Origin of the sequence: Aliikangiella maris, assembly GCF_040719265.1 — a bacterium.
In the GTDB taxonomy this organism is placed as follows: domain Bacteria; phylum Pseudomonadota; class Gammaproteobacteria; order Enterobacterales; family Kangiellaceae; genus Aliikangiella; species Aliikangiella maris.
In genome coordinates this window covers 1-201,010 of sequence record NZ_JBFDAH010000009.1, presented here as the reverse complement: position 1 = coordinate 201,010, position 201,010 = coordinate 1, and the positions used below count along the sequence as shown (strand labels likewise).

The 201,010-nt window shown below is 38.1% G+C and carries 171 protein-coding genes, 1 other RNA gene and 3 pseudogenes; 60 read left to right on the top strand and 115 right to left on the bottom strand.

The features are described 5' to 3' along the window. Nucleotides 1-197: 197 nt before the first annotated feature. From ABVT42_RS10945 to ABVT42_RS10930, 4 genes are all read right to left on the bottom strand, one after another. Complete coding sequence (locus ABVT42_RS10945) at nucleotides 198-398, bottom strand: transposase (protein ID WP_353897884.1); 201 nt, start codon at nucleotides 396-398, stop codon at nucleotides 198-200. Then, entirely contained in the window at nucleotides 382-903 is a 522-nt protein-coding gene (locus tag ABVT42_RS10940) for a transposase (protein ID WP_353897883.1), read from the bottom strand. Before ABVT42_RS10940 ends, ABVT42_RS10945 begins: the two co-directional genes overlap by 17 nt. 304 nt (nucleotides 904-1,207) lie before the next feature. Next, nucleotides 1,208-3,151 carry a protein-disulfide reductase DsbD gene (gene dsbD, locus ABVT42_RS10935; protein WP_353897882.1) on the bottom strand — a complete coding sequence of 648 codons (1,944 nt, stop codon included), beginning with the start codon at nucleotides 3,149-3,151 and terminating at the stop codon, nucleotides 1,208-1,210. Between the two features lie 207 nt (nucleotides 3,152-3,358). After that, complete coding sequence (locus tag ABVT42_RS10930; RefSeq protein WP_353897881.1) at nucleotides 3,359-5,167, bottom strand: response regulator; 1,809 nt, start codon at nucleotides 5,165-5,167, stop codon at nucleotides 3,359-3,361. A 322-nt stretch (nucleotides 5,168-5,489) separates the two neighbouring features. On the opposite strand from ABVT42_RS10930, the gene ABVT42_RS10925 reads away from it, so the two are divergent. Further along, complete coding sequence (locus tag ABVT42_RS10925) at nucleotides 5,490-6,008, top strand: FxsA family protein (RefSeq protein WP_353897880.1); 519 nt, start codon at nucleotides 5,490-5,492, stop codon at nucleotides 6,006-6,008. Nucleotides 6,009-6,110: 102 nt separating this feature from the next. After that, nucleotides 6,111-10,583, top strand: coding sequence for an EAL domain-containing protein (locus ABVT42_RS10920; protein WP_353897879.1), 4,473 nt, complete (start codon nucleotides 6,111-6,113; stop codon nucleotides 10,581-10,583). Nucleotides 10,584-10,643: 60 nt separating this feature from the next. On the opposite strand, the gene ABVT42_RS10915 is transcribed toward ABVT42_RS10920, so the two are convergent. Further along, nucleotides 10,644-13,778, bottom strand: a complete 3,135-nt coding sequence (locus ABVT42_RS10915) for a DEAD/DEAH box helicase (RefSeq protein ID WP_353897878.1) — start codon at nucleotides 13,776-13,778, stop codon at nucleotides 10,644-10,646. A 349-nt stretch (nucleotides 13,779-14,127) separates the two neighbouring features. Here ABVT42_RS10915 and groES point away from each other — a divergent pair, with 349 nt between their 5' ends. Both groES and groL read left to right on the top strand, forming a co-directional pair. Next, complete coding sequence (gene groES / locus ABVT42_RS10910) at nucleotides 14,128-14,415, top strand: co-chaperone GroES (protein ID WP_353897877.1); 288 nt, start codon at nucleotides 14,128-14,130, stop codon at nucleotides 14,413-14,415. Between the two features lie 45 nt (nucleotides 14,416-14,460). Next, nucleotides 14,461-16,107 (top strand): chaperonin GroEL, encoded by a 1,647-nt coding sequence (gene groL, locus ABVT42_RS10905; protein WP_367023784.1) that lies wholly within the window; start codon nucleotides 14,461-14,463, stop codon nucleotides 16,105-16,107. A gap of 154 nt (nucleotides 16,108-16,261) precedes the next feature. Here groL and ABVT42_RS10900 read toward each other — a convergent pair whose 3' ends face one another. The 10 genes and pseudogenes from ABVT42_RS10900 to ABVT42_RS10855 form a co-directional block, all read right to left on the bottom strand. Further along, the gene (locus tag ABVT42_RS10900; protein WP_353897876.1) at nucleotides 16,262-17,827 is read right to left on the bottom strand and encodes a hypothetical protein; all 1,566 of its coding nucleotides are present in this window, start codon (nucleotides 17,825-17,827) and stop codon (nucleotides 16,262-16,264) included. A gap of 101 nt (nucleotides 17,828-17,928) precedes the next feature. Further along, nucleotides 17,929-18,962: pseudogene (locus ABVT42_RS10895) on the bottom strand (IS3 family transposase). A gap of 196 nt (nucleotides 18,963-19,158) precedes the next feature. Further along, nucleotides 19,159-19,746, bottom strand: a complete 588-nt coding sequence (locus ABVT42_RS10890; RefSeq protein WP_353896675.1) for an HAD-IB family hydrolase — start codon at nucleotides 19,744-19,746, stop codon at nucleotides 19,159-19,161. 12 nt (nucleotides 19,747-19,758) lie between these two features. After that, complete coding sequence (locus ABVT42_RS10885) at nucleotides 19,759-20,943, bottom strand: hypothetical protein (protein WP_353896676.1); 1,185 nt, start codon at nucleotides 20,941-20,943, stop codon at nucleotides 19,759-19,761. After that, nucleotides 20,940-21,671, bottom strand: a complete 732-nt coding sequence (locus ABVT42_RS10880; protein ID WP_353896677.1) for an SDR family oxidoreductase — start codon at nucleotides 21,669-21,671, stop codon at nucleotides 20,940-20,942. Before ABVT42_RS10880 ends, ABVT42_RS10885 begins: the two co-directional genes overlap by 4 nt. An 11-nt stretch (nucleotides 21,672-21,682) precedes the next feature. Then, nucleotides 21,683-22,978, bottom strand: a complete 1,296-nt coding sequence (locus tag ABVT42_RS10875; protein ID WP_353896678.1) for an FAD-binding oxidoreductase — start codon at nucleotides 22,976-22,978, stop codon at nucleotides 21,683-21,685. Next, a complete protein-coding gene (locus ABVT42_RS10870; RefSeq protein ID WP_353896679.1) occupies nucleotides 22,975-23,397 on the bottom strand; it encodes a GtrA family protein in 423 nt (140 codons plus the stop codon). Before ABVT42_RS10870 ends, ABVT42_RS10875 begins: the two co-directional genes overlap by 4 nt. Beyond that, nucleotides 23,382-23,681: a UbiA prenyltransferase family protein gene (locus tag ABVT42_RS10865; RefSeq protein WP_353896680.1), complete on the bottom strand. Its 300-nt coding sequence runs from the start codon at nucleotides 23,679-23,681 to the stop codon at nucleotides 23,382-23,384. Before ABVT42_RS10865 ends, ABVT42_RS10870 begins: the two co-directional genes overlap by 16 nt. Next, nucleotides 23,656-24,252: a UbiA prenyltransferase family protein gene (locus ABVT42_RS10860; protein ID WP_353896681.1), complete on the bottom strand. Its 597-nt coding sequence runs from the start codon at nucleotides 24,250-24,252 to the stop codon at nucleotides 23,656-23,658. The genes ABVT42_RS10865 and ABVT42_RS10860 overlap by 26 nt, the downstream gene beginning before the upstream one ends. Nucleotides 24,253-24,707: 455 nt before the next feature. Further along, entirely contained in the window at nucleotides 24,708-26,855 is a 2,148-nt protein-coding gene (locus tag ABVT42_RS10855; RefSeq protein WP_353896682.1) for a hypothetical protein, read from the bottom strand. A 305-nt stretch (nucleotides 26,856-27,160) separates the two neighbouring features. Here ABVT42_RS10855 and ABVT42_RS10850 point away from each other — a divergent pair, with 305 nt between their 5' ends. Continuing rightward, nucleotides 27,161-27,760 (top strand): DUF938 domain-containing protein, encoded by a 600-nt coding sequence (locus ABVT42_RS10850; RefSeq protein WP_353896683.1) that lies wholly within the window; start codon nucleotides 27,161-27,163, stop codon nucleotides 27,758-27,760. Between the two features lie 15 nt (nucleotides 27,761-27,775). Here ABVT42_RS10850 and ABVT42_RS10845 read toward each other — a convergent pair whose 3' ends face one another. Both ABVT42_RS10845 and ABVT42_RS10840 read right to left on the bottom strand, forming a co-directional pair. Next, nucleotides 27,776-28,600: a divergent polysaccharide deacetylase family protein gene (locus tag ABVT42_RS10845; RefSeq protein WP_353896684.1), complete on the bottom strand. Its 825-nt coding sequence runs from the start codon at nucleotides 28,598-28,600 to the stop codon at nucleotides 27,776-27,778. A 21-nt stretch (nucleotides 28,601-28,621) separates the two neighbouring features. Beyond that, nucleotides 28,622-29,791: a S41 family peptidase gene (locus ABVT42_RS10840; protein WP_367023782.1), complete on the bottom strand. Its 1,170-nt coding sequence runs from the start codon at nucleotides 29,789-29,791 to the stop codon at nucleotides 28,622-28,624. A gap of 132 nt (nucleotides 29,792-29,923) precedes the next feature. Here ABVT42_RS10840 and ABVT42_RS10835 point away from each other — a divergent pair, with 132 nt between their 5' ends. The 3 genes from ABVT42_RS10835 to ABVT42_RS10825 all read left to right on the top strand — a co-directional run bounded on the left by ABVT42_RS10835 (nucleotide 29,924) and on the right by ABVT42_RS10825 (nucleotide 33,107). After that, nucleotides 29,924-32,452 (top strand): intermembrane phospholipid transport protein YdbH family protein, encoded by a 2,529-nt coding sequence (locus tag ABVT42_RS10835; protein ID WP_353896685.1) that lies wholly within the window; start codon nucleotides 29,924-29,926, stop codon nucleotides 32,450-32,452. A 126-nt stretch (nucleotides 32,453-32,578) separates the two neighbouring features. Next, the gene (locus ABVT42_RS10830; protein WP_353896686.1) at nucleotides 32,579-32,758 is read left to right on the top strand and encodes a YnbE family lipoprotein; all 180 of its coding nucleotides are present in this window, start codon (nucleotides 32,579-32,581) and stop codon (nucleotides 32,756-32,758) included. A 19-nt stretch (nucleotides 32,759-32,777) separates the two neighbouring features. Further along, nucleotides 32,778-33,107, top strand: coding sequence for a YdbL family probable chaperone protein (locus ABVT42_RS10825; protein WP_353896687.1), 330 nt, complete (start codon nucleotides 32,778-32,780; stop codon nucleotides 33,105-33,107). Nucleotides 33,108-33,179: 72 nt separating this feature from the next. Here the strand turns inward: ABVT42_RS10825 and ABVT42_RS10820 are convergent, their stop codons facing one another. Next, the gene (locus ABVT42_RS10820; RefSeq protein ID WP_353896688.1) at nucleotides 33,180-33,779 is read right to left on the bottom strand and encodes a glutathione S-transferase family protein; all 600 of its coding nucleotides are present in this window, start codon (nucleotides 33,777-33,779) and stop codon (nucleotides 33,180-33,182) included. Between the two features lie 61 nt (nucleotides 33,780-33,840). Here ABVT42_RS10820 and ABVT42_RS10815 point away from each other — a divergent pair, with 61 nt between their 5' ends. Beyond that, nucleotides 33,841-34,347 (top strand): hypothetical protein, encoded by a 507-nt coding sequence (locus ABVT42_RS10815; RefSeq protein WP_353896689.1) that lies wholly within the window; start codon nucleotides 33,841-33,843, stop codon nucleotides 34,345-34,347. A 59-nt stretch (nucleotides 34,348-34,406) separates the two neighbouring features. After that, nucleotides 34,407-35,588, top strand: coding sequence for a CaiB/BaiF CoA transferase family protein (locus tag ABVT42_RS10810; protein WP_353896690.1), 1,182 nt, complete (start codon nucleotides 34,407-34,409; stop codon nucleotides 35,586-35,588). Between the two features lie 70 nt (nucleotides 35,589-35,658). Here ABVT42_RS10810 and hppD read toward each other — a convergent pair whose 3' ends face one another. Both hppD and ABVT42_RS10800 read right to left on the bottom strand, forming a co-directional pair. Next, a complete protein-coding gene (gene hppD / locus ABVT42_RS10805; RefSeq protein WP_353896691.1) occupies nucleotides 35,659-36,702 on the bottom strand; it encodes a 4-hydroxyphenylpyruvate dioxygenase in 1,044 nt (347 codons plus the stop codon). Between the two features lie 16 nt (nucleotides 36,703-36,718). After that, nucleotides 36,719-37,879, bottom strand: coding sequence for a homogentisate 1,2-dioxygenase (locus ABVT42_RS10800; protein WP_353896692.1), 1,161 nt, complete (start codon nucleotides 37,877-37,879; stop codon nucleotides 36,719-36,721). Between the two features lie 394 nt (nucleotides 37,880-38,273). Here ABVT42_RS10800 and ftsY point away from each other — a divergent pair, with 394 nt between their 5' ends. From ftsY to ABVT42_RS10775, 5 genes are all read left to right on the top strand, one after another. After that, nucleotides 38,274-39,515, top strand: a complete 1,242-nt coding sequence (gene ftsY, locus ABVT42_RS10795) for a signal recognition particle-docking protein FtsY (protein WP_353896693.1) — start codon at nucleotides 38,274-38,276, stop codon at nucleotides 39,513-39,515. Nucleotides 39,516-39,539: 24 nt separating this feature from the next. Further along, a complete protein-coding gene (ftsE, locus tag ABVT42_RS10790; protein WP_353896694.1) occupies nucleotides 39,540-40,235 on the top strand; it encodes a cell division ATP-binding protein FtsE in 696 nt (231 codons plus the stop codon). Continuing rightward, nucleotides 40,228-41,202, top strand: a complete 975-nt coding sequence (gene ftsX / locus ABVT42_RS10785) for a permease-like cell division protein FtsX (RefSeq protein ID WP_353896695.1) — start codon at nucleotides 40,228-40,230, stop codon at nucleotides 41,200-41,202. The genes ftsE and ftsX overlap by 8 nt, the downstream gene beginning before the upstream one ends. Before the next feature lie 324 nt (nucleotides 41,203-41,526). Further along, a complete protein-coding gene (rpoH, locus tag ABVT42_RS10780) occupies nucleotides 41,527-42,375 on the top strand; it encodes an RNA polymerase sigma factor RpoH (RefSeq protein WP_353896696.1) in 849 nt (282 codons plus the stop codon). A 226-nt stretch (nucleotides 42,376-42,601) separates the two neighbouring features. Then, the gene (locus tag ABVT42_RS10775; RefSeq protein WP_353896697.1) at nucleotides 42,602-43,447 is read left to right on the top strand and encodes a substrate-binding periplasmic protein; all 846 of its coding nucleotides are present in this window, start codon (nucleotides 42,602-42,604) and stop codon (nucleotides 43,445-43,447) included. A gap of 36 nt (nucleotides 43,448-43,483) precedes the next feature. On the opposite strand, the gene ABVT42_RS10770 is transcribed toward ABVT42_RS10775, so the two are convergent. From ABVT42_RS10770 to trxA, 4 genes are all read right to left on the bottom strand, one after another. Further along, nucleotides 43,484-44,209: an FAD-binding oxidoreductase gene (locus tag ABVT42_RS10770; RefSeq protein WP_353896698.1), complete on the bottom strand. Its 726-nt coding sequence runs from the start codon at nucleotides 44,207-44,209 to the stop codon at nucleotides 43,484-43,486. Further along, nucleotides 44,206-45,684, bottom strand: a complete 1,479-nt coding sequence (ubiD, locus tag ABVT42_RS10765) for a 4-hydroxy-3-polyprenylbenzoate decarboxylase (protein ID WP_353896699.1) — start codon at nucleotides 45,682-45,684, stop codon at nucleotides 44,206-44,208. The genes ABVT42_RS10770 and ubiD overlap by 4 nt, the downstream gene beginning before the upstream one ends. Nucleotides 45,685-45,695: 11 nt before the next feature. Continuing rightward, nucleotides 45,696-46,955, bottom strand: a complete 1,260-nt coding sequence (gene rho, locus ABVT42_RS10760) for a transcription termination factor Rho (RefSeq protein ID WP_353896700.1) — start codon at nucleotides 46,953-46,955, stop codon at nucleotides 45,696-45,698. A 412-nt stretch (nucleotides 46,956-47,367) separates the two neighbouring features. Next, nucleotides 47,368-47,694 (bottom strand): thioredoxin TrxA, encoded by a 327-nt coding sequence (gene trxA, locus ABVT42_RS10755; protein WP_353896701.1) that lies wholly within the window; start codon nucleotides 47,692-47,694, stop codon nucleotides 47,368-47,370. 167 nt (nucleotides 47,695-47,861) lie between these two features. Between trxA and rhlB the strand changes: the two genes are divergently transcribed. From rhlB to ABVT42_RS10725, 6 genes are read left to right on the top strand one after another with little or no spacing between them, the layout of a single operon-like run. Further along, a complete protein-coding gene (gene rhlB / locus ABVT42_RS10750) occupies nucleotides 47,862-49,208 on the top strand; it encodes an ATP-dependent RNA helicase RhlB (RefSeq protein WP_353896702.1) in 1,347 nt (448 codons plus the stop codon). Nucleotides 49,209-49,254: 46 nt separating this feature from the next. Beyond that, nucleotides 49,255-49,500: a sulfurtransferase TusA gene (tusA, locus tag ABVT42_RS10745; RefSeq protein WP_353896703.1), complete on the top strand. Its 246-nt coding sequence runs from the start codon at nucleotides 49,255-49,257 to the stop codon at nucleotides 49,498-49,500. A gap of 1 nt (nucleotide 49,501) precedes the next feature. Then, entirely contained in the window at nucleotides 49,502-50,047 is a 546-nt protein-coding gene (locus ABVT42_RS10740) for a DUF1285 domain-containing protein (RefSeq protein WP_353896704.1), read from the top strand. A gap of 25 nt (nucleotides 50,048-50,072) precedes the next feature. Beyond that, a complete protein-coding gene (locus ABVT42_RS10735) occupies nucleotides 50,073-50,303 on the top strand; it encodes a hypothetical protein (protein ID WP_353896705.1) in 231 nt (76 codons plus the stop codon). A gap of 3 nt (nucleotides 50,304-50,306) precedes the next feature. After that, a complete protein-coding gene (locus ABVT42_RS10730; RefSeq protein ID WP_353896706.1) occupies nucleotides 50,307-51,974 on the top strand; it encodes a formate--tetrahydrofolate ligase in 1,668 nt (555 codons plus the stop codon). A gap of 45 nt (nucleotides 51,975-52,019) precedes the next feature. Then, nucleotides 52,020-52,625 (top strand): DNA-3-methyladenine glycosylase family protein, encoded by a 606-nt coding sequence (locus ABVT42_RS10725; RefSeq protein WP_353896707.1) that lies wholly within the window; start codon nucleotides 52,020-52,022, stop codon nucleotides 52,623-52,625. On the opposite strand, the gene ABVT42_RS10720 is transcribed toward ABVT42_RS10725, so the two are convergent. Then, complete coding sequence (locus tag ABVT42_RS10720) at nucleotides 52,605-53,189, bottom strand: alpha/beta fold hydrolase (RefSeq protein WP_353896708.1); 585 nt, start codon at nucleotides 53,187-53,189, stop codon at nucleotides 52,605-52,607. The genes ABVT42_RS10725 and ABVT42_RS10720 overlap by 21 nt on opposite strands. A gap of 284 nt (nucleotides 53,190-53,473) precedes the next feature. Between ABVT42_RS10720 and ABVT42_RS10715 the strand changes: the two genes are divergently transcribed. After that, on the top strand, nucleotides 53,474-55,069 hold the full coding sequence (locus ABVT42_RS10715) for a serine hydrolase (RefSeq protein ID WP_353896709.1): 1,596 nt from the start codon (nucleotides 53,474-53,476) through the stop codon (nucleotides 55,067-55,069). 151 nt (nucleotides 55,070-55,220) lie between these two features. On the opposite strand, the gene ABVT42_RS10710 is transcribed toward ABVT42_RS10715, so the two are convergent. The 10 genes from ABVT42_RS10710 to ABVT42_RS10665 all read right to left on the bottom strand — a co-directional run bounded on the left by ABVT42_RS10710 (nucleotide 55,221) and on the right by ABVT42_RS10665 (nucleotide 71,773). Next, nucleotides 55,221-56,777, bottom strand: a complete 1,557-nt coding sequence (locus ABVT42_RS10710) for a M17 family metallopeptidase (RefSeq protein ID WP_353896710.1) — start codon at nucleotides 56,775-56,777, stop codon at nucleotides 55,221-55,223. 438 nt (nucleotides 56,778-57,215) lie between these two features. After that, nucleotides 57,216-60,278 (bottom strand): efflux RND transporter permease subunit, encoded by a 3,063-nt coding sequence (locus ABVT42_RS10705; protein ID WP_353896711.1) that lies wholly within the window; start codon nucleotides 60,276-60,278, stop codon nucleotides 57,216-57,218. 41 nt (nucleotides 60,279-60,319) lie between these two features. Beyond that, nucleotides 60,320-61,390 (bottom strand): efflux RND transporter periplasmic adaptor subunit, encoded by a 1,071-nt coding sequence (locus tag ABVT42_RS10700; RefSeq protein WP_353896712.1) that lies wholly within the window; start codon nucleotides 61,388-61,390, stop codon nucleotides 60,320-60,322. A gap of 207 nt (nucleotides 61,391-61,597) precedes the next feature. Then, nucleotides 61,598-62,074: a DUF6491 family protein gene (locus ABVT42_RS10695; protein WP_353896713.1), complete on the bottom strand. Its 477-nt coding sequence runs from the start codon at nucleotides 62,072-62,074 to the stop codon at nucleotides 61,598-61,600. 203 nt (nucleotides 62,075-62,277) lie between these two features. Continuing rightward, a complete protein-coding gene (locus ABVT42_RS10690; protein WP_353896714.1) occupies nucleotides 62,278-62,757 on the bottom strand; it encodes a peroxiredoxin in 480 nt (159 codons plus the stop codon). Between the two features lie 84 nt (nucleotides 62,758-62,841). Continuing rightward, nucleotides 62,842-63,123 (bottom strand): polyhydroxyalkanoic acid system family protein, encoded by a 282-nt coding sequence (locus tag ABVT42_RS10685; RefSeq protein ID WP_353896715.1) that lies wholly within the window; start codon nucleotides 63,121-63,123, stop codon nucleotides 62,842-62,844. A gap of 9 nt (nucleotides 63,124-63,132) precedes the next feature. Continuing rightward, entirely contained in the window at nucleotides 63,133-68,463 is a 5,331-nt protein-coding gene (locus tag ABVT42_RS10680; RefSeq protein ID WP_353896716.1) for a DNA repair ATPase, read from the bottom strand. 96 nt (nucleotides 68,464-68,559) lie between these two features. Further along, entirely contained in the window at nucleotides 68,560-70,530 is a 1,971-nt protein-coding gene (locus ABVT42_RS10675; protein ID WP_353896717.1) for a flotillin family protein, read from the bottom strand. A 27-nt stretch (nucleotides 70,531-70,557) separates the two neighbouring features. Beyond that, a complete protein-coding gene (locus ABVT42_RS10670; protein ID WP_353896718.1) occupies nucleotides 70,558-71,202 on the bottom strand; it encodes a hypothetical protein in 645 nt (214 codons plus the stop codon). A 28-nt stretch (nucleotides 71,203-71,230) separates the two neighbouring features. Further along, nucleotides 71,231-71,773, bottom strand: a complete 543-nt coding sequence (locus ABVT42_RS10665; protein ID WP_353896719.1) for a rhomboid family intramembrane serine protease — start codon at nucleotides 71,771-71,773, stop codon at nucleotides 71,231-71,233. A gap of 452 nt (nucleotides 71,774-72,225) precedes the next feature. Here ABVT42_RS10665 and ABVT42_RS10660 point away from each other — a divergent pair, with 452 nt between their 5' ends. Next, nucleotides 72,226-73,206: an MBL fold metallo-hydrolase gene (locus ABVT42_RS10660; RefSeq protein WP_353896720.1), complete on the top strand. Its 981-nt coding sequence runs from the start codon at nucleotides 72,226-72,228 to the stop codon at nucleotides 73,204-73,206. A 144-nt stretch (nucleotides 73,207-73,350) separates the two neighbouring features. Here ABVT42_RS10660 and ABVT42_RS10655 read toward each other — a convergent pair whose 3' ends face one another. The 6 genes from ABVT42_RS10655 to ABVT42_RS10630 all read right to left on the bottom strand — a co-directional run bounded on the left by ABVT42_RS10655 (nucleotide 73,351) and on the right by ABVT42_RS10630 (nucleotide 80,278). After that, nucleotides 73,351-73,845, bottom strand: coding sequence for a pilin (locus ABVT42_RS10655; protein WP_353896721.1), 495 nt, complete (start codon nucleotides 73,843-73,845; stop codon nucleotides 73,351-73,353). Next, entirely contained in the window at nucleotides 73,842-74,816 is a 975-nt protein-coding gene (locus ABVT42_RS10650; protein WP_353896722.1) for a type II secretion system F family protein, read from the bottom strand. Before ABVT42_RS10650 ends, ABVT42_RS10655 begins: the two co-directional genes overlap by 4 nt. Nucleotides 74,817-75,049: 233 nt before the next feature. After that, the gene (gene gcvP, locus ABVT42_RS10645) at nucleotides 75,050-77,923 is read right to left on the bottom strand and encodes an aminomethyl-transferring glycine dehydrogenase (protein WP_353896723.1); all 2,874 of its coding nucleotides are present in this window, start codon (nucleotides 77,921-77,923) and stop codon (nucleotides 75,050-75,052) included. A gap of 122 nt (nucleotides 77,924-78,045) precedes the next feature. After that, entirely contained in the window at nucleotides 78,046-78,432 is a 387-nt protein-coding gene (gene gcvH, locus ABVT42_RS10640; protein WP_353896724.1) for a glycine cleavage system protein GcvH, read from the bottom strand. Nucleotides 78,433-78,535: 103 nt separating this feature from the next. Beyond that, complete coding sequence (gcvT, locus tag ABVT42_RS10635; RefSeq protein ID WP_353896725.1) at nucleotides 78,536-79,621, bottom strand: glycine cleavage system aminomethyltransferase GcvT; 1,086 nt, start codon at nucleotides 79,619-79,621, stop codon at nucleotides 78,536-78,538. Nucleotides 79,622-79,861: 240 nt separating this feature from the next. Then, on the bottom strand, nucleotides 79,862-80,278 hold the full coding sequence (locus ABVT42_RS10630; protein WP_353896726.1) for a VOC family protein: 417 nt from the start codon (nucleotides 80,276-80,278) through the stop codon (nucleotides 79,862-79,864). Nucleotides 80,279-80,425: 147 nt separating this feature from the next. Here ABVT42_RS10630 and ABVT42_RS10625 point away from each other — a divergent pair, with 147 nt between their 5' ends. Continuing rightward, nucleotides 80,426-81,286: an MBL fold metallo-hydrolase gene (locus tag ABVT42_RS10625; RefSeq protein WP_353896727.1), complete on the top strand. Its 861-nt coding sequence runs from the start codon at nucleotides 80,426-80,428 to the stop codon at nucleotides 81,284-81,286. On the opposite strand, the gene ABVT42_RS10620 is transcribed toward ABVT42_RS10625, so the two are convergent. Then, a complete protein-coding gene (locus ABVT42_RS10620; protein WP_353896728.1) occupies nucleotides 81,287-81,751 on the bottom strand; it encodes a hypothetical protein in 465 nt (154 codons plus the stop codon). It abuts the gene before it with no gap. A 454-nt stretch (nucleotides 81,752-82,205) separates the two neighbouring features. Between ABVT42_RS10620 and ABVT42_RS10615 the strand changes: the two genes are divergently transcribed. Further along, nucleotides 82,206-82,430 carry a hypothetical protein gene (locus tag ABVT42_RS10615; RefSeq protein ID WP_353896729.1) on the top strand — a complete coding sequence of 75 codons (225 nt, stop codon included), beginning with the start codon at nucleotides 82,206-82,208 and terminating at the stop codon, nucleotides 82,428-82,430. 64 nt (nucleotides 82,431-82,494) lie between these two features. Here the strand turns inward: ABVT42_RS10615 and ABVT42_RS10610 are convergent, their stop codons facing one another. The 6 genes from ABVT42_RS10610 to ABVT42_RS10585 all read right to left on the bottom strand — a co-directional run bounded on the left by ABVT42_RS10610 (nucleotide 82,495) and on the right by ABVT42_RS10585 (nucleotide 89,590). After that, nucleotides 82,495-82,872 carry a hypothetical protein gene (locus ABVT42_RS10610; protein ID WP_353896730.1) on the bottom strand — a complete coding sequence of 126 codons (378 nt, stop codon included), beginning with the start codon at nucleotides 82,870-82,872 and terminating at the stop codon, nucleotides 82,495-82,497. A gap of 89 nt (nucleotides 82,873-82,961) precedes the next feature. Next, complete coding sequence (locus ABVT42_RS10605) at nucleotides 82,962-84,938, bottom strand: adenylate/guanylate cyclase domain-containing protein (RefSeq protein WP_353896731.1); 1,977 nt, start codon at nucleotides 84,936-84,938, stop codon at nucleotides 82,962-82,964. A gap of 155 nt (nucleotides 84,939-85,093) precedes the next feature. Then, a complete protein-coding gene (locus tag ABVT42_RS10600; protein WP_353896732.1) occupies nucleotides 85,094-86,344 on the bottom strand; it encodes a UbiH/UbiF/VisC/COQ6 family ubiquinone biosynthesis hydroxylase in 1,251 nt (416 codons plus the stop codon). Continuing rightward, nucleotides 86,344-87,594 (bottom strand): 2-octaprenyl-6-methoxyphenyl hydroxylase, encoded by a 1,251-nt coding sequence (gene ubiH / locus ABVT42_RS10595; RefSeq protein ID WP_353896733.1) that lies wholly within the window; start codon nucleotides 87,592-87,594, stop codon nucleotides 86,344-86,346. Before ubiH ends, ABVT42_RS10600 begins: the two co-directional genes overlap by 1 nt. Nucleotides 87,595-87,609: 15 nt before the next feature. After that, a complete protein-coding gene (pepP, locus tag ABVT42_RS10590; protein ID WP_353896734.1) occupies nucleotides 87,610-88,926 on the bottom strand; it encodes a Xaa-Pro aminopeptidase in 1,317 nt (438 codons plus the stop codon). Nucleotides 88,927-89,023: 97 nt separating this feature from the next. Beyond that, nucleotides 89,024-89,590, bottom strand: coding sequence for a UPF0149 family protein (locus ABVT42_RS10585; RefSeq protein WP_353896735.1), 567 nt, complete (start codon nucleotides 89,588-89,590; stop codon nucleotides 89,024-89,026). A gap of 162 nt (nucleotides 89,591-89,752) precedes the next feature. Here ABVT42_RS10585 and ABVT42_RS10580 point away from each other — a divergent pair, with 162 nt between their 5' ends. From ABVT42_RS10580 to ABVT42_RS10565, 4 genes are all read left to right on the top strand, one after another. Next, on the top strand, nucleotides 89,753-89,932 hold the full coding sequence (locus ABVT42_RS10580) for a DUF904 domain-containing protein (RefSeq protein ID WP_353896736.1): 180 nt from the start codon (nucleotides 89,753-89,755) through the stop codon (nucleotides 89,930-89,932). 3 nt (nucleotides 89,933-89,935) lie between these two features. After that, a complete protein-coding gene (locus ABVT42_RS10575; protein WP_353896737.1) occupies nucleotides 89,936-90,250 on the top strand; it encodes a cell division protein ZapA in 315 nt (104 codons plus the stop codon). An 8-nt stretch (nucleotides 90,251-90,258) separates the two neighbouring features. After that, nucleotides 90,259-90,442, top strand: a non-coding RNA gene (gene ssrS / locus ABVT42_RS10570) — 6S RNA. 193 nt (nucleotides 90,443-90,635) lie between these two features. Further along, the gene (locus ABVT42_RS10565) at nucleotides 90,636-91,286 is read left to right on the top strand and encodes a 5-formyltetrahydrofolate cyclo-ligase (RefSeq protein ID WP_353896738.1); all 651 of its coding nucleotides are present in this window, start codon (nucleotides 90,636-90,638) and stop codon (nucleotides 91,284-91,286) included. Nucleotides 91,287-91,355: 69 nt separating this feature from the next. On the opposite strand, the gene ABVT42_RS10560 is transcribed toward ABVT42_RS10565, so the two are convergent. Further along, the gene (locus ABVT42_RS10560; RefSeq protein WP_353896739.1) at nucleotides 91,356-91,481 is read right to left on the bottom strand and encodes a hypothetical protein; all 126 of its coding nucleotides are present in this window, start codon (nucleotides 91,479-91,481) and stop codon (nucleotides 91,356-91,358) included. Between the two features lie 437 nt (nucleotides 91,482-91,918). On the opposite strand from ABVT42_RS10560, the gene rpiA reads away from it, so the two are divergent. Next, nucleotides 91,919-92,572, top strand: a complete 654-nt coding sequence (gene rpiA / locus ABVT42_RS10555) for a ribose-5-phosphate isomerase RpiA (protein WP_353896740.1) — start codon at nucleotides 91,919-91,921, stop codon at nucleotides 92,570-92,572. A 38-nt stretch (nucleotides 92,573-92,610) separates the two neighbouring features. Here rpiA and dapB read toward each other — a convergent pair whose 3' ends face one another. From dapB to ABVT42_RS10535, 4 genes are read right to left on the bottom strand one after another with little or no spacing between them, the layout of a single operon-like run. Beyond that, a complete protein-coding gene (gene dapB, locus ABVT42_RS10550) occupies nucleotides 92,611-93,399 on the bottom strand; it encodes a 4-hydroxy-tetrahydrodipicolinate reductase (RefSeq protein ID WP_353896741.1) in 789 nt (262 codons plus the stop codon). A gap of 3 nt (nucleotides 93,400-93,402) precedes the next feature. Beyond that, complete coding sequence (locus tag ABVT42_RS10545; RefSeq protein ID WP_353896742.1) at nucleotides 93,403-94,455, bottom strand: 2-oxoacid:ferredoxin oxidoreductase subunit beta; 1,053 nt, start codon at nucleotides 94,453-94,455, stop codon at nucleotides 93,403-93,405. Then, nucleotides 94,452-96,308: a 2-oxoacid:acceptor oxidoreductase subunit alpha gene (locus tag ABVT42_RS10540; RefSeq protein WP_353896743.1), complete on the bottom strand. Its 1,857-nt coding sequence runs from the start codon at nucleotides 96,306-96,308 to the stop codon at nucleotides 94,452-94,454. The genes ABVT42_RS10545 and ABVT42_RS10540 overlap by 4 nt, the downstream gene beginning before the upstream one ends. After that, nucleotides 96,308-98,083 carry an FAD-dependent oxidoreductase gene (locus ABVT42_RS10535; RefSeq protein WP_353896744.1) on the bottom strand — a complete coding sequence of 592 codons (1,776 nt, stop codon included), beginning with the start codon at nucleotides 98,081-98,083 and terminating at the stop codon, nucleotides 96,308-96,310. Before ABVT42_RS10535 ends, ABVT42_RS10540 begins: the two co-directional genes overlap by 1 nt. Before the next feature lie 414 nt (nucleotides 98,084-98,497). Here ABVT42_RS10535 and ABVT42_RS10530 point away from each other — a divergent pair, with 414 nt between their 5' ends. Together ABVT42_RS10530 and ABVT42_RS10525 are read left to right on the top strand one after the other, a co-directional pair. Continuing rightward, nucleotides 98,498-99,748 carry an MFS transporter gene (locus ABVT42_RS10530; protein WP_353896745.1) on the top strand — a complete coding sequence of 417 codons (1,251 nt, stop codon included), beginning with the start codon at nucleotides 98,498-98,500 and terminating at the stop codon, nucleotides 99,746-99,748. 8 nt (nucleotides 99,749-99,756) lie between these two features. Next, complete coding sequence (locus ABVT42_RS10525) at nucleotides 99,757-100,392, top strand: helix-turn-helix transcriptional regulator (RefSeq protein ID WP_353896746.1); 636 nt, start codon at nucleotides 99,757-99,759, stop codon at nucleotides 100,390-100,392. A gap of 1 nt (nucleotide 100,393) precedes the next feature. On the opposite strand, the gene ABVT42_RS10520 is transcribed toward ABVT42_RS10525, so the two are convergent. The 3 genes from ABVT42_RS10520 to rpe form a co-directional block, all read right to left on the bottom strand. Beyond that, entirely contained in the window at nucleotides 100,394-100,798 is a 405-nt protein-coding gene (locus ABVT42_RS10520; protein ID WP_353896747.1) for a MarR family winged helix-turn-helix transcriptional regulator, read from the bottom strand. A gap of 96 nt (nucleotides 100,799-100,894) precedes the next feature. Continuing rightward, on the bottom strand, nucleotides 100,895-101,497 hold the full coding sequence (locus ABVT42_RS10515) for an anthranilate synthase component II (protein ID WP_353896748.1): 603 nt from the start codon (nucleotides 101,495-101,497) through the stop codon (nucleotides 100,895-100,897). A gap of 171 nt (nucleotides 101,498-101,668) precedes the next feature. After that, nucleotides 101,669-102,346, bottom strand: coding sequence for a ribulose-phosphate 3-epimerase (rpe, locus tag ABVT42_RS10510; RefSeq protein ID WP_353896749.1), 678 nt, complete (start codon nucleotides 102,344-102,346; stop codon nucleotides 101,669-101,671). A 373-nt stretch (nucleotides 102,347-102,719) separates the two neighbouring features. Between rpe and ABVT42_RS10505 the strand changes: the two genes are divergently transcribed. The 5 genes from ABVT42_RS10505 (at nucleotide 102,720) to rsgA (ending at nucleotide 110,137) form a co-directional block, all read left to right on the top strand. Beyond that, a complete protein-coding gene (locus ABVT42_RS10505; protein ID WP_353896750.1) occupies nucleotides 102,720-103,352 on the top strand; it encodes a zinc metalloprotease in 633 nt (210 codons plus the stop codon). 95 nt (nucleotides 103,353-103,447) lie between these two features. Then, complete coding sequence (locus ABVT42_RS10500; RefSeq protein WP_353896751.1) at nucleotides 103,448-103,963, top strand: HvfX family Cu-binding RiPP maturation protein; 516 nt, start codon at nucleotides 103,448-103,450, stop codon at nucleotides 103,961-103,963. Nucleotides 103,964-104,543: 580 nt separating this feature from the next. Then, nucleotides 104,544-107,363, top strand: a complete 2,820-nt coding sequence (locus ABVT42_RS10495; protein WP_353896752.1) for a 2-oxoglutarate dehydrogenase E1 component — start codon at nucleotides 104,544-104,546, stop codon at nucleotides 107,361-107,363. Nucleotides 107,364-107,432: 69 nt separating this feature from the next. Next, on the top strand, nucleotides 107,433-108,647 hold the full coding sequence (odhB, locus tag ABVT42_RS10490) for a 2-oxoglutarate dehydrogenase complex dihydrolipoyllysine-residue succinyltransferase (RefSeq protein WP_353896753.1): 1,215 nt from the start codon (nucleotides 107,433-107,435) through the stop codon (nucleotides 108,645-108,647). A 449-nt stretch (nucleotides 108,648-109,096) separates the two neighbouring features. After that, the gene (gene rsgA / locus ABVT42_RS10485; protein ID WP_353896754.1) at nucleotides 109,097-110,137 is read left to right on the top strand and encodes a ribosome small subunit-dependent GTPase A; all 1,041 of its coding nucleotides are present in this window, start codon (nucleotides 109,097-109,099) and stop codon (nucleotides 110,135-110,137) included. A gap of 47 nt (nucleotides 110,138-110,184) precedes the next feature. On the opposite strand, the gene ABVT42_RS10480 is transcribed toward rsgA, so the two are convergent. The 3 genes from ABVT42_RS10480 to ABVT42_RS10470 are packed head-to-tail and all read right to left on the bottom strand — an operon-like array spanning nucleotide 110,185 to nucleotide 112,095. Beyond that, nucleotides 110,185-110,583, bottom strand: a complete 399-nt coding sequence (locus ABVT42_RS10480; RefSeq protein ID WP_353896755.1) for a VOC family protein — start codon at nucleotides 110,581-110,583, stop codon at nucleotides 110,185-110,187. Nucleotides 110,584-110,635: 52 nt separating this feature from the next. Further along, the gene (locus ABVT42_RS10475) at nucleotides 110,636-111,448 is read right to left on the bottom strand and encodes a DUF6597 domain-containing transcriptional factor (protein WP_353896756.1); all 813 of its coding nucleotides are present in this window, start codon (nucleotides 111,446-111,448) and stop codon (nucleotides 110,636-110,638) included. A gap of 29 nt (nucleotides 111,449-111,477) precedes the next feature. Then, complete coding sequence (locus ABVT42_RS10470; protein ID WP_353896757.1) at nucleotides 111,478-112,095, bottom strand: pyridoxamine 5'-phosphate oxidase family protein; 618 nt, start codon at nucleotides 112,093-112,095, stop codon at nucleotides 111,478-111,480. A gap of 222 nt (nucleotides 112,096-112,317) precedes the next feature. Here ABVT42_RS10470 and ABVT42_RS10465 point away from each other — a divergent pair, with 222 nt between their 5' ends. Together ABVT42_RS10465 and ABVT42_RS10460 are read left to right on the top strand one after the other, a co-directional pair. Next, a complete protein-coding gene (locus tag ABVT42_RS10465; protein WP_353896758.1) occupies nucleotides 112,318-112,686 on the top strand; it encodes a hypothetical protein in 369 nt (122 codons plus the stop codon). Between the two features lie 221 nt (nucleotides 112,687-112,907). Beyond that, complete coding sequence (locus ABVT42_RS10460; RefSeq protein ID WP_353896759.1) at nucleotides 112,908-113,711, top strand: hypothetical protein; 804 nt, start codon at nucleotides 112,908-112,910, stop codon at nucleotides 113,709-113,711. A gap of 74 nt (nucleotides 113,712-113,785) precedes the next feature. On the opposite strand, the gene ABVT42_RS10455 is transcribed toward ABVT42_RS10460, so the two are convergent. From ABVT42_RS10455 to ABVT42_RS10440, 4 genes are all read right to left on the bottom strand, one after another. Then, a complete protein-coding gene (locus tag ABVT42_RS10455; RefSeq protein WP_353896760.1) occupies nucleotides 113,786-115,459 on the bottom strand; it encodes a methyl-accepting chemotaxis protein in 1,674 nt (557 codons plus the stop codon). Between the two features lie 300 nt (nucleotides 115,460-115,759). Then, a complete protein-coding gene (locus ABVT42_RS10450; protein ID WP_353896761.1) occupies nucleotides 115,760-117,532 on the bottom strand; it encodes a pre-peptidase C-terminal domain-containing protein in 1,773 nt (590 codons plus the stop codon). 342 nt (nucleotides 117,533-117,874) lie between these two features. Continuing rightward, entirely contained in the window at nucleotides 117,875-118,408 is a 534-nt protein-coding gene (locus ABVT42_RS10445; RefSeq protein WP_353896762.1) for a response regulator transcription factor, read from the bottom strand. Beyond that, on the bottom strand, nucleotides 118,405-119,712 hold the full coding sequence (locus tag ABVT42_RS10440) for an ATP-binding protein (RefSeq protein ID WP_353896763.1): 1,308 nt from the start codon (nucleotides 119,710-119,712) through the stop codon (nucleotides 118,405-118,407). Before ABVT42_RS10440 ends, ABVT42_RS10445 begins: the two co-directional genes overlap by 4 nt. 675 nt (nucleotides 119,713-120,387) lie before the next feature. Between ABVT42_RS10440 and ABVT42_RS10435 the strand changes: the two are divergent. Both ABVT42_RS10435 and ABVT42_RS10430 read left to right on the top strand, forming a co-directional pair. Then, a pseudogene (locus ABVT42_RS10435) lies at nucleotides 120,388-121,366 on the top strand (IS3 family transposase); the annotation flags it as partial. 564 nt (nucleotides 121,367-121,930) lie between these two features. Further along, a complete protein-coding gene (locus ABVT42_RS10430; protein WP_353897029.1) occupies nucleotides 121,931-122,428 on the top strand; it encodes an acyl-CoA thioesterase in 498 nt (165 codons plus the stop codon). Between the two features lie 105 nt (nucleotides 122,429-122,533). Here ABVT42_RS10430 and ABVT42_RS10425 read toward each other — a convergent pair whose 3' ends face one another. From ABVT42_RS10425 to def, 7 genes are all read right to left on the bottom strand, one after another. Next, on the bottom strand, nucleotides 122,534-122,725 hold the full coding sequence (locus ABVT42_RS10425) for a DUF1289 domain-containing protein (RefSeq protein WP_353897030.1): 192 nt from the start codon (nucleotides 122,723-122,725) through the stop codon (nucleotides 122,534-122,536). Nucleotides 122,726-122,948: 223 nt separating this feature from the next. Further along, entirely contained in the window at nucleotides 122,949-124,229 is a 1,281-nt protein-coding gene (locus ABVT42_RS10420; protein WP_353897031.1) for a hypothetical protein, read from the bottom strand. Between the two features lie 93 nt (nucleotides 124,230-124,322). Then, nucleotides 124,323-125,771 (bottom strand): TrkH family potassium uptake protein, encoded by a 1,449-nt coding sequence (locus tag ABVT42_RS10415; RefSeq protein ID WP_353897032.1) that lies wholly within the window; start codon nucleotides 125,769-125,771, stop codon nucleotides 124,323-124,325. A 28-nt stretch (nucleotides 125,772-125,799) separates the two neighbouring features. Next, on the bottom strand, nucleotides 125,800-127,173 hold the full coding sequence (gene trkA, locus ABVT42_RS10410) for a Trk system potassium transporter TrkA (protein ID WP_353897033.1): 1,374 nt from the start codon (nucleotides 127,171-127,173) through the stop codon (nucleotides 125,800-125,802). 121 nt (nucleotides 127,174-127,294) lie between these two features. Next, the gene (rsmB, locus tag ABVT42_RS10405; protein ID WP_353897034.1) at nucleotides 127,295-128,626 is read right to left on the bottom strand and encodes a 16S rRNA (cytosine(967)-C(5))-methyltransferase RsmB; all 1,332 of its coding nucleotides are present in this window, start codon (nucleotides 128,624-128,626) and stop codon (nucleotides 127,295-127,297) included. A 56-nt stretch (nucleotides 128,627-128,682) separates the two neighbouring features. After that, entirely contained in the window at nucleotides 128,683-129,651 is a 969-nt protein-coding gene (gene fmt, locus ABVT42_RS10400) for a methionyl-tRNA formyltransferase (protein WP_353897035.1), read from the bottom strand. A gap of 100 nt (nucleotides 129,652-129,751) precedes the next feature. Continuing rightward, the gene (gene def, locus ABVT42_RS10395) at nucleotides 129,752-130,258 is read right to left on the bottom strand and encodes a peptide deformylase (RefSeq protein ID WP_353897036.1); all 507 of its coding nucleotides are present in this window, start codon (nucleotides 130,256-130,258) and stop codon (nucleotides 129,752-129,754) included. Between the two features lie 177 nt (nucleotides 130,259-130,435). Between def and ABVT42_RS10390 the strand changes: the two genes are divergently transcribed. The 3 genes from ABVT42_RS10390 (at nucleotide 130,436) to ABVT42_RS10380 (ending at nucleotide 133,391) form a co-directional block, all read left to right on the top strand. Further along, entirely contained in the window at nucleotides 130,436-131,533 is a 1,098-nt protein-coding gene (locus ABVT42_RS10390; RefSeq protein WP_353897037.1) for a LysM peptidoglycan-binding domain-containing protein, read from the top strand. Between the two features lie 130 nt (nucleotides 131,534-131,663). After that, nucleotides 131,664-132,899: a DNA-processing protein DprA gene (dprA, locus tag ABVT42_RS10385; protein ID WP_353897038.1), complete on the top strand. Its 1,236-nt coding sequence runs from the start codon at nucleotides 131,664-131,666 to the stop codon at nucleotides 132,897-132,899. A gap of 24 nt (nucleotides 132,900-132,923) precedes the next feature. Then, complete coding sequence (locus tag ABVT42_RS10380; protein ID WP_353897039.1) at nucleotides 132,924-133,391, top strand: Smg family protein; 468 nt, start codon at nucleotides 132,924-132,926, stop codon at nucleotides 133,389-133,391. 93 nt (nucleotides 133,392-133,484) lie between these two features. On the opposite strand, the gene ABVT42_RS10375 is transcribed toward ABVT42_RS10380, so the two are convergent. The 7 genes from ABVT42_RS10375 to glmU form a co-directional block, all read right to left on the bottom strand. After that, the gene (locus tag ABVT42_RS10375; protein ID WP_353897040.1) at nucleotides 133,485-134,393 is read right to left on the bottom strand and encodes a lysophospholipid acyltransferase family protein; all 909 of its coding nucleotides are present in this window, start codon (nucleotides 134,391-134,393) and stop codon (nucleotides 133,485-133,487) included. A 135-nt stretch (nucleotides 134,394-134,528) separates the two neighbouring features. Next, a complete protein-coding gene (locus ABVT42_RS10370) occupies nucleotides 134,529-134,867 on the bottom strand; it encodes an antibiotic biosynthesis monooxygenase family protein (protein WP_353897041.1) in 339 nt (112 codons plus the stop codon). 240 nt (nucleotides 134,868-135,107) lie between these two features. Then, entirely contained in the window at nucleotides 135,108-136,133 is a 1,026-nt protein-coding gene (locus ABVT42_RS10365) for a DUF2157 domain-containing protein (protein ID WP_353897042.1), read from the bottom strand. A gap of 196 nt (nucleotides 136,134-136,329) precedes the next feature. Then, entirely contained in the window at nucleotides 136,330-137,160 is an 831-nt protein-coding gene (locus tag ABVT42_RS10360; protein ID WP_353897043.1) for a DUF2884 family protein, read from the bottom strand. 341 nt (nucleotides 137,161-137,501) lie between these two features. Beyond that, on the bottom strand, nucleotides 137,502-138,149 hold the full coding sequence (locus ABVT42_RS10355; RefSeq protein WP_353897044.1) for a thiol:disulfide interchange protein DsbA/DsbL: 648 nt from the start codon (nucleotides 138,147-138,149) through the stop codon (nucleotides 137,502-137,504). A gap of 49 nt (nucleotides 138,150-138,198) precedes the next feature. Next, nucleotides 138,199-140,031, bottom strand: a complete 1,833-nt coding sequence (gene glmS / locus ABVT42_RS10350; RefSeq protein ID WP_353897045.1) for a glutamine--fructose-6-phosphate transaminase (isomerizing) — start codon at nucleotides 140,029-140,031, stop codon at nucleotides 138,199-138,201. 19 nt (nucleotides 140,032-140,050) lie between these two features. Continuing rightward, entirely contained in the window at nucleotides 140,051-141,427 is a 1,377-nt protein-coding gene (gene glmU / locus ABVT42_RS10345; RefSeq protein WP_353897046.1) for a bifunctional UDP-N-acetylglucosamine diphosphorylase/glucosamine-1-phosphate N-acetyltransferase GlmU, read from the bottom strand. Nucleotides 141,428-141,608: 181 nt separating this feature from the next. Here glmU and ABVT42_RS10340 point away from each other — a divergent pair, with 181 nt between their 5' ends. Then, nucleotides 141,609-142,694: a sensor histidine kinase gene (locus ABVT42_RS10340; protein WP_353897047.1), complete on the top strand. Its 1,086-nt coding sequence runs from the start codon at nucleotides 141,609-141,611 to the stop codon at nucleotides 142,692-142,694. A gap of 6 nt (nucleotides 142,695-142,700) precedes the next feature. Continuing rightward, nucleotides 142,701-143,474: a LytR/AlgR family response regulator transcription factor gene (locus ABVT42_RS10335; protein WP_353897048.1), complete on the top strand. Its 774-nt coding sequence runs from the start codon at nucleotides 142,701-142,703 to the stop codon at nucleotides 143,472-143,474. A 125-nt stretch (nucleotides 143,475-143,599) separates the two neighbouring features. On the opposite strand, the gene ABVT42_RS10330 is transcribed toward ABVT42_RS10335, so the two are convergent. After that, a complete protein-coding gene (locus ABVT42_RS10330; protein ID WP_353897049.1) occupies nucleotides 143,600-146,515 on the bottom strand; it encodes a TonB-dependent receptor domain-containing protein in 2,916 nt (971 codons plus the stop codon). Nucleotides 146,516-147,127: 612 nt separating this feature from the next. Between ABVT42_RS10330 and ABVT42_RS10325 the strand changes: the two genes are divergently transcribed. Next, nucleotides 147,128-147,985: a hypothetical protein gene (locus tag ABVT42_RS10325; RefSeq protein ID WP_353897050.1), complete on the top strand. Its 858-nt coding sequence runs from the start codon at nucleotides 147,128-147,130 to the stop codon at nucleotides 147,983-147,985. Nucleotides 147,986-148,169: 184 nt separating this feature from the next. On the opposite strand, the gene ABVT42_RS10320 is transcribed toward ABVT42_RS10325, so the two are convergent. The 6 genes from ABVT42_RS10320 to ABVT42_RS10295 are packed head-to-tail and all read right to left on the bottom strand — an operon-like array spanning nucleotide 148,170 to nucleotide 153,399. Beyond that, nucleotides 148,170-148,829, bottom strand: a complete 660-nt coding sequence (locus tag ABVT42_RS10320) for a hypothetical protein (protein ID WP_353897051.1) — start codon at nucleotides 148,827-148,829, stop codon at nucleotides 148,170-148,172. Nucleotides 148,830-148,844: 15 nt separating this feature from the next. Next, nucleotides 148,845-149,441, bottom strand: a complete 597-nt coding sequence (locus ABVT42_RS10315; protein WP_353897052.1) for an HD domain-containing protein — start codon at nucleotides 149,439-149,441, stop codon at nucleotides 148,845-148,847. 31 nt (nucleotides 149,442-149,472) lie between these two features. Next, complete coding sequence (locus ABVT42_RS10310; RefSeq protein WP_353897053.1) at nucleotides 149,473-150,768, bottom strand: NnrS family protein; 1,296 nt, start codon at nucleotides 150,766-150,768, stop codon at nucleotides 149,473-149,475. Continuing rightward, nucleotides 150,755-151,519, bottom strand: a complete 765-nt coding sequence (locus ABVT42_RS10305) for an ABC transporter ATP-binding protein (protein WP_353897054.1) — start codon at nucleotides 151,517-151,519, stop codon at nucleotides 150,755-150,757. The genes ABVT42_RS10310 and ABVT42_RS10305 overlap by 14 nt, the downstream gene beginning before the upstream one ends. Before the next feature lie 15 nt (nucleotides 151,520-151,534). After that, nucleotides 151,535-152,317: an ABC transporter permease gene (locus ABVT42_RS10300; protein ID WP_353897055.1), complete on the bottom strand. Its 783-nt coding sequence runs from the start codon at nucleotides 152,315-152,317 to the stop codon at nucleotides 151,535-151,537. Beyond that, on the bottom strand, nucleotides 152,314-153,399 hold the full coding sequence (locus ABVT42_RS10295; protein WP_353897056.1) for an ABC transporter substrate-binding protein: 1,086 nt from the start codon (nucleotides 153,397-153,399) through the stop codon (nucleotides 152,314-152,316). The genes ABVT42_RS10300 and ABVT42_RS10295 overlap by 4 nt, the downstream gene beginning before the upstream one ends. Nucleotides 153,400-154,109: 710 nt before the next feature. Here ABVT42_RS10295 and ABVT42_RS10290 point away from each other — a divergent pair. Continuing rightward, nucleotides 154,110-154,586, top strand: a complete 477-nt coding sequence (locus tag ABVT42_RS10290) for a GNAT family N-acetyltransferase (RefSeq protein WP_353897057.1) — start codon at nucleotides 154,110-154,112, stop codon at nucleotides 154,584-154,586. A gap of 99 nt (nucleotides 154,587-154,685) precedes the next feature. Here ABVT42_RS10290 and ABVT42_RS10285 read toward each other — a convergent pair whose 3' ends face one another. The 4 genes from ABVT42_RS10285 to ABVT42_RS10270 all read right to left on the bottom strand — a co-directional run bounded on the left by ABVT42_RS10285 (nucleotide 154,686) and on the right by ABVT42_RS10270 (nucleotide 159,560). After that, nucleotides 154,686-155,267 carry a heme-binding beta-barrel domain-containing protein gene (locus tag ABVT42_RS10285; RefSeq protein WP_353897058.1) on the bottom strand — a complete coding sequence of 194 codons (582 nt, stop codon included), beginning with the start codon at nucleotides 155,265-155,267 and terminating at the stop codon, nucleotides 154,686-154,688. A gap of 163 nt (nucleotides 155,268-155,430) precedes the next feature. Then, the gene (locus ABVT42_RS10280) at nucleotides 155,431-156,312 is read right to left on the bottom strand and encodes an HvfC/BufC N-terminal domain-containing protein (RefSeq protein ID WP_353897059.1); all 882 of its coding nucleotides are present in this window, start codon (nucleotides 156,310-156,312) and stop codon (nucleotides 155,431-155,433) included. A 115-nt stretch (nucleotides 156,313-156,427) separates the two neighbouring features. After that, entirely contained in the window at nucleotides 156,428-157,366 is a 939-nt protein-coding gene (gene bufB / locus ABVT42_RS10275) for an MNIO family bufferin maturase (RefSeq protein ID WP_353897060.1), read from the bottom strand. Between the two features lie 76 nt (nucleotides 157,367-157,442). Further along, nucleotides 157,443-159,560: a ferritin-like domain-containing protein gene (locus ABVT42_RS10270; RefSeq protein ID WP_353897061.1), complete on the bottom strand. Its 2,118-nt coding sequence runs from the start codon at nucleotides 159,558-159,560 to the stop codon at nucleotides 157,443-157,445. 510 nt (nucleotides 159,561-160,070) lie between these two features. Between ABVT42_RS10270 and ABVT42_RS10265 the strand changes: the two genes are divergently transcribed. The 3 genes from ABVT42_RS10265 to ABVT42_RS10255 all read left to right on the top strand — a co-directional run bounded on the left by ABVT42_RS10265 (nucleotide 160,071) and on the right by ABVT42_RS10255 (nucleotide 163,936). Beyond that, on the top strand, nucleotides 160,071-161,009 hold the full coding sequence (locus ABVT42_RS10265) for an SPFH domain-containing protein (RefSeq protein WP_417281480.1): 939 nt from the start codon (nucleotides 160,071-160,073) through the stop codon (nucleotides 161,007-161,009). Between the two features lie 63 nt (nucleotides 161,010-161,072). Next, entirely contained in the window at nucleotides 161,073-161,543 is a 471-nt protein-coding gene (locus ABVT42_RS10260; protein ID WP_353897063.1) for an NfeD family protein, read from the top strand. Nucleotides 161,544-161,842: 299 nt separating this feature from the next. Then, nucleotides 161,843-163,936: a S8 family peptidase gene (locus tag ABVT42_RS10255; RefSeq protein ID WP_353897064.1), complete on the top strand. Its 2,094-nt coding sequence runs from the start codon at nucleotides 161,843-161,845 to the stop codon at nucleotides 163,934-163,936. 185 nt (nucleotides 163,937-164,121) lie between these two features. Here the strand turns inward: ABVT42_RS10255 and ABVT42_RS10250 are convergent, their stop codons facing one another. From ABVT42_RS10250 to pepN, 6 genes are all read right to left on the bottom strand, one after another. Beyond that, a complete protein-coding gene (locus ABVT42_RS10250; RefSeq protein ID WP_353897065.1) occupies nucleotides 164,122-164,658 on the bottom strand; it encodes a methyltransferase family protein in 537 nt (178 codons plus the stop codon). Between the two features lie 145 nt (nucleotides 164,659-164,803). Then, entirely contained in the window at nucleotides 164,804-165,727 is a 924-nt protein-coding gene (locus ABVT42_RS10245) for a glutaminase (RefSeq protein ID WP_353897066.1), read from the bottom strand. 111 nt (nucleotides 165,728-165,838) lie between these two features. Further along, entirely contained in the window at nucleotides 165,839-166,003 is a 165-nt protein-coding gene (locus ABVT42_RS10240) for a DUF3012 domain-containing protein (protein WP_353897067.1), read from the bottom strand. A gap of 619 nt (nucleotides 166,004-166,622) precedes the next feature. Next, nucleotides 166,623-166,958 (bottom strand): winged helix-turn-helix domain-containing protein, encoded by a 336-nt coding sequence (locus ABVT42_RS10235; protein WP_353897068.1) that lies wholly within the window; start codon nucleotides 166,956-166,958, stop codon nucleotides 166,623-166,625. 45 nt (nucleotides 166,959-167,003) lie between these two features. Continuing rightward, nucleotides 167,004-167,954 carry an MBL fold metallo-hydrolase gene (locus tag ABVT42_RS10230; RefSeq protein ID WP_353897069.1) on the bottom strand — a complete coding sequence of 317 codons (951 nt, stop codon included), beginning with the start codon at nucleotides 167,952-167,954 and terminating at the stop codon, nucleotides 167,004-167,006. Between the two features lie 143 nt (nucleotides 167,955-168,097). After that, nucleotides 168,098-170,812 (bottom strand): aminopeptidase N, encoded by a 2,715-nt coding sequence (pepN, locus tag ABVT42_RS10225; protein WP_353897070.1) that lies wholly within the window; start codon nucleotides 170,810-170,812, stop codon nucleotides 168,098-168,100. Between the two features lie 243 nt (nucleotides 170,813-171,055). On the opposite strand from pepN, the gene ABVT42_RS10220 reads away from it, so the two are divergent. After that, entirely contained in the window at nucleotides 171,056-171,646 is a 591-nt protein-coding gene (locus ABVT42_RS10220) for a hypothetical protein (RefSeq protein WP_353897071.1), read from the top strand. Between the two features lie 32 nt (nucleotides 171,647-171,678). On the opposite strand, the gene ABVT42_RS10215 is transcribed toward ABVT42_RS10220, so the two are convergent. The 10 genes from ABVT42_RS10215 to ABVT42_RS10170 form a co-directional block, all read right to left on the bottom strand. Next, nucleotides 171,679-171,888, bottom strand: coding sequence for a hypothetical protein (locus ABVT42_RS10215; protein ID WP_353897072.1), 210 nt, complete (start codon nucleotides 171,886-171,888; stop codon nucleotides 171,679-171,681). 265 nt (nucleotides 171,889-172,153) lie between these two features. Further along, nucleotides 172,154-172,579, bottom strand: a complete 426-nt coding sequence (locus ABVT42_RS10210; RefSeq protein ID WP_367023755.1) for a F0F1 ATP synthase subunit epsilon — start codon at nucleotides 172,577-172,579, stop codon at nucleotides 172,154-172,156. 31 nt (nucleotides 172,580-172,610) lie between these two features. Beyond that, nucleotides 172,611-173,987 (bottom strand): F0F1 ATP synthase subunit beta, encoded by a 1,377-nt coding sequence (gene atpD, locus ABVT42_RS10205; RefSeq protein WP_353897074.1) that lies wholly within the window; start codon nucleotides 173,985-173,987, stop codon nucleotides 172,611-172,613. A gap of 73 nt (nucleotides 173,988-174,060) precedes the next feature. Further along, on the bottom strand, nucleotides 174,061-174,921 hold the full coding sequence (gene atpG, locus ABVT42_RS10200) for a F0F1 ATP synthase subunit gamma (RefSeq protein ID WP_353897075.1): 861 nt from the start codon (nucleotides 174,919-174,921) through the stop codon (nucleotides 174,061-174,063). 93 nt (nucleotides 174,922-175,014) lie between these two features. Beyond that, entirely contained in the window at nucleotides 175,015-176,556 is a 1,542-nt protein-coding gene (gene atpA / locus ABVT42_RS10195; RefSeq protein ID WP_353897097.1) for a F0F1 ATP synthase subunit alpha, read from the bottom strand. A gap of 18 nt (nucleotides 176,557-176,574) precedes the next feature. Then, a complete protein-coding gene (locus ABVT42_RS10190) occupies nucleotides 176,575-177,111 on the bottom strand; it encodes a F0F1 ATP synthase subunit delta (RefSeq protein ID WP_353897076.1) in 537 nt (178 codons plus the stop codon). Between the two features lie 18 nt (nucleotides 177,112-177,129). Further along, complete coding sequence (locus ABVT42_RS10185; protein ID WP_353897077.1) at nucleotides 177,130-177,600, bottom strand: F0F1 ATP synthase subunit B; 471 nt, start codon at nucleotides 177,598-177,600, stop codon at nucleotides 177,130-177,132. A gap of 44 nt (nucleotides 177,601-177,644) precedes the next feature. Further along, nucleotides 177,645-177,911, bottom strand: a complete 267-nt coding sequence (gene atpE, locus ABVT42_RS10180; protein WP_353897078.1) for a F0F1 ATP synthase subunit C — start codon at nucleotides 177,909-177,911, stop codon at nucleotides 177,645-177,647. Nucleotides 177,912-177,971: 60 nt separating this feature from the next. Continuing rightward, complete coding sequence (gene atpB / locus ABVT42_RS10175; RefSeq protein WP_353897079.1) at nucleotides 177,972-178,790, bottom strand: F0F1 ATP synthase subunit A; 819 nt, start codon at nucleotides 178,788-178,790, stop codon at nucleotides 177,972-177,974. 19 nt (nucleotides 178,791-178,809) lie between these two features. Beyond that, nucleotides 178,810-179,190, bottom strand: a complete 381-nt coding sequence (locus ABVT42_RS10170) for an ATP synthase subunit I (protein ID WP_353897080.1) — start codon at nucleotides 179,188-179,190, stop codon at nucleotides 178,810-178,812. A 279-nt stretch (nucleotides 179,191-179,469) separates the two neighbouring features. Between ABVT42_RS10170 and ABVT42_RS10165 the strand changes: the two genes are divergently transcribed. After that, nucleotides 179,470-180,552, top strand: a complete 1,083-nt coding sequence (locus ABVT42_RS10165; RefSeq protein ID WP_353897081.1) for an alpha/beta fold hydrolase — start codon at nucleotides 179,470-179,472, stop codon at nucleotides 180,550-180,552. 146 nt (nucleotides 180,553-180,698) lie between these two features. Here ABVT42_RS10165 and ABVT42_RS10160 read toward each other — a convergent pair whose 3' ends face one another. From ABVT42_RS10160 to mnmG, 6 genes are all read right to left on the bottom strand, one after another. Continuing rightward, on the bottom strand, nucleotides 180,699-180,857 hold the full coding sequence (locus ABVT42_RS10160; protein WP_353897082.1) for a hypothetical protein: 159 nt from the start codon (nucleotides 180,855-180,857) through the stop codon (nucleotides 180,699-180,701). Nucleotides 180,858-181,008: 151 nt separating this feature from the next. After that, nucleotides 181,009-182,106 (bottom strand): FAD-binding oxidoreductase, encoded by a 1,098-nt coding sequence (locus ABVT42_RS10155; RefSeq protein WP_353897083.1) that lies wholly within the window; start codon nucleotides 182,104-182,106, stop codon nucleotides 181,009-181,011. A gap of 86 nt (nucleotides 182,107-182,192) precedes the next feature. Further along, on the bottom strand, nucleotides 182,193-183,071 hold the full coding sequence (locus ABVT42_RS10150; RefSeq protein ID WP_465251064.1) for a ParB/RepB/Spo0J family partition protein: 879 nt from the start codon (nucleotides 183,069-183,071) through the stop codon (nucleotides 182,193-182,195). Between the two features lie 42 nt (nucleotides 183,072-183,113). Continuing rightward, nucleotides 183,114-183,908, bottom strand: coding sequence for a ParA family protein (locus ABVT42_RS10145; RefSeq protein ID WP_353897084.1), 795 nt, complete (start codon nucleotides 183,906-183,908; stop codon nucleotides 183,114-183,116). A 238-nt stretch (nucleotides 183,909-184,146) separates the two neighbouring features. Next, nucleotides 184,147-184,779, bottom strand: a complete 633-nt coding sequence (rsmG, locus tag ABVT42_RS10140; protein WP_353897085.1) for a 16S rRNA (guanine(527)-N(7))-methyltransferase RsmG — start codon at nucleotides 184,777-184,779, stop codon at nucleotides 184,147-184,149. Nucleotides 184,780-184,786: 7 nt separating this feature from the next. Beyond that, nucleotides 184,787-186,679 carry a tRNA uridine-5-carboxymethylaminomethyl(34) synthesis enzyme MnmG gene (gene mnmG / locus ABVT42_RS10135; RefSeq protein WP_353897086.1) on the bottom strand — a complete coding sequence of 631 codons (1,893 nt, stop codon included), beginning with the start codon at nucleotides 186,677-186,679 and terminating at the stop codon, nucleotides 184,787-184,789. 262 nt (nucleotides 186,680-186,941) lie between these two features. On the opposite strand from mnmG, the gene ABVT42_RS10130 reads away from it, so the two are divergent. Continuing rightward, entirely contained in the window at nucleotides 186,942-188,183 is a 1,242-nt protein-coding gene (locus ABVT42_RS10130) for a hypothetical protein (protein ID WP_353897087.1), read from the top strand. Between the two features lie 15 nt (nucleotides 188,184-188,198). Here ABVT42_RS10130 and mnmE read toward each other — a convergent pair whose 3' ends face one another. From mnmE to rpmH, 5 genes are all read right to left on the bottom strand, one after another. After that, a complete protein-coding gene (mnmE, locus tag ABVT42_RS10125) occupies nucleotides 188,199-189,578 on the bottom strand; it encodes a tRNA uridine-5-carboxymethylaminomethyl(34) synthesis GTPase MnmE (RefSeq protein WP_353897088.1) in 1,380 nt (459 codons plus the stop codon). A gap of 6 nt (nucleotides 189,579-189,584) precedes the next feature. Next, on the bottom strand, nucleotides 189,585-191,309 hold the full coding sequence (yidC, locus tag ABVT42_RS10120; protein WP_353897089.1) for a membrane protein insertase YidC: 1,725 nt from the start codon (nucleotides 191,307-191,309) through the stop codon (nucleotides 189,585-189,587). Between the two features lie 21 nt (nucleotides 191,310-191,330). Beyond that, complete coding sequence (yidD, locus tag ABVT42_RS10115; protein ID WP_353897090.1) at nucleotides 191,331-191,567, bottom strand: membrane protein insertion efficiency factor YidD; 237 nt, start codon at nucleotides 191,565-191,567, stop codon at nucleotides 191,331-191,333. Beyond that, nucleotides 191,558-191,917 (bottom strand): ribonuclease P protein component, encoded by a 360-nt coding sequence (rnpA, locus tag ABVT42_RS10110; protein ID WP_353897091.1) that lies wholly within the window; start codon nucleotides 191,915-191,917, stop codon nucleotides 191,558-191,560. The genes yidD and rnpA overlap by 10 nt, the downstream gene beginning before the upstream one ends. Before the next feature lie 69 nt (nucleotides 191,918-191,986). Continuing rightward, nucleotides 191,987-192,121, bottom strand: a complete 135-nt coding sequence (rpmH, locus tag ABVT42_RS10105; RefSeq protein WP_353897092.1) for a 50S ribosomal protein L34 — start codon at nucleotides 192,119-192,121, stop codon at nucleotides 191,987-191,989. Nucleotides 192,122-192,941: 820 nt separating this feature from the next. On the opposite strand from rpmH, the gene dnaA reads away from it, so the two are divergent. From dnaA to ABVT42_RS10075, 6 genes and pseudogenes are all read left to right on the top strand, one after another. Further along, complete coding sequence (gene dnaA, locus ABVT42_RS10100) at nucleotides 192,942-194,297, top strand: chromosomal replication initiator protein DnaA (protein ID WP_353897093.1); 1,356 nt, start codon at nucleotides 192,942-192,944, stop codon at nucleotides 194,295-194,297. A gap of 30 nt (nucleotides 194,298-194,327) precedes the next feature. Further along, nucleotides 194,328-195,434, top strand: coding sequence for a DNA polymerase III subunit beta (dnaN, locus tag ABVT42_RS10095; protein WP_353897094.1), 1,107 nt, complete (start codon nucleotides 194,328-194,330; stop codon nucleotides 195,432-195,434). 25 nt (nucleotides 195,435-195,459) lie between these two features. Then, the gene (recF, locus tag ABVT42_RS10090; RefSeq protein WP_353897095.1) at nucleotides 195,460-196,557 is read left to right on the top strand and encodes a DNA replication/repair protein RecF; all 1,098 of its coding nucleotides are present in this window, start codon (nucleotides 195,460-195,462) and stop codon (nucleotides 196,555-196,557) included. 50 nt (nucleotides 196,558-196,607) lie between these two features. After that, nucleotides 196,608-199,040, top strand: a complete 2,433-nt coding sequence (gene gyrB / locus ABVT42_RS10085; RefSeq protein ID WP_353897096.1) for a DNA topoisomerase (ATP-hydrolyzing) subunit B — start codon at nucleotides 196,608-196,610, stop codon at nucleotides 199,038-199,040. A 655-nt stretch (nucleotides 199,041-199,695) separates the two neighbouring features. Continuing rightward, a pseudogene (locus tag ABVT42_RS10080) lies at nucleotides 199,696-200,380 on the top strand (IS5 family transposase); the annotation flags it as partial. A gap of 9 nt (nucleotides 200,381-200,389) precedes the next feature. After that, a complete protein-coding gene (locus ABVT42_RS10075; protein ID WP_367023785.1) occupies nucleotides 200,390-200,872 on the top strand; it encodes a helix-turn-helix domain-containing protein in 483 nt (160 codons plus the stop codon). Nucleotides 200,873-201,010: the final 138 nt, after the last annotated feature.

The window sequence follows — 201,010 nt, the reverse complement described above, 5'->3', positions numbered from 1 at the left end:
TCGACCAGGAAGTGATGGCGTATTTTAACATTTCTGGTCGAAAAGTGAGTTATTAATTAGAGATTTTTTATTAAATTTCAGAGTGTTAAGCTGTTTTTCAGGGACGACTATGTAGGTGATTGACTGTAAAGTGACTGTCTTTAATTGGCCGGTCTTTAATTGGCTGAACAAATTAAGAGGAAGCTATTATAGCTGGATCAGTTTATTTTGTCATAAAGAGTTTGTTGTTGAAATAGCTCATCAACGGAGCAGTGTTTCTTTCGCCTGATGGCTTTAGCTTGTGCCCATTTCTTTTCAAGAGGATTTAAATCAGGACTATAAGGTGGTAGCCACTGTAAAATACATCCTCTTTTTTCAATAGCCTGACAAATGTCTTTACGTTTATGAAAACGTCGCATTGTCCATCACAATCACCGCATCAGTTGGCACCTTGGGTAATAAATCCTGAGTTATCCTGGCATGAAAAACATCGGTATTAATACTTCCGGTAAATAAACTCAAGGTAACAAATGTGTTTCTGATAATTGCACCAATCGTATTAACACGACCTTTAGCATACCAATTGTGAATACCGTAGCAGCGTTTACCTTTATCCGCATAACCATGAGTACGCGGTGCGGATTGGCTAAAACCACTTTCATCCAAATAAACAATAGGCTTACCAGCTTGTTCATATTGCTTAAGTTGTTGCTGGAATAGCGTACGCTTAGTTTCATCTGCTTTAGGGTGTGATAGCGTTTTTTTATAGCTTTTGTTCAGTCGTTTTAAGGCATCGTGAATAGTGGGTTGTGATACACCAAAACGCTTAGCATGTTCCCATTGATAGTCATCGGGAAAGTCCTCAACATCTTTTTTCAATGTCTCCAGGCAAAACTTTATACTCGGCCTGTTTTTTTCGCACAAGGCTCAACTTTTTTATTCCAACGAAGCAGGCTTCGTATTGAAATATCAAAATGTGAGCTAGTTTCCTCAAAAGTTAAGGCGTGTTTCTTTTTATAAGCCAGAACATGTCGGCAAAATTCGGTTGGATAAGTCATTTGGTTATTATGCCACTATAAACCTATTTAGCTATATTAGAGCACAAACCAAAGGATATCAGTATATATCTTTTTATCATTTTATATACTCTTTCGAATTGAAAAAGCATCTGAACATTATTTGAATAATTATTTCGACAAAAACCAATATAAACTATTTATTGGACTCTCTACTTAAAAGCAGCATTAATTCTTTGTACAAAAACATCAGCTTTTTCAAATCCGATGGCGCGCAGGCGAGGCTCTTCTTGTCCTTGTTTATCGAAAAAGAGAATACTTGGTAATCCGCGAACATCATAATGTGCCATTAAAGCTTTATCGGCCGCATCATTGGCAGTAACATCAGCTTGAATTAGCACACTGTTTTTAAGCGCAACTTCAACACGAGGATCGGGAAAAGTTTTTTCGGCAAATTCATAACAGGCGGTACAGCTTTCTGCAAAGAAATCCAGCATGACTGATTGGCCTTGGGCATTTGCATTTTTAATTTGCATCTGAACATCTTCGATCGTTTTTACGGATATAAATCGATCATGAATACTGCTAGAAGCTGTTGCATTTAAATGGGTAGTTGCACTATTACTTGATAAGCCTGCCACATTAATATTTTCTAGTGGTGCTAATAAACGTCCATTACCTAGTGATGCACCGATAATTAATATGATGCCATAGATGAATAAAACTAAGCCGATTCCTTTCCAGAATTTTTGTATATTGGTTGTTACCGCGCTCAATGCGCCAAGATAAATCGAAGAGACTATGAGTAAAATTGACCAGGCGAGTAAATATATAGGCCCAGGGATGAGATGCTTAGAAATATAGAGTGCCATACCTAACATTCCAACACCAAATGCTGCTTTTACTGCGTTCATCCACTGGCCACTTTTGGGTAATAATTTATGTCCACCGACCCCAACCAGTAAAAGTGGAATGCCCATACCAACGGCTAAAGAATAAAGCGCAACACCGCCAATCACAGAATCACCGGTTTGGGTAATGTAAATTAACACTCCAGCTAAAGGAACAGTGACACAAGGTGAAACAACTAGAGCCGACAAAAATCCCATTACACCAGCGCCCCAATATGAGCCGCCTTTTTGGCTGTTAGATATTTGATTCAATTTATTTTGCAGGCTGCTCGGTAATTGCAATTCGTAAAAACCAAACATTGAAAACGATAATAAAACAAAAATAAATGCTGCCACCAAAATAAAAATGGGTTGTTGTAAAGTATTGCTTAATGAGCCACCGAGCATACCGACAATAATCCCCATTATTGCATAGGGAATTGCCATTGATTGTGTATAGACCAGCGACAAGGAAAATGAGCGCTGGGTAGTTGCATCTTTACCCTGTCCAACAATAATACTTGATAAAATAGGAACCATGGGTAAAACACATGGTGTAAAAGCTAAACCGATACCTAACAAAATAAAATAAAAAATAATTTCAATTAAGCTTTTATCGGTTAAAAAATTAACTACTTTTTCTTGTTCAGGAACAAAGACTTCGTCATTTTCAGAATTTAAAGTGTTTTTTTTTACTAAGACCGATTGACTGTTTGCTTGCTCAACTTTTGTTTGATTAACTGCAGCGGTAGTGACACCTTTTTCAACCTTGGGCACGATATTAGCCGCAAACAGCTTCAGCTGCTTTTCTTCTGGTGGATAACATAGACCGGCTTCAGCACACCCTTGAAAGGTGATATTAAAGTCAAATTCATTTTGATGCGCTTTAAATGGAATGCTGATTTCGACATGCCGATAATAAACTTCAACATTTCCTAAATATTCATCGACTTTTTTCTTACCTGCGGGAATATAGGCTTCACCTAATGTTGCCCCGTTTGCCGAAAAAGCGAACCGACTACGATACATATAGTACTCTTGTGCAATGGTAAAACGCGCTATAATTTCATTATCGATAATTTCAGTATCGAGCTTAAATGCATCGTCAACTTTTAAGAAATCTGACTGTGCCGCAAATAATTGTGACAAATCAGCTTCTTCGGCTTGAAGTGAGGTAAACGGACTACTAAAAAAGCTCAACAGCATTAAAAATAGTGCCAATATAGAAGGATTTGCAGCTTTTTGTGGATTAACAGGCTTCATCATATTAATTCTTGTCAGTTTGATTAAACAGTATTTACGTCAGTTAACAGGCTTAAATAAAACAGATTAAAATTTAAGCTTCAATACTCAGCCAGATGATAGCATCATTCATCTTGCAATGAGCATTATTTTGACGTCATTCGACAGGGTTTGTTGCAAATTAACTAAATTTTTTCTTATAACATCTTTTTTATACAACTTTTCTATGACTTAATTCGTATGAATCTGGTCACCGCCATTAGCCATGGCAGTATGCAAATTGTTGCGCGCCAATTCAAACCATCGATGAGCATCCCAATCAATTGATAAGACTGCAAGCCCTATACTGATCGTCAGTTTTTGCTGCTCATCGTGCCAGTGGAAAGGTAATTCGGCAAAGTGTAACCGAACTTCATCCATAATACTTTTCCAATCTGCTGGCGAACCCGTCGAAAGTATCACTCCCAATTGACCAGTTTCGAGATGACCAATAATATCGGTTTTTCTAAGCCGCTTTTTTAATAGTAACGCTAATTGCGATACGCCAATGTTGATTGCGGAGTAATTCGCGGCTTTAATTAATTCATCCGCACCATCAAGTTGAATAACGGCCAAAGCAATATTTCGACCATTGCGTGAAGTACGTGCAGACTCTATTGAAATATTTCTTTTAAACTCAGCACTGTAAGGTAATCCAGTATCTGGATTAACACCAATTTGTGGATTAAGCAAACGAAAGCGTTTGGTATATAGCCCGGCTAAAAACATCAGCTGCTCTTTGTCCACAGGCTTTACAATAAATGACGTACCGCCGGCTAATAACGCCTGATTTTGCTTACTGTTGCTTTCTTCCGCTGACAAAAAAATAATCGGCAGGTAAGTGAATCGGGGAATTTGTCGAATAATACGCGTCAGCTCAATTCCCGAGCAGGTTGGCATTTGCATGTCCATTAATATAGTTTCGGGCTCAAATCCTCTGAGTGCATCAAACAATACGGTGGGATCTGTGACGATTCTTACGTCGAAATGCCCTTTAGACAGCACTTTTTCGTAAAAACGTGCCTGCGCTTTTGAGTCTTCCATAATTAATACACGATAAGGCGTATCTTCTTGAGTTTCGGTCTGTTGCTCAATTTGTTCTAATAATCCCGAAATGGAAACAGGCTCAACTAAAAATCCGGTACCGCCACTGCGCAGTCCACGTAATCGCTCTTGTTGATTATCTCTTTCAGCAGTAAATATGAGAGGCATACGAACCTGCTCAACCTCATCGTCACTTAACTGCTCGTTGGTGTCGGCTAAATTGAGTGAAGCAATAATCACACTTCCGGGGTCCTCTATCGCCCACTGCTTTGCGGTGCCCAATGACTCGGTAAATTTGACATCAACGCCAAGCGACTCGAACTGCTGTTGTATCAAATGAAATCGCTGTGGGTCAGCATCAGCAAAAATTACGGTATTTTTTTCGAGCAAAACCCTATGTTCACTCAGAATAGACATAGATGTCTGTCGCTTTGAAGATTCACCGATTGTGCTGTCTTTTTCTGTATCAGAGGTCTCGGTAACGGTCTTATCTGGACTTTCTGTCTGGTCGGATTCGGCCGATTCTTGTTTAGTTTGTTGGTTAGTAGAGTCAGCGGAATTATCTGTTTGTTCAACAGGCAGATTTCCAGGCTGCATCACTTTTTGTTTATCATGCAATGATGCTTTTTCAGGTCTTACACCGAGTTCAAGCTTTTCAGAGTGTTCTTGTAGCTTTATTGACAAACGCTTTAACAATGGGCGCTGAGTTTCGAGTGCTTCATCACTTAGTGACAACTGGCTTAATAACTGATTTAGCAGCTTGGCAGTATTGTCATATTGATGAGCCAGACAGGATTCACGAGTTTTATTTACCTGTGAAAGCAACGCCTTAACTCTCAATGGCTCAATTTTTTGAGTTAACATATCATTTAGCAAGCGTGAAAACTGACGTAGCTTTACTGGGGTTCGGCGTAAAAACTGTTGACTGACTTCACTCGTTATTTGACTGTCTGACATTGGATATTATTTTTCGCTGCGATTACTAATTACTTTATCAATTATAGGTAGGAATGAAAGCTTTAATCATAAAAACTGCCAACACAGTCGGCAAATTTATCTTAAATTCCCAATATTTACCAATTATTGTGTGAATAATAGCATAGTTAAAAATCAACTCGGTCAGGTTAAAATCTAGCCCTAAGGTACGATGATATGAACCAACCTTGAATTTTGTGCATATGGTATTATTTAATGTTAAAGGATTATGATTTAATTACTATTAATTTATCAGATACTGTTCAATCAATAAACCAGACACAATGAACCTAAAGGATATCCATTGAAGATACTGCTTATCGTTTTTATTATTGTCCCGATAATTGAAATTGGCGTTTTTATCCAGGTTGGCGATCTGCTGGGTCTAGCCCCCACCTTGATTATCATTTTGTTTACTGCCGTTTTAGGTGTCCACCTACTCAAACAACAAGGCTTAAAAACCTGGTTTGAAATTCAAAATAAATTAACACAGGGTCAGATACCAGCTCAAGAAATGGCGTCCGCAGCACAACTACTTTTTGCTGGCGGGCTATTATTAACCCCCGGATTTGTTACCGATGCAATCGGTTTTTTACTCATGATTCCCATGGTTAGAATTGCAGTAAGTCATTATTTGTACAACAGATGGTCACAAAGAATCGTTTCTGGAGAAAGCCACCAGGCTCATTTTAGTACTCAATATACAGTTTTCACAAAACAAACACCAAGCCATACATCAAAAAAATCTAATATTCAAGAATCATCCTCTAATCGTACCATTGAGGGCGAGTTTGAAGAAAAGAAAAGCGACTCAACTGATTAGCGATAAGGACCCAACAACCTGGTGTTTAGTTGCTATAATTTAACTAATTATAATTCCTTGATTTTTTTGTGGCCGATGCGGGTAAATCTCAAGCATATATTGATGCTTTTTCTATTTGTTACTTGTAGCAAATTATTCGCCTATACCACTGTTAATCTAACCCAAATTGATACTGATCAAGGGTTAAACCAGAGCGAAATTATTGGCTTGATGCAAGATAGCCAAGGCTATATCTGGATTAATACCCTGCAAGGCATTAACCGATTTGATGGTTATCGCGTAACCAATATTCCCAGTCCTGACAATATTCTGACAAATCACTATATTGAAATGGCATTTGAAGATTCTTTTGGGTTAATCTGGCTAGGTGTGGCACCCGAAAATAATTACTACCTTGATAAAGAAAAAAACCAGTTGATCCCGGTGAAACTTATTGCGCCCGATGATTATAAACTGGAATTTGCCATGTTTAATCGTGCGGTCGAAGATGAACACAGTAATATCTGGTTCGCCACCTATCAGGAAATTTTTTATTTCGATCGACAGTCCAATACTTTTCACTTTATTTTGCCCTTAAATTCATTGTTTAAAAATGAGAATTATGAGCACTCAATTCGGCATTTACTCTTAGTCGAAGATTATTTGCTGATTGCAACTTCAAATGAACTTTTTGCACTGAATTTGCAAAATAATAAAACCCATAGAGTTTTGCATACTGATCAGGAACCACAACACAAAGATCAGATAAACGTCAAATATTTGCATAAAAATCAGCATGGAAAAATACTTGTTGGTACCGTTGCTGGATTATATGAAATCGATCCCAAAGCCATCACAATGGCTGATAACGAACAATATTCGGGCAGAAAAATAGTTTCTGACTTAAATATTTGGAAAATCATTGAAAAAAATGATTTTTATTATTTAGCAACAGATCAAGGCTTATATAAACTTTTTAAAAATGGACAACTGGAATTTATTTTTAAATATTCGGATACAAAGTTTAATACCAGTGACGATGATATCGTTGCAATGATTGAAGATAATGAGGGAAATCTGTGGTTTGGCTCTAAGTCTGATGGGGTATTTAAATGGCGTCCCAATGATGCAATCAGTGCTTATTACTGGACAGGTAATCAGAGTGGCTACCAATTAACAAACGATGTCGTTTTTTCAATCACTCGAACGAATAAAGATACGATTTGGATTGGTACTCAGAATGGTTTAAATAAAGTCGACGAAAATACTGGTCAGGTAACCCAGCTATTATTTAACAAAGACGAAAAAGCAACTTATAGTGATAGTACTATTTTTTCCATGGTAAAAAATCAAAATGAGCTTTGGTTAAACACTGCCTATGGAATTCGTGTATTTGATTCTCAATCATTAAAAGAAGTAAATAAAGTTTTTCCAGAAGAATTAAAAACGTTATTTAAAAAGCCCATCTATAGTATCTATTTTATCAACCAAGAAACGCTGGTACTTTTTAATGATACAGGTATGTATCTTTATAATATTCATATCCAAAAACTAAATTTGGTTGAATCGACTGAAACCAAAGGAGATATAAGAGCTGAATTATTTGATGTTTTCTCAACAGCTACTGGAAAACGAAATACTTATTTTTTGGCAGGTGTTGATCGACTAGTCAAGTATTCATTTGATACGGGCCTGATAACACCATTTCATTCACTATCACAAAACAAAAGCTCTATGACAGGGCCTGCTGATCTATATCGTGATGGCAACAAACTTTGGGTAACTTACTCAAACTTTGGTATTTTTGTGCTTGATGCAGAAACCGGAAAAGAAATTAAATTTTTCAGCGAAGAAGAACTTGGTGTAAACACAGCGATGGATATCTTTCCTGACAAGCACGGAAATCTTTGGTTTACCGCGAACAATGGATTATTGAGAATTAATAAGCTAAATTATCAAGCACGCTTATTTAACAGTAAGGATGGCTTTGCTACCAGTGAATTTAATGGAAAAACCAAACTAGTGCTTGATGAAGATAATGTTTTTCTCGGAAGTGTCAAAGGTGCGGTAAGATTTTCACCAAATAAATTGATCAACCGCAAGTCTAGAAAAATATCGACACATATTACGGGGGTTTCACTAATTACCAAACCCATCGATTACCTTTATTCCGGCTTCGATAATCATAAAATAACCATGGCGCATGATGATTTTGGGTTAAAACTGGAGTTTTCTGCACTACTATTTGACAAGCCAAAACAAGTAAAATATAAATACTGGATAGAAGGCGTTTCTTCTATTCAACCGACAACACTGGAAGAAAGTGAGCTTTTTTTAGCTTCATTTAACCCCGGTAAAGCCGTTATTAATATTAGTGCTATTGATTATGAAACGGGCGAAGAATCACCGCCGACACAACTAACAATTCTTACTAAACCTGCTCCCTGGCTTTCTACGACAGCTTATTTAACTTATTTATTGATCATTACGATTATTGCATCAATTTATTTTCATCGATTACGCATTAGAAATCGCGCACGCGAGATTGCACACCAAAAATTAAAACATAGTGAAGAGCGCCTTAATTTAGCTTTACAAGGTAGCAACAGTGGTTTGTGGGATTGGCATGCAGATGACAACTCGATTTACGAGCCGCGTCTTGCTCATAAGAACAATGAAATTATTCCATTTAATGATCGCATGGGAGCAATTCATCCAGAAGACAGAGAAGAATTTAAGGAAGCTTGGGAAACATTTCTCGCACAAGGAAAAGCCGTATTTAATCACGTATATCGTATGAAAAATAATTCTGACAATTGGATCTGGTATCGTGATATGGCAACAGTCTCTAAACGAAATATTAAAAATCGAGCCATTCGTGTTACTGGTACCTATACAAATATTACCAAAAGCAAACGCGATAGAGATAGAATGCGTCTTTATTCTAAAGCCTTTGAAAATACTCGTGATATTGTTTTTGTATTAGATGAGTATCGGAATTTAATTGCAGCTAATCAGTCCTTTTATAAAAAAACCAATAAAACAGTGAATGAAACCATTGGTAATAAGGTCGATTTTATTATTGATAATAATGGCAGTGACAAACTTATTGATAAGATTTTTAAAAATATTGAAGCGGGCTCACACTGGGAAAGTGAAGGCAACTTGATTCTGAAAAATTATCGCGAAATTCCAGTCATCATTAATGCTTCAAGTTTTACTATTGGTTTTCGACAAGAAAACTACGTGTTTGCATTAACCGATATTAGTAAACAAAAAGCCGCCGAAGCAGAATTACGAAAATTGGCCAACTACGATTTATTAACCGGTTTACCTAATCGCACACTGTTACTCGATCGGGTAAAACATGCCATTGATCATTGTCGCAGAAAAAACAAATCTATTGCGATTTTATTTGTTGATCTTGATCGATTTAAACGAATTAACGATACACTGGGCCATGATATTGGTGATTTATTACTTTCAAAAGTTGCCCGTATATTATTTAGAGCTGTTCGCGAAGATGACACCGTTGCTCGAATCGGTGGAGATGAATTCGTCATTGTACTTGAAGATCTTCAAGATCTCAGCGCTATCAGTCATGTGGCACAAGATGTCATTGAAAAAATGAAAGAACCCATTCGGTTAAATGAAAATCAGATTGCTATTTCACCCAGTATTGGTATTTCGATTTATCCCAATGATGGCGAAAATCCTGAGCAATTATTAAAACATGCAGATATTGCTATGTATCATGCCAAAAAAGCGGGCAGAAATAATTTTCAATTTTATGAAATCACTATGAACCTGACTGCTCATAACCGATTGATGCTGGAAAATAAACTCAGAGAAGGTTTGTTGAACGATGAGTTTTACCTGGTCTACCAACCACAGTACGATATACTAACCGGGCAAATAAAAGGCATGGAAGGCCTAGCACGTTGGCGAACTGCTTCAGGTGAGGAAATACCACCGACTGAATTTATTCCTTTAGCTGAAGAGCTAGGACTAATAATTACCATGTCGGAAAAACTTTTAACTCAAGCGCTTTCTAATTTATCTGCCTGGCATGAAAGTGGGCTACATATTGGTATGGCCCTGAATTTATCAGCCAGACATTTACATCATTACGAGCTAATTCACTTTCTTGATGAGCTTTTGGTAAGATACCCTATCAACCCAAATTTATTAGAGTTTGAATTAACCGAAAGTGTTTTAATGGAAGACACTAGTCGTGTGCAATCATTATTTGAAAAACTTGCTCAAAAAGGAATTGAGCTGGCGCTCGATGATTTTGGTACAGGCTACTCTTCTTTGCGCTACTTAAGTCAGCTACCTATTAAAAAGCTGAAAATTGATCGTAGTTTTGTTTCAAAAGTCGGTGAAAGCAGTAATGATGAAGCAATTATTCGTACAATAATTTCACTCGCAAAATCACTCAAGCTTAAGACGGTTGCCGAAGGCATTGAAACTAAGGAACAGTTAGAATTTTTACGCAACGCGGGTGCTCAGGTTGGCCAAGGCTATTATTATTCAAAACCGCTTTCATTATTCGAAATTGAAATGCTAATTCGTCAGGAAATTATTTATAATTAATCGTTTTTTCAAACAGTTTAAAATAATTGGCTGAGTTATTTAACGTAATAATCAAGGCGCTTAATTTTCTAACGGTGCTAATAGCGTTTGCCAGTTTGCTTGATTAAAGATGTCTTGTGTCGCTTGATTACGATAAATGTGTTCGGCTAATTGAGACTTCTTTTGTTGCATCATATAGATTTTTTCTTCAACTGTACCACGGCTGATTAATTTATAAATAAATACTGGTTTATTTTGGCCAATACGATGCGCCCTATCACTCGCTTGATTTTCTGCTGCGGGATTCCACCAGGGATCGACATGAATAACAGTATCGGCTTGCGTTAAGTTAAGTCCGGCACCGCCTGCTTTTAAACTGATTAGAAATACTGGAATTTTACCTTGTTGAAAGCGGTCAACAATTTCCCCTCTATTTTGCGTTTTACCGGTCAAAGTCAAATACTCAATACTTAACTCATCTAATAGTTCAGCGATTAAATCTAGCATGCTGGTAAACGATGAAAAAATCAGAATTTTTTGATTATTTTCGATCATCTCGGGCACTTTTAGCGAAAGCCACTTAAGTTTTGCAGAATGTTTCCAGTGTTTTTGGCTTTGTCCCAAATGAATTAATGCAGGGTGACAGCAAATTTGTCTGAGTCTTAATAAAGCCTGACCAATTAAAATTTTATTTTTACTTAACCCAGAATTAGCCAATGCAGTTTGCACCTCTTCAAGCATACTCATTCGAATCGTTTCATACAAATCTGTTTGATTATCTGTTAAACCAATATACTCATCAATAATTGTTTTATCCGGCAAGTCGGCGGCAACTTTTGTTTTAGTTCGTCTCAACATGAATGGACCTATTCGCTGTGCCAGAATTTTTTGACGAATTAAATCATTATCTTTTTCGATAGGTTGTCGAAAAAGCTTTTTAAATTGGGATTCTTTTCCTAAAAATCCTGGCATCAAAAAATTAAATAATGACCAAAGTTCACCCAAGTGATTTTCCAGCGGAGTTCCAGTTAAACAAAGACGATAGGTTGCGCGCATATGATATACAACTCTGGCAATTTTGCTGCGTGAGTTTTTAATGGTTTGCGCTTCATCTAAAATTAAATAGTACAAATCTAGTTGGTTAAGTTGTTCAAAATCTCTCAGTAATACGCCATAACTGGTGATGATAATATCAGTATTGTGTAATTCGTCATGCAGGCTTTTACGTTTTACTCCTGACCAGACTAAAACGTTGAGCTCAGGTGTAAAGCGCTTTATTTCGGTTTGCCAATTACCGAGTAGACTCGTTGGCGCAACAATTAAAACAGGCTTTTGAAATCGCTCTTGATTTTTTTCTATTTGCAAGTGTGCAAGTGTTTGAATGGTTTTACCAAGTCCCATATCATCAGCAAGAACCCCCCCCAGACTTTCCTGACGCAGAAATTGTAGCCAACTGACACCATCCAGTTGATAGTCTCTGAGTTTAGCCTTAAGATTTTGCGGTGATTGAACTTTTTTCAAACATTTAATTGATTGCAGTTTTAATGCTTTTTCTTTCAGCCACTGTGCATCGACCCACTCTGAATCCGTACCGAGAGTTTGTTCTAACAAGTTAATTCTTGAGTATTGATTCAGTGAAAGCTTCAGCCGTTGATTGATATTAAGTGGCGATTTTTCAGATAATTCAATTAAATTATTAATAATATTTTGCAAACGGTCGGTGGCAATTTTTATTTTTGTACCATCATCAAGTTGAATGATGCAATCTTTAATAAACTCGCTGACAACCCACTGTTCCTGATCGAGCATTTTTACAATATAGGGTAATATGTTAATCGATTGTCCATTAACACTTACCCCAACTTCAAGCTCAAACCAGTTTGGTTGTTCCGATTGCTCGGCCAAGGTCACTTTAGTATACCAATCATCCACTCGCTTTTGATTTAGCTCGAAATTATCATCAAATCTAATTCGCCATCCTTCACACTGTAATCCACGAAACAGCACAAACCAATGAGATAAGTCACCTTCTAAATATCGATCGACTAAGTTAAAGTGTTGACTAACGGGCCTTTCAAAATGACTGGCGATACCTGGAATGCCATCAACCTGATGGACAAAAGCAGCTATTTTTTCTAAGCAGATTGCCTGTTGCGGTTGATTAATTGAGAGGCCACTATCGAGTATTTCCTGTAAACCAATAAGCTGCTCATCAACCTGAAAGGCAATCTGTGCAAAATGCAGTTGTATAATAGTATTGTCTTGAAATGAAGCATGATACCAGGGTAAATAGGTTTGCTCGCTAGATATGGTTAAAACAGGGCTGATTGTTTCAGCTTTGAGTAGAAGTTCTATCAAGGGGGCATTGTAGCCTTTCTGCTGGTCAAAGTATAAAATTTTGCTTTTGGCTTTATCCAGACTGACGTTAGGGGTAATTTCGAGCTTCTCACTGTTTTTGTGTGTGGTCTTTTCCCAAAGTAATGAGTGCCTATGGCAACTACGCCAAAAACAGCGAGTAGAAAGAATGATTTTTTTTAACAGTGCCTCACAATCAGGAAAAACTAAACGAAGTTGATTTGAATTAATCACCATCTCGCTATGTTGTTTAATTAATCGTCCAATTTCAACTAGTATTTCCTGATCTGTAAGACTGACAAACTTAGGAAGTTTAGCCTTTTCCATTAATGACCAATCCAGTTCTGCTTTACGCTTAAACTCATTTTGAGTGGTTAAATAGGCTTTATGGATTGATACACTAAATCCACTGTTATCATGATCGAGCAGGTAAACAACCCGATGCCTTGCCATATTAGGAAATGGGTCACAAACCTGGCGTTTACACCAGCGTTTTAAATAGTGATATTCTGATTGATAATTTTCTGTCGATTTGACAGGCGGTGGTAAACGCTCAAGCCGAACCTTGCTCTCAATAGCAAGAGCAGCGGCATGTCGACAGACAGACTCTTCTTTTTTAGCCGCATCACAGCTACAGTTGACGGTCTGGCGCACATCTTTAATTGGCCACATTAATTGAGTTTTGACTGGCCGCCCCATATCGAAAAAGATTCCTCTGATTAAATCTTCATCTTGTCGGTATTGCCAATCCATCAACGCATCGTCAAGCAGCACCTGGATCCCTTCGAACAGCCTTATTTTATCGAAGTGTTGGCTGAGGTGATCTACCGGGCCTTTGTATATTAAGGGTCGAACGAGCAATGGTTTTCCCTGAATCGATAAACATAACTCAAACTTGATCCAAAATCTTATCAAGATTAGTTAACAAGAGATACCGTAATTAAAACAAAATTGATGACAAATTAACGAATTATCCTGATATCCAATCTGGATTATTAAAAATCACACAGTTGCTGGATAAACAATAGCCATTTCGATTATCCCTTGTAAATGTGCCGATTTTCATATCACCTAACCAAAAAGTCTCCCAATGAATAAAAAAATTTGAAAATTAGCACTCTCAAGGGTTGAGTGCTAAAAATTCGCCCCCATATAGTCCGGCGAATAAATTTACAATTAATATTGATTCATTCATTTAGGAGAACAATCAATGAGCATACGTCCTTTACATGATCGCGTTTTAGTAAAACGCCTGGAAGATGAAACAACAACAGCTGGCGGTATCGTTATTCCTGATAATGCGAAGGAAAAACCAAGCCGTGGTGAAATTCTGGCGGTTGGTAATGGTAAACACTTAGACAATGGTGAAACTCGCTCTCTTGATGTCAAGGTTGGCGATAAAGTTTTATTTGGTAAATATGCTGGCAACGAAGTGAAAGTTGACGGTGAAGAATTATTAGTGATGCGCGAAGACGACATCATGGGAATCATAGAGTAAGTAACCACTTACAATAGAACTTAATTTTGATAGAGGATACAAATAATGGCTAAAGATGTAAGATTTGGTGATGACGCTCGCTCACAAATGGTTACTGGTGTTAACATTTTAGCAAATGCAGTAAAAGTAACTCTTGGTCCTAAAGGCCGTAACGTTGTTTTAGAAAAATCGTTTGGTGCACCAACCGTAACTAAAGACGGTGTTTCTGTTGCTAAAGAAATCGAATTAGAGAATAAATTCGAAAACATGGGTGCTCAAATGGTAAAAGAAGTTGCTTCGCAAACTTCTGATGTTGCAGGAGACGGAACAACAACTGCTACTGTACTTTCACAAGCTATTTTAAATGAAGGCTTAAAATCAGTTGCTGCTGGCATGAACCCAATGGATCTGAAACGTGGTATTGACCAAGCAGTTAAAGTAATCGTTAGTGAGCTGAAAGCATTATCAGTTCCTTGTGAAGACAGCAAAGCGATTGCGCAAGTTGGTACAATTTCTGCCAACTCTGATGCAGATGTTGGCGAAATTATCGCAACAGCTATGGAAAAAGTGGGTAAAGAAGGCGTTATTACTGTTGAAGAAGGTTCAGGCTTAGAAAACGAACTCGACGTTGTTGAAGGCATGCAGTTTGACCGTGGTTATTTATCACCTTATTTCATTAACAACCAAGAAAGTATGTCAGTTGAACTAGAATCACCTTATATTCTGGTTGTTGACAAGAAAATTTCAAACATCCGTGACTTGCTTCCAGTACTCGAAGCAGTTGCAAAAGCCAGCAAGCCACTATTAATTATTGCTGAAGACGTTGAAGGCGAAGCATTAGCAACTCTGGTTGTTAACAATATGCGCGGTATCGTAAAAGTTGCAGCTGTTAAAGCACCTGGATTCGGCGATCGTCGTAAAGCCATGTTAGAAGATATCGCAATCTTAACTGGCGCAACTGTCATTTCAGAAGAAGTGGGTCTAAGCTTGGAAGGTGCAACTATCGAAAGCCTAGGTACAGCCAAGAAAATTTCTATTACTAAAGAAAATACAACCATTATCGATGGTGCTGGCGCAGCTGGTAACATTGAAAGCCGTGTTGAGCAAATTCGTCGTCAAATCGAAGAAACTTCTTCAGATTATGACCGTGAAAAGCTACAAGAGCGTGTTGCTAAACTAGCTGGCGGTGTTGCCGTTATCAAAGTTGGCGCTGCGACCGAAGTTGAAATGAAAGAGAAAAAAGCCCGCGTAGAAGATGCATTACACGCAACTCGTGCAGCGGTTGAAGAAGGTGTTGTACCTGGTGGTGGTGTTGCGCTAGTTCGTGCAGCAGCTAAAGTTGGCTCTTTAACTGGCGCCAATGATGACCAAACGGCTGGTATCCATATTTTATTAAGAGCTATCAATGCTCCATTACGTCAAATTGTTAACAATGCAGGTGAAGAAGCTTCTGTTGTTTTAAACAATGTTGCAAATGGTGAAGGTAACTATGGTTACAATGCAGCAAACGGCGAATACGGAGATATGCTGGAAATGGGTATCCTTGATCCAACTAAAGTAACACGCAGTGCATTACAGCACGCTGCATCAGTTTCAGGTTTAATGATTACAACTGAAGCCATGGTAGCTGAGTTACCAAAAGAAGACTCTGCGCCAGATATGGGTGGCATGGGCGGAATGGGTGGTATGGGCGGAATGCCTGGAATGATGTAAATATCATTCTCCACAAAAAACATTCAAAAGGCGTTCAATGAACGCCTTTTCTTTTAGCTTTAATTTGAAAAAATGACATCTTCTCGATGTCATATATTTAATCGTAAGCGTCTAACTAAAGCTGTGAAGTTCTATTAAAAGAAAGCATATAAAATTAGTTACTCATTTCTGAGAATTGAAAATATACCTCATTAGGTAAAGTTTTAGTAAAAAGAACTATTTTCTCTAATATCCCTTGGTATGATTCTTGGTTAGTCACATAAAAAGAAACTTCACTGTAAGCTGGAGTAATTTTTTTCTTACCTAAGTGCAGCTCTCCTATTTTAATCCATTCTGAAGGGATATCATTAAACCATTCATCATAGATCATGACTAAATTAACATTTGCAGTATTAATTAGATCTTGCTTCCAATTTAAGTAATCTGGATTCAATCGAGAATTCAATGCTTTGAGCGACCCTAAGCCCCATAAGTCTAAGACATAGTTATTATTATTGTAGGATACATATCCTAGATCATTTACAGCGATTGGTTTATTATAAAAATCTACCGCAAATCTATGCATTTGATATTGTTGTTCATAAATATTATTTGAAGCTATATGAATAGTAGATAGTCCATAGATGTATGGCGCACCTACTGCCATAAATATACCGCCGACAAAAATCAATACCTTAAATAAAGTTAAATCTAATCTATTTAACTTTGATATCTCTTTAGCTATTAAAGGTAAAAACAGATAAATGTTGACTGTAATTTCAAATGCTAAAATGTATATTTCATACCGATTGTACCAACCGTAACGCCCTGCAATAAAATGCAGAAGAACAGCAATTAATGCTACTAGCGCTAATTTCTTTTTCTTAATATCTTTAAACCAACATAAATATGATAGAATACTTAAAGCTCCAATAAACAAAATCGTACCTTGGCGATTATTTATTGATGCTTCTAGATTAGAAAAAATATGAGTCCATGCTCCTCCACTTTGTACTATGGGTGACTTTGCCACTACTGAGCTTGGAAAAGCATCTAATCCCAAAGATATGAGAAAAACAGAAAAGCTTCCTATAAATAAAACTGTAAGAAGTAAAGTAATATTCGCTATATTAAATCGCCTACACATTACGAGATAAATAATGGCTGCTAGAGAAATTGCCATACATTCATAGCGTATTAGTGGTGCAACAACTATTGCAGCTAACCACCAAAACTTGACTTCATTTTTTTCAATTTCAATCAATAAACCATAAATAATCAAAAGAACTATTAAAAGTTGTAGAGAATGCTCCATACCTGTAAATACCAAACCCACCATATTAGTTGCAAGTATGAAAGAAATAATAATTATTGAAAAAAAAATGCTTCGAATATAATCATATTTAATATAGACGGTTAAATTTAGAATTTTCGAAAAAATATAAACACTAAATAGCGTAGAGCAAAGATTTATAACAAGCACCCCATAGGGAGTCGATGATAAAGGTGTAATAATAAATGGCCATAAAATACTTGAAGAAGGAGCAGAAAATTCATTGACATTAATACCATAATGTCCGAGCTTAATATTTTCTGCTAATGCCATATGTATATAGGGGTCATCTAACGTAAAGACAAATAAGCCATCATTTAAAACCAAAATATTAATAATTATTGTTAACATCAAACATAATAAAAAAACTATACTAACTAATAGTGGGTAGTTTATTTTTCCATTCATAATATTTTTAAAAACTCCTAATATTACCTATATAGGATATACTCCACTACTTAATATTATGCAGCGGTTATTGATCTTGATCCATTTTCACGGACACTTTGTTAAGCAACGGCTTCAAACTCTGCAGGCGATCGATAGCCTAGTGTTGAGTGAAGTCGTTGCCGATTATAGAACACTTCGATGTAATCAAAAATGCTCTGCTTAGCTTTTTCTCGAGTTCGATAACGCTCATGGTACACCAACTCATTTTAATGCGTGATAAAAACTTTCCATTACCGCATTATCATAACAGTCACCTTTAGCACTCATCGAGCATCGAATACCATTTTCCGTAAGAACCGACTGATAGTCTTCACTGGCATATTGCATACCTCTATCCGAATGATGAATTAAGTTCGGCTGTGGTTGACGAGCTTTAATCGCCATTTTCAGTGCATCAAGAACAAGCTTTGTTTGCATGCGTTCAGACATCGACCAACCTATGATTTTTCGTGAGTGCAAATCAATCACCGTTGCTAGATAAAGCCATCCTTCATCGGTCCATATATAAGTAATATCGGCTACCCAAGCAATATCAGCTCGAATAGGTGAAAACTGACGTGCTAATAAATTGGGAGCAACAGGCTTGTTATGCCGACTGTTCGTGGTGGCTTTAAAGCGCCGTTTACTTTTAGCTCTTAACCCTAACTCTCGCATGATGCGAGCAACTCGTTTACGACTCAAAGAGATACCCTCCCTTTTGAGTTGTGCATGAATACGTGGCGAGACACGCTTAGCATCTGACACAATCGGCTAACCGAATGAAAGAGTCGTTGTTTTTCAATAAACGCATACTTCACTTCGGCTCGTTAGCAAAGAATGCTGTCGGCTTTTTTAATATGTTCCGTTCTTCTCGCAAACGAGCATTTTCCAGTTCTAGTTGCTTAATCTTGATTTGCTCTGGTGTTAGCGAACTGTCTTTTTCCACTGTGTCGGATAATGGCTCAGCATACTTTTTACGCCAGTTATAAAGCATGGTTGAGGCAATATCTAGCTCTCTTGCTATTTGCTCCATTGTTTTATCAGAACTATTGGCAAGCTTCACCGCTTCTATTTTGAATTCTTTAGTAAAATTTCTTCTTTGTTTCTTTGACATATAAACACCTATTCGGATATTTTATCCAATTAAATAAGGTGTCTGTCAAATAAGGGCAAGATCATATCTCCTAATACAAAAAAAAGCATTTTTTTTCAAAATTATTTTTACAATTTTAACACAAGTTAAATTTAAGTCTCATATTGCTTAAGCATTAACTCAAGTGGCCTGAAATTATAAGATGATAAAAATCAGATTATTGAAAAGGCTTAAAGTAAGCGTTGTTAGCTAATTCAAGCATTTCTTTATCTCCTCGACTATCGCCATAAGCATAAATCTCATCGAACATAGAAAGATTATACTTTTCTCTAATACGATTAACTTTTTCAATTCCATGGCAATTCCTAGTTTTAAATCTTCCGGTTATTTTATTATTCTTAACTTCTAATTTTGTACCAATTAAATCAATATTATTTTTTTTGCACCACTGTTTCAACCAACACTCTATAGATGCTGTTACGACAACCACTTTATGACCTTGCTGTTGATGCCAGACAATAGTTTCAATTGCCTTCTTTTTAACAATATTTTCAATTCTATTTTTAGAATAGTTATCTGAAATATTTTTAAATCTATTTCTCTCATACCCTGCAAAAAAGTAAGAAATCAGTTTTTCTTTTGCAGTATGGTTAGAAATCATCTTCAGCTTAAAAGCAATAAATATAGGAGTTAATAGCATTATGCCATAATAGTATTTTCGATTACCCACTGAAAACTTAATAAAGTCAAACAAGGTATCTCTTGAAGTTATAGTTCCATCGAAGTCAAAAAGGGCAATTTTCATTACAATATAGTTTTATTTAAATAAATTAAACTTTACAGCTTGATGCTTTTTCCAATATAGAAAACACATAATAAGAAAAAAAGTATAAATCAAAGGTAAGTATATTCGAACGACTCTTATATAAGAAATATGTAAGATATACTCCAAAAATATAAGTAGCATGCCAAATAGAAACAGAATGGCTAAAGAAGATTTAAAGGTAAATAAATCAAAGTATCTCCCTATAGTGAATGCAATTCCTAATCCCGCCGAAGAAATGATCCAAAAATCATAAATTTTCATGCGTGGATTCAATAATGTTATTACAATTAAAGCCATAAAAAAAAGTATTTTTTGCAAATCTATAGCACAATAAATATGCTTAGATATAAGCCGATATATATACAAAGCAAGAATAGATATTGATATAACGAAGATCACATGAAAGAGTAATGCATAATATTTATCGAAAAAATATCCAAAAATGAAGTAAGGCGCATATCCTACATCGCGTCCAGCACGCTCTGAATCACCAATAGCTTGAGCATGTAATGAAAAAATAAAGTCATCATATAATTCAGGGGTAAATACCATTTGAGAAAGAAAAACAATAGTAAAAACAACTATAGTCAACAACGAAAAGAAAAAGTATTGTTTTTTATTGTCAGTCCAAATAGTAAAACCTAAAATCAAATAGGCTAATAGGTAGGGTTTAACTATAGACGCTATTAATATAACCATCAAAAAATAAAACAAGCTTCTTTTAGTTTGACAAGAAGCAATACCAATAATCAAAAAGTGTAAAAATAAGGTTAAATTTCCTGTCATAATAGAGTGAATAAAAAATTCATTCACAAAAGCTCCTGCTGACATAATTGAAAAAACAAATAGCTCTTTAGTTAATTTATTATTAAGCAGGAAGAGCAATACGCCACCATAAAAAAGCAATAAAAACAATGAGAGATTTGATCCAAAAAATGAAAAAAAAACTAAAACATAAGGAGAGTATACAAACCTTAACTCATTAAACTCACTATAAGCTGTTACACCAGATAAAAATGCACTAATTGCAGTTGAGTATAGTTCAAGATCCCAAAAGTAATTTTTCCTAAAAAAAACTAAAGTTATCAGAGAAAACAAAACTCCAGCTATAAATAAAATATTTTTTATTTTATCTAAATTAGGGTAAGATATCCCATTAAAATTTCCTTCATTCATATATCCATCCCCTTAAATCTCCACTCTGGTATTATTTTTATTGCAAGCATTATCCATTTCCAAAACCACTTTATATAAATTATATTTTTCTTTTTTTGTTGTGCATTATAAATATCTTTTGCCACTTCTTCAGGTTGTGCAGTTAGCTTTTTTGGTAAATCCATATTCTTTGTCATTTGTGTATCGACAAAACCAGGTTTAACCGTTAAAACATGAACATTAGAATCATATAATGCGTTTCTAAGTCCAGAAAGATAAGTACTAAAAGCAGCTTTGGCAGAACCATAAATATAATTGCTTTTTCTCCCCCTATCTCCGGCGACGGAACTGATTCCTATTATAAAACCATCACCTCTTTCTTTAAAATCATTCGCAATAATATTTAATAAGCTAACTATACCAGTATAATTTGTATTGATAATTTCTAATGACTGACTAAAATCTTTAATGGCAATATTCTGTTCCCCCAAATATCCAACCGCACATATGACACCAACAGGCTTTTCAACTAAAGAGCTATAAAAGTTAAAGTGACTATCAAACTTTAAAATATCCAACTCAATGAATTTTACACTCTGTTGTGTTCTTACATTAATATCGTTGGCAAAACCTTTTAAATTATCTGCATTTCTAGCTGCCAAATACAAATCATATCCTTGCTTTGCATACTCTCTAGCAATTGCTTTAGCAATATCACTACGGGCACCAATAATTAATACATAACTCATTTAAAATACCTTCAAATCCCTAATCGTTCTGATTGCAATGACTGAAAAACTTTATCCATCTGATTTTTTTTTCTAAATGTTCTAAATTTATCGACTAAAGGATAACCCTGTTCAAAATTTTCCTTTGTTATTCTCGCATCCTTAGCAAGATAAACTCTACCTTCATATTTTTTGAGTATTTCATCCAACTCATTAAGAAAGTGCCAAATACCTTTATCTATTTTAAAGTCTAAAGCTAAACTATAACCTTCCATTGGAAATGAAAGATAATTACCATTGGCTTTACCATAAAGTTTTAATACAGCTAAAAAAGAACCTCTTTTAGAATTTGATATTTTTGACAAAATCTCAGTTAACCCATCAAAACTTTTTTCTTTTGGTAGAATACATTGGTATTGAACAAATCCATTTTTTCCATAAATACGATTCCAATACTTTATTGCATCTAGTGGGTAAAAAAATGAGTCAATATCAACAACTTTATTACTTACTCTTCCTTTTGTTTTTTTATAATAAAACCAATTAAACAAACTCATACTTATTTTATTTAAGATAAAGCTAGGAAAATTTAAAGGGACTGAGACTTTTTCTTTGGGAATATATTGTAATTTATCATCACATCCAAATTCGCCCAATTTCAATAGAGAACGACCAATATTTTCTTTTTTAGCAAAACAATCAATCCAAGCAACGGAATAAGACGAAGAGCGGTATTTTTCAAACGATTCAAATGTTTCTTTTAAGTTTTTATTTTTAATTGTTGTTTGATTAATAAATTGCGATTTAATTTTTTTAAGATATATTTTCGCGTTGACAATTACACCGGTTAACCCCATTCCACCGCAAGTTGCGTGAAACAATTCGGCATGCTGCGTTTTAGAGCAAGTAACAATAGTGCCACCAGCAAGCACTATATCAAACTCTTTCACACATTCACTAAAGCAACCCATTATATGATGATTTTTACCATGCACATCAGATGCAATTGCACCACCAACTGTAATCAACTTAGTACCGGGAGTAACTTTTAAAAACCACCCTCTAGGAACAAAATGCTCTAATATTTCGCATAGTAAGACACCAGATTCAACATGCAATAGACCGCTTTCTTCATTAAAACTTTTAAAATAGTCGTGTGGACGCATATTTAAAACCAAATGATTAAGCGCACTATCACCATAGCTACGACCATTACCATACGGAATAAATGTTTTTTTCACATTGAAAATTTCTGCTAAATTTTTCCACGAATATGTAACAGCTTTAATTTTTAAATTTGGATATTGCCCCCAGCTGGTAAAGTTCATACTTCCATCTCTTTTTGCACAATAAAAACATACTTTCTATCTAAAAAATACTTAATGATGTATCCGATACTTAAACCAATAATAGCACCAAGATATTTTGCATTTGGGTAGGAAAAAATTAAATCAAATGCAACTTCAGTCCCCCAAAATATACCAGTCGTAATTATCCCCATAATTGAATAAAGGATAAATTTTTTAACTTCATCAGCTTTTCCAGAGGGATGATGATAAAAAATATATTTTTTATCTAATATGTATTTTGCTATTAACCCAGTTAATGTGCCGACAAACATAGCAATATAAAGTGAGCCAAAACCCATATATAATTTAAAACTGAGATATTGAAATAGCAGGTTAATTAGAATTGCTATTATAGCAAAAAAAATATATTTGATAGGAAGCATCAATAAATAATCCATGCAAATGAAGCAATCCATCCGACAAGAATTATCTGGATAAAAATATCATGTAGAATAACTTTGGTAGGAGAGCCGCTCTCTCTGTTAACGAAAGTAATTTTCATATAGCGCAATATACCAACAATTACAAAAAACGAAGTAAGATATAAATATTCACTGTTTTCACGATTTATAAGCTCACTGGATGTTGTATAGTTGATATAAGAGACAATGACTACAGCACTCATTACCATCATTGCGCCATCAAGAAAAGGCAGGTTATAGCCATCCATAACCTTTCGCATTTTTTTTTCCCGATTCTAAATAGATAACAACATCATCGCGGCGCTTTGCCAAGGCCAAAAATAGCGCTAATAAAAATGTCATAATAACAATCCACATCGATAGATGGGTATCAGTTACGGTTGCGCCTACAAATAATCTTAAAATAAAACCGATTGCTATTGTAGAAACATCAGCTATTGGAATGTGCTTAAGATAAAAGGTATAAGCGATATTTATCAAAATATACATAAGAAAAATATAGGCTACTTTCACAGTAGTGACAGCAGCTAAACCAACACCTGCACATAATAAACCAGTCATAATTACGATGGCTAATTGTTTAGATACTTGACCCGATGCTAATGGACGATACCTCTTTTTAGGGTGGTGTTTATCTTCTTCAATATCATGATAATCATTAAAAATATAGATTGCGCTAGCGACCAAACAAAACGCAATAAATGCGCTGAATGTATCAATTAATAAAGAAAAATCTGTAATTTTTAATCCAAAAAATAATGGTAGAAATATAAAAAAATTTTTTACATATTGATGTGGTCGTATTAGATGTAAAACAGATGAAACATTCATTTTTTTCACTATTATATAATAATGTCTTTTCTGACAGTCTATTGGTTACTTTATTGTAATAAAGCGAGTAATCAATAAATATTACTTATTATTTTACTTCAATTAAACGTTAAATCATCCACAAAACAAGGTTTGTTGTTAATTTACTTATACTCATCTAATTCCTTAATACTACTGTTTGCAGCTCTCCACAAATATTAAGTAAGTTAATTGAACGATCAATTTTTACATAGGGAGTGATTCTACCTTTAAAACTAAAAGATTCACAATAGACTACCGTGATAACATTTGATTATTCTTTGTATTAATGAAACATAAAGGCAAACGCCTATTTAGGTATCTATATGTCTTTTAAATACAGCCATTACTTTATGAGATTTTTTTTAAAATTTTAAGTGACCTTCGAAAAAAGAGAACATTCAAAAGGCGTTCAATGAACGCCTTTTCTTTTAGCTTTAATTTGAAAAAATAACACCTTCCCGAGTATTGTAATCGATGATATAAAGTGCGTGTAAATATTTATCCAATACATAAATCTTTTCACCTTCGGTATCCACTTCGATTGCTCGTGCTTCGATAAATAAAGTGCTATCAAAGTCTTCAGAAGTTGAAGCATTATATGGAATAGCCACCACACGAGAAGACTCTCCAACCATGAAGATCTGATTATGTGTGCTATCAATTGCTAAATCAGAATAAGGTTTATCGGTTTCACCAAAATGCTCAACACTGTTGTCTGATAAGTGAACTATTGTGTATGCGACTCCAGCGAAACCGGTTACCAATAGTTCATTTTTAGTCGGATTAAATACAATATCTTGCGAATCTCCCCATACTTGTTGATTCTGATCCTTGGCGATGAGTACTTGCTCACCATTTGATAAATTCACTTCAACAATCGATTGATTTTTATGATCGACAATATAGGCAATATTATTAGTAAAGTCGTAATCTGCCCCCGAGGGATGACTTAACAGGCTTTGTACGTTTGCCCCATCATAAATGATTTCGCGCATTCCAGAAGATAAATCAACGGCTATAATCGCTCGGCGACCACTATCTAATATCATCACGCGGTTGTTCATTTTATCAAGCTCAATGTCTTCGGGCGTGTTTAACATGGCGCCCTGCCCTGCATTATGAATATCAGATATCAGTATTTTTTGGCCTGTTAGTAATGAAACCGCCAAAATCCCTTGTTGTTGGTCAATCACTAAAGCGCGTTGATTAGCATCATCAATCACAAAATCAGCAGGCGCAATGAATGCTATATCATTTTGAGGAATCTTAATACTTTTAACATTAGTTCGAACGCCAGAAACAAGGTTTACAATAGATAAACCTTCCTGACTTTGATCGCTTAATAAAACTTTATTATCAGTAGAAATATTTGATAATGCTTGAGGTTTAGATGGTTGATTCCCAAAGAATTCTTCATTTGAAGAAATCACACTAATAGAGAGATCTGTTAATTTAACAGCAAGCAGATCGCCGGAACTTTTTTCAGTTAAAATCAGACGATTATGATTTGCATCAAATTGTAAGTCACTAATAAAACTTCTGTTAACTGCACTTGGTTTCTTTATATCTTCAATTATTCTATCAGCTGAATTTGTAGTTAAATTCACAGCAACCAAATGGCTTTGCTCAGGATTAAACTGAAATTCACTTAAATATAATGTATTTAAAGCTGATTGATAAGCAAACCCGGTAATTGTACCAATATTGAGTGATGTTGCCGCCATATCAAATATAAGGCTTCGCTGTCCCGAAGCTAAATCAGTCGCATAAATTTTTCCGCTAATAACATCTACAACAAACAAGCGATTATTCACTGAATCCAATATGAAATCTTCAAAGAAGGTAAAGTTATATTCGCTATTATTAACATTTGGCAAAAGCTGTAGTTCAGCAGTTTGCAGATTGATCTCTACAAAATTATTGTAGGTAAAAACAATGGCGCTATTATCTTGAGCATTAATTGCAATATCAATGGGGCTGTTCAACCTCGATATATCTTGCAAAACAGTCTGACGCTTACCATTAACCAAATCAATAGAATAAAGGGCATTGTTGTCTTTACTTACAGCATACGCCACTTGTTGAGCCGTATCATAAGCCAGCGCATCTATTGGACCAAATAAGGGCGAGTTAGTTACACTGATTATTGTAGAGTCAATGTTACCAGCATAGTCGCTGACTTCAATCTGGAGTTGATTGTGGCCTTCACTCAAATCAACACTAGTCGACCAATTTAAAAACTCATTTTCGCTTGATGCAACTTGCCCATTCACAACCACTTGTTTTACTTTGATATTGTCATTGGCTGTTCCTACAACTTGTAAATTAAAGCGATCCGTTAAAGTTTCGGCGGGAGGAAAGGTAACACTTACGGTTGGTTTGATAATATCAGTGTTTACTGGATCAGTTGGATTATCAGAACTTGTAGGATCTGAGCTACCGCCACCACAAGCCATTGTCATTAATAGCGCTAAAAACACACAAAATGGTGTAATCAGACTGAAGTAATTGGTTGAATTATTCAAGTATATTTTATCAATCTGTTCTTTTTTAATTAAAAATGTTACTTTTCGACGCCACATCTAGGGGAGCTCCAACCAATAGATTTTAGTTTAAAGAAATAGGTTTTAATTAAGACAATTAGCTATCATGTTTAGTTTTGGTTAAAAAATATGTATTAAAAATGAATATAAATTGTTAATACAAGTATACATTTTAACTGTGTTTATTTGCCTCAGCAGTCGATTAACTTATTTGAGATTTAAAGTCATATGGTATCATGCATTTATTTGGTTTTGAGTTTAATTTTTAAAATGGATGTCAGCTTCCCTATTCAATCAGTCCTCATCCTATTACAATGAATTAAACCAAATTAATGCCTAATATTATGATTGATAAACCATATTCGGAAGCTTGTGTTCGCAATCAGCAGCCAATTTTAGCGGTTATTCAACCCTTTTTGACACATAAAACACATGTTTTGGAAATTGGTAGCGGCACTGGGCAACATGCTGTCTATTTTAGCCAACAATTACCACATTTAACGTGGCAAACCAGTGATCAAAAGCAGTATCATTCAGGCATTCGCGCTTGGCTTTCAGAAGCAAAGCAAAGTAATCTGCTAGACCCACTTGAGTTAGATGTCACACAACAAGCACATTGGCCAAATAAGACCTATGATGCTGTTTATTCTGCAAACACCGCACATATTATGCCTTGGCGGGCTGTTGAGCAGTTTATTCCAGGAGTTGGCAAGCTACTTGAAAAAGACGGTGTATTTCTATTGTATGGTCCATTCAAATATAATGGTGAATTCACCAGTCAAAGCAACCAGCGATTTGACGTCAGTTTAAAAGCACAAAAATCAAGCATGGGCATACGAGACTTTGAAGCAATTTTGCAATTAGCAAACCAGGCGGGACTTGCACTGATTAAAGATTATTCCATGCCAGCGAATAATCAGCTACTGGTGTTTAAAGCGAGTTAATTTTAATCCGTAAACCTAGTGGTAAGCACCATGTGCCCCAATACTCAGATTAATTAATTTTTGCCAATGACTTTGTTGAATTAATTGGCCCACACTCACAAACTCAAAATCAGTTTGTAATTGTGTTAAATTTTCGATTAAATATCGTGAAGTTTCAGGATATGGATGGCAAATTGCAACAACATGGCCTTTTTTAATTGCAATTTTTTGCATCAATTCAAACTGTTCTTCAATACTGGGGGCAACGCCCTGGTGATCTAAAAATAGGTCTCGTCCAATATTCGCAATCCCCATTTGTTCAGCAACATCCTGTGCTATCGATACTTGAGATGTTTTAGAATCAAGAAAATACCAGCCAAACTGTTTGGCACTTTCCATCACCCATTGCATTTTTTGCTGATTTTGAGTTAACAGACTACCCATATGGTTATTAAATCCTACCAAATTAGGTACTGAGTCAGCACTCTCTGAAATAGTCGACTGCATTTCTCCTTTTGCCATATTGTTATAAATAGCTCCAGGACCAAGTAAATCAGGTCTGGAGAGTGCTTCCATAGGTAAGTGCATAATTACCTCATGCCCCTGTTTTTTTGCATAATCAGCAATTAAATCGGCATGGGGCGTATGCGGTAAGATGGCTGCGGTTAATTTAACCGGTAAAGACAGCATCTTTTTGGCAATCACTGAGTTATCACCTAAGTCATCGATAACAATAGAAATTTTTGGTTTTGCTTTGGGTAAATAAACAGAGGCAACTACTTCAGTCGGTGTCAAATTCGATTCGGCCAGGCAAACCGGAGCAAAACAAATAAACCATAACCATAAGACTGATTGACGCAAATTAAACCTCATTTAACCAAGTTAGTTTTGCAACAGATTATAGGCCTGTAACAATTGCGGATCATCCAATAGACTCACATTATAAGTATTTTTTTGTCGCGTTTTACTAAACCTAATATCAGGTGTGATACCCGTATCTTGTATTTTTGTTCCATGTGGTGAAAAGTACTCAGCCGTAGTAATTTTCATTCCAGCCTCTTCATTTAAACCAAAAACAGTTTGAATCGTACCTTTTCCATAGGATTTCTCACCAAAAATCGTCGCTTTTTGATGGTCTTTAAGGGCAATAGCAAAGATTTCGCTGGCTGAGGCAGATCCTTGGTTAAGAATGACGAGTAGCTTTATATTGGCATAAGGCGCCGCTTTATGGGCATAAAAAACTTCATTTGAATCTTCAGTTCGTCCCTCAGACACCAGTAATTTTCCCTGTGAAATGAATAAGTCAGACAGTTCAACCGCGGCCTCTAATACTCCACCCGGATTATCTCTTAAATCAATAATAAGCTTTTTTAATGGCGCTGATTTTTCCAGATTCTTCATGGCATCTATAAATTCTTGCACACTGTGCAAGGTAAATTGAGACAACTGAATATACCCTGTTTGATTAGGTAAAAGGTTACTGTAAACACTCTCCAGCAAAATAATCTCTCGCTTAAGTTGCATATCTTTAGGTTGAGAAAATCCCGTACCAGTTACACGCATTTCGATAGCGGAACCTACTTCTCCTTTAAACTGGGATGCCGCCTCCTCTACTGACACATATCGAATACTTTTACCATTGATATGCGTTATAATATCGCCAATTTTCAGTTCGGCATTTGCCGCTGGACTATTGGCTATAACTTCAATGATTTCTAACCCAAATTCACTATCCTTAAACCTTAAACCAACACCGGCATACTCACCATCATTGTCTTGATTAAATTCTGTAAATTCTTCAGGGGGCAAATATCTAGAATGATTATCCAGACTGTTAACCATTCCTCTAATCGCAGCTCTTATTAAGGTTGTGTCATCGACATCCTTTACATAAGATGATTTAATATGATAGTAAGCTTCTGTCAAAGCACGCAGTTCATTCAACGGAATTTCAGACTGCTCTAGTTTAACTGCACCAGCATTTGACACAAACAAAAAACTGCCGACTAACCAAAGGCAAGGAATAAAAAACTTTATCCTGATTAAATACATCTAAATGGCTCAAATAATGGAAAATAAGTTTAATATAACGAAGCTGTCTTTAATCAACAATCAATTTTTCAATATTCACTCAATAAAAATGCCATTCATCATTTCGGACTATTCATTAAGGAATATAAAACGTTGTCTGCATTAAAGCGATTGTTAACAATCTGTATCGTCATAGGCCTATTAATGACGCTATTGTTTGCCAGTTTTCCTTGGTGGTCCACTTATTTTATACAAAAATCAATCCCTCAAGGTTGGCATATTCAACAATTATCAGTAGATTATTTGTCACGCGACGGATTTTCAATAAAAAAACTTATTATCGAAAATCAATCCACTACCCTTGATTTTGAAAATATTACAGCAAACTATGGATTTAAAAAAGTTGGTATCAAAACCTTAAAAGTAAGATTGGTTGATTTACCAGAAAAACCCGCACTTTTATTTCAATTACCAGATTTAAAGTCACTCGCGCATATGACAAAAATTGAAGATAAAGTCATTACTCTCAATCAGCTAATATTAATTAAAGATAAACTTGAAATTTTTTCATCCCAAATCGCTATTCAACAGTCAGAACCTAATCAATTAGTTGTCATGGGGAATCTGCAACATGAACCGCTCAGTAGCATTTCTGATTATTTGATTACAATCAACTATCAGCCACAAAATCAAGATAAGATAAGCTTACAACTTGATATTCAGCTAAATCAGCTTCCTCTTGCAAGTTATAATCAATATCAAAATTTATCTCAAGCAAACGCTGAGCTGATACTTTACCCTACACTACTAAAAAAAATGTTTATCCAAAAAATTCAGACACTCAACCTACCAATACTTATTCAAGATTTAACAAACCCCATCACGGCAAAATTAGAACAAAAATCTTGGTCTCTGGCACCAACCATCACGCTAAACTTTGCCGACAATTTACTTATACATAAAACGCTCAACGAAATAGCAACTCAACTCAAATTACACGCTGATTTAAATCAAACACCTCTGATTTTTAATGGACAAGTAAATGCTTCTTCGAAGCAATTGAATTGGATAAAAAACAAAACACTTCAACCTAAAATCAATCTTGAATTTTTAATAAAACAACAAGAAAAAAGCTGGCTGATCGAAAAATTATCGGGAAAAATAACTTCAAAAAAGAGTGTAATTGCTCACCAAGACACTCAATTAGATATAACAAAACCACAAGTAGCTTTTAAATTAAAACCATTTGAGCTTAACTTCAATTCTTCGGCTAATGTTAGAGGCAGTCTAACTATTAAAAGTGAAGAGAGCCACTTGCAAATTGGACAAAACAAGTTAATTGCAAAACGTCTAAGCACAGACTTATCATTTGACACCCCTATCGATTTTTTAAAATTCCCTCAAGAACAGTTTTCACTGATTAATCATAAAGCTAGATTTTCAGGCAGCATACAATTACCAGAATTCGATTTAGATATTCATGAAAAAGGTAAAATTATCAGCACCAAAAGTAATAGCTTGGCATTAAAAATTAATCTATTGAACCCCCTTCTAACCACAGGAAAAATCGAGAGCTTATTAAGACTCAATCAAATTAAAACACCATTAATAGATACCAGAAAAATCACGATAGATACCGCGACATTAGAAACAAAGACACAACTAAAAAGCAATGCTTACTTAACCAAAGGGACTATTACTATTGATAACAAGCAAACTTTAGAGTTTAATAATACCTTATCTCGTAGTGTTGAGTTGCAATCTATGACAACTCAACAGATAACATTGTCACATGAATTCATTAACACTTTGTTAAAGCAACTTAAGCCTAAATTAAAGTCGAACCTGTCTATAAACCAAGGTACACTTGATTTTTCTAGTAATTTTTCCGAGGACCTTCAAGCGCTTTCGAGCAAACTTACCGGAGAAGAGTTATCAGTACAAATAGATAAGAATAAACTTGAAAAAATTAATATCAATATTGAGCTAACTAACGACTTGAAATTTCAAAACTTTACGACTTATACAAAGGCTCAAATTAAAAGTTTACGCTTAGCTAGCCAATTATTAATTGAAAACATCCAATTTAATTCGTTTTTTAACAACCAGACCTTAAAAGTTGACAACCTGTCAATGCAACTTTTCTCGGGCCAATTAAACAGTCAGCCCATTAATTTCATTGACCAAAAACTCAACCCTTTTACTGTCAATATACAATCACTGGATTTAGCCGAGTTGATTAACTTTCTTGAGATTGAAGGACTAAGCGCCAGTGGAAAAATCAATATTGACATCCCTATTAAACAACAAAAAAATGCACTAATGATAGAAAAAGCACAATTTTTTAGTTTATCAAATGGCAAAATTAAATATCAAAAACCAGGACTTGAAAAGTCGTCTAATATCGCAATCCAAGCATTGAGTAACTTTCAGTATAAACAACTAGATGGTACTATCGATTACAATGATCTGTCAGGCGATTACTTGATCAAACTACATTTAGTCGGAGCAAACCCAGAGTTATATAATGGCTATCCCATTGACTTTACTTTGAATCTAAAGGGACAAATGAGTGGCATTTTTAAATCAATTTTTTTAACCGGTAGTTTTGAAGAAGCAATTATGCAACAAGTAAAAACGGGCAACTACCAAACGGGTAGCGAAGAGTATAAACAACCGTAATAAGTCATAATTTCTATAACATAATATTATTATTTATGGAAAAATGTGGTTTATTGAATTAGTTCAGCTAAAATTCAGATTACTTTATCTAAAATGGCAGTAATAACCAATATGAGGACACTTTATATGCTCAAGATTTGTGGGATAATTATCGCCAGTATTGGCATAATTGCCTGTAACCCTACCGTCAGGCTCGAATCCGAAAAACCCATTCACATTATTGCGGATGTCACTATCAAGCATGAAATTAAAATTAAAGTTGAAAAAGATGTCGAGCAGGTTTTAGCCAGCGGCGACTTATTTTAAGATATTCTGGGAGTCTATCATGAAAAACGCAATTCAATGGTTATTTGCAATAATGGTTCTTTTTAGTACGCAGGTTTTTGCCATTAATTTAACTGATGCTAAAAAACAAGGACTGATTGGCGAGCAATATAATGGCTATCTTGGTATAGTCGCCAAATCAAATACCGAAGTCACTGAACTGGTTCAGTCAACCAATGAAAAACGTAAAGAAAAGTACGAAGAAATCGCAAAAAAACGTGGAATCAGTTTAAAAGAAGTTGAAATATTGGCTGGTGATAAAGCGATTGAAATGACTTTATCAGGAAACTACATTAAATTACAAAACGGTTCTTGGCAGAAAAAATCTTGAATTAATTTTGCAATTGAATTTATTTTTAAAGGCGGTGTTATTCCGCCTTTTTAATTTGTCGGACAGCTAACTTTATCCAATTAATGGATTTTCTTGGAAGCACTTACGTTGGCTTTGTTCTGCAAAAAACTCAGCTAATTCACCCCAATGTTGACGCCACTGAATATCACTATGACGGAAGTCAAGGTAAGCTAAACAGCTCAATATATTAATATGCAAAATGCTAAAATCTTCGGGTAAAAGTGACAAACGTTGTTCAATATCAATAAGAGTTCTCTCAATCGCTTGATTATAACGCTCCCACCAAAAAGCTGATTTTAATCCTTCATTTTCTCTGACCTGCTCAATTCTTCGTGCCACACAGGTGTCGATTAAACCAGAACAAACGGAATAAAAAGTTTTCAACCGCCAATCAGCATATATTGGGTTAAATAACGTCCCTCCCGTAAAATTTGCATCCAAATAATCGCAAATCACTTCGCTATCTAATATAACTTCACCCGAATCAACTAGACAAGGAACCTTTCCCAAAGGACTCACAGCAAGGAAATCAGAGACATTATCAAAAGGATGAACTTCTTTTAATTCGACATTGCTTTCAATGCCAACTTCAGAAATAACCATTCTGACACAATTGGCATAAGGCGAAGATTTTGTATAATAAAGTTGCACAATAGCTTCCTGAATCAATAAAATTTATACTTATTGCTGCCACATTGTAGTCAGAGTACCGATGAAAGCACAAGAGAAAAAAATTATCGATAATCCCTATCAAGCGCCTGAGTCTCATATTGACCCGTCTGCAGCTGATGAGGAATACACAGGCAAGTTATACAGCATTGCCGCTATCTCAATTGCAACAATTTTTGGTTCATTTCTAGCGGCAGGTATTCTTTTACAAAGTAATTTTAATAAGTTCAAACAATCGACAGCCGCCTTTATCACCATTATATTTACCACAGTGGCAACGATTGTATTTTTATTTACAAGTCTATTTGTTGAACAACCATCACTATTGCTTTATTTTTTCTATAATTTTCTAGCAGCAGTACTCATACTCCCCATCAGTTATATATTTCAAGGTGAAAAATTACTTGCGCATGAACAGGCTAACTATCCTGTTCATTCATTGTTCAAAGCGATTTTAATTGGTATTGCCTGCTTTTTCGCTATGGGATTAATGCTTTCCTTGGCAGTATTGCTGCTTTTTATTATACCAATTGACTTAATTTTTAATTAACACCTTTGATCATTAAGGTATTAAGATATGACGACCTTAATTGAAACAGTGGCGTGCTAATGGCTGGACCTCTAACCCATATTCAAGTTTTAGATTTGAGCAGAATTTTAGCTGGCCCTTGGGCAACCCAATTTTTGGCAGATCTGGGTGCCAACGTTATCAAAGTGGAACGCCCTAATGTTGGTGATGATACCCGCCAATGGGGTCCGCCATTTGTTGAATCTTTAGATCATTCCCAAGCAGCCCTGTCGGCATATTATCTTTCTGCTAATCGGGGTAAACGCTCTCTTGAAGTTGACTTATCATCAACCGAAGGGCAACAACTCATTTATCAACTAGTGAAAAAATCTGATGTGATTGTCGAGAACTTCAAAGCTGGTACATTAAAAAAATTGGGGCTGTCTTATAACGATTTAAAACAGCACAATCCACAGATTGTATATTGTTCGATCACGGGATTTGGTCAAGATGGGCCGCGTCACGAGCAAGCAGCTTATGACTTTATGATTCAGGCAATGAGTGGCTTAATGAGTATTACAGGGGAACCCGAGAGCCAAAAAGGCGTGCCGCAAAAAGTCGGCATTCCGATTGTTGACTTGATGACAGGCATGTACGCTTCTAGTGCGATTCTTGCTGCACTCAATCACCGCGAAAGAACAGGTCAAGGCGAATATATTGATATTGCCATGTTAGATGTTATGGTCAGCACTTTAGCTAACCGCAAAATGAGTTACCTGACCTCAGGTCAAATACCTCAGCGAACCGGTAATCGACATCCCAATATTCAACCACAAGATGTATTTGCCTGTCAGGATGGTTATATTGCTATAGTTGTTGGCAACGACCAGCAGTTTTTGAAATTATGTGATGTCATCAAACAGCCAGCGCTTAAGTCAAATCCACATTTTCAAAGTAATGAGCTTAGGGTTTCTCATGCCGAACAGCTAGTTAATATTGTTGCAGCGGCATTTGCACAAGCCGATAAGTCCTATTGGCTGGACCGGCTGAATTTGGCAGGTATACCCTGTAGCCCGATTAACCGCATCGATGAAATACTTAATGATCCACAAATCAAGCATCGTGATCTGGTATCTTATATTGAACATCCTCAGTTTGGTAATATCCCTCAAATGAAAAATCCGATTAAGTTTCATAACGCAACACTAGACTCGGTTTCAAGTCCACCACTTTTAGGTGAGTTCAATACAGAAATTGCTCAATGGTTAAAGCAATCATCTTAAAAAATTAATTAAAGATACAAAAAAGGAGGCTTTGCCTCCTTTTTCATTATGTTATGGATCTCAGCTAAAACTAGATTACACCACGCTTTTCCTGATCACGTTCAATCGACTCAAATAGAGCTTGGAAATTACCCTCACCAAAACCGCGATCATTTTCACGCTGAATCATTTCGATGAAAATTGGACCAAATAAGTTCTTGGTAAATATTTGTAGTAAATAAGTATTTTCAGCCTGACTGTCTACCAAGATCTGGTGATTTCTAATTTTTTCACGATCTTCTTTTACCCAAGGAACTCGTTTAAAAATAGTTTCATAGTATTCAGGGATAATGTCCAGAGTTTCAATGTATGAACCTTTAAGTGCATCACAAGATGCAACCAAATCACGTGTTCTAAATGCCAGATGCTGAACACCTGGACCATTATAAATATCTAGATACTCATCTATCTGATTATTGTTATCATCTTTCCCTTCGTTAATAGGAATACAGAAAGTACCACACGGACTTTGCAGCGCATAAGATAACAATGCAGTTTTAACCCCTTTAATATCAAAATAACGAATTTCATCAAAACCGAACACTTGTTTATAAAAGTTTGACCATGTCTCCATAGTACCTTTGTAAACATTATTAGTCAGATGATCGATTTCGATAAATCCTTTATCTTCTTGTACAATAGGATCAGCTAAATCTTCAAAATCCGTTGCCCAAATTGAATTATCACCGTCGTGCTTATCAATGAAATAAATTAAGCTGTCACCAATCCCGTAAATAGCAGGGTAGGGGAAGTCAGTTTCTTCCGCAGGTTTCGCTCCACGTTTAACAGCTTCAGCCTTCGCAAATTCGGCATCATCCACTTTCCAGCCCATCGATGAAATTGCAGGACCATGCGCCTTGGTAAACTCAGCAGAAAAACCTTTTTTTTCAGCGTTTAGCAAAAAGTGAATGTCATTTTGCTTATAGTAAACAATATCTTTACCTTTGTACTTTTTAATTTTTGAAAAGCCGAAATCCATAAATACATCATGCATAAAGGTTGTATCGGCCGAACAAAATTCGGTAAATGAAATTCCACGTAATTTCAGTGGATTTTCCACTTGATGTTCAGTCATTATTTTCTCCAGTCACTTAATCTTCTAACCAACTTTGGTTGTAATCTTTTTCCATACAATCGCGAAAGTGATTAGTCATATTGAGCGGATTAAAGGTGTCAACCATTACCGCATACTCATAGGTTTCTTTTTTACCAATCGACTCTTCAGTTTTACCGGGTTGTGGACCATGTGGTACACCCTTTTTGTGTAAGGTCATCGAGCCAGATTCAATACCAGTACGGCTCATGAAATTACCATGAACGTAATATAAAACTTCTTCACTATCGATATTGGTGTGGTAATAAGGTGCAGGAATTGACTCTGGATGAAAATCATAGAGTCTTGGCACAAAATTACAGACAACAAAATTGTTTGCTGTAAACACTAAGTGGTCACTAGGCGGCAAATGAATTTTGCCAACTTTGGGCGCGTAGTCGTCAATATTAAATGCCCATGGATAGCACGCACCGTCCCATCCAACCAAATCATATGGGTGCCATTCGAAAACGCTGCGTTGATATCGGTCACCGTACTTAATCACCAGTTCAAACTCACCTTTTTCAATAGTGGGTGCTTGCAATTCTGGTGTACGAATATCTCGCTCACAATAAGGTGCACTTTCAAGAAGCTGTCCGGTAGGTGTACGGAAGTGCTTAGGAATATTCACCATTGTCGGTGATTCAATGACAAACAAACGCACCTCATCATAGCTATCAAACTTTAGTTGATAGGTAGTCCCTTTAGGGATAACCAGATAATCCCATTTTTTAATTTCCAGGTTACCGTATTCCGAGGTGAGGGTGCCGCTCCCTTCATGAATAAAAACAATTTCATCTGCATAGGCATTTCGATAAAATTGTCCCGTATCTTCGGTGACCTTCGCTGTGTACATTGCAACATCGTTATTAAATACCTGCATTCGTCTCGCAGAGTAAAAATTACCGTGGCTTTCAATTCGTTGCGTATGAACTTTATAATTTTGAAGTAATGTATCTTGCCAAACTTGACCGTGATCAACTTCGTAAGGCTCAACTCGTAGTACCTTAGTTGGCATACTGTGATGATACTTATTCGAATACATATTCGAAAAACCATGAGTGGAAAACAATTCCTCACGATATAGTTCCCCGTCATCACGATAAAAAGTGATATGTCTTTTAGGGGGAATCTTCCCTTGTTTGATATAAAAAGGCACAGTTAAGTCCTCAGTATTTGATGGATGACCGATTACTACAAGGATAACGAGTAGCCCCTACGTAAAAAAGGATAATCTTTTTAAGCTTACAATCAAAAAAATAGATTAATTTGTTGAGATATACCGAATACCTTGAAATGATTCGATTATTACCAATGAATTAAAAACTTTGTGGTTTTACAAACAGTTAAATCAGCGGTAAGTTTTTTTTAGTTTGCTATAAAAATCCCTGAATCAGCCAAAACTCAATCAAAGTGTCTTTTTATTTAGAAAGGATGGGGACAAATCAGCCGAAAACGGCGAAACCGAGTATTCGACGGAAAGCCAACTCGAACATTTTGAAAAATGATGATAGCATAGCCTCAGTTTATATTTGAATGAATAAGAGAATTGAATGTCCGACAAATCCTCGGAGAAAAAAGGCCTGTTTAGCTGGTTTGGCAGTAAGAAAAAATCTCAAAAACAGGATAAAAAACAATCAGATAATCGAGAACAGACAGAAGAAGCTTCCACTCAGTCAATCAAAGAATCCGATGATCTGACACACAATCAAGCGGTCGACCAAATTCTTGATAGCCAGCATTCAGAAATTCAGACAGAATCATCTGAAGTATCACAACCATCTAGTGAAACACCGTTAACTCAAACAGAAGATGCACTAGACACTAAAGCAGAAAATCCTCCGGCAATTTCACAGCCGCAGGAAAAACCAACTAAACAATCGCTTTTTCAACGCCTAAAGGCCGGACTTTCAAAAACGCGTTCTCAATTTTCTAAAGGACTGGCCAATCTCCTGTTAGGCCAAAAAGAAATTGACGAAGATATTCTGGAAGAAGTTGAAACCTTATTATTGATGGCCGATGTCGGAGTCGATGCCACAACCAGAATTATTGAAGATTTAACTGAAAAATCCGACCGTAAAGAGCTAAAAGATACTCAAGCTTTAATGAATCGTTTAAAAGAAATGCTTTTAGCGGTTATATCACCTGTAGAGCAACCACTGCATATTCCTCAACAGCCTAACCCATTTGTTATTTTGGTAGTCGGTGTTAATGGTGTTGGTAAAACCACTACTATTGGCAAAATGGCACATCGCTTTCTAGCCGAAGGTAAAAGCGTTATGTTAGCAGCGGGGGATACTTTTCGAGCCGCAGCGGTCGAGCAGCTCAAAACTTGGGGTGAGCGAAATAATGTTCCTGTAGTTGCACAGCATACCGGTGCCGATAGCGCTTCAGTTATATATGATGCGGTTGCAGCTGCAAAGGCACGAAATGTCGATGTGGTTATTGCTGATACCGCCGGTCGCTTACATAACAAAAGTAATCTGATGGAAGAACTCACTAAGGTAAAACGCGTGATGCAAAAAGTTGATGCACAAGCACCTCACGAAATCATGCTCGTTGTTGATGCCTGTACGGGCCAAAATGCACTGGTTCAAGCAGTTGAGTTCAATAAAGCGGTCAACCTCAATAGTGTCACCATTACCAAGCTCGATGGCACCGCCAAGGGTGGTGTTGTATTTGCTTTAGCAGATAAATTAAAACTTCCCATTCGTTTTATTGGTGTCGGTGAAACCAAGCAAGATTTGCGCACCTTTAAGGCACAAGACTATATTGATGCATTATTTGACCAATAATAAAAAGAATAACTGAGGCTAGCCATGATCGAGTTTGCGCAGGTTTGTAAGCGTTACCCCAACGGCCAGGAAGCATTAAAACAAGTAAGCTTTGAACTGGCCGATGGTGAAATGGCGTTTCTTACCGGACACTCTGGCGCAGGAAAAAGTACGCTACTCAAACTCATTTGTTTAATGGAGCGCGCAACATCGGGTCAGGTTATTATTAATGGTCGTAATTTTAATCGTATCAGCCGCCGTAAAATACCAACTGTGAGACGAGATATTGGCATGATCTTTCAAGATCACCGCTTACTATTTGATCGCAGTGTTTTTGATAATGTCGCGCTTCCGTTATTAATTGCAGGCTATCCACACCGTGAAATAGGCCGTCGTGTGAGAGCGGCCCTGGATAAAGTCGGCTTGTTGTCTAAAGAAAAACATTCCCCCATTATACTATCTGGAGGTGAGCAGCAACGTGTCGGTATTGCACGAGCCGTTGTTAATAAACCACCTTTATTGCTTGCAGATGAGCCAACCGGTAATCTTGACCCCGATCTTTCTGCAGAAATCATGCACTTATTTGAGCAGTTTAATCAGGTCGGCGTCAGTTTATTAATTGCATCGCATGACTTAAGCTTAATTGCTCGAATGCATTACCGAACTTTAGTCATGAAAGAAGGACAACTCGTACAAGATCAAGAAGTTGCCAATCATAGCGAGGTATCAGTCCATGAGTAGCGAACAGCTCACTGGTGCCAGTCTTTCGCGCGGCGCAACCCTTTCCACCAAGCTGAAAATGCTTACTCGCTTGCATAAAGTCGAAGCGATAAGGGGTGTTCAAGATATTTTTAAGACGCCAATATCCAGTTTAATGACCATTCTGGTTATAGCCATTGCACTGGCTTTACCTGCGGGTCTGCAAATATTGCTGGATAATGGTAAAACCCTGTCGAAAAGCTGGGATGGTGCCAGTCGAATTTCGCTTTACTTAAAAACTGACCTCAAACCAAAATCAATTAACGATCTGGCAAGCGAATTGCGACAACTAAGTAGTGTCCAATCTATTCAGGTTATTACTCAGGAGCAAGCACTTGCTGACTTTAAAGAGCGCTCAGGTTTTGCTGATGCCCTACTTGAACTAGATAGCAATCCGCTGCCACCCGTTCTGATAATTCAGCCCAAATCGACTCATACTTCGCCACAAGCTTCTGAATTAATGTTGGCTGAATTTAAAGCACACCCTGAAGTTGAGCTGGCGCAACTGGATCTCGACTGGGTAAGAAAACTCTATGCATTGCTACAACTGGCAGAAAAAGCAGCAACGGCACTTGGAATTGCCTTGGCGCTGGCCGTTTTATTGATTGTTGGCAATACCATTCGTTTGTCAGTACAAAATCGCCGCGAAGAAATCGAAGTGGTTAAGCTAGTTGGCGCAACCGATGCCTTTATTCGCCGACCATTTTTATATACCGGTTTTTGGTATGGACTCTTCGCGGGTATATGTTGTTGGCTTATATTGAGTATTTCTCTACTTTGGCTGAAAGAACCTGTTGCAAATCTGGCAGGACTCTATCAAAGCCAATATCAGATTGCGGGGCTTAGCCTGCAGCAAAGCTGTAAACTGATCGGTATCAGCTGTCTTCTTGGATTAATGGGATCATGGCTAAGTGTAGGGCGACACATTCGCCAAATAGAACCAAGATAATTGCATTGAAACATTTGTATACATATTTACCCTGTCAAATATCGTATTCGTCCCCATATTAGTCCAAGCACACAATTTACCAATAGCGTGTAACAAATTGTAAAATAAGGAAACTTTTCTAAAAAGTAGCACTCTAAACGGACAGGTGCTAAAACATTAGCACTCTCAGCACAAGAGTGCTACACTAAATGCCAGCTGGGCAGTAAACCCTACTGATATATCAAATCAGTCAGGTTAACCCGCTTGGAAAAATAGCACTTAAAATAATCAAGTCGTTATTTTATTAATATTTTCAGGGATTTAAATAAAACGAGGTTTTAAACAATGAGTAAAGCTTTAGCAACAGTGGCGATGTCTGTACCTCAAGGCAATATCGATGCCTATGTTACAGCCATTCACTCTGTACCAGTACTAACACCTGAAGAAGAATACAATTTGGCAACCCGCTATAAAGATGAAGGCGATTTGGCTGCTGTTCGAGAATTGATTCTTTCTCACCTTCGTTTTGTTGTACATATTGCCAGAAGCTATAGTGGCTACGGGCTATCCCAAGCCGATCTCATCCAGGAAGGCAATGTTGGCCTGATGAAAGCAGTTAAGCGATTTGACCCAGAAATAGGTGTCCGTTTAATCTCGTTTGCTGTTCACTGGATCAAAGCTGAAATCCATGAGTTTGTATTGAGAAACTGGCGAATAGTCAAAGTGGCAACCACTAAAGCGCAGCGTAAATTATTCTTTAATTTAAGAAGTGCCAAAAAAACCCTTAACTGGCTAAATAATGATGAAGTCAAAGCAGTCGCGGATGACTTAGGAGTATCAGAAATAGAAGTTCGCCGCATGGAAAGTCGTTTAAATTCACGTGATACCGCTTTTGATTTACCCAATGATGCCGATGAAGAGAGTACCTTCGCTCCAGCGGCTTATCTGGAAGCTCCTGAGAGCGATCCAGCACAAACACTTGAGCAACAGGATTGGGAATCTCATCATCAAAAGCGTTTATTTAATGCCATCCAAACTTTAGATGAACGTAGCCAGGAAATTCTTGCTGCTCGCTGGTTGAATGATGAAAAGGCTACACTACAAGAGTTAGCTGAAAAGTATCAGGTTTCAGCAGAACGCATTCGTCAACTTGAAAAAAATGCAATGAACAAGATTAAAGCCTGTATGAGTTAATAATTTTGTTTTGATTTAAAGAGTCCAGAAGGCGTCATATCGACGCCTTTTTTATTTGAGATTTTCTAATCACATCCTCACTCTAATTATCCATTCACTTTGCTCCTCTGATAACCTCGCCTAAAATTGTTGAATTTTTCTGGCAAACAGCCGTGTTAAAAGGATAGAGCTCAACTACACTTAAATTATAAAAGCTGGCACACTTTATAGTAAAAAGGAGCGCTGAATGAAAATCTTGTCTAAGTTCGGTCTTTTAAGTTGCATGGTCTTTTTACTCGTCAATTGCAGCGAGCCGTCAAATACTGAAAATACGCCCCCCCAAGAAGTAACAACGCCACCAATGGCTAATCAGCCGCCACCTAAACCTGAGAATCAATGTCAATTAACGATGGGGTGGGATCCATGGGAACCTTATCAATATTTAACTCCGGAAGATCAGGTACGCGGATTAGAAATTGATTTAGTCAAAGCAATGGCTACAATAGCAGGCTGCGAACTTACATTCGTTCAGAAAAACTGGATGAACTTATTAGATGATGTTCGCAATGGTAATATTGATCTATTAGGCGGGGCATCAAAAACGTCAGCTCGAGAAAAGTTTGCATTTTTTTCAGATTATTACCGACAGGAATCTTTTGTACTTTATGTTCGTAAGAATGAAGCGAACAAATACACACAAAGCAAACTCACTGATATTTTAACTGGAGAATTTAAACTTGGAGTCACCGAAAATTATATCTACGGTGAAATGGTTACTAATCTGCAAGATAGCGAGCCATTTAAAGATAAATTTGTCAGTGTGCCCACCTCAGAAGTTAACTTCTATAACCTTATACAAAATCAGATAGATGGATTTTTAGAAGATCCATTTGTTGCCGGTTACACCATCAAACGGAAAGGTCTGCAAGGACAAATTGAAGCTCACCCCATCAAAATTCATAGTGGCGATGTTGCACTGATGTTTAGTAAAAAAAGCGTTAAGCCTGAAACAGTAGTTGCATTTAATCGGGCACTCCATCAACTGCAACAAAGTGGAGATTATCAAAAAATATTGGATAAATATCGCTTTTAATTTTCGGTAAAAAAGCCGGGGAAAGCAATCCCTGGCTTAATCTATTTCACCCATTTCACGTTTAATATCCAGCATATCGCCGAAAATTTTGTGCTTTAATGCGCCAGCTAATAATAAGTCATGATAAACACTCAAAACCATGTTCGCTGAACCACCCAAGTAAAAATCGCACTGAGAAATTTTATCGCCAAGTTTTTTTATGGCGACCTGATGAGGAAAACCAACATCACCTTGCCAGTTTTCTTCAGCTATATCGATAACTGGATAAAACTTAAAATTGGGATGTTGCTTCTCCCAATCGGTTGCCAATGGACAAACATAGAGTTCAGCAGAAGTTTGTGCACCCAAAAACAGTGAAAATTGGCGCATAATTTTGTTGGCAAAGGCACTTTCCAAAATACTTTTCATTGGCGACATTCCTGTGCCACCAGCAATAATAACAACATCATCATTACTGTCATTTAAAACACACTTTCCACTCGGGCCAGATACCTGAAACTGTTTACTACTTTGAAAAAGTTCAAGCATTTGTGAGGCAAGACTATCTTCATGAGTAATTCGAATATGTAATTCAATAAAAGTTTTTTCTTCGGGCGAACTGGCAATTGAAAGAGGCACTTGCATACCGTCAGGCATACTCAAAAATAAATACTGCCCCCCAGTAAACGGAAAAATATCTTCGGTAACAGGAGAAAGACGAACACAATATATCTGGGGACTCAGAGAAATTATTTCGCGTGTTATACAATCAATTTTTTTCATAAATTCAATTCATCCCAAATACTATCAATATATTGTTTCACATCCTCACTCATGGCAATGGCATTTCCCCACTCTCTTTGAGTTTCACCAGGCCATTTATTTGTCGCATCAATGCCCATTTTAGAACCTAAACCAGAAACAGGCGAGGCAAAATCCAGATAATCAATTGGTGTATGATCAACCAACAAAGTATCGCGTGTCGGATCCACGCGCGTGGTTAACGCCCAAATCACATCCTTCCAATCACGCGCATTGATATCATCATCAGTTACTATTACAAACTTGGTATACATAAACTGACGCAAGAAACTCCATACTCCCATCATCACGCGTTTAGCATGACCAGGGTATTGTTTTTTCATAGTCACCACAGCCAATCGGTAAGAACAACCTTCGGGCGGCAAATAAAAATCAACGATTTCAGGAAACTGTTTCTGAAGTAATGGAATAAATACTTCATTTAATGCAACACCAAGAATCGCCGGCTCATCAGGCGGCCTTCCGGTATAAGTAGAATGATAAATCGGTGATTGCCGATGAGTAATTTTTTCAACCGTAAAAACCGGAAATTCCTCAACTTCATTATAGTAGCCCGTATGATCACCATAAGGACCTTCTGGCGCAGTTTCTCCGGGATAAATAAACCCTTCCAACACAAATTCGGCACTCGCTGGAACTTGCAGATCATTTAAAAGACTTTTAACAACGCGTGTTTTTTCGCCTCGCAATAATCCTGCAAACGCATATTCCGATAACGAATCCGGGACAGGTGTGACGGCCCCCAAAATAGTCGCGGGATCAGCCCCCAACGCCACACTGACAGGAAAAGGTTCGCCAGGATGTGCACTTTGCCATTCTTTAAAATCTAGTGCTCCACCACGGTGAGATAACCAGCGCATGATTAGTTTGTTTTTGCCAATGACCTGCTGTCGATATATGCCGAGATTTTGTCGAGTCTGATGGGGTCCACGGGTAATCACTAATCCCCATGTAATCAATGGCGCAACATCACCTGGCCAACAGGTTTGAATAGGAATTTGCCCTAAATCAACGGAATCTTTTTCAATAACAACTTGCTGGCAATCTGCGGACCTTACAACCTTTGGATGCATATTCAAAACCTGCTTGAATATAGGTGCTTTACTCCATGCATCTTTTAATCCTGCGGGCGGATCAGGCTCTTTTAAAAATGCCAGCAATTTACCGACATCACGTAACATGGCAACATCTTTACAACCCATTGCAGCGGCAACCCGTCGGGTTGATCCAAACAGATTTGCCAGCACAGGCGTATCGAAACCTTTTGGATTTTCAAATAGTAAAGCAGGGCCGTCAGCTTGCAATACGCGATCAGCAATTTCGGTCATTTCCAAAACAGGATCAACCGGATATTGAATTCTTTTTAAGTCGCCCTGCTGTTCAAGATAATCAAGAAAGTCTCTAAGATCTTTATAGTGAACGGTTGGTGAATACATTTCCCTGCAAACTACTTACGCTTCATTGAATCAAAGAACTCATCGTTAGTTTTAGTCAGAGCCAATTTATCAACTAAAAACTCCATCGCTTCAATTTCTTGCATTGGATGGATAATTTTACGCAAAATCCACATTTTTTGCAGTTCATCAGGTGTGGTGAGTAAATCTTCTTTCCGTGTACCAGAGCGGTTAAAGTTTATAGCAGGAAAAACACGCTTTTCAGCAATTTTTCGGTCAAGATGAAGTTCCATATTACCAGTTCCCTTAAATTCTTCATAAATGACTTCATCCATTTTAGAACCAGTATCAACCAGTGCAGTTGCAATAATGGTCAAACTACCACCTTCTTCAATGTTTCTGGCAGCACCAAAAAAGCGTTTTGGTCGTTGCAGCGCATTGGCATCAACACCACCAGTTAAGACTTTGCCAGATGAAGGTATTACCGTATTGTACGCTCGAGCTAAACGAGTAATTGAGTCGAGTAAAATAACAACATCTTTTTTATGTTCGACCAATCGTTTGGCTTTTTCAATAACCATTTCAGCAACTTGAACGTGACGGCTGGCAGGCTCATCAAATGTTGAAGCAACTACTTCACCGCGTACGGAGCGCTCCATCTCAGTGACTTCTTCAGGCCGTTCATCAATCAATAATACAATCAAAACACACTCGGGATAATTCGCAGTAATTGATTGTGCAATATTTTGCATCATCATCGTTTTACCAGCTTTGGGTGGCGAAACAACTAAAGCACGTTGTCCTTTACCTATCGGCGATGCCAAATCAATGACTCTAGCAGTAATATCTTCACTCGATCCATTGCCGCGTTGCATGATCATACGTTCATCGGGATGTAGCGGTGTTAAGTTTTCAAAGAGAATTTTATTTTTGGCATTTTCAGGGCTATCAAAATTGATTTCATTTATTTTTAACAGCGCAAAATATCTCTCACCATGTTTCGGGGGACGAATTTTTCCGGAAATAGTATCACCGGTACGCAAACTAAATCGTCTGATTTGACTGGGAGAAACGTAAATATCGTCAGGACCAGCCAAATAGGAAGAACCGGCATTTCTCAAAAAACCAAAACCATCAGGTAAAATTTCTAAAACACCATCACCAAAAATATCTTCGCCGCTTTTTGCGTGATTTTTTAGAATGGCAAAAATAATATCTTGCTTACGCATACGTGCTGCATCATCGAGTCCGGCTTCTTTAGCCATTTCGCTCAGTTTGGTCGCAGACAATTGTTTAATTTCGGTTAGGTTCATAAAATTACTTTTTATTAAAGAATGGGGTTATGGATTTAGGATTGCGTGTAAACTCTTGTTATTAAAAATCAACGCTTATTTAACCTGTATACTAGAAATCACACATTCAAAAATCAGAATGGATTGCAAAAAATACGATTTAGCTTGAATGAAAAGCAATTTAACTTTATTCACTTAACTTTAATGTTTTTTACTGATTACAGAAGAATGATGACTAGTTCTTTAGAATTTTCATTTTTTGGTCAGGAGACCTTGAAATGAGCTGTCTAGTGAAAAGTAGCACTAAAATAATTGATTGTCCAATTTTTTAGCTATTTCGAATGATATTCGATTATTTTTGTTAAGTCGACAACTTTTAACAGAGTGTTCAGCACAAAAAAACACCAAACACTCTAACATTTAATTGCTGATTCTAAATATTGCTATCTAAAAATGCAGCTAATTGAGATTTGCTGATAGCGCCAACTTGTTGCGCTTCTACTGAACCATTTTTAATCAAAATCAAAGTGGGAATTCCACGAACACCATATTGAGGTGCAGTAGCTTGATTCTCATCAATATTTAACTGCGCAATTTTTACTTTACCATCATATTCATCAGCCAACTCATCCAAAATCGGCGCTATCATCTTACAAGGACCGCACCACTCAGCCCAAAAGTCCACCAAAACAGGCATATCCGATTTTAAGACTTCATCTTCAAAACTAGCATCAGTTAATTGAACAATCTTGTCGTTCATGAAATTTATTCTCCTACAAAACACTATTCGCCCGCATGCCGAGTATGATGATATGATGCGGTATTGATTAAAATGCAACGAAACGAGTCTATTCTGCTATCTGTTGATTCAAGTTGCAACTAGAGATCTCAAAAAAGCATTTAAAATTATTAGGATACTTCGCTTATATGGTTACTCATCTATCAAAAACCACTTTTAAAAACATAGGGTTACACCCGAAACTTCTTAAAGCACTTAAAGTGCTGGGTTACCAGTACGCGACCCCAATTCAGGCACAGGCATTACCGCTGTTACTAAATGCACAAGATGTTGCTGGGCAAGCACAAACCGGCACAGGAAAAACCAATGCTTTTCTGCTCGCTATACTCGACGAACTGCTGACATTACCAGAAGTTGAAGATCGTCAGCCAAACGAGCCAAGGGCTATCATTATTGCGCCAACGCGAGAACTGGTTATTCAAATCTTTGAAGATGCTAAGCAACTGGCAAAGTTTACTGACTTAAAAATGTGTGTTGCCTTTGGCGGCGCCGACTATGACAAACAACGTGAAGAAATAGAAGCTGGCTGCGATGTGTTGATTGGTACCGTTGGTCGCCTTATCGATTATTTTAAACAAGATATTTTTAATTTCTATGCACTTGACTGTGTAGTACTTGATGAAGCTGATCGGATGTTTGACTTGGGCTTTATTAACGATATTCGTTATTTATTTCGTAAAATGCCAAAACCAACAGAACGCTTGAATATGCTGTTTTCAGCCACCCTGTCGCATCGGGTTAAAGAATTAGCTTACGAGCATATGAATCACCCGCAGCATATTCATGTTGAAGCAGAACAAGTGACAGCTGATCGTGTTACTCAAGTATTATATTATCCTGCCAACCACGAAAAGTTACCATTACTGATAGGTCTGATTCAAAAACATCAACCACAAAAAGCGATGATATTCACCAACACCCGCAGACAGGCAGAGCAGGTATGGCTGAGTTTAAGAGGCAATGATATTAAAGCAGGCTTGCTTACAGGGGATGTTCCACAGCGTAAACGCATTCGCCTGTTAGATGAATTAAAAACCGGCAAAATTCAGATGCTGATTGCCACAGATGTTGCTGCAAGGGGATTACATATTGACGGAGTTACCCATGTTTTTAACTTCGATCTACCAGAAGATGCGGAAGACTATGTTCATCGTATTGGCCGGACTGCTCGCGCCGGCGCGGAAGGTGATGCAATATCATTTGCCGGTGAAGATAACGCCTTTAATCTTCCCGCCATTGAAAGCTATATTGAACATACCATCCAAACCGCCGATGTAACACCAGAACTCTTGGTGGACATAAAACCACCAATGAAAGCAGAACCTAAAAAGTTTAAGCAAAACAACAATCGCTCTCAAGGCCGAAGCAAACACCACCGCTCAAATCAAGGGGGGTCGAATCAGGGATATTCAAATCAGCAAAATTCGAATCGATCGGATTTAAGTCAGTCTACCTCTTCTGATGGCAATGAATAAGTTGATTCTTTGATAAACAAGAAACCTGGTCAATCAAAAAAAGAAAATGTCATTTAAAAGCAATACAAAAATATCGCTTGATACATTGGGGCTGAAATGCCCCGAACCCATTATGATGATCCGCAAGTCGATGCGAAAAATTGATACAGGCGATATACTTCATATTGTGGCAGATGATCCTGCAACCAAAAGAGATATTCCCAGCTTTTGTGAGTTTATGGATCATCAATTGCTCGAAGCACAAACGGACAGCTCTCCCTTTCACTATTGGATTAAAAAAGGCGAAGCCTGATATGTCGACAACCGAGTCACTTATCAAAGCGATTGGCGATAACCCATTGCCACCAGTCGACCAGTGGAATCCACAACTTTGTGGTGAAATCGATCTCATCATTAAAGCTGATGGCACTTGGTTGTATCAAGGTACACCATTTACACGTCACAAAATGATTTTACTGTTTTCACGCGTATTAAAAAAAGAAGGTCATCAATATTTTCTGGTTACTCCGGTAGAAAAAGTTGCCATAAAAGTTGAATGGATGCCGTTTACTATTATCGACTTTGAAATCATTCAGCAAGCTAAACCGGTATATCGTTTTTTTGATAACTGTGAAAATAGCGTCACTTTAACTGAACAGACACAAATAAACTTTAGCCATTATCAGTCTCAACAACTTCCCATCATACAAATACGAAAAAACCTTTTCGCCAGTTTTAGCCGCAGTTGTTACTACAACTTACTGCAAACAGCATCGATTGAACAGCAAAATGACACGCATCAAGTTTGCATTCAATCAAACAATTTAAACTTTTGCTTAGGTGAGTTTTCTGAAAGATAAAGAGAAGGAAAAAGAGTAGTCATCAATGCGATCCATTAATCTGAAATTCAAAAAAATTCCCAAACTGGCGCTATGCTTTTATTTTGTCGGATTTTTAATATTGATTGTTGCAATGATTTTATTACGCAATCCCCCTCAATATCTTTCTTCAACAACCCTGCAACAGTTGTTTATTGGTGGCGCATTAATTGTGACATTAGGTTCTGTAATTAATACCTTCTATCAATTTAAATCTAAAGAAAAGAATAAGGAATAAGTGATGCTGACTGATACCGAGATCGTGAAACAAGCTACAACACAACCTATCACTGACATAGCCGACAAACTCGGTATACAAGATAAATATTTAATGCCCTATGGGCGAGATATTACCAAAGTTAACATTGATGCATTGCTCGAACCGAACAACCGACCCAATAGCCAGTTAATCCTTGTATCGGCAACAACACCAACTCCAGCAGGCGAAGGCAAAACCACAACCACAATTGGCCTCGGTCAGGCATTTTCTAAATTAGGTGATTCTGTATGCCTAGCCTTGCGCGAACCATCTCTCGGGCCTTGTCTGGGCATGAAAGGGGGCGCAACAGGCGGTGGTTATTCTCAAGTGCTTCCCGTTGATCGCATAAACTTACACTTTACCGGTGATTTTCATGCCATTACCGCAGCGAATAATTTAATTTCAGCCGCAGTAGATAACCATATTTTTCATGGTAATGCCCTCAATATCGATCCACGCCAAATCGTATGGCGCAGAGTGATGGATATGAATGATCGTAGTCTTAGACAAATAGTGCTCGGGCTTGGCGGAAAAATGCAGGGAATCCCCCGTGAAGGGGGTTTTGATATTACCGCGGCATCAGAAGTCATGGCGATTGTCTGTTTAGCGCGCAGCTTTAATGATCTACAACGGCGTTTGAATAACACGCTAATAGGATATAGCTACTCTGGTGAAGCCATTTTTGTGCGCTCGCTAGGAATTACAGGCGCACTGTTAGCACTACTGCGCGATGCGCTCCATCCCAATCTGGTACAAACCCTCGAAGGTACACCTGCATTTATTCATGGCGGTCCATTTGCCAATATTGCCCATGGTTGTAATAGTATTCTGGCCACCCAAATGGCGATGCACCATGCCGAATGGGCCATTACTGAAGCGGGGTTTGGTTTTGATTTAGGTGCAGAGAAATTCTTCGATATCAAATGTCGAATGGCTCAACTTGATCCGGCAGCTGTGGTACTAGTAACCACCGTCAGAGCCTTAAAAATGCATGGCGGTATGGATAAGAACCAACTTACCACGGTAAATACTGAATTTGTACGCAAGGGCTTGGAAAATCTGGATAAACACATCGAAAATGTAACAACATTCAATAAAGTGCCAGTTGTGGCTTTAAATCGCTTTCATGATGACAGCGATGCAGAGATTGCCATCATCCGCCAACATGTTGAACAAAAAGGGTTCTTATTTGCACAAAGCGATCACTTTACTCAAGGTGGTGCTGGCGCAATTGAACTGGCAGAAAAAGTTAAACTAGCGGCTCAAGATTCGAAACCGTTTAAACCGCTATACCAACTGGAAGAAAGTGTCGTAGATAAAATAAGAACGGTGTGCAAAGCCATGTACGGGGCTAAAGATGTCGCTTTTACCAAAGAAGCAGAAAAAGATTTACACCATGTCGAAGCGCTAAAATTGACGCAACTCCCCATTTGTATTGCCAAAGCTCCCAGTTCATTATCAGATGATCCGCTGCTGCATGGTCGCCCCAAAGATTTTCAGGTGACCGTGAGAAATATTCAGGTCAATGCCGGTGCAGGTTTTTTGGTGGTGTTAACTGGAAATATCATGCGTATGCCAGGTCTGCCAAAAGACCCCGCCGCCAACAAAATTGAATTACTGGAAAATGGTGAAATCATAGGCATCAGCTAGCAATAAGAGCCTCAAGAAATGATATCTTCAACGTGAGCAATACGCATGAAAATGACGCCCTATGCACTAAACAAAGCTCGCAAAGCCCTGTTGGCTTGCGAGTTTCTTGGACCTACCGTCAAACAACATGGCAAGTGTTTAATTAAGCTTAATGATGTTGATCCGTTTGATACATTAATTGTATCAATCATTTCACAACAACTATCAGTTAAAGCTGCCGATACTATCGAGCAGCGGGTCAGAGCCTTAGTTGGCAAACGGTTTGTTCCAGGAAAATTATTAAACTATGCCCACCAGCAATTGCGCGACTGTGGATTATCCAATCGAAAAGTGGAATATATTCAGGGAATCGCCCAAGCAGTAAAATCTCGCCAATTGAATTTTAAAGCACTAGAAAATGCCAGCGATCAAGAGGTCATCGAACAATTAACCGCGCTAAGAGGGGTTGGTCAATGGACGGCAGAAATGTTCATGATATTTTCACTCCACCGAATGGATATTTTTTCTCCCTTAGATGTTGGTTTACAACGAGGCATGAAAATTCTATTTGGCGATCAAGCAGAAAACTTAAGTGCTATGGAAACACTTGCCGAACGTTGGCAACCCTATCGGAGTGTAGCCAGTTGGTATCTATGGCGAATCGTTGATTAATTCTGTCAGTATATGTTGTTTCACCGCGCGATTAAAAATAATTGAAAAATGTGACCATGCGTTAACTTTTTGATTGTTAGCAATTGACCAAATACTGCTATTGCTAGGTAAAATGGATAAATCAAACGGAGTCCAGTATGAATACACTTTCACTTTTTTTAATATCGACTGATTGGCGGCAAGTTGACTGAGAAAGTCACTCCCTGGACGAAGCTGTCGAACCCCTTTTGAAGGATAGGGAAGGTAAGCCCAATAACTCCCATGATGCGGACCAGCAATAGAGAAAAAATGAGTCACTCGATGGTATCCACCCAAATTTTGCAAATAATAACGAGCAACAACAGCCCCCATACTAAATCCAATTAAGCAAAATTTTTCATCACCAGGTACAAAAGATTGAATTTTGTCGGCCAGTTGCTCAGCGGTATAGTCGATACCATAACGTCCATCACATGGGCGAAGACTTGGTGAAAAACAGTTAAAACCGGCTTGTTTTAGATATTTTTTCAACCAGAAAAAAATCGCACCCCGATTAAATATGCCATGCACAAGAACGATTTTCACAATATCCTCAATTATTGCAGCGAAAAAGTGGTCGACTTAATCATCATAATTTTTATGTCGCTTGATTTTAATAATAATAACGATTTAGTTTTTCTGTATGTCGAGTTCAGACAACAAGACTCAGAGATGATATAAAACAATAACAAAACACTGATAAAACCTTTAATTATTGATAAATTATCATATTTTGACTAATTTTATTTTACAATTGGTAACAACAATTAAAGCAATTTTTATTACGACACTACTTTATATTGATTAGCTCGCCAGGGTGGACCAGTTCAATGAAAAAAAATCACATTATCAAGTATCCATTTATTTCACTATTAGCGCTTTTATTTTTGTTACCACTGAGCCTTTTAACACAGGCACTTGACCAGCAGCAACTCAGCAATCTTGATCAATTAGTCAACAGTGCACTCAAACAAACCGGCGTACCTGGGGTCAGTATTGCAATTGTTCAAGACAACCAAATTATTTTGACCAAAGGTTACGGTACCAAAGAAATTAACAAAAATAAGCCTGTCGATGAAAATACACTTTTTGCCATTGCTTCAAACTCAAAAGCATTTACCGCCACAGCGATGGGAATTCTTGTAGATCGCAATCAAGTTAGCTGGGATGATCGTGTAAAAAAATACTTACCTTATTTTGAGTTATACGATCCTTACGCCAGCGATCATATGAACATGATAGACATATTGGCACATCGATTAGGTTATAAGCATTTTAGTGGCGACTTACTTTGGTACGACACACAATACAAACCAGAAGAAATTATTAGACGTTTTAAATATGTTAAACCAGATTTTCAATTTCGCTCAAACTTTGGTTATTCCAATATTGGGTACATTACAGCCGGAGAAGTCATCGCTCAAATTTCAGGTATGAGTTGGCGAAAATTTATTGAAAAAGAAATATTTAAACCGCTAGGAATGAAAAACTCTTATACCAGTTATCAGTCAATTAGAAAAAAAACCAAGGTCGCTTCTCCACATTACGAGGCACTGGATAATCAAGGTAATGTCATTTTTCAACCACTAGATTGGCATCATAATGATGCAATCGATGCCGCAGGTTCAATTGTTACTTCTGCAAAAGATATTACCCACTGGATGCAATTACAACTGAATCGTGGCAGCTATAAAGGAAAAAATATTTTCAGTAAAGCTGTGTCTGATAAATTATGGACAGCGGTTAATGCCGTGAGTATCCCGCCTAAAACGGAACAGTCACCCAATCATTTAATGGCCTATGGACTTGGCTTTTTTGTTAATGATCATCACGGAAAATTAATGGTTACTCACAGTGGCAGCGTAGAAGGCATGACTTCGCGTATCGCTCTTATTCCCGAAGATAATTTAGGGGTTGCAGTTTTTACAAATAGTACCGCTCCTTTAGCAACACAATTAGCACATCAAATTATTGCAATAACACAAAAAAACCAGGTAAAAAGTGAGAGCGAGCCGTTCGACTCGGCAAAACTGGCTGCTAATAATAAGCGTAACTTTAAAGATAAAATTGCAGCACGAGCTTCAGCACTTGGGCCTATAACTAAAAATACTCAGCCAGCTTACTCGTTAGCCGATTATGCCGGCACCTATCGCAGTAAGATGTATGGCGATATTCTGGTCGAACTGAAAAATGATCAACTCACAATGAAAATGTTGCCCTCTCCAATGCTCACTGCACAGCTATCTCATCGTCACTACGATGTATTTACGATTCACTGGGATAATGGCAGAGCCTGGATCAATGAGGGAACTGCACATTTTGTCAGTAACTCGAAAGGACAAATAACCGAATTAAAACTCAATGTCCCTAATGACGATATCTGGTTTGATGAACCGCACTTTTATCGAGTTGCGCCTAACCCATAACAGTACCGTTCAATATTGGAGAGGAATACCTGGCTTAAAAATTCAATTAAAGCTAATTACATATTAAAAAGCGCAGATAAGGTTGGATGAAACCCCTGCGCTTTTTAATTTAACTTCTTAGGCTTAGGCCGCAATAAATGCCGCTAAATATTTACCCGAGTAAATAACGTGCAGCTAATGCAGCAACAGGTGCCGCCGTAGGCTTACCATGTTGCCAATCACTTCCTTCAACACCACTGCCAGCAATATCAATATGTGTATAAGCAATCGGTTGCTCAGACTGACTACCATGCTTGTCCAAACCTGACGATAATGCTAAAAATGCCATTGGAAATTGGTGACCTCGGGCGACACTCACTGATGGTCCATTATTTGAAGACAACACATCATCAGCTTTACTGCGTGGCTGAATCATCTTCCAATCTTCGCGTCGAGAGCGGCCTATTTCAATACAGTCGCCCCACGATTCCCCAGCTTGTTCCAGCTTATCAGCCATTTGCTGATCTCTTGCGGGTCCATTTTCAATTAAAATTGTATAGGGTCCGGCTGCAAGTGACGCATGACCAGTTAAAGTGGCAATGGTCATCAGTTCTGGCGCCGTTTCATTTTTAGCCATTTCACGACCATGTGATAATAAATCAGCCATAACCAGACGACCCTCTGCATCAGTATTGCCAATCCTCACTCGAACACCAGAGTGAGCCAGAATGATTTCGTCTGCAACATAGCTATCAGGGCCGATGCTGTTGCGAACAACACCTAAGGTCGCTCGAACCTTCAAACCCTTAGGTTTTAATTCAGCCAAAGTTTTCATAAAACCTGCAACAGCCGCAGCTCCCCCTTTATCACGACTCATGCCAGCCATGTGACCACCAATTTTTACATCGGCACCACCGGTATCATAAGTCACGGCTTTGCCCACAAGGATCAAAGTTTTTTCAATCGGGCCTTCACCAACATAGTCCATATGAACAACTCTTGGCTGATGCCGTGTCACAGCTTGAGAAGCGCGTGCAACAGCGCCCAGCAATGGAAATTCTTTTTCAATCGTCGCGCGGTCATCAATAATTTCTACCGCAACCGATGTGCCAGTCATCGCCTGTTGGCAATACTCAGCAAATCCGGCTGGTGCAAACCTTTCAGGTTCGGTACCTGCTAAATCACGCGCTAACCTTTTCCCAGCTTCAACTGCAGATAAAAAGTCCAGATTAATTTGATCATTTACATCAACGAGGGTAATTGATTCAATCGTTTCAACTTCGTTTTCACCCAAAAACTCACGCGCTTCAAGTGGCTGCCATAATGCCTGACAAGCGCCCAGATAACTGACTTCGCAAGCATTTGCGAAGGCTTCTCTTGCAGGTACACCTTCAACTAAAATAATTGGATTTTTGGCCCCCGCATCTCTGGCCAAAATGATTCCTTTGGCGGCAGCGTCACCAAAATTGCGTACATCATCATAATCACGATCAATTGGGCCGCTTGTTGAATGTATTAGCCGGCCACCAGCTAGTTCTGGAGCATGAATTAATACAGGCTGCTCTCCAATACGTTGATCGATAGTCAATGCCTTTGATATTGCTTCGTCAATTAAGGGGCTAGTAGTACAATTTTTTTGACTGGTCACTAAAATAATACAATCATTATTTTTATTATGCGCCGCAAGCTGATTAACATCGGTTAATCGGGAAATCTTTGGAAATGCCATGCTTTCTCCTGATAATTTTTGGGCAGAAATGAATTGAAACTGAATTAGTCTATGTGTAGATATGTCGGTTAGTCTGAATTAAATCCTGATTGGATTCAATTAAAACGCAAATTTGATCAAAAGATTGAATGTATCAAAAACACAGCGCTGAATATTACTCTAGCAAAACAATCCGGCAAGATTCGCGCTCTACAGGCTTATCCCGCTTACACTAAATTTATATTAGCCCACCTAAACTTTAATTGGTTAGTGGATGGATTAGTTGAATGCGCTGTTTACCTTAATAATCAACATATAGGCTAAGTGTTATTACCTCGTTACATAGGGGCAGGCGTATCAAAATACAATCCCTTATTGATAATGTTTGGTTATTATACTTACCATTAGCCTATGCTATCCGGTTATATCACAGTCTTCACATTCACACTTTCACATTAATTACCGATTATGTTTAACACCAAATAATAATGCATAAAGCACCGGAACAACGCCCAAGGTGAGCAGGGTAGAAAACAGCAATCCACCAATAATTGAAAGAGCCATGGGTTCCCACATTTCACCTCCCCCCAGATACAGAGGAACCAAACCGAAAACCGTTGTTGCTGTCGTTAACAAAATAGGGCGCATACGCCTTTTAGCCGCTTCAATAATTGCATCTATCGGATTATCAGGATTAGCCTCTCGCTCAATTTTTATACGCTCTAATAAAACGATAGCATTATTAATCACGATACCAGCTAAAGAAATTATTCCCAATAAAGTCATAAACCCAAAAAATGACTGGCCAACTAACAAACCTACCGTCACGCCGATTAGTCCTAATGGAATGGTTACCAAAACAATAATAGACTGTCGAATTGAGTTAAATTGTGCCACTAAAAGCAGCACAATAATTAAAACAGCCACAGGCAACTTTTCAACAATTGAACGATTCGCCTTACCTGATGATTCAGCCTCACCACCAAGCTCAAAGCGGTAGCCAGGTGCCCATTGAGACTGCTGTTTCTTTAACCAAGGTAATAATTGTTCAAATGCTTCATTCGCCGTAACATCATTTTCCAACTGAGCACCAACCGTCACCGTTTTAAGTCGATCACGCCGCATAATGTTGGCAGCTTCCCATACCATTTCGATATCTGCGACCTGCTTAAGCGGAACAGCAATACCTGTGGCTTGAGAGTAAACAGCCAGCGCCTCAAGTTTACCAATATCTTGTCGATCTGCCGCAGTTGAGCGCATCATAATCGGAATTACATCGTCATTTTCACGATATTGTGTTAACTCTAGTCCCGATAAACCTGTTTGTAATGAAATCGCTATATCTTTACTTGATATGCCTGCTCGCTTAGCACGCGCTTGATTGATTTTTACTTTCAACTTTTTGATTGGTAATCCCCAGTTGTCACTAATTGATTTTAAACCATCAATCTGTGTAAACTGCTGTTTAATTAAATCAACATACTCAAATAATATTCGGCTGTCTTTTCCGCTAACACGAACTTCAACAGGGTTAGCAATCGCGGCTCCGTTTTCAATTTTTCTTAACTTGACCAGCAAGTCTGGAAAATGATTAAACGTATATTGATCTAATTTTGAGATCATCTTATCAATAACCTCAAAAGAGGAGGTATTAATAATCATTAATGCATAATTTGCACTAAACGGCTTAGGGTTATGTGTTAATAAAAATCTTGGACCACCCGAGCCAGTATAACTTATCCATGTTGTCACACCGGTATTACGTGACGAACCAACGGCTAATTCTTTTTCGATAAAAGCTTCTATCTCCTTAACCACCCCATCCATCGCATCAATATGTGTGCCTAATGGCAGCTCAAGTTCAACCTTAAAATAAGGTCTATCCGAAGGTGGAAAAAACAGTTTTGGTACACGGTTTAACCCCATCATGGCAATCACTAAAATAACCAGAGTGCTCGACAGCGTTAGTCCGCGATAGGCTAAAAACTTATCGAGTATTTGATGATAAATTCGATAAATTCCCTGATTAAAATGCTGTCGTTGCTTTTTTATTTTCATAAAGTAAACACACAGCATAGGAATAATTGTCATCGATAAAATCCAGGAACATAACAAAGTAATTGTTACAACTTTGAATAAAGAAGCCGTATATTCACCGGTTGTGGATTCAGCTAAGAAGATTGGCAAAAATGCTGCCGCTGTTGTTAATGATGAAGTGAGTAATGGCACTTTCAATTCATTGGCTGAATCGACTGCTGCAGCAATTGGTTTTTTGCCATTTTCCATGTCAACCATAATACTTTCTGACATGACGATACCATTATCTACCAGCATGCCTAATGCGATTATAAGCGCCGCTAATGAAATCTGATCAATACCAATATCAAAAAATGACATCACCAGAATTGCAAAAATCATACTGGCAGGAATTAAAACAGCAACAATTAAGCCGGTTCTTAAGCCAAGAAAAAAAAGCATCACCAAAGTAACCACAGCAATCGCCTGCAACAGATTACTGATAAAATTATCAACTTTTTGTTCAACTTCTTTTGGTAAATAAGATACCAGATGAAAATCAACACCAATTGGATAAATACGATAAAATTCATTTATGGCCTGAGTAACCTGTTCGCCCAAGTGAATATTGTTACCCCCTTTTCGCATCGAGATAGCTATCGACATTGCTCGTTCACCAGATACGCTCACTTTGGTTTTCGCCGGATCAACATATCCGCGAGAAATTTGTGCAATATCTTCTAAATATAAAACCTGATCACTACCGGGTAAATTAATCACCGTCTTTTTTATTTCTTCGACGGATTCAAAGTTTCCAGTTGGCTCCAGTGCAATTTGCTCATCATCAATATTGATTGTACCACCAGGATTGACAATATTTCGGCTGGTTAATTGTTCGCTTAATTGGCTAGGTGACAAGCCTAACTCAGACAAATGAGAATTATTATATTCAATAAAGATGCGCTCTTCCTGAATACCAAAAATATCAACTTTAGCTGCTTCATCAAGCCGAAGCAGGTCGTCTTTAATCTGTTCGGCTAAGTTTTCCAATTCACCATAAGTATAACCTTCGGCAGTAACACCAATCACAATACCAAAAACATCGCCAAACTCATCATTAACAATCGGCGATTGCGCATCAGCGGGTAACTCACTCGTTGCAGCCTCTATTTTTCTGCGCAAGTTATCCCAAATCGGGCGCATGACTTTGTAGCTTTCTTTAATATTAACACTAATAATCGAAACGCCAGTTCGAGACTCACTATTAACATAGTCGAGCTCAGGAATTTCCTGGATAACTTTTTCCAGTTTATCTGTTACCAATTGCTCAACACGCTCGGGACTTGCGCCAGGGAAATAAGTAATCACCTGAGCAGTACGTATAATGAAACCAGGATCGTAATCTTTCGGCATATTTTGATAAGCCCAAAGACCAAAAAAAGTAATGACTAATAGTAAAGTCCATGAAGTTCGATTATTAACAATTGCAGCGCGAGTAATATTCACCATCAGCTCCTGACGTAGCGACTTTTCAATGTAATTTATTTTTATAATTTAACTAACTGTCCATTTGTTACTTTACTCATACCCGCAGTCAGCAAACTGTCACCGTTATCAACACCACTAAAGATTTCAAGACCAAATGGCGTAATTTCACCAATTGAAACGGGCTTGCGCTGAATTTTTCCTTTGTTATTTTCAACTGGAACAACGATGAAAACATAATGCCCTTGCTTATCCTTTAATACTGTACTGGGTGGCAAATAGAATATTTCAGGTTGCTTTTTATCAAGTATACGTCGTCCCATTACCCTTGCCGTCATTCCGGGCAAAATGGTATACGCCGTTGGTGCAGGCATTGTATAGGTCACTTCATAAGTTTTTGTGACTTCATCAGCTTGAGTAGAAATTTCTTTAAAGGTTAATGGAAACTCAATATCATCGATTGCATCAAACACCGCAATTGCTGTAGGACGCTCGCTTTGTTTTTTTACATTAATCATTATACTTTCTGGTACATCAATTTTTAAATTAAGGTACGATAGATCATGAAGCGCAATAATTGGTTGTGTTACCGTCACCTCTTCAAAATTTTCAACATATTTTTTAGCAACCACTCCTTCAAATGAAGCTTTTAGTCGAGTATAAGCTAAATTATTTTCAGCAGTTTCCAGCTTAGCTTTTGCTGAATTAAATTGCGCTTTCAAAAGATCATAATCAGACTGTGAAATATGATTGGTTTTCAGTAAGTCTTTGGCACGATTAAAATCTGAACTTGCTTTATGATAAGTCGACTTTGCTTCATCAAGTTGAATAAGGATATCTTTATCATCAAGCCTTGCGATAACTTGTCCAGTTTTAACTCTATCGCCTTGCTTAACAGGTAACTCGATTAACTCACCAGATATCTTAAACGACAGATCGGCTTTTTTTGAAGCATCAACAACCGCTGTAAACTCATGTAACGGATTGACCGATGTCGCATGGATCTGCATTGTTCTTACTGGCCTGAGGATGACTTCCTTAATTTCTGTTTTTTGTTGCTGATTACAGCTGATAAGTAATGTTGCCAAAATCAATGTTAAGAATATTTGACTTTGCAGTTTAGAATTAAACATCGTTAACTCCGGCAGTGGTTAATATGAGCAATGAGGAACTTAATAAATTTTTTAATGATTTATCAATTAAGAATTAATATTAATCACTAAGCAGTTTTGCATGATATTTTGTATAAAATAAATGAAAGGGTGCACGAATGAATCATCATGTACCAATAGACCCAAAGTATAACAAAGCCCTATTATTATGGCATCGATTTATACAAGTTATCTTTGGTTTTGTGAAGTTTTCTCTATTTGAGGGGCTTTATGGCTGTTTGAATCATCTTTACCAAAAGCAAATAAAGCCTGTGCTTGTTCTTTTGATAAGCGATAAATCGATTCAATATAGCACTTTTGATGCGGATATTCTGGAATATAGATAGCATCAAATTTTGATTCAAGTGAACCAGGAGACGAATGGTGTACTGCAATAGCATGAGAAAATTTTAGCTCAACACAAGGAAACTTCAATTCAATTAAATAAGGCCGATGTGGTGAAGTATCTAAAATTAGATAGTTTTCATTTAATGCACGCCACCCGTGTAATCTAAATAGTGTTATCCGTGAAATTTTTTCTAACTTTTGCTCATCAATAAATGGTTGATAATCAATTGTTTGCTTATTTTTATTAATTGCAGTACACCCGGAACCCAGCACTAAAAAAATGACAAGTAAAATGCCACTAAAAAAAGATGAGTTCATTGTTGTACCTCATTTTAATTTTAACCAATAGCAAAAGCATTGATTGATCAGTCGTATTGAAATTATAATAATTCAATAGTCAGTATTCCTTTCAATCAATGCGAGCAAGAGATTAATCCACAATAATTGCTGTAGCCATGTTGTGAAATTGGCTACACTTGAATTTCTAACTGGAATAATTAGACAATTATTATCGAAAAAAGTTACAGTTTTTCTAAAATATATTCCGCTTTAGAAACTTCAAACTGTTTAGGCTGTTCAACAAAACACTGCTTAACTGCGCCATCTTCAATAATCATCGCAAACCGTTGACAACGCAATCCCATCCCAAATGTTGAAGCATCGAGCTGTAATCCAAGTTGTTCAGTAAAATCTGCACTACCATCGGCAAGCATAATAATTTTGTGAGCGTCACTGGCATCAGCCCATGCTTTCATAACAAACGCATCGTTAACCGACATACAAACAATCTTATCAACACCTTTTGCTTTAATGGCTTCGAACAGATCAACATACTCGGGTAAATGTGCTTGAGAGCAAGTAGGAGTAAACGCACCTGGTACGCCAAACAAGACTGCTTTGCCGGTGGCAAATAAGGTTTCGGTATTGGTTTCGAGTATTTCACCATCTGATACAGCTTTGATACTCACCTGGGGGATTTTATCACCAATTTGGATTGTCATAGATTGACCTCTGATCGATTATTTAGAATTTGTCTCAGACGCAATTATAGCTGATCTTGATACAAGGCCAAAATGACTCCAAATTCAATGCATCAAATTTTGCTCAATTGCTTGAGTTACTTTTGACTCAATGGCATTGCGCAATACGCGCCACATCATTCCCAAACGCATGGTGAATACTAACTGCTGGGAATTAAATTCAATATCACCATTAATTCCTTTACCTCTAAACAGCATACATGTACTGTCTTCCCACTCATATTTAATGGCAAATTCTTCGCCGATTTGCTCCGCCATTTGTTCAATTCTATTTTTGAGTTGTATAATGGTAAGCTGATGGTTTTTCTCAATTTTTATTACTGACATAATACGTATCTAGTTATTATTGGTTGGTTCATCACTTTTCTCTTGGAAACTCTCCTCAGAGAGATTATCTGCATGTTTTTTAGGTGACCGTCTATCAGTAATAAATGCTAACCTTTCATTTATTTCATTCATTTTACGATGGGTTTTTAGATCCAGATCAAGTTTGCCATCCATAATTCGAATTAATGGCATCAGCGTCGATTCAAGAACCAGCTTAATATTATCTCTATCGGCCAGACTCGTCTGCATGGTTTTGTCTAGCTTTGACTGAGCATTCTCACTAAACTGATTGGCAGTTGCCATTTTGCTAACCTGTAGCGCAATATCTTTTAAAATCGTATTGAGTTCTTTTTGTAAGGTGTTTGTTGTTTGAGATAGCTCTTCATCATTTGACACTGTATGCGGCACCGTAAGAGTCGATTCAAATCGCTTCAGCCCATTTACCAAATCAGCAAGTTGTGCAACAATTTTATTACCCACATCAGCATCATCCCCGCCCATAGCTCTATTGCGCATGAAGTCATCTTTGATTTGCTGCCAACGTTGTTTTTGGCCATCATTTAAGCATCCTCTCAACTCGGCAAGCTTTAATAAGTTTGACTCTGTTCCCTTTGTTAATAGTTGCGCTTCACCTTGATAATGATCATTAATTAAACGTTCAACTTCTTCATCGATCATAATGGCTGAGACTTTCTCAGCCATCTTATTCATATTACGATAAGAACCTTGTAGTTTAAACACCGGTTCTGTACGGTATTTATCATCTTGCGCACTGGCTGCGATATAAGCCTGATTAACTCGCCAAACTGTTTGCTGAATTTTTTGTAAGCGTTCTAATACTGCAACAATCTCTTTCACCTCAGCACCACTATATTGATGCACCAGCTCTGTTGTTGGAATATTTTTTCCTTGAGACATGTCGATAAAGCGATAAACATCGCTCATATCTCGAGTTGCCAATGGCGCAAGAATACGATTTGATGTTAAGGCATTTTCAATATAACTTAAGGTGAACACCGCTTCTTTACCACTAAGTACATCACCCAGATTATAAATATCTGCTCGGTTAGCCAACATATCTGGAATTTGGAATGACTCGCCCGATTCGGTATAAGGATTGCCAGCCATAACAACACAAAACTTCTTACCACGCATATCGTAGGTTTTGGCTTGGTTTTTCCATACACCTTCAATGCGTCGTGTACCATCACAAAGTGAAATAAATTTTTGTAAAAACTCACTATTCGTATGCTGAATATCATCCAGATAAAGCATAACATTATTTCCCATTTCAAGCGCCAGATTAAGCTTTTCCAATTCTTGACGGCAAGCACTGTTGTCTGCTTGTTGAGGATCGATAGAGGTAACATGATGCCCAATAACCGGACAATTAATTTTCATAAAAATTAATCCTAATCGTTCAGCAACATATTCCATTAGCGTGGTTTTTCCATAGCCCGGTGGAGAAATCATCAACAATAACCCCATTAAATCTGACCGCTTATTGTCGCCAACTGTTCCCATTTGTTTAGCAAGGTTATCACCAATAATTGGCAGATAAACATCATTAATCAAACGGTTTCTCACAAATGAAGATAATGGTTTTGGTTTAAACTCTGACAGTCGTAATGCCTGTTTTTGTTCTTCAATGACTGTTTGTCTAACCTGTAAATATTGGTTGAATCCTGGAATCACTTGTTCTAAATGAAGCTGATTTAATGTTAGGAATTGATCGAGCTGAATAAACAGTTGTTGATTATTAATTTTTGGATGAGTTCCTAATAATCCTTCGATTTTCATTTGGATATCTATTTCATTTTCGGTACGCGAAACTCTTTGTTCAGCATTGAGTATGGCAACCGCTTCTCCAATATAATTTTTATATTGCTCCTTTTTATTCGCCTTAATAAATGCACTTAACCAAGATTCTGAAAGTTGCCAGCGACGGCCCACTTGACCAGTTAAATGCTTCAATGATTGCTGGTAACTGTGCCAAACATCCTGGCTTTGTAGATGCGATTTAAATTCATCAACTAATCTAAGTGCATATTTGCTGGTTGCAAAAGCAACGGTTTCTTGAGCTAATTCGTCTATTAGATAGCGACAGATATTAATACATTCAGATGATGAAACAACCAACCCATGCTGACTAAAAAATTTACTCATATGCTGATTAACTTCATCTACTAGTAAATCTACCGCATGATAATTAGTAAAGACCTGAACCATTTGTATAGCATTCATTGCTTGCTCTGGCCAAAGTTTTAGTGCCGCCTGATTCTGTTGATTTGCCCAAAATATTATTGCCATTCCTCGTACTTTAGGCGCATATTTAAGCACGCCAGCCAAATCATAAACCGGTATGAGAGTTTTTAATATCAACATGGCATCATGGTCATGAATGCCTTTCTCATAACCTTCACGAAATCTGGGAGTCGCATAAGTACTGACGATATCTGACAATTGCTTTTCATCATGAATCGCTAATAGCAACTCACTCCACTTAAGATCATCCTGATTTTTTTCAGCCGTCTTTAAAATACTGTAAGCTAAATACTCGCTTCGGTATAGATTCTCAGTTTCTGAGGGCAATGACAATGACCAGTATTCTTGAAGTTTTTGCAAGCGCTCATCATTAAGAATTTCAAAATAGTCAGTTCCCGTCAAACGCACTGCAAGTTGCTCACCTTGAGGCAAAATAGTCAGATCTAACTCCTGAGTATTCACAGAAAATTTATGTGTGGGCCCTAACTTTATCACTTGACCACCAGACTCAAATAAATCCTGTTTATCTCGCAATGAACGAATTGCCTGTTGATTAATGGCTTTAATTTTGGCGTTTAAATCTTCGGCTTTAACACTATCATCCAGTTCTTGAATTTGCCCAATAATCTGCTTTACTTTGCTAACCAGCCCATCAGATGCAAAAAATGTATTTAATTCGTCTTGATCATTAAAGCGCTTTATTCTGCGCTCAATGCTTTGTAAAATTCTTTCACCCGCCTGTGCTAACGACTGTACTTTTCTTTGTCGTGCTTCTAATAAACTTTGTTTATGTTCTTCAAACGATTCAAAAATTTCTTCGCGCTTAACAATAATGTCACTGATAAAATCATCATACTCGCTAAATTCGCCTTCAAGCTCTTCTAACTGTACCAACAAACGAGATAACTGTTCATCGCATCTTTCAGGAGTACTCGCCAGTCCTAACGCATTATGAATCGACTGATTGAGCAGCTTAATTCGAGCTGCAAACTGGGCAGTTGCCTCTGCACTACCCATTGACTTACGTTGATGTGATAGCTGTGCTTTTTGCTGATTTAATTTGGCATAAAGCGTCGATACTTCGTCAACAATTTGAGTTTGTACCGTTGCATCTTCAATTTTGAGGGTTGCTAAAATTTCAGAAATTAAATCTAATCCATTGGCGATGTTCTCAATAGCTTCGATAAAAGGTGCTAATTCAGCATTTGTTTTTGCTTTTTGGCTTTCATTTTTGTTTTTTTCGAGCGCTTTATAATAGCTGACAAGTGCATCTTTCGACGCTAAAAATTTAACTGTGTGCTGACTGACTTCCTGTTCTACTTTTTGAATTTCTTTATCCAGAGAGTCAACACTTTCAATATCGATATAACGATAATCTCGAATAGTCAGCAAATGTCCGCGATGATGGCGAATATTACTCAACGATTCAACATAGTCTTGTGGTGAATGCCAGCTTTGAGGCTCAATATGACGAATAATCTCTTTTTGTGACGCTTGAGCTTCAACAAGCGCTTTTTCTGACTGTTGTTTAATACTGACAACTTTTTCATATTCATCAATTACATTTTCAGCGGTATGGCCAATTTCTTTGGTTAATTGTGCAATCGCTTTAAGCTCTGGTGAGTCGAGCCAAAAATAAGCATCAAATATTTTGTCACATTGTTCGCTAAGTCGATGATAGTGATCGGCAGAAACATCCTCTTCCATTACACTTTTGGCAATCGCATAAAGCTCTGAAATGCCACGAACTAATTCAGCATTGCCTATTTTGCCGTAAAAACTTTGGGAAACAGGCTGATTACTAGCAAAAACTTCAGAAAAATAAGGCGTCTGCCAGATTTGAATTGGGTGAATGCGACTAGGCTCCTGTTCCGCATAAAAAATTAACATTTTGCCATCTTCATAAAAGCCAAAGCCATGGCCAAACAATGGATTTTGTAATGACTTATTAATTAGATTATAAGGATACAGTGCAATAATATTGGATTCGGGTTGATAAAAAATGAATAAGACATCTTCACCGTTAGGTGAACGTATTGACCGCTTGAAGACCAAACCCTCGATATTATCTTCGAAGGTTTTATATTCTCCAGTTGAGAGACAATATCCACCGGGAAAAATGATGCCATGACTTTCAGGTAATTGTACGCAAGCATCACCAATAGCATCAATACGGTAAATTGATTTTGTTTGCCGATTAAAAACTAAATAACGATAAATATCTTCCATGTAAGGTTTTATTTTGAGTAGAATAATCGGATTTAAATCAGCATAGTAGAATTCAGCATCATCCAGCGCTTGATTCTTTTCTTCTACGGGCTCGGAATAGATACCCAATCCAACATTGGTGTTATTTTCAATTTTAACAGTAATATCACCACGTAACGAATCAACAAAAAGCGTATCGAGAATATTAATATGTGGATTGCGTCCCTCAACAACATCTTCTCGCGTACAAGCAGTCCATTCAAAACTGTGACTGGCAGGCAGCTGAATATCTCGTTCGCCACGATTATCAATGTACTCAATTCGATTTCCATCAGCAGAAACTTCCCAACGAAAGACTCGTATATCGGAAAGTTTTTTACCAATTTGAAAAGAAGCGAGGAGTTTATTTTCTTTAAAAACAAGCTGAGATAAAACGGTATCTTTATAATAGCTATACAGCTCATTAAATTCTGATTGAAACCTTTGATCAGCAAGAAAAGATTGGTCGAGAGGAATATTTTTCAATTCAAACTCGCCATTATTTTCGTTTAATTCATATAAGGAAAAAACATCTTCAACTTTTGTTTCTTTTTTTAATCCTAGAAAAACATTGTAGCCAAATAAAATATGATTCCCAACAATAACCAAATCTTTTGCTTGACAATTATTTTCAGTACGTAAACGCAAACGACTCATCACCGACATATCGGTTGAACCAAATTCGGCCTGTCGAGATTGATTGAGTTTTTCAATGAGCTGCTGGTAGCTTTTTCCTTGTTCTATTAACCGCTGGCGAATAACTTCATAGGCACCACCTTCAGCTACCGCTTGCTCAATTATTGAAGAGTTTTGATTTTCTTGCGCCACAATGTTTTCCCTGTATAACCGATTGCCGTTGACTTATGTATTAATAATGTATGGGTATCCATTTGACTAAACAGATACCCCTTCGCGACCCCAGTTTTAGGATTCACTTTTTTCTACGTTAGAAATTTGTTTTGGCTCACTTGCTCCACCAAGTAGTTTTTCCATCAAAGCTTGAACGATTGGACTTTTTTCCATAAAGCCATTAATGGCATTTCCAGCACCCATACCCTTTGCCAGTTTATCGAAGTAATCACCCTGACCACCAACAATATCTATGTTAGCATTTTTTAATGCGGCCGCTAGCACCTGCGCTTGGTCGGCTGAAATTTGTTTGTTTGCATCAATGGATGCCAGAACTTCTTTTAACTGATATTCCAGATTCATTCGGAACTCTTCAAACTCGCGCGATTCTTTATTCATATCATTCATCGCCGCAAATTTCTCAATTAATGCGCTGGCCTCTGCTTTACCTTTTTCTAACAGTATTTGCGCTTGACTCAATCCTATTTCTTTTTCTGCAATCGCTTCTGCTCGACCTAATTGTTCCTTTCCTCGAGCCTCAGCAACCAATTTTTCTTCCATTACTTTGGCTTGAGCAAGTCCTTCTTTTTGCATGGCTTCTGCTTTTACTTCAGTTACGCGCGCTTCAACTAACCCTTCTTTTTCGGTAGCATCGGCTTTAGCCAACATCACTTTAGCCTGGGCTAAACCATTGGCGGCTTGAGTTGCTTGTGTACCTTCTGCAACTTTTTTCTCTGCTTCAGCTTTTTTAGAAGCCGCTTCTAATTCAGCTTGAGCCAACAAATTAATTTCTCGGGCTTTAAATTGAGCTTTTTGCTCTTCGGCTTCTGCTTGTTTAACGGTATGAACTAAATCTTCCTGAGCGGAGGCTTCAGCCGCTAGTATTTTAACCTGTTTGAGACGATCGGCTTCAGATACCTGCTGTACTTCTTTAATTCGCTCTTCTTCTTCTGCAACTTTTTTATCAACAGCAATACGCTCGCTAATGGTTTGCGCAATAATTTTCTTCTCTTCTTCGAGCGCTTTGTCTTTATCGATAATAGAAAGTTCTACTTCACGTTGCCGGTTGACAGACTCCATTTCTTGCGCTTTGATGACTTTTTCTTTTTCAATAACAACAGCACGTTCACGATTTTTTTCAGCCACTTCAACCTGGCGTAATCTAACTTGCTCTCTTATTTCAATTTGCTCTTCGGTTTCTATTCTTGCCTGTTCAGATTTGAGTCTTTCTTCTTCCTGAACTTTTTTGGTTTCCGCTTCTTCTCTTGCGCGCACCGTTTCAATTTCCCGTTTTTGGCGAGACTCGGCATCTACCTGTTGACGTTCCAGCGCGAGTAGCGCTTCTTGGGTTTCAACATTTTTCTTGGTGATTGCCAATGTTTCATCTTTTTCAAGTCGATTTGTCTCAATATTTTGCTGCGCGGTGATTTCAGTTATTTTTCTGATCCCTTCTGAATCGAGAATATTTGTTGGATCAAGGCGCGCTTTGGGTGTTTGCTCTAAATAATCAATAGCAACATCTTCGAGAACATAGCCATTAAGGTCATCACCAATTACTTCAATGATTTTTTCACGGAACAAAATTCGATTTTCAAATAAATCGAGAAAAGCCATTTTTTTACCAACAGTTTTTAAGGCTTCTGAAAACTTGGCATTAAATAGTTCATTAACCGCTTCTTTATCTGATGCACGATCGACACCGATAGCCTTGGCGACACGTAAGACATCATCTTGCGTTTCATTCACTCGGAGATAAAAGGCGACTGTAATATCTGCACGCAAGTTATCTTTACAGATCAATCCATCACTTGCACGTCGATCAATTTCCAGCGTGATTAATGAAATTTTCATTACTTCCATTTTATGAATTACTGGTAACACCATACCACCGGTAAAATGCACTTTAGGTTTTGATGACATATCATTCACGATTAATGCATAGCCCTGTGGTACTTTTTTATAAAAAGCACTAAACATAATGGCTAACGCAAAAATACCAAGCAGAATAACGCCACCCCATACTGCGACAGGTATTAATAGTTCCATGAGTTTATCTCCTATTTTTTTAAATGTTTAAAATGATGAATTAAATTCTTTTTGGGAAACAATTTGATAAGTATTCTTTAATGGTTCATGTTCGACTATGACCGCAGTTTCGCCTTGTGAAAAAGTTGTATGGCTATCGCTTCGAACTTTAATAATCAAGCTAGCACCATTTATCGAACATTCCGCTTCACCAAACTTATCATCAACTCGACTTGAGCGAATTCGACAATGCTTACCAATCAATGAAGTGGTCGCGTTCTGATAAACTCGGCGAAACATTCTACGAAGTGGCCGAATCAATATAGCTGTGACAGGTAACGATAATAGAAAGCTTAATATTCCAATAATTACTTTAACAATAATTTCTATTAGTCCAAGTATACCCGTAAGTTCTGGGATATATAAAGTTGCAAAATAGCAGATAAACCATGCATTAAGAACTAACATAGTTAACACAAATGTTACAGGAACACCAGTCAGCCCTAATGTAGTCAATAGCCCTGCAACACCACCAACTTGACTGACGTCTACCTCTAAATCGATATCAATTTCCAAAGCATCGATATCAAATAATCCAAACATAACCAGAAACCAAAAACCAATTACCGCAATAAGGGCAGTCGTATAAATGGCCGTTGGGAAACTGGTAATATTGATTAAGAATGCGTCCATCAAGAATCTCCTATAAATATCTTATTTTTTAAACGCGCTTATGCCAAAACCAGGCACTGATGATACCTGCTAAGAATCCAAAGATATGCCCCTCAAAACTCACATGCTGCCTAAAGTCCAGTAAACTATACACAATACCACCATAAAAAAAGATAGTCACCATAGCAACAACAATATTGACGAGATTTCGTTTAAAGAATGCACTGCTGATTAAATACCCCCAATACCCCATGACTAGCCCAGAAGCACCGGCATGAATACCTGGGCGAGCAAACATCCAGACCATTAAACCCGCAAGAATCATTATAGAAATCGTCACCTGTTTCGCTTGCTTAAGGGTACTGACAAAAAATCCCATCACCAATAACGGTATTGAATTGGAAATTAAATGCGTTAAATTCCAATGCAAGAAGTGCATAGTAAAAATTCCGGGGAGGCTTTCCAGATTTCGGGGGACAAGTGCATACTGATTAAACTGGCGTCCAATTACAATATTGATTACTTCCAACAGCCACATAATGGCAACCAGAAATAAAATAAACTGATAGTTTTTAGTGATAACATTACTCACGATAGTTCTATATTCTCTGATAAATAATTTAGGTTGCAATTTTGCATCATACCGCAAAGCTTTATTAAAAATATAAATATTTACTAGAATTATTTTGGTTAATTTGGGGAATTCAATAATTTAGCCTTACTGCTTTTTGTTATTGGTTAGAGAACTATTTCTGCGGCAGATATCAATAGCTTTCTCTCAAACACTTATCAGAGACCCGATTGACCTATTTTCAGTAAGCAACATAAACTGTCGATTATTGTTCTATCGGATTATTGCTCTACCAAATTTTAGTTCTACCAGACTTTAATGACTTAACGATTGAGCTGGATGAAAATTCATTAAATATTGATTCGCTTTAATTATGTTCTAATTAATCAGGAAGGTATTAAATCTAATAGAAAAAATATTGCTTCCACTTGTTGTATTAAACCGAGAATGCTACCTTTCAAGCGGTACTAATAATGACAAATAATGAGGATAATGAGATGAAATTGACCACCAAGATAACACTGGCAGGTTGTCTGATAGCCAGTTCACTTAGCTGCATCGCAGAAGAAAAGAAAGACACACGATCCTTTAAAACAACTCAGGTTGCTCCGGGTTTGTACATGATTGCGGGTGTTGGTGGGTTTACCGGCGGTAATATAGGTTTATCAACCGGCGTCGATGGTGTGGTTATGATCGATGATTCAATGCCACCACTGTTAGGTCGGATGAAGGATGCTATCAGTAGCATCACCCCTAAACCTGTTGATTTTTTAATCAATACACATGTTCATGGTGACCATACGGGTAACAATGAAGCCATGGGGAAAAGCGGCACTCGAATTGTTGCTCACGAAAACTTGCGATTGCGCATGGTAAACAAAGGCGTCATGACTTCAAACGGTGATGTACCTGCACCTAAAGCAGCTCTACCTGTCATTACATTCTCGCACTCAATGAACTTTCACTTAAATGACCAAGATGCCAAGATTTTTCATGTCTCCGAAGCACATACTGATGGCGATGCGGTAATTTATTTTAAACAAGCCAATGTTATTCATACAGGCGATACAATGTTTAGCAACATGTTTCCATTTATTGATTTTAATAATGGTGGCAGCCTGGATGGTTATATTGAAGCTCAAAAAACCATTTATAAGTTGGCAAATGATAAAACCAAAATCATTCCTGGTCATGGTGAATTAGCCACCAAAGCCGACTTGAAAAACTCGATAGAGATGCTCAAAGAAAGTAAAAAGATAATCGCAGAGCTAGTGGCAAAAGGAAAATCAGAAGAGGAAATAGTCGCATTAAATCCACTTGCTAAATTCCATGATAAATGGAACTGGGGATTTATTACCACTGAAAAAATGACTCGACAAGTTTATAAAGGAATAAAAGCATCTGGTAAGAAAAAACACAAGCATCATAAAAAAGAGAAAGATCATTCACATTAATAAGAGTTAACGATTTTTCATTGGATTTTTATATACAGCAAAATAATTGATTTTTTATTTTGCTGTATACCACTTCATGTATTTTCCTCACTTACGCCATAAAAACATAAGCTTTACAGTAGACTATGTGCTCAAATAATAGAATTAGTGACGACAAATTGATGGTAGATAATTATTTGGAATTGTCGTCATATTTTCACCGCTGACAGTCATTCCTTCAACAACTGAACTCCCTCCGCATAACCAAGCAACGGGTGAAAGAATATTTTCTTTAACATATTGCGGTCTTATTGTTAGCACTTTGTCTGAGAGTTGTTGATTAATTTTGTTGCCAAAAGTGACATGGATTGCACCATCAATAATCTTTATGCTTTTCACATAATTACCAATAAAATACTTCGCTTCAGGTACACCTGCTTCTGCATTGTTTTTAGGGAACATACCGCGTTCCAAATAAAACTCATTAATTCGCGGTTTCAAAAAATTTGTCATTGATATACCTTCTGTTACTTGGGTTCTCAATATATAATCCTGATAACCGGGTATGGCAAAACTGGCTAGGATTGCAATAATTGTAATAACTACCATCAATTCAATTAGTGTAAATCCTTTGTCTATCGTCAGCGAGTTATTTATCATATGCTATCTCCTAATTGAAAAATGGGTAAGTAGCTTGAAATAACAATTAATGAAAACAATAAACTAATGAAGAGCATAATTACTGCGATTAATCGATAGATATAGTTTTCAATAATTTTTTGGCTCATCGAATCAAAATTTTCTATTTGGTAGCTAATTTCGCCAGTTAATTGACCGACATTTTCTGAAATATTTAACTGGTAGAGTAATTTTTCACGATCTAAGCCAACATTATTAAAATTTCCTGGCAATAAGTGTAAACATTCGGTTAATTTTAATTGTGCTTTGGAAGCTTCTCTCAAGTGACTTAACCAGAAAATAAAATCTATGCGGAAAAAGAGGTGTCTTATGTATGGTATTTTCTGTAAAAAGCATATTCTTTTCGAGTTTGAACTCATAAGCTGTTTCATCGTCAGATAATTTATAGAAAATAATAATAAGGTCGCAAAAAACAAATAGAACAACATGAGAACACTTGGAGAAATTAAGGCTTTATTCCATTCAAACCAATAATGGGTAATTTCTGGTAAAGGTATATTAGCATCTACATAAAACTGCTGAAATTTAGGTAGTACCCTACTGGTAATTAATTTATTCGCTAACATTGCCAATAAAACTAAGAAGATAGAGTAAGTTATACTGGCAGTAATTTTTTTCTTTACTCGATTCAATAAATTTTCGACAATACTATGAGTACTTAAGACATCAAAAAAATGTGTATTTTTTACTTGTTGTCTTTTTTCTTTGTCCTTAATAATGGCGACAACTTTTTTATCAAGATTAATTATTCCAAAATTATTCAGCGTTTCTATATAGCTTTGACTTTTCTTAAAATCCTGTTTAATTTTTTGCTTGATTGCTTTGTCACTAATAATTTCCAAAACTTGGTGAAAAGTCTCAACTGAAAGATTATCATTTTGAACTAGATATTTAAGGTGACGCCTGATAAAAGACATTTCATGATCGTTCATTTAAAAAGCACCATTGATTTTAAATTAATATTTACTAAAACATTAAGTAATTGATAGCAAATATTAGTACATCATATCATTTTGCAAAACGTTTTATTTAAATCCCAGCTGAACTCACTATTTTATTTAGTTCTGAATATTCTTAATCGCTCAGTAAAACCTTTTTAACAGCATATAAAAAAGGCAAACTCACCAAGTCTGCCTTTTTAATCGAACAATATTACTATTATTATCTACTCATACTCTTCAGGAGAAGGACAAGCACACATTAAGTTTCTATCACCATAAACATCATCGATACGATTAACTGTTGGCCAAAACTTACTGTTTTCTTGACCATCAACCGGATAAGCGCCTTCTTTAATGGTATAAGGTTTATTCCAGTTTAAAATATCATATTGCGTATGTGGTGCATTGGTTAATGGATTATTATCAGCCTGCCACTCACCATTTTTTACTTTCTCAACTTCTTGTTTTATCGAAATCATCGCATTCGCAAAACGTTCAATCTCAGTAAATGACTCACTTTCAGTTGGCTCGATCATCAATGTACCTGCCACAGGGAAAGACATAGTTGGTGCATGGAAACCATAGTCCATTAAACGCTTGGCAATATCAACTTCAGTAATGCCAGTTTCAGCCTTAATAGGGCGTAAATCAACAATACACTCATGCGCAACTTTATTGTTACGCCCAGTATATAAAATCGGATAATGCTCACTCAAACGAGCCGTTAAATAATTTGCATTAAGCAGCGCCATTTTCGTCGAGTGTGCCAAACCTTCACGACCTAGCATCGCAATATACATCCATGAAACGGGTAGTACACCAGCGCTCCCATAGGGTGCTGCAGATACCGCGCCATTACCTTCGGTAGTTGTTGTTAATTTTCTAACACTATGATTAGGTAAAAATGGAATTAAATGCTTTTTAACACCAATTGGACCAACACCAGGTCCACCACCACCGTGCGGTATTGCAAAAGTTTTATGCAAGTTCAAGTGTGAAACATCAGATCCCATCAGTCCAGGCGAAGTAATACCCACCTGAGCATTCATGTTTGCACCATCCATATAAACTTGGCCACCATGCTCATGAATCAGATCACAAATATCTTTAATTGACTCTTCGTATACACCATGAGTTGATGGATAGGTGATCATTAAACACGATAAATTATCTGATACCTGTTCAGCCTTGGCTTTCAAATCTTCAAAATCAACATTGCCTTGTTCATCACACTTAACAATAACAACTTTCATGTTTGCCATTTGTGCGCTAGCAGGGTTAGTACCATGTGCTGAGCTTGGAATTAAGCACACATTACGGTGGGCTTGGTTCAAGCTCTCATGATATTTCCGAATCGCTAAAAGTCCTGCATATTCACCTTGAGCCCCAGAATTCGGTTGAACAGTAACAGCATCATAACCGGTTATTTCTGCCAACCACGCTTCCAGCTCCTCAATCATTTTTTGATAACCCAGCGTTTGCTCTGCTGGAGCAAAAGGATGGATCGAACCAAACTCTTTCCAGGTAACCGGGATCATTTCTGATGTGGCATTCAATTTCATCGTACAGCTACCCAATGCGATCATGGCATGAGTTAAAGACAAATCTTTATTTTCAAGCTGTTTTAAGAATCTCAACATCTCGGTTTCTGAATGATGCGTATTAAATATTGGATGCTGCAAAATTGCTGTATCACGAATTAATTTTGCAGGAATAATCGATTCAGCCTGGACTTTTTGATCTAAGGCAGCAAAATCCAATGTACTTGAATCACCACTAATCACTTGATAAAGTTTTTGTACATCTTCATTCGTTGTTGCTTCATCAAGACTTAATCCGAATTGACCATTGGCATCAACGCGTAGGTTGATTTTTTCCTGTGCCGCACGCGCCAGAATCTCTTCGCTATTGCTTAATTTAAACGTCAACGTGTCAAAGTAACTGTCGTTAACAGCTTCGATACCTTTGCTAAGTAATGCCGCTGCTAAAATGCCGGTTTGACGGTGAATACGTTCTGCGATTAATTTTAATCCTTCAGGCCCGTGATAGACCGCATAGAAAGCGACAATATTAGCCAACAAAACTTGAGCTGTACAAATATTAGAGGTCGCTTTTTCACGGCGAATATGTTGTTCGCGTGTCTGCATAGCCATACGAAAAGCCTGGCGATTGTTGCTATCAATTGACACCCCAATAATTCTGCCTGGCATAGCGCGTTTATATGCTTCTTTAATTGCGAAATAAGCAGCATGTGGACCACCAAAACCGATTGGTACACCAAAACGCTGAGATGAACCAAACACAATATCTGCACCCATTTCACCTGGAGATTTGAGTAATACCAAACTCATAATATCAGCTGCAACGGCAACAATTGCTTTATTGTCTTGCAAACCTTTGATAATCGACTCAAGATCTGCAACCGCGCCAGTACTGTCGGTATACTGAATTAAAGCGCCAAAGACATCATGTTCAGTCGCTTGACTAGCATCACCTAAAATAATTTCAAACCCATAATGCTCTGCCCGGGTTTTAATCACGTCAATGGTTTGCGGGAATGCATTTTGATCAACAAAAAACTGGTTGGATTTTTTATTTTTAGAAACCCGTTTGGCCATGGCCATTGCTTCAGCGGCCGCAGTAGCTTCATCCAGTAATGATGCACTGGCAAGCTCTAGACCGGTTAGGTCAATGGTCATTTGCTGGAAGGTTAATATGGCTTCCAAGCGACCTTGCGCAATTTCGGGTTGATAAGGTGTATAAGCAGTATACCAGCCTGGATTTTCCAAAACATTACGTAAAATAACGGTTGGCGTTTTAGGTGTGTAGTAACCCATACCAATAAATGAACGAAACAGTTTATTTTCAGAAGCATACCGACCAATGTCATTCAGTGCGGCTTGCTCGCTTCTGGCACTGGGTATGTTTACTTCTTCAGCTAAACGGATTTTATTGGGGACTGTCTGTTCAAGCAGTTCATCAAGCGAAGAGACGCCTAGATACTCAAGCATCCGTTCTGTTTCTTTAGCATCCGGGCCGACATGACGCTGGATAAATTCCTGATTGTTTAATAATTCGTTTAGACTCTGTTTCATCATCTATCTCTAAATAAATTACGGTTTACCACCGAAGATTGTCGCAAAAAAATGGAAAAAGCCCCGGCTACCGCCGAGGCCAGCTCTATTTTCATTTACTACCGAAATACGGATAAGGTTAATACTTAATCTTCAATTTCGTTTTGATAAGCTTCTGCATCCATCAAATTGTCTAACTCTGAAGGCTCAGAAGGCTTCATTTTGAACATCCAGCCATCATCATAAGGAGAGGAATTTACTGTTTCAGGCGCATCTTCCAGCGCTTCGTTAACCTCAATGATGGTGCCAGAAAGGGGAGCATAGATATCTGAAGCAGCTTTAACCGATTCAACAACAGCAATTTCATCTTCAATTGCTACTTCGCTATCAATTTCTGGTAGCTCTACATATACCACATCACCCAATAATTCTTGAGCGTGATCAGTAATACCAACAACCACTGTGCCGTCATCTTCTTCACGGATCCACTCGTGAGAGCTGACATATTTTAAATCACTTGGGACATTGCTCATTATTATTTCCTCAACCTTATATAATCGATAATTCTACTTAATTCTGGTCTATTTAATTCTAATTTATTTAGCCAGAGCTAATCCTGGCCAAATTTTGGGCATTTTACACTAAAGGTTCGCCTTTGCGAACAAAACACGGCTTAACCACTTTAGCCGGAATCAATTTACCACGTATTTCCAGCATAACTTCCTCGCCAGTCGCTTTCGGTACGCGGGCCATACCAATACTTTTCTTCAATGTAGGCGACATGGTTCCACTGGTTGTTTCACCTTCACCAATCCCGTCTACAATCACTTTCATGTGTGAACGAATCACACCTTTACCTTCGAGTACCAATCCAACCAGTTTATTTTTAACGCCTGCTTGTTTTTCAGCAAGTAAAGCTTTCCTGCCAATAAAATCTCGATCTTCGGGTTCCCAGGTAATTGTCCATCCCATATTGGCTTCTAATGGAGAAACGCTATCATCCATATCATTACCATAAAGATTCATACCTGCTTCTAGACGTAAGGTATCGCGAGCCCCCAAACCACAAGGTTTAACACCGACTTTAATCAGTTGATTCCAAAATTCAGTAACTGACGCTAAAGGAACCATAATCTCATAGCCATCTTCTCCGGTGTAACCTGTTCGAGCAATGAAGAAGCCTTCGCTATCCGCTGCAACAAACACAGCTAAATCTTTAACCGCCTGCTGTTGAGCCGCCGAAAGCACCTGATTGGTTTTTTCGATCGCATTTGGCCCTTGAACAGCCAACATGGCAAAATCGTTATTTTCAGTAATAGTCACAGCAAACTCTGCTGCTTGCTTTTCCATCCAGGCCAGATCTTTTTCACGTGTAGAGGCATTAACAACAACGCGGTATTCAGTATCACTCAGGTAGTAAACAATTAAATCATCAACAACCCCACCTTCTTCATTTAACATACCGCTATACAGTGCTTTTCCACTAACCGTTAATTTGGCAACATCATTTGCCAGCAGGCGTCTTAAATAAGCTTTTGCATCATCACCACAGACATCTACAATGGTCATATGAGATACATCAAACATACCCGCATCTTGACGAACGGCGTGATGTTCATCGACTTGCGAACCATAATGTAACGGCATATCCCAGCCACCAAAATCAACTATCTTAGCGCCTGACTGGATATGGCAGTCATAAAAAGGTGTTTGTTTACCCATGTTTTCATATTCCTAAGTGTAAATAGACGGCGAATTATACAGCGCAATAAAGCTGATTAGAATAAAAGGAACTACACTTTTTGTTATAACATCTATACCAGCCAGTTTAGTTATACCAATCGGAAATTTCGATTGTTTTTTAGCTTTTTTTGTCGCTTGAAATGCCGCTAAAAATTGAGTATTAAATATAATATTATGTTATTTCAATTAGTTAACGCGCTAAGTAAAACTTATATAAATTTACCAGCTTCCTGAATTTTCCATATTTTTCCAAGGCGAGCAAGGTTTTAGGGCTTCTCCCTGTTGCAGTAACTCGATTGAAATTCCATTTGGATCTTTCACGAATGCCATGTATCCGTCTCTGGGAGGACGATTGATTTTAATTCCCATCCCCATTAAATGTTCACAAGTGGCATAAATATCCTTTACCGCAAATGCCAGATGACCAAACTGATCTCCACTAGAATAGTCGCGCGCCTCCCAATTATGAGTCAATTCAATCATTGGCGAATTTTCAGATTCACCAACAAAGTAAAGTGTAAATTTACCTTGTGGTACTTTTTTTTCACGAATTAATTTAAGACCCAAGCCTTTTATATAAAAATCAAGTGATGCTTCGGGGCAAGCAGTTCTTATCATGGCATGCAGAAAATTCATTGTTGGCTTCCTAGTATCTTTGATTTAGCACAAAAAAATGAATTCATATTATATGCTAAACTGAGACAATGATTGAGTAAAACCAGCCAGACTTAATCAGCGTAAAACACTAAATTGTTATTCAATTGATTTAAACAGGATCAAACCGTGCCTACTCAAATCGAATCTTTTTTTCATCAAGAAACGAGCTCTTTCACTTATCTGGTTTATGATATTTCGAGTAAAGAAGCCGTTCTGATAGACCCAGTTGCCGACTTTGATTTATTTTCTGGAAAAATATCATATCAGAGCGCAGAGATGATTTTTTCGCAAATTGAGGCCCAACAGCTCAAGCTCAAATGGATTCTAGAAACTCATGCTCACGCCGATCACATTACTGCCAGCCAATGGTTTAAAGCAAAAACGAACGCATTAATATTAATCGGCGCACGTATTACCACGGTCCAACAAACGTTTAACCAATTATTTAACTTAACCAGTATACATGCTGCAACAGCGGAAGATTTTGATCAATTGCTGGCTGACAAACAAGTGATTACCATTGGCAATACCCCTATCAAATGTATTTACACACCGGGTCATACCCCCTCATGCTCTACCTACTTGATTGATAATCACGCATTTGTTGGTGACACCTTATTCATGCCCGATTATGGTACAGCAAGATGCGATTTTCCAGGCGGTGATGCAGGAACACTATATGACTCAATCAAGACAATTTTCGCTTTACCAGAAGAAACACATTTATATATGTGTCATGACTATCAACCCGGAGATCGAGAATTACTCTGGCAAACAACCGTCAAAGAACAAAAAATACATAATATTCACATCGGCAACAATCGAACACGCAGCGACTTTATCAATTTACGTCAGGAACGGGATAAGCAGCTAAAAGTTCCCAAGCTATTATTATCAGCATTACAAATTAATATTCGTGCTGGAAAATTACCTATAGCAGAGAACAATAATCACCAATACTTAAAAATTCCAATCAACCAAATTTAATTAGTCCGCTAGTACTTCCGTTACTTCTGCTGGTTGTTCATTGGTGCGTAATAATAATGAAATAATAATCAATAAGCTCATTTTGACCAGATCGAGTACACCATAAAGTATATGTAAATAACCACTTGGCCTCGGCTGGCCCGATACCACATTATTCAAGTCAACATCGAGCGGCGGTAAGATAACAAGCTTTTGTACTAATAAACTAACCGCTAATAAGCCCATACAAATAAAGGCTGATTTGTTCAAATGACTCAATGCAGTCAATAATAATATCCCAAATACTCCAAACTCAACCCAAGTGAAGTTTTGAAAGGTAACTTGCCCAATTAATAAAAGTGCATCTAAACCAACCCCTTCTGCTGTAAATTTTATTGGGGCAGCGTAAAAAGAAACACCAATAATCAATCCAATCCAGATGGCCGCGATCATCGATGCAATCTCTCTCAATGCATGGTTAAACATTGCTATTAAACCTCGTTTTGGCTTTGTAAATTTTTTAGAGTTGTCAGATATTTTTTCCACATTAATGGTGTATTTTTAAAAAATATATAACCTAACGCGTTTTTATCTTGGTAAAGCTGTTAAACAAGAAACGCTACGGAAAATTAGGAATAAATAAGTTTGACAATGCTTGTTCATTTAAAGGGTATAGTGGAAGCAGTCTAACGAAAAGCATCTGTCCCGAGAAGCTTTTTCGTGTTAAATCATCCTATTAGCCTAAAAATCTCTATAAATAATAATTATCGCCCTATTTTTATGCTGTTATTCGCCTCGATAATCTCTCATTTAATTCATTTTCAAAACTAATTTTTTTTATCTTTACTGCAAAAATATATTGTTTGTGAACAAAAAACGATAGTGCTACTTTACTTTCAGTCAATTTTAATTGCCGTCAATCAATCTGGAGACAAACTAAATGAAAGTAATGAGTTTTTTAATAGTGGCACTTTTTTCATTAAATGCGTTAGCTATTAATGAACCCAAAGATGCACCTAAAGATGTGTTAGACGAAGCTATTGAGCTTTGCAAACGCTATGCATCAGAAGACCAAATTAACCCCGAAGAATTAGAAGTCTATTTGTTAGACTGTGTTAATTCTGAACTGGAAACTCAAGGATATAAACCAGTAGAAAAAATATAATATTGTTACTTACTATAAAGTAATCTGATATTTTCCCACAATTAGATTATTGTGGGTTTTTAATTTAATCCAACAAATACAACTTATCTGTATTGATACTCAGCGTATCCCAAACGATTGATTCCAAAATATTATTCGGCGGAATATTATACCCCAGACTACGAAAGTGGTCTGCATGGGTTTGTGGTATTTCAATACCTGAGCTTCCATCATGTCCCGTACCATTAAAATTAACTGAATAAAGCTCTTTTCCTTTTCCTCCAAGTTTTGCATAAATATGAGAGTGCTTTAAAGTCATCGTATTGGTATTAGCCGCATCTTGTCGATAAGAATTTTTTGTCCCAGGAATTGGCTTATAAACTTCATATTCAAAAAGCTGAATTTTCTGTAAATTTTGCTCATCTAAAAGTTGTTGTTTTAAATATTGTTTAAATGATTTCACCTAATTTTTCCTTATACCTTGTGTTTTCAATTAAATCGAAAATTGCTCTTAATAACTTGACGGTTATTTAAGAATAATGAATAAAGTGATTAAATTCGACCTTTCTCACAGCATTCGATGAGTGCGAACAAAGACATATCGTCTGGACTTTTTTCAATTATTTTTTGATACATCATAATCGCAGAAATCGCATCACCATTTTTATAGATATTCCATGCCAGTCGCATCTTGTATTGATTTGATTGTTTTTCTTTTTGGGTACTTAGCGGATCATTATCGAAGACTTCATATAACGTCACCTGCTTATATTTTCCCTGAATCCGACAGGTTGCAATAAATCGAATTTGAAAGTCATTCAAATTTTGTAATCGCTTGCGCGTTTCTTCGGTAATTAAAATTCGAGTCTTAAAGACTTTGGTCATCGATTCAACTCGAGCTGCCGCATTCACCGTGTCAGAGATTACCGTCGCATCCATTCTAGAATGTGTACCGACCGTTCCTAACATCATTTTTCCTGAATGCAAACCTAACCCAACCTCTATAATAGGTAATTTTTTCTGGCGTAATATTTGGTTGTATTCTTCAAGAGCTTCAAGCATTTCAATCGCGGCTTTGAGCGCATCATCTGCACCATTAGGAAACAACGCCATAATTCCATCGCCTAAATATTTATCAATAATGCCACCTCGTCGATTAATAACCGGGGCAATTAATTTTAGATAACGATTGATAAACAAAAAGTTGGCTTGTGGTGACATAGTTTCGGATAAAGTAGTGAAACCACGAATATCACAAAATAAAACCGTCATGTCTCTTTCGCAGCAATCACCAAGTGATATATCTGTAACACCTGATTCGCTAAGCTGTTTAAGCAGCTGGTGGGGCACGAAGCGGCTGTACGCTTTATTTGTTTTAATCAGTGCTTGGCGACTTGTGTGGACATGATAAATCATTAAATTAAACTGCTGTGCGATAAACCTGAAACTACCAAACCCTTTTGCTGACAGCTTAAAATTAAAATCATTTTTAATAAGTTTATCAATTGCTATAGATAGTCGCTCTAGTGGCTTTGTTATTTTTCTTGCAAAGAAAATAGAAGCCAGCATTAGTAAAACAGTTATTAGCGTAAAACCAAAAACAATCAAATCAAGCAACTCATTCAGTAACTCTTGCATATACTGTTGCTGTATTTCACAAATTAAATAGCCTTGAACTGGCAAGCTTTCTTTTCCATTTTTTAAAGGCACAGATAAATTCAAGTTACTTTTATCGGCAACAACACCATTAAAAAAAGGAATTTGATTAAATATTTGACTGCTATAACTAAGGAGTGGTTCTTTTGAGAAATAATAATCGCCAGGTAAATTAAGTTTTTCACCTAATGTAATATAGCGTATTTTCGCTGGTATATTTTCAGTTAGTGCCAAACTGAAGAAATGGCTGTTTTTACTATGCTCGTTAAATTTTAGTTGTTGATAGTGGCAAGCCAAAACAGAGAAGTCAGGGCAAATAAACTGCAATTTATCATTAATAAAAATTTTTAATTGGCGCGCATTTAATACACTATATATCACGTATTTTTTCTTATTATCCGTAAAAGTAAGTGCCTGAGAAAAACGCTTATCATGAAAAAGCTGTATACCTTGTGATGCATTTATTGCTAAATAAAAGTTGAATGAAGGGGTATTAATTTGAATTAAGTTTTTTTCTGCAACTTGATTATCGATCGCATAAACCAGTTTTTTATTGGCTGAAAGTTGATTCACCGAAAACAAGTGATATTGATTGGCTTTTGCTTGTGAAAACACACCAAATAAATTTGCCAAACTTTTGTAACTTTGCTGATCGACCGATTTTTCATTAGTTATTAACTGGTGTTGTTCGACATCAACAATACGAGCGAGCGAGGAGAGTAGTTCGAATTTATCTTGTGCAAGGTGGTTCAATAAATAGTTTTGCGCTTGTCGATAGATAATCCCGCCGCCGACAATAAAAATAATTCCAACCAATAACAAAAACCAGCTAATCACATAAGTTCTAAACTGTCGGCCGGTGGTTATTTTCAATGTAACGCCCTGACTTTATTATTGATTATAAAATATATATGCATTGAATTTACTAATTCCCTAATTAAAGCATAGCATAATCCATTATTTAAACCGTGCTAAAATAGCCATCTTTTACCATTTTGATCGAGTAATAATACTCCAGATAACTGCCTTCAAATACCCATGGCATGTGAAATAAACTGTTGTTTTACCAGTTCTAACTGATTCATTTGTGTTAACAGACTATTTCTCAGTAAGACAACAGGCATTTGATTGCTGCCAAATAACCACTTAAAGCCGCTCATTGAAGCTTGCATCAAATAATTTTGTTGTTTTCTGATACGCTCAAATGCCCTTAGGTTTGCAATATTTGTGAAATCTCTTCCTGCACTGAGTTGCGCTTTAATTTGTTGACTCAGACTCAATGCATCTTGTAAACCCAGATTAACTCCCTGACCAGCCAAAGGATGAATAGTGTGTGCGGCATCACCAATTAATGCACAGCGCCGAGTCAAATAAGTTTCACTATGCTGACTAATCAATGGAAAATTTTGAATCGGAGAAATGATTTCAAGTTGTCCTAGTCGAGATTCAAAAAATGACGCCAATTTTTCAGCAAACGCTGAGGCAGTTAAATTTTTAAGTTTCAACGCATTTGCCTGAACGGTATCAATAGACCAGACAATGGAGCAAAGTTTTTCATCTGGCAAAGGTAAAAATGCCACAGGCCCAAATTCTGTAAAGCGCTGCCAAGCAGTATTTTGATGAGGAAGCTCACACTGAACATTCACAACATAAGCAGATTGTTCATAAGGTTGGCTGCTGTTACCAATGATCAATTGCTGCCGCACTAACGAATTAGCGCCATCTGCACCAATTAAAAAGCGACACTTGATCTGCTCACCATTAGCTAAAGCAACCGTGACCGACTCATTGTTAGTCGATGCAGCCAAATTTATGATTTGATCGATTGAATGATTGGTTAGTAAAGTCACATTAGAAGTATTCATTAAGCGTTGATAAAGTGCGGCTCTCAACACTCGATTTTCGACAATTGTCCCTAAAAAAGCACGCCCCAATTTGGCTGCATCAAACTCGATTTTTCCTTGTCCGAGGGCATCCCATACAAACATTTTTTCATAATTTGCTAGACGACACGATGGAATTTTTTGCCATACATCGAAAGAAGACAAAAATGCCTGATTGGCGGGATTAATTGCGCTGACGCGGATATCATAATCGTTTGCTGCAACTTGTTGCTCAGTTAATAAAGATGGCTGGTCAACCGATGAAAAATCTTGTCGTTCTAATACACCAATCTTAAGTGAGCTGTCACATAAGCTTGCAGCCATAGCAAGACCCACCATTCCGCCACCAACAATCAGAACATCATAGTCTGTACGTGTCATATCATTACGTGTCATTAGTCAGTCAATCCGTTATCAATATTTATCACAGGGTTTGCCAATCCTCTGGCCAAACGCGATGAATGCCCGGAATACCCAGTCGCAGCGTTCACTAGCTGCTGTTTCGCAAAAGGCAATAGATTAATCAGTCCTAGCGCTTTGCTTCGCAGTAAGCTAACCGGCAACCAATCATTACTGAAAAGCTTAACTAATCCATCTGTCGCCCCAACTGTCAATTGCCAGTCTGATGCCCGAAGCATTTGATATTGCTGCATGAATTGTGGGTCACCAAGAGAAAACTCATTACTTTTTGCTTGTAAGATTAAATCATTAGCAACAGCAACATCCCTTAACCCTAAATTGAATCCTTGACCCGCAATTGGGTGTAAGGTGTGAGCAGCGTTACCTAACATTAATACTCGACCTCGTGAAAAAGCCTTTGTTTGGTGCAAGGCTAATGGATAACTATAACGCTCACTGACTTTAAGAATTTGTCCTAGCCGATAACCAAATTCTTGTTGTAAATCGGCCATAAAATCTTCATCATTTTTTGCCATAATCGACTCTGCATGCGTAGAATCATGGCACCAAACCAGGCTCATTTGATTATTTTGTAAAGGCAATAATGCTAGTGGTCCCTGGGGTGTAAATCGTTCAAACGCACAGTTTCGATGCGGCTTTTGGGTCTTAATATTGGCAATCACGGCGGTTTGCGCATATGGTTTTCGCGCAACATCGATTCCGCATAATTGAGCAATTTTTGAGAAAGTTCCATCGGCAGCGATGAGTAATGATGTTTGTAATATTCCGCTTTGACCAGAAATCTCAAACGAAAGTGTACACTTACTTTCATGTTGATTAATGGATACGGGGGTTGCGGGACAGAATAATGAAATATTGGATTTCTTTGCAACCTGTCGCCAAAGAATTGGGCCCACCGCATCGAGTGGAATAACCGCGCCAAACTGATCTAAATTATGTGCTTTTGCATCCAACCGGGTGAACTGACACTGACCTTGATCAGACACATGAATATGCTCAATAGGTTGCGCAAGACCACGAATCAACGGCCACGCGCCGAGCGATTTAAAAATACGGATAGAAGATGCAGAAAGAGCAATTGCCCGTTGATCGAAACCAGGAGTATGGCACGATTTAGGCTCAACCGCTTCAATCAAGCCAATAGACAGATTATGCTGGGCGAAGCATAGCGCTGCGGTTAACCCCGCCATGCCACCACCAACAATTACAATGTCAAAAGATTGCATTCAGTTTCAATCAAATTACGATGCTTTTGCCATTAGAGCTTCAATTTCATCGGGATCTTTAGGCACAGATTTAGTCAGCACTTTATTCCCCTTAGTCGTAATAACAATATCATCTTCAATTCGAATACCAATACCCCACCATTTCTCATCCAAGCCTTTGGTATTTGGTGCAAAATACAAGCCAGGCTCGATAGTTAACACCATACCTTCTTCGAGAATTCGTGGCTCTCGATCTTGTAGATAATCGCCAACATCATGTACATCAAGACCAAGCCAGTGACCCGTTTTGTGCATATAAAAAGGCTTATAGGCTTCTTGTTCGATTAAATCTTCAAGTTTGCCGTGTAAAATCCCCATTTTAATCAAGCCTCGCGTCAACTCCTTAACTGCGGCATCGTGTGGAGCAGACCACGGGTTCCCCGGTTTAGCCTCTCGAATTGCTTTAACATTAGCTTTTAATACCCACTCATAAGCTTCTCGCTGCTCGGCCGAAAATTGTCCATTTACCGGAAATGTTCGACTAATATCAGCGGCATACCCGTCCAACTCTGCGCCAGCATCAATAAGTAAGAGATCGCCATCTTGCATTTCTGCATTATTTTCAACGTAATGCAAAATACACGCATTTTCACCTGATGCAACGATAGAAGAGTAAGCTTCCCAGCGTGCCCCCTGATTAGCAAACTGATACTTTAATTCAGACTCGATTCGTAATTCGTTCATACCCGGTTTACAAATCTGCATTGCAGCAATATGGGCATTTGCACTAATTTCTGCCGCTTTTTGCATGACTTTGATTTCAGCCTTGCTTTTGATAAGCCGCATATCATGTAAAATATGGCTTAAATCAATAATTTCACCTGGCGGTGTCGCCCCTTTTTTCACTTGAGCACGCAAGGTATTTACCCATCCCATAATATGATTATCGAAATCGGGATGATTTCCAAATTCGTAGTAAATTCTTTCTCGCCCTTCCATTAAACCAGGCAAAATGTCGTCAATATCTTCAATTGGAAAGGCATCATTACAGCCAAATTGCTTTTTTGCGCCTTTAGGCCCGTAACGACGACCGTGCCAAGTTTCCATCATCGGGTCTTTCTCTCGACAAAAAATAACATATTCGCCATGCTCTCGACCCGGCAATAAAACGACAACTGATTCTGGTTCTGGAAATCCAGTCAAATATTGGAAGTCACTATCTTGCCTAAAGTTAAAATTAGTATCACGACTGCGCACTGCTTCGCTGGCAGAGGGTAATATAGCAATTGAATTGTTTCCCATTAGATCCATTAGCTCGCGTCGACGGCGAGCGTATTCTGCTCTTGATATCATAAGTTAATTTTTATTTTTTCAGTTAAATAATTAGGTTAGCGATGATTAATTTATTATAAAAAAATATGCGGACTATTTAACCACGCCCGTTAAAACCCTAATGTAAAGTCGTATTAGGTTCAATAGTTTGTGTTTGATTTTTTAAAACCATTTCCCAGTGAATAATTTGAGTTGCAACTTTAATATGCTCAATCAGGGTAAATAACGCTTCGCGGGTTTCTTCATCATCTTTAGCTTCAAGAGCCAGATTAGAAATATCGGCTAAATCAATTAATGACTCTTTGACTTCATCATTTTCAATTGACTGTTCAGACGACTCAAGCCCAAACCCTAACAAAAATCCCTGACACCACTCAGTCAATGCTTCCAAAATATCAATAGGCGGATAACCGTCATCAGGCAACAGCATTGGCGTCAGCTCATCATGTTTTAACATCATTTGTGCCGTCCAACTGAACATCTGTTTTAGTGCATTAAGTGCGGAGCTTGAAAAAGTATGACTTTGATTAGTCATATCCTCGAGTGTTTTTACCCAGTTGGTTGCATCCGGGCTATAGCCGCCAGCAAACATTCCACAGAATATCGCCTGTATCTGAGTAGCGCTGGTTTCGCACTCTTCATCAGCCAATATGCTTTCGATTTCTTCATAGTCGGGTTCTAGCATCGTCTTTTACCTGAATCTAGATTATATGCGCATTTTAACCGAGCAAATCCGTTGGGATTGCTTTCTATTGCGCTATTTTATTGACAATTTTAACCATTATACCATTGACCGCGAGAGTGTTGCGCTCTATATTGAAATCATTCTTAAAAACAATAGTTTGCTATGGATAACTCAAATCTTTCACAACTTGAGAGCAGTATCACCAAATTGCTCGCCGCCCACCAAGCACTCATCAAAGAAAATCGCCAGTTACGCTTGGATAGAGATAATTTGATTGAGAAAAACAAGCTGGCCAGTGAAAAGATTGAAGCCATGATAAGCAAACTAAAGAGTAAAGGTTAGGGCATGGCAGAAATCAAACCGGTTACCGTCCATATTATGGGTAATGAATATCATGTTTCCAGCCCCGCCGATCAAGTGGAACAATTAGAAGCCGCCGCACGCGACCTCGACAAGCGAATGCGCACCATCAAATCTGGTGGCCGAATAGTCGGAACAGATAGAATCGCCGTTATGGCGGCACTTAATCTCACTTATGAGTTTCAACAAAGCCACGCAGAAGAAGCGCCAATGAGTGAAGAATTTGATAGCCGAATTAAAAAATTAAAGGATCAAGTAGAATCTGCACTAGCATCCGGTGCGCAAATGGAGTTAACATAGCTTTCAGCCACCGCCTGTTTTGTTCGCCAAGCTGTTGGAGTCCTTGAGCCGATAAACTATATCTCCGGGAGTTCTTGTTAATCAATGGTGTGCAAGTCCGGCACGCATCGGAAAGCCTGATTTGGTTACGGAATTCCCCCCTGAACCTTCGGGTTCATGGGCGAGATCAGCAAACGGCAAAATGGGTGGTGACTTTATATTAATCAGTCTTTTTTAGTAATTAGGTATCTTTTAGCCTTTACACTTATTAGAGGCAAATTAATAAATAGCAAATACTAAGCATGAATAAAGTGAGTTGAAAGTACTAGTTTCAGTTTCTCTTCACATGACTCACTTACCGCACCCAGTTCAATATCTCGAGTTGAATAACAAAGTTAAAAGACTTATGAAGTACGCCGATCCTTGTGTTGAACATGCCAAAAAGGCCATTCGTCAAGAAATCAGACAGCGCCGAAATCTAATTACGTCAGAACAATCTCGAAAATCCGGAAAAGCGGCATTAAAACACCTTTTGGCTCATCCTACCTATTTTAATGCCAAGCATATTGCTTGCTTTTTATCATTTGATGGTGAAATCAGTACCCAGGCCATTATTGAGCAGTTAATTATTGACAAAACACGTTGCTATTTGCCCAAACTTAAACCAATGAAACCTAATCGTTTATGGTTCCTTCCCTATACTCATGAGACCAAACTAATCCCCAACAAACTTAAAATTCCAGAAGTTGACCTAGCTGTAAACCATGCAATCAGGATTTCTCAGTTGGATATTATCTTAATGCCACTTGTTGCATTTGACATCAAAGGGAACCGTTTAGGAATGGGGGGAGGTTATTATGATGCAACTTTGGCACATTTAGTGGGTGCAAAGGAAAAACCATTATGCTTTGGACTAGCTTTCGAAGAACAAAAGGTTGATTCAATTCCATCACAACCTTGGGACTACCCACTCGATGGTATTTTTACACAAAAGGATTTTTATTCGTTTGAAAAAAACACTGATAGCACCACAACAGCATTTGTGGCGCATAAATAGAACTTACCAACTAGATATAAGACAGTGGCTTTTCATTAAATTACAACTGAAAGCTCATTGTTTGAGATCTTAGCGTGAAGTAATTTGAGTTGGAATTTCTGTTTTTGCAGCATTAACACCACTAAAACTGGAAACTACCATACCAATGCCCAATAAAGCGGCTAAAATAACTAATATATCTGGTTTACGTTTCATTTGGTCTCCAATTCGCTCAAAAGCAATTTTTATTTTTATTCAGGAGTCCTTTACTTCTCTCAATTAACCAAGCTTAAATACATTTAACATTGCACTAAAAAAATGATTAGTTGATTTGACTAAATCTTATCGGCTAAAGCATAACAAACTTACTGGAAAAGATTTAAAGGTCCGTTTTACAATATCTCACTTAAAAAAAGCAGTTTTTAAAAGCGGATATTAAAAATACTCTTGTTCTTAGTCGAGATCAAGCGTTTAAAGATGAAATTTGTGTTAAATCGACACAGTTCACATTTTGTTCAGTAAAACAGCATTTGTTAATCAAAATAAAGGCGGTATAATGCGCCGCCAATTAACATTGATTAACGCGAAAAAATAATTAATTAAATATTAATTTGCGTTAAATTAATCAACTTCCCAACAACCGGACCAACTTTATGGATCAGCAACAATTAAAAATTGAAGCCGCAAAGACTGCTTTAAAATATATTCAGGATGACGAAATAATTGGTATCGGCACCGGTTCAACAGTAAACTGTTTTATTGATTTGCTTGAGCCATATAAAAATCGAATCAAAGCAGCAGTATCGAGCTCAGAAGTTTCTACTCAACGTTTAAAATCGATTGGCATTGAAGTAATCGATTTAAATGACGCAGACTCAGTGCCCGTTTATATTGATGGTGCAGACGAATCGAATACATCTCTTGAGCTGATCAAAGGTGGAGGTGGTGCGTTAACACGCGAAAAAATCATTGCCGCAGTCGCAGAAAAATTTGTTTGTATTGCCGATGAGTCCAAGTATGTTGAAACGCTTGGACAATTTCCCTTACCTGTTGAAGTTTTACCAATGGCTCGCAGCCATGTCGCTAGAGAAATTGTTAAACTGGGTGGTAATCCAGTATATCGCGCAGGTTTCACTACGGATAATAACAATGTGATTCTGGACATTCATAGTCTGGAAATCAATCAGGCCAAAGCACTTGAATCAAAAATTAATCAAATTGTCGGTGTGGTTGCCAATGGACTATTTGCACACCGACCTGCTGATCACTTAATTCTAGCCACTAAAAATGGTATCAAAGAATACTGAGTTAAACGACTTTATTTGATAGCAGAATCGGCAGATATTTAATTATCTGCCAAATAATCTTGCATCGTATAAAAGCCGGCAGGTTTATCTGCCAACCAAATGGCGGCGGAAACAGCGCCTTCAGCAAAGCAATGTCGGTTTAATGCTTTGTGTTCGATATTGATAATTTCATTATCTAGGGCAAACATAATTTTATGCTCACCAATAATTTCACCAGCCCGAATCACTGACATACCAATTTCACCTTTTTCGCGTGAACGTTTTTCAAATCGACTATCAGTGACTTTCAAATCATCAAAGTTTTCCCCCATCGCTTCAGCAATAGCTTCACCCATACGAATGGCAGTGCCAGATGGAGCATCCAACTTATGCTTGTGATGTGACTCAATGATTTCAATATCTGCTTTTTTACCCAGCATTCTCGCCGCACTGGCTAACAAAACCAGTACCGAATTAACGCCAATACTCGTATTAGGCGCAAGTAACAACGGGATCTCATTGGCAGCTTGAGTAATTTGTTCAATCTGCTGTTTATTAAAGCCGGTTGTTCCAATCAGCGCTGGCGTTTTGGTTTGTCGAGCGATAGTCAGTAAGTTTAAAGTAGCTTCGGGCAAACTGAAATCGATAACGACCTGACTGTTAGCTAAACCGGTATTTATATCACTGGTATAACTAATATCAGTAAAACCAACCTGACGCCCGAGTAAACGGTGGTTTGGTCGACAAAATGCCGCAACCAATTCAGCGTCTTTATTAACAACGGTTTGGTTAATAACTTGTTGCCCCATCTTTCCTGATGAGGCATTAATAGCAACTTTGGTTTTCATTGATTACCTTAAACTTTGGTTAAAAGCTTCAAGTGCTGCACTTCCCGGACACAAATCAGACTCATTTAACTGATTTAATGGTGTATCCGAAGTATTAATAATCTCGTGAGTACTCTTTGAATCGGTATTTAAGTGTAGCAATCCAGTCAAAACCTGCTCATTTTGTTTGGCTTCTTCCAAAGCTGTCAGTACTGATTCCCGGCAGTGAATATCGAGATTTTCATTTTGGCGTCTTAGCTGTATAACCGTACCATCGTGCATGGTGATATTTTCTTTATCACTTCCCGGCGATTGTACGGTAATTTCTTGCTCTAACGGCACCAAATCAACCTTACCCGTCGCTTCTTTGTGATCTCTCACCCAATCATAACTCTTAGTCGAGCCATCATTGTTATTGAACGTCACGCAAGGAGAAATACAATCAATGAGGGCAAATCCATTATGTTTTATTGCGCCTTTAATTAAAGGCACCAGTTGATCCTTATCACCAGAAAAGCTTCTAGCAACATATCCCGATCCTAATGAAATGGCGAGTTCACATAAATCCATTGGTTCATACATATTTGGTACGCCCTTGCGACTGGCGCTGCCCAGATCAGCAGTTGCTGAGTCCTGGCCTTTAGTCAGCCCGTAGACACCGTTATTCATCACAATATATAGCATATTGACATTTCGGCGCACCAGATGCATAAATTGTCCCATCCCTATCGACGCGGTATCACCGTCACCTGAAACACCAATATAAATCAAGTCTTTATTAGCCATATTGGCGCCAGTCGTTACTGAAGGCATCCGTCCGTGAACTGAATTAAAGCCATGTGAATTAGCCAGAAAATAAGCAGGGGTTTTTGATGAACAACCAATGCCCGACATTTTGGCAATACGATGTGGCTCTAATGCCAGTTCAAAACAGGCATTAATAATGGAATTACTAATCGAATCATGCCCGCAACCAGCACATAGTGTCGACAGCGCCCCTTCATAATTTGCCTGAGTATAACCCAGCGCATTCGTCGGTGATTGGGGATGACGAAACGTAGACTTTAAATAACTCATGCGACCTCCTCTTTACCACTGTTTGCAGTAGTAAATGGGCTTACTTGTTCACCATTTAACATTTTTTCAATTTTTCTTTTAATTCGTCTCGCCCGTATAGGCATACCATCAATATTGAGTATTGATTTAAGCTTTTCAGTGCCGATATTAAATTCATTAATAATCAAAGTACGCATTTGAGCATCTCGATTTTGCTCGATCAAAAAGATGGTATCGTGTTGATCGATAAATTCCTTTATATCGTTGTGAAATGGAAAAGATTTAATGCGACAGGTATTCAACTTGATACCTTCTTCTTCTAAACCATCAATCGCTTCATAAGTGGCATGCGTGCTGGTTCCAAAAAAGATAGCACCGACTTTTGATGACTTATCACGAAACTTGATTTGTGGTTTTGGTGCATATTCTTTAGCCGTTTCCCATTTTAGCACCAGACGTTGCATGTTTTCTTCGTACTTACCGCTGTCCTCAGTGTAAGCAGCAAATTCGTCATGCGATGAACCACGAGTAAAATAAGATCCTTTAGTTGGATGCGTGCCGGGATAAGTACGATAACCTATCCCATCACCATCAACATCTTTATAACGCCCCCAACGGGTTTGCATATTATCCAGATCGTCGGCGGTAAGTACCTTTCCTCGGTCATAACAGCGCGAATCATCCCATACCAATGGTCGCGACATATGATCATTCATCCCCAAATCAAGATCGGAGAGAATGATTATCGGCGTTTGCAGGCGATCAGCCAAATCAAATGCTTGAGCAGTCATTTCAAAACATTCAGCGGGGTCGCAAGGTAATAGCAATACATGTTTGGTATCACCGTGAGATGCGTAAGCTGCTGAAATAATATCAGATTGTTGCGTTCTGGTTGGCATACCTGTACTTGGACCGCTACGCTGCACATCAATTAAAACGACCGGAATTTCGGCAAAATAGGCAAGCCCCAAAAACTCACTCATCAATGATAAGCCAGGACCCGATGTTGCGGTAAAGCCGCGAGCACCATTCCAGTTTGCACCAATCGCCATACCAATGGCAGCTAATTCGTCTTCTGCCTGTAAGATGGCAAATTTGTGTTTACCGGTATTTTCTTCAACTCGGAATTTTTTTGAATATTTTTCAAAAGCCTCAACAACTGAGGTAGAAGGCGTTATTGGATACCAACCGACAACCGTTGCACCGCCATATACAGCACCCAAACCTGTGGCGCTATTTCCATCAATCATAATTGAATCGCCAACATTATCGCGACGCTGCACACTAATTCCACAGACGCCTTCAAAATGTGTTTTGGCATAATTAAATCCCAATTCTAATGCACCAATATTAGGTGCAATCAATTTTTGCTTTTTAGCAAACTGATCTTCCACCATTTGGGTCAATACTTGAAACTCCATATCAAATAAGTAGGCCAGCGCACCAACATAGATAATATTTTTGAACAATTGACGTTGCCGCGGATTGGCATAATTATCAATGGTCATTTGGGTTAGCGGAATGCCAATTTCAATAATATCGTCACGTTGATATTCTCTTGGCAGCGCTTTAGTTGAGTCATACAAAAAGTATCCACCAGGCACTAGGGAATAATAATCCTGTTTCATTGTTTGACCATTAATAGCAACAACAAAATCAACGTCACCACGCGCACCTAAGTGGCCTTTTTCGGTAACTCGGACTTCAAACCAGGTTGGTAGCCCTTGTATGTTAGACGGAAAAATATTTTTTGGGCTAACTGGTACACCCATTCGAAATACCGCTTTCGAAAACATATTATTTGCACTGGCTGAACCAGTACCATTTACATTTGCAAAGCGAATTACAAAATCATTTATCGCTTCTATGCGCATTATTGCCCCGCCTTAGTTACTGAATATGAAAATTTTTGCATGTCCCAGGCCGAAGTTGGACAACGCTCGGCACACAGTCCACAATGAAGGCAGACATTCTCGTCTTTAACCATGACTCGAGTGGTTTTTAATTCACCTGAAACATATAAATCTTGATCAAGGACATCTGAAGGTACTAGCAATCTGGCGCGAAGGTCATCTTCTTCACCATTATCGATAAAATTAATACAACTGGTCGGACAAACATCAGTACAAGCATCACACTCGATACAAAGATCATCGGTAAATACGGTTTGAACATCACAGTTTAAGCAGCGCATCGCTTCTTGATAGGCCAATTCTTCATCGTAGCCCATTTCAACTTCGACTTTAAGATTCTTGATGGCCGTTTCTTTATCGATATGAGGCACCTGAAAGCGCTCATCGTGGGCAATATGATTGTCATAAGTCCACTCGTGGAAGCCCATTTTTTGTGAGACCAGATTAACATATGGATCAAGCCGTTCAGTCACATCCTGACCATGGCAGAACTTGTCAATTGATACCGCAGCCTGATGGCCTTGCGCTACAGCAGTAATAATATTTTTGGGGCCAAACGCCGCATCACCACCAAAGAAGACTTTCTCATTGGTTGATTGATAGGTCAGTTCACTGACAACAGGCATATCCCAGTCACCAAACTTAATACCAATATCTCGTTCTATCCAAGGAAAAGCATTGTCTTGTCCTATTGCAATGAGTACTTCATCCGCTTCCATAAACACCAAGTCTTCACCAGTTGGCACTAGCGAGCGTTTACCATTATCGTCATACTCAGCACGGACTTTTTCGAACTTCATCCCCACCAGTTTGCCATTTTCAATGACAAACTCTTTAGGTGTATGATTTTCATAAATTGGAATGTCCTCACGAATAGCGTCTTCAATTTCCCATGAAGATGCTTTCATATCTGTTTTTGGACTACGTACAACAACACGTACATCATCGCCACCTAGTCGGCGCGCGGTTCGGCAACAATCCATAGCCGTGTTACCGCCACCCAGTACGATAACTTTTTTGCCTATTTTTTCAACGTGCTCAAAGGCAACACTTTCCAGCCAGTTAATTCCAATATGGATATTTGCGTCTCCTTCTTCACGCCCTGGCAACTTACCCAGATCGCGTCCTCGAGGTGCACCGGAACCAACAAAGATTGCATCATAATCCTTATTCAGTAATTCTTTTAAGCTACTGACATAGTGCTTAAAGTGAGCAACGATACCCATATCCAAAATATAATTGACTTCTTCGTTGAGTACTTCGATAGGTAAACGGAATGCTGGTATCTGACTGCGCATAAATCCGCCACCAATATCCTGCTCATCAAATAGCTCAATGGTATAACCCAATGGCGCCAAATCACGAGCAACAGTCAACGACGCAGGGCCAGCACCAATAAGCGCTATCTTTTTGCCATTTTTTTCAGGTGGAATTTGTGGCAAACGCTCTTTAATATCGTTTTTGTTATCCGCAGCAACCCGCTTTAATCGGCAAATCGCCACGGGCTTTTCTTCAACCCTTGCGCGACGACATGCGGGCTCACAGGGCCTGTCACACACTCGGCCTAAAATTCCAGGGAATACATTTGACTCCCAGTTAACCATGTAGGCATCACTGTATCGGCCTGCGGCAACTAACCGAATATATTCAGGAACCGGAGTGTGAGCCGGACATGCATATTGGCAGTCAACGACCTTATGAAAATATTCAGGATCTTTAATATTTGTTGGCTTCACTCTAAGTCCCCATCGATATATTGTGAAGTTAACAGTGTCGAATTTTTTCGGACACTACATTTGAGCTGTTTTGAACAAGCTGTTTCTATTTATTTTATTACTAAATAAGTCGTGATACCGCAAGAAATATCATCAAATATTTAAAAAAAAATCGGATGAGGATTATACTGTTTTTTGAACATTTGTACCGATTTTTTGTTTAAAAAAAGAGCGGACATTATTTTAAATTCTATTAAATTATATTTGATTCCAATTGATCACCCCAAAGCCACTCAAATCATACATTTTTTCCAAGTAATTTTGAGTATAGTCAAGGCTAATTCGAACCATATTTTAAGTCTATTAGCTGATAGAAAAACGTTCATTTAATATATAAAGTATTAACTTTATATTTAAAGATGTGGTCATCACCTTTTGAATGCCTTAAAAGCTCGTTTAATTCTTGCAACAATCATGCTGGTTTCTCTTTTGGGAACCGCGGGTATCGCACTACCTTACCCATTATTATCGCCGTATTTTGCTGCGGATAATTCTGAAAATATTATCCAGTTTTGGTCGCTCGACCCCAAAATTTTACTCGGACTAACTTTAGCCTCATATCCATTAGGGATATTAATTGGCAGTAATATCATTGGTTCGTTATCTGATCGATATGGACGTAAGCCGATTTTAATTTATTCATTAAGTGGCAGTATTTTAGGCTACATGCTGACAGCAATCACATTTGAACATGAGTTATTTTTAGGATTTATTTTTGCGCGATTTGTTACGGGCTTTTGCGAAGGCAACATGGCGATTGCTCGAGCGATTGCCGTCGAACTGGAACCTTATATCGAAAGAGGCAGAGCACTTTCTTTATTGTATTCAACTATTTACGGCGGCTGGTTAATAGGACCTCTGTGCGGAGGTTATCTTGCGCCTTATGGAATTGACTTCGCCTTTTATGTTGCCAGTTTAGCCGTTGCAGCGTCTTTGTTAATGGTGATTTTTATTTTGCCTGGACAACCTGCACAAAAGCCAGCTCAATCAAGTCTATGGCAAGAAATTATATCCAATCATTCAGCAACGCTACTCGCCAATCGCGAAATCCGCCGTTTTTTCATTTACTACTTGGTATTTACACTGGGTATTAATGCTTTTTATGAATTCTATCCTTTGTGGCTGGTTGAATCCCATCAATTTTCCAGTCAAGAAATTGCCTGGGCGACGGTTGGCATTACTAGTTTAATGATCTTGCTGAGTGCAACAATCGCCAATAAAATCCCTGAAGTCCTTGGTGAAAAAACCGCCTTGTTAGTCGGCAATCTTCTCTTTGGTGGGCTTATTTTATTAACTACCTTGATGCACAACCAATGGATCTACATCACATTATCATTAACTGGCGCAGTCATTGCGGTGATCAATCTGGTTTTTCCTGCTATGTTGTCCCGATATTTTGGTCATTTGGGACAAGGAAAGGTAATGGGATTACAAGTTAGCTTTTTTTGTTTTAGTAATGTACTGATAGCATTAATTGGCAGTATCGTATCATTAATCAGTGCAACAACAACAATGTGGCTGGCAGCCTCACTGATTATTTTGTCAGTGTTTTTATTTAATCCGCCTAAATCATTAGAAATTTCAGCAGGTGACCAACCAATTGACCCTTCAATCATAAAGGAATAGTTATTAGTATGCCAAAAGCGAGTAACTTTCAAATCAATGTCAGCCAGCAAAAACTGCTGCACCTGATTAAAACTCATGGACAAATGAGTGCCACTGACATTGCTAAAAAGTTAAAAATGACATCTATGGGCGCGCGACAACATATGGAGCAACTGGAAGAGCAACACTATTTAACACACCATTTTATTACTCAAGGAAAAGGGCGCCCAAAGAAGGTTTGGCAATTAACAGAAAAAGCAGAAGCACTCTTTCCAGACGGCCACTCAGCACTAATTGTTAACTTACTCGACCACATGCAAGATCAATTGGGTGACAAAGCAATGGATAAAATCATCAAGGCACGCGAAAAGGATATTCTTAATCGATATCTGCAAGAAATCTCACCAATTACAGATTTAAAAAGTAAAGCGAAAAAACTTGCTGATTTAAGAACCAAAGAAGGTTACATGGCTGAGGTCATTGAACAAGAAGGGCGACTATTATTGGTGGAAAATCACTGTCCGATTTGTGCAGCAGCCATGCGTTGTCGACAATTTTGCCAATCAGAGCTGGCTATTTTTAAAGCTGTGCTTGAATGTAAAGTGACTCGTATTGAGTATATTCTAGAGGGCGCCAGGCGCTGTGCCTATCAACTCGATGCCTGATTTACTCCGGTTTAATCAGTGCGTTGATTTTTTCAAGCATTTCAACCATTAGCTGCTGCTCTGTTGCATTCAGGTTAATAAGCTTTTGCTCCCAAAACTGATTATTTTCAGTTTCCATGACAGCCAACTGCTGAACACCTTTTTGTGTTGGTACGATGAGACGTTGCCTAGCATCGTCTTTGGATTGTGCACGAATAACTAAACCTTGATTCTGCAATTCATCCACCAATTTTGACATGGTTGGCATACTGACTTGTTGCATCTGGCATAATTTTCTCAAGGTAATCGGATTATGTTGCTTAATGATTCTTAAAGCTTCCAATCGAGCGTGAGGATAAGGTGCCGTTTGCGACAAAATATTTAAATAGCGATTTAGCCGAAATAAGCTTGCCGTGAAATGAGACATAGATTGCGACACCAGAAATAATTTAATGCTCAGATGTCAACGCAGTTTAACGACGGCCTAATTTTAGTCAAGAGTATCTGCTTAACTTAATGAAGATTAATGCATCAAAAATTTTTCAAGCATTGTCAAGCCATACTCAGATAAAACCGACTCTGGATGAAATTGGACACCTTCAATCGGCAACGTCTTATGGCGTATTCCCATAATATACTCGAGCTGTCCGGTACTGTTTTCGGTCCAGGCAGTTATTTGCAGACAATCGGGTAAATTGGTTTCATCTAGTACTAATGAATGATAACGCGTAACTCGAAAACCTTGAGGTAGTCCATTAAAAATGCCTTGATTATTGTGCAAAATGGCAGAAGTTTTTCCATGCATGACCTGCTTTGCTCTAATCACTTTGCCACCAAAAACCTGGCCGATTGCTTGATGTCCAAGGCAAACGCCCAAGATAGGATATCGATTTTGGAATTTTTCAATTATAGATAGCGATAACCCAGCCTCTGAGGGTGTTTTCGGGCCGGGCGAAATCACAATGTGTGAAGGCCCGATTTGTGAAACTTCATCGAGTGACAATTCATCATTACGCTTAACCACAACTTGCGCATTCAATTGTTGCAAATAGTGCACCAGGTTAAAGGTAAACGAATCATAATTGTCGACCATTAAAATCCGCTTATGTGGTGTGGGGTATTTCATTATTGACTGGCTATATTGACTTTAAAGAGAAAAACTTCAACTCATTAATTCTATTAGATTAATTAAAGCTCATCGTCGAGCGGTAAAAATCAGGCTGACATTACCAACTATTTGTTGATCACTTAGTCTATATTATGCTGTTACCGCACGATGCAGGCTTACTTAACCGAATCAGCTCTGTGTCGCTTGAACAATATTGGCTTTCATTGCTTGAATGGTCGCAGCATAATCCTCAGTATTAAAAATCGCTGAACCAGCGACAAACGTATCGGCACCTGCGGCTGAAATTTCACCAATATTATCCGTTTTAACACCACCATCAACTTCAAGTCGAATATCAAAACCACTTTGATCAATCAATGCTCTTACCTGACGAAGCTTTTCAAGTGTATGTGGAATAAAGGATTGACCACCAAATCCAGGATTAACTGACATCAGCAAAATCACATCCAATTTGTCCATCACATGCTCAAGATGATGCAAGCTAGTGGCAGGATTTAATACTAATCCTGCTTGGCAACCCGAATCTTTGATTAATTGCAAACTTCGATCAACATGCTCACTAGCTTCTGGATGAAAAGTGATTATAGATGCGCCTGCTTTGGCAAAGTCAGGAATAATGCGATCAACCGGCTTAACCATCAAGTGCACATCAATTGGCGCGGTAATACCGTAGTCACGTAACGCCTGACATACCATGGGACCAATTGTCAGATTGGGTACGTAATGATTATCCATAACATCAAAGTGCACCCAATCCGCACCAGCTTGAATGACATTAGTGACTTCTTCCCCCAATCGGGCAAAGTCAGCAGATAAAATTGAAGGAGCGATAACAGTTGATTGCATGGAATTTATCTCAAAATCTGTAATATGCTGACAATTTTATAAGAATGAGTTAGATGTTGCATCGTTTTTTCCATACTACACCTGCGCATTTCGCGAAAAATCAATGAGGTTTACCGCAAAATAATTATTTTTTGCAGCAAAAATAGCACCATTTAACCGCACAAACCTGAATAATGCCAAAGCTCTACACATTCAAAGCATCAATTGTGATGTATAATTCGAGCTAATTATTGTTTTGTTTATCGGGGAGATTTTAACATCACCCGCGACTTTAGCTAATAACCATTAAATCACTGTGTTTTATCGAATATTCATCGTTATATTACTATTTACTCACCACACTGTGTTTAGTGCAGTTTTAGTAAAATCAAAAATGTGGCCGAAAAACAGCACCTTAAATGTTGTTTTTATTGATGGCACCACAGAGCAAAAAGCTGTAGTAAAACGATATGCGCCGTTGTGGACGGAGAACTCAAGTTTACAGCTTGCCTTTTTCGACAGTCTTGCACACGCCCCCAAGTACAGTCATATTCGCATTAGTTTTCAATCTCATACGGGTTCGATTTTAGGTAATCATGGCGATCTGGTCGATCAGGCGCCCACTTTGCAACTGGCAGAGCTTAACCGGCTTAGCTTGGAATCTGAACGCGCAAAACGCTTGATTTTACATGAATTTGGTCACGCACTTGGCTTTGAACACGAATTTAGAAACCCATTATGGCCCTATCAATACTCACCAATAGAAAAACAAATCAGTGAGTGCACACCTCGGCTACAAGCGATAGGATTCAATGCTCAAGATGCGACAATAAGGTGTCGTGAAATTAATCAGATGCTAGAACCCGAATTAATTAATGCGACAATTTTTGATGAATTTTCAATCATGAATTACCCTTTAACCATTCCTATCAATCGTCAACAAAATAAAACGATTAAAGCAACCAGCCAACTTTCGATACTTGATAAATTGGCAATGGAGCGCTGGTACGGAAAAAAGACGCAATAATCAAATTGTTATGGAATTATCCTTGCGGCTGAAACATTTATCCAACTGAAACATCTGTATAGACAGATAATTGATTCACTTGAGGTAATTTTAATATGATCAACTGGCTGTCATTTTGGCAAAACATAACCCGAACTCTTGAAAATTTGGGAGATTGGGGGGCATTGTTATTTTTAAGGCTCATATTAGCTTGGGAATTTTATGAAGCAGGTATCACTAAACTTAATGGAGAAAACTGGTTTGACAATATTCAGCAGAATTTTCCTTTTCCATTTAACTCAATCTCAACAGATGTCAGCTGGTTTTTAGCAACTTGGGTAGAGATTCTTGGCGGCATTGGATTGGCTTTAGGCTTACTCACTCGTTTTTGGTCTCTAAGCTTAATGGTGTTAACTGTTATCGCTATTTTAGGTGTTCATTGGCCCGAACAATGGCAAGGTTTAGATGAATTATTTAAAGGATATGCCATTTCAGATAAGGGGTTTGGTAACTACAAATTGCCATTAATTTTTTTAGTCATGCTGATACCCTTACTTTTAAAAGGGTCGGGTAAATTATCAGCAGATTATGTTTTCTATCGGTTGCTGAAACTGAACAAATCCCCGCAATAAAATTCAATGATTCCGCAGAGTTAATTTTTAAATTTTATTCCGTTCCAAGTTGAAGCAGTCTGAAACAATCACAGACCTCAGACTGCCGATAATTCTTTTGCAATTCATCTAATTATTTTTGTTTAATTTGCTGCCCCGACACTTTTAAAAATCATTATTCCCCGTAAACATTCAAATAAATAACGCTCGTTCCGTTAATTGATAGTCATCATGAAAAATTTCAGGGGATTTATACCATTTATTGTTGGATCTTCATCGATTAACCAGTTAGGATCGCGAAAAACTGGTGTGTATCGAGACGCCATTGTTGTTCTAAAATAAATAATTTAATAAAACATGATGTTAACCAATAAAAATCTGAAAACAGCAACCCTAAAATTTAAAAATAAAATTTATATCATAACCCGCATTTTATTCTAAATTTACGAATTTTGATGAATTTTAAAACGATTTTCGAGCTTTTTCACAAATGCTGCCTACAATAGTAAAAATAAACGGATCTTTTGCTGATAAGCCACGGAAACTGCCAAAATTTTAATAATACTCAGACTACTAACAGAAAAAAATCCAGAGAAAAAAAATGCAAGAAAAGTACATTGATCGGATGCAAAGAACCAGCCATCTTTCTGGTGGCAGTGTCTCTTACGTAGAGGAACTCTATGAACAGTATCTCGAATCAAAAGAGTCAGTCTCTGAAGAATGGCGTGACTATTTTGATTCATTAGTTAATGGTTCCGCTACAACCGACCAAGATATCTCACACCAGCAAATTAAACAGCAGTTCTTTGAACTGGCCCAAAAGAAAAAAGTTTCCGGTACGGTTTCTCTGGAACATGAAACTAAGCAGGTTGGGGTATTGGAATTAATCGAATCCTATCGAGTCAGAGGCCATCAAAAAGCCAGTCTTGATCCATTAGGGTTAATGGAGCGTCGTCAGGTTGCTGATTTAAAATTATCTCATCATGGCTTGTCAGATCTTGATTTATCAACCCAGTTTCAAACACAGACACTGTATTTCGGTAAAGAAACCGCCACGTTAAAAGAAATTATCGACGGTTTAAACAAAACTTATTGCTCTTCAATTGGTGCTGAATTTATGCATATTGTGAGCAGTCGTGAGAAAAAATGGTTTCAGCAACGTCTGGAGTCCGTTCAATCTCATCCTGCTTATGACAAAGAAACTAAAATGGGATTGTTTGATCGACTCATGGCCGCGGAAAGCCTTGAAAAATATCTTGGCGCAAAATATCCAGGAGCTAAGCGCTTTGGCCTGGAAGGTGGTGAAAGTCTCATTCCAATTGTCGATCAGCTTATTCAAAAAGCCGGAATGTATGAGTCTAAAGAAGTCGTTATTGGGATGGCTCACCGAGGTCGATTAAATGTTCTGGTAAACATATTAGGTAAAAAAACCGGTATTTTAATGGCTGAGTTCGAAGGAACAGCGGAGCATGGGCTCGGTTCAGGCGATGTGAAATACCACCAAGGCTATTCATCGAATGTAATGACGCCAGGTGGTGAAGTTCATTTGGCCATGGCTTTTAACCCCAGCCATCTGGAAATTGTCTCTCCAGTTGTTCAGGGTTCGGTTCGCGCACGTCAAAACAAGCGTAAAGATAAAACCGGTGACACTGTTATGCCAATTATCATTCATGGTGACGCGGCATTTTCTGGGCAGGGCGTTGTCATGGAAACCCTACAGATGTCTCAAACCAGAGCCTACAAAACAGGCGGTACGGTTCATATAATTGTTAATAATCAGGTGGGATTTACCACCAGCCGCAAAGATGATGCCCGTTCGACAGAATACTGTACCGATGTAGCAAAAGTCGTTGAGGCACCTATTTTACATGTCAATGCTGACGATCCTGAAGCCGTGTTGTTTGTCAGCCAGTTAGCAGCGGATTATCGCTATAAATTTAAAAAAGACATCGTCATTGATTTAGTGTGTTATCGCCGACGGGGCCATAATGAGGCCGACGAACCCTCGGGTACGCAACCTTTGATGTATAACATTATTAAAAAATTACCGAGTGTATTTTCTCAATATAGCAGTCAATTAATTGAGGAAAATCATACCAATACTGCCGAAGTTAACCAGCATATCGAAGCCTATCGTGCCAAACTGGATAAAGGTGAAAGTGTGGTAAAAACGCTGGTCGATAACCCCGACAAAGCACTGTTTTTCGATTGGACGCCTCACTTAGGTCATACTTGGCATTCCGATGGTGATACCACTTATGATAAACAAGAACTGGTAAAAATGGCCCATGAGTTTTGCTCAGTTCCTGAAGGATTCGCTCTGCAACGCCAAGTTAAAAAGGTCATCGATGATCGACTCAAAATGGCCAACGAAGAAATCGCGGTTAACTGGGGATTTGCCGAAACATTAGCTTATGCATCCATTTTGAGACAAGGTCACGCGGTACGACTTACAGGCCAGGATGTTGGGCGCGGCACTTTTTCGCATCGTCATGCGGCACTTCATGATCAAAAAACCGGGGAAACCTATATTCCACTGCAACATTTAAGCAATATTGAAAAGACATTCAAAATCTACGACTCTTTTCTGTCTGAATTAGCGGTACTTGCATTTGAATATGGTTATGCAACCACCAATCCATCAACAATGGTTATCTGGGAGGCCCAATTTGGTGACTTCGCAAATGGCGCGCAAATTGTGATTGATCAATTTATTACCAGTGGTGAACACAAATGGGGGCGTTTGTGTGGTTTAACACTATTATTACCACATGGATACGAAGGGCAAGGACCAGAGCACTCTTCAGCCCGACTCGAACGTTTTTTACAACTCAGTGCAGAGGAAAATATTCAGGTCTGTGTACCAACCACACCGGCACAGATTTTCCATTTGCTGCGTCGTCAAATTATTCGCCCTTTACGTCGTCCACTTGTGGTAATGTCTCCCAAAAGTTTACTTCGCCATAAAGAAGCAGTCTCATCAATGGATGATTTGGCCAATGGTCGATTCCATAACGTTATTCCAGAAATAGAATCAATTAAACCAGAAAAAGTCACTCGCCTCATTTTATGTAGTGGACGGGTTTATTACGATTTACTCGAAAATCGTCGCGCATCTGGTGCTGAACACATTGCAATTGTCAGAATTGAGCAACTTTATCCCTTCCCTGAGGATGATTTATATAATGCAATCAAGCAGTATAAAAATCTGGAAACTGTTGTCTGGTGTCAGGAAGAACCGAAAAATCAGGGAGCATGGTTTAGTACACGACATCATTTAAAAGATGCGGTTACACGACATATTAAAAAGTTAAAAGTACATTTTGCAGGTCGAGAAGCGTCTGCGGCTCCTGCAGCTGGTTATATTGCACTGCACGTAAAACAGTTAAAAGAGTTTATCGATCAGGCAATTAATGGCTGATAATCAAGAATTCGTTTATTGTATTTAAAATTGTAAAAATTAAAAAATTTAGACCCTAAAGGAACCAATATGGCTACCGAACTCAAAGCCCCTACATTTCCCGAATCTGTGGCAGACGGCACTGTGGTTACCTGGCATAAACAGCCAGGTGAATCTTTCCAGCGTGAAGAAGTGATCGTTGAAATTGAAACTGACAAAGTTGTGTTTGAAGTTAATGCACCAGCCGATGGCGTATTAAAGAAAATAACCAAAGACGAAGGGGATACCGTTCTTTCTGGTGGAACAATTGGTGAATATGAAGCAGGCGCAGTAAGCTCAGAGCCAACAGAGTCAGCTTCAAGTGATGAGTCAGAAGAATCAGGTCATAGTGATTCAAATGATTCAGCAGTCAGTCCCGCTATTCGTAAATTACTCAATGAGTATGAAATTGATGCAGCACTGATCAAAGGTTCAGGTAAAAATGGTCGTATCGTTAAAGAAGATGTGATGGCTTATATCGAAAACCGTTCAGCACCTAAACCTGCGCCAGCACAACCAACAACCTCACAATCGCCTGCAACTCAGTCTCCTGCAACGTTAGGCGAGCGCTTTGAGCGACGTGAACCAATGTCACGCTTACGTGCCAAAATAGCCTCTCGTCTGGTTGAAGCGCAGCATAATATGGCCATGTTAACTACTTTTAACGAAATTAACATGAAGCCAATCATGGACTTACGTAAAAAGTATAAAGATGACTTTGAAAAGCGTCACAATGTACGACTGGGCTTCATGTCATTTTTTGTACGCGCATCAGTTGAAGCACTAAAGCGCTTTCCTGCGGTTAATGCGTCGATTGATGGTACCGATATTATCTATCACAGCTATCAGGATGTTGGGGTTGCAGTCTCATCACCGAGAGGTCTTGTTGTACCCGTATTACGTAATGTCGACAACATGAGTCTGGCCGAAATCGAAAGTGGCATCCGCGAATATGGCGAAAAAGCCGGTAGTGGCAAATTAGCAATGGATGACATGTTAGGTGGTACTTTTACCGTATCTAACGGCGGTGTTTTTGGCTCATTAATGTCAACACCTATTGTTAACCCGCCACAAACGGCTATTTTAGGTATGCACAAGATCCAGGAACGACCAATGGCAGTTAATGGACAAGTCGTTATTTTGCCAATGATGTACTTGGCATTATCATATGACCATCGTTTAATTGATGGTAAAGAAGCCGTTGGTTTTCTAGTGACAATCAAAGAGCTACTAGAAGAACCAGAGCGCCTACTATTAGGCCTATAGTTAGTTAAGCCATCTTTGTAACTAACTAATATAAAACGGTTATCTGCCGCATTTTGCTAATCTGTATAAGGTACAGATTGGTGAATGCGGCTTTTTATTATCTCTCCGAATAGACCTAACAAAATAGACTACCATCGTGCTAACAGCTATGCTAAATTTAGCCGTTAATCAATTAAGTAGCGAGGTATTTTGATGATTGTTGTGAACCTGTCCAACTGGGCAGTGGCAAAACAGTGTAACCGTCATCAGTTTAATCACCGATAACCTGTCAGATTAGTAAACACTGACTGTTATTTATTGGTTAAATTTTTATCATTTATAACCAACCTGGCTAATAAAGTTTCAGTTGCTATTGGTTTTAAATTACCTGTCACCACTGAACCCGGTATTTCATTCAAGGCACTAGCCTATTCAATAAAATACATAACGCAATGCGTTAAGGGTTTATTATGCTAAATCATCAATTTTTAACATCACTTGGCTGGAATCCATTTTTTCAACAGCAGCTTTCGTTACATGAATGGGAACACTACTTGCCTGCGCGTGTGACTCAACAACACAAAAACAGTCTAAAAGTTGAAACATCAGAAGGTGAAATCAACCTGCCAATCATGCCGTCAATGCCAGCAATTACGGTGGGCGATTGGCTGTTAATCGATACACAAAGTGCCTTTCTACGATTATTAGAGCGCCAAAATTGTTTTAAACGCAAGGCTGCTGGTGTGCAAAGTGCTGAGCAATTAATCGCTGCCAATATTGATACGGCATTTATTGTGTGTTCACTCAATCATGATTTTAACCTTAATCGAATTGAACGCTATCTCAGTTTAATTCATGAAACGCAGGCCGAAGCAGTGGTCGTTTTAACGAAAAAGGACTGTGTCGATGAGTATACCGGACAACTCGAACAAGTGAGACAACTGGCACCCAATATCAATGTGGTCGCCATCAACGGGCTAAAGCCAGACTGTATTGATTTGCTGTCTCCGTGGGTACGCACAGGAAAAACGATTGTTATGTTGGGCTCTTCTGGCAGTGGTAAATCAACCTTAAGCAATCAATTATTAAAACAACCAATTCAGCAAACAGCGGGGATTCGCGAACAAGATTCAAAAGGGCGGCATATCACCACGAGCCGTTCATTGTTTTTACTTCCGGACGGCGGTTTATTGATAGATACGCCTGGAATGCGTGAATTACAGTTATTTGATTGTGAAAACGGCGTTTCGGCAACATTTGCCGATATTACTGAATTGGCATTGCTATGCCGGTTCAGTGACTGTCAGCACCAACAAGAACCAGGTTGTGCCGTGAAAAAAGCGATTGATTCTGGAGAACTAGAGGCTCGGCGATTAAAAAGCTACCAGAAACTTCACCGCGAACAACAGCATAATCACGCAGACTTAGCAGAGAAAAGGGCAAAAGACAAACAACTAACTCAGTTTTATGCTAAAACCCAGCGTGATGCGAGAAAAAATAAGCGAGGATAAATTATCCTCGCAACTATCATTTAGGAATTAACACCTTAATGTCGTAATTATGCTTGTGCAGCATCCAGGTGCTGCACAATATCAATATTGACACCAGCCGGATCAGTCACCATAAAGTGAACCTGCCCCCAAACTTCATGTTTTAATGACATGGCAATTGTTAAGTTTAATTGCTGTGCTTGCTCGAATGCCGCTGTGGCATCTTTCACTTCAAAAGAAATGACATAGCCTTCTGGCACCATAGCTTTACGCAAAAATTCTGGTTGAGACTCTAAGTCGGGCATCAAAAAACCAAGCTGAATATTGCCGTCTGCTGAAACCATATGTAAATAGAATTCTGTATCAAAAAAAACAGTATTAAACCCGAATAGCGTTTCATAAAATTGTTTTACACGGGCCAATGCCGTTGTTGTCACAACAGGAAAAGCTGTCTGGATAGCAATCATTATTTGTACCTCTTTTAAACTTTAGTTAACAAGTCAGCAATAGAATGCCAGCTTATTTAATATCGTTATTGTACAAAACGGACAAATTCATAATGGCTGTAGGCGTAAGCCCAGATAACAGTTTAAACTCTTTGATGAAATGTGACTGATCATAATAATAAGTCATCCAATTCGTAGCATTGTGACAAGAATTCATAACCCTTAACGTTTGCTGAAATCGAATAACCCTGGCAAAATCTCGAGGAGAAACCCCCAGATAAAGTTGACTCAAACGCCTGAGTTGTCGAGATGAAAGACCAAATTCGGCACATTGTCGATTTGATAAGCTCACTCTGGAAGAAATATTTTGCTGACAATAACCCATATAGCGCACCAAACGCTTATCAAACTGATTCTGACACATTTTCATTAGCAATATTCCGGATAGGCGCTCACAAATGTCATCAAAAGTATTTGCCTTACCAATATTATCCTGCAATTGTGCTAATAGATCAGACCTTACCAATTCATTAGCCAGCAAACCATTTTCATGATTTCCCCAGCTTCCTACAGGCTCCCGAATCAAGCCATGTTGACCAAGCAGTCGAAATCGAATGCCTAAATACGTACAAGGTCCATGCAAATCAAACACGATCGATGACATAAAAGGCGCAATTAAATATGAGTATTCGGGACAATTGACGTTAGTTATCCAGTCGACACAATTATCGGGCAGGCTTCGATAACAATAATTACCTTCTGGCACATCAAGTAACCAAAAGTGTTCGATCCATTGATTAAGTGGCGCGCTTACGGGATATAGCCGATAAGCATTAGTTAAAGAAACCCTCCCCTGAGTGGTAATGTAATCAAAATTAGTAGTCATAAACAATCAAGTAAAATCACCGAAAGACATCAGTAAATTGTTTTCTTCAAATGTTCAGGATACTCGTCATCATAAGCAGCCCCATCAAACTTAATCCCATGTCGTTCTGCAAAATATTTCACCATATCACCAGCAGAAGGTAATTCGTTTCGTTCACCATAAGTCGTTGCATCCCAAATTTTTGAGCGAGCAATTGCTTTTTGACATTGGAAAAAAACTCTATCAACTTTAATCTTCAATACGCTACTGGCTGGCTTACCCTGCATTGAAAATAACTGACAGAGTTCCTTATCGATCAATATTTCAGCTCGCCCACTGACTCGAATAGATTCACCCACATTCGGTACTAAAAAAATAACGCCGACTTTGGGGTTAGCGATAATATTTCGATAAGAATCTAATCGATTATTACCACGCCGATCAGGTATTAATAAATGTTTTTCATCCAGCACTTTAACAAATCCTGCTGGATCGCCTTTGGGAGAGCAATCAACACCTTTTTCACCATAAGTCGCTAAAATCAAAAAAGGGGATGCTTCAATAAACTGCTGGTAATGGGTGCTGATATAATCAATTTCTTTCCAATAAGCCCGCTCAACAGCTTTGCCATATACTGATTCCAATTGCTCAATTGAGGTGATTTTCATAAGACAATAACCCTAGCGTTATCGGGAATTTGATTCAGATTAACGTGTTCAACAAAATGATGCAAACACTTCGCGATGCAAAACTAAGATTTCAATGTTGTACTAAATCTCTTGATTTTGATGAATAAAAGATGATTCACGCATAACATTAAAAATTCAATGGATATATTCAATCAAACATTTGCTAAGCTTGCATTATCAATGGCTTCTTGAGCAACATTCATGTCAGACTCGAATATCACAAAAATGTCACCAAATCAGTTAGCCAGTCTCCAAAACTGGATTCAGTTTTTTGCAAATATTCACCAAGCCCACATCGTCGAACTGGATATCATGCTACTGCTTATTGGTGCAGATGACGGTGCATATCTCACTCTGATTCATACGGCTGGAGGCAAAAATGTTGAATATCGATTAAATACCGAAAGCAAACGAAAGCCGCTTGCTGCTTTAATTCATTGGCTAGATAACTTTGGCTATCAAATCGAATCGTTGATTGAACTGATTAAACAACTCGAATATACCTCTTATGAGGATATGCAAGTAGCTCGCTATCGCGGAATGGAGATCTGGAAAAAAGAAAGCATCTAACTCAGTCAGCAAATACCCAGTTTGTTTCAAACCAAAGCAGAGTGTTTTGCTAACAGGGTGCCAGTGATGATGCCTACCTCCCAAATAAATCAAATTTATTTAGCCACAACTGTATTAATCCCTTTATAAAGCACACGATGAGATTGCTGTTAACTATTTAAAAAATCAATGAATATTGATTTAAATTTATTAAAAATGCTTTATTATTTGTGAAAATAATTATGTCAATCATTCAATCGGGAAATTTAACCTTGCAACAATTAAAAAAACTTCAATCGCTTAATTTTAAACATGCCCCGACTGAAACCATTTGTTTTAATGATGGACAATTAAGGTTTAGATCACCAATAACATCAGATTCCACACTCTATAAATCTATTTTACCCAGCGAGCTAACAGCACAAGATGATTCATTTGATGGTGGATTCCAGGTTGTTTACCAAAATTGCTGGCACTTTAAACCCTGGATTGGTTATTGGAAATTTCCTGGCTATATGATTTTATCCATTTCCAGTTGGCAACATCCTCAAACCAATGGTCAGCTATCCAGCCACATCCTACTACAAAAAGCACAATCCAAATTTGAGCAAATTGCCAGCCTTGCGGAAGATGGTTTAACAACAGCTTTTAACTTTAAGAAGTCAGGTTTATTTTGCCGACTTACTATTCCATCTTCAGAAGATGATTATCAGGCTTTTCAGCATAACAATCTGATTTGGCTTTATGGCAAACAAACCAATGATACTTACACCGAACAAAGTTTTTATTATGCCGCGATTAATCCACAACAAATCATTCGAATTAGGTTTGAACGTATTTTAATGATTGGTAAAAAAAGGCCAGAGTTTCATCAATGTAATCTTGAACACGTCTGGGAACAAGCAGAAAAATCTTTTATGAAACATTGTCATTTTCAGTCTGAAAACTTTTCACTCGCCAAACAACAAGCGTTATGGAAAAACTACCAAGGCACAATACACAAAAAAGGCGCAACACAAAAATCAGCATCGCATCATTTAGATTAAACAATTAAACATACAAAATCTTCAATGAAGCGCTTCAATATTTATAATGTCTGCATCTGATATTTACAATAACATTACAGTTTAAAGCGTTTTAGTTCGGTTGTCAGATTGGTTGTATTTTGCTGTACCACACTTAATAATTCGGCAATGTCACTAATTTCATTCATAGAATCATTTGCTAAGGTTCTTAACGCCACAATATTTCGATCCATTTCATTTGATGTGGTACTTTGTTGCTCCATTGCCGCAGCGATACTTTCTACCGCTTGCGAAACAATATTCTCCAGTTTCATCGCATCATGTAAATGTACATTTACTTCTTCAATGATCAACTGGGTATCTGCCGCTTTTTCACAACCTTTTGTCACACGCAGTTCAGCTTTACCCGCCATTGATTGCAGATTTTCAACGGTACTTTGAATTTCACTAATTGATTCTTGTGTACGATGTGCCAGCGCTCGAACCTCATCAGCAACAACCGCAAAACCACGTCCTTGCTCTCCGGCTCTGGCCGCTTCAATTGCCGCATTGAGTGCGAGCAAATTGGTCTGTTCGGCAATCGATTTAATTACATCCAACACCACGCCAATCTGATCGCTTTGTGAACGTAACTCTGAAATCACACCACCAATATTTATCATTTCGCTATTGAGTTGCTGAACATGTGTTACTGTAGATTGCATTTGATTGGTCGACTCGCGCAATTGGCGATCCGTTTCTTTAGTATTATGCGCCGCTTGCTCGGTATTTTCGCATATTTCTTTAATGCTACAGCTCACCTCATTAATGGCCGTTGCAATCATATCAGACTGTTCCTGCTGGGCTTTAATTTTACTAATAATATTTTGAGTTTTTGCCTGCACATTATCGTTTGATGATTCGACGCCACTGGCAGCATGAATAACTTTTCTTACAATATTACGGAATGACGATAAAAAAGAATTAAAATTACCGGCCATTTTTCCCATCTCATCATCACCGCCAACTTTTATCTGCGTAGTTAAATCACCTTCACCATCGGCAAGTTCACTAATAACCTTGTTTAATGCGGCAGTTCTCTGTAAAACCATATTATTAAACAGGAAATAGAGCATCAAAATTATTGCCAGCGTTATTACTACGGTTCCCGTTACTATCACCACACGTGACTGCGATGAAATCTGATAGACATCATTTATTGGCTTAATGACTTCTAATACTCCTCGCACTTGTCCAAGCTGCCAATCTGTTTTTGGTGTCCCCGGGTAAGCATTATGACAGTCTACGCAAGCTTGCGACTGCATGGTATCGGCAACAGCAACACGAATGTACGGCTGCCCATTCATTTCTACCTCTTCAATATAAGTCTGTTTGGGATTTGCGGAAAGATTTTTCCAGGCCTTTTTCTGAAAGGCATCAAGCCGGCGATCAACTCGATTTGGAAACGGAAAAGGACTATATAATTTTATTTCTGTGCCTTTATCCATCAGTATTTCACTTAAGTCTTGAATTAATGTCGCAGGCAATGGGATCGCATTTTGATCGGTTTTGTGATTAAAGTGGGGTTTCATTCCAAAGGCTTTAGCTTTACTCACAACATTATTTGTGTAGTAACTGCGTAGAACCTTAAACTGAGTTACTAATTTTTTAGCATCTTCTTTTTTTGCATCAACCATTGATGCTTCGGATAGACTTGGCAAAAAAATAGCAATTGAAAAAGCAAGTAACGTCAGGAGTAACACTACAGGCACCAGAAATTTTTTTAACATTTGGTAAAGCCTCGATAACTCAAAGTTTCTTTTTAGTATAGTTAAAAAAAGTTCTAGTGAAGGATTTAGTTATAGTTATTTGAAATATAAATTTGTTTTAGAGATTTTATTCAATAATAAAATTATGGGCATTAACAATGCTGGTCAAATTATTCTGGTTTAAACAAGGCACCACCCAGTATGAACCATACAAACAACTGCCAAATTTAAAAAGGGAAAAATAAAATAGGCAAAATAAAAAATCGCTTGAGCATCTCTACTCAAGCGATTTCACCAATTAACAAAAGGTTGTGAGTAAAACTAGTTCGCTTTTACATTAATTGATACACCAGAAGCGGCAGAGTAACCATATAAGTCAATATACCATGTACCAGAAGCCGGTGAATTAAATGTACAGGTTTCGCTGTTACCATTTTTATAAGGGCGACAATCCCAATTATTTGAAGTAGATTGAGATCCGTGGTTAACATATAAGTCAGCATCTCCAGTACCACCTGACATGGTTACCGTGAATGTTGAATAGCCTGCAGCTAATTCCTGAGTATAACGTTTCCAGGTTCCTTGATTAACGGATATATTGTTAACCGTTTCATCAATCGGGTTATTCCCTGGATCACTGCCACCGTAACTGGCAATTAATGAAACACCAGAGAAACTGCTATATGCTTTCACTCTGACATAATAAGTTCCACCCGAGTTACTTCCGGTACAGCTTTCATTATTGCCACTTTTATAGGGACGGCAATCATAGCTGCTATCAGTTGGTTTAGAACCAAATTTAACATACATATCGGCATCACCTGTACCACCGCTCATATCGAACTTGATATTGCTGGCACCAGCAGGAACTTTGAATATATAGTTAAGTTCACTCCCCTGATTAGCACTTAAACCGGTTTTGGCTACCCCGTTTTGCAGTTCACTTGGGGTTGGATCTGGATCGGGACCCGGATCACTACCAACGCCGGGATTATTTAATGCCGTACCCGCGCAATTCTTTTGACCATTGGGACTCTCCAGCCAAAATCGATTACAGTTAGTATCATAATTACTGGTTCCAACATTGACTCTAAATCCTGACAAACGCACATCTTGCAATGATACAAATGAACCATTACGTTTTAAACTGAAATGCTGATGCGGACCAGTTGATGATCCCCCCTGACATAACGCCTGGTTTTTGTTACTCGCCATATTAGCAATACTTTGATTGCGATTAACCGATTGGTTATTTGAAAGCTGAATATTGTCAAGATGATAGTACTGTGTGGACCAACCGTCGGCATGAATGATTTCCATATTACAGCTTGAGTGTACTTTTACTGTTCCAGGCGCTGCTGCTTTTACCCACAAATGTGAAAGATTACTTCCCCACTGACCACCATTGTGCAAGTCTAATGAAGAATATACAGTACCACTACCGGTATTAGAGTGTGCTCCCCCATAACGCCAACTATCGCCTACTGGATAAGGTAATTGCAGATAGTTTGATGGCGGTACTGCCATTATTGAAGGATTTTGCTGTGAATTAAGTGAGCTACTGGAAGTTAGATTATCAGAAAACAATTTATGATAAGTTTCTGCAAAGGTCTCTGAAGTTGACTTGCCAGATTCACTTGCGGAGAGTTGTTGGTCGCCAAGTAATTGGGCTATCGAAGAGGTATTCGCAGCTTGCAGGCTACCATTGTCTCGGTTTTGATAGTAGATACCCGCAAGTTTCATAGCCACATCACGTGTTTGTTCACGAAAACTCGTTTCAGCAGAAAGCTCACCAAATGGTTGTGAAATTGATTGACTATTCTCATTACTGACTAATCCCGTTTTAAATTCGATCAAACTGATTAGTACTTTTGGACTGATACTACTGTAACCAGCCCAATGTGAAATAGTTTCAGCATAGGGGGCTAAATGTGGAGCACGATCATTTAGATAGTTTTCAATGTTGAAATTGAACATTTGATCGTAAGAATAAATTAAATCCTGTTCAGATAAAATCTGATTGTCAGCTTGAGCATTAAAACTCAAGGTAACTATTAGCGCCACAGACCCTAGTAGTTTTTTTGTTTTTAGCATTGGAATGTTCCTCATTGAGAGTTTATTCATAAGTCTATTTTTATGTTAAGTGTTATTAAAATCTGAGCTACCCGGTAAAATCTCAGATGCCCCATAGATTAATCCAGCAAATGAAGCAATTCAAATGAGACAAACCAATTAGGTAATATTTTACATATCCCAATAAGTAGAAAAGGGGACTAGTTAGAAAAATAAATCTATTTATTTTTGTACAAGATAAAAACTATGAAGGTATAAATGAGCGGACTTTGCAGGTAAGTAGTCAACAACCAAATTGATATAAAAGTGAATTAGAGTGCTAAAATTGGCGAAACCAAGTTGTTAATATTCACATTTTTTAATTTATGTCCTCGCCGGTTTTTTTGCCAATTTTCGTTGTAATGTTCGGCGATGCATACCAAGTGAACGAGCGGCCGCGGAAATATTGCCATCGTTATCCATCAATACTTTTTGTATATGCTCCCATTCCAAACGTTCTACCGACATTGGCTGAGTATTAATGGGTGTATTCTCACCTGACTCATCTTTATTAATTTGCGACAAGATTTCACGAGCGGTAATTGGTTTTGCCAAATAGTCATCGGCACCTAACTTAATCGCTTCTACTGCAGTCGAAATACTGGCATAACCAGTTAATAATATAATCCGGCACTGCAAGTTTAATTGTTTTATTTTTTTTATCCATCTAAGTCCAGAGTCAGCTTCGAGTTTTAGGTCGAGCAAAATAATGGGTTGGGGATTTTGCTCAATACACGCCGACGCTTGCTCAGGGTGAGGAAAATGTCGTACATTACAACCATATCGAATCAGGCTGCGCGACAGTACTTCACGGTAAGTGAGATCATCATCAATAATAATAATTAAGTTTGAATTCACGAAAACTCCTTAATAGGCAAATATACTTGAGTAATAGTCCCACCTTCTGCTGATTGTAAAATTTTAACATTACCACCAACACGTTCGATACTGGCATTGGTTAAAAACAACCCCCATCCCAGCCCATCTTGTTTATTTGTTTCCTGAATATTATGATTAATTGATTCTTTAATATCATCAGAAAAACCTTCACCAAAATCAGTAATTTCTATCATTAATGCACTTTTTTCAGTTTTAACACGCATTTCAACTAAATCTTGCTGATTAGCCAAACTGGCATCTGCAGCGTTATTCAATAAATTTGTCAAAGCCTGTTCAACACTGATGGATAGCCAATAAGAAATATTGGGTAATGATGGATGCCATTCGCACTTTAATTTAATTTGCGGACGATAAACCAACCAGCGTTCAGTCATCAGTTCAAACTGTGTAACCAAATTCATTTTATTGTTATATATATTATTTTCTTGTTGTTTGCCAAGCTGCTGGCGCAAATCGCGACTTCGATCACTAAGTGACTGAATAATTTGGCGGCAATTACCAATTTGACTTGCTAACAAAGTCATATCATCATGAATGTCCTTTTGAAGATTTTGATAAATTAAATCATCAACAATAATCGCCATTGTTGACAGAGGTGTACCTAGTTCATGCGCCGCACTGGCAGACATAATCCCTAAACTTAAAATTTGCTCATCTTTTAATTGCTTTTCACGAAACATTTGCATTTTTTTTTCTTGCTGTACTAATACTCGGCGCGATAGTAAACCAAAGAACGCAATAAGAATCACAGTAAGCAAAAAATTCACCCACATTCCTGCAAGATGTATATGAAATGAAGCGAGCGGGCTGGAGTCACCCAGCTCAAGTGGGCGCTGATATAAATTTAAGAGAGAGTAAAAAACCATGTTGGCTAACACAACGATTATCAAATTACGCGGTGTTAACATAAATGCACCTAGTGCAACATAAAGCAGTAAAAGATAAATAAAGGGATTGTTGGCACCACCAGAATAATAAATCAAACTGGCTAGAATCATCGAATCTAATAGCAGTATCGCCGTCAACAAATTATCGGATATCTGAGCTCTATTTTTAAGTTTTTGATAACTAAACCACTGAAAAAAAACTTCGCCGCCAACAATCGACAATAGCCAGTTTAATGGCAAGATAATATCGAAATACCAGGAAGAAAAAAAAATCAGTGATAATTGACCACTAATTGCAATCAGTCGAACGCGATTTAAGATGCTTAAATTTTCTTGGTTAGAATAAATTGACGATAAATTTAATGTTGGTGACATTGTGAGTAAAACTTCTCGGTTAATTTTGCAGCTTAATTGTAAAAGCCATATTAAACTATGTATATAGCAAGCACTTTAATTTCAACTATCATAAATAATTTGATCTAAATATGATTAGTAAATGTTGAAAGGATAAGTTTTTAAAATTTATAGATAGCAAATAGATAGACAAACTATTTTACAAGGCGCATCTTTAAAAGAGCTATCGTTTTAACTTAACTGTTATCCTATCGACTTAACGGAGGTAATTTTACCTGATGCCCAACATATCGCTAATGCGGCAATTTGACGCATGTATATTTTATTAGCCTGAATTTATTGTTGACAATAAAATAATCCCAACATATTGACATGCTGCTGTTTTAGATACCATCCTAGCTAATTATTGAAGTCAAGTCTCACATTGACCTAACTAAACAAAGAGAGCCGCAACTATCTAATCTCTCTTGCATAAATAGATACAATTTAATCACTTTTCACTTAAATTAATAAAAACTCGAATTATTAACGGATAAATCGCAATATTTTTGATAAAAAGCTTATCGGGTTTTCTTATCTTTAGCAAATCTTAAAACTTGACTGACTAAACTATCAGTTAAAATATAAAAATCTGATCTTGCCCTGATTTGACGGACACCTTATTTAATTGGATAAAATATCCGAAGAGGTGTTTATATGTCAAAGAAACAAAGAAGAAGTTTTACTAAAGTATTCAAAATAGAAGCGGTGAAGCTTGCCAATAGTTCTGATAAAACAATGGAGCAAATAGCAAGAGAGCTAGATATTGCCTCAACCATGCTTTATAACTGGCGTAAAAAGTATGCTGAGCCATTATCCGACACAGTGGAAAAAGACAGTTCGCTAACACCAGAGCAACTCAAGATTAAGCAACTAGAACTGGAAAATGCTCGTTTGCGAGAAGAACGGGACATATTAAAAAAGGCGACAGCATTCTTTGCTAACGAGCCGAAGTGAAGTATGCGTTTATTGAAAAACAACGACTCTTTCATTCAGTTAGCCGATTGTGTCAGATGCTAAGCGTGTCTCGCCACGTATTCATGCACAATTCAAAAGGGAGGGTATCTCTGTGAGTCGTAAACGAGTTGCTCGCATCATGCGAGAGTTAGGGTTAAGAGCTAAAAGTAAACGGCGCTTTAAAGCCACCACGAACAGTCGGCATAACAAGCCTGTTGCTCCCAATTTATTAGCACGTCAGTTTTCACCTATTCGAGCTGATATTGCTTAGGCAGCCGATATTACTTATATATGGACCGATGAAGGATGGCTTTATCTAGCAACGGTGATTGATTTGCACTCACGAAAAATCATAGGTTGGTCGATGTCTGAACGCATGCAAACAAAGCTTGTTCTTGATGCACTGAAAATGGCGATTAAAGCTCGTCAACCACAACCGAACTTAATTTATCATTCGGATAGAGGTATGCAATATGCCAGTGAAGACTATCAGTCGGTTCTTACGGAAAATGGTATTCGATGCTCGATGAGTGCTAAAGGTGACTGTTATGATAATGCGGTAATGGAAAGTTTTTATCACTCATTAAAAAATGAATTGGTGTACCATCATGAGCGTTATCGAACTCGAGAAAAAGCTAAGCAGAGCATTTTTGATTACATCGAAGTGTTCTATAATCGGTAACGACTTCACTCAACACTAGGCTATCAATCGCCTGCAGAGTTTGAAGCCGTTGCTTAACAAAGTGTCCGTGAAAATGGATCAAGATCACTCCAGACTTGTTGCAACTAAGTCAACTTAAGCAGTTTCATTTTAATTAAAAGAATATTCTTTTAAACAAAATCCACTTAAGTTGAATTTATCTTATAGCTTCGATATATTTGAGTAAACATTATTGTTGAGATTATTAAAAATTAATCGCTACTAAATATAAGCTTAATTAATTTAACATACACTTAAAGGTTAAAATTTATTTTCGCTATTTATATGTTAATTTATTAAATCAATTTATCTCTTAAATTTTTTATTTTAGTAGTTTTCAAATTTAAAGATAAAAACCATTGTTTTAATTTTATTTTATTTAAATATTTTTAATAATATAGCATCTGCCAAAAGCAGCTTAATATTATCTATACTGAGCAAATTAATTTATTTGAATAGTGCTTTATATTTATTCTAATTTTTAGTATAACTACAAGCGATTAATGAGTACTGTAAAATTTATTGGATTAAAGGTCAAAGTTCATGTCAGAAAACAGAGCCCGAAAAAAAGCAGAAGAAATGATTAATTGGAATCTGGTTTTTCCTAATCAGGCAAACCCCAGCGGAAATATGTTTGGTGGTGATGTTTTAGCTATTATGGACACCACTGCAGCGATGGCCGCAAAACGCTTTAGCGAAAGAGAAGTCTCTACTGTAACAGTTGAAGCGGTTCATTTTGCCAAACCGATAATGGTGGGTGATAATATCAAAACTACCGCAAAAGTTGTTGCAGTGGGTAATACTTCAATGATTGTAAAAGCTGATGTCTATCGGGATATAGGCAATAACAAGCTCATGCGGTGTGTTAGCGCTTATTTAAATTTTGTCGCCTTCGACTATCAACGACATCCAACCCAAGTACCGTTACTTGACTTGGAGGACGATGATATTATTGCTAACAAAATTGCACTGACAATTAAAGCTAATGCACAACAACGTCAGGATGCAATTAACCAACTATTAAAAGCAAATGAAGGCTAAGGATTTTATTCGCACTGTTACTTGTTAGGGAAAAAAAATAACGGTAACATCTAATCATTAATTTATAGTTGTTATTAAGTTGCACCGGTTGATAGCTTCAAATACTTATAAATGCTTTTTCTGTTGTTTCCTTTGCGAGCAGTTTTTAAGTATTTGCTCTCGCTTTTGATTATCAGCGCCATGCCAACCGGTAATTTCATCGATATGACGATGACATCCAACACAGACATCTTGCTCATCCAAACAACACTGACTGATACAGGGAGACGGTATTGTATTAGCTGACGGTTCAGTCATAATATTATTCTCTTTAAATTCATAAGACCTCGAATACATCAAACATAGATATAATATGCTTAATAATATACTTAAAAATATAAAGCCAATTATTACCAATAATTGTGACCTAAGTTTAAATTAATTGGCAATAACATACTCATTGCCAATTAATCATGACTGCGTAATCCTTTAAATATTTTTAAAAATACATTTATTAAACGATTCAATCACATTAAATCATTTATTCACTTAATGTTTTGGGTAAACGAGGAGAAGAAAGTAGTTGAGAAAAACGTTGCCACCGTCCTTCACGCGATTGATCATCACCTGAGTCAACCCACTTTTTAACGAGATCTTTTCCCCAATTATAGTTAATAACATAGGCCCCATAAGTATCAACAAAACGTACACGCTGTTTAGCTTTTTGCTCACTCATCAAGGTATATTTTTGAAACATTGATTGTGCTTCATCACTATTAATTTTTCCATTTCGATAAAGTCGTGCAACTTCGTTCCCAGCGTAACTTAGCTGGCTCAATAATTCAGTCACTTGTATATGCTTATCAGCGGTTGCTGGATTAAGCCCAGCAAGCGGATAGAGAATTTTTTTCTCAAACTCGGCTTTTTCTTCATTTGGAAAAGCCATTTCAATACCAAAATTAGCACTTCCTTCTGCAATTAACGACTGCGGGCTAAATAGTGGATAAACCGAAAATTCAACCCAACCTTGCTTGTGAAAAAGATTTTCTTCAAGTAAGCCATTGTAGGTATGATGTCCGGGATAACCTTCATGACAACCAAGATCAACCGCTCTGGAAATATCAACAGGCAATTCAGTATTTAACTGTATAAGTGACTGTCCATTTCCTTGATACCAGTTATACCCACTCCAAGGTTTATCCGTTACATATTCTAACGAAAAATTTTCATTTTCTAGCAGGTTAATATATTTTTTGGTTCTTTCTCGGCACTCTTTTATGGCGGCTTCAAATACCCTTTCTAATTTTTCAGTAGGAATTTCATAGCTTTCTTTAAACTGGGCAACCCGTTCAGCCAAAGGCGCTTTACCAGGGAGTAACTGATTTAATTTTTTTAATATGGGTTCAAACTCTGATAGTGCCTTTTTGGGCGGTACCGTGTTATAAAGCAACTCAGCTTCTTTATCAAACTCATATTGGATATTATTATTCAACATTGTCGCACGGCTAATTAATGAATTGATTTGAATGTTTAAATAAGCCAGCCGTAGTGCTGACAATTCATCACTGGCCTTTTGCTTGACTAACTCACTTAAAATTATTTTACCGGCTTTGATAACCGTCGTCAGGCTAATTTGATTTTTGTTAGCAGCTTCACGCCATTCTTTGGGACCATAATAAGCATCAATATAGTTTTTATCATGCTCACCAACGGCTAGAGCTAATTGAACGTATTGTTCAGCAATTTCATTAACGATTGTTGAAGCCTGTACAACTTGTGATAGGGTGAAAGTTAAAAAAAGGGCGAGTAGTTTTTTAATCATTACTTCTTCTCTTTGTTTAAATTTTTTATTTATTTTTTATGGTGTATTTGATAATCACAATATTATTTATAGCTCAGATATTAGCTTACCATGCTAACTTCGCCAAAATGCTGGACTAAATAGCACTAACAACGTAAAAATTTCTAGTCGGCCAAATAACATTGCGATAGATAAAATCCATTTAGCTAAATCACTGATGTCGGCATAGTTAGCAGCAACATCGCCAAGTCCAGGACCTAAATTGTTCATACAAGCCGCAACCGCCGAAAAAGCAGTGACCTGGTCGAGTCCATCTGCCATCAGTATTATCATAAAAACAAAAAATAGCGCAACATAGGTTGCGAAAAAGCCCCATACAGCTTCAATAATATTTTCAGATAAAACAGTATTGCCAATGCGGATTTTAAATATACCATTGGGATGGATTAACTTTTTAATTTCGCGCGACCCTTGCTTAAATAGCAATAAAAAGCGAATGACTTTCATACCACCACCAGTCGAACCAGCACACCCACCAATAAAGCTTGCAAATATTAATAATGCGGGCAAGAAAATTGGCCAGGCATAAAACTCTTCTGTTGCAAAACCGGTTGTTGTCGCCATCGAGACGGTATGAAATAACGCATCACCAATGGCTTTTGAAAAACCACTACCCGCTTTTATTATCAATATTAATGCGGTTACCAAGGTTACAATCGCGATAATCGTAACATAACCCTTAAATTCGGGATCTTTTCCATAGGGTTGAATACTCAGGCGCCTTACTGCAGCAAAATGCAACGAAAAATTAATCCCGCTTATTAACATAAATAAGGTACAAATCAATTCAATTTGTGAACTATCAAACCAGCCGATACTTTTATCGTGAGTTGAAAAACCACCGATTGCAACCGTAGAGAAGCTATGGCCAATAGCATCAAAAATCGACATTCCCGCTCCCCAATAGGCAAATGCACAGGCGATAGTCAAACCAAGATAAATATACCAAAGTGCTTTTGCTGTTCCCGCGATGCGAGGAGTCAATTTAGAGTCTTTCACTGGACCAGGTGTTTCCGCTCGATATAACTGCATTCCTCCAATTCCAAGCATTGGTAAAATGGCAACGGCTAACACGATGATCCCCATTCCACCAAGCCACTGTAATTGCTGCCGATAAAATAAAACAGCATGGGGCAGTTCATCAATATGCCGAATTACGGTTGCCCCAGTTGTTGTAAGGCCCGAAAACGATTCAAATACTGCATCTGCAACGGAAAATTCTGGAATATTACTTAAATAAAGTGGTATTGCACCAAATAAACTCAATACTGCCCAAAATAATACGACCACTAAAAAGCCATCACGATTGCGCAGTTCGCCTTTTAAGTTTTTTTGCGGCAAAAAAAGTAGCAACCCGGTAAACAGACTAATGAAAAAACCGGAAAAAAATGCACCACCACCACCATCACCAAAGATTAACGAAATACCGATAGGCGGAATCATAGTGACGCTGAATATCATCAGCAAAATACCGAGAATACGAATGATTAGCTGGCTTTGCATAAATCGATTATTGATCCAATAATTTAATTTAGAAAAAGGTTAAATCAACCTGGAACAACTGTTCCACTTCGGCAACATATTTTTTATCAACTAAAAACAAGATTAAGTGATCATTAGACTGAATCACAATATTATGGTGCGCAATAATAACCTTTTCATCTCTGACAATAGCCCCTATTGTTGTGCCTTTTGGTAATTCAATTTCACCAATTGCCCGGCCGACAACTTTTGATGTATCTTCTGTTCCGTGAGCAACGGCTTCGATTGCCTCTGCTGCTCCCTTACGCAACGAATACACATTGGCAACATCACCGCGACGTATATGCGTCAACAAGCTACTGGTAGTCGTATGCTGCGGCGAAAGCGCAATATCGATATCATTACCTTGAATTAAATCGGTATAAGCGGTGCGATTAATCAATACCATTGTTTTTCTCACACCCAGTCGCTTTGCCAACATCGCCGATATGATATTCGCTTCATCTTTATTGGTCACAGCAATAAATACATCCATTTTATCAATATTTTCATCAACCAATAATTCTTGGCTGCTGGCATCACCATGCAACACAATGGTATTTTCTAATTCATCACTAACAGCAATGGCGCGCCTTGGATCAGCTTCAATCAATTTGACATGATAATTTTCTTCGAGGGACTTGGCCAAACCTTTACCAATATTGCCGCCACCCGCAATCATGATTCGCTTGTAAGGATTTTCCAACTTTTGTAGCTCCCCCATCACCTGTCGAATATGGTGACTGGCAGCAATAAAAAATACTTCATCATCAGCTTCAATGACTGTGTCACCGGTCGGCATAATGGCCTTACCACGACGAAATATAGCCGCCACTCTGGTTTCAATATTGGGCATATGATCTTTTAATGCCGATAGCGCATTCCCCACCAGCAACCCGCCATAATAAGCCTTTACTGCAACCAACCTGACAAGTCCATTAGCAAAATCAACAACTTGCAGCGCTCCAGGATTTTCCACCAGTCGTCGGATATATTTCACCACCAGTTGTTCGGGACTGATCACGACATCAACCGGTAAATTTTTACTATCGAACAGCTTTTTGTCTTTTAAATATTCGGGACTGCGAATACGGGCAATTTTGGTTGGTGTTTTAAATATTGAATAGGCAACCTGACAAGCAATCATGTTAGTTTCATCGCTGTTGGTCACGGCAATTAACATATCCGCATCTTCAGCGCCGGCTTGACGCAAAATCTGTGGATAAGAGCCATAACCAACAATGGTGCGCAAATCGAGATGATCTTGTAACGCGCGCAGTTTTTTAGGATTGGTATCTACCAGCGTAATATCATTATCTTCGCCCGCCAGATTGATTGCCAGTGTTCCACCAACCTGTCCCGCTCCCAATATGATTATTTTCATAATTTAGCTCTACTTGAATGTGTACCGAACTCACGCAGGTACTTGGAACAATATTTTACGCTTTGCATCATTATGTTTGGTTTAAATAACAATGCCAGGTTGCCATAGCTTATGCCGAGCGCTAGTTTTTTGGCTTGCTCAGGGCACAAAGATAAAAACCATCCATCAATAATTCCCCCGGAAAAATTTGGTAACCCATTTGAGCGGTATGGTTTAGCTGTCTATCAAACGACTCAGGAGGTTCAACTAATATTGCCGACTCCTTGTCTACAAACCATTGAATTTGCGCTTCATTTTCAGCTTTTAATAATGAGCAGGTTGCATACAACAAAACTCCGCCAGGTTTCAGCATTTGCCAACATTTAACCAGCATTTCGCGTTGCAACTTTACCAAAGGCTGAATATCAGTCACTTTGCGGTGAATTTTAATATCGGGATTTCGCCTTATCACACCTGTAGCAGAACAAGGCACATCGAGTAAGATACGATCAAATTCAACACCATCCCACCACTGACTGGTTTCAATTAAATCGGCACATTGCACCTCGCATGATAACTGCATTCTAGCAAGTGTTTGCTTTATTTTATCGGCCCGCGACGGAGAAACTTCTAAAGCGATAAGTTGTGCCGGCTGATAGCGCTGCAACAAATGAGTGGTTTTGCCACCCGGCGCAGCACAAGCATCCAAAACCCGTTGACCTGCTTCAACCTTTAGCCAATCAACAGCCAGCTGTGGCGCAGCATCTTGCACTGTCACCAATCCATCTAAAAATCCAGGAAGCTGATGAACATCTACCGCTTGTTTCAAAATCAAGGCATCTGCGGCTAGTTTATGCTGTTCACACTCAATATCATTTTGTGATAATTGTTTTTGGTATTCATCACGACTGATTTTGCAAGTATTAACTCTAACTATCATTAGGGCTTGCTGATTATTTTGCTCTATAATAAAGTCAGCTTGTTCGGGCCAATCTTGCTGAAACTGTTTCACCATCCAGCCTGGATGGGCGGTTTTAAATTGTATTGAACGACCTAGTTTGTCCGCTAGCTTCTCTTTGGAGCGTTGATACTCTCGCAAAATGCCATTAACCAGCCCACTGGCCCAGTTTTTATTAATCTTTTTGGTCAGTTCAACAGATTCAGAGATGGCCGCATGGTCGGGAACAGAAAGGTAATTTAGCTGATAGAGTCCGATTATAATGATCAGTGTGATATCGTGATCTTTAGCTTTTAACGGCTTACTCAACAAATTCTCTGTAATAGTTTTCAGTTGAAAATAATACCTTAAACAACCAAACATTAATTGCTTACTTAACGAACGATAAGGTAAATGTTCATCATTCATCGCACTTTCAGCCATCAGCTGGTTAACCGATTTTCCCTCAATAATGACTTGCTGTAGCCAATACAGCGCCAACATTCGGGCATCTGTTATTTTTAAATCAGTTCGCATATATTTGATACTTGCTGCTTTGGCCCTGATTAGAAGGGTTTATGGGCTTCATCACACTAGACTTGATTACCCAAACAAGGATGCTCAATAAACCAATCTTTACGGGCATTGAGCAGTGCAGCCGCATCCATTCGTTTACTCCCATCAGCCTGCAACTCGGTTACGCGCAAGAGTTGCCCATCACCACACACCACATCGATTCCCAGTTTGCCAAGATCAACAACAGTGCCGGGCTTTTCATTTATTGGTTTAGTCGTTTTTAGCCATTGTGCTTGCCAGATTCGCATACGGTTTTGACCAACAAAAGTATAACAAACAGGCCAGGCATTATAAGCACGCACTTTTTGTGCAATCTCAATAGCACTTTGTGACCAATCAATTTGCGCTTCTTGTTTAGATAATTTATGCGCGTAATTGGCTTCTGAATCCTGTTGTATTTCTCCGCTATCAAGCGGGTCAAAGTTCGCTAAAAACTCAGTAATCGCCGCTCCACCGAGAATAGCAAGCTTATCATGCAATGTACTGCCAGTATCATCAGGTAAAATCGGGCAATCTTTTTTTAGCAACATGTTGCCAGTATCCAGCCCTTTATCCATTTGCATGATTGTAATACCGGATTGCTTATCTCCAGCCTCAATTGCCCGTTGAATGGGAGCCGCTCCACGCCACCGAGGCAGTAAAGAACCATGTATATTAATACAACCATAACGCGGCGTAGTTAACACCGATTGAGGTAATAGCAAACCATAAGCAACAACAATCATTAAATCGGCGCCATAAGATCGCAATCGCTCTAGACTCCCGTCAACTTTAAAATTTAAGGGCTGCTCTACAGGAATATTATGCTCAACTGCCAGCTGCTTAACTGGGCCAAATACAATTTTTTTACCACGCCCACTCGGTCTATCAGGCTGACAATATACAGCAACAATATTGTGTCCGGCATCGAGCAACGCTTGTAAAGCAACCTCAGCAAATTCGGGTGTTCCAGCAAAAATAATTTTCAATGGTTGTTGACTCGTCATTTTAATAATTCAGGTTTTTATCCGATGCTATCGACATTAAGATGGTTTGGCCTCAACTCAGATCGACTTAAAAATATTCAATTAGTCGTTGCCTGTTTGATTAACGCTGCTTTTGTTTCGCTTCTTTTTCAAGTTTTTTACGAATCCGCTGACGTTTTAATGGTGATAAATAATCCACAAATAACTTACCTTTGGTGTGATCCAGTTCGTGTTGAATACATACGGCAAACAAACCATCAGCATCCAGTTGAAATGGTTTGCCATTTCTATCCAGTGCTTTTATTGTAATTTCATTCGCCCGCTCAACACTGGCATAGACTCCTGGAAAAGACAAACAGCCTTCTTCCATTACCTCAACACCTCGCAACTCAACAATTTCAGGATTAATAAAGACGTAAGGCGCTGATTTATCCTCAGAAATATCAACCACAAATAGCTGCTTATGAATGTTGACCTGGGCACCAGCCAAGCCGATTCCAGGCGCAGCATACATGGTTTCAAACATATCATCTATCTGCTTTTGCAGCGTATCATCAAAGGATGTGACAGGTTGAGCAACATTTCTCAAGCGTTTATCGGGGTATTCCAGAATGTTTAATATTGGCATGTAGCGGGTAACTCTGTGACGTAAGTTCTAGTAAAATCATAAGTAATACTGCTAAGATAATGATCATACTGGAAAATTTGTTGTTAATACACTGGGTTTTTAGACAAATTTTAGGCTAAAATGGCCAGTAAGGGTCTTTTCCTAACCTTATAGAATATACCAAAAGGGATAAGCACAATGAAAAAAATTACCATAGGCATTTTGTCTGCGTTATTCAGCTTGTCTGCTTTAATAACCAGCGCTGCTGAATTAAGACAGAATCATCCTGAGTTTCATGTTGTCCAACCAGGAGATACGCTGTGGGATATTTCTGAAAAATTTCTTCAGTCTCCCTGGTTATGGCCAGAGATCTGGCATGTTAATGATCAAGTCGATAATCCCCATTTAATTTTTCCCGGTGATATTATTTCCCTCGTTTATATTGATGGCAAGCCAAGAATTACCAAAACCAATCGTCTACCTAACGGGACTATTAAGCTCAATCCTAGAGCACGTGAATTATCTGCGGATTCAGCAATTACTACCATTCCACTAGATGCCATCGCACCATTTTTGAGTTCAGCCCAAGTGGTGACTGAAGACCAGTTAGAATTATCACCTTATGTGGTCGGTAGCGATAGTGGTCGCTTACTTGCAGCTAAGGAAAATCGAGTTTACGTGAGAGGGATACTAGACGAATCGGCACAAAAATATACTTTTTTCCGTAAAGGTAATGCTTATATTGATCCAGAAACCAAAGAAGTATTAGGAATTGAAGCCATTCATGTTGCCGAAGGGCAAAAAATTGAGCCAGGTGATCCAACGGTCATGCGAGTGAAAGATTCATCGATTGAATTACGTCCCGGTGATAGAGCCTGGCCTACCAATGATGAACAATTAAGACCGTTGTATTTTCCTCATTCCCCCAAATCTTTTGAAGGTGGACAAATCATTTCGGTTTACGGCGGTGTTTCGCAGATTGGTCAGTTCAATGTAGTCGTAATCAATCGAGGCGATCGAGAGGGCATGGAAGTTGGACATGTCTTATCAATCTATCAGCGTGGAAAAACCATCGTTGACAATATTGCGACCCAGCGACGCCGCGATGACAATACTGTCAGCACGTTTGAAAAAGTCAAAGATACGGTCACTAATCATAAAGAGCATGTAACTTTGCCCGATGAGTTGGCAGGTCGATTAATGATTTTCAGAACTTTTGAAAAAGTCAGTTTGGCGCTGGTATTGAAAGCAGAAAAAACCATTCACGTTTACGACAAGGTAAAAATGCCTTATTAAAAATATCGGGGTAATTAATCGTCGAGTATTCATATAACGGTTTTTATTGCCCTTTATCTCATTTAACTTGTTATTAGTAGACTTATTAATAACTTAGCAACTAATTCAACTAAGCAAGGATGCTAGAACAATGAAATCACAAGACCTTTTTTCACCACACCCCCAATTAACCTCATCCGATCACCTTAAAAACGAGCATCTTAAAACCGATTCTCTAGAAACAGATGAACTTAAATACACCCTTGCGCTCAAATTGATTCGCGGGATTGGTAATATTACTGCGGTCAGGTTAATTGAGTATTTCGGTAGTGCGCAGCAAGTATTTAAAGCAAGTACAGAACAACTCGCTGAGTGCGGTTTGTCTGGCAAGCAAATTCAAAACCGCTACAATGTTGATGAAAGCAAGCTCGAGCAATTGATGGACTGGGCAAATGTTGCTAACCGCCAGATTATTCCCATTACCTCGACTTTGTATCCACGCCCATTAAAAAATATTCATTCTCCCCCCATTTTACTCTTCACCATAGGCAATGCTGAACTCTTGCAATCACTCCAATTAGCGGTTGTTGGCAGTCGTAACCCAACATCTCAAGGACTGTGTATTACTGAAAATCTGTGCGGAGAACTGGTCAATCAGGGAGTAACCATTACCAGCGGTATGGCGCTCGGCATTGATGGACAGGCACATCGTACCGCGCTTATTAACGGCGGCTATACGGTGGCTGTTACCGGTACAGGATTAAACCGTATTTACCCAGCGCAACACCGTGAATTAGCCTATCAAATTGCGCATCATGGATTACTGGTATCAGAAAAATTCCCTGATGAAACCTTTAACAAAGGTAGCTTTCAGCAACGTAATCGCATTATTGCAGGCTTATCTTGTGGCACACTCGTGGTTGAAGCGGCGGCAAAAAGTGGCAGTCTGATTACTGCCAGAATCGCACTCGAGGAGGGCAGAGATGTGTTCGCGGTGCCCGGCTCAATTTATAATCCACTAGCAAAAGGTTGCCACGCTTTACTTAAACAAGGCGCAAAATTAACAGAAACTGCCGAAGATATATTAGAAGAGATTATGGCACACCGCCCTTTAGCGCAGACTAGACTGCAACCCGCACTATCAGTTCTAACTGAGAAAAAACAATCTGGAGTACAATTAGATGAGAAATATCGAACAACTGAGATAGATACCTCGATTGATGAGCAAACTAGCGCATTTTTAAGGTGTATCGATTATGACATTACCCCATTAGACACTATCATTCAAAGGAGTGAATTGACAGTAGAAGCTGCGACCAATAAACTACTCATGCTGGAATTAGAGGGGCGGGTAATCAATACAGCTGGAGGATACATCCGTCGATAAAATTACTTATTTTGGGGAGTCTTAATGAAAGCTGAAGTGATGGATGTACTGATGTATATCTTCGAACGTTTTCAAGAAGATGAATTTGTACCGGTAGAAAAAGCGCAGTCATTAGTTAGCGAATTAGAAGACGTTGGTTTCCAAAGTGGCGAAATCAATTGTGCGCTGGACTGGCTCGATGGGCTGGTTGATACCAGCTCGAAAGACTTTGCACCCAGCGAAGCTTCACAACAGAGCACTCGAGTTTATCATCCTTATGAACAACATCACCTGACAGTTTCCAGTCGAGGGTTTCTATACTTTTTAGAACAAGTTGGTGTACTGGATTCTCACAGCAGAGAAGCGGTTATCGACCGAGTGATGGCTCTTAAGTCGGATAAACCGGTTGATTTAGACCAACTTAAATGGGTGGTCATGATGGTATTATTTAATTTACCGGGCAAATATGAAGCAGCTGTCTGGCTCGAAAATATGGATGCCTGTTTCCACTAATCGAGTCCACAGAATCAAATCTTTACCTTATCTTTTTGAATACTGAGGCGGATTTATGCTAATGGAAGAAATTCAATCTATTAATACTATCCGCTAATCGTATATTTTTTTACCTTCGGGTTGTCGCTTAAAACGCTTGTAATTCCACTGATATTGCGCTGGCCAGCGCCTGACAATCGCTTCGATCTGCTGATTCATCTGTTGGTTAAAAACTTCAACTGAAGGTTCGTGACAATCAAAACTTGCCTTCTCAAGATGAATATCAAAACAGGATTGCTGGGTATTTCTAATGCTATTGCCAAAAACCAACGTTGCACCACTTTTTATCAATAGTTTATGCAATAACGTCATGGTGTAGGCAGGATGTCCAAAAAATGGCGTATATATACCGGCACCTTCACGCGGTGCCTGATCGGGTAAAATCATCATCACTCCATGCTGGCGCAACTGCTTTAGTAATCCCATAATGCCCTTGGGATCAGTCGAATGCGCTTTACCACCAAATTTGGTACGTGACTCAAGAACAATCTCATCTAATTGTTTAAATTTTGATGGTTGATACATACCAAACGCTGGATAATGAATTTGCAACCATTGCCACAAATATTCCCAATTACCAAGATGTAATACCGCAACAACAACCGTTTTATTCTGCTCCAGTAAATCATCAATGACTGATTGATGGTGAATTTGGCCTATTTGATTCAGGATTTGATCACGCCGACCTAACCACGCAGTTGCAAATTCGCTAAGTAAACAAGCATTATGAAAGTGTATTTGTTTGATCAGTTGTTCTGTTTCTGGCACAGATAATTCTGGATAACAAAGAGCCAAATTCTGGCGGATAACTCGGTTTGAACGAGAACGGGTCAAACGACTGATTAAATTAACCAGATACGCAAATCCAAAGACCATTAATTTAGGCAGGCGATAGGTAAGTTTCACCAGCTGCGCCAGAATTGCACCTTTTATTTTAGTACTAGTGCGATCGCGGTAAGCCACTCGATTCTCACTTGTTTACAACCATTAGGCAGTCGTTGTTTAAATTGGCGCACATTCTATGTGATTACTTACATATTTTGCAAATTTCAGCACAGAGGCTTTTACGACAACAATTAAATCACGTTTAGTTAGCTTTTATTCAGTGTGTGCTAAAACAACATATTGACCCGGTGAAACTTTAATCGGCTCGGGAAAGCCTTTACCTAAAACTTTCTTGCCATCTAGATTTCTACCATCTTGATTAGTAAAGCCAATATTGACAACTTCCTGGTAGTGTTCATAGCTTTCCCATACCACCGTGTTAATGTATTTTATTGCACCATCGTCTTCACGGTTGATTGCTTGATAAAAGGTTGAACTGACAAATCCTGCCTGTTGGCTGAAATACAAGACATACTCTTCACGAACTTTTTCTGCGATAGACTCCATACCGCGAGGCACAATGATGGTATTAATGACACTTATTGTTTGCATAGTTCTAATCAACGTTGTCTTAAATCAAGCCTATAATCAACTCATGTAACATGTTACACCACCATATAGTGAGTTATTTAAACTTATTTTTTTAATTTTAAAAAAGTAGATGCGTCTTTTAAAAGACTACGTTTAAAATTGGTTAATAATTTCAATGCAACATCTTTAATGCTACATTTTAAGTACTCGACATAAAAAAACAATTTAGATTTAAAAAATTAAAATTGATGATATTCCTGTTTATTGTTTTGACTCAAGCAGTTGCCGAATCGACGCAGGCAATAATGCATGGGAGCGTTGCGTAATTGACAGCTCATGCTTTTGCCAAAGAATCCCCAAGTAAATAACACCCAACCCTATCGCGGTTAGAGCAACAGGAAATAACCAGCTATCTCTAAATACATTAGACGCCAAATAACCCAGATACCCACAACACCCAAGCGCACCAAAAACCACAAAAACTCTGCGTACCAGTAATACACCCACGCCAATCATCACAAGATTAATACAAAAATAGAAAAATTTCGCCAGCTCACTGTCAGAGTTTTGGAGAGTTAACCCGCCCCAAAAAGCAATGACACCAAAAATATAAATCCAAAAGGCATAGTCTGCTTGTTTACTTGTTCGGATATCAATCCAAATGGCTAAGCCAATCATGAGCAAACCGGTATATAGTGAAACCAGTTGTCTTAATTCCCAAGAACGATCTTCAGCAAGAAGCACAGTAATATCCATTGTCATATACCAAAGTGTCACAGCTATTGGCATAATTAAAAAAGGAAATTTATACTTCCAGGCAATAATGACACCAACAGCTAATGTGCCAAATTCCATATACAGCCAATTCAATTTGATATATCGATGATAGTCTCGGTAGGTACTATCATCGGGCCAAAAACCTAACCATTGTTGAAAACCATAAATAGCTAGTGGCGTTAAACAAACAACAAATGTCGCACAAATACCAGCAGGAATTATCAAATTCTTTTTAGCAAAGAGATTGGTAACACTTAATCCAATAACAGCGTAGCAGCCAGAAATTAAAATTATTCCAGCGCCGCCAAATGACTCCCAACCTAAATTCATAAACAACGTCATAGCACCAATGGCAATCAGTCCACCCAAGTAATAAAGTACATGAGTAAATGTAAAACCTGGCACATCTTTAGATTGAACAACTAAATATTGGTAAAGCGATAGAGCCTGCTGATGCGATATAATATTATTATCTGCCGCCTCAAGCAGTTGCTTTTTTGATACATCCATGAGCTTTCTCCTATTTATATTTTCTATTAAAATCGCCGTTAGTTTTAGTCTATCTGATAAAAAATTTTTAATAAATTGTAAGCACTAAAATTTTAGCCTCGAATTTGCAATATTAATAGATAGCTTATTTGGAGGGGGATATAACGCCATTCATAATTAGACTATGAATGGCTTAATGTCGAAAATTTAATTTGAGTTAAATTGATTCGTTTGTTTCTTCATTCGAATCGTCAGAAGATTTTTTAATATTAAATCCTTCAAAGTCAAAATGCCGACCTGGTTTTGGCTCAAATAATCCTCCCTTTGGATAACCAGGTACGGTTTCTAAAACCGCATCATAGACTTCCAGCTTAACTAATTCCTCACACAGTTTGCTGGCTTTTTTCTCAAGCTGTTCAGCATTTTTTTCAACATACTCTTCCACTTGATATTCTAGATTTTCCATTCTGAATTCAAAGTCCTTCATTTCTTCATTATCACCCGAAAATAAGGTGGTTAAAACGCTGCCAACCATTTTACCTGAAAATTTTGCAACTGCCGCTTCAATCGCCTGAGAAAACTCTTCATCAAAAGCATTGTCCAAGGTTTGCTCTAATTGCTCAATATTAAATTGAGTTGAAGAAACGTGTGTTTTTAGTTTTTTCGTTAAAGCCTCTATTGGTAGCATTAATTCTTGCTGCGCGGCTTCATCATCGGCAAATAGCGCAGTAACAACCATAGTAGCAGCCTTAATACCCAATTCTGCACCTTCAATAGCAACTTCAGCAATTACAGGTACCATTTCGCGTGCCTTTTGCTGTAGCGCCAAACTGGCTTTTAGCTGCTCATCATTCAGTTTAACCGCCTTATCATTAATTAATAATTTTTCTCCAGCAAACTCAAATGTGTCTCCATCAGTTTGGGTAAAGCGAATTTGTTCCGATTCAATATTAATATTATAATCTGTCGTAAAGTTACATTGCTCAGATTCAGCAACCAGCGTTGTCGATGATACTGATAACATTAATGCAAGTAGTGTTTTCTTCATGATTTTCCCCATATTCTTTCAAGCCACAGGCGACTGATTACTATGACGAGTGTATATGAGATTTGGTCGGATGGTAAATGTAAATTTTTATTTCAATCGGAAACCTTACCCAAATAATACGAGATAAATCACATCAAAATTTGGTCAATAAGCAACCACAGGCAATTCAATCTATTCATTTCGAAAAGAATAGATAGTGAAAGATTGGAGCGATGGGAAAGACTTTAAAGGATAGGAAATATTTAAATAATAAAAATTCAGACTTAAGAAAGAGAGCACCAAGCTATGGTAATCCAATTAAAAATCAATTAATTATCGAATAACTTGGTGTATTGTCAGCGCTATTGCTCAGTCGCTTGCTCAGCTGGAGCGGTGTCAATTTGCGAAAACTCGCGAATAGCCTGTTTGATTCTATCCCCAGAACCCAATTCCTTATTTTCCAGTTTATATCGCTTATTAATCACAAAAGTCGGTGTGCCAATCACTTTACTTTTCATTGCATATTGTTTTGACATACGTATTTGAGTATTTAGCCAAAAAGACTTGGCGACTTTATCATATTCCGCAGCATCGACCCCGAGACTTACGTAGAAATCTTTTAAATCATCGTCGTTGCGAATTGGTTTTTTATCAACATGAATTCGACGGAAAAGTGCCATATGACTTTTATCAAGTACCGCTAGTTTTTCGCCGATATAATAAGCTTTGACATAAATTTTCCAGGAAGGGTTTAATTCAACCGGGATCAGTTTAAATTCAACACCAGGATTTTCATTTTGGATTTCACTAGCTAACTTTTCCATTGAAAAACAAGCGCCACAAGCATAGTTAAAAAACTCTTCAATGATAGGTTTTTCACTTTCTTTCGGTGCAATAATTTGATACTCGGTACCTTGTTCAAAGTTAGGGCTTTGTTTTGCTGATGCGGGCAGACCAATTAGACCAACTCCCAGCATCAGTAACCCCATAGCATTTTGATATAACTTCATTTTGACCTCATTTGTTCTATTCTTTTTTTCCATTATAAGGAGATGTGTTCTATTCCACTGTGACCGATTTGGCGAGATTACGTGGTTGATCAACATCTGTTCCTCGAATTACCGCAACATGGTATGACAACAGCTGCAATGGAACCGTAAAGATAATAGGCGCAATATAATGACTGCTAGCTGAACAATGAATAATTTTAATTCCATTGTTTTCCGCAATCTCACTTTCTTTATCAGCGAACACATATAATTGACCGCCGCGAGCCCGAACTTCTTCCATATTTGACTTTAATTTTTCAATCAATTCATTATTTGGTGCAACGACCACTACCGGCATATCTTGATCGATAAGCGCTAAAGGCCCGTGTTTTAATTCTCCAGCAGCATAAGCTTCGGCATGAATGTAAGAAATCTCTTTCAGTTTTAGCGCACCTTCCATCGCAATAGGATATTGCTCACCACGACCCAAAAATAGACAGTGTTCTTTTTCATTGAACTCTTCTGCCATTTCTTCAATGCGTTTATCCATTGAAAGTGCTTCATTAATATCAATTGGCAAGCGCTTTAGCTGACTGACGATATTGGTGATTTCTGATTCAGGTAAAGTCTTTTTACTTTGTGCTAACGCAGTAGCAAGCATTAACAAACCCGTTAATTGGGTAGTAAAAGCTTTAGTTGAAGCAACTCCAATTTCGGTCCCTGCACGTGTCATAAAGGCCATATCGGATTCACGTACTAATGATGAACCTGGCACGTTACAAATGGTTAAACTGGCCATAAATCCTTGTTGCTTTGCGATACGCAGCGCAGCTAAGGTATCTGCCGTTTCACCGGACTGTGAAATACTGATAAACAGGGAATTTGGCACAACTACGGTTTTGCGGTAGCGGTATTCGCTGGCAATCTCAACATTACACGGAATAGAAACCATTGATTCAATCCAGTACTTCGCAACCATTGCTGCATGAAAGCTGGTACCACAGGCAATAATTTGTACTGACTCAGCTTTTGCCAATAATTCTGGTGCACGATTGCCAAATGATTCAGTAATTACCGAGTTGTTGTTTAGCCGGCCTTCGAGGGTATTATTAATAGATGTTGGCTGTTCAAAAATCTCTTTCATCATAAAGTGACGAAACTGCCCTTTGTCACCGGCATCATGCTGAATCGTTGATTCTTCAAATTCTCTCTCAACAATATCGCCATCGGGTGAGAGTATGGTGACATCACGACGAGACACTTCGGCCACTTCACCTTCTTCCAGAAACATAAACTGGCGGGTAACAGCAAGGAGGGCAAGTTGATCAGAGGCAATAAACATTTCGCCAATTCCTTTACCTAAAACTAAGGGGCTACCTGAGCGGGCAACGACCAACTTTTCGGGCTGTGATCTTTCCATGACCACGGTACCATAGGCACCTTCTAATAAGTGTGTGGCTTTTAGTACTGCTTGTAACAGTGAGTCGCTTGATTTACGCTCTCTTTCAATTAAGTGAGCCATCACTTCGGTGTCGGTATCAGTGCTAAAAGTGTATCCTTGTGATTTGAGTTCTTCGCGTAATGGCTCATAGTTTTCGATAATGCCATTATGCACTACTGCAATTTCATCATTAGAAAAATGTGGATGCGCATTTTTTTCGTTAGGCTCGCCATGCGTTGCCCAACGCGTGTGCGCAATACCTATTTTGCCATCAATCGGCTCATCAGCCATTGCTTTTTGCAGTTCGGCAACCTTACCAACCCGGCGCAATCGGGCAATTTTGTCATCGCTAATAACGGCCAGTCCCGCCGAATCATAACCACGATATTCAAGGCGTTTCAGCCCTTCAATTAAAATTTCTGCGATATCACGCTGTGCAATTGCACCAACTATTCCACACATTGAAATATTTACCTCGTCACTAATTCTTCTTTGTTGGACGTTTCCAACCAATTTTTTCAGTTTGTTTTACACGAGAAATGCAAAGTGCATTATCACTAACATCACTGGTCACTGTCGTTCCAGCGCCAACAGTTGCATTTTTGCCGACTTTAACGGGTGCGACTAATTGGGTATCTGAACCAATAAATGCACCATCTTCAATAATAGTCTGAAATTTGTTCACACCATCATAATTACAAGTAATCGTTCCTGCCCCAATATTTACCGACTTGCCGACAGTGCAATCACCAACATAGGCTAAATGGCTGGCTTTTGAGCCTTCACCTAAGGTTGTCTTTTTCATTTCAACAAAGTTACCAACATGTGCGTTATCGCATAAGTGAGTGCCAGGTCTAAGACGCGCAAATGGCCCTACATTGCAGTTTTTATCAACAATGGACTCTTCAACCACACTATTGGCTTTAATCACTGAATTGGCCCCAATAGTACAATCTTTCAAGCAAACATTTGGTCCAATATAAGCCCCTTGTTTAAGCACAACACGGCCTTCAATAACGCAGTTAACGTCAATCACAACGTCTGCCTCACAAGATAACGTGCCTCTTAAATCAAATCGGGTTGGATCACGAAAAGTTACGCCACCATCCATCAACATTTCAGCCATACGCATTTGCCAGACTCGCTCTAACTCAGCCAGTTGGCGTAATGTATTGATACCTTCGACCTCATAATTTTCAATTGGTTGCGCCGTTGTTACTTGATGACCATCTTCAACCGCCATCGCAATAATATCGGTCAAATAATACTCTCCCTGAGCATTATCATTCGATAGTCGCCCAACCCAATCGGCCAATTGTGATGAGTTACAACACAAGATCCCAGTATTAACTTCATTAATTTGATGCTGCTCAGGTGTTGCATCTTTGTGCTCAACAATGCCTGTAACCTGACCATCATCACCGCGAGTAATTCGTCCATAACCGGTTGGAGCATCTAAATAACAGGTCATCAACGCAATACCTTTAGGATCAGCCAAATGAATTTCAGCTAATTGGGCCAGCGTATCGTGATGAATCAGCGGCACATCACCATATAAAATCAGGGTAGGCGTGTTCTCTTTAAGCCCATCGATGGCAACTTGCACCGCATGGCCAGTTCCTAACTGCTCAGTTTGTTCAACAAAGCTCAACTGTATGTGGTTACCATTCACCGTATTTTTAACTTCATCACCACCGTGACCAATCACCAGATGACAATGATTAGCTCCCATCAAATGACAACTATCGATAACATGTTGTACCAGCGGTTTGCCAGCCAGTTGATGAAGAACTTTTGGAAGACGAGACTTCATCCGGCTGCCTTTACCAGCAGCAAGAATTATGACTTGAATGTCCATTCTATGAAGTTTCCCACGTTTGTGAAATATAAGGTGGATATTCTACTCACAATCCCTATTGAATTAAACCTTTCTAGTACACAAGTCACATAAAGTCATTAATCTATTAAATGATTTCAATTACCGCTGTACTGGTTTAAGTTAGCTTTTATAACCCCCGTCTTTTCGCTATTCTTGCCCTATGAAGACACTCAATTTTAATACCAGAGCATTAATCGCTTGTTTCGCGGTTTGGCTCGTATTTATAACGATGGCGCTAATTGCCACTATTTTAGACGCCAATCGGTCTGGAACTGATCCAGAAATTGCACACAAAATAGTCAGCTATTTAATCAGTTTTGTCCCCTGGATGCTGATTACACCGATTTTTTATTGGCTCTTACAGCGAGCGCAAGAGAAAAAAACACTGTCGATATTAGCCACTTCGAGCCTGTTATTTATTGTTTGGTCTCCCTTTACCATACTCATCGAAACAATTTCTTATCGGTATATGCGCCAGGCATTTGATAAAACCTTGTTAGAAGTTTTTTTATCTCTTCCCTTATTTGTCTGGGTGTTTTGTGTTTTACTGTTTAGCGCGGTTTTGGGGGCTTGTTTGGCGGTCTTATATTATCGTCGTTACAATGCTAACCGCCTTGAGGCATTACGGGCAAAACAAACTAATATCGAGCTAGAACTACAGTTAAGCGAATTTCGTATACAATCATTATTGTCTCAGCTAGAACCTCACTTTCTCTTTAATGCATTAAACTCAATTGCCAGTCTGGTTAGAATTTCAGATAAAAAGCAAGCACTCAGTGCAATTAGCCGACTGAGTGATCTATTACGCTATGCTTTAGAAGCCAGCAGCCAAAAATTAGTCAACTTTGAAAATGAGCTTGAGTTTGTTAAAGATTATCTGTCGCTACAATCTCTTAGATTTGAAGACAAATTGGCAATTAACATTATTGACAATAGAGCAATTAAAAATCAGGAATGTCCCCCATTTTTATTGCAAACTTTTGTTGAAAATGCAATTAAACACGGTCTTGAGGCACAAGGTCAACAAATGGTATTAACCATTGAAATATCAGCAACCGCCAAAGATCTTTCGCTGAAGGTAGCAAATACTCATCAACCAGCAGAGCATTCTGAATCTGGGTTTGGTATTGGATTAACCAATCTTAAAGCACGATTAGATATTTTATATCAACAAGACATTGCCTTTAAAACTCACCAAGACGCTCAGCAATATCAAGTAGCACTCACTTTGCCAGTTCAAGGATAGCCAGTAATGACGAATAAGCCAAAACTTCGAGCATTGATTGTCGATGACGAAAGTCTAGCCAGAACCAATATCCGTTATTCACTTCAAGAATTCGATCACTGGCAGGTTGTCGGAGAAGTCAATCGAGGCGATCAAGTGATACAAAGCGTCCAAACCAATACCCCCGATGTTGTATTTTTAGATATCAAAATGCCGGGACTCGATGGGTTAACTGTATGTCAGCAATTACAGTCGCTGGATTCGCCCCCTTTTATCGTGTTTGTAACCGCTTACGATGTTCACGCTGTTGAGGCTTTTGAACTATGTGCACTCGATTATTTGCTTAAACCTTTTGATGATGTTCGCTTTCATAAAACGATTCAAAGAGTCGAACAGCTCATGTTTAACAATCAGCAACAAACTCAGCAAGTCGCACAATTAAAAGCCGTAGCTGACGATCACTTAAAAAAATTGGATACACTGATTGTACGCTCGGTAGGACGTATTCAATTAATTGATGTCGATAAAATCAATTGGCTATCTACGGCAGGTAATTACGTCGAGTTACACTTAGATGATCAGGTCATTCTACACAGGGTTAGTTTAAGTCACCTTGAAAAACATTTGCCAGTGAATGATTTTATTCGCGTTCATCGAACAGCAATGATACGCCTGTCACTGGTTAGCGAATTTTTAACGCTGGCAGATGGTCAATATGCCGCTGTATTAAAAACAGGTGATAAAGTTAATGTCAGTCAAACTTACAAAGAAAAATTATTGTTGCAGTTGGGGATAGAATAAACACTTTATCATTTTAAAAGTACAACATCTAACCGAGTAACCATCGATTTAATATTCGATAAAACTTATGAGAAAGCAAACAAAGTAGAACTCTGCTTGCTCTCAATTGAAAACACAGTTTATTACTATAGATCCATAGTAACATTCATTACATAAGTTCGACCTATCACGTCAGCCGCACCATTTCTTCCCGAGAAAAAACCGGTTACTCTTGGCGGTTCTTCATCAGTTAAATTACGAACACCAAATGACAAAGTCGTAGAACTTGATAGCGCATAATAGCCATTTAAGTCAAATCGATAGAGCGTGTCAACTTCGCCATTCCCATTAGGATAGGCTTCATCATAATTGACAGGATTACCTGAATTGTCAACTGTATTCAAATCTGGATCAGCCAGCGAAGATCCTCGAAATATGGTATTAAGATTAACGCCCCAATGATCCGCATTGTAGCTCGCAGTAAAAGTACCGGCCCACTCAGGATTATCATAATCTCCAGCTTGAATGGTGATAACATCATCATCGTTAATGGTATTTTCCTCAAGCTTGGTGGTGATTAAGCGTAGCCCAAAGCTACCAGGCATATCTTCAAATAATTTTGCGGCCTCAAAACGATATTCCAGACTGATATCAAACCCTTCCAGATCAACCTCACCAATATTAACCTGACCACCATCAACTTTAATAATAGCGTTATCACTGGCTCGCCGAGTAATTGCACCACAAGCACTATTTTCCAGTCCAGGAGAGTCGTAACAATCGATTAAAATATTTGCCACTTGTTTGGTATCAATTTTATTTGTCAATTTAATTTGCCACCAATCTATAGACATATTTAGTCCAGGTACAGCAGTGGGCGTTATTACAAAACCCGCAGTAATTGTATCAGCTTCCTCAGGTTCAAGTTCTGCATTACCTCCTGCGAGTGTTGCACGGGTAGCACCACTCAATGGATCAGTAAAGTCTTCACCCACATCCTCAGCACAGTTTGCGGCTCGGACAGCAGGATTAGAACCACGAACTACATTTTGGTTATCACAGGGATCCTGAATAATATTAAAAATTGTATTTCCAGGATTAAATAATTCATAAACACTCGGCGCTCGAATACTGGTTGAACTGGTTACCCTAAATGCTAAATCTTCAATTGGTCTGAAATCCAAAGTAGCAGACCAAGCATCAACACTGCCAACTGTACTGTAATCTGATGAGCGATAAGCCGCACCAATTTCTAGCATATCAACAATTGGTAGGTTAATTTCAGTAAATACTTCAGAGACATCTAATTTTGATTCTGGTACCGGATTATTTTCACCGGCTAATAAAATAATACCGCCTCGCTCCGCGGGATCAGGATTAAATAAAATCGTATCTTCACGGTACTCTGCACCCAAAACTACACTCGCACTTCCACCGGGCAACTCAAATACTTCACCAGTAATATAGCCAGAAAAAATTGATTGGGTGTTAAGCTGACTCTGTGTAGTTATAGCAGTCACCCAATCAATAGCCGCTTGATCGGTATTTTCACCCAAAACACGTAGCGGTAAACAACCCTCATCAACCATTGTTCTACACTCCGGACCGTCTGCACCAAGTACAACATCGTAGGCAGCGTATAATCGATCTCGGTAGGCAAAACCTGCACCGCCTACTGTACTGGACTTTGACTCACCATGTTGAACTGATACATCCCAATCCCAGTCACCAAAGAATCCATTTAAACCAAAGATTGCGGTATAAGTTGTTCGCTCATTAAACTGCTGTCGTGTTCCTAAATCTGTGGTTGTTCGAAAAACCAGTTGTCCCGTAGCAGGTGATAACTCAGTAATTCCACGAGCATCCATATAAGCATTGACAGAATCCGTATTAAAAGGGTTGTCTCTGTAAACCGTTACAGCATCTGGTAAATAATTTGGTTGAAAATCCCCATCGCTACTGGTTGAAGCTATTTGTAAACTGGAATAGAAAGAAAGATTTTCATCAATTTCATAATTTAAATTTAGAAAAGAGTTAACAACTTGCTGCTTACTTCTAAGTTGAAATATATAATCACCAAAAGAAAATCCTGGACCACCTTCGCGTACTTCACCTCTAGATCCGTATTGCGGCAATTCATTTAATACTAATTCACCATTAGCATTCATATAATAAGTTTCTATTGCACCATTTATTGGATTAAAAGAAGTAACACCGCCCGTTTCTGGATACCAGCTAATCGTTGTATCTCTAAGAATTAAAACATCTGGAACACCATCATAAGTACTTTGATTTGCTGGGTTAGCAACAGTGCTAATATATCCCGTACCAGTCGTAAAGTCTCGCTGAGTTTGCAATAACCTCTCTGAATTAGAAAAATTTAAACCGCCAGATATATTACCTTTACCACCGCCAAATTCACCGCCCATTGCGAGTGACATTGATTGAGTTTCAGCACCACCATGTTCAGGAATACTACCTCCCAAACTGATCTGGAATCCCTGGTAATCAGTTTTAAGCGTTACGTTAATCACACCAGCAATAGCATCTGAACCATATATAGCTGAGGCACCGCCAGTTAATATTTCAACTTTCTCAACCATTGCGACTGGTATATTTGATAGATCTACCGAAGTTTGTGAAAGGCTCGAAGGAACCATTCTTTTACCATTGATCAAGACTAATGTTCTTCCTGAACCCATTGAACGTAAATTAGCAAATGATGCGCCGGTTTCTGTACCTGAAGTTCCATTATTACCGAGATTAGTTCCAATTCCTAGCTGCGGCAATTCATTAAGCGCGTCTTCAATATTGGTATATCCGGTTTGCTTTAATGTGGCAGCATCAACAGTAATAATTGGACTGGCTGAATCAAAATCTTCCCGCTTAATCCGGGAGCCCACAATAATAATGTTATTTTCTGCTTCGCTAGCTTCAGTATTTCCTTCTTCCAGTTCAGCAGAAAAGACTGTTGGAACAGTCATCATTGAACTTGAAACACCCGCCAACAATACAGCTCGAACAGCACTATACATCAACCCATATCGATTTTTTGATTTCACAATTAATCCTCCCGAGAAAGATTTGTTATTAAATTTTTATAATAATTATTTAGACCGTACTAGGAATAACACTATCAAAAATTTTTTCTCATAAAATAAAAATAGTTTTTCTATTTTTTTTGTGAAATTGAATTTATATTGATATTTCTTGATTGAAAAAATATGCCGTAGCGCCAATAATGTTTTTGATGTAAATAAATACTGACTTTCGGATTAGCGCTTATTGCTACTAGGTATAAGTATTTAACGTTGAATTTGATTTTTACCTGTTTTTTAAGGCAAATAAGTTGAATATTTATAAGTATTTATTTTTCTAATAGCAAAGTTAAATTATTAATTGCTTTGTAAAAAGCACATTAACTAAATTTATTCCAAAGTCACCAAACAATTAATAATAAAAAATAATTAAATTATATTTCCCTAGCGGAACATCAAACTTAACCAGCCTCTACAATGAGTTTAATATTCTCATTAAACATACCAATCGCTTTTATTTTATTAGTTGATTTTCAAACACTGTTTCATATTTCGAAAAAGGCTTTATAATAACTTTTGCGTTATTAGCGCACTCGTAATATTATTTTTTCCTCTATAAAGGAACAGGGATTATCAATGAACAGATATAAACTTAAAGCTTTTAGTGTTGCCTCTTTATTTATTGGCTGCTTATCAAATATTAATGCCACTACTCCAGAGTATTGGTCTTCCATGCCATACTTTTGCAAATCGGGTGCAGTCTTTGAAGGAAGTGCATCGGCTAATATTACTCCTGAAGAATGTAATGGAAGTTGTGATGTAGACTACGATTTTGATGTAGATTTTTTAGCGGCAGTCTCTCATCAGCGACTATTAATCAATGGCTCTCACAGAATCAAAGGAGATGGTGCATACTATGTGTCTAGAAATGATGATATTTATTTTTATGATTCTTTAGGGGGGTACAGAGGGTTCGATAAATCAAATTCCGAAGGTAATGCTTATCTCACTTACACTTTTACTGACAGTCGAAATCATAGTTCAGGTCCAGGACAAATCTGGGTCATGAAAGATATTAGTTCTTCAACTCCCATGTGCTCGAAAAAAGAAGTTCTTTTTCAAAATGCACCCCAAATCAATAATCGTTCACAACCATATTCACCATCAGATAATGTAGCGACGGTTAATGTAGAATGGATTATTGATCAATACGCAACCGCACCCAATACCGCAAATATCTATTCAAAGATTTCAGTAATCGCCACAAAAGTAGAAAATCGTTATGCAACAAAAAAGGAAGTTACCATTACATCTTTAACTGGAAACCGGAGTATTAATCTTTATACCCCAACGACGGGACTCCATGAAATTCTCGTGAGAATTAACGATGGAAAGTATGAAGCCGAAAAGTACTTAGGCACAATTTATATTAGTGGTATATCGAGTGGAGGAGATGACTGTTTTGGCACCCACTGTAATAGTGGAGGCTTTTAATTAAATATTATTTAATAATTTAACTTAATTTAGCACTTCGACTTAAATAGATAGGGTTTTCATTTTTAATTTAAAATGCTAACCCTATAATTCACATATAGGAGTTTATACCTATCTAACCAACAAAGTTCTCTAGCACTTATTGTGATCGCACGCCTGCATGAGCGGCAGCCATTGCATTATGCTAACGATTATTTTTCTGCGAAACCTTTTCAAACATATGACCACCAATAGCAGTGTTAATATCAGCCAGTACGAGTTGATTGAGTTTCTCTAAAGCGACATATGAGGGAAGGCAATTGCTGCAATTAAGTAATGCACTAGCCGAATTTGTAGTCACTGAATATTTTTTATCAAGCAAAATTTCGCTATCATCTTGTAATATATAGTGCGCTTCAATTTCTAATGGCCAGCCATCTTCACCTTGGTAAACTTTTAAGAAGGTAACTTTTAAAAATGTTTGATAGTTTTCATTTTCTGGTTCATCACCCACATATTCTGAGCTTAGAAAAACCTTATTTTCATTAAATATTTTTTCCAAACTTTTACCATGCATAAAACGCAGTCCACGGCTAATATTTGACGCTGTTTCTTCTGATGTCTTTTCTTTTGGTACAGTAACAAATACATTCCCTGCCATCATCATTGTTGTTTGTCGTGCTTTATAGCTACTACCACCTAATGTATAAATTTTAATGGCCTTTTCAAGCTTTCCAGAAAGTTTATACTTCGCATCTGGCATAAACTTTGTCGGCCCAGAAGCACACCCAACCAAAGTAATAAGAAGCATGATGATTAACGATAGAATTAGCAAACTTTGTATTTTATTTATTGATATTAACATTTTATAAGATCTACTTTAATTCAGCTTCTCGATAGCACTTAATAAATTCTTTCTCGCAATATCTTCATATTTTTGTTGAAAGATTGCAGTATTGTAAATATTTTCTCGTTGTAAAAAATTTTTGAGTATTTCACGGCGTTTACGCTTATAAATAAACAAAGGGACACGTTTATACTCTTTTCTTACATTATCTTCAAACTGTTGATAGACTTTTTCGGGTGCACCTAAAATACCAAGGTCAATATCAATCATCCACTGCTCATCAACCTTCATGATTTCGGCGGTATTTTGTGTATCATGTAGTGTCACCATAATTAAAGATTCAACTTTTTTTATTCGCTGATAATCCACTTGATTATCTTGTAAAAACTGAACAGCCCAATCAGCACTGTCTCTCTCATTTGTTGAAGAGAAGGGGGCGTAGACAGCATCATGAAACCACAGCGCAAGTTCAACCAACTCAGGATTTTCAATCAGGGATTGAACCTTATCTAAATGTTGAAGCGTTGCGGCAATATGTGAAAAATTATGATAATAACGATGTTTTTCGTTATATGCTTTAATAATATCGTTAAATACATCTTGATTCGCGGGCAATTGTAAAGCACTCATTAATTTCTGCCAGCGTATTAAATTATCTTCATTAATCATTGCGTCTTCTTGGGTGTGTCACTTTAGATTCTGTTAACATGGATTCTGTTAACATGGATTCTGATAACTTGAACTCTGTTAACTTTGGTTCTGTCAAAAAATTGAAAAATGTTAGCAAATAGATAATAAATGCAGCACCCCAAATTAATGCTGAATAAAAGTACAAGTTGGCTGACAACTCCGGCCACCAAGCGATACCCACACGCATCATGGTCGCAACCAAAATACAAAGCGCCCCTAAAATAGTCCCACTATTAATTGCTAATGGTCTGCCAGTATGCAAAGTTGTAACAATCGACATTATTACAAAAAATGATAAGCCAAAGACACCGGTCGTTAAAAAATGTCTGAAATGATTAACTGCTTGCAGTTGATGGCTAAGATGGTCGTATCCCATAAAAAAGTATCCGCAAGCCATTAATACGAAAATTATTGTTAATAAAACAACGTGAGGTGATCTAAACAAATTCACATCATCTATCACAAAATCATTGAGTAGATTTAAGATTGAAGCACCAACCGCAAAACCTAACCAACCTAAAATGCTATTAAAAGGTAGCAAGTATTCAACAATAGAATAAAGGGCAATTAAAAAAACACTAATCGAATATGCAGGAATACGCACAACAAATGCGCTGACAATTTGTTGTTGTTGCAACCAACGATTCACTACGCCCATATTCACGCGAAGCAAAACTAGCGTAATCAGTATCATTACCATACCTAAAGATAATTGGCTGATCGCTAGAAAATCGATGTCTAACCAATCAGTTAATGACAGGTAAAACAGCACTTGTACGCCGACAATACTTAAAAAACTCAATAGCAAAGAAACATGACGACGATTAAAATCACTAATTATCGGTTGCGCGATAAAGTAAATCACAACACAAGTAAATAATAAATTAACAAGGGCAACGAAAGTTACACCGAGCCAATCAATCATCCAAAATGCAAAACGACAACCTAACCAGAATAAAAATAGATAGTATAATTTTTTCCCAACAACCGGCTTAGTTCCGGTTATAAATTCAGGAATAGCAGTAAGAATAAAACCAGCCATGCCAGCAGAACCAATACCAAAAAGCATTTCATAAATATGCCAGACTAGTATATTTTCAAAGATAGCGGTTTGCCAAAACCCCGACCAGACCAGTGCCCATAGTACAATCGACAACACTAGATAAATCGGTATAAAGATAAAAAATGGACGAAAAGCTTCTACATATACGGCAGATCGATAATCGAAACAATCACGCCACGGTTGAATCGAGCTAATTGCAAGCATGTTCTTTCCTGATAACAAGTTCAAATGAGCGCATAATGGCAGGATGGTTGAGTAACTTTGCTGTCTCTTGGTAGACAAACTCATCATCACGTTTGAGTTGGTTCAGTGGAATTGAAAACTGCTGTGTCACCTCTCCAGGGCTTCCTGAAATGACATAGATTCGATGACTCATTAAAACCGCTTCCATTAAATCATGAGTAATAAAAAAAGCAGACAAACGTTGTTGGCAAACTTGCTCAATCAAAATTTGTTGCAGTTCTCTTTTTAATCCAATATCCAGGGCAGAAAAAGGTTCATCTAAAAACAGTAAATCTGGTTGTGTAATTAACGCACGAGCAAAAGAAACCCGTTGTCGCATACCACCACTTAAGTCTTGTGGAAACTTTTTTAAATCTTGCATTGTTAGATTAAAGCGCTCAGCAATTGCAGTGGCTTTAAGCTGTCTCTCGTCACGACCTATACCTTGAGCTTTAAGTCCAAAAGCAATATTATCGAGAGCAGTTTGCCATGGTAACAATCGTGCATCTTGAAAGGCAAAAGAGCAGGAGTGAAACGTATTGATAATCGCGGAATTTGCTGTTTTAACTAATCCGGCACAAATTCTCAATAAAGTCGTTTTACCACACCCACTCGGCCCGACAATCGAAATCACTTCGCCTTTATTCAAAGAAATATTAATATTTTTTAAAACTTGATTGGGTCCAAAGCTGTAATTTAAATCTTTGGTTTGTAAAATATTCAGCTTTTCCACGAAGGTTTTATTCCTTTATTTACGCCATTGTTCAACTTCACGCTTGATAGGCTCAAGTAATAAATATTCTACAACCAGCAAAGAGCCAACCATAATAACAACCAGTGCAAGCGCAGTGACCGTGTCCAGTTGTGTTCTTGCAACCGCTAAAGCCGCGCCAACACCATTATTTGTTGATAATAATTCAGCCATTACAACAATTTTCCAGCTTTGCCCAAGCGCGGTAATCCAGGAAGGAAACAGATAAGAAAATAAATGCGGAAAATAGACATCGGTTAACATCATCCAGCGTGATGCATTAAAACTTTGTGCCATTTCTCGCAAGTCATTATCAAGTGTACGAGTTCCCTGTAAGGCACCGATAAATACTAATGGAAACGCAGCCACGACTATTGTAAATATTACGCTGGTATCACTCATACCAAACCAAATCATTGATAATATTATCCAAGCTATAGGCGGCATTCCCATAAAAATTGTCATCAGAGGTCGCGTCATCATTGATGTAGTCACAAATAATCCGGCGACCATGCCAATAACAGAACCAAACCCTACCACAATAACCCAGCTTAAAATGGCCCGCTTAAAAGTTAATTGAATATCTTGCCAAGTATCTCCTTGCTGAAACATTTGCCAAAGCGCAATAAATGAGTCTTTAGGTGCTGGCAGAACAAGTTGCCCATAACTCTGGTGAGCATAGTCCCAAAGCGCAATCAGTAAAAAGATACTCGAAAGTGCACCCCAGCCACTCCAGAGGTAGCGAGGCACTCCTCGCATAATATTAATCAGTGCTTTCATTGGGCTAACTGAGAAACCTGATTTTGAATGGCCTTGGTCGAATAATAAAAAGCATCATCTGGCATTTTACCACCAATTAAAGCGGGTTTGTTGTCATATAACAGCTGATAAAAATACTGTAGCTCAGGTTTAGCCTTTAGTGCTTCAACCGCATTTAATCGACTAACAGGAATTGAATCCATTACCGCATCTGCGGTGAGCATTTCGATTTCTGGTGCAACCATTTCACCAGCCAACTTGGGAAATGTTTGACACCATTGCAATGCTTTTTGATATTCTTCATTGAAACGTTGAATAACTTTATCGGATAATTTGTTATTAATGACTGCTATACCAGCTTGTGGAATTTGTGGCGCACGCTTAAGCAGTCTGGCCCACTCTTGTTGTAAATCAACACTACGATAAAGATCTGGCGCAACAGTACTTAATGGAAAAGTTTGTACTTTGCGCAGCGCCATTGAAACAGCCGGCTCAGCCAACAGCGCATGATCAATACGTCGAGTTACCAACAATTGCATTGCATCAAATGGCGAAGCGACGTATTTGAGTTTGAAATCTTTTTCAGGTTCTAATCCTGAGGCTTTACTCAGTGTATTGAAAATAATATCAGGCATATCTCCGCGAAAGGGAATGGCAATTTCTTTACCTTTAAAGTCACTCAGTTTGGTGAGATCTTTTTCTCGAGAAATCATCCAAAGCATTCCCCAGACAGAAACATTCAGCAGCTTTAAATCAACACCTTTATTGTATAAATTAGCCGCCACATTAGTTGGCATTGCCATTAAGTCTACGTCTCCCTGCAAAGTTAAAGCTCGCATTTGATCAGGATTTTTCCAGACTTTAAACTCTACCTGTTTAGCAACATCACTTAGCGCATGACTTTTAATCATCTTAATAAAGGGATGAGAAACAGATACTATTGGACCAGATAAAACCAGCTTTTCCAAACGCGGTTGTTTAACGCTTTCTTCAACCGCATTTACAATAGGATGAAAAGTCAGACAGCACAAAACAATCCAAAATAGTTTAAAGTTATTTTGCCGGCTAATGACTTGATTGGGCATGGGTTGTTTTAAAGACATATTATTAAACTCCTTCTTATTCCTTAACACCAAAATAAGCACAGTTAATTCGGATTTAAGTCATTTCTGTAGTAAAAGAATCTATTCGCTCGATAATTTTAATTATCGATTTTATCCCTAAATTAAAAAGTGTTATTAAACGATACTTAAATTGCGCTGTTTGATTGGTCAATTTACTCTTGTTTCAGATAAATTTTATCTGATAATTCAATTTGAATACAGATAACACTGTCGCCAAATTGAGATTGTTATTTAGAAAGACCATTAAAAAATTGGTAATTTTAGTCACATTAATTATGTAACAAGTTTGCCAGATAAATATTAACAAACTGTTTTTTAACCCATTCAATGATCAATGGCAGCGACTTTTATCGCAAATTTTTAAACCAATACTAACAGCAAACAAATGATAATCATTATTATTTAGGTAAATCAAGTATTATTCTTAAGTTAAAGTTAAAGAATAAATAGAAGTTGATATTGATCACCTTTTGATCGACATTTTATATTGCTTACAGATACCAATTTAATTTGAATCAAACCAACGAATTAGATTTAAATAACCACTTTGTTTATATTTTTGTCACTTTTACCCATAATAAATTTATGGAATATTACCTGACATGTTTATTTTCAATTAGTCTTTTTGTGCGGGTTTACATACACTCAGCTTATTTATTACAACTACTTAATCGATGAAACATAAATTGATGATACCTACAAATTTTACGATACGCTCGGCAGTGATAGAAGATCTCCCCATTTTGCTTACTTTCGAACAAGGCATTATTGCTGCTGAGCGACCTTTCGATCCTTGTCTAAAAGAATCGCCAATTAGCTATTATGATATTGGGGAAATGATTCGTGCTGAAGATTCAGAAGTACTGGTTGCAGAAAATGCTGGAGAAATTATCGCATCTGGATACGCAAAAGTCTTGCAAGCAAAAACTTACTTAAAATATCAACAATTTGCATTTCTTGGTTTTATGTTTGTTAAACCAGCATATCGAGGACAAGGGGTCAATCAATTATTAACCGATGGATTAATTCAATGGAGTCGCAGTAAAGGACTTAAAGAAATTAGATTACAAGTGTATAACGAAAATGCCGGCGCAATTCGTGCTTATGAGAAATCGGGGTTTAGTCGTCATTTAATTGAAATGCGACTAAACCTGGATGAACAGTGACGATAATGATTAATTACAATACCTGTTAGTACTAAACTGAAGTGCCAACCCACAACGCTCAATCATGTTAGTTAGCCGCAATTAACCTGAAAAACCCAATCAAACTCTTGAGAGCTGATTGGTGTCTGTATGTTCAAATTCACGCCCATAAATATCCACCAGAGTTGTTTGCTGATAAGTTAATTGATTTTCGTTGACATTTAATTCTTGTGTAAAACTCAATGTTTTTGCTTTTGTCATTAAAAAAGGAGATTGCGTAAAACCATAATACTCATCGTTAATATTTGCAGTCACGGTCAGCTTGGTGCTTTCATTGATATTTTCATTGGCACTTTCAGTCGTCACTTGGTAGTTACCATGCGCTAAAACCCCCATCCCACGAGGAATAACAAAGTTGTGAATAACACTTTGAGTTGCTTTATCCCAAATCCAGTATCCTGTTTGATTATGAATCATTTTATCATCGCGCTTTCTGAATACTTTTTGATGATAATGAACCGCCACCAATTCCTGTTCTTCAGCATTATCCAGATCTCTGGCTTGCTCAAAATGAATTGTTTCATAATAAGCATTGGTATCGGTGCCATCTTCTTCGGGCGCAACATCGACACCTTTATCGCCTTGCCACTGCCCAATTAAACAAGATAAAGGACCATAATCAATATTTGGATAATTACTCATTGATACTCTCTAAGTTTTTTGAATTAACAGATTTGTTGGCCAAAGCAATTACCTGACACACTATAGTGAGATTAATAAATTTGATATTCACACAATTTTATTTAAGGGTTAACTGGTGGCCAAAAGATTTTAAGATAATAACTAATTTCAAAAATGGTTAACATCATTTATTCGATTCAGCATCAACAATTAATACCTGTGAAATAGCCGTTGGCAACCAAATCATTAACCTTGCTAAAACTTCACTACTAGCAAGGTTTATTTTTTTAGCGGTGAATTGAATCGCTTTGTTAAGTACCGTTGGCTGCTCAATGTATTGCAAAAAATAATATTGCCAATCTTCTAAAGCAATATTCACCAATCGATAGTTTTCACGTGTAATTGCCAGATAGTGAGTTTTTCGTTGAGGTAAAGCATAATCTTTAAGCTGCTCAATTTGTTCGACTAAATGTAAAATTGGATACTCGAGTTTAATTTTTCTAACACAAGGAGCTATTTTAACTGGTTGTTGCTCACTAAACAGTAGCTGCTGATAACTACTAAATGCCTGTGTATCAATTTGTTTACCTTCGAGTCCTTTGGCTAACGCAACTTCTGCTCTGGCACGTTCATATTTTGCTATTTGTGCAGGCAGCTCAATAAATGCCGCTTGCTCTAAATCCAGACAAGAAAAGTTAGGTTGGGTATCTTTTAAAAAGTCACTGAATTTTTCGCCAAGCGAATATAAACTCCAGTTTTCAGATGGAATTGAAACAATATAAGCCTTAGCAAAAGTTTCAAAAATATCTTCGCCCATAAACTGCATTAATAATGGAAATTCACTTTTCAAGCAATCTAACAAGCGCATAACATAACCAGCAGCATAAACATCCAGGCGACGATACGGATTAACACCTGGACGAATCCGAATAGCTTCATTCATCGATAATCCAGTTGCCTGTTTAGCAGCAGTTAGCTTTTCAAACAAGTTACCTCTAACCGTTAATGTTTCGGTCATCCAGTGTTGTATTTGCGCCAGTGCGGCTTTTGATAAATGGCTTTTCATATTGAATTATTCATCATTCGTTATTATTTTTAAGTCTGGTCAGCCAAATCGCTAAGTGACCGCATCTTATGTCATTTCGTCTCTATCATCCTGTTTAGTAAATATCCTTAGATTGTTAAATCACAATAGGGGTCGACACAACTTTGCTAATGGCATCATCAACCATAATTTCAACAGGTTCAGGTGTTTCACCCGACAATACCGCTTTTGCTTTATTCAGTTCAGTTACCAGGTCTACATAGTCTGGAATATTCGCATCCCATTCCAGCAAGGTAGCAACTCCGCCAGTAAGCTGTTGCGCCAATGAATAAAGTGCCCAAACTTCATTGGGTACTGGGTGGTCATGCGTATCTACCAAGCAATCGCCCACATCAGTAGGCCCGGCAATATGTAATTGAACAATATGACGGTGGGGCAGGTTATTAATATACTCTACGGCACAAAAGCCATGATTATGTGCTGACACATAAACATTGTTAACATCTAACAATAGGCCACACTGAGTCTTTTCAACCAGTGCACTTAAAAATTCCCACTCAGTTAACTCACTCTGCTGAAACTCTATATAGGTCGAAGGATTTTCTAAAATAAGTGGTCGCTTTAAAAAGTCCTGAACACTATTCACTCGGCAAGCGACATGCTCAAGTACACTTTCCGTTAACGGTAACGGCAACAAATCATGACTGTTTACGCCGGCAACACCTGTCCAACACAAATGATCAGAAATCCACTCTGGTTTAACAAAGTCTGCGAGTGCTTTAAGCTGTTCCAGATAAGACCAATTGAGTGTTTCATGACTACCGATATTCATAGAAACGCCATGCATGACTACAGGATATTGCTTGGTAATTCTTTGCAAAACATGGCGAGCATATCCGTAATTACTCATAAAGTTCTCACTGATTATTTCAAACCAGTCCACCAGTAAATCATCATGACTCATTAAATAAGGAAAGTGGGGTGTCCTTAACCCCACGCCAAATCCAAGATTTTTCATCGTTAATCGAACTGGCTTTGATTCACTTAAGTGAGATGCGTTTATTCGACAATTCAAACTTTACCCTCTTACTTACCTGATATACTTCCTCAGGTTCTATTACCGTTAAATACATTACTTGATCACAAAACAATCAAGTCGAAGGCGGCATGGCTAATCGAATATCACTAGGCTTAGGCGGCTCTGGAAATTCAACTTCGTTATCTTTCGTCATATTTTCCTCTACTTTAACCAGGCCTTTTGCCATACAGTAGGCTTGCCAGGCAATATCGTAAACTTTATCACCAGGTTTGTATGGCATAGCGTCTTTTTCTCCTTCAGGCCCTTGCCATTTTATTTTGGTGGCCTTGTAATTGGGCGGACCGGCAAATTTATATAATTGCATTTGATATTCGTCGTCATCTTGAATTGGGAATAATTGAGACGCAGAAATGGGTACCGCACACCCACCCAAGCTACCGCAAAGGTTATCAGCGGGCGCACTTTTTAAACCTTTTGCAGCACTTGAACTACAACTGCCACCACCACTAGCGCTCTGTACGAACCCACAGCCACCTTGTGTTTTACATTCATTTGAACCTTTGCAACTATGATAAGTCAGTACATCAGCACAAGTATTATCGCTGTTGCCATATAACGCCATACCTTGGCAAGCATGGTATAAGGTTTCAGAATTTTGCGTGCCAATACCTTGTGTTAAATCGGGTACTTTTCCAGTGACAGCCCAACAAATAGAAACACGATCCCCCGAGCCCCCCATTGCGGGAGAGGGAAACTCCACCATTCTATCCTGCCAATATCGATTCAACTGAGTAGTAATTCCCTTGATTGTACCAACGGCAGACTGACTTAATGTTTGATAGGTTTGTGCTTGTTTATCTGGTGTGTTGAGTCGATTTAACGCATCAGCCACTTCTTGAGTCGATGGTAAATTAGGAGCACCATCTTTGCCTAACATACTCGACTGCCACGGATTTTCTGGATGTTTCTGGTGCCATTTGTCCCAAGTCAAATAGTCAGCATGTTGAATCAGTGCCTGTACTTCACTAAATAAGGCAAAATGATCTTTTGCTGCTCCCTCAATTCTCGCCTGCGCACTGCCAGAAATAGGCGTTGGCTGTCCGTTGTCATCATAGCCTGGATAATCTGCTTTTAACGCAGTAGCACTAGGTTGATATTTTTTAAGCACTTCACCATCTTGAGCATTTGACTCGTTAGCCGCCATTTGTTTTTGCTGTAAAAATCCCTTTGCCCAACCAGGCTCATTATGTCCCCAAATTGTTATGATATTTTGAGCGACTTCCTGACCTTCTCCCTGGCTGGTAATCGCGTCAATATTGTTGATTAATTGCAGTTTAAGTTTGTCTTCATCTATCGATTCATTCAGTGTGGCATCAATTCCCGGGTATTGTGCGCAGGGTCTGGCAGGTGTGTTATTAAATTGATCCCGCTGAACACTGGTTAACCGTGATAATAGTGAAGTACCATCATTATATTGAATTTCAAGATAACTCCAGTAACATAAATACAAGTGACCAATTGAGCCAAATAATGGTAAGTCACTTTCATCCATACTGGCGGTAAACCAATTAAATGGGGCAGGCTCAAAATATTTAAGTCGCGTTCCATAGCCGGGTATTTCAATAACTGGATTATTTAAAAATTCCTCAGCTCTTTCTTGGGTTTCTTCAATGGCCAAAAATAACTCAACCTGTTGCGAATTCATCGCTCTTAACTCAACAGTCAGATGACTTAAATCGGGGGTGTGCTGTTTTTTCCAGTCTGTAAAATCGAGAATATGAGGAATAGTAGTACCACCTTGGTTATAACAGTGCCACCCAAAATTTTCAGTTTGTAGTGCCAAGCTAGTAAATGTTGGCGTAATACCCAGTTTATTTGACATATTAGCCGCTAGTTGTAAGTGCAGCATTTCTTCGACAAAAACACTATAAACTTTATTAAAAACTTGTTGATTAACGGTAAGCTTTTCACCAGCAGAGGGAGCAGAACCTGGCCACCAACGTCCGGTATAAAGTTGACTGTTTTTCGAATTAATTTGATGTGTACCTTGAATGGAATACAGCGCCGTCATGTATAAAGGTATAGTAAATAATTCAACATTAACTGCCGCTTGCGCTATTGCTTGAACGCAAGCCAGATCTGCCGCTAAATGGTCAATACTGCGCCCTTGCGTCTGTGCCAGCGTTACATCCTTAATACGTTTTAATGATTGTTCAACTAACGGTTTCATCAGTTCTCTCCTCGTTAGAACTTATGGACTTTTGTCTTAAAGAATGGCCCGATTGGTCGATTATTATTAAAGTGAAAACTATTATTTTGTTTATTAGCTATTTGTATAAGCTGTTTTCACTAATGTTGTTTAGTCTTTTTCAAGCTATCAAAACTTCAATCATTTCGTGTGATATCAGCAAGTTTCAGAAAGCTGAGATACTCAATAATATTAGATGTTCTCAACGGGATATTTGAACTAATTACAAAAAAATCTCTAGGAGAGGTAGTAGCTATACAAAAGTGCGGCAATAACTATGTATTTTTGATAATTAAAACAGTATCTAACGCCTCAGTAAGTTGATTATTTCAATTAAAAATCATTTCAATCCGATTAAAGTGTTAATTAATATTTATTTGAATTCATTTGTGTTTTACCTCTGGATTTTAATTTATTTTTTGGTGAATTCTGATATTCTGCTACCTTAACCCGTAACAAATTAAGGAATTAATAATGGATATCAATGAACTAATGAACATTATTTTCAACTTCTGGACAGGGCTGGCACTGTTAATCATTATTTTAGTCAAGTCTTCTGTAAAGTTTGTACCACAAAACCGAGCTTATGTTGTTGAACGCTTTGGTAAGTACCAAAAATCAATGACTGCGGGTTTGAATATTTTAATCCCGTTTATTGACAAAGTCGCTTACGATCAATCCTTAAAAGAACATGCTTATGATGTTCCTAGCCAATCAGCCATTACTAAAGATAATATTTCATTAATTGTCGATGGCGTGCTGTATATCAAACTACTTGACCCCTATAAAGCATCTTATGGCGTCGATGACTATGTTTATGCGGTCACTCAGTTAGCACAAACAACAATGCGTAGTGAAATTGGTAAAATTGATTTAGATAAAACCTTTGAAGAACGTGAAAGCTTGAACGTCAATATTGTCAATGCAATTAACGCTGCGTCAGAACCTTGGGGCATTCAGGTTATGCGTTATGAAATAAAAGATATTGAACCGCCACGTACAATTCTCGATGCGATGGAGCGTCAAATGAAAGCCGAGCGCGAGAAGCGCGCCACGATCTTAGAATCAGAAGGACAAAGACAGTCAGCAATTAACGTTGCTGAAGGTGATAAACAAGCGCAAGTTCTTGCCGCAGAAGCGGACAAGGCGGAACAAATTTTAAGAGCGCAAGGTGAAGCAGAAGCCATTATTGCAGTTGCCGATGCAAAAGCCAAAGCACTGGAAACCGTTGGACAAATCGCTAATACCGCAGAAGGACAAAAAGCGATTCAACTCGAACTGGCAGATAAAGCGATTATTGCCAAGGAAAAAATCGCTAAAGAGTCAACGGTTGTTTTATTACCCGATGGTAATAGCAGCCCAGCTAACGTCGTTGCTGAAGCAATGACAATAATTAATACACTAAACGCTAATAAAAATGTCACTTCATAGCGACAACATTTTTAGCGAATAGCAATTGCAATAATTATTAATGTTTTCATTCGGGAGATAAATATGACTGAATACATCACTCAACATATGGCAGAGTTTTGGTTAGTCTTAGGATTTGTGCTATTAGCCATTGAAGTCATCACCGGATTTGTCAGTGGTATATTTTTATTTGCTGGTTTGGGTGGTGTACTGACTGGTGGATTAATGTCATTTGGTATTTTACCGGAAACCTGGATCGCAGGATTCGCTGGTACCGGTATTAACTCGGGATTGCTGACGGTTGCTTTATGGAAACCATTTAAGAAATTACAAAACAATGAGCCCGTCGCCAAAGATAATAGTAGTGATATTATTGGTTATCAATTTGTATTAAAAGAGACCATCTCTTCTACTGATTCTGTTGTAACTTCCTATTCGGGAATCAATTGGCGCGTTGAGATTGATCCGGCATTCAATATTCAATCCATTAATAAAGGACAACGTGTCGAAGTAACCTCTGTTGAAGTTGGCTTATTTAAAGTGAAACCCATCTAGCATATCCAATTCATTACGGTAGCATTTTTAAATTCGGATACGTCAATTGACGTATTCAAACTCATTTTTTATTCACTCAAAAAAAATCACAGGTAATATTAACAATAAAATTATGTGCGCTTTGCACGGTTTTTAATTTGCAAAAAGTTGATTAAGTCAATATTATTTTTCAGGCATCTAGACGGGAACACGTGCAGTATCTACATGCAATTTATAACAAACATATCACTAAAATGATTTGATATATCATCTCTATTTAACAATTAAATGATACGATATAACATAATACAGGTATATATATGAAACTAAAAAGAATAGTCACTACAGTTCTAATTGCTATGGGTTCAAGCTATACACTGGCAAACAATCAATTAGTCAGTGCAGTCACGAACGATCCTCAAAATCAAAGTCAAATCCAACAACAAGGCGAAGGCTTAATTATTAAGTGGAAGGATCAAAGCAACGGCCTAAGTGCTTCAAAAATGATGTCACAACGATCTTCTACGTCGGCAATGAAGGCTTTATCTAACAGCTTGGGCGTAAAATTAACCCATCATCGCTTCAATGCATTTGATGCACAAGTCGTACAAACTGAAAAAAGATTATCGGCAGATGAATTAGAACGTTTAGCTTTTAAATTATCACAAGATCCTAATGTGGAATATGCCGAACCTAATTTAATTATGCATGCGGTTGCCACAGTAAACGACCCTAGCTATTCACAGCAATGGCACTACAACAGCACAAGTGTGGGCATCAATGTTGAACCAGCATGGGACAAATCAAAAGGTCAAGGCGTGACTGTCGCAGTTATCGATACTGGCCATCGTCTGCACCAAGATCTTGCCGACAATATTATTGGTGGTTACGATTTTATATCAAACTCAACAACTGCTCGCGATGGTAATGGCCGTGACTCCGATGCATCTGATGAAGGCGATTGGATTGAAGCAGCGAATGTGTGTGGTAACCCAAGAGCAACCAATTCTTCATGGCACGGTACACACGTAGCGGGTACTATTGCTGCAGAAAGTAATAATGGTGTTGGAGTTGCAGGTATTGCTTATCAGGCTAAATTAGTGACAGCTCGAGTGCTCGGTCGATGTGGTGGTACAATGGCTGACATCGCAGATGCAATCGTTTGGTCTGCTGGCGGCAGTGTCAGTGGCGTACCAACCAACCCTAACCCAGCTAAGGTTCTTAATTTGAGTCTTGGCGGACAAGGCTCTTGCAGTCAAACATCACAAAACGCGGTTAATTCAGCACGCGCTAATGGTGCAGTTGTTGTCGTTGCAGCTGGAAACAGTAATTCCGATGTCCAAAATTTTACACCAGCTAACTGCCCCGGTGTTATTGCGGTTGCTGCAACCAATAAAAATGGGAATCGCGCAAGTTATTCAAATTATGGCTCGCTAATTGACATTGCTGCACCAGGTGGTGAGTCAGGTAATAGTGTAGGGGTTTTATCAACACTTAACACCGGCCGCACAACACCGAGCACCGATAACTATGCCTGGTATGCTGGGACATCAATGGCTTCGCCCCATGTTGCTGGCGTTGCTGCACTGATGTTTGCGGTAAATCCAAACTTAACGCCCACAGAAGTTGAGCAAAAGTTAAAGCAATCAGCACGTCCATTTGGTAGCAGTTCAAGTTGTAATACCAATAATTGTGGTGCAGGCTTGCTGGACGCTCCAGCGGCAGTTAATGCAGCAGATTCAGGAACCACACCCCCACCGCCCCCACCAGGAGGTAGTGAACTGACAAATGGTGTTCCTGTTACGGGGATTTCAGCCAGTACCGGTCAAGAGAAGCTATATACCTTTACAGTTCCAGCAGACGCTTCAAATATTAAAATTCAAACCAGTGGTGGTTCTGGTGATGCCGACCTCTATGTAAAATTTGGATCTCAACCCAGTGATACCGATTATGACTGTCGACCTTACCTGAGTGGAAATAATGAGTCTTGTACTGGATCTCAGGCTGGCGGTACTTATTATGTGAGAGTTAAAGCTTACAGCAGCTTTACCGGGCTTACTTTAACTGGTAGTTATGATGGTGGTACAACTAACCCACCTAATGGCGAACTCATTGATCGCACCATCAATAATGTTTCGGTTGCACAAGGTAGTTGGGCAAGATACACCCAGGAATTACCAGCAGGCTACTCTAGCTTGACTGTTACTATGTCTGGTGGCACTGGCGATGCCGATCTTTATGTACGCAAAGGGAGCCAGTCAACACAAAGCGCTTATGATTGTCGGCCTTATAAAAGTGGGAACGATGAAAGTTGTAGCTTTACTAATCCAGCAGCAGATACCTGGTATATTGATGTGTATGGATATAGTGCAGTATCTGGCGCGTCAATAAACGTTAAAGCGACACCCAATTAGTATTATTGTTTAGTCTTATTTTATCGCTTGAATTAGTAAAAACGTGATACAAAAAAACAAATAATGACGGAGGCTGTTAAGCCTCCGTTTTTCATATTACATGGGACATGGTGGTCCATTAAAAGCAGACGAAGTTATTCGACATATACAAAAACTAAAAAAGCTTTAATCATTTAGTCAGGATTTTAAATCCATTTGCTAACTTGCTTTTTATAATTTAAATATTCCTGCCCAAATTTTTGCTGGAGATAAACTTCTTCTTTATTCACAACAAATCGATCGAGTATCCAAAAGGTTAAAGCCGTCAACAGCACTATCCAAAACTTAATGAAATAAAATCCGATACCCAGTTGAAAAAATAAGAAAGCCAGGTAAATTGGGTTGCGTGAATATCGATAAATACCTTGTGTAATTACTTTGCTGGTTGGCTTCCAAGGTTCAATTGAGGTTTTTAATCGAAAAAAAAGTTGGCTGGCAAATAGTGCGAGTAAACAACCGATACTAAATAACAAAATACCTAGATTGGGTAGCCATTGAAGGTTAATATTAATTGGCCATAAAAACCCTAAACCATAACCACTCAATATGATACAAAAAACTATCAATGGTGGAGGAATAAAAATCGACGGACCTCGGCTATCGGTATCAACTGAATCGTTTTGTTTTTCAGATGTACTATTTTTTAATTTTTCAGTTTGTTTATTTTGTCCACCGTTCATCATCCTGTTACTCCGATTTTTGATGATATCAGTTAGCCATTAATAGCCAGAAATTACCAGAGTAATTTTAGTAAAAAATCATTATTGTATCTATTTATAGAGTGGAACTCCGTAACCTCAACTTAAAATACGCGATTAGAAAACAGTACTAAAAAATAGAGATTTCTGTTTCTGTGGTCATAATCTCCAAAAAATTAATTCCGCGATAAGAATTACCTTTTTTGTTAAGTTTTGGGCTCCAAACAGTCACAACATATTTACCAGGATGAACAGCAACAATACCACCGCCAATTCCACTTTTTCCGGGTAATCCAACACGATAGGCAAACTCACCAGCCTCATCATATAAACCACACATTTGCATAATAGCATTAATTTTTTTAGTTTGGCTTGGTGTGGCAACCGTCAAATTGGTTAACGGGCTGACGCCATTGTTTGCTAAATATAAAAACGTATGCGATAGCTCTTGGCAACTTAAATTAATGGAACAAAGATAAAAGTAAAGTTCTAAAACCTGGCTGATCTTATTTTCAATATTACCAAAGCTCTTCATAAAATTGGCTAGCGCATAGTTACGAAATGCAAATTTTTCTTCTTCCTCTGCTGTCGCTTTACAGTAGTCAATGTTTTCATTACCAGAAATACTTCGAATAAAATTTAACATTTCCTGCTTAGGATTTGATAGCGCTGAAACCAAAATATCGCAAATAACAATTGCACCAGCATTAATAAAAGGATTTCTTGGTATCCCTTTTTCATATTCCAATTGAACCAGTGAATTAAAAGCTGAACCAGATGGTTCAATTCTTACACGTTGCCATATTTTTTCACCAACCAGGTTTAAAGCATATGTGAGCGATAGAACTTTAGAAATACTCTGAATTGAAAATCGATCATTTGCGTCTCCAATAGAGAAATTTTCGCTTTCTATTGTGGTCATATGAATTCCAAATTTTTTGGTATCCACATCAGATAACACCGGAAAAGCCTCAGATGGCTCACCATAATTATCTTTTTTTAATAATCTGGTGTATATGTCGGTAAGCGTATCTTGATAGTTTATATCAACCATATAGAAAGCCTTGTCAATTGAATGAAATGATTTAAAAATTATAATAATAAGCTTTATTAATAAGCAGAAATCATAAACAGTATTTTATTCTGCTTTTGTAGCTTCTAATTATTATTTTAAAACGCAGTGTTTGGCGAAATCAGTTGCTTCGTTTACTGTCCAGTCCCCTTTGGGTTTCTCTTTCATATTCTTACACCATTTTTCACTACCAACTTCTGGCGCACAAGCTGAAACCGTCAACAAAGTAAAAACAACTGCAATAATTTTTTTCATCATAAAGCTCTCTTTATCTAACCAATAAAAAAGGTGCATCATATTACTCGAATTTGAATAGGAGCGTCTAGCCATTCACTGTTTTGTAATATTTTAAAGTTTAACTAACACAAATATCAGATAACCGTCAAACCGTTTGGTATTGAGCTGTTGAATTTAGAGAGTCATTCATCAAATCTAGCTTCGATGGTGTGTTTCATAGTTGGCATTTTATAAATTAGTATTTATTTATATAACCAATACATTTGGCAGGTAACCAAACTAATTTGGAGTAAAGGTCTGAACGATTTACCAGTTGATTGAAATGAGAATAAACTATTCAATATATTTCGATTACTGCTTTAGTGGTATTTTTTACATTCATCATATTTTTTCAGCTTATTAGTTTTTGCAAAAAAATAACCGAAACTCTTTAATATTAAATTTTAAAGAGTCATATAAAATATATTGTTAAAATTTTTTTACTACTTTGGTAGTAGATTAATTTATTAAGAAAGGAGATTCAATTATGATAGGAGAGCAAACCAAACTAAGCAGCATTTTTAAAATTGTTTCATGTAAAAATTTTGCAATGTTGCTTAATTTGGTCGGATAGATTCGAGAAACTCCATTAGAGTATCAGTTAATTATAAGAAATGGAATACCCTTGTTTAGGAAAAGTTTGTATTTTTATTTCTCTTGCCCCTAAATCAACAAACATTTTTCTTAATTTACAGACACTATGAGTTAACCCTTTCACGCCGGTATAATAATTGCCATTCCAAACTTTTTGAATTAACTCTTCTCTAGAAACAACTCGATGGTTATTTTTTACCATATGAAAAAGTACTTCATTTAATTTATTTCGTAAATATATTGTATCATTTTTCGTTGATAAACACTGATTGGATGCATCATACAGCAAGCCACCAATCAAGATTTTTTGCGTTTCATTTAATTCAATATTAGGATTAAACATTAGCATTATTCTCCTTTCTGTAAAATTTATGGCAAATATTTTTTATTATTTTTGTATTGTTAATAACTCTTTCTCTACACCATATATACTCCAAACAACAATCATTTTTGCATCCAAACCAAAGTCACCTAAACCAGCATATTGAGAAAGAATTTGTTGAACAACTTTTTGGCGAGCACTTTTGGTTAAATGCTTTTTATCTTCATTTAAATTCGCTTTATCATTGATTGCTTGATTAACCAAAGCTCTTACAAAAGAAATATATTCAATATGGTCATCTAGTACGCCAACACCTGCGGGCTCACCATGTCCAGGAAAAAAATAACTATCTCGAAAATTATTTTTTAATTGCTTAAATTGTTGAATAACATTGCCTGAGCGACCTTCACCAACATAGTAATGCATGTGGTGCATAGTCACATCCCCGGTAAATAACCACTTTTTTTGTGGAACATAGACAACCGCATTATCTATCGCTTCACCTGGACCCAAATCTTTTAGTATGAATTCAATTCCATCGAATTTGAACGTAGTATCTTGTTTAACAATTTTATTTGCGGGCACAAATCTTTTTTCAACACAATCACCAAATGGTTTTGAAAAACCACTGGCTAAGAATTGTTTTAGACCTGTTGACATGTGAGCTGCTGTTTTTTCCGTTGCAATAATATCAAACTTACCGAATGAAGCCTCTAATGCGGCTAACCCCGCAAAATGATCGGGATGAGGATGAGTGATAAAAACAGCTTTTACCGGTTTATTGGTCAGTTGAATTGCACTCGCCATTTGTCGAGCATCCTGGGGAAGCAAAGGGGTGTCGATAACAATAATGCTGCTATTGGTTTCTATCCAATAAGCATTAGCCTGCCATCCTTCAATACTGGTATAACGATTTACTTTTGCAAATTTTTGAGAAGTGACAATATCACTACTGGCATTAGAATACGTGTAAGAAATATTGATGAATAAGATGAAGATAATAAAAAGCAGCTTCACAAATTTTGCCTCTAGTTAAATCGAATAATTAACGCCAGTAGATCACAGGTTAATTATTTGAATTCATCAACTCAACAATGGTGGGATGAACTAACTTGATGAGTTGATGAAACCAGGCAAATGAGGGATTATTTTATAGTGAATCAGCCTGCTAGTTTTTGTAATATTTTGAAACAATTTTTATCATTCAGATGTGCCGCTTTAATCGCCTTTTTTACACTTGGGCTAAGCTGCTGATAATTTTTTTCAGCTTTTTTAAGTTGTTTAATACTCTGGCTAGTACATAGTTCGGGGATCAAGTTACCAGCAAATGCACGCGAGTATGCCTGTTCGACCTTTTTATCCAACAGAGGAATTTGTTGCAGTATTTGTTGACTGAATTTTTGGTGTAAATGATGCTGCGAAACCGGAAATAGATTATTCATAATTCTTTTAGCAGTAGCTAATTTATATTTTTCTGGTGAATTCACCAGAATATCTAACCAGTATTGCTTATTTTTTTCTTCTGGTCTTATCACCTGGGCGACAATTGCCTGATTCATTCCTTTGTCGCTCAAATCTTTATTGGTTTCTTGCTCAAACATTTCTTGATAATCTTTATACAAAAACTGATTGAATTTTTTTACCAAAGCCCAGCGGATATCTTGATCGATCGTCAGGCCATCTAGTTGTATATTTCCCTGATAAATATCATAAAGGTTATGCAATGCCGATTCACTTTGGGTAACACCAATTGCATGCCAAAGCGCTTCTCTCTGGCGATCCGAAGCAGGTTTAGCCAGCTTGAGTTGGTGCCAAAAATAAGTTTCTATTTTCTTTAAATAGGTCAGGCTTTTATTCGAGTTGGTCGGTAACTTATTCAGGTAAGCTGCGCTATAAATTAAATGTTCGCTAAAATTATTGATTATGCTGATACTATCCTGACTATTAGCATTATTAATAGCAAAATCGATAAAATCATAAACCGACATTTTTGCATCTTTCACCGAATCCCAGAGACTTTGCCATAGCATTAAGCGCGTTTTATCTAGAGGGAAGTGATTAATATGCTGTTTAAGTGTGGCTATGGTTTTTTGGTCTAGTTCTACCTTGACATAACCCCAATCATCATAATTAGGATGAATGGCATCGGGGCAGGGCAACCCAACGGCTTCGACTACACGCGTTTTTTCACCTTGATAGATTACCGGAATCAATTGGTTTAACTTGATGCCATTTGATTGAGTTTGATATAAAGCCAATTGAACTCTTTGACTGCGCAAAGTGGGTAATTCAGCAGGTGCAAATTGATAAAGGCTTAATTGGCTAATTGTACCATTGAGACATTGGAAATCTGCTTTTATAGTATTTAATCCAGCTTTATAAAGCCATTGCTGCTGCCATTGCGTTAAATCAGTTTGAGCAGCCTTAGCCAACTCATTCATAAAGTCTGACAAGGTCGTATTTTGATAACTATATTTTGTTAAATAATTTCTTACCCCTTGGCGAAAGACATCTTCACCAAGATAAAAAGGCAACTGGCGTAATACCGAAGCACCTTTTCCATAAGTAATTCCGTCAAAATTTGTATAAGCATCGTCAGTTGATTCAACCGGAAGCTCAATTGCATGAGTGGTCGCGGCTTGATCGGATGAATAAGCCCACTGCTTAATGTTGGCATAAAAACTATCCCAGCTTTCTTTGTATTCAGTTGCTTCATTGACCGCAAGATAAGACATATAAGTCGCAAAACTTTCTTTTAACCATAAGCCATTCCACCAATCCATTGTTACCAGATTACCAAACCACATATGTGCCATTTCGTGCGCTATGATAGTGGCTAACCCTTGCTTTTGACTGCGAGTTTTTTCACTGCGCGATACGTATCGTTCATTAAAGGTAACCGCGGCCACATTTTCCATAGCACCGATATTGTAATCAGGTGAAACAACCTGATCATATTTTTTAAATGGGTAGGGAATAGCAAAATATTTTTCAAAAAAAGCAAATAGCTGTTTGGTTGGCGTAAACCATTCATCAACATGAATATATTTCGCTAATTGTTTTCGAGCAAACAGTCGCAGTGGTATATGGGTGCTATTATCTTCCCAGACCTGATAAGGACCAGCATGAAGTGGAAAAATATAAGAGGAAAAATTTTCAGAGCGTGGAAAATGCCAATGATTAAAATTAGCCAGTGAATCAATTTTAGTTTCTCTCACCGAGGTGATCACTGACCAATGTTTCGGTGCAACGACATCAATTTGATAATGTGCTCGAATATTGGGCTGGTTAAAGTGCGGAAATAACCGATGCGCTTTGTAAGGTTCAAAGTGAGAATAAAGATAAATTTCTCCCGACTCAGGTTCTTGAAAGCGATGTAGTCCATAGCCATCGGTAGAATAAGGCCGTCGATACTCAATGACGACTGTATTGTTTTCACTGTTCCTAAATAGATTAGCAGCAAGACTAATAAACCATTGATTGTACTGCCATTCTACTTTTTTATTATTTACCATTACCGCGCTAACTTCACCGCCATCAAAATCAATGGTGATTGGCGCTCGATTATTAGCCGCAACATCCATATCGATTGTGACAGTCCCTTTAAAAAAATCATTTTCAGCATCAAGCAACAAACTTAGTCGATATTCTACGTTGGATAATTGTGAGTGCCGGAGTACTGCATAACGATTACTAAGACTCGCCGTCGGTTCTCGTTCAATAATTTCAGGCGCTTTTTGAAGTGGGGCAGTTCGTTCGACTGCATGACATCCAACAATCAACACACTGAACATTAGAATTGCCACAGGCTGAAGATTTCGGTATAAATTTTTTAGTTTTTGCCATGCAAAATTAAAATTTATTATTATTTGCATTTTTCCCCCAATAAGAATTGACGCACTAAGGTTATTAAAGATTAGATGAAAATCTGTCATTAAGCGTAAATTAACTTTGGTATAGCCTTATTAACAAGCACTGTTTTAGCTAAAAATACTTTCATAGAGTGACTAATAAACAACATTTTTGTATCGATTAATCACAAATTTGCTATTTAAATGAATAAAATAGCAAAATAATGCGTTAATAACCTTACCGTTTAGTTAACTGGCTTTTGATTAATGAAAAAACTATTAATTTTAATTTCTTTTTTAGTAGTCGCCTGGCAATTGCTGTTTAAAATGACAACCGAGCTAGGTCCAGGCGTCAAAGCGCCTTTACCCCCGTTTCAGGGGCCACCCAGCGGACAAGCCCCCATTAATAAAGATGGCTATCTAATTACCGAACTGGCCTCATTTAGCATTAACGCTAAAGTTTTGAGCAAGGAGTTTTACTTTTTAGGCCGAGAGGCTGATTTGTCTCCCGTCGATTTGGCACTTGGTTGGGGTAGAATGTCCGATGAGTCGGTGTTAAGTCAAATTGATATTTCTCAATCGGGGCGTTGGTATCGATGGCAGTCTAAAAACTTTGCAATTCCTAGACGAGAAATAGAAACCTCCAGCGCAAACATGCACATGATTCCAGCAGACAACGAGATCAAACTTGCCCTCAGCCGGGTTAAAGAAGGCCAAATTATTCAATTAACCGGCAGTCTGGTTAAAGTTGAGGCCAATGATGGATGGCGCTGGAAAAGCTCACTGACTCGTGAAGATACGGGAAATGGGGCTTGTGAATTGATTTATGTTAAGCACTTTTCAATTGTCGATATTTAAGATGGACTATTATGTGTTCGTTAAGGTTCGCCTTAAAATATACGACGGATTAGAGTACTATCGATTTGCAGTGTTGTATCATTTATTTGAACAACAACACTACGACCTTCAATCTTAATAAGCGGGTTTACCGCTGATAGCGCCGAATGGTGAGATATCCCAGAGAAATTAAGAGCAAACAACAAGCACATTAAAATACTGGCAATCAGCGCCATTAGTGGTTTAATTACAGAGAGTTTCATTATTCTTTCTCAAACATTTAAACAGTCTTGTACTTTATAGACGACTCATCGAAATAAAAAGTTTGAAAAAATGCAATGAAATAGACAATTTTATATCAATCGGCGAGTAGGCTTTTATTTGAGAGCTTTGGTTTATCTCTAGATTCTGATTTATTTCAAGATTCTAATTTTTACGGGGAATTTACTTTGAGCGGAGATAACTACAATAAGCAAAAAGGCGCCTTTGAGAGCGCCTCTTTTTAGAATCAATTAATCCGTAACGATTCTATTTTCCTGCTTTTTTGCGAATTGCCTGAATAGTGCGTAATTGGGCAACCGCCTCGGCCAGTTCAACTGCGGCTTTTGAATATTCGATTTCTGAGTTTTGATCAGCCATTGCAGCTTCGGCAGCTTCTTTTGCTGCGATAGCTGCGGCCTCATCAACATGATCAGCACGAGCTGCAGTGTCGGCCAGAATTGTCGTTACATGAGGCTGAACTTCCAGCATTCCACCAGAAACATAAAAATGCTCCTCGTTACCTTCATGATCGGTCACTTTAACCATACCTGGTTTAAGGGAAGTCAGTAACGGCGCATGACCAGGGGTAATCCCCAGCTCGCCTAAATCACCCATTGCAACAAGTGATCCGACAGTGCCAGAGAAAATTGATTTCTCGGCACTAACGATATCTAACTGAAATGTGTAAGGCATATTCAATTTCCTTTCAGTTTACAGGTGGAAATTAGATAGATTTAGCTTTTTCAACAGCTTCTTCGATCGTTCCAACCATGTAGAATGCTTGCTCTGGCAGGTGGTCATATTCACCACTTAATATGCCTTTAAATCCAGAAATAGTATCTTTTAGTGAGACATATTTTCCTGGAGAACCCGTAAATACTTCCGCAACGAAGAATGGCTGCGATAAGAAACGTTGGATTTTACGAGCACGCGATACAGTTAACTTATCATCTTCTGATAACTCATCCATACCCAGAATAGCGATAATATCTTTTAACTCTTTATAACGTTGCAATACTGATTGAACGCCACGAGCAACATCATAATGTTCTTGACCGATAACCAATGGATCCAACTGACGAGAAGTTGAATCTAGCGGGTCAACCGCAGGGTAAATACCTAATTCCGCTATTTGACGAGATAGTACAACTGTCGCGTCCAAGTGAGCAAAAGTAGTTGCAGGAGATGGGTCAGTTAAGTCATCCGCAGGCACATAAACCGCTTGAACCGAAGTTATCGAACCAGTTTTAGTTGAAGTAATACGCTCTTGCAGTACCCCCATTTCCTCAGCCAGTGTAGGCTGATAACCTACCGCAGATGGCATCCGACCAAGCAGTGCCGATACTTCTGTTCCTGCCAGAGTATAACGATAAATATTGTCAACGAACAATAATACATCACGGCCTTCATCACGGAATTTTTCAGCCATGGTTAGTCCAGTCAAAGCAACACGCAGTCTGTTTCCAGGAGGCTCATTCATCTGACCGTAAACCAATGATACTTTATCGATTACGTTTGAATCAGTCATTTCGTGGTAAAAGTCATTACCTTCACGAGTTCGCTCACCAACACCAGCAAATACTGAGAAACCACTGTGCTCAGTCGCGATATTACGGATAAGCTCCATCATATTAACGGTTTTTCCAACACCCGCACCACCGAACAGACCAACTTTACCCCCTTTAGCAAATGGGCAAACCAAGTCGATTACTTTAATACCGGTTTCTAATAATTCGTTCGCAGCAGCTTGCTCTTCATAAGAGGGCGCTTTACGGTGAATTGACATTCTTTCCTGTTCACCAATTGGACCTTTTTCATCAATTGGATTACCCAGTACATCCATGATGCGTCCTAGTGTTTCCTGGCCAACAGGCACAGAGATTGGTGCACCGGTATTTGATACTTTCATACCACGACGCATACCTTCAGAAGAACCCATCGCAATACAACGAACAATACCATCGCCCAATTGCTGCTGAACTTCCAAGGTTAACTCACTACCTTCAATATTAAGAGCGTCATAGACTTTAGGTACATCAGTCCGTGGAAATTCCACGTCAATGACAGCGCCGATGATCTCAACAATGCTACCGTTACTCATTGTTTGTTCCTCTGTTTAATAATTTCTTTAAAATTCGTTAACTCAAATTTCTGTTATGGGCAACACGGTTACATTAAACCGCGGCTGCACCACCAATAATTTCAGAAATTTCCTGGGTAATTGCTGCCTGACGGGCTTTGTTATAGATCAATTGCAGATCATCAATAATACTACCTGCGTTGTCAGTCGCTGCTTTCATGGCTACCATTCGAGATGCTTGTTCACAAGCAATATTGTCAACAACCCCTTGATATACCTGTGATTCAATGTAACGAACCAATAAAACATCCAATAGTTCTTTGGCATCTGGTTCATAAATATAATCCCAGTGATGCTTAAGCTCATCTTCCTCCTGCTTTTCAACAGGTAATAATTGGTGAACTCTTGGGCTTTGTGTCATCGTGTTGACAAACTCATTATGGACCAAGTACAAACGGTCAATTCGGCCGTCATCAAAGGAATCAAGCATTACTTTAACTGTACCAATCAAATCACTGACTGTCGGCGCATCACCCAGATGAGAAGTTTTTGCAACCACATTACCGCCAAATCGATTGAAAAATCCACCTGCTTTTGAGCCCACCAGACAAAGATCAATTTCAACATCTTTCTCTTGCCAGGTTTGCATAGATTTCAATGCTTCTTTGAACATATTGGTATTTAAACCACCGCATAAACCTCGATCAGTTGATACAACAATAAAACCAACACGCTTAACTTCACGCTCGATAATATATGGATGCTTATACTCAGTATTACCCATAGCAAGGTGTCCGATTACATTACGGATTCTCTGTGCATAAGGTTTGGTTGCTTCCATTCTATCCTGCGCTTTACGCATTTTACTTGCAGCAACCATTTCCATTGCACTGGTAATTTTTTGAGTATTTTTGATACTTCCAATCTTGGTACGAATTTCTTTTCCGACCGCCATAGACTGATTCCAGTAATTAAATTTTATTAGTTAACGTTACTTTGGCCTAAACGGCCTAAAAGGAGAGTTTATACTCTCCTTGATACTTGCAGCTTACCAGGTGCCAGTTTCTTTAAACTTGCTCAAGGCAGCATCAAGTGCAGATTCGATTTCTTTATCATAGCTGCCTGACTCATTGATTTTAGTCATCAGTGCAGCTTCGTTAGCACCCATGTAATCTTGCAATGCAGCTTCGAAATCCTGAACCTTGCTAATATCAACATCTTTTAAATAGCCTTTTTCAGCAGCAAATAGTGAAACAGCCATTTGTGCAACTGACATAGGGGCGTATTGATTTTGCTTCATTAATTCAGTAACACGTTGACCATGCTCTAACTGAGCACGAGTCGCTTCATCTAAATCTGATGCAAACTGTGCAAATGCCGCTAGTTCACGATATTGTGCAAGTGCTAGACGAACACCACCACCCAGCTTTTTAATGATTTTTGTTTGAGCCGCTCCACCAACACGAGATACCGAAAGACCCGCATTTACCGCAGGACGGATACCGGCATTAAATAAGTCAGTTTCAAGGAAAATCTGACCATCGGTAATCGAAATAACATTGGTCGGTACGAAAGCAGATACGTCACCAGCTTGAGTTTCGATAATTGGTAAAGCCGTTAAAGAACCTGTTTTGCCTTTAACTTTGCCACCAGTAAATTTCTCTACATAGTCGGCATTTACCCGAGCTGCGCGCTCTAATAAACGAGAATGAAGATAGAAAACATCACCAGGATAGGCTTCACGACCAGGCGGACGACGTAACAATAATGAAATTTGACGATATGCCCAAGCTTGTTTGGTTAAATCATCATAAACGATAAGTGCGTCTTCGCCGTTATCACGATAATACTCACCCATGGTACAACCAGAGAAAGGTGCGATAAATTGCAGTGCCGCAGAATCAGAAGCTGCTGCCGCAACAACGATAGTGTGTGCCATTGCACCATGTTCTTCCAGTTTACGTACGATATTGGCAATAGTTGAAGCTTTTTGACCAACGGCAACATAGATACATTTTACACCGGTAGACTTCTGATTGATGATTGCATCAACCGCCAAAGCTGATTTACCGGTTTGACGGTCACCGATAATCAACTCACGCTGACCACGACCAACAGGAATCATCGCATCGACTGATTTGTAGCCGGTTTGAACGGGTTGATCAACTGATTGACGAGCGATAACACCAGGTGCTACTTTTTCAACAGGTGCGTAAGTCGCATTTTCAATAGGACCTTTTCCGTCGATTGGATTACCTAGTGCATCAACAACACGGCCTAATAAGGACTCACCGGTTGGCACTTCAAGAATACGGCCAGTACACTTGGCTTTTTGACCTTCTACGATGTCGGAATAGTCACCTAGAACTACCGCACCAACTGAATCACGTTCAAGGTTAAGTGCCAAACCATACTTACCGCCAGGCAATTCAATCATTTCACCCTGCATAACTTCAGCAAGGCCATGAATTTTTAAGATACCGTCAGATACGCTGACAATAGTACCTTCATTACGAGCTTCAGATACAACTTCAAAGTCATTGATTCGTTGTCTGATTAACTCACTGATTTCTGATGGATTCAGTTGCATACTCATGCTCTGCGTTCCTTATACGTTCAAAGTGTCAGACAGTTTAGTTAGCTTGCCGCGAACCGAACCATCAATCACTAAATCTTCTGCTTGAATTATCAAACCACCTAATAGATCAGCATCAACATTCACTTCAACTTCGACCGTACGGCCGAGTTTTGCTGCGAGTTTTTCTTTTAATTGGGTGATTTGCTGCTCATTTAACGCTGTCGCTGAAGTCACTTGCGCTTCAATTGTTTTCTCAAATTCGCTGCGCAAAAAGTTAAATAACACTTCAATTTCAGGCAAAGTCAAAAGACGGCCATTTTGGGCTAATAGCTTGATTAAATTAGCACCTTTTTCATCCAGTTTGTCCTGACAAACCTTCAGCATCGCATCTTTTTGATCTTCTTTGGTAAAATGAGGGCTGGTTAATAGCTGCTGCATCGACTCATCGTTCACCACGCTGGCAGCAAAACCAAGCATTTCAGACCATTCGGCCAACTGCTTAGCTTCAATAGCATACTCAAACGCAGCTTTTGCGTATGGTCTTGCGAGTGTTGTTAATTCAGCCATGGGCCACCTTCATTTTAATTAAAGTTCAGCAACTAAGCTTTCAAGAATATCCGCCTGGGCAGATGCATCGATGTTGCGTTGAAGAATTTTTTCTGCACCGGCTACGGCTAATACCGAAACCTGCTTACGTAATTCTTCTCGCGCCCGATGGACTTCTTGCTCAATTTCTGCATTGGCACCAGCCAATATTTTATCTGCTTCAGCTCGTGCGTCAGTTTTTGCTGAATCGACAATTTCAGCATGACGCTTTTTAGCTTGTTCAATTAACTCAGCAGCTTTTTCTTTGGCTTCACGCATGGTTTCAGCAGCTTTCTTTTGAGCCAACTCTAAATCATGTTGACTTTTATCTGCAGCTTCCAGTCCTTCGCGAATTTTATCCTGACGCTCGGTGATCGCAGCATCAAGTAATGGCCAGATATATTTCATGGTAAACCAAACGAAGAATATCATCGCTATCGTTTGGCCTATCAGGGTTGCATTAAAATCCACGGCAATCTCCTCTAATGTCGGTTAATAATAAGACTCGAGAGTGATTAAGCGCCGATTGCTTGTAGTTGTCCAACAAATGGATTAGCAAAAGTGAAGAACAATGCAATACCAACACCAATCATCGCTACCGCGTCAAGCAGACCAACCACGATGAACATTTTAACTTGAAGCATTGGCGCTAATTCTGGTTGACGAGCTGCACTCTCAAGGAATTTACCACCTAAAAGACCCATACCAATACCAACGCCAAGTGCGCCAAGACCGATAAGGATAGCTACTGCGATTGCGGTAAAGCCGATTACTGTTTCCATTGTGTTCTCCTAGTAAGGATTAGTTAAAGTTAAAATTTATAAAGTAAAGGTCAGTTTTAATTAGTGATCTTCATGTGCCAGACTGAGATAAACCACAGTAAGCATCATGAAAATAAACGCTTGCAGGAAAATTACCAACAAATGGAGCACAGCCCAACCAAAATGAAGTGGTAATTGCATATAGCCCATTAATGCGATCAAGATGAAAATCAGCTCACCCGCATACATGTTTCCGAAAAGTCGAAGCGATAAAGAAATTGGTTTTGCAAGTAATGCAGCGCCTTCTAAAATCAGGTTCAGAGGAATTGCCGCCCAGTGATTAAATGGGTTGAGGGTCAATTCTTTGGTAAATCCACCGATACCTTTCACTTTAATACTATAAAAAAGGATTAATATGAAAACAGACAGTGACATAGCAAAAGTCACATTAATATCGGTACTTGGAACAATTTTGAAATAAGGAACACCTACTAGATGGGCTAATCCGGGAATCCAGTCGACAGGAATCAAATCCATCAAATTCATTAAATAGACCCATACAAAGATGGTTAAGCCCATTGGCGCAATCAGTTTATTTTTGCCGTGGAAGGTGTCTTTAACATTGGTATCGACAAAATCGATAATTAACTCGATGAAGCATTGAAACTTGCCTGGAACACCGGTAGTAGCTTTTTTAGCAGATCGTCTGAAAATCCAAAGGAAAACCAATCCGAGAAAAACCGAGAAAAACATACTGTCTACATTGATGGCATCGAGTCGACTACCTGAACAGATATTAGGGTTTTCAGCAGTGTTGAATGTCCAGCCATTTTCGGTTGAACAGGCTTGCAGGTTTTGCAAGTGGTGCTTGATATAACCCGAACTTGATTCTGCACTCATAAACTCATTATTCCTGTTATTAATGGGTCTTGATTATTACAGGCGTTAACCACTGACAGAGTAACGCCATGATATATCCAACTAAGACATACATTTCAAAACCGGGTAACAACAGAAATGCAACGATTAATAAACTGATGGAGAGTGCTATTTTTACGGTTTCGCCAAAGTAAAAAGCACGAACTACCTGTTTGTTTGCTTGCGCCCCAGATTTTGAAAATGCCTTAAAAACGAAATAGGTATTAGCTATTAAAATAACTATTCCGCCCGATAGCAGTGCGACTGCTACCATTAATTCTTTTAGTAATCCAAATGCCGATATCAACACGATGATCAATGTTTGAATCAGCAACAGCTTCTTTGCTTGTTGAAATCCGTGTCTGACTAAGATTTGGCTCATGTGTAACTTTGCTTATACCTTGTAACTTAATCAGATAGTTTTTAATTTATTGGTTGACAGATTAGCACAAATCAACCATCTAAATGCGGCGCAAATTATAGAGATCTATCCTTTGTTAAGCAAGAGGCGTCGAGGTAATAATCAGCGTAAATGAAGGATTTATTTGATGTTTTAAAAATCAACAATAATAATGTAAGTTAAGAACTTAAATAAAAACATCACATTTTTGAGATAACCCTCTGTAATTTAAGGGTTTGTTATTTTGGATTTAACAATCGAATGACAACGCCAAACTATAGTATAAAAATCAGTCAAATTAAAGATATGGTTCAAAAATTGCTTAAAACACTAATAATTCTATTCACCACACTCGTCTCACTACAACTTGTGGCAAAGCATCAAAGTCAGATAATTCAAATAAACAATCATCCATTACACGTTACTCGATGGTTTATAGAAGAACAGCCAAGTTTAGAAAAACGCCACACCAGTACAACTGAACAAAAAGCAACCGTTATTTTACTTTCTGGTCCTACGGATAATTGGTTTTCCGACTCCGCTTGGTATGCAAGACTTGCCCCCCGATTAACAAAACAGTTTGATGTTTATACGATTGATAGGGCGGGACAAATCACCGCAGATGCAAAAGCCCAGGTTGGTTATGTTCAGTTTGCTGATGATTTAAGAAAATTCATCATTCAAAAAGAGCTACAAAATATTCATTTCGTGGGATTTGCATCATCGAATATCTCACTGCTACATCTATTTAACCAATCAGCGGAATTTTTGGAGCCAATGAATATACTCTCGGTTACGCTGATCGATCCTGATGTAATTACGGATTTTTCAATTGAGCGTTACAGAAAAGATGCTTATCCCTTTAAGAAAAATCTGCAAGCCTATGTAAAATACATTGAAGAAGGCAAATATGATGCAAGAGCGAAACAAAAAACAGAGATGGACTATCAGCATATTAAAACATTATCGGCTGACGATCCTTTGACCGACTGGCAATTTGTCGAGCGTATTTTTGCCAGAAGATTAAATCGGATAAATCTACAAAATCAATTCCGTGAAATAGCACAATATGATGAAGACTTACTATCAACAAAAATGCTATTTTTTCCCAAAGAGCTAAAGCTCACGATTATCGACACGGATTTTGAACAGCGTTACATTGAGCAAAGCAAAAATGATGAGCTCAAAAAAGAACTAAAAGATTGGCGTAAAGACGGGAAACAATATTATTTAAAACTGATTGAACGGGCAAAAGAAGGAAAATACATTGAACTGGATACTCAAGAACACTTGATTCCTTTTTCTCAGCCAGAGGTTATTACTGATATTTTACTAGAAAAATAAACTTAGCTGTGGGTATTTCTGTTAGTTAACAAATTTGCCGAATTAGCGCTTTGAGCTCAATACTTTGAGCTCAACACTTTAAACTCGATTATTTGAGTTCAGTCCTTTCAATTCAGAAATTCCAATCCGGCTAGCATTTGTTAATTTCAAGTAATTAATTTGAGCCTAAGTTTGGTATTACCAAGCATAGTACCAACTTTAACCCCCATTAAATCTAGAGCGTTTGAAAAAGTACTGTACGAATCATAACCAATAATTTCAACATTACTTTCTTTACTGGTGTAAGCCGTCATGACAATTGTCACTAACTCTCGATAGTTAGGTGCATCACCATTTACAACAAAACGTTCAGTTATCCTACCGCATTATTGCATTTGTGAGCGATCGCCGCTAATTTGAATAAATAGATAACTTTTACCATTCATACTTGAGCACCAATTCTATATTTTCCCCTGGTTAAATGTCTAATTCAACATCTGATCTGACATGCGAGGTACAGGTTAAAATAAATCCCTCTTGCTCACTTTGCTTATCCAGGCCTGAATCATTTGTTGTAACCGTATCGCCACTGATTTTTCTTACTTTGCAACATCCGCAATCTCCTTCGCGACAAGCTGATTCAATTGCTACACCTGTAGATTCAATTTTTTCCAATAGTGCATCCTGAGTAGTTACATCGACAGTGATCCCTGATTTTTTTAAAGTTAATTTAAACAGTTTTACGGCTTCTTCTGGTGCTTGTTGCTGCTCAGCTTGTTGTTTTTCAAGTTTGGCTTTCTTTTTACCACCTGGATCAAAGGTTTCATCGTGATAATTTTCCATATTAAAATCAAGTTGCCCAAGACTTTGCTTAACCTGATCCATAAATCCATCTGGTCCACAGCAAAAGATCACTCGTTCTTGAATATCAGGCACCACATCAAGCAAAATATTTTTGTTAACCCGACCACGCCGACCCAGCCAGTTTTCAGTTAATCCTGGTTGAGAACAAACCACTTCAATTGTGCAATTGGCATGTTGAAAATCCAGTAAACTTAATTCGCGCCTAAAAATTATATCTTGAGTTGTTCTCGCCCAATGAAGAAAAACGATATTTTTATTCACCGCTTGATCGCACCAAAAACGCAGCATTGACATGGCTGGTGTAATACCCGAACCAGCTGAAATTAAAACCACTTTATCTGACTCAATATCCAAACAGTTAAACTGCCCAGCTGGACCGCGAAACTCTAATTCACTACCAACTTGAATATTTTCATGTAACCATGAAGAAATGATTCCCTCAGGATCTTTCTTTATGGTTAATTCAAGCAAATGAGGACGAGTAGGGGATGAAGCGATGGTATAAGAGCGGTTATGTTTTTCGCCACCAATTTCTAATTGAATACCTATAAACTGACCGGGTTTAAAATGAAATAATTGTGGTTCCTTTGCTCTAAACTGAAATGTTTTCACATCGTGAGTTTCATCAATCACATTGACGCAGACAACTGGCGTTTTCCGTGTTGACCAGGATTCAATTGATTTTAATTGTTCAATGGATGTAATAGACATGTTATTCCCAAAACCTTAAATAAAAATATACAAATAGAAAGGGGCTTATCTTAAGCCCCCTTTATTATTCTATGATTTGCAAATGATTACAGTTGCTCAATTCCCATATGACGTAAAATTCCATCTAATTCATCTAAACTGTTATATTGAATTGAGATTTTCCCTTTCCCTTTCGTACCGTGCTGAATCGTTGTGCTGGCACCAATTTTATCAGCAATCGAACGCTCCAGTTGCTCGATATGCGGATCTGTTTCTTTATTAACTGAGCTAGTTTTAACTGGTGAGAGTTGTTTTTTAACTAATTTTTCGGTTTCCCTCACCGTTAGACCTTTCGCAACAACCGTCCTGGCAACTTGTGTCTGTTCATTGTCGGGCAATGAGAGCAGCGCTCGTGCGTGTCCCATTTCTAAATCACCTCGCTCTAGCATAACTCGACAAGCTTCAGTTAAACTCAGTAATCTCAATAAATTAGTTACGGTAGTACGGCTTTTACCAACGGCATCTGCAGTTTGCTGATGTGTCAGATTAAATTCATGCATCAGTCGCTGCAGAGCTGTGGCCTCTTCCATTGCATTTAAATCTTCCCGTTGAATATTTTCAATCAGCGCCATCGCAATAGCCGCTTCATCAGGAATGTCTTTAACTAAACAAGGGACTTCATCCAATTGCGCTAATTGCGATGCTCGCCAACGACGCTCACCAGCAATAATTTCATATTTATCATTCCCCACTAAACGCACGACAATTGGCTGAATAATACCTTGTGCTTTAATCGAATGAGCCAATTCTTCCAATGCTTCATCCGCCATAATTTTGCGAGGTTGGTATTGGCCCGGCTGAAGCTTCTCAATGGGCAGTTTTTGTAACTCTCCTTTGGGCACAATACCTTCGGATCGTTCACCTTCTGATTTTTGAGGTTTACTTAAAAACGCATCTAAGGGTGAACGACCGAGTTTCTTTTTCATAGATATTCTCTAAATTATTTGAAGTTGGTTAAATCGATTATATTAAGCGACGCTTGAATTGGCCTCAGCTTCTGATTCTTGTCGACGAATCATTTCTCCCGCCAATGCAAGATAAGCTTTCGCACCACGCGATAAGCGATCATAAAGCAATGCAGGCAAACCATAGCTTGGCGCTTCTGCCAGTCGAACATTTCTAGGGATTACCGTCCGATAAACTTTTTCACCAAAATGCTCATGTAATTGACCCGACACTTCGACTGCCAATCGGTTGCGCGGATCATACATGGTTCTCAAGATCCCTTCGATAGTTAAATCTGGATTCACATGTTCGGTTATTTGACCAATCGTATTTAGTAACGCACTCAATCCTTCCAGTGCATAATATTCACACTGCATCGGTATCATGACACTGTTTGCCGCAACCAATGCATTAACCGTCAAAATACTTAAAGAGGGTGGGCAGTCGATAAAAATATAGTCAAATTCATCAACCAGCGGCAACAAAGCCGATTTTAGACGAGACTCTTTATGATCAGCATTTAACAAATGCGCTTCGGCTGCAGCCAGATCGGAATTAGCGGGAATAATGTAAATACCTGCCTGTTCGGCATTTATCATACATTCGTGGGCGCTTTTCTCCCCCATCAATACATCTAATATATGGATTTCGAGCTCATCTTTGTCAACACCGCACCCACTACTGGCATTTCCCTGCGGGTCGAGGTCAACTAACAGGACTTTACGCTTTGTTGCAGCCAATGACGCTGCAATATTTATACTGCTGGTGGTTTTACCAACGCCACCTTTTTGATTAGTGACTGCAATAATCTTTCCCACAAGTTACCTCATTCATTTACTGTGCTTTGGGTAAGATAACTTTTATGAATTATCGTTTAGTTATCTATCAGATCAGTTCTATCATTGCTGACCATTTCATTAACAATACATTTATTAACTACGCTTTACATTAACAATACCAGTCCATTAAAAATGTTAATTAGCCAATTGGATTGCACCAAATTGTTAGATTTTGAACAATTTTAAGCAAACCATTATAGTTTGATTGTAGTTCGGATCAATCATTTCGTTGTGCCAACTGGATGATACACCGTTTCGCATTTAACTTTGGAACACTAAGTCTGTAAGTATTTACTTCTTTAGCCCACTTTGGAATTTCCTCTAATTCCGATGGCAGGTATTCACCTTTCATCGCCATCCAGCAGCCATCTTGGGCAACCAGATGCTGCGTCATTTGCAACATATCTTTTAACGATGCAAATGCTCTGGATACGACGCAGTCATATACCTCAGATTGAAAAGCCTCAACGCGAGCATGGTGTGGCGTGACATTAGTAAGTCCTAACTCATGTATTTGCTGACGAATAAAACGAATTTTTTTACTGTTGCTATCGAGCAGATGAAACTCCAGCTCTGGCAATGCAATCGCTAGCGGTAGTCCTGGAAACCCAGGTCCAGTGCCGACATCGAGCGTTTTTCTGAATGTCCAGTAGGGAACAATAGCCAAGCTATCAAGTAAATGCAGCTTTAAAGCTTCATCGGCCTCAGTAATAGCAGTTAAGTTGTAAGTTTTATTCCATTTAAGCAATTGACTGAGTAGATACGATAGTTGATCTATTTGCTTTTGCGTGAGGTTTAATGCCAGTTGCTCAACACCTTGTTGCAGGTTTTGCTTAATCTGTAGGTCCATAATCAAATTAAGCCTGCTTAGGAAGTCTGAACTGATGCTTTTTAATGGTAATCAATAAAAGCGAAATTGCTGCGGGTGTAACCCCAGAAATACGACTTGCCTGACCAATAGTTTCAGGACGCACCGCTTGTAATTTTTGGACAATTTCTGCCGACAATCCACTAATTGCAGAGAAATCCAGTTCAACTGGAATTTTTTGATCCATTTGTTTACGCGTGCGCAAAATTTCTTCATTTTGCCTATCAATATAACCTGCATATTTAGCCTGTATTTCGACCTGTTCTTTGACATCGTCAGTTAGTTTTTCACCAAGCTCAGCAATACACTCTTGCATCAGTTGATAATTTAATTGTGGTCGCTTAAGTAATTCGAGCTGGTTATATTCGCGTGATAATGGTTTTTCGAGATGTTCATTAAGACGATTAGCTGCCTCACTATCCGGTTGAATCCAGCAAGATTTCATGCGTGTTATCTCATTTTCAATAGCAGTGCGTTTTTGTGCGGTCAATCCCCATAATTCATCACTGAGTAAACCAAGCTGATGGGCTTTTTCAGATAAACGCAAATCTGCATTATCTTCACGTAAAATCAAACGGTATTCGGCACGAGAAGTGAACATGCGATAAGGTTCCTGAGTACCACGAGTAATTAAATCATCAATCATCACACCAATGTAGGATTCTTCCCGTGTCGGGCTCCATGCTTGCTTTTGTTGTACCAACCTCGCTGCATTTAATCCTGCAATTAGTCCTTGAGCTGCGGCTTCTTCATATCCGGTTGTGCCATTGATTTGTCCAGCAAAAAATAATCCTTGAATATGTTTTGTTTCCAGAGAAGCTTTAAGTTCTCGTGGATCAAAGTAGTCATATTCAATCGCGTATCCCGGACGAGTAATATGTGCATTTTCAAATCCTTTAATGGTTCTGACAAACGCCAGTTGCACATCGAAGGGTAAGCTCGTTGAAATACCATTTGGATAAACTTCGTGGGTATCTAAACCTTCTGGTTCTATGAATATTTGGTGTGAATCACGATCGGCAAAACGATTAACCTTATCTTCGATAGAAGGGCAATAGCGTGGACCAACCCCTTCAATAATGCCGCTATACATTGGCGAGCGATCGAGTCCTGAATGAATAATTTCATGCGTTCTAGTATTCGTATGAGTGATAAAGCAAGGAATTTGCCTAGGGTGTTGCGAGGCATTGCCAGTAAAGGAGAATACAGGAACGGGCGTATCACCATGTTGTGGCTCTAAATCAGTAAAATCAATTGATCGAGCATCGATGCGTGGCGGCGTTCCGGTTTTAAGCCGTTCAACTCGAAAGGGTAACTCACGCAGCCTTTGCGATAAACCTATCGCAGGCGGATCACCGGCACGGCCTCCTGAATAGTTGGTCAATCCTATATGAATTTTACCATCTAAAAATGTACCCGCAGTTAATACTACACTTGAGGCATTAAAACGTAATCCCATTTGGGTAACAACACCACAAACCTTATCGTTTTGAATAATTAAATCGTCAACTGATTGTTGGAAAATTTTTAAATTAACTTGTGATTCAAGTACTTGACGTACATAACCTTTATAAAGAGTGCGATCAGCCTGAGCGCGGGTTGCTCTCACGGCGGGCCCTTTGCTTGCATTGAGCTTTCTAAAATGAATTCCCGCATGGTCAATAGCTTTTGCCATAACACCACCAAGCGCATCCACCTCTTTTACCAAATGTCCTTTACCAATACCACCGATAGCTGGGTTACAACTCATCTGGCCAAGTGTTTCAATATTGTGAGTAATTAGCAGCGTGCAAGCCCCAGTGCGTGCCGCAGCCAAAGCAGCTTCAGTACCAGCATGCCCACCACCAATCACAATGACATCAAAACTTTCATCAAAAACCATTAAATTTTCCACAGATAAAAAATGGAGGTGGATCTTACCTAAAAGTGACTAAATATTGAACGTTTATCTCTGAAAATACCAAGTTTTTTCATTCAGATAAAAATAATTCCTCCCTGATTATGGGACACTCCCTTTTTTCAACACTTAATCACAGCTAGCTGACTTATTCGGTTTATAAATTCTGCCGATTAATGAATAATAGAGCAGAATTTTCTCAAAAACGCATTTAACCTAACCCAAGCGTCAGGAATACCAAACCGCTATGATTTCCAAAATAGTTAGATACATGATTTTTATCATTATTTTGGCCTATCTCGGTATTTTGTGGCAAATACGTTCACAACTTAATGATGTTATTGCCGAATTACCAACACCAATTATTCTTGATTATAACTGGCTATGGATAGATTTTAACGGGCTAATACAAATATCGAATGTTAAATTACTCGATCAACGTCACCGACATTTGATCTCAGCAGATAAACTTGACCTCAAATTACCCAGTTTTTGGTCATTATTCAAAATTCATGAATGGAAAGATTACTATTATTTTCCTAAGACACTTAAGCTAACCGCTTCTAATGCCCAGTTAAATTCAGCATTTACCCAAAAAATAGAGAATTATCTGTTCGATTCTTCGGGGCAAAACAGTTTAATTCCACAACCTTGTCAAAATTTATTTAAACAGGTGTCTGAAAATATCTCATTTCAGTTAAATTCTAATTTTCAGTTTAATTACTCAAATGCTGAGATGTTAGTTGATCTGTCACTTCGTTCTGACTCGGTATTCAATCTTAAACTCAATTCGAAACTCAGCCACTTAAATATCAGCGAACCCAAATATATTTATATTGGACCGTTCACCTTGTTTATTGACCAGCCCGTATGGATAGAAAGCTGGCTTAGCAATTGTGCTAATACCTATCAAATCAGCCGTGCTGGACTGGCAACTTTACTGAGCGAGCGATTAGACCAATCGGTTGATCTATATAAAATTAAATTTAGTGATCAGATGCATAAGCTGTTACACCAGTTTTTCGCTACCCCCAATAGCATAACGATCAGCTATCACCCAACAATACTAAAATCGATCAGCCAAATTAGAAAAATACCAATTAAACATATACTCGCAGAGCCCGATTTGGTCATAACTCTCAACCAGACAACGCCCACTCAATACATTGAGCAGTTGGATTACTATCGACTGTTGAGTGCCCAATATGATAAAAAGTTCTCTAATTCGTCTTTAGATAGGAGTTTTTTACCTATAACAGTTGATGCAATCACTAGTCACATTGGGGCAAACATTATTTTAAGATTGAAAGATGGAAGAAAGATCTACGGCACGATTAATCAGTTTGCAGAAAATAAAATCTATTTAAACCAATTTATTTATCAAGGACGTTCAATACTGCCTTATCAAATTGGTCAAGTAGAATCCATCGAGGTTTATCATTCGAATCTAAGCCAGGCGACAGATTCAACGCAACAAAACGAAAACTAACAAAAATGGGTTAACTTATTTACCAATACAAAAACTACTGAATATTTTTCCAAGCAAATCATCTGCCGAAAACTCACCAGTAATTTCATTTAAGCAATTCTGGGTTAACTTTAGCTCCTCTGCCAAAATTTCGCCTGCCGCTGATTGAATTAACTGACTGTATCCTGTTTGTAAATGCTCACTTGCTCTTTCTAGCGCATCTAAATGACGACGGCGTGCCATAAATATACCGGACTCGCCTGATTGATAACCAACGATTTGCTTTAAATGCTGACGTAATTCAGTAATTCCTAATTGTTGCTTTGCAGATAGAGTAATACAAAATTGCTCACCAACTTGAACAGAGGATGGTTCATCTCCAGTCAGATCACACTTATTTCGGATTATTGTTATTGGCGGTAGCTGGATATCAGCAGGAATAAACTGGGTTATTTGTTCCGCAATATCAAAAAATACCTGATCTTCACTGGCATCAACAACCAACAGCACTCTGTCTGCGGTTCTAATTTCTTGTGTAGCTCTCTCAATACCAATTTGCTCAACAACATCACCAGCCTCGCGCAGCCCTGCTGTATCAAAAATGTGTAAAGGTAAACCATCAATATTAATCTGTTCACTCAATACGTCGCGAGTCGTACCAGCAATTTCTGTTACAATCGCAGACTCTTTGCCGGAGAGGGCATTCAACAAACTTGACTTACCAGCATTAGGCTTACCAGCGATAACAATTTTCATGCCTTCACGCAACAAACTACCTTGCTGTGCTTTAAATAACAACTGATTCAAATCTTCAATTATTTGAGATAATTGATTGGCGACTTTATCATCCGCTAAAAAATCAATTTCTTCATCAGGAAAATCTATCGCCGCCTCAACATACATGCGTAGCTCGATAACTTTTGCCACCAGCTGATGAACACAATTTGAAAACTCCCCGCTGAGCGAACGTAATGCTGATCGTGCTGCTTGCTGCGAGCCGCTATCAATTAAATCGGCGATCGCTTCAGCCTGAGCAAGGTCGAGCTTATCATTAAGAAATGCGCGCTCAGAAAATTCCCCAGGTCGAGCCATTCTGGCACCACAAGCAAGGATCGACTCTATGAGCAAATCCATAACAACCGGTCCACCGTGACCTTGAAACTCAATAACATCCTCACCAGTAAATGAATGAGGTTCCTTAAAATAGATAGCGACACCTTGATCAAGTTGTTGCTTGTTGGTGTCGAAAAAAGGCAAGTAATGAGCATGCCGTGGCGAAATTGACTTACCTAGAATTTGCTCAGCAATATCAGTGACTTTATCACCCGACACCCTGACCACAGCAACCCCACCTTTGCCGGGTGGCGTAGCCAGTGCAACAATTGTGGAATGTGTGGTAGATTCAGGTAGCGTCATATTTGACTAGCGAGTCTTAGCTTCTTGCTCACGATTAAACTGATTAGTAATGTATATCTGCTGAGCGATAGAAACCAAGTTATTCATCAACCAGTATAAAACCAATCCAGCCGGAAAAAATACAAAGAATACTGTCATAAACACTGGCATCATTTGCATCATTTTTTGCTGCATGGGATCCATCGTAGGTGCCGTTGGTTGCATTTTTTGCATTAAATACATACTGGCTCCCATTAATAACGGTAAAATGAAGTAAGGATCTTTAACCGCTAAATCATCGATCCAAAGCATAAATGGTGCATGACGTAACTCAACGCTCTCCATCAGTACCCAATAAAGTGCGATAAAAACTGGCATTTGAATTAACAAGGGTAGACAGCCACCTAATGGGTTCACTTTTTCCTTTTTATACAATTCCATCATTTTCATAGACATTTGCTGGCGATCATCACCATAACGCTCTTTCATTTCCATCATTTTGGGTTGCAGCAAACGCATTTTGGCAAACGAGCGATATTGAGCTCTGGCTAATGGATAAAGCGCCATTTTAATGACTAATGTCACCAAAATTATCGCAACCCCCCAGTTAACAACAAATCCTTGTAAGAAAACCAGCAAATAAAAGATAGGCTGTCCAATCCACCATAAAATGCCGTAATCAACGGTAAGATCCAATCCTTTAGCAATTTTCTCTAAAGCTGACTGGATTTTAGGTCCAACATAAAGTTTGGCTGAAAATTCTGCTATTTTCCCAGGCTCAATCCACACCCAATCCTGAGTAATACGAATTTGTGCCAAATCACCGCGTCCCAGGTCTTTGTCTGTCGTATCGATATAATTAACCGAGTCAGATTGCGGCACCCAGGCCGTTACAAAGTAATGCTGCAATAATGCAATCCAGCCATCTTTAGTTTTGATATCGAGATCAGTTTCTTGTAACTTATCAAAATCGTGCTTTTCAAACTTTGATTCACTGGTGAAATAAGCCGGTCCAAGATAGGATTGCAAACCGATACCTTCTGATATTTCCCAATCAGCAGGGGTCATATCTCTTCTAAGAGAAGTAAACATTCGATTGGCGATTTTTTGATTGCTCAAGTTGTTGACAATAAATTTCACATCAATCAAATATTGGCCGCGATGAAAAGTAAATCGTTTTATATATTCAACACCTTGAGCATTCGACCAGCTTAGATCAACTTCAACTGAATCTTGCCCTTCAGCCAAACGATAAACAGATCGGACTGAGTTATACACAACTTCACGATTTTCAAAGTCTGGTGCATTTTCACCATACAAACCAGCCAAAGCCAGGAATACTCGGCCATTACGATTTTCTAGAAGATTGATAGGTGCAGAGTCTTTAGCTTTCGTCTCTTTATAATCTATTAATTCCGCTGAGATTAAATTTCCCCCAATAGGCGAAATCATTACTTTCAGTTTATCAGTCACTACTTCTACTGGTGGAGAAATCTCTCCAGACTCATTAAATTTTATCTGGTTAGTTTGACCGGGTAATTCTGCCGCTAATTTATCCGAACGAGTTGAGTCGGAAGTAATAGGCGTTGTTTGCGCCGATAGATTGTCACCACTTAACTGACCCGCGGTCAATGAGCTTTCAATAGGAGCCTTTTTCTCGGGAGCCGGTTTATGATCTTCTTGCCAGGCCTGATACAAAAGAAAAGTAAAAAAGGCAAGCAAAACAAATAGTAAAGTACGGGCTGATTCCATAATTAATGATATCTCTTTTTCTTAATGCTTATGCCGACAGTCAAGGGAATCTGGCACAGGGTCAATCCCGCCAGGATTGAGCGGATGACACCGTAAAATACGTTTTATCATCAACCAAGACCCTCTAACACTGCCATGCTTTTGAATTGCTTCTATCGCATAACTGGAGCAGGTGGGGTAAAAACGACATTCACCACCAATAAATAAACTTAACGTTTTTTGGTATAGCCGAATTAACGCAATCAATATTATTTGCATTTTCTTCGAAATCTTTCGAATAAGTCGTCACGAAGGTGGATTATATCTTTTTTAGACAATACAGCAATATCCCGACGGGTAAGAATCACCATATCAAAACACTGAAAGTCATTTTGTTGTAATCGAAAACCTTCTCGCAAGATTCGCTTAACCCAGTTTCGTTGGTGTGCCAACTTGAGATTTTTTTTTGCGATGATAAGACCCAGACGAGGATGAGTGAATTGATTTTGTCTGACTAATAAAGTAAATGCTTTATTATGAATCTTTCGCGGGCTATCAAATACATGACTGTAGTCCCGCGAATTAAGCAATCTTCGCTCTCTTTGGAATTTAAGGGAAGAGCAATCCATCCTGCTATTTTCTGCAATGAACGGAATATACTTTTATTCTAAGAGCGAGATAGGAAAAAGCTGCAAAAATTATGCACTTAATCGTTTACGACCTTTAGCACGTCGGCGATTAATAACTAGACGACCATTTTTGGTTGCCATACGAGCACGAAAACCATGACGGCGTTTACGCTTTAAAGTACTAGGCTGAAATGTACGTTTCATCAGACTATCCGTTAATTAAATTGATTAAAGTTGCCGATTACAAAATCTGACCACCTGTTGAGAAGGGCGCAAATTCTATTGCATTCAAATTTTACTGTCAACGCCTTTCTGTTCAACATTTACTCACAAACACCGAAGGTCGCTTAATTTCAATATCTACGATCGATAATAAATACTAGATATAGTTGTTTAATTTTAAATTAAATACTAAATGTACCAATTCGAGACCATTATGCTCAATTAACTGTGGATAATAATTTTAGTTAAAAATTTAGCAAGAGTTTATAAAACATCCAGTAATTTTGAAATTTATTTATTCTTACTTTAAATAGATCATTAACTCTCAAATTTCAAGCAAAATTTTGTTCACAAGCTAATAACTATAATAAAAAGAAAAAGATCTTATTATATTAAGATCTACGCAAGTCTTTTTTTGTGGATAAGTCTATTTTCTTTTTAAAATACATGACTTTATTGAAATGATAAGTATGTCTATAAACAACGAAAAAACCATTTATAAACCTTGATCAAAAATGAATAAAATTACTATTTTTTTAAAAAATTAATTTACCAACAACTTTTAATACATTTAACTAACAAAAATAAACTAATATTGGTTAATATATGAAAATATTGTTTAAATTACATTCACTATGAAAAACCTGACTAATACACACTAACTCAAATATTATTGCTAAAACCTGTGGATCAATTTCCTGTTTCGATCTAAACTCCATAACTCGTTCACAGAAAGTGATCTAAGCGATTATTCTCTGCTTAGATAAAATTAATTAAAATATTAAAATTATAGATAAATTCAATGTGGAATAAGTGTCAGAGATATCTACAAGATGAACTACCTCCTACTGAGTTCAGTACCTGGATAAGACCTTTAAAAGCTACATTGGAGAACCAACAGCTTCACTTGAGAGCACCCAATCGATTTGTTCTTGATTGGGTAAGAGAAAAATATTTACCTCGCATAAGAGAAATATTAGCGAGTGAAGGTGAAGAAAAATTACAGATTCAACTTGATATTGCTACTGTTAATCCACTATTTGAACGTAAAAGTATTGTTGAAGAAACTCAACCGGTTAGTCAAACAACAACAGCCGATTTACCTGAAGCTACAACCAATATTAATGAATCAACCCGTAGAGGTAATTTAAATCAATCTTTTACTTTTGACAGTTTTGTTCAAGGTAAAAGTAATCAGCTAGCAATGGCAGCAGCAAAGCAAATTGCACAAAATCCTGGGACCGCTTATAACCCTTTGTTTATTTACGGTGGCGTAGGATTAGGTAAAACTCATTTAATGCAGGCCGTTGGTAATCAAATTCTCAAAAACAAACCTAACGGCAAAGTCGTTTATCTGCATTCAGAACGTTTTGTTGCTGATATGGTAAAAGCCTTACAAACGAATACTATAGAAAAGTTTAAAAAGTTTTATCGTTCAGTAGATGCGTTATTCATTGATGATATTCAGTTTTTTGCAAATAAAGAACGTTCACAAGAAGAGTTTTTTCACACATTTAATGCATTACTTGAGGGAAATCAACAAGTTATATTAACCTGTGATAGATATCCGAGAGAGATAGATGGTGTAGAAGAACGTTTAAAATCTCGGTTTGGCTGGGGACTAACCGTATCTATCGATCCTCCAGAATTAGAGACTCGAGTGGCCATATTGATTTCGAAAGCTGAAGAATCAAAAATTGAGCTACCACATGAAGTTGCATTTTTTATTGCCAAGCGAATCCGCTCTAATGTTCGTGAACTTGAAGGGGCATTAAAAAGGGTAATTGCCAATGCGCAATTTACCGGAAAAGAAATCACGGTTGAATTTGTCAAAGAAGCACTACGTGATTTAATTGCCGCACAAGACAAGCAAGTCAGTATTGAGAATATACAGAAAACCGTTGCAGAATATTATAAAATAAAAGTTTCAGATCTCTTATCAAAAAGAAGAAACCGATCGATTGCCAGACCACGACAATTAGCGATGTCGCTGGCCAAGGAACTGACTAACCACAGTTTACCTGAAATCGGGGAAGCCTTTGGTGGTAAAGACCACACTACGGTTCTCCACGCCTGTCGCAAGGTCAAGACTTTGAAAGAAGAGTCTGAAGACATTAACGAAGATTACACCAATTTATTAAGAACATTATCCAGTTAAAGTAGACTCTTGATTTAGGAGCGTAGGGCAATGAAATTTTCGGTCAGTAAAGACGTACTTATTACACCGCTGCAATTAGTATCTGGTGCGGTAGAAAAAAGACAGACTTTACCTGTTTTAGCTAATTTATTACTCCGGGTCGAGGCCGGACAATTGGCTTTGACCGCCACAGACTTAGAAATAGAGATGTCTGCTAAAATCCCCCTCGAAGGGGAGTATTTGGAAGGTGATATAACCGTTCCAGCACGTAAATTTATAGATATTTGTAAAAGCCTATCTGACGATAAATCTATTAATATTCAATTAGATGAATCCCGTCTAAAAATATCTTCTGGTCGTAACCGATTTTCTCTATCTACGATATCGGCTCAGGAATTTCCAAATATTGAAGAGGTTTTATTCAATACTCAGTTTTCAATTGACTCTATTGAACTAAAAAGCTTATTCGATAAAACCCAATTTGCAATGGCTCATCAAGATGTAAGATACTATTTGAATGGTATGCTACTGGAGATTAATGGTAATAAGCTACTCTCTGTAGCCACAGATGGCCACCGTCTAGCGTTGTCTTCATTAGAGTTGTCTCAACAGGTAAGCGAGACATTATTACAAGCTATTGTTCCGCGTAAGGGGATTATTGAAGCATCTAAGTTATTGTCGTCTAATCAGGAGTCTTGTGTAGTTGAACTAAATGATAACCACATCCGTATTACATTGGGTCAATATATATTCACTTCAAAATTGATTGATGGCCGCTTCCCTGACTATGACAAAGTACTTCCAAAAAATGCACAGCGCTTATTGGTTGCCGAAAGGGATAGTTTGCGAGAAGCTTTTTCACGAGCTTCAATTTTGTGTAACGAGAAATTCCGAGGTGTCAGACTCTCTATTCACCAAGATAAGTTAGCAATTCATGCTAATAACCCTGAGCAAGAAGAGGCTGAGATTGAGCTAGACGTTGATTACAATGATGACGAACTGGAAATCGGGTTTAATGTTGGCTATTTATTGGATGCGCTTAATGTTATCCGTTCGGAGAATGTTCGCTTTAATCTAGGTGATTCTAATAGTAGTGTATTAATTGAGAATGCCGAATCGAGTGATAGTTTATATGTTGTAATGCCAATGCGGCTGTAATCTTTTAATTAGATCATACTTCTAAATGTATTTTAAAGCGCTCCAATATCGAGGGCTAAGAAATTTGAAACCGGGAAAAATCACTTTTGACCGAGAGTTGAATATTTTTTTTGGTGATAATGGTGCTGGCAAGTCCAGTATTTTAGAAGCTATTGCACTGATTGCATCTGGTCGGTCATTTAGAACGAATAAATTCGAGCTCATTGCTAATCATGCTGATACCCAGTTTACTTTATTTGCTCAAATGGACGATCAGACCAAGGTGGGTCTTGGTTATACCAAGGCTAACAAGAAGCGAGAGATTCGATTAAACGGGGAAACTATTAATTCCTTATCTGCTTTATCGAAGATATATCCAACCCAGGTTCTAAGTCCAGAATCATATCACTTAATAGATTCTGGTCCTGCTGAGAGAAGGAAGTATATAGACTGGTGTTTGTTTCACGTGAAACATGACTACCATGAATACTGGAAGAAATATAATCAAGTTCTTCAGCAGCGCAATGCTCTATTAAAATCTATTAAATATAAAGGAAGTTCAAAGGCGCAATTAGATTCATGGAATAGTCAGCTTTGTTCTCTGTCTAATATTATCAATCGGGCTCGTGAGGATATAATTGAACAACTAGAATATGAGCTTAATAAAATAATTATCAAGTTGGATGCTGAATTCTGTAATGAGTTGAAGATTGGCTATTATCCTGGTTACAGTGGGATGTTAGATGAGAGACTTGTTGAATCATTAGAATCGGATATCAGGTCAGGTACAACGAAGTATGGCGCTCATCGCGCGGATATTCGTTTAAAGGTGGAGCAAGGATTGGTAAAAGATTATTTTTCGAGGGGGCAAAAGAAGATAATCATTAACGCACTCTTTTTAGCGCAAACTGCGGTACTTAAGCGCCTATCAAATAAAGATTCGTTATTTTTGTTGGATGACTTTACCTCGGAGTTAGATGAACAAAATCAGAGGTCTCTATTGGAATTACTATTCCAACAGAAAAATGTGCAGACCATGCTTTCCTGCTTGCAAAGAGATTCGCTAAGTTGGTTAAAAAACAGGTATAATAGTACCCATATGTTTCACGTGGAACATGGAACAATCTCACCCATTAATGAGTAGAGCTCCGCGTAAATAGTGAAAGAATAAACATTGAAAAGGTAGAATACTGAATGTCTGAGAATGATAATAACAGTTACGATTCATCAAGTATAAAAGTGTTAAAAGGACTAGATGCCGTCCGTAAACGACCAGGCATGTATATCGGTGATACCGATGATGGTACTGGTCTTCATCATATGGTTTTCGAAGTGGTCGATAACTCTATTGATGAAGCATTAGCCGGATATTGCAGTGATATCAATGTCACCATTCATCCCGATAATTCGGTAACCGTTGCAGATAATGGACGCGGTATACCCGTTGGAATTCATGAAGAAGAAGGCGTAAGCGCAGCTCAGGTAATTATGACCGTACTACATGCTGGCGGTAAATTTGACGACAACTCCTATAAAGTTTCTGGCGGGTTACATGGCGTCGGTATTTCGGTTGTTAATGCGCTTTCAGATAAATTGACCCTGACTATCCGTCGTGAAGGCAGAGTGCATGAGCAATCTTATCAATTAGGCGAGCCTGTAGCGCCACTTGCAGTAACCGGTGAAACACAAAGAACCGGTACCGAATTAAGATTCCACCCAAGTGAAGAAATATTTAGTGATATTAAGTTTCACTACGATATTCTTGCAAAGCGTTTACGAGAACTATCTTTCCTTAACTCAGGTGTGAGTATTAAATTGAAAGATGAGCGAAGCGGCAAAGAAGATCACTTTATGTATGAAGGTGGTATTCAAGCATTCGTTACATATTTGAATCAGGCAAAGACAGCTATTAACGATAAAATGTTTCACTTTACGGCAGAGCGTGAAGAAGATGGTATAACCGTTGAAGTAGCGATGCAGTGGAATGATGGTTTCCAGGAAAATATTTATTGCTTCACCAATAACATACCTCAACGTGATGGCGGTACGCACTTAGCGGGATTTCGAGGGGCATTGACTCGAACGCTAAATAATTACATTGAAAAAGAGATGGCCAATTCTAAAAATAAAACATCGACTACTGGCGATGATGCGAGAGAAGGGCTCACAGCAGTCATTTCAGTAAAAGTGCCCGATCCTAAATTTTCTTCACAAACAAAAGATAAGCTGGTTTCTTCCGAAGTAAAAAGTGCGGTTGAACAAACTATGAGTCAAAAACTCAGTGAGTTTTTACTGGAACATCCAATGGAAGCCAAAACAATCGTCACTAAGATGATTGATGCAGCCAGAGCTAGAGAAGCAGCTAGAAAAGCTCGCGATATGACTCGACGAAAAGGTGTACTCGATATTGCAGGTTTACCGGGTAAATTAGCCGACTGTCAGGAAAAAGATCCTGCTGTTTCTGAACTCTATATTGTGGAGGGTGATTCTGCGGGCGGATCGGCTAAGCAAGGACGTAATCGTAAGAATCAGGCGATATTACCTTTAAAGGGTAAAATTCTAAACGTAGAAAAAGCTCGTTTTGATAAAATGCTATCTTCTGCTGAAGTTGGTACGCTAATCACTGCTTTAGGCTGTGGAATAGGTCGTGATGAATTTGATGTAGAAAAAACACGTTATCACCGCATTATTATTATGACGGATGCGGATGTGGATGGTGCACACATTCGAACGTTATTGCTAACCTTCTTTTACCGTCAAATGTTGCCACTAATTGAAAGAGGTTATGTTTATATTGCTCAGCCACCACTGTATAAGATTAAAAAAGGTAAACAAGAAACCTACCTTAAAGATGATTCAGCACTGGAAGAGTATTTAACCAGTATGGCATTGGATGAAGCATCCTTGCATGTAAATCCGCAAGCGCCAGCAATGGCCGGTGAATCTTTAGAGCGACTCGTTAACGAATATCGTTTAGTAGAAGGAGATATTCGACGCCTTTCACAACTGTATGATTCTAAAATTTTAAAAGAACTTATTTACTTACCAATTTTGGCTGTCGATTCGCTCAATGATGAAGCAGCGATAATTGACTGGTCAAAAAAATTGGAAGAAGTTCTGAAAAACGATCAAAAAGCAGGCTCAACACGTTATGAAGTTTCAGTGTTTAAAGATGAAGAGCAAAGCCGCTATTTGCCACAAATTAGAGTAATTCACCATAGTATTTCTAAAACTTATCAATTAGATAAAAATTTCTTTTCCTCTGGCGAATATACCAAAATGACCACCTTAGGTAATAAACTACAAGATTTACTGGAAGTGGGTGCTTACATACAGCGTGGGCAACGTCAACAAGAGGTTGACAGCTTTGAGCAAGCGCTAGAGTGGCTAATGCAACAGTCTAAGCGTGGGTTATCGATTCAACGATACAAAGGATTAGGTGAAATGAATCCAGATCAGCTTTGGGAAACCACTATGGACCCCGAGGTGCGTCGTATGCTTCAAGTGACAATAGAGGATGCTGTTGCGACTGATCAGTTGTTCACCACGCTGATGGGCGACCAGGTTGAGCCTCGACGAGAGTTTATTGAGAGTAATGCGTTGGCTGTTGCTAATTTGGATGTTTAGGGGGGGGAGTGTGGGAACTCATAATTCGTGAAATCTTAACATACTGATTATTCTGTCTTTTTCATGTATTTTGAGATTTTAAAGGTCGTTAAAAATCCCATTATTAAAACTAATAATCTAACAAAATCTCACCAATAGTGAAAAGTTAAATGAATCAGGTAGATGACAAACCATTAAAGATACTTATTACGAATAAAGAGCCACTTTATAGTGGCTTTTTTGAGAGTGACCGCTGGCACAGCCACTAGATATCAAACTGATACGCATGTTCTTCGAATCAATTCTAGCTCTTGTAATAAAATACACCTAATAGAAACAATAATTGAGCCTCAACTTAGTCTCCATACTTATATATTAGGTAAAGCCGAACAATCAAAAAGACTAGCAGCCCCATCCATCTCCAAAATAACTCTTTAAACGATAGAGTAGAAATATGCATTACTGTTCCAGTCACCAATAAAAGTATGAGCGGGAAAACAACCTTTCTAGAATAATTTTTCATTTTAATCTCCAACTTTTGAATAGTTCTGATTCCATTATCGGAGAGGAAAAACTATTTATGGCAAACTGGCTTAGGGCGTGTTGATCTTTCATGTAAATAAAAGTAGGCAATTTCGTATAATAGTTTCGCCAAAAACAACTAACGAAATTGCCAATGTCCAGATTAATGCTCTCAGATGAACACTGGTCTAAGCTACGAGCTATATTGCTTGAAGACCGAGTATATGACAAGCCTGAACACCGAAATACTATGGAAGGTATACTTTATCGAATGCGTGTAGGCCGTCCTTAGCGTGATTTACCTGAGTCATTTGGCCTATGGAATACCATTTTTAGGCGGTTTTTACTTTGGTCTCGTAAGGGAATTCTCCAACGACTATTTAAAAAGCTAATTTCCGAACCTGATTTTGAATGGATATTTATTGATGGCAGCATAGTTAAAGCTCATCAGCATAGTGCTGGAGCCAGCACAAAGGCTGATGAAGCTATTGGTAAAAGCAAGGTGGGGTAATACCAGTAAAATCCATTTAGCAGTAGATAGCTATGGATTGCCTATCGAGTTTACGGTCACAGGCGGTCAACTTCATGATAGTAAAGCTGCCAAGCCGTTAATCGATATGTTGCCATATGCTAGTTACATCATTGCAGATAAGGGCTACGATAGTGAGGCTATTAGGGAGCAGGTAAGAGACCGGAATTCAATACCTAATATCCCTGGAAAATCCAACTTAAAGATAGGTAATGATGATATTGATTGGTGTTTGTATAAATATCGCCATTTAGTTGAAAATGCTTTTGAAAAAATTAAGAAGTACCGAGCCATAGTAACTCGGTACGATATCTATCAGATGCTGGGGCAGCGGCAAAAATACGTTGGTTATCGAAATTATGTTGCACAAGGTGTTGATGAAGATATCTCTCGTTTTTATAATCGAGGTAATTATTTGACCGTGCTTGGAGATAAAGCGTTTAAAGAATCTGTCAGGGAAGAGACAAAAGAGCAAAATATTGAACAACTAAGAAAAGTCTTGGAAGATAGACCAGGTGGACAAAGAATTCTTGAGCTGGTAGCAGTCATATTTAAAGTAAAGAGCCGCGATATTAAAAGCTGTCCAGGAGGTAAACGAGTGAGTAATCCCGCACGAGCGTTTGCGATGTATGCCTGTCAGCGATATGGGGCTATGAGTCTCAAGCAAATTGCAGTGTTATTTAACTTAAGTCATAGTGGAAGTGTGTCATTTTCTGTGAATAAGGTTAAGCGTGAGTTAGTTGAAGGCCAATGGTTGAGTGAGGTAAAGCAATTGGAAAGAGGGTTATATATTGTAAAATAGGATTGACCCCTTGTTACTTTCCTTGTTAGTAATTGCTCAAAAAGCGGGGGCATTTAGACTTTACGGTGAGTTTACTATGAATTCACATAGTTGAGGTATTTTTCCTAACTTTTTTATACGATCTTCTAAGTAATGCCA

Coding starts and splice junctions, on each gene's coding strand:
- mnmE (WP_353897088.1), bottom strand. CDS start 189,578: ATGACGCTACCTGAATCTACCACACATTCCACAATTGTTGCACTGGCT.
- ABVT42_RS10850 (WP_353896683.1), top strand. CDS start 27,161: ATGATTGATAAACCATATTCGGAAGCTTGTGTTCGCAATCAGCAGCCA.
- groL (WP_367023784.1), top strand. CDS start 14,461: ATGGCTAAAGATGTAAGATTTGGTGATGACGCTCGCTCACAAATGGTT.
- ABVT42_RS10165 (WP_353897081.1), top strand. CDS start 179,470: ATGACAACGCCAAACTATAGTATAAAAATCAGTCAAATTAAAGATATG.
- ABVT42_RS10420 (WP_353897031.1), bottom strand. CDS start 124,229: ATGATTAAAAAACTACTCGCCCTTTTTTTAACTTTCACCCTATCACAA.
- ABVT42_RS10440 (WP_353896763.1), bottom strand. CDS start 119,712: ATGTCACCAACATTAAATTTATCGTCAATTTATTCTAACCAAGAAAAT.
- ABVT42_RS10325 (WP_353897050.1), top strand. CDS start 147,128: ATGAACAGATATAAACTTAAAGCTTTTAGTGTTGCCTCTTTATTTATT.
- ABVT42_RS10775 (WP_353896697.1), top strand. CDS start 42,602: ATGAAAATCTTGTCTAAGTTCGGTCTTTTAAGTTGCATGGTCTTTTTA.
- rsmG (WP_353897085.1), bottom strand. CDS start 184,779: ATGGACCTACAGATTAAGCAAAACCTGCAACAAGGTGTTGAGCAACTG.
- ABVT42_RS10560 (WP_353896739.1), bottom strand. CDS start 91,481: ATGAAACGTAAACCAGATATATTAGTTATTTTAGCCGCTTTATTGGGC.
- ABVT42_RS10455 (WP_353896760.1), bottom strand. CDS start 115,459: ATGTTAAAAAAATTTCTGGTGCCTGTAGTGTTACTCCTGACGTTACTT.
- glmU (WP_353897046.1), bottom strand. CDS start 141,427: ATGGACATTCAAGTCATAATTCTTGCTGCTGGTAAAGGCAGCCGGATG.
- ABVT42_RS10150 (WP_465251064.1), bottom strand. CDS start 183,071: ATGAAAAAGAAACTCGGTCGTTCACCCTTAGATGCGTTTTTAAGTAAA.
- ABVT42_RS10580 (WP_353896736.1), top strand. CDS start 89,753: ATGGATAACTCAAATCTTTCACAACTTGAGAGCAGTATCACCAAATTG.
- ABVT42_RS10515 (WP_353896748.1), bottom strand. CDS start 101,497: ATGAAATACCCCACACCACATAAGCGGATTTTAATGGTCGACAATTAT.
- ABVT42_RS10215 (WP_353897072.1), bottom strand. CDS start 171,888: ATGAAACTCTCTGTAATTAAACCACTAATGGCGCTGATTGCCAGTATT.
- ABVT42_RS10245 (WP_353897066.1), bottom strand. CDS start 165,727: ATGGTTGATATAAACTATCAAGATACGCTTACCGACATATACACCAGA.
- ABVT42_RS10615 (WP_353896729.1), top strand. CDS start 82,206: ATGAAAGTAATGAGTTTTTTAATAGTGGCACTTTTTTCATTAAATGCG.
- ABVT42_RS10460 (WP_353896759.1), top strand. CDS start 112,908: ATGTCAATCATTCAATCGGGAAATTTAACCTTGCAACAATTAAAAAAA.
- rsgA (WP_353896754.1), top strand. CDS start 109,097: ATGCTAAATCATCAATTTTTAACATCACTTGGCTGGAATCCATTTTTT.
- dnaN (WP_353897094.1), top strand. CDS start 194,328: ATGAAATTTTCGGTCAGTAAAGACGTACTTATTACACCGCTGCAATTA.
- ABVT42_RS10190 (WP_353897076.1), bottom strand. CDS start 177,111: ATGGCTGAATTAACAACACTCGCAAGACCATACGCAAAAGCTGCGTTT.
- glmS (WP_353897045.1), bottom strand. CDS start 140,031: ATGTGTGGAATAGTTGGTGCAATTGCACAGCGTGATATCGCAGAAATT.
- pepN (WP_353897070.1), bottom strand. CDS start 170,812: ATGCAAATAATAATAAATTTTAATTTTGCATGGCAAAAACTAAAAAAT.
- ABVT42_RS10260 (WP_353897063.1), top strand. CDS start 161,073: ATGACTGAATACATCACTCAACATATGGCAGAGTTTTGGTTAGTCTTA.
- atpE (WP_353897078.1), bottom strand. CDS start 177,911: ATGGAAACAGTAATCGGCTTTACCGCAATCGCAGTAGCTATCCTTATC.
- ABVT42_RS10620 (WP_353896728.1), bottom strand. CDS start 81,751: ATGTTTAACCATGCATTGAGAGAGATTGCATCGATGATCGCGGCCATC.
- ABVT42_RS10730 (WP_353896706.1), top strand. CDS start 50,307: ATGCTGACTGATACCGAGATCGTGAAACAAGCTACAACACAACCTATC.
- ABVT42_RS10900 (WP_353897876.1), bottom strand. CDS start 17,827: ATGAATGGAAAAATAAACTACCCACTATTAGTTAGTATAGTTTTTTTA.
- ABVT42_RS10885 (WP_353896676.1), bottom strand. CDS start 20,943: ATGAATGAAGGAAATTTTAATGGGATATCTTACCCTAATTTAGATAAA.
- ABVT42_RS10770 (WP_353896698.1), bottom strand. CDS start 44,209: ATGAAAAAAATTGATTGTATAACACGCGAAATAATTTCTCTGAGTCCC.
- ABVT42_RS10815 (WP_353896689.1), top strand. CDS start 33,841: ATGAAAGCACAAGAGAAAAAAATTATCGATAATCCCTATCAAGCGCCT.
- yidD (WP_353897090.1), bottom strand. CDS start 191,567: ATGCAAATAATATTGATTGCGTTAATTCGGCTATACCAAAAAACGTTA.
- ABVT42_RS10545 (WP_353896742.1), bottom strand. CDS start 94,455: ATGAGTTATTTAAAGTCTACGTTTCGTCATCCCCAATCACCGACGAAT.
- rnpA (WP_353897091.1), bottom strand. CDS start 191,917: ATGGATTGCTCTTCCCTTAAATTCCAAAGAGAGCGAAGATTGCTTAAT.
- ABVT42_RS10655 (WP_353896721.1), bottom strand. CDS start 73,845: ATGATAAATAACTCGCTGACGATAGACAAAGGATTTACACTAATTGAA.
- ABVT42_RS10500 (WP_353896751.1), top strand. CDS start 103,448: ATGATCAACTGGCTGTCATTTTGGCAAAACATAACCCGAACTCTTGAA.
- gcvT (WP_353896725.1), bottom strand. CDS start 79,621: ATGGGTAAACAAACACCTTTTTATGACTGCCATATCCAGTCAGGCGCT.
- ABVT42_RS10335 (WP_353897048.1), top strand. CDS start 142,701: ATGACGAATAAGCCAAAACTTCGAGCATTGATTGTCGATGACGAAAGT.
- ABVT42_RS10565 (WP_353896738.1), top strand. CDS start 90,636: ATGAAGTACGCCGATCCTTGTGTTGAACATGCCAAAAAGGCCATTCGT.
- ABVT42_RS10475 (WP_353896756.1), bottom strand. CDS start 111,448: ATGACTACTAATTTTGATTACATTACCACTCAGGGGAGGGTTTCTTTA.
- tusA (WP_353896703.1), top strand. CDS start 49,255: ATGTCATTTAAAAGCAATACAAAAATATCGCTTGATACATTGGGGCTG.
- ABVT42_RS10495 (WP_353896752.1), top strand. CDS start 104,544: ATGCAAGAAAAGTACATTGATCGGATGCAAAGAACCAGCCATCTTTCT.
- rpmH (WP_353897092.1), bottom strand. CDS start 192,121: ATGAAACGTACATTTCAGCCTAGTACTTTAAAGCGTAAACGCCGTCAT.
- ABVT42_RS10425 (WP_353897030.1), bottom strand. CDS start 122,725: ATGACTGAACCGTCAGCTAATACAATACCGTCTCCCTGTATCAGTCAG.
- atpB (WP_353897079.1), bottom strand. CDS start 178,790: ATGAGTGCAGAATCAAGTTCGGGTTATATCAAGCACCACTTGCAAAAC.
- ABVT42_RS10360 (WP_353897043.1), bottom strand. CDS start 137,160: ATGAAGAAAACACTACTTGCATTAATGTTATCAGTATCATCGACAACG.
- ftsY (WP_353896693.1), top strand. CDS start 38,274: ATGTCCGACAAATCCTCGGAGAAAAAAGGCCTGTTTAGCTGGTTTGGC.
- ABVT42_RS10725 (WP_353896707.1), top strand. CDS start 52,020: ATGAAAATGACGCCCTATGCACTAAACAAAGCTCGCAAAGCCCTGTTG.
- ABVT42_RS10075 (WP_367023785.1), top strand. CDS start 200,390: ATGCTGGGGCAGCGGCAAAAATACGTTGGTTATCGAAATTATGTTGCA.
- atpA (WP_353897097.1), bottom strand. CDS start 176,556: ATGCAACTGAATCCATCAGAAATCAGTGAGTTAATCAGACAACGAATC.
- dapB (WP_353896741.1), bottom strand. CDS start 93,399: ATGAAAACCAAAGTTGCTATTAATGCCTCATCAGGAAAGATGGGGCAA.
- gcvH (WP_353896724.1), bottom strand. CDS start 78,432: ATGAGCAATGTCCCAAGTGATTTAAAATATGTCAGCTCTCACGAGTGG.
- groES (WP_353897877.1), top strand. CDS start 14,128: ATGAGCATACGTCCTTTACATGATCGCGTTTTAGTAAAACGCCTGGAA.
- recF (WP_353897095.1), top strand. CDS start 195,460: ATGTATTTTAAAGCGCTCCAATATCGAGGGCTAAGAAATTTGAAACCG.
- ABVT42_RS10340 (WP_353897047.1), top strand. CDS start 141,609: ATGAAGACACTCAATTTTAATACCAGAGCATTAATCGCTTGTTTCGCG.
- ABVT42_RS10715 (WP_353896709.1), top strand. CDS start 53,474: ATGAAAAAAAATCACATTATCAAGTATCCATTTATTTCACTATTAGCG.
- ABVT42_RS10265 (WP_417281480.1), top strand. CDS start 160,071: ATGAACATTATTTTCAACTTCTGGACAGGGCTGGCACTGTTAATCATT.
- ABVT42_RS10870 (WP_353896679.1), bottom strand. CDS start 23,397: ATGGATTATTTATTGATGCTTCCTATCAAATATATTTTTTTTGCTATA.
- yidC (WP_353897089.1), bottom strand. CDS start 191,309: ATGGAATCAGCCCGTACTTTACTATTTGTTTTGCTTGCCTTTTTTACT.
- ABVT42_RS10390 (WP_353897037.1), top strand. CDS start 130,436: ATGAAAAAAATTACCATAGGCATTTTGTCTGCGTTATTCAGCTTGTCT.
- atpD (WP_353897074.1), bottom strand. CDS start 173,987: ATGAGTAACGGTAGCATTGTTGAGATCATCGGCGCTGTCATTGACGTG.
- ABVT42_RS10155 (WP_353897083.1), bottom strand. CDS start 182,106: ATGTCTATTACATCCATTGAACAATTAAAATCAATTGAATCCTGGTCA.
- ftsX (WP_353896695.1), top strand. CDS start 40,228: ATGAGTAGCGAACAGCTCACTGGTGCCAGTCTTTCGCGCGGCGCAACC.
- trkA (WP_353897033.1), bottom strand. CDS start 127,173: ATGAAAATAATCATATTGGGAGCGGGACAGGTTGGTGGAACACTGGCA.
- ABVT42_RS10300 (WP_353897055.1), bottom strand. CDS start 152,317: ATGAAAGCACTGATTAATATTATGCGAGGAGTGCCTCGCTACCTCTGG.
- ABVT42_RS10880 (WP_353896677.1), bottom strand. CDS start 21,671: ATGAGTTATGTATTAATTATTGGTGCCCGTAGTGATATTGCTAAAGCA.
- ABVT42_RS10285 (WP_353897058.1), bottom strand. CDS start 155,267: ATGAGTAATTATCCAAATATTGATTATGGTCCTTTATCTTGTTTAATT.
- ABVT42_RS10370 (WP_353897041.1), bottom strand. CDS start 134,867: ATGCAAACAATAAGTGTCATTAATACCATCATTGTGCCTCGCGGTATG.
- ABVT42_RS10380 (WP_353897039.1), top strand. CDS start 132,924: ATGAAAGCTGAAGTGATGGATGTACTGATGTATATCTTCGAACGTTTT.
- mnmG (WP_353897086.1), bottom strand. CDS start 186,679: ATGGTTTTTGATGAAAGTTTTGATGTCATTGTGATTGGTGGTGGGCAT.
- ABVT42_RS10320 (WP_353897051.1), bottom strand. CDS start 148,829: ATGTTAATATCAATAAATAAAATACAAAGTTTGCTAATTCTATCGTTA.
- ABVT42_RS10250 (WP_353897065.1), bottom strand. CDS start 164,658: ATGATGAACGGTGGACAAAATAAACAAACTGAAAAATTAAAAAATAGT.
- ABVT42_RS10520 (WP_353896747.1), bottom strand. CDS start 100,798: ATGTCTCATTTCACGGCAAGCTTATTTCGGCTAAATCGCTATTTAAAT.
- hppD (WP_353896691.1), bottom strand. CDS start 36,702: ATGACTGAACATCAAGTGGAAAATCCACTGAAATTACGTGGAATTTCA.
- rpoH (WP_353896696.1), top strand. CDS start 41,527: ATGAGTAAAGCTTTAGCAACAGTGGCGATGTCTGTACCTCAAGGCAAT.
- ABVT42_RS10735 (WP_353896705.1), top strand. CDS start 50,073: ATGCGATCCATTAATCTGAAATTCAAAAAAATTCCCAAACTGGCGCTA.
- ABVT42_RS10280 (WP_353897059.1), bottom strand. CDS start 156,312: ATGAAAAGCCATTTATCAAAAGCCGCACTGGCGCAAATACAACACTGG.
- atpG (WP_353897075.1), bottom strand. CDS start 174,921: ATGGCGGTCGGAAAAGAAATTCGTACCAAGATTGGAAGTATCAAAAAT.
- trxA (WP_353896701.1), bottom strand. CDS start 47,694: ATGAACGACAAGATTGTTCAATTAACTGATGCTAGTTTTGAAGATGAA.
- ABVT42_RS10585 (WP_353896735.1), bottom strand. CDS start 89,590: ATGCTAGAACCCGACTATGAAGAAATCGAAAGCATATTGGCTGATGAA.
- ABVT42_RS10650 (WP_353896722.1), bottom strand. CDS start 74,816: ATGAACGATCATGAAATGTCTTTTATCAGGCGTCACCTTAAATATCTA.
- odhB (WP_353896753.1), top strand. CDS start 107,433: ATGGCTACCGAACTCAAAGCCCCTACATTTCCCGAATCTGTGGCAGAC.
- ABVT42_RS10690 (WP_353896714.1), bottom strand. CDS start 62,757: ATGACAATCCAAATTGGTGATAAAATCCCCCAGGTGAGTATCAAAGCT.
- ABVT42_RS10840 (WP_367023782.1), bottom strand. CDS start 29,791: ATGTATTTAATCAGGATAAAGTTTTTTATTCCTTGCCTTTGGTTAGTC.
- ABVT42_RS10240 (WP_353897067.1), bottom strand. CDS start 166,003: ATGATGAAAAAAATTATTGCAGTTGTTTTTACTTTGTTGACGGTTTCA.
- ABVT42_RS10920 (WP_353897879.1), top strand. CDS start 6,111: ATGCTTTTTCTATTTGTTACTTGTAGCAAATTATTCGCCTATACCACT.
- ABVT42_RS10470 (WP_353896757.1), bottom strand. CDS start 112,095: ATGAAAATCACCTCAATTGAGCAATTGGAATCAGTATATGGCAAAGCT.
- ABVT42_RS10270 (WP_353897061.1), bottom strand. CDS start 159,560: ATGAAACCGTTAGTTGAACAATCATTAAAACGTATTAAGGATGTAACG.
- ABVT42_RS10355 (WP_353897044.1), bottom strand. CDS start 138,149: ATGAAGTTATATCAAAATGCTATGGGGTTACTGATGCTGGGAGTTGGT.
- ABVT42_RS10685 (WP_353896715.1), bottom strand. CDS start 63,123: ATGTCAGTAATAAAAATTGAGAAAAACCATCAGCTTACCATTATACAA.
- gyrB (WP_353897096.1), top strand. CDS start 196,608: ATGTCTGAGAATGATAATAACAGTTACGATTCATCAAGTATAAAAGTG.
- ABVT42_RS10945 (WP_353897884.1), bottom strand. CDS start 398: ATGCGACGTTTTCATAAACGTAAAGACATTTGTCAGGCTATTGAAAAA.
- ABVT42_RS10465 (WP_353896758.1), top strand. CDS start 112,318: ATGTCAGACTCGAATATCACAAAAATGTCACCAAATCAGTTAGCCAGT.
- ABVT42_RS10210 (WP_367023755.1), bottom strand. CDS start 172,579: ATGCCTTACACATTTCAGTTAGATATCGTTAGTGCCGAGAAATCAATT.
- ABVT42_RS10830 (WP_353896686.1), top strand. CDS start 32,579: ATGCTCAAGATTTGTGGGATAATTATCGCCAGTATTGGCATAATTGCC.
- ABVT42_RS10525 (WP_353896746.1), top strand. CDS start 99,757: ATGCCAAAAGCGAGTAACTTTCAAATCAATGTCAGCCAGCAAAAACTG.
- gcvP (WP_353896723.1), bottom strand. CDS start 77,923: ATGATGAAACAGAGTCTAAACGAATTATTAAACAATCAGGAATTTATC.
- ABVT42_RS10415 (WP_353897032.1), bottom strand. CDS start 125,771: ATGCAAAGCCAGCTAATCATTCGTATTCTCGGTATTTTGCTGATGATA.
- fmt (WP_353897035.1), bottom strand. CDS start 129,651: ATGACGAGTCAACAACCATTGAAAATTATTTTTGCTGGAACACCCGAA.
- ABVT42_RS10890 (WP_353896675.1), bottom strand. CDS start 19,746: ATGAAAATTGCCCTTTTTGACTTCGATGGAACTATAACTTCAAGAGAT.
- ABVT42_RS10695 (WP_353896713.1), bottom strand. CDS start 62,074: ATGAACTCATCTTTTTTTAGTGGCATTTTACTTGTCATTTTTTTAGTG.
- ABVT42_RS10675 (WP_353896717.1), bottom strand. CDS start 70,530: ATGGAACTATTAATACCTGTCGCAGTATGGGGTGGCGTTATTCTGCTT.
- rpiA (WP_353896740.1), top strand. CDS start 91,919: ATGGATCAGCAACAATTAAAAATTGAAGCCGCAAAGACTGCTTTAAAA.
- ABVT42_RS10660 (WP_353896720.1), top strand. CDS start 72,226: ATGACAAATAATGAGGATAATGAGATGAAATTGACCACCAAGATAACA.
- ABVT42_RS10700 (WP_353896712.1), bottom strand. CDS start 61,390: ATGTTTAATTCTAAACTGCAAAGTCAAATATTCTTAACATTGATTTTG.
- rsmB (WP_353897034.1), bottom strand. CDS start 128,626: ATGCGAACTGATTTAAAAATAACAGATGCCCGAATGTTGGCGCTGTAT.
- dprA (WP_353897038.1), top strand. CDS start 131,664: ATGAAATCACAAGACCTTTTTTCACCACACCCCCAATTAACCTCATCC.
- ABVT42_RS10710 (WP_353896710.1), bottom strand. CDS start 56,777: ATGGCATTTCCAAAGATTTCCCGATTAACCGATGTTAATCAGCTTGCG.
- ubiH (WP_353896733.1), bottom strand. CDS start 87,594: ATGCAATCTTTTGACATTGTAATTGTTGGTGGTGGCATGGCGGGGTTA.
- ABVT42_RS10290 (WP_353897057.1), top strand. CDS start 154,110: ATGATACCTACAAATTTTACGATACGCTCGGCAGTGATAGAAGATCTC.
- dsbD (WP_353897882.1), bottom strand. CDS start 3,151: ATGATGAAGCCTGTTAATCCACAAAAAGCTGCAAATCCTTCTATATTG.
- ABVT42_RS10855 (WP_353896682.1), bottom strand. CDS start 26,855: ATGTGGCGTCGAAAAGTAACATTTTTAATTAAAAAAGAACAGATTGAT.
- pepP (WP_353896734.1), bottom strand. CDS start 88,926: ATGATATCAAGAGCAGAATACGCTCGCCGTCGACGCGAGCTAATGGAT.
- rpe (WP_353896749.1), bottom strand. CDS start 102,346: ATGCAATCAACTGTTATCGCTCCTTCAATTTTATCTGCTGACTTTGCC.
- ABVT42_RS10600 (WP_353896732.1), bottom strand. CDS start 86,344: ATGACACGTAATGATATGACACGTACAGACTATGATGTTCTGATTGTT.
- ABVT42_RS10365 (WP_353897042.1), bottom strand. CDS start 136,133: ATGGATGTATCAAAAAAGCAACTGCTTGAGGCGGCAGATAATAATATT.
- ABVT42_RS10825 (WP_353896687.1), top strand. CDS start 32,778: ATGAAAAACGCAATTCAATGGTTATTTGCAATAATGGTTCTTTTTAGT.
- ABVT42_RS10540 (WP_353896743.1), bottom strand. CDS start 96,308: ATGCGCATAGAAGCGATAAATGATTTTGTAATTCGCTTTGCAAATGTA.
- ABVT42_RS10480 (WP_353896755.1), bottom strand. CDS start 110,583: ATGATTGCTATCCAGACAGCTTTTCCTGTTGTGACAACAACGGCATTG.
- ABVT42_RS10315 (WP_353897052.1), bottom strand. CDS start 149,441: ATGAGTGCTTTACAATTGCCCGCGAATCAAGATGTATTTAACGATATT.
- ABVT42_RS10930 (WP_353897881.1), bottom strand. CDS start 5,167: ATGTCAGACAGTCAAATAACGAGTGAAGTCAGTCAACAGTTTTTACGC.
- ABVT42_RS10170 (WP_353897080.1), bottom strand. CDS start 179,190: ATGAGCCAAATCTTAGTCAGACACGGATTTCAACAAGCAAAGAAGCTG.
- rhlB (WP_353896702.1), top strand. CDS start 47,862: ATGGTTACTCATCTATCAAAAACCACTTTTAAAAACATAGGGTTACAC.
- ABVT42_RS10450 (WP_353896761.1), bottom strand. CDS start 117,532: ATGCTAAAAACAAAAAAACTACTAGGGTCTGTGGCGCTAATAGTTACC.
- ABVT42_RS10220 (WP_353897071.1), top strand. CDS start 171,056: ATGAAAAAACTATTAATTTTAATTTCTTTTTTAGTAGTCGCCTGGCAA.
- ABVT42_RS10255 (WP_353897064.1), top strand. CDS start 161,843: ATGAAACTAAAAAGAATAGTCACTACAGTTCTAATTGCTATGGGTTCA.
- ABVT42_RS10670 (WP_353896718.1), bottom strand. CDS start 71,202: ATGGACGCATTCTTAATCAATATTACCAGTTTCCCAACGGCCATTTAT.
- ABVT42_RS10630 (WP_353896726.1), bottom strand. CDS start 80,278: ATGAATTTTCTGCATGCCATGATAAGAACTGCTTGCCCCGAAGCATCA.
- ABVT42_RS10505 (WP_353896750.1), top strand. CDS start 102,720: ATGTGGCCGAAAAACAGCACCTTAAATGTTGTTTTTATTGATGGCACC.
- ftsE (WP_353896694.1), top strand. CDS start 39,540: ATGATCGAGTTTGCGCAGGTTTGTAAGCGTTACCCCAACGGCCAGGAA.
- ABVT42_RS10875 (WP_353896678.1), bottom strand. CDS start 22,978: ATGAACTTTACCAGCTGGGGGCAATATCCAAATTTAAAAATTAAAGCT.
- ABVT42_RS10295 (WP_353897056.1), bottom strand. CDS start 153,399: ATGTCTTTAAAACAACCCATGCCCAATCAAGTCATTAGCCGGCAAAAT.
- ubiD (WP_353896699.1), bottom strand. CDS start 45,684: ATGTATTCACCAACCGTTCACTATAAAGATCTTAGAGACTTTCTTGAT.
- ABVT42_RS10810 (WP_353896690.1), top strand. CDS start 34,407: ATGGCTGGACCTCTAACCCATATTCAAGTTTTAGATTTGAGCAGAATT.
- def (WP_353897036.1), bottom strand. CDS start 130,258: ATGCCAATATTAAACATTCTGGAATACCCCGATAAACGCTTGAGAAAT.
- ABVT42_RS10740 (WP_353896704.1), top strand. CDS start 49,502: ATGTCGACAACCGAGTCACTTATCAAAGCGATTGGCGATAACCCATTG.
- ABVT42_RS10865 (WP_353896680.1), bottom strand. CDS start 23,681: ATGCGAAAGGTTATGGATGGCTATAACCTGCCTTTTCTTGATGGCGCA.
- ABVT42_RS10430 (WP_353897029.1), top strand. CDS start 121,931: ATGTCAGAAAACAGAGCCCGAAAAAAAGCAGAAGAAATGATTAATTGG.
- rho (WP_353896700.1), bottom strand. CDS start 46,955: ATGAACCTAACCGAAATTAAACAATTGTCTGCGACCAAACTGAGCGAA.
- ABVT42_RS10860 (WP_353896681.1), bottom strand. CDS start 24,252: ATGAATGTTTCATCTGTTTTACATCTAATACGACCACATCAATATGTA.
- ABVT42_RS10235 (WP_353897068.1), bottom strand. CDS start 166,958: ATGTTTAATCCTAATATTGAATTAAATGAAACGCAAAAAATCTTGATT.
- dnaA (WP_353897093.1), top strand. CDS start 192,942: ATGTGGAATAAGTGTCAGAGATATCTACAAGATGAACTACCTCCTACT.
- ABVT42_RS10130 (WP_353897087.1), top strand. CDS start 186,942: ATGATTTCCAAAATAGTTAGATACATGATTTTTATCATTATTTTGGCC.
- ABVT42_RS10575 (WP_353896737.1), top strand. CDS start 89,936: ATGGCAGAAATCAAACCGGTTACCGTCCATATTATGGGTAATGAATAT.
- ABVT42_RS10310 (WP_353897053.1), bottom strand. CDS start 150,768: ATGCTTGCAATTAGCTCGATTCAACCGTGGCGTGATTGTTTCGATTAT.